Here is a 227,406-nt window from a genome sequence, read left to right on the forward strand (position 1 = left end):
ACGACAACGAGGTCGTCGCGGCCCTCTCCCCGCGTGCGGGGAGAGGGGATGTGCTCCTCTGGCCCAGCCAATCCATTGTGCGCGTCATGCGCCAGCCCGATACCCACACATCTCCATCCGCGCCCGCATGTGCCCCGGCGCAGGGGCCTCGACCAAGATCGGCGGCTTCTTGGGGTAGAGCGGCAGGGTCAGCGCGCGGGCGTGGAGCTGCAGCCCGGGTCCGCCCGAGCGCGGGGCGGTGCCGTAGATCGTGTCGCCGAGGATGGGCCAGCCCTTGGCGGCGCAATGGACGCGCAACTGATGCGTGCGGCCGGTGACCGGGCTGAGGGCCAGCCAGGCGAGGCTCCTGTCCGCCGAGCGGCCGAGAACGCGCCATGTGGTCAGCGACGGGTCACCGGCCGGGTCCGTTTTCATCCACCACGAGCGCGGGTCGTCCGAGCGGCGGGCGAGGGGGAAGTCGATGCGGCCCTCGTCCTCGGCGGGATCGCCCTCGACGATGGCCCAGTAGGTCTTCCCCACCGTGCCGCTCGCGGCGAACAGCTTGTTGAGACGGGCCAAAGCTTTGGCATGACGGCCCAGGGCGAGGCAGCCCGACGTGTCGCGGTCGAGCCGATGGGCCGCCTCGGGACGACGTGGCAGACCGAAGCGCAAGGCATCGAGATGGTCGGTCAGGGTCTCGCCGCCCTTCGGGCCGGGATGGACAGGCAGTCCCGCCGGCTTGTCGATGACGAGGACAAGGGCATCGCGGTAGAGGAGACGCGCGCCTATGTCTGTTATGCGGTGTTCCACTGGGGCATCGGCTGACGGCATCGCCCTGCGCTACTCATGCGGGGTCGAGGGAGCAAGTGGGAATGAGCGAAGACAAGAGGCCGGGCTGGTTGCTGCGGCGGATGTTCGGGAAGAAGGAGGAAGCGTGGCCGCCCGAGCCGGTCCCGGTCCAGCCGCCCGATCCCAAGCCGGAGCGGAAACCCGAAACGGCCATCGAGCCGGCATCGCCTCCCATCGCGTCTCCCGCCTCGGAATCGGAAGGCCAGCCCGACTTCGCCACGGGCGCGGACGACATCTCGGCGATCCCGCTGCCCCCCAGCGAGCCCGCGCCCGCCGACCCGGACAAGAACACGATCCCCGACGAGATCGAGGGGGCAGACCTGCAGCCCATCGCGGGCGCGGATGAGCGTCCGCCGGCCGGTACGGCGGGAGATGATCCCGCGCGCGGAGCGGAGAAGGCCGACACCACGACGGTCGCCTTCGCACCGGAGCCCGCCCCGGTCCCGGCCCCCACGCCCGAGCCAGTTACCGAACCCGAACCGGCCTCCGAGAAGCGCGGCTGGTGGAGCCGCCTCACCGGGGGCATGAAGCGCACCTCGTCGGCTTTGTCCGAGCGGGTGACCGGCCTCTTCACCAAGCGCAAGCTCGACGCGGACACGCTGGAGGAGCTGGAAGACGCCCTGATCCAGGCCGATTTCGGCATCGACACCGCCATGCGGATCTCGGAGGCCGTGGGCAAGGGCCGCTACGAGAAGGGCATCTCCCCGGATGAGGTCCGGGCCATCCTCGCCGCCGAGGTGGAGCGGGCGCTGACACCCGTCGCCATTCCCCTCACCATCGACACGACGAAGAAGCCGTTCGTGATCCTGATGATCGGCGTCAACGGCGCGGGCAAGACCACCACCATCGGCAAACTCGCCCTGAAGCTGAAGGGGGAGGGGCACAGCCTGATGCTCGCGGCGGGCGACACGTTCCGCGCCGCGGCCATCGAGCAGCTCAAGGTCTGGGGCACGCGCACCGGGGTTCCGGTGGTGTCGGGCGCGCAAGGAGCGGATGCCGCCGGCCTCGCCTTCGAGGCCTTCCAGCGGGCCAGGACCGAGGGCACCGACGTGCTCCTGATCGATACGGCCGGCCGGCTCCAGAACAAGACCGGGCTGATGGCCGAGCTCGAGAAGATCCTGCGCGTCATCCGCAAGATCGACGCCGAGGCGCCCCATGCCGTGCTCCTCGTCCTCGATGCCACCGTGGGCCAGAACGCGCTGAGCCAGGTCGAGCTGTTCTCGAAGGCGGCCAACGTCACCGGCCTCGTCATGACCAAGCTCGACGGCACCGCCCGGGGCGGCATCCTCGTGGCGCTGGCCGCGAAGTTCGGCCTGCCGGTGCATTTCATCGGCGTCGGAGAAGGCGTCGAGGATCTCGAACCCTTCGCCGCGCGGGACTTCGCGCGGGCCATCGCGGGGTTGGACAAGGACTGATCGCAAGGGGGACCCGCATGGGCGGCCATGCGCAAGCGGTTGCCGTCGTGGTACCACAGATGGTACCATGACGGATGCGGATCGTTGAATTTCTGGATGCGAAAGGCCGCAGTCCTTTCGCCGACTGGTTCGATCGACTCGATCCGCAATCCGCAGCCAAGGTGACCGTCGCATTGGTGAGAATGGAGCGAGGCAATCTTTCGAGCGTCAAGTCGGTCGGGAATGGCGTTCTGGAATATCGCATCGATTCCGGGCCTGGATACCGACTCTATTTCGGCCGCGACGGAGACGTTCTGATCATCCTGCTGACAGGCGGGACGAAGCGGCGGCAGCAAGCGGATATCGCCGCGGCTCACGCATCTTGGTTGGAGTACAAGCGGCGCAAGGCAGAGGAGACATCATGACCCTGACGCGCAGCTTCAGAGAGACGGTGAAAGCGCGTGCCGAGCGCGACCCGGCATTCCGAGAGGCACTTCTGACAGAAGCGGTGGATCAGTTCCTGGCCGGAGAACTCGATACGGGAAAGGCAGTACTGCGCGACTACATCAACGCAACGATCGGTTTCGAACGGCTGGCCATGGAAACTGGTTCTTCGTCCAAGAGCCTGATGCGCATGCTGAGCCCGACCGGCAACCCGACAGCAAGCAACCTGTTCGCCGTGCTCACGACGGTTCAGAAGGCAGCCGGCCTGAAACTCGCCGTGGCGGCGGGCCGCTGACGCTACGGGCGATCCTCCTGCAGAGCCCCCGGTCGATCTTTGGCGCTGCCTGACGCGCTATGAAAGCCGGGGCGACTGTCCTACATCCGGCGTCCCGCCCGGCGCCGCTTTGCGTCCGGGCGTGCCGAACCACGAGCCGCTCACGATCATGACCCTGCCCATCGAATCCGTGCCGCCGCGCCGCCATCTCGACCCGGTGCCGAAGCTCGCCCTGGAAATGGGGCCGCTGGTGCTGTTCTTCCTGCTGAACTCGTTCGGCACGCGGTTCGGCCTGAGCGAGGACAGCAGCACCTTCATGGCCATCGGGGTGTTCGTGGTGGCGACGGTGGTGGCTCTGGCCATCCACTTCGCGCTGCTGCGACGGCTGCCGATCATGCCGCTGGTCTCAGGAATCGTCGTGCTGGTCTTCGGCGGCATGGCGCTGGCGCTGCACGACAAGACGTTCTTCGTGATCAAGCCGACGATCGTGAACGCCCTGTTCGGCGCCATCCTCCTCGGCGGCCTGCTGTTCGGGAAATCCCTGCTGTCGGTGGTGCTCGACTCGGTCTTCGACCTGACCGAGGAGGGCTGGCGCAAGCTCACCTTCCGCTGGGGATTGTTCTTCTTCGCCCTGGCCGCCATCAACGAGGTGGTCTGGCGGACGCAGACTTACGCCTTCTGGGCCAATTTCAAGGTGGTCGGCATCATGCCGCTGACCATCCTGTTCGCCCTGTCGCAGACCCCGCTCCTGATGCGCTACGACCGCAAGGCCGAGGCGAAGCCCGACGTCTAGGGAAAGCTTGTCGACGGATCAGGGTTTCGCGGTGGCCGTCCTCTCCGCCGCCCGGATCTTTGCGAGCACGGCGGCGTAGTTCTCTGCCGTGACGATCCCGACGAGCTTGTCGCGGATCAGACCGTCGGGGCCGATGATGAAGGTTTCCGGCACGCCGTAGACGCCGAAATCGATTCCGGTGCGACCGGTGGAATCCATCCCCACCGCCTGGAACGGGACGCCGCTGCGCGACAGGAAGCGGCGGCCGTTCTCGGGTGCGTCCTTGTAGTCGATGCCGACGAGGTTCACGCCCGGCTCACGCGCCAGCCGCATCAGTTGCGGATGCTCGATCTGGCACGGGGCACACCACGACGCCCAGAAATTGACCACCGTCACGCGGCCCTTGAGGTCGGCGCTGGAAAGACCGGGAACGGCCTGGCCTTCGCCGCCGACGAGGTTGGGCAATGCCGGCAACGAGAAGGCCGGCACAGGCAGTCCGATCAGCGCCGAGGGAATCGCGGCCGGGTCCGCCCCGGATCGCAGGCGGATGAAGAAGACCAGGGCCAGCGCCGCGAAGATTACCAGCGGCGCGATGACGAGGAGCGACCGGCGCACCGGCGCCGACGAGGATGCGGCGCTCACGGGCGCTCCCCCCCATCGCCCTGAAGGGCCGCGAGCGCGTGTTTTTGCGCCCGATGATCGCTGAGCGAGCGCCAGATCAAGGCGCCGATGACGAGGGCGGTGAAGGCGTAGGCGCCGAGGATGAAGCCGGCATGCGGCCCGAGGGAAGCCATCGCTCAGACTCCCCGGATCGCCTGGCCGAGGGGCCGGGCCGGACGCGGATCGGCATCCAGTCGCTCGGCCTCGCGGATGGTGAGCGCCCGGACCCGGCGGCGCAGGATCTCCGTGCGCATGGCGTAGAGATGCAGCGTGATCCCGAGCAGGGTGAAGGCGAGGATCATCTCGAGCAGGGGGTAGAGCATCGAGGGATCGATGCTGGAGCCGCCCATGCGCATGATCGAGGCCGGCTGATGCAGCGTCGACCACCAGTTCACCGAGAACTTGATGATCGGCAGGTTCACGGCGCCCACCAGCGTCAGGATCGCGATGGCGCGCGCGGCCCGGTTCGGATCCTCGATCGTGCGCCACAGGGCGATGATGCCGCAATAGATCAGGAACAGGATCAGCATCGAGGTCAGGCGCGCGTCCCAGACCCAGTAGGTGCCCCACATCGGCTTGCCCCAGAGCGAGCCGGTGACGAGGCAGATCAGGGTGAAGGCCGCCCCGATCGGCGCCGCGGCGCGCTGCGCCACATCCGCGAGGGGGTGGCGCCAGACCAGGGTGCCGATCGCCGAGATCGCCATCGACCCGTAGAAGAACACGCCGAGCCAGGCCGCCGGCACGTGGATATACATGATCCGCACGGTCTCGCCCTGCTGGTAATCGGGCGGGACCACGAACCAGGTGAGGTACAGGCCGATTGCGAGCAGCACGGCTGAGAGCCCCGCGAGCCAGGGCATCACGGGGCCGGTCCAACGCAGGAAGTGACCGGGATGGGCAAGACGTGTCCACATGGTCCGTGGACCTAGCCCAAGGTGCGGTGCAGCATCAATGCGGGCGTTACGCGCAGTCCGGCCGCGTCGATCATTTCTTCGCGCACGCCCTCGATCTCGGCTATGCCGACGCCGCGCATTTCACCCGCGCCTTCCGTGGCTGGACCGGCCTGCCGCCGACGGAATGGCGCCGTTTGGCGGCCGGATTGGAAACGCGGCCGTCGATGGGGCGTTGAGCCGACGCCATGCTCGACAAAGCCCTCTACTACGCCCTGACCTTCGCGGAATCGCTCCTATCCGTGGTCGGCATCCGTGCCACCTACGAGCAGCCGCGCTACGAGGTGGTCGAGCAATTGCCCCGCAACGTCGAGATCCGCCGCTACGAACCGCGTGTCGCGGTCGAGACCGACATGGCGGATCCGGGCGATGCCGAGGCGTTTCGCCGGCTGTTCCGGTACATCACCGGCTCCAATGGCGGAGACGACCGCATCGCGATGACGGTGCCGGTGGAACAGGGCACCCTGATTGCCATGACCGTGCCGGTGGAGCAGGGCGGCGATCTGCGCGTCATGCGCTTCTTCCTGCCCGCCGCCATCGCGAAGGCCGGACCGCCGGTCCCGACCGACCCGGCGGTCCGCATCACTCGGCTGCCTGCCGCGACCTTCGCCGCGCTCCACTTCTCCGGCACACTCGATGCGAGAGCCCGTGAGAAACGCGAGGCGGTTCTCCGGCAGGTCCTGGCGAAGATGGCCCGCGAGACGACGGGCCCGTCGAGCGTCCTGAGCTACGATCCACCCTTCGCGATCCCTTTCCTGCGGCGCAACGAGATCGTCATCCCGGTCGCCGAGGGGCGCTGATCATTCCGACCAGCGCAGGGCCGCGGCCGCCGCGAAGGTCCCGATCACCGCCGCGATCAGGCTGAGGGCCGACAGGATCAGCAAGGGCGTCGTGAAGGGCACCGTGCCGCCGGATGCCGCCTCGGTCGCGGAGACGCCGAAGATCAGCGTCGGGATCATCAGCGGCAGCACCAGGACGGCGAGGATCAGGCCGCCCCGGCGGATCGACGCGGTGAGCGCGGCGCCGACGGCGCCGATGAAGGTCAGGGCCGGCGTCCCCAGCAGCAAAGTCAGGGAGGTGGCGCCCATGGCGGTGCCGTCGAGGGCGACGAGCAGCCCAAAGAGCGGCGAAGCCAGTGCCAGCGGCAGGCCGGTGGTGAGCCAATGGGCGACCACCTTGGCGAGCACCACCATCTCCATCGGCGCGGGAGCGCCGGTCATCAGGTCGAGGGAGCCGTCCTCCTCGTCGGCCTGGAACAGGCGGTCGAGGCCGATCAGGGTGGCGAGCACCGCCGCGAGCCAGAGGATGGCCGGACCGATCCGCGAGAGAAGATTGAGGTCGGGCCCCAGCGCGAACGGCACGAGGGCGACGATCATCAGGAAGAACACCAGCGACAGGGCGCCCGAGCCGCCGACGCGGGCGGCGAGCTGCAGGTCGCGGGCGATGAGAGCGCGCATCACGCCGATCACCACCACACCTCCGAATCGGCAGCATTCCCGCTGGCCGGGGCGGGTGCGGGTTTTAACGCCTCGTCGATGCGCAATTCGCGGGCATCGTCCAGGCCGAGGGACTGGTGGGTGGCCGCCACGATGAGGCCGCCCTCGGCCCGGTGCCGCGCCATCAATCCGGCGAGCACGGCCTGAGAGGCGGTGTCGAGGGCCGCCGTCGGCTCGTCGAGCAGCCAGAGGGGCCGCCGGCAGACGAGAAGCCGGGCGAGGGCGACGCGGCGGCGCTGGCCGGCGGAGAGGTAGGCCACCGGCAACCGCAGGGCATGGCCGAGCCCGAGTTCGTTCAACGCTTCGTCCGGGCTCGCGGTGGGCGCGCCGAGGAGGTCGCGGGCGAAGGTCAGGTTCTCCTCCGCCGTCAGCGGGCTTTTCAGCCCGTCGCGATGGCCGACCACGTGGAGACATTCGGCCAGCGTCGACTCGCCCACGTCGGCAACCGCGATGGTGCCGGCATCCGGCTTCAACCGGCCGGCGAGAAGGCTGAGCAGGGTGGATTTTCCCGCGCCGTTGCGCCCCGTCACCATCAAGGCCTCGCCGGGGCCGAGCGCGAAGGACAGACCCGAGAAGATGCGGCGCCCGGAGCGGCGGGCGGCGAGGTTCGTAGCGGTCAGCCGCACGGGGCGCCCTGTCGGCCGCCGGCGACGGCACGCCTCCAACTGCTCACGGGGACTGCGGCTTTCACGTCTCGCGCGGGCGGCGCGGGCTTCCTCTCCTGGAAGGCTACTGGATTTACGCATCTGCTCGACAGCCGTTCCCTCGATCCAGGAGGGTTGGCATGAGGCGCAGCGGAACTCCCTCTCCTGGAAGGAGAGGGCTGGGGTGAGGTGTGGTCCATCCCCGGAGAGGTCACACACCTCACCCTGTCCCTCTCCTTCCAGGAGAGGGGACCCGAGCCGCCCGCGAGAGGCGTGAATGCCGTAGCCGGAAGAGGGCGCCTGTCACGCCTCATACCGACGTGAGGGTTCTGACTCGTTGGCAGTTTTGTGGATGGGGCAAACCGCTGCATCGCAAGGGTAAGAGGATCGTGCGCGACGGCCGCGATCACAATGCATACCGAGCGAGGAGTTCCGAGATGGGAACGGAGTCGCTTTTCCCCGCCTTCAGGTCGGCAAGCCGCCGCTCGGCGATTTGAACGTCCGCACGATCCTCAAGGTAATCTAGGATCGCGTCGCGGGCGTCTTCACGCGCGTCTTGGCCTGTCCGCCGACCATGCGCATCCATATGCGCTTCGATCTCCGGGGGCAGGCGAAAGGCGATCATGGAATGCTCCGGCATGGCCGCCTGCATAGCTCGCGCACCGAGGCTCGTCCACGTTCTCCCCGACACTCCTGCGCTCGTGTCACAGCAGGGCGTAGCGGCCAGTTTCGAAGTGTTCTATACGGGGCGCAGGCTGCGCCGCGCGAGTCCCGAGCGTCCAAATCGCTCGTCGCGCAACATCCTGTCCGGGCACCCCCGGAGCGGCGCGCGCTTTTTTTAGAAGCGCTCCAGCCGAACACGACTTCGTGGCGCAGGTCATGCCTGCGCGTGTTCGACAACCGCTCGTGAGGAAGAAACAAGCCGTGGCATCACTCGACAGCTTTCACTCCCGCCAGACCCTCACCGTCGGCGACAAATCCTACACCTACTACTCCATCCCCCATGCCGAGCAGGCCGGCCTCGCCGATGCGACGGCTTTGCCCTTCTCGATGAAGGTCATCCTCGAGAACCTGCTGCGGTTCGAGGACGACCGCTCGGTGAAGAAGGACGACATCTCCGCCACCGTCGCGTGGCTCGGCAACCTCGGCAAGGTCGAGACCGAGATCGCCTTCCGCCCCTCGCGCGTGCTGATGCAGGACTTCACCGGCGTGCCCGCCGTGGTGGATCTCGCCGCAATGCGCGACGCCATGGTCGCTCTCGGCGGCGACCCCCAGAAGATCAACCCGCTGGTCCCGGTCGATCTCGTCATCGACCACTCGGTCATCGTCGACGAGTTCGGCACCCCGAAGGCCCTGGCCGACAACGTGGCGCTGGAATACGAGCGCAACGGCGAGCGCTACACCTTCCTGAAATGGGGCCAGTCGGCCTTCGACAACTTCTCCGTCGTCCCCCCCGGCACCGGCATCTGCCACCAGGTGAACCTCGAGTTCCTGTCGCAAACGGTGTGGACCAAGACAGAAGACGGCACCGAGCTCGCCTATCCCGACAGCCTCGTCGGCACCGATTCGCACACCACCATGGTCAACGGCCTCGCCGTGCTCGGCTGGGGCGTGGGCGGCATCGAGGCCGAGGCCGCCATGCTCGGCCAGCCGCTCTCCATGCTGATCCCGGAAGTCGTCGGCTTCAAACTGTCGGGCAAGCTGCCCGAGGGCACCACCGCCACCGACCTCGTGCTCACCGTGACGCAGATGCTGCGTAAGAAGGGCGTGGTCGGCAAGTTCGTGGAATTCTACGGCCCCGGCCTCGACGACATGGCGGTGGCCGACCGCGCCACGATCTCCAACATGGCCCCCGAATACGGCGCCACCTGTGGCTTCTTCCCCATCGACCAGAAGACCATCGACTTCCTCAAGGTGACCGGCCGCGCCGACGACCGGATCGCCCTCGTGGAGGCCTATGCCAAGGCTCAGGGCATGTGGCGCGACGCGCAGACCCCGGACCCCGTCTTCACCGATTCCCTCTCCCTCGACATGGGTGACGTGCGTCCGTCGCTGGCCGGCCCCAAGCGGCCGCAGGACCGGGTGCTGCTGGACGGCGCCAAGCCGGGCTTCGCCCAGTCCATGGAGACCGAGTTCAGACGAGCCGCCGACATCGCCAAGCGCTACCCCGTCGACGGGGCGAATTACGATATCGGCCATGGCGACGTGGTGATCGCCGCGATCACGAGCTGCACCAACACCTCGAACCCGAGCGTGATGATCGGCGCGGGGCTCCTCGCCCGCAACGCCGTCGCCAAGGGCCTGCGTTCCAAGCCCTGGGTGAAGACCTCCCTGGCGCCGGGCTCGCAGGTGGTCGCCGAGTATCTGGAGAGCGCGGGCCTGCAGGCGCCCCTCGACGCCCTCGGCTTCAACCTCGTCGGCTTCGGCTGCACCACCTGCATCGGCAATTCCGGCCCGCTGCCGGCGCCGATCTCGAAGGCGATCAATGACAACGACGTGGTCGCGGCGGCCGTGCTCTCCGGCAACCGCAACTTCGAAGGCCGCGTGAACCCCGACGTGCGCGCCAACTACCTAGCCTCGCCGCCGCTGGTCGTCGCCTACGCGCTCGCCGGCTCGATGCAGATCGACATCACCACCGAGCCGCTGGGCATCGGCTCCGATGGCCAGCCGGTCTATCTCGCCGACATCTGGCCCTCCACGGCAGAGGTCGCCGAGTTCATCGAGGCCAACATCACCTCGACCCTGTTCAAGTCGCGCTACGCCGACGTGTTCAGCGGCGACCATTACTGGAAGGCCGTCGAGGTCACCGAGGCCGAGACCTTCAAGTGGGATTCGACCTCCACCTACGTGCAGAACCCACCCTATTTCGAGGGCATGACCAAGACGCCGGCGCCGATCACCGACATCGTCGATGCCCGCATCCTCGGCCTGTTCCAGGATTCCATCACCACCGACCACATCTCTCCGGCGGGTAACATCCGCGCGGCCTCGCCGGCCGGCGCCTACCTGCAGGAGCATCAGGTCCGGGTGCAGGACTTCAACCAGTACGGCACCCGCCGCGGCAACCACCAGGTCATGATGCGGGGCACCTTCGCCAACATCCGCATCAAGAACCAGATGGTCCGGGACGAGAACGGCAACGTGGTCGAGGGCGGCTGGACCCTGTTCCAGCCGTCCGGCGAGCGGATGTACATCTACGACGCCGCCCAGAAATACGCCGAATCCGGCACGCCGCTCGTCGTCTTCGCCGGCAAGGAATACGGCACCGGCTCGTCGCGCGATTGGGCGGCCAAGGGCACGAAGCTCCTCGGCGTCCGCGCCGTGGTGGCGGAGAGCTTCGAGCGTATCCACCGCTCGAACCTCGTGGGCATGGGCATCGTGCCGCTGGTGTTTCAAGGCGAGACGTCCTGGGCGTCGCTCGGCCTCAAGGGTGACGAGACCGTCAGCCTTCTCGGCCTCTCGGGCGACATCAAGCCGCGCCAGACCATGATCGCCGAGATCACCTCGGCCGACGGCACCAAGACAGAGGTGCCGCTCACCTGCCGGATCGATACGCTGGACGAGCTGGAATACTTCCGCAACGGCGGAATCCTGCCCTATGTCCTGCGCTCGCTGGCGGCGTAAGCCTACGATGCGAGGAAGGCCCTCCCCGGTCAGGGGAGGGCCTTTCGGCCCGGACATTCCACCGGAATCTGAGCCGCCTTTGCAATCCCTCGAAACACCGTCCGATGGCGGTCGTTTCGGCCGTCCTATGGCGGTTGCGGGCGGCTCGAATTACGGGCCGCGCGGGCCTATGGATGTGGCCTGCGCCGTGTCCCCATCTGTGAACTCCCGCCACAATAGCACCAGGGCCGCCATCACCGCCGGGCCGAGGAAAAGCCCGAGCAGACCGAACGTCTCGACCCCGCCGAGGATGCCGAGCAGCACCCAGAGGAAGGGCAGGCGGGTGGTGCCGCCGATCAGGACCGGCCTCACGAAATGGTCGGCGACGAAGGTGACGACGAAGCCTGCCACCACCACCACCGCCGCCGGGATCACCGCCCCGCCAGCGAGCAGGATCAGTGCGGCAATGCCGAAGACCAGCGGCGCTCCGAAGGGGATCATCGCCGCCACCGCCGTCAGCGCGCCGAGCAGGACCGGATGCGGCACGCCCGCAAAATAGTAAACGATTCCAAGGAGAACGCCTTCGCCGAGGCCGACCAGCACCAGCCCATCGACGGTGCCATGGACGGAAGCCACCATCTGGCGGGCCACCCGCTCGCCGCGCGGGCCAAACAGGCGGGCGCTCGCCGTCAGCGACTGCCTGATGACAGTTCGCCCGTCACGGAACAGGAAGAACAACGTCAGCAGGGTGAAGCCGAATAGCACAACCCGGCGAACGACTTGAGCCCCGAGGCTCTTGGTCAGGCCGATCGTGGTCGAGTTGTCGAGCTTGTGCAGGATCTCGGACCCGGCGGACGGGTGGCTGAGAGTCTCGCTCCACCATGCGCTCGCTTTGGCCGCACCGTAGGGAAGGTGGGACAGGAATTCCGGTACGGGGATACCGCTGCGCTCGGCCGACTTGGCCCAGGCCATCGCGTCATGGGCCTCCCGCGCCGCCTGTACCCCGAGGACCACCAGGGGCGCGAGGAAGACCAGCGCTACCGCCAGGGTGAACAGGCTCGGCAGCAGGATGTTGTGGCCACCGGGCGGCCAGCGCCGTTCCGCCTTCGCATAGAGCGGCCAGAGCGCGATGGCGAGGATCACGGCCCAGGCCAGCGCCGGAAGGAACGGGTGGAGCACCCACAGGCCGAGGGCGGACAGCGCCAGGACCAGGGCGATGCGCGCGCCTCCTTGGGCGCGGCTGCGATGGTCCGTCGGCAGTTCCGCCGCATCGACGGATGTAGGTCGTTCCATTCTCGTCACCTCTGCCGCCTCCTGGCATGCCTCACGCTCGATGGTTTCGCGCAGGAAGTAGAGCACAGGTCCACGCCGAACGGACGCGCCTCCGCATGTAGGTCAAGGCATCGACGGGCGGAATGGTCCGGGGCGCCCCGCAGGCGCACGAAGGCGCGAGCCCGAGCCGAGTATCTGTCAAGGTTGCCCGGCACCACCCCCTCGTGTAAGGGACCGCCTTCGATCGGAAGCGGCGCGACGCCGCTTCGGGGGCATGCTGCGCGACCCGGGGGGCGCCGGGTTCACGCGCCAGCCTCGGACCGGCCGCGCCCGCCAGGGGATCCGACACCGGATCTGCCACGGCGCGCCACAGAGAAGAAAACGGCGAGAACGCATGTCTGACCAGCCGACAACCGCTACGTTCGACCGCGTCGCGGACATCATCGCCGACACCGCCGACATCCCGCGCGACACCATCTCGCCCGAGAGTCACGCCATTGAGGATCTCGGCATCGATTCGCTCGCCTTCCTCGACATCGCCTTCGCGGTGGACAAAGCCTTCGGCATCAAGCTGCCGCTGGAGCGTTGGACCCAGGAGGTCAACGAGGGCAAGGTGCCGGCCGAGGAGTATTTCGTGCTGAAGAACCTCTGTGCCCGCATCGACGCGCTGGTGGCCGAGAAGGCCGCCAAGGCCTGAAGGGCGAGCCCAGCGGCCGAGCCTTTGAGTGTCCAGCGGAGCCTCTAGTCCCCAGCGGAGCCTTTGACGCCATGCGCCTCGAATATTTCGAGATGATCGACACGGTGACGAGTCTCGACAAGGCCGCCGGCCGGATCGAGGCGCTAGCTCACGTGCCGATGGAGAGCCCGGTCTTCGAGGGTCACTTTCCCGGTCATCCCCTGGTGCCCGGGGTACTCCTCACGGAGACCATGGCCCAGGCCTCGGGATACCTGCTCCTCGCCCATCTCGACTTCGTGCGGATGCCGTTCCTGATGGCGGTCGACAAGGCGAGGTTCCGCTCCTTCGTCGGCCCTGGGGCGACACTCGTCGTGCAGGCGAGTCTGGAGCATGACGGCTCTGGTTACGCGGTGACCAAGGCTTCCATCCGCCACGAGGGCAAACCTCTGGCCGATGCAGAGTTGCGCTTCCGAACCATGCCGTTTCCCGCAGGGCTCGATGCTCCCATGCGCGAACGCGCGGAGCGGATCGGCCTGATGGATCGCGCGGTTGCGGCAGGGGCTCCCCCCGGGGGAGCGGTTCCGGCATGAGCAAGACCAGCATGGACCGGCGCGACGTGGTCGTCACCGGCATCGGCCTCGTATCCTGTGCCGGAGAGGGAATCGCCGCCCACCTCGAAGCCTTCGCAGCGGGCAGGCCGAAGGCTACGGATACGGAGCGCTTTGCGCCCTATCCCGTCCATCCGGCCCCGCCGCTCTTGCTCGATGGACAGATCCCCAAGAAATCCGACCAGCGGCAGATGGAGGCGTGGCAGCGCCTGGGCGTCTACGCGGCCGGGCTTGCCCTCGACTCGGCTGGAGTGAAACAGGACGCCGCCTTCAAGGCAGCGATGCATCTCGTCGTCGCCTGCGGCGGCGGCGAGCGTGATACGGCGGTGGACGGTGCGATCCTGACCGGCCTGCGCGACGCGGCCGACCCGGGCGCCTATCTCAACGAGCACCTGCAGAACGACCTACGCCCGACCCTCTTCCTGGCCCAACTCTCGAACCTGCTCGCTGGCAACATCGCCATCGTCCATGGTGTCACGGGCGCCTCACGCACGTTCATGGGCGAGGAGGCTTCGGGCGTCGACGCCTTGCGCAACGCCCAGAGCCGCATCGCTTCGGGCCAGATCGATACGATGCTGGTGGGCGGCTCCTACAGCGCGGAACGCCCCGACGTTCTCGTCGTCCACGAGATGGGCGGATACCTGCGGAAGGGCGATTACCGACCGGTTTTCGAGCGCGAGGGTGAAGGCGAGGCCGGCGTCATTTTGGGAAGTACCGCCGCTTTCCTCATGCTGGAAGCCGCCGAGACCGCAGCGGCGCGCGAGGCGACGATCTTCGCCCGCCTTCTCCCAGTGGAAAGCGATCGCCCCCGGCGCGAGGCCGGCAGCGTAGGGCGTAGCCTCTCCACCTTGTGGGGCGAGGCCGCTTCCAAGCCGGATCTGGTGATCTCGGGTGCCACCGGCGTCAAAGAGATCACTGCCGAGGAGCGTGCTGCCCTGGACGTACTGACGCCCGGAACCCCCATCACAGCCCTCGGGGACCTTACCGGCCATTCGCTCGAAGTTACGGCGCCGCTGGGGGCGGCACTCGCCGCCGCACTCATTTCGGAAGGAACGGCGCGCGAGATCACGATCACCACCGTCGGCCATCGCCGTGGTGAGGGCGTGATCCGGTTAAGCGCGCTGTCGTGACCGGCAGGGATGTGGCTGTCAGCGAACGGAAATTCCGCTAAGACCGGTGCAACCGTGATCGATCGGCCCGAATGTTCGGGGCGGGGCATCTTCAAGGCCGTTCGGTCGGAACGATAGCAAGACGGCGCGATGACGAATTCCTCTCCCCCCGATTCACGGAACTTCCGGGACAGCCATGGCAGGCCGCTGGTCGCCGTGACAGGCCTCGGCATCGTCACGTCCCTGGGGCAGGGACAGGTCGACAATTGGACCGCGCTCACCGCCGGCCGGTCCGGCATCCACAGCATCGCCCGTTTTTCTACAGACGGCCTGCGCACCCGCATCGCCGGCACGGTAGATTTCCTCGATACCGACCCGCTCGTGGCGCCCGCCCTGTCGCAGCGCTTCGCCGAAGAGGCGGCCGAGGAGGCGATCACCCAATCCGGCATCGGGACGAAGGGCAATTTCCCCGGCGCGCTGTTCATCGCCGTACCGCCGGTGGAAATGGAATGGCCGCAGCGCCAGTCGCTGGCACAGGCGTCCGGCCAGAACGGCGACATCACCTATTCCGACCTCCAGCGAGCGGCATCGAGCGGACGGTTCGACGCTTGGCACGATCTCTTCATCTTCGCTACCGTGGCCGACAACATCGCCGATCGGTTCGGCACCAAAGGATCGCCGATCTCGCTGTCCACCGCCTGCTCATCCGGCGCCACCGCGATCCAACTCGGCGTCGAGGCGATCCGGCGGGGCGAGATGCAGGCGGCCCTGTGTATCGGCACCGACGGTTCGGTGAACCCGGAATCACTGATCCGATTCTCGCTGCTCTCCGCACTTTCGACCCAGAATGATCCGCCGGAGGGGGCCTCGAAGCCGTTCTCCAAGAACCGCGACGGCTTCGTCATGGGGGAGGGGGCCGCCGCCCTGGTCCTCGAGAATGCCGAGGCAGCGCGTGCACGCGGCGCGACGATCCTCGGCTACGTTCTCGGTTGCGGCGAGAAGGGTGACGGCTTTCACCGTACCCGGTCGAGCCCGGACGGGGCGCCCGGCATCGCCGCCATCCGCGCAGCCCTGCACGATGCTGGCACCGAGCCGGATTCGATCGACACGATCAACGCCCACGGCACGTCGACGCCGGAAAATGATAAGATGGAGGCGTTGGGCTGCGCTGCCGTATTCGGTGAGCGGATCCGCTCCCTGCCGATCTCATCGAACAAGTCGATGATCGGTCATACGCTGACAGCCGCGGGGGCTATCGAGGCGGTGATCTCGCTCCTTACCGTCACCCATGGCCGCATCCCACCGACGATCAATTACGCTGTGCCGGACCCAGCTCTCTCCCTCGACGTGGTAACGAGCGCACGCGACGCACGGGTCAGCCGGGTTCTGTCCAATTCCTTCGGATTCGGCGGGCAGAATACCTGCCTCGTCCTCGGGGACGAGCCGGCATGACGAACGAAGTGTCCCGCCGCGTCCTCGTCACGGGCGGCGCCTCCGGCCTCGGATCGGCCATCGTACGCGCGCTGGTCACCTCCGGCTACGACGTCGCTTTCACCTATCGGTCATCGGGCGAGGCGGCGGAGCGACTTGTCGCCGAACTCGTTCAGACTCACCCCGAACGGGCGATCACCGCCCACCCTCTCGACCTCGCCGATCGCGATGCCCTAGAGGCTTTCTGCGAGGCCCAGGAGGGGGAAGCGTTCTACGGGCTGGTCCACAATGCAGGCCAATCTTACGACGTGCTGGCCGCGATGATGGCGCAGGACAAAGCCGAGGCGGCGATGCAGGTGAACTTCTGGTCTCTGACCCGCATGGCCAAAGCGCTGGTGCGCGGCATGATCCGCGGACGCTCCGGCCGCATCGTCGCCATCGGTTCGGTGGCGGCCCTCCAGGCCAATCCGGGTAATGCCGCTTATGCGGCCACGAAGGGTGCGCTGATCTCCTATTGCCGGACGCTGGCGATCGAATCTGCCAAGCGTGGGGTAACCGTCAACGTCATCGCGCCGGGCTTCATCGACACTGACATGATGGCTCCTTATGCCGCGCACCGCACCGGCATGGAGAAGCAGATTCCGTCCGGACGCTTCGCCAAGCCGGAGGAAGTGGCGGCGCTGGTGGCCTTCCTCATGGGAGATGGCGCCGCCTACATCACCGGCGCCGTTCTGCCGGTAGACGGTGGGCTGACAGCGATGATGGGCATCCATCGGACTTGAGGTGGACGATCCATTGCGCCTTCGCCTCATCTACGCGCTGGTTCTGACAGCAGCTCCGGCAATCGCCGAAACCGGCGCTTTCCGCGTCGATGGTCTTCCGCGCGGCGACGCGTTGAGTATCCGCGAGACCCCGGATGCTTCCGCGCCCGTACTGGGCCAGGCACCAGAAGGCGCGCGCCTGCGCGGCTTCGGCTGCACCAACGAGACGCCGAGCGGTCTCACCTGGTGTCGGGTCAAGGCCGGCCCAATCCTCGGCTGGGCGCGGCGACGCTACCTCGCGCCGGATTGAGCCGAGCCGACTTTCAGTCGATAAGGCGCCCTACCCATTCCGTTCCCTCATCCTGAGGTGCCGGAGCATTGTGGAGGCCTCGAAGGAGGACTCCAGACGGCACGCGGGCCCCGTAGCCCTCCCTCTACACCCGCCCACGCGGGCACCTCAGGATGAGGTGGTACGAAGGAGGTTCGGAGCCCGAAGCGCCCGACGAGAGACAAGCCCGATGCAAGCCCTCCAACTCTTCGGTGACCGCGACCTGCGCCTCAGCGAGGTCGATCCGCCGGCAGCTCCCGGCGGGGGCGAGGTTCAGATCCGCGTGCGCGCGGTGGGCTTGAACTTCATCGACGTCTGGGGCTTTCGCGGCATGGCCTTCGCCAAGCGCAAGATGCCGCTCACGGTAGGGGCCGAAGCCTCGGGCGAGATCGTCTGCGTTGGCGAGGGCGTCACGGATCTGCGTGAGGGCGACCGCGTGGTGATGTACGGCGCGCAGACGTGTTGTCGCTGCAAGGCCTGCCGGGAGGGTCGAGACAACCTGTGCGAGGACGTCTCCGGCGTTATGGGCTTCCATATCGACGGGTTCGCGCGCGAGCGTGTCACCATGCCAGCACGTCTCGTAGTGAAGGTACCCGATGGGGTGAGCTTCACCGATGCAGCCTGTGCTCCAATCGCCTTCGGCACTGTCCAGCACATGCTGTTCGACAATGCCAAGCTGGAGCCTGGCGAGAGCATCCTCGTTCATGCCGGTGGCTCGGGGATCGGTACCGCCGCGATCAAGATGGCCAAAGCCATTGGCTGCACTGTGTTCACGACGGTGGGGGACGACAAGAAGGGCGAGATGGCCAAGGCGCTGGGCGCCGATCACGTCATCAACTACCGCGACGAGCGCTTCGAAGGCGAGGTCCGCCGCCTGACCAAGCGAAAGGGTGTAGACGTAGTGTTCGAGCATGTCGGCCCGGATACCTGGAACGGCTCGCTCCTATGCCTCAAGCGCGGCGGCCGCCTCGTCACCTGTGGTTCCACCTCCGGTGTCTCTACGACCATGAACCTCATGCAGCTGTTCCAGCAACAGTACCGCATTACCGGGTCCTTCGGCTGCTCTATGGCCAACATCCGCCAATCCCTGGCGAAAATGGCCGAGGGGATCACGCCAGTAGTGGATACCGTGCTGCCACTCGCGGACTTTTCACAGGGGCTGGAACGCCTGGAATCGCGCAAGGTGTTCGGGAAAATCCTCGTGGCGATCGACTGATATGTCGCCTGGGCCACGAGACTCGCATTCACCTCAGGCTGCCCCTTACCCAGAAAATGTTCTACACGCGCACGATAGCCACTCCCGGATAGTCTCGTGCTGCGTCTTGCCCTCGTCCTGAACCGCCATCTGCCCCGGATGGCGGGGATCGCCATGATTCCGTTGGTCCGCTGCCTATTCTGGCTGGCGCGATTGCTGGGGACCGAGCGGGCGAGCCGGACCGGCGGGGCGATTGCACGGAGAGTAGGTCCTTTCCTACCCGCGAACCGCATCGCATTGGCGAACCTGCGTGCCGCCTATCCCGAGGAAGATGAGGCCGCGATCAGGGCGCTCGCGCGCCAAGCCTGGGACAATCTAGGCCGGACGGGAGCGGAATACGCACATCTTGCAACCCTATTCGATATCGACCCCGCCGATCCAGCAAGTCAGCGCATGTCCGTTGCCGGCGCGGAGCATTTCGAGGCTTTGCGCGACGACGGCAAGCCAGGGCTGATCTTCGCCGCACACCTCGCCAACTGGGAATTGCCGGCGATCTGCGCCGCTCGCTACGGCCTCGAGGCCACGGCGATTTTCCGGCCGCCCAACGATATAGCCTCGGCCCGCCTCGTCGCCGAGGTGCGCCGAGAGACCATGGGTGGCCTGGCGGCGGCGGGGCAGGGCGCCGTATTTTCCATGCAGGGCGTCGTGGAACGCGGCGGCCATCTCGGCCAGCTCATCGATCAGCATTTCACCCGTGGCGTAGTCGTGGAGTTCTTTGGTCGACCCGTTCTGGTGAATCCGCTGCTCGCCAAGCTCGCCAAGCATTACGAATGCCCCGTCCACGGGGTCCGCGTGGTGCGCAAGGACAATGCCCGCTTCCTTCTCGAACTCACGCCTCCCCTCGACCTACCCCGCGATGCCAAGGGCGAAATTGATGTGCAGGGCGCAATGCAGGCGATGACACGCGTGGTTGAGGAATGGGTTCGGGAAAATCCGGGTCAGTGGTTGTGGATGCACAGGCGGTGGCGGCCGAACATGCTGCCCAAACCCAAGGTTGCTCCAGTTAAGCAGCCTGATCCATCCGTGGCCCATCGAGGCAACGTGACTTCTGTTTCCGGTTGAGGCGCTGTCACATAGGGATATGGTCCGATCCGCTTTACGGCTACGCCGCTCCGCGCTGAACCCTCTCACACTGACACTTCTCCTTTCGTGCATGACTGGCCCGGCACACGCCGAGCCGCCTCGCGCGGTGATCGAGCTCTTCACCAGCCAAGGTTGCGGCGCCTGCCAGCAGGCCTCGCGGATGATGGGGGATTACGCCCAGCAGGCCGACATCATCGCCCTGACCCTTCCGGTCACCTACTGGGACTATCTTGGCTGGAAGGACGAACTCGCGATCCCGGCCTTCACCGAACGCCAGCGCGCCTATGCTCTGAGCCATGGCGAGCGCCAGCTTTTCACACCGCAGGCCATCGTCAACGGCGAGCCATCCCCGTTCAGGTCGGACCAGGCCTTCCTCGACCGAAGCCTCCGCACGGCGCGACAGTCGGGGGGCCTTATGGTGCCTGTAAAGGCAACGGACCAGGGGGACCGTATCACCATCGATATCGGCGCCGGACGGGGAAGCGGCGAGGTCTGGCTACTCCCGATCCTGCGCAGGCACAGGACGGCAGTCGGGCACGGTGAGAACAAGGGACAGGTGATCGATTACGTGAACGTGGTGCGCGGGATGCACAAGGTCGGAGCCTGGATGGGCCAGGCCGCGCATTTCGAGCTCCCGCGTAGCCTCGCTCGTTCAGGTCATGCCGACAGCTACGTGGTCATGCTCCAGAGTGGGACGCTTGCCCATCCCGCCCGCATTCTCGGCGCGACGAAGGGGCCAAGCTTCTGAGCCTTGGCCCGCTTACTGCCTTCGACGCTTCAGCCCACCCATTCCCCAGCGCGCATAACCGGCACGGCGCGCCCTTCGGCGGTGAGGCCATCGACGTCGATCTCGGCCGAGCCAATCATCCAGTCGATATGGATCAGGCTGCGGTTCGCACCCCGTGCCGTGAGATCGTCCTCACTGAAGCCTTCACCGCCGTCGCGGAAGCATTTGCTGTACGCCTGCCCCAAGGCGATGTGGCTCGCCGCATTCTCGTCGTACAGGGTATTGTAAAACAGCAGTCCAGAAGCGGAGATAGCAGACGAAGCCGGCACCAGGGCGACCTCACCTAGACGGCGAGCCCCCTCATCCGTGTCGAGGACGCGCGCGAGGACATCGCCCCCTGTGCGAGCCGTCGCCTCGACGATGCGCCCATCTTCGAACCTTACCCGGATGCCGTCGATCAGCGTACCCTGGTAAGATAAGGGCTTGGTGCTTGCCACGTGGCCGTCCACCCGCGACTTGTGAGGCGTGGTGAACACCTCCTCGGTGGGAATATTGGCGTTGCACAGGATCCCGCTGCGCGAAACGGAGGCCCCACCGCACCACTCGTGATCGTCGGCAAGGCCGACGGTGAGGTCGGTGTCCGGTCCCTGAAACCGCAAGGCAGCGAAGCGATGCTCGTTAAGAATCTTAGTGCGGGCGTGGAGAGCGTCGTTATGCGCCTTCCACTCGCCCACCGGGTCGGTACCGTCAACGCGAGACGCCGCAAAGATCGCGTTCCACAGGCGTGAGAGGGCTTCGTCCTCGGCGCAATCCGGGAAAACAGTCCGTGCCCAAGGGCGGGTCGCCGCTGAAACGATCGTCCAATTCGTGGCGAAATTCGCGATGAGTTCGAGAGCCGGCACATAGGCCTTCGAGCGCGAGCGATTGGCGCGGGCGACTTTCTGGGCGTCCTGTCCAGCCAGCAACGACGGATCATCCCCGGCGATCGCAAGCCTTGCGGCTCCGTTCCGGAACGCGTCGGCCATACCGCTGTAGAGCCAGCCCGCCGCCGTATCGAACGCGTCCTCAGGTGCGTGGGCGAAGCGCGCCAAGGTCGCAGCGTCGTCGGAATAGAAAGTAGTCACCAGGGACGCGCCGGCCTTGTAAGCCTCGGTGGTGATCGCACGGGCGAGAGGCGCGGCTTCGAGCGGCGCCGTCATCACCAATTCCTGGCCGTTCTGGAGTCCGAGCCCAATGCGGACCGCCACCTCGGCGAGGCGGCTGATCCGCTCGTCGAAGGAGAGGGCGGTCGTGTCAGCCCCAGTGCTCGTCGTCATCACCAATCTCCTCAGCTCCATCCCGCATATGCCACGGGGCGGGCGTTCAGCAAGATCGGGATTCGTGATGCTGATTCAAGCGCGGGACTCGCAGCGAGATGGTCAAGCAGCGCGCGACCAAGTGATTTCGCCGAGATTCTCGCGGAAGGCGAAACGCATGAGATGGTCGGCCACCACGTTTTCCAGCCGCGTCAGACCAGCTGGATCAGGAGTCGCGACACGCATCAACAAAGCATCGGCCTCTGCCTGGAACGTGCAAACGCGATCTTCGCCGAACGGGACCGTACCGGCCGCGTCCGTCGCTTCCACGGGGAATTTATGGCTCCAATGGCGGCAGAGCTGCTTCAGGTAGCGGCTTGCCTCGGCAGTTGGAACTCTCGCCTGCGAGATCGGCATCGTCTTGTCTCCTTCGGTCCCTGAAATCCATGGACGCAGCTGGTGCATCGTTGTCGCTGGGCTGCAGACCTTCATTGAGGGTGCGATCCGCCTCTTACTGAAGGGGTCAGGACCGTTAACGTCCCCATAAGACGCTGCAGCGCACCCATGAAGCACTCTCATCGCAATAACGCTTTAGATCAGGACTTGAAGCCGTTTCATGGCGCATCGCGAGATCGATTGTGATCTTTTCTTGTGCGACGCACAATGGGGCATGTGAACAACGCCGTGAGTGTCTGGATGGCTTATGCGGCGAAGTCACACGCCCCCGGCGCTTACTCCTTCGGAAGCGCCGGGGGAGGGTTCGCTGACAACGCGATCACCTTCCCGGGGTTCAGCAAATCTCGCGGATCGAGGGCGCACTTGAGCCGGCGCATCAGGTCCAGGCCGACCGGATCGGCGTAGAGGCCCAGTTCGTCTCGCTTGATTAGGCCGATGCCATGTTCGGCGGCGATGGACCCGCCCATCCGATGCACGATGTCGTGAACGATCCTGTTGAAGCGTCCCCATTCCTTGAGGAACGTAGCCTTGTCCATGCCGAGAGGCTGGCTAAGGTTGAAGTGGATGTTGCCATCGCCGAAATGCCCGAAGGCGCAGACACGCAGGCCAGGCATTTCAGCCTCGCATGCCGCGATCGCCGTATCTAGGAAATCGGCGAGACGCGATAGCGGCACCGAGACGTCGTGCTTGATCGAGCCGCCTTCGAGCGACTGAACGTCAGACAAGTTTTCTCGGAGCGCCCATAGGCTCGCGTTCTGCGTCTCACTCGACCCGATGACCGCGTTTTCCACGAGACCACGATCGATAGCTGCGGCAAGCGCCGTCTCGATGGCATCCGAGGCCTCTGCCCCAGCGTGCGTCGTAGACATTTCGATGAGCGCGTAGCCCGCATGATCCCCGGGAAGGGGACGTGGAAAAGCGGGTCTGTGTTTCAGTACGATTTCGAGTCCGAAGCGCGGAATGTACTCGAATGCCGTGAGGTTATGGCCAGCGGTCCGTTTAAGCGTGTCGAACAAGGCCAGAGCGGAATGCGGCGACGAAAGACCCGCAAAGCCGACTGCCCGCGACGAAGGCTTGGGATAGAGCTTCAGCACCGCCGCTGTGATGATTCCAAGGGTCCCTTCCGATCCAACGAACAGGTGTTTCAGGTCGTAGCCCGCATTGTCTTTGCGCAGCGCGCTCAACCCGTTCCAGACCCGGCCGTCTGCCAGCACCACTTCGAGGCCGAGCACGAGATCGCGCATGTTGCCATAGGCAAGGACGCCGGTTCCGCCGGCATTGGTGGCGAGGTTGCCGCCGATCGTGCACGAGCCCTCCGAGGGCAGTGACAGGGGGAACAGCATCCCCTCCTGGTCGGCCGCCGCCTGAGCCTCGGCGAGCAGGACGCCCGCCTCGACGGTGATACTGGCGCTCAACGGGTCGATGGCGCGGATGTACGAGAGGCGACCAAGCGACAGGACGATCCCGCCATGCGGCACTCCGCCTCCCACCAACCCGGTATTACCACCCTGAGCAACGATGGCGATTCCAGCGTCGGCGCAGGCCGCAACAACGAACGCGACGTCGCCGGTATCGGCCGGCCGAACGACGGCGAGCGCGTTGCCGTGAAAGAGGCCGCGCCATTCCCGGAGATGGGGTGCAATCTCTGCGGGGGCCGTGAGGACGTGCTTCTCCCCCAAGCGCTCAGTGAGACGGAAGAGAAGATCGGCGGGAGCAGTCACGGGCAGCTCTGGGCGGGAGATCGAGGGGTAACACGAAGTGGGGAGGCCGGACCGTCACGATGGCGGCTGCGAACTCACCTCCTATGATAAGGTTCGTGACCCGTCTTTGCAGGGCACGGAGCCGTGCCGCAACCGATCAGCGCAAACCCGGAGGAGGCGCCCAACCGATGCTGTCCGTGATCCCGAACCCACCCCGTACCGCCCTGCCCATTGTTGGCAGCGAGGACTTTTTCCCTGTGCGCCGCGTCTATTGCGTGGGACGCAACTACGCCGCCCATGCCCGCGAAATGGGGAAGGATCCCGAGCGCGAGCCGCCGTTCTTCTTCATGAAACCGGCGGACGCGCTTCAGATCGTCCCGGGCGCGGATGCAGTAGACCATCCCTATCCGCCCCGCACCGCCAATTACCATTTTGAGGTGGAACTCGTAGCAGCCCTCGGACGCGGCGGGCAGGACATCCCCACGGCCGATGCCCTCGATCATGTCTACGCCTACGCCGTCGGGCTCGACATGACCCGACGCGACGTTCAGGACGAAGCCAAGCGCCTTTCCCGCCCGTGGGACCTCGCCAAATCGGCCGATGCCTCGGCACCCATCGGACCACTCCACCCGGTCGAAGGTCGCAGGCATCCGATGCGCGGCGCCATCACACTCTCGGTGGACGACAATCCCCGCCAAGCCGGCGACCTATCGGAGATGATTTGGTCCGTAGCCGACCAGATCGCGCTCCTTTCCACCTATTTCGAGCTCCATCCCGGTGACCTGATCTTCACCGGTACGCCTTCAGGCGTCGGTGCGGTCGAGCGCGGACAAGTGATGCAGGCGGCCATCGAAGGCTTCGGTGCCATCCGCCTCAACGTCGTATGATTGGCTCCCTCCTCAACCGGCCGCTGATCCAACGGTTATTCCAGTTCGGCGCCCTCGTGTCCCGTGGAATGACCCTCGGCGTGCGGGGCGTCGCCTTCGACGCTCAGGGCCGCGTCTGCCTCGTGCGCCATACTTATGTGGAGGGATGGCACCTGCCCGGGGGTGGCATCGAGATTGGCGAGAATGCCGTCGACGCCATGGTTCGAGAGTTTCGGGAGGAGGCCGAGATCGTCGTGGAGGCGGCAGACACCTTGCGCCTGCATGGCTTCTTCCGCAGCACCGCCGCAACGGGCCGCGACCACATCGCTGTCTACGTCGCCCCCACCTTCACACTCCTCGGACCGAAGGCGCCAGACCGGGAAATCGCGCAGAGCGACTTCTTCGCGCTCGACGCCTTGCCCAAAGACACGACGCGGGCCACCCACAGCCGCCTCGACGAGATCGTCCATGGACTCTCCCCAACGGCCACGTGGTGAGAACGCGAGAAAGTTGCCCGCCGGCAAAAGAACCGAAAAACAGCTCTTGCCACGCCCGCCGGAATGTTGTTTAGAGACGCCGTCCGGGGCCGCCGGCGGGTCTTCTCCTCAAGCGGCACGGCATAGTGAGCGGGTGTAGCTCAGGGGTAGAGCACAACCTTGCCAAGGTTGGGGTCGAGGGTTCGAATCCCTTCGCCCGCTCCAATTCATCCAACCATCAGAACATACGCGATGGGCCGCCTTCGGGCGGCCTTCGTCGTATCTGGAGCTCGCATTCTGTCTTTCGATGGACGGTCATGACGAGTTCTCAAGCATACACATTGCTGGTCATCCGATGGCTGCCAGCGGACCTTCTCGATGAACCAATACGCCCTCTGCATGTTGAGTCACCGACAGCAAGGGATAAAACATATGACATCGACTTGGATGACCCTCGAGGAACTCGCCCTCAACCGCCAGATCACGGTGGATGAGGCGCTCCGCATCGTGAACGAGGCCCATTGCCCCAAGGTGTTCCGTGCTACGGCAACCCTGTATCTGGTCTGAGGGCCAGGCGGGCGTAATAGAGATTCAGTAGCGGTAGTTATTTTCTACCTCCGTCGGGTTCTGACTCGCCAACTTAGGACCCGGCGGCATACAAAGCGCTGACATCATTGCGGGTTGCCTGTCTGACGGCATTCAAAACCTGCACTATCTTCGCTTCGACAACCCAGGCTGCGCCCATGCAGCTCGACGAGGTGCGGTCCGCTCCGTGGAGCACCGTTGAACACGTTGAGTACGGTTCCGATAGCAGCGCCTGTTATCTGCGCCGAGAGACCATTCGCCAGGAAATTCGTCGTGAGCATCCTTTTAAGATACCCGTCTTTGGGCTCTGTGCTGCGGTTACTGAATATCACACCGGCGTTAGTTTTTAATTGAGCTAAATGGGGATAGCCCAGCGCCATCATTTGGCACTGGGCTATTTTTGTTTCAAGAACTATCTAGCATCAGCTATTGGTACGGTATTACTCGCGAATAACGTTCTATATCGAGGCGATAGCAGATCCGGTATTTCCGACCCGACCGTGCCGGGTCATACCGGTATTCGGCAGGATCGGTATTGTGTTGGGCTGCAACCCGCACTGCACTTGTACCGGCGAAGAACGGCCAGCTGGTGACGTTTCCACCCGCCCCCACCTTGGCTGGGACAAATAGCGTTGGGACCGCCCAATTCAATAAATCTGCTCCTTCGCGCGCACGAGAAACCGGTTTGTCACCGCCGCTTAAAAGCGCTGAACGGTGATACCGTCACAGCGCCTGTCCGCCATTCTGACGCATGGGATCACAGATTTTCGCAGACACCTTATCGAGATGTTCGCATGCATTCTTGAGGTACCAAGCCTTCAGATCCGGCTGGGTTGGTGCGACGAACATCGCCACAAGGACGAAGCCGACGAAGCCGAGGACGACAAGCGTCAGAAGATTCCGCATCAACTCACTCCAAAAAAAGAGCGTCCTCTCCTGGAGACAGGGCGCAAGCCCATAGGAGACAACGTAAAACGGCCAGCCAATCGCCTCAACGGACAATTCAGCTGGCCGATTCGGTAATAGCACGGCTTGTGAAAGCCGACACGGGAAAGGCTGTTGAGACCTGATGTTTCAACGTTGTTGGCAGCGTCCTGGTTCCCAGTTGTAGATCTTATCTCTCTGCAGGTTCAAAAAGCGGTACGATCTTCATGGCCGGCACCAGCACGAGGCCTTTGTCGGTGATCCGAATCTCTGGAATGACAGACAGCGGAATTAGGTTGAACCCCATATAGGGGATCGTGCAGCCGGCCCGCTCCCAGGCCACCTTCAGCAAACGGACTTCTTCGGCGACGAGACCGACGCGCTTGTCGGAGAGAAGTCCTGCCACAGGCAACGGAACCATCGCAGTGACCTTCCCATCCTCGACCACGCAGACGCCCCCCTGGATCGTCGACAGCGCATCTAGAGCGACGCGCATGTCCTCTTCATTCAGCCCGGCCACGATTACGTTGTGCGAATCGTGGCCGACACTGCTCGCGACAGCGCCCTGTTTCAGACCAAAGGCGCGCAGCAATCCGTGCGCGACGTTCCCGGCCCTGCCATGGCGCTCGATCACGGTGACGAAGCACAGGTCGTTGTCCCACAATGTCGTTACCCAATCGAGGCCGGGAGTCAGATCGTAGCGCTCGTGGGTCAACTCGATGCCGGGAAGCGTGGTGCGAATGGCGTTGACGATACAGCGGCCTTCGGGAAACGGCGGGACGAGGGCAGGAAGCGGCTGTGGCAGATGCATCGTTGCATAGGCTGGTGCAGGATATCGATAGGGTCGCGAGAGTGCCGCATCGAGGAGGGGAGTAACCGCACGGTTCTCGACCACGCACCGTCCGCCATACCATGTGGTCTGCGGGATCAAGTCATCATCGAGGAGGACTAGATCGGCCCGACGTCCCCCGCCGAACCCACCAATCTCGCCATCGAGCCCATACCGGGTCGCCGGATGGAGCGAGCCCATTGACCATGCCTGTTCGCGGGGGATGCCCATGCGGATTGCCTCGCGCACCACCCAATCCAGGCCGTAAGCGAGGAGATCCTGCGCATCCCGGTCGTCGGTGCAGACGCAGACCCGCTTGGCCGAGGCTCCAAGTTCGATGATCGTGCCGATAGCCTTGGGCAAACTGTGCCAGGGCGTGGTCGGCGGGCCGCCGCGCAGGTAGATCCACAAACCCGCCTCGAGCAGGTCGTCGGCAATGTCCCTGTCGATGGCTTCGTGGGTATCAGTGACCCCGCTGGCCGCGTAGGCCGCAACGAAGCCGCGGCCGTAGATATGGCCGGAGACCGGCCGCCCCCGTTGCAGAGCGGCCGCGATGATGGCATGCGCCCTTTCATCGCCCTCGGCGACGGCGACGAAATCCATCTTCTCGCCAAGGCCGATCGCCTCCGGCCACGCATCGAACAAAGCTCCGATCTTCTCGGCCGTCAGGTCGCCACCGGCGGTTTCCAAGGCTGGCGACGTGGCCGGGACCGTGCTCGGCACCGTGAGGTAGATGTTGAGCGGCGCCTCGCGGGCATCCTCCAGCATCCAGGCGATGCCGTCCGCATCGAGGACATTTCCGATCTCGTGGCTGTCGCAGACGACGGTCGTGGTGCCGTTGAGGAGCGCCGCCTCGGCATAGGCGCAGGCGGTCACCATGCTGCTCTCGATATGCAGATGTGGATCCACCAGGCCGGGCGCCAGAATACCGCCGCCCGCATCGTAACGGGGGGCACTCCCGTGATAGGCACCGGCAGGCTTTACGGCGGCGATACGTCCTCCGGCGATCCAGACTTCACTGTCCGGCCGGATCCGCTCAGAATAGGTGGAGAGGATACGTGCGCCGGTGATGACGAGATCGGGCTCCGCCCGCCCCGCGGCGACGCCGGCGAGATGCCGGGTCATCCGGGCCAAGGGTGCGACGGAAAAACGTGTCAGCGGCGTCGGATCGGTCATCGTCGGCTTGGCTCCTGGCATCATCAAACCGGCCGCCACGGCAGGCCGGTCTTGCCCGGCGGCGCGCACGCATCATGCCACAGGCGGGTCTACCGCGCCTGCGCGTCCAGAAAGGCGGGTTGCCAACCTGTTTCGCCGGGACCATGTAGCGCTGCGAGTTCGGTCGTGGCGTCTCCCAACGGTGACGGTCACGGCGCAGGAATGTCGGCGGGACCAGACGGTCGAACGTCGAACATTTCGCCTACCGAACCCTCGACATCACATTCCCCGATCGCATCATCGAGCATTTGTCATGGCCAAGCGTACAAAGTCGAAACCGCAGGAGCGGGGCTCAGTCCTGTTCGACGTGGTCTATGAAGACGAGTCCCGTGCCTCGAACCGTCGGGTTCCCATGGAAATCCTCGGAGGGCTCGACGGTGACGAGCCCGCCCGGCAACTGATCGAGGAGCAGGACCGCGCCATCGCCGAGAAGTCGGGCCGCCCGTCCCGCGCCATTCGAAGCCTGAGCCGGTCGCCGGCCCGCGCGATCAGCAGCGAGTCCGGCGATTGATCCTCAGGCTTTCTTAAGGAACTGTGTCTTCAGAACGAGGCCCTTCACCTTCTCGGCGTTGCACTCGATCTCTTCAGGATCCTCCGTGAGGCGGATGTTCTTGATGAGCGTCCCGCGCTTCAGGGTGGTGGAGGTGCCCTTCACCTTGAGATCCTTGACCAGCGTGACGGAATCCCCGTCGGCCAGCTTGGTGCCGTTGGCATCCTTCGTATCGGCCATGCTTCAGGCCCCGGCATCGGGCGGCATGTAGGGCTGCCCGGCATTGGTCAGCGCCCGGTCCACCGCCTCGATGGCGAGGAGGATGCGCATGAAATCCTCGGCGGCGGAGGCAGCTGCGAGTTCGCTCGAACCGATCCGCTTGGCCAAGGCGTTGCGCTGTCGCGAGAGGCTGGCGCGGGCGCGGTTGAGGTCGGCAATCTCGTCGGGCGTCATGGTAGGGTCTCTCTGCCGATCGACCGTCCAGGCGGTCTCGGGTGCGGAGCGATGCAATCATTGGCCGCAGGATGCAATGGCGCATCCGGCGGCATCGCCGCGGATGGGGCGACGGATTCGATACAGACGGCGCCGACCGTCTCGGGAAGCGGCCTTACGGTGCGGTCACAGCTCCGCGGACCGCCCCGAAAGCTCGGCCCGCAGGTTTCGGGCAGCCTGGGTGAGCGCCTCGTCGCGGCGGCGGCGCGGACGCGGCACGTCGATCGTCATGTCGGCCGCGACCCGGCCCGGGCTTCCTGCCAAGACCACGACGCGGTCGGCCAGGGTCACGGCCTCGTCGATGTCGTGGGTGACGAACAGGATGGTCTTGCCGGTGGCGGCCTGGATGCGCTGCAACTCGTCCTGCAGGCCCTCGCGGGTGAAACTGTCGAGTGCGGAGAACGGCTCGTCCATCAGGAGCACGTCCGGGTCCACTGCGAGCGCGCGCGCGATGGCGACGCGCTGGCGTTGCCCGCCCGAGAGTTGGTGCGGCCAGCGCTGGCCGTATTCGCCGAGTCCGACGAGGTCGAGCATCTCCTGCGCCTTGGCGAGGCGCTGAGGCTTCGACAGGCCGCTGCCTTCCAGGCCGAATGCGATGTTGGCGACGACCCGGCGCCAGGGGAGCAGGCGGGCATCCTGGAACACCAGCGCCATCGGCGTGCGGCAGCCCTCGCGCGTGGCGAGGCGCACCGTTCCCCCGCTGGGGGCGGCGAGGCCGATGAGAACGCGCAGGACGGTGGATTTACCGACGCCGGATTCGCCGACGATGACCACGAACTCCCCGCGCGCGATGGAAAGGTCCAGCTCCGACAGGATGACGTTGCGGATTCCGTCGCGCTCGTAGGCGAGGCTCAGGCCGCGGATGTCGATGATCGGGTCCATCAGGCGCGCCACCGCAGGAGCCAGCTCTGGAGGGCGACGAAGCCGGTATCGAACAGCCCGTAGAGGCCGGCCATGGTGAGCATGTAGACGACCACGATATCGGTGGAGAGGAGGCTGGAGGCCTGCATCATGCGCGCGCCGACACCCGGCACGCCGAAGATCTCGGCGGCCACCACCGCCATCCAGGCCTGGCCGAGGGCCGTGCGCAGGCCGACGAGGATGCCGGGGGTCGCGGCCGGCAGCAGGATCTTGGTGAGCCGCGCCAGCGGAGAGCGGAAACCGAAGGCCTGGGCGACCTCCACGAGGTCCCGGTCGACCCCACGCACCGCCCCCTGCGTCGCGAAGAACACGATCCAGAACACGCCGATGGCGATGATGAACACGGCGGCCGAGGGCTGGACCCCGAACCAGATGATGGCGAAGGGCACCCAGGCGAGGCCGGGAATGGGCCGCAGCAGGCGCACGATCCAGGCGGTGAGCGCCTCGAAGCCCCGGAACATGCCGACCAGGATGCCGAGCGCGATGCCCGCCCCGGCGCCGACGGCGAGGCCGACGAGGTAGTGGCTCAGGCTCGACAACACCGCTTCGCCCCACACCCCGAGACGGATCTCGTTGAGGAAGGCGGCCGGGATCGTGCTCGGCGGCGGCAGGAAGGCCGGGTTGATCAGCCCGAGCCGAGGCATCGCCTCCCAGAACAGGAGGAAGGCGACGAGTCCGAGAGCCGCGAGGGCGGGTGCGCGAAGGACCTTCATCCGATCAGCGCGCGATGGCCTTCTCGTAGTAGCGGGAGTCGAACAGCCCATCGAGGGGCACGTCCTTCTCGAGGGCGCCGATGGAGACCTGATAGGCCTGCATCGCCTTGGTGGCGACGATGATGGCGCGCGGATCGACGGTGAACTTCGCCGCCGGCGAGGTCAGGGCCTTCTGGATCGTGGCGAGATCAACGATGCCCTTGCCGAGGGCGGCGAGTACGTGGGGCGCGGCCTTGGCCGAGTCGGATTTCAGCAGGGTGTCGGCGCGGATGAGGGAGCGCACCAGGGATTCCACGGCGCCGGGATTCCGGTCGGCATAGGCGCCGTAGACGCCCACCACCGTGCCCGGCTGGTCGGGGAACATCTCGGCTCCGTTGGCGATCAGCTTCACGCCCGGATTGCGGCCCTGGATGATGGTGAGGGCCGGCTCGCGGATGGAGGCGCCGTCGACGGCTCCGGCGAGGATCGCCTGCTGCGTGGCGTCGATGCCCATGGGCACCACCTCGGCATTGGCCTTGTCGGCCTTCGCCACCTGCCACAGCCAATGCTGCAGGGTGGTGTTGGGCACCGAGCCGAGGGGCTGGGTGGCGAGGCGGGCGGTGCGGCCTTCCTTGGCCTTGAACTGCGCGAAGGCCTCGGCCTTGCTGGCGCCGTTGGCGAAGAACGGGGCGAGCTTCGGCCCGGCCACGAACACCATCTCCTCCACGGCCGTGGAGGCGACCACGCGGACGTCGATGTTCTTGGTCCGCGCCACGGCCAGCGGCGCGACCCCGGCCACGTAGACGTCGATCGTGCCCGAGGCGAGGGCCTGGATCATGTTCGGGCCGGATTCGAAGGTGGTGAAGGAGGGGGCGAGGCCCGCCTCCTTGAGCCAGCCCTCGCCGTCGGCGACGAAGATCGGCGAGGCGCCGATGACCGGGATGACGCCGATCCGCATGGGGATCGGAGCCGTCTGGGCGGAGGCGGGGGCCGCGATCAGCCAACCGGCCAGGGAGGCCAGGATCGTCGCGATGACGGGAAGGGCAGGGCGCATCGAAGGGTCCGGATTCCGGGGGAAGCAGGTCGGCTCGCGGCGAGCCGTGGCCCGGCCATGCCACAGGAGCCGCGTTCTTCAAACACCGTTGCGCGAAAGAACGGCCCGCTTTGCGAATCTAAGGACGCCCTTCCACGGCCAAGCTTGAGCGGAGAGGCTTTATTCCCCAGCCCCGGGCGTCCGGCCGGAACGGCCTTGGCCGTATTCAGTTGAGAGGCAGGACCTCGTGAAGAGCAAGGCCTCGGCCGTCCATCGAGACGACCGACCAACGACAAGGACAGACGCCATGAGCTTTCTCGGCAGCATCGTCAGCAAGATCCTCCATCCGTTCGGCGGCGGAACCACCTCGGCGGATGCCGCACCGGCAAACGCCCCGGCCGGCTCCACCACCACCGCCCCCACGGAATCGGCGGCCGCTCCGAAGCCCGGCGAGCCGGTGGACGTGGAAGCCGTGCTGAACGGCATGTCCGCGAAGAACTCCCAGACCCTCAACTGGCGGACCTCCATCGTCGACCTGATGAAGCTCCTCGACATCGATTCGAGCCTCAGCGCCCGCAAGTCGCTCGCCGACGAGCTGCACTACACCGGCGACAAGGAAGACTCGGCCACGATGAACGTCTGGCTGCACAAGCAGGTCATCAAGAAGCTCGAAGAGAACGGCGGCAAGGTGCCGGCCGACCTGAAGGATTGATCGCTGGTTAGCGTCCCCCTCTCCCCGCGCGCGGGGAGAGGATCGCGGACACCTCGTCGTGTCCGCGATGAGCGAGAGGCGAAGCCGAAGCGGGGGTGAGGGGGCGATTCCGAAAGAGACTCGTCCGTCATCGCCCCCTCACCCTCGGCTGCCGCCTCGACGCGCCGACGACGAGGTCGTCGCGTCCCTCTCCCCGCGAGCGGGGCGAGGGGATCCAAACACCTTCACCCCCGCGCGCGACAGCGCCGGGGGCATGGCCCAGAAGAAGCCCCAAACAGGGGACGCGGGACGCCGCGGAACCCATTGAGCGCTATAACAAGTTTGCCGGTCCCCCGGCGTCCCGTCAGGCTCCGGCGTTCCCGCCGGGGCCTGTTTTGCGTCGCGGTGTCTCCAGCGGTCCTCGCGTTGCGTCGCGCCTGAGGTGGTCGTGTTGCATCCCAGCCCGGCTGTTCGAACGGACTTTGCCCCGCACGCCCTCTCGTATTGGAGGGGCCGCAAACCTCATCATGGCAGCCCAGAACGGGGTCGGTGCCGGGGCATTTAACTCCCGACCTACCGCGCCCCCATCCGAGCCCCCAGACTATCGAGCCGCCGCCCGGGGCGATGGTGACCGACACCACCGACGCAGGCACCGCCCCGCCGCCCCTTTCGGCCCACCCGGTCGGTCACCGGGCGAGCCCCCTTCGCTGGGCGGCAGGTGTGGGGATATAGGCATGGGATAGGAATTTTGTCAAGACGTTTAACTTGCAAAACTTGCCTAAGCGACCGACCTTCCAAAACCTGCAAAATTTGTTTGCCGTAAATTTAAGATTTACTATTCAAATTTCCACAAAAACTCATTAATTATACCTAAAATCAAATAACAGCAACTCGTCATTTGAATAATACCTCAATTTACCAAGAATTTTACTTAGATATGGTAGATTTAATAATAGTTATATTCTACTAAATGAATCAAAAATTTTATAAAGTGAATGCTATTCGATTTTTGTCGCCCAATCACCCCGCAAATGAAACCATTTGGACCTCAGCGCCGCGACATCCTTCATTTGGATGATGCAACCAAATGGCGCTTGTCATATGGAAATTGAACTCACCACGGACGCACATTATCGATGCAAATTATTCCGCCACCAGAACAACAAAATCAACAACAAGATAATACTATTCGCGATAACCAAAACAGAATTGAATATTATTATGATTCCAAGCATACGAATCCAAACCGGCAATCGTAAGCTATACAGACCTCAAATATACTATAACTGACAAAAACTGAAATCAAATAATCCTTGACAATACCGGTTAATAAAGATCGCCATTCATAGCAAAGGGGAACAACAATGCGCACCGTAGTCTATCCATCAGATGTATTAGCACTGACAAATAGAAACGACGATTATAAGATGAATTTCGTCCTTATTAGCGCTGGAGATGTGAGCTATTATTCACTCCCGCGTGGACTTAACGGACTTGCCGGGAATGATACTTTGCAAGCTCTGTCACCGACCGTTATTATTGACGGCGAAAGTTATATCAAATTTCGGGGAGAGAATTTTCTTTATAATGGCGCCTTCCTTTCCGGCGGATATGGCAACGACGTTGTCTACGGTGGAACCGGCGACGACACGCTCCGTGGGGACGAAGGCAACGACTTCCTTTCAGGCGGCGCAGGCAACGACGCTCTTGAAGGGGGTGAAGGCAACGATACTCTGGACGGAGGCAGCGGAAATGACACGCTTGCGGGCAGTGGTTTTGACATTCTCCGTGGCGGAGACGGAAACGATTCGTTCGACGTGCGCTTTTCCTTCGGCGAAACTGGAAAAGTCGATGGCGGCAAAGGATCCGATCATGTCAACCTTAATGGTCACGCAGTCGGCGCAAAATTTACAAGCATAGAATTTGCACACTTAGGCATAACATCTGTTTCTAGCTCACAGCTAAACAGCCTTGGTAAAATATTTGCTGACTACACATCGGACATAACCATGCTGTCGGCGGGAACGGTTGGACCCAATTTTGCAGCGACCGCCGGCGGCAAATATCATAGTGGCCAGACGGCATCGATTACTGGCTCGCTTGGTGCCGATACCATCGATCTGGCAGGCGTGTCCGTCTCCTGGTATATCAGCGATGGTGAAGCCGAAGATGAGGGTGCTAGTAACGACAGTCTGATCGGTGGGTCCGCAGACGACTGGCTGACGGCCTGGGGCGGCGACGACATTCTCCGTGGAAACAAAGGAAACGATTTCCTGCGTGGTGGAAATGGAAACGATCTGCTGGAGGGCGGCGCAGGCAACGACGTTCTTGAAGGGGGTGAAGGCACCGATACTCTGGACGGAGGTAGCGGAAATGACACGCTTGCGGGCAGTGGTTTTGACATTCTCCGTGGCGGAGACGGAAACGATTCGTTCGACGTGCGCTTTTCCTTCGGCGAAACTGGAAAAGTCGATGGCGGCAAAGGATCCGATCATGTCAACCTTAATGGTCACGCAGTCGGCGCAAAATTTACAAGCATAGAATTTGCACACTTAGGCATAACATCTGTTTCTAGCTCACAGTTAAACAGCCTTGGTAAAATATTTGCTGACTACACATCGGACATAACCATGCTGTCGGCGGGAACGGTTGGACCCAATTTCGCAGCGACCGCCGGCGGCAAATATCATAGTGGCCAGACGGCATCGATTACTGGCTCGCTTGGTGCCGATACCATCGATCTGGCAGGCGTGTCCGTCTCTTGGTATATCAGCGATGGTGAAACCGAGGATGAGGGTGCTAGTAACGATAGTCTGATCGGCGGGTCCGCAGACGACTGGCTGACGGCCTGGGGCGGCGACGACATTCTCCGTGGAAACAAAGGAAACGATTTCCTGCGTGGTGGAGACGGCAACGACGTTTTGGACGGCGGAGCAGGCGCGGATTCAATGGATGGCGGCCTTGGAAATGATATCTACTATATCAATAACCCTGGCGATCGCATCATTGAGGTGGTAAATTTAGGGGTTGATACGCTGTATACTAGTATCAATTACACACTCAGCGACAATTTAAACATTGAAACTCTGCGGGCGAGTGCGGGAACGCTGGGTATTAAGATTGCAGGTAATAAATTCACGAACACTCTCGTCGGCGGTGAGGGCGACGATGTCCTCATTGGGGGATCGGGCCGCGACATCCTTGTGGGTGGGGCAGGATCAGATACCTTCACTTTCAGGTCGATCCGCGACAGCATCAACGGGAGCGCGGGCAGAGACCAAGTTAGCGATTTTCTGACTGGAACCGACCGCATCGATCTATCAGCGATACAGGCTAATACATCAGCGAGTTCGGACAAGCCCTTTAACTATATCGGGTCCGGAGCATTTACGAAATCGGCCGGTGAGTTGCATGCCATCAGGTCTGGTAGCTCAACGATCATTGAGGGCGATGTAACCGGAGACGGCAAGACCGATTTCCAGATCGTACTTCGGGGGATCGTCGACGTTCTGCAGACTTCCGACTTCGTCCTCTGAGCCTATGAGCCTCCGCAACGACGGGGGGACTTGTCTCGCGTGGCGTTTGGATATCGACCTCCAGACAAGTCACTCCTCCTTTCACCGCCCAGTCCTCACCCGCGTCCAATTCCGCGTCGCGAACCGCTGCGTCCGGTCATCCCAGGCCTGGTTCGTAAACAACCGCTGCATCGTCGCCTCGTCCGGGTAGATGCCGGCATTCGAAAGAATCTCCGGCTTCACCAGGGGTTTCGCGGCGAGGTTGCCGCTGGCATAAGCGACGAAGTTGGTGTTGGCCGCCGCCACGTCGGGGCGCATCATGTAGTCGATGAAAAGGTGGGCCTCCTCGGGGTGGGGCGCGTCCTTCGGGATGGCGAAGGCATCGAACCACATCAGCGCGCCTTCCTTCGGGATGAAATAGGCGATCTCGACGCCGTTCTTCGATTCCTCGGCGCGTTTCTTGGCCTGCATCACGTCGCCGGAATAGCCTACCGCGAGGCAGAGATCGCCGTTGGCGAGGCCGTTGATGTATTCCGAGGAGTGGAATTTTCGCACCGAGCCGCGCACCTTGAACAGCGCGTCGGTCACCTGGGAGATGTCGTCCCAGCGCTTGGTGTCGGGCTTGAGGCCGTAGGCCGGCAGCATGCTGGGGATCAAGTCCTCGGGGCTATCGAGCATCATCACCCCGCAATCCTTGAGCTTGGCCATCAGGGTGGGGTTGAGCACCAGGGTCCAGGTGTTGAGCGGCTGGTTGGGGCCGAGGCGCTCGCGCACGGGGCCGAGATTCACGCCGATACCGGTGGTGCCCCACATGTAATCGACGGCGTAGGTGTTGCCTGGGTCGTAGACCGCGAGGCGCTGGGCGATCTCGGGCCAGGCGTGTTTCAGGTTCGGGATCTTGGCCTTGTCGAGGGGCCGGAACACGCCGGCCTTGATCAGCCGTTGCAGGAACGGGCCGGTGGGCACCACGAGATCGTAGCCGGACTGGCCGGCGAGCAGCTTCGTCTCCAGGATCTCGTTGTTGTCGTAGGTGTCGTAGACGACCTTGATCCCGGTCTCCTTGGTGAAGGCCTCCAGGGATTTCGGATCGATGTAATCCGACCAGTTGTAGATGTTGACCACGCGCTCCTGCGCCTTCGCCCCCGCCGAATTGAGGAGGGCGAAGGCGAGGAACAGGGACCCGAGAAGGCTGAGCGCCAGCGCGATCATCAGGACGGCGAACACGATACGACGCATCGGCGGGCTCTCTTGTCTCGGGACCGGGTCGGGATCAGGCGGGGAGCTTGGCCGCGACGACGACGATCTCCACGAGGTATTCCGGCCCCGCGAGCTTGGCTTCCACGGTGGCGCGGGTGGGCGGGTTCTCCTTCGAGACCCAGGCATCCCAGGCCGCGTTCATCTCGGCGAAGGTCGCCATGTCGGCTAGATAGATCGTGGCGGAGATGAGCCGGGTCTTGTCGCTGCCGGCCAGCGCCAGCAGCCGGTCGATCTCGGTGAGCACTTCCTGCGTCTGCGCGGTCACGCCGGCCCCTACCGTCGTCCCCGCCACTTGGCCCGCGAGGTAGACCATCTCGCCATAGGTGACGGCCTGGCTCATGCGGGCGCCGGATTCGAAACGGGTGATGGTGGTCATGGATCGCTCTTCATGGGGCGCCGCGCGGGCGCGTCGTCGGGGCAAGCGTTGTGCCGCGCGCCACGCATCCGCGTAAAGGGGAGGGCGGCGGCCAAGGTCGAGAATGCGACACAATCGCCGTCCCGCGGCGCAACCCATCCCGCGATGCGGCGTTGCATGAGCACAAACGGTCAAGTCCGGGCGGGACAATCCCGGCCACCGCGTTTCGAGGATCAGCTCATGGGTATCATCTGGACCATCATCATCGGTTTCCTGGCCGGTGTCGTCGCCAAGTTCATCATGCCGGGCGACAAGGAGCCTGCAGGGTTCATCCTCACCACCATCCTGGGCATCATCGGCGCCTTCGTCGCCACCTTCCTCGGTCAGGCGCTCGGCTGGTACGGTCCGAACCAGGGCGCGGGCTTCATCGGAGCCGTGGTCGGCGCCATCGTCGTGCTCGCCATCTACGGCTTCATCGCCAGCCGCCGCACCACCACCCTCTGAACGGACGTCACGGCGCGGGCCTCGGGTCCGCGCCTTTCGCGTTTCATCGGACAGACAAAAGGGGCGCCCCATCGGAGCGCCCCTTTTTCGTGTCCCGGATCAGGAGATGTAGCCGGCCGACTTGACCGGGCAATGGCCGGTGGCGCCGCGGATAGCGAGGCCGGCGCCGACCACCAGGGCCGCCAGGCTGAGCCACTTGTTCGGGCGGGGCTGGGCAGCGGCGGCGGCGATGCCGAGGCCCAGAACGACGGACACGGCCCGCTCGGTGGTCGACAGGTTGGTCTCGCCTTCGAAGATGCTCGGAATCATCGGATCGGCCATGGTCTCACATACTCCTCGTGTTGCATCGCGGGGCGAACGCGGCGGGAGGATGGGTGTTCCTCATGATCTGACCGGGGCGTTGACGCATCCTCGCCCCAAACGAAAAGCGGGGCCCCTTGCGGAGCCGCGCTTCTCATTCTCGATCAACCCTCGGGGCTGAGACGGCTTACGCGTCCTGGCGGGGTCCGCGGGCGCGGTCCTGCTCGGCGTTGCGCTCGGCCTTCAGCTTCTCGGTGAGGTCCTCGCCGGTCTCCTGGTCGACGACCTTCATGGAGAGGCGAATCTTGCCGCGATCGTCCGCGCCGAGGAACTTCACCTTGACCTTCTGGCCGTCCTTGACGACGTCCGTCACCTTGGCGACGCGCTGGGCAGCGAGTTCCGAGATGTGGACGAGGCCGTCCTTGGCGCCGAAGAAGTTCACGAAGGCGCCGAACTCCATGCACTTCACGACGGTGCCGTCGTAGATCATGCCGACTTCGGCTTCCGCCACGATCGACCGGATCCAGTTATAGGCGGCCTTGATGGCCTTGCCGTCGCTGGAGGCGATCTTCACCGTGCCGGTGTCGTCGATGTTGATCTTGGCGCCGGTCTTCTCGACGATCTCGCGGATCACCTTGCCGCCGGTGCCGATCACTTCCCGGATCTTGTCGGTGGGGATCTGCATGGTCTCGATGCGGGGCGCGTATTCGCCGAGCTCGGGTCGGGCATCGGTGAGGGCCTTGGCCATCTCGCCGAGGATGTGGACGCGGCCTTCCTGCGCCTGATGCAGGGCGACCTTCATGATCTCCTCGGTGATGCCGGCGATCTTGATGTCCATCTGCAGCGAGGTGATGCCGGCTTCCGTGCCCGCCACCTTGAAGTCCATGTCGCCGAGGTGATCCTCGTCGCCGAGGATGTCGGACAGCACGGCGTAGCGCTCACCCTCGAGGATGAGGCCCATGGCGATGCCGGCCACCGGACGGCGCAGGGGCACGCCGGCATCCATCAGCGACAGCGAGGCGCCGCAGACGGAGGCCATAGAGGAGGAGCCGTTGGACTCGGTGATCTCGGACACGACGCGGATCGTGTACGGGAACTCGTGGGCCGGCGGCAGGACGGGGTGCACGGCGCGCCAGGCGAGCTTGCCGTGGCCGATCTCGCGACGGCCCGGGGAGCCCATGCGGCCGGTCTCGCCCACCGAGTAGGGAGGGAAGTTGTAGTGCAGCAGGAAGGTCTCCTTGTAGGTGCCTTCCAGCGCGTCGATGAACTGCTCGTCCTCGCCGGTGCCGAGGGTGGCGACCACGAGGGCCTGGGTCTCGCCGCGGGTGAAGAGCGACGAACCGTGGGCGCGCGGCAGCACTCCGACCTGGGACACGATCGGGCGCACGGTGCGGACGTCGCGTCCGTCGATGCGGGAGCCCGTGTCGAGGATGTTCCAGCGCACGACCTTGGACTGCGCTTCCTTGAACGCGGCCTTGACCTTCTCGGCCGGGAACTTGGCCTCGCCCTCGGCGGGGCAGAGCGCGGCCATCACCTTCGCCTTCACGGCGTCGACGGCGGCGTAGCGCTCCTGCTTCACGGTGTTCTTGTAGGCGTCGCGGAGTTCCGCTTCACAGACGTCGAGCACGGCCTTCTCCACGTCGCCATTCTCGGGCGCGGAGAAGTTGCGGGGCTCCTTGGCGGCCTTCTCGGCGAGGCGGATGATCGCATCGATGACCGGCTGGAAATGCTTGTGGCCGAACATCACGGCGCCGAGCATGGTCTCTTCATCGAGCTCCTTGGCCTCGGATTCCACCATCAGCACGGCGTCCTGCGTGCCGGCGACGACGAGATCCAGGGTCGAGTTCTCGAGCTCGGGAACCGGCGGGTTCAGGATGTACTGGCCGTTCACGTAGCCGACGCGGGCCGCGCCGATCGGGCCGGTGAAGGGCACGCCCGACAGGGTGAGGGCGGCAGAGGCCGCCACCATGGCGAGGATGTCGGGATCGTTCTCGAGATCGTGGGTCAGGACGGTGACGACGACCTGGGTGTCGTTGCGCCAGCCCTCGACGAAGAGGGGACGGATCGGGCGGTCGATGAGGCGGGAGACCAGGGTCTCCTTCTCGGAGGGACGGCCTTCGCGCTTGAAGTATCCGCCGGGGATACGGCCGGCGGCGTAGGCGCGCTCCTGGTAGTTCACGGTGAGCGGCAGGAAGTCGATTCCGGCCTTGGGCTCCTTGCCCGACACGACGGTGGCCAGCACCGAGGTCTCGCCATACGTCGCCATCACGGCGCCGTCGGCCTGGCGGGCGACCTTGCCCGTCTCGAGGACGAGCTTGCGGTCGCCCCAGATCAGCTCTTCACGTTGTACGTCGAACATATGTCATGCCTTCCTGCGGTCGGGCGTGCCCGGCGCCGCCAGGGGCAAGACGGCGAGGAGTTCCGCGCCGGACCGGCGAAGAACTCCTGGCGATCCTGTCCCCGACGAGTGCGCCTCGAAGCGGCCCGATGGTCGCGCGGCCAGACCCATTCCGGCAGCGCGGGACGTCAATGAAACGCGGCCCTGAGCCAGGCTCGGGACCGCGAAAATCGCCTTAGCGGCGGATGCCGAGACGCTCGATGAGGCTGCGGTAGCGGGCCTCGTCCTTGCGCTTGACATAGTCGAGCAGCGAGCGGCGCTGCGAGACCATCTTCAGGAGGCCGCGGCGGGAATGGTTGTCCTTGCCGTGGGTCTTGAAGTGGCCGGTGAGGTTAGTGATCCGCTCGGTGAGGATCGCCACCTGGACCTCCGGAGAACCGGTGTCCTTGCCGCCGGTCGCGTATTCCTTGATGAGCGCAGTCTTGCGCTCGGCCGAAATCGACATCGCATTCCCTTTCGATACGGGTTTTCGGGTCGAGACGGTCCTCCTCGGGAGGGACCGCCTCAGCCTGGGACGGGGCCTGTGCCGGGATGTCGTCCAGCACGGTCGCGTTCACAAGCAGGTTTGGCCCCGTGCCCGTTTCCGGGTCGAGGCACCGAGACACATACACGAATCCGGGTCGCGTGCCACCCCCCGCGGCACCCCGGCGGGCCGTTGCCGGGCCGGGGAACAGAATTTCCCCACTGCCGTGCCGGCCCGGCACCCGCACCAACGTCTTTATTCAGCACAGAGTCATCCAATCTGCAGATTTCTTTTCCATCGAAGTGTTACAGTCGGCGCTTAATTCAATCATTGTCACGGACCAACAGAACATTCATATGGTTGGAGCTAGTCGACGATCCCCTTTCGCCGAACAATCTGCCATATCGACGGAAACACAATGGATAGAATCGCCGCAAGAATCCTGAAGCCAATAGCCTTCGCGGCACTAACATTTGGCGCAAGCTACTACTTGTTCCATTCAGCATTCATTTCACTGATCCTTAGTCTAGTCCCCCTCTTACTCGGATGGCTGGGTGTGTTTGAAACGTTTTCGTACACGATCGCAGCAGTTTTATTCATCGCCGCCATCGTCTGGTGCGTCGTTCCGGTGGATATGAAGAATCTGGTGGAGCTACAGACCCAGGCTGCAGTCAAGGAATTCACGGCGGCGATGCCCACGCCAACAAAGCCCGACTGAGACTTTCCAACTGCTTCCTCGGGTGGCTCGATGGAAGCGCCTGACGAATCAGGCCGTCAGCGCCTCGCTCACGCCGCGGATGTCCCGAACCAGGGCGTCGATCCGATCCGGATCGGAATCCCAGGCGAACATGAACCGGGCGCCTCCGCCGATAAACGTGTAGAAACCCCACCCCCTCTTCCGCAAAGCCTCCAGCCGCTCGGGGGAGGCCTTAAGGAACACCGCATTGGCCTCCACCGGGAACATGGCGGTGAAGCCGGGGCATTCCGCCACCGAAGCGGCGAGGCGTTGCGCGCAGGCATTGGCATGGGCCGCGTTGCGGAGCCAGGCGCCGCCTTCCAGCATTCCGACCCAAGGGGCGGTGAGGAAGCGCATCTTCGAGGCGAGCTGACCCGCCTGCTTGCAGCGATAGCCGAAATCCTCGGCGAGGGTAGGATCGAAGAACAGGATCGCCTCGCCTGCCGCCATTCCGTTCTTGGTGCCACCGAAGCAGAGCAGATCGACGCCGGCCCTCCAGGTCATCTCCGCGGGCTCGCAGCCGAGGCTGGCGCAAGCATTGGCGAAGCGTGCGCCGTCCATATGGAGGCGCAGACCAAGCTCACGGCAGGCAGCGGAGATCGCCCGTATCTCGTCGAGCGAATACACCTGCCCCGTCTCGGTTGGCTGTGTGATCGTCACGACCCGGGGCTTGGGGAAGTGGATGTCCGAGCGGCCGGAGGCGAGCCCGCGGATGAGGGCGGGCGTAAGCTTGCCGTCGGCGCTCGCCGCCACCAGCAGTTTCGAGCCGTTGGAAAAGAACTCCGGCGCGCCGCACTCGTCGGTCTCCACATGGGCCGAGGCCGAGCAGATGACGCTATGGTAGGATTGGCACAGGGAGGCCAGCGCCAGGGAGTTCGCGGCGGTACCGTTGAAGGCGAAGAACACCTCCGCATCCGGCTTGTCGAACAGATCGCGGAACGCGTCCGATGCCCGCTTCGTCCAGGCATCCATGCCATAGGCGGGCACCGAACCGCCATTGGCCGCTTCGGTGGCGGCCCAGGCCTCGGGGCAGATGCCGGCGTAATTGTCGCTGGCGAATTGCTGGGGCTCGGTCTTCATCGTCGCTTCGCCTTCCGTCGGTCCCGCAGGAAAGCCGAAGCGACGCGTGGCGAAACCCGTTTCGTTGCCGGTTCGGCCACATCCCCTCCAGTCGATGAGGGCTCCACCTTGCTCGGATCAGCAGGTTGGCGTCGGGCGTCGCCGCGACTCTTGATGCAAAGGGAAGCTTAACAGCGCGCGGGGCCAGCCGCAACGCGACGAGAGTGATGGTTGCCGCCCGTCCTCCGACACTCGAAGGACGGGCGGGGAACTACCTTCAGGCCGTCGGGCGACCCGAGCGACCGGAATAGCGGCGACGGAGGTAGGAGACGACTTTGGGGAGAAGGAAGGCGAGGATCAGCTTGCGCATGCGCGACACTCCGGAAAGGGAAGAAGATACGGCTCCATCCGGAGCCGCCTGTCTGGAGAGCAATGATCGGCCCGGCGTTGCGTTCCTTGGCCGGCTTCACAGATGGGATGCGACGGCCCGTCAAAGCTCCAGCGTCAGCGTGACCGGGACATGGTCGGAGGGACGCTCCCAGCCGCGCGCCTCGCGGAAGACGTCCACCGCGCGGGCGGTGCCGTTGAGATCCGGCGAGACCCAGACATGGTCGAGGCGACGCCCCTTGTTGGCGGCGGACCAGTCGGGCGAGCGGTAGCTCCACCACGTGTAGATCTTCTCCGGCTCAGGCGTCAGGACGCGGGCGGCATCGATCCAGCCGGCCTCACCACGCAAGAGCTCCAGCGCTTCCGTTTCTACCGGCGTGTGGCTGACGACGGAGAGAAGCTGCTTGTGCGACCAGACGTCGTGCTCGAGCGGCGCCACGTTGAGGTCGCCCACCAGAATCGCCGGGCCGGCCATGCGCCGCCCGCCCCATTCACGCAGGTCGCGGAGGAAATCGAGCTTATGGGCGAATTTCGGGTTGAGGCCGGCATCCGGAACGTCGCCGCCGGCCGGAACGTAGAAGTCATGAATCACGAAGCCGGCGGCAGCGCCCGCCTCCGGCCCGAGCACGGCGGAGATGTGGCGGGCATCCGGCTTCCCGCAGAAGGCCATGACGTCGCGGGTGAGCAGGGGAAAGCGCGACAGGATGGCGACGCCGTTATAACCCTTCTGGCCGGCGAACACGACGTGCTCGTAGCCCGAGCCGCGCAAGGCCTTGAGGGGAAAGGCATCGTCCGGGCACTTCGTCTCCTGCAGGCAGAGTACATCGGGCTTCACCTCGGCGAGAAACCGAAGGACGAGATCGATGCGCAGCCGCACCGAATTGATGTTCCAGGTGGTGACGGAGAGGCGCAACGTGTCTAGCTCACATATGTCATAAGGATCGGGACCGGCCGCTTCGATAGACCGGATCGGCCCGCCCGTCGCCGCACAATTGCCGCGTTCCATCGTCGAGAGGAATGCGCCGTCGTAGATACTGGAAGGATCGCCCGTCGTGTCGCGCACCCGCTCTGCGCTTTTCAATATCTACTGGGCCGCCTGGACCGCTTGTTTCGCGCTGCCCCTCGTGGTGCTCGCGATCCTCGGTTGCCCGACACGGCCAATCCGTGCGGCGACGCGGCTGTGGTCGCGCGGCATCCTGTTCGGCCTACGTCACATCGTCGGCCTGACCTATGTGGAGGAGGGGCGCGCGCGCATCCCCTCCGAGCCGTGCCTGATCGTGGCCAACCACCAATCGGCCTGGGAGACCCTGGCCTTTCTCATCCTGATCCCGAACGTCGCCATCGTGGCCAAGCGCGAACTCGTGGCGATTCCCATCGTCGGCTGGTTCCTGCGCCGCTCGCCGATGATCATCATCGACAGGGCCAACGGCACCCAGGCCCTGCGCACGATGATCGACGAGAGCCGCCTCGCCATCGCGGAAGGCCGCTCCATCCTGATGTTCCCGGAAGGCACCCGGAGCACTATCGACGCGCCGGTGCAGTTCAAGCGCGGGGTCGAGCTGCTCTATGCCAAGCTCGGTCTGCCCGTCCTGCCGGTGGCGGTGAATTCGGGCCTGTACTGGCCGCATGGCGGCTCGCGCCACATTCCCGGGACGGTGGTGGTGAGCTACCTGGAAACCCTGAAGCCGGGCCTCTCGGGCGGAGAGTTCATGCGGGGCACGCAAGACGCGATCGATGCCGAGCTGAACCGTTGGCGGAGCGGAACAACAATGGAGCTTCAGGCGTCCTGATCGAAAGCCCTCCCCCCTCAGCGGGGGAGGGTGCCTGCGGAGCAGGCGGGAGAGGGCGCGACCTCTCCGAATGACTCACGCCTCTCATCCGACCCGCTGACGCGGGCCACCTCCTCCCGCAGAGGGGAGAAGGGAGGCGCTCGCGATCACTGCGCCTTGATCTGCTTCTCCATCGCCTTGTCCTCGCTGCGCCCGTAATTGATGAAGAACTGGCTGCCGTCGATGGCCTTGCCCTTCTGCAGGTTCGAGAGCTGGACCGTGGTCTGGTAGCCTTGCGGATCGGTGATCCGCCACTGGCTGAGCGTCTTCACCTCGGCGTCGAAAAACAGCTGGATCTTGGAGGTACCGCCCAGCGTCGCACGGTCCTCCAGCGAGATGCGGATGCCGCCCGGATCGTTGGCGATGTCCGACACGGTGAGGTCGCGGGCAAGGTCGATCTTATCGCGCAGCAGGAATTTCAGCGGCGTCTGCGAGATGAAGTAGAGGTCCTGGGTCTTCAGCTTGCGGTCCTTCACCGCCACCGACGTGCCGTCCGCCACCACCTCCATGGGGGAGGGCTGGTCGTAGTCGAAACGCAGGCGGCCAGGTTTGGCCAGCGTCAGCTTGCCCCCGATGCGGCGCCCATCGGCGGCGATCTGGACGAAGTTGCCGCTGAGCGTGGTCATGCCGTTGAAATAGGCATTGGCCTGGGCGAGCACGGCGGCGGGCTCGGCATCCAGCATGGACGACGCGGCGGTGGGGGCGCCGACGGCGGCGACCTTGGCGGGCGCGTCCGAGGGCGCAGCCTTCGCGGCGGGTTTCGCGCCGGAGGCGGCCTTGTCCGCCCCCGCCTTGGCGTCCTTGGCCGGTTTGGGCGCCTGGGCCGCCGGCTTCTTCGGCGCGGTGGGAGCGGCCGGGGGCGCTTCCGGCTCGGGAGCGGGGGCCGGCGCGGGCTGCTCCTTGCGGCCGAACAGGCCGTCGAGGAAGGACGAGACCTGCGCCGTGGCCGGCACGGGTTGGAGGCTGGCCGCCAGCACGAGGAGCGAGCCGGCGGCGAGAAGGTGGCGTCGGCCGGTCATCCTGGGGCGTTCTCCGAAGTCGGGTGGGGTTCGGCTTAGAACTCGACCCTGTGGCGAATATGGGACGGGACCTCCCTCGCCCCAAAAGGGAGACGGACGGTACTCACACCGTTCTCCGCTCGATCGCCTCGGATCGAGCGGTCGCCGCGGGGCTCCCTCTCCCGTGTGGGAGAGGGTACCCGCGGTACATCTCGTTCTTCGATGATCAGCCGGTTCGACGGAATCGGTCCAGCGGATCACGTCTCACTCGTCGTCGTCCATCATCGACGAGGACATGGAGATCGACCCCATGCTGGACGGCGCGGTTTCCATCAGGATCTCGCGCTTGCCGGCGTGGTTGGCTTGGCCCACGATGCCCTCGACCTCCATCCGCTCCATGATCGAGGCGGCGCGGTTGTAGCCGATCTGCAGGCGGCGCTGGATGTAGCTGGTGGAGGCCTTGCGGTCCCGCATCACCACCTGCACCGCCTGGTCGTAGAGGTCGGCACCCGCATCGATCCCGCCGCCCGCATAGGCCCCGGCATCGAAGATCGGCGCGTCGATCTCCTCGACTTCGGCGGCCGCCGCCTTGTCGGCCTTGGAGGCCTTGGCCGGCTTCTCCTCGGGCGGGTTCTCGTCCACGGTGACGGCTTCGAGATAGGACGGCCGGCCCTGGCGCTTCAGGTGGGCGACCACGCTCTCGACTTCCGAATCCGAGCAGAACGGGCCGTGGACGCGGGTGGTGCGTCCGCCACCGGCCATGAACAGCATGTCGCCCTGGCCCAGCAGCTGCTCGGCGCCCATCTCGCCGAGGATCGTCCGGCTGTCGATCTTCGAGGTAACCTGGAAGGAGATCCGGGTCGGGAAGTTCGCCTTGATCGTGCCGGTGATGACGTCCACCGAGGGGCGTTGCGTCGCCATGATGAGGTGGATGCCGGCTGCGCGCGCCATCTGCGCGAGACGCTGGATCGCGCCTTCGATGTCCTTGCCCGCCACCATCATCAGGTCGGCCATCTCGTCGACCACGATGACGATGTAGGGCAGGGCCGAGAGGTCCATCTCCTCCGTCTCGAACACGGCCTGGCCAGTCTCGCGGTTGAAGCCGGTATGGATCTCGCGGGTGATGATCTCGCCCTTGGCCCGCGCTTCCGCCATCCGGGCATTGTAGCCGTCGATGTTGCGGACCGCGATCTTGGACATCTTCTTGTAGCGCTCTTCCATCTCGCGCACGGCCCATTTGAGGGCGATGACCGCCTTCTTCGGGTCGGTGACGACGGGGGAGAGCAGGTGCGGGATGCCGTCATAGACGGACAGTTCCAGCATCTTCGGATCGACCATGATCAGGCGGCACTCTTCCGGCTTCATCCGGTAGAGGAGCGACAGGATCATCGTGTTGATCGCCACCGACTTGCCCGAGCCGGTGGTGCCGGCCACCAGCAGGTGGGGCATCTTGGCGAGATCGGCGATGATCGGTTCGCCGCCGATATTCTTGCCGAGGCACAAAGCGAGCTTGTGCTTGCTGATGCAGAAATCGGCCGAGGACAACAGCTCGCGCAGGTAGACGGTCTCGCGGGTCTCGTTGGGCAGTTCGATGCCGATGACGTTACGGCCGGGCACCACCGCAACGCGGGCCGAGACAGCCGACATGGAGCGGGCGATGTCGTCCGAGAGGCCGATGACGCGGCTAGACTTGGTGCCCGGCGCCGGCTCCAGTTCGTACAGGGTCACGACCGGGCCGGGGCGCACCGCGAGGATGTCGCCGCGCACGCCGAAATCCTGCACCGTCTGCTGGAGGTTGAGCGCGTTCTGCTCCAGCACGTCGGCATCGACTTCCTCGGTGCCGGTCACCGGCGGCTCGGCCAGCAATTCCAGCGAGGGGTGCTCGTAATCCTCGTTCTCCACCAGCGACATCGGCGTGTGCCGGCCGGCCGGGATCAGCGTGGCGCGGGGCTCGGGGAAGATCGCGCGCGACGGAGACGGGGCGGGCGGCGGGGCCGGCAGGGCGAGGACGGGAGCCGGGGCTTCCTCCATCTCGACCGGTGCGGCGGCTTCGGGGACGGCCGGCGCTTCCGCCACCTGAGGCTCGGGCTCCGGAGCCGGGGCGGCGGCCTTAGGGTTGCGCAGCAGGACCGGGCGCGGCGGCAGCGGCGTGAAGACCGGAGCGGCCCTGGCAGGGGAGGGGGCCTGCATCGGAGTGGTTTCCGCGACGGAGGCGTCCATGACGGGAGCTTCCGCGACGGGGGGCTGCATCACCGGAGCTTGCATGACGGGAGCCTGCGCCACCGGGGCGGCGGGCATGCGGGCCGGGCGGATCGCCGCGCGGGCGGCCATGGCGGAGACGGCAACCGAACGCTGGGGAGCCGGCCCGGTCTGCTCGATGACGAGAGCCAGGGTGGCCGCCTCGGCGACCTCGGCGACGCGGTCCTCGTGGCTCGGCTCGTCCCGGACGGGCGCGGACTGGCCATAGTCTTGGCCGTTATCCTGGCCATTGGCGGGCAGGGGCGCGCCGCCGCGGTCGAACCGCATCAGCCGGTCGAGGACGTAGACGGGGCTGGGCGGCAGCGGGCGCAGGAGCGAGATGTCCACGGGCGGCAAGACCATGAAGGGTGAGGTCTCGTCCTCCTGCGCGCTGACCGGAGCGAGATCCGGCACCGGAGAAACCGCTGGCACCGGAGACATCTCCGGCACGGGAGAAACTTCCGGCACGGCCTGAGCCACAGCCTCGTCGGAATCGGCCTGGATCGCCGACCATGTCTCGACGGCGGTCGAATCCTCGCCATCGAACCAGGCGCGCATGGCGGCCCAATCCGGAACCTCGGTCCAATCGCGGTCGACGGGCAGCGGCGCCGGCTCGGCGGCGGCCACCGGCTCGCTCACCGATGCGGGGATCGGAAGGGGCTCATCGACGATGGCGGCGAGGACGGCCTGCGGGCGACGATCGGGCGTGCGGAAGAAGCGCACGCCGGGCGGCGGGGTATAGGGCTGGCGCCACAGGGGCTGCGGCGGCTCAGGGGGGATCGCGGCGAGAAGCGCGGCCTCGGCCGCCTCCTGGGCGGCACGTTCCGCTTCCGCGGCGGCGAGGGCGGCGCGTTCGGCGGCCTGCCGTGCTTCGTCCTCGGCCTGCCGCGCGGCGCGGACCTGCTCCTCCTGCGCCAGGCGCTCGGCATCGAGCGCCCGCTGGCGACGCTCCTGCAGCACCGGATCCGGGGTGCGGGTGTAGCGCACCGCCGGGGCGTCCGGCTCGGGCGCGGAATGGGCCGGCGCGTCGTAGCCCTCCGGGGTGATGGAGGCGGGACGACGCGGCGAACGGATCAGCACGCGCGGGCTCGATGCGCCGTGGTCGATCCGGCTCTCGCCGGTCGAGTCCATGGCCGCGATGCCCGAGGAACGGGCGAGATCGGTTGTGGCGCGGTCGTCGAAGACGTGGTCCGGCCAGGCCTGCGCCTCGGCCCACTTGCCCTGCTCCAACCAAGGCTGGGCCTGGGGAGCGGGGGCGTCGTGCACCATGTCCCGGGGGGCCGTGAGCCAGGATTGCGCCGGGCGCGGCGAGACCAGGCTCGGGCGCTGGGGCGGTCCGGCGAGGCGCCGGGTCAGGCTTGCGCGCAGGCTGATCAGCCTGTGCGCGAGGGCGCCCAAGGTCAGGCCGGGGCGGTCACCACCGCGTCCGGGCCGAGAGGGATCACGATGAGAATAGGGAGGCCGTCCCGATGCGCGCATGATGCTCTGAATTGACTCGTAGGGTACCGGTCCGCGTCCTCGACAGGAGCGGTTCTTCCCCAAGCTAGGGCCAACGTCGTTAACAGACGCTTGCCCGTATCCCGCGAAGTGTCGGATTGCCGAGGGAACGCGACGCCGCCTCCCCCTGGAGCCCCGGCGCGTAACCGGTTAGGTTAGGGAACCCAATGAAGCGCTTCGGATCACACGGGTTTCCTTCGGCGACCCTGCCGGTCCATCCCCGCGCCATGCAGATAGTGCGTCACACTCGCTAGAGGCCCCCTGCCCCTTGGCCGAAACGACACGAAGAACCGCCTTCAAGTCCCTCTATCGTCACGGTTTCGCCCGTGTGGCGGCCTGTGCCGGGCGGAGCCATCCGGCCGACCCGGAGAGCAATGCCGATGGAATTCTGTCGCTCGCCGAGGAATGCCATCGAGCGGGAGCGGTCCTCGCCGTGTTCCCGGAACTCTGCGTCTCGGCCTATTCCATCGAGGACCTGCTGCTTCAGGCGACCCTCCTCGACGCGGTGGAGACGGCGATCACCCGCATCGTCGCGGCCTCGACCGAGCTGACCCCCATCCTCGTGGTCGGCGCGCCTCTGCGCTGGCGCCAACGGATCTACAATTGCGCGGTCGCCATCCACCGGGGCCGGGTGCTCGGCGTGGTGCCCAAGAGCTACCTGCCGAATTACCGGGAATTCTACGAGAAGCGCCATTTCGCCTCCGGCGCCGGTCTCTTCGGCGAGTCGATCACCCTTGGCGGCGGTGTCGTCCCCTTCGGTCCGGACCTGCTCTTTTCGGCCGAGGACCTGCCCGGCTTCACCCTCGGCATCGAGGTCTGCGAGGACCTCTGGGTGCCCGCCTCCCCCGGCACGGATGCGGCCCTGGCCGGCGCCACCGTGCTCGCCAACCTGTCGGGCAGCCCGATCACCGTGGGGCGCGCGGAATCACGGGCCATGCTCACGCGGTCGGCCTCGATGCGCTGCTCCTGCGCCTATGTCTACGCGGCGGCGGGCCTCGGCGAATCCACCACCGACCTGTCCTGGGACGGCCAGACCAGCATCGATGAGGTCGGCATCCGCCTCGCCGAGGGCGAGCGCTTCGCCGCCGGTCCGGTGGCGACGCTGGCCGATATCGACCTCGATCTCCTGGCCCAGGAACGGCTCCAGACCGGAAGCTTCGACGACAATGCACGCGGGCGTGGGCTGTCCTACCGCACGATCCGCCTCCGGCTCGATCCGCCCTCGGGCGATCTCGGCCTGAGGCGCCGGGTGGAGCGCTTCCCCTTCGTACCGGCCGATATCGGCCGCCTCGCCCAGGATTGCTACGAGGCCTACAACATCCAGGTGGCGGGCCTCGCCCAGCGGCTCGCCGCCACCGGCACGAGACGCGCGGTCATCGGTATTTCGGGCGGCCTCGATTCGACTCATGCCCTCATCGTCGTGGCCAAGGCCTTCGACAGGCTCGGCCTCCCACGGACGGACATCCTCGCCTACACCCTGCCGGGCTTCGCCACGTCGGACGCCACCAAGGCCAATGCCCACGCGCTGATGTCGGCCCTCGGCACCACGGCGGGGGAGATCGATATCCGGCCGGCGGCGCGGCAGATGCTCGCCGATATGGGCCACCCGTTCGGGCAGGGGGAGCCGGTCTACGACGTCACCTTCGAGAACGTGCAGGCGGGGCTGCGGACCGATTACCTGTTTCGCCTGGCCAACCAGAACGGCGGCATCGTCATCGGCACGGGCGACCTGTCGGAACTGGCGCTCGGCTGGTGCACCTACGGCGTCGGCGACCAGATGAGCCATTACGGCGTCAATTCCGGCGTGCCCAAGACGCTGATCCAGCACCTGATCCGCTGGGTCATCGCCAGCGGCCAGATCGGCGAGGGCGCCAACGCCACCCTGCAGGCGATCCTCGCCACCGAGATCTCGCCCGAACTCGTACCCACGGAGGAGGGCGGCTCGCCCCAGAGCACGGAGGCCAAGATCGGCCCTTACGCGCTGCAGGATTTCAACCTGTTCTATACCCTGCGCTACGGTTTCAAACCGTCGAAGATCGCCTTCCTCTCCCTCCATGCCTGGGGGGATGCGGAGCGCGGCGCATGGCCACCGGACTTTCCCGAGGGCAAGCGTCAGGCCTATGGGCTGCCGGAAATCCGCGCCTGGCTCGGCGTGTTCCTGCAGCGCTTCTTCGGCTTCAGCCAGTTCAAGCGCTCGGCCATGCCCAACGGCCCGAAAGTCGCGGCCGGGGGCTCGCTCTCGCCGCGCGGCGACTGGCGCGCACCCTCCGACGGCAATGCCCGGATCTGGCTCGACGAGCTCGCCCGCAACGTCCCCGAAAACTGATCGACATAGTCCGGTCCGATTATGGCACTATCGGCTGAGTCGGGGTGGCCAGTCGGAGACCGACCGATGCAAAGCTACAACGTGTTCTGCCTGAAGTCCGTCAGCGGCCTGTGCTGCGCGGTACCGGAGTGCCGTGCCGTTCCGAGCTTTCTGAGCGCACGGAACTGGGCGTTCAGCGGCCGCCTGCGCGACGAAGCCGAGGCCCCGGCCGATTTCGACGAGCGGGCCGCGACCACTGCGGTGCGCTTCAACGGCTTCTACCTGTTCGAGACCATGGACCAGCGCTTCAACTGAGCGGGTGCGCCCTCGCCGCGGCGATCATTCCTTAAGGGGCCCCATGCGAGGGTCCCGCCGGTCGCACCAAGCGGAGCCGGAGACCGGCCGTCATGTCGGACAATCGCAAGGAAGCGCGGCAGAGGACGTTCCTCAAGGGCCGCATCATCTTCAACAACGGCGCGTCGAGCATGGATTGCCTCGTCCGCGACATGTCCGCGACCGGTGCGCGCCTCGCGCTGACGGAGACCGCGACCCTTCCGGAGATGTTCGACCTCTTCATCCCCCAGAAGGAGCGGACCTATAAGGCGAATCTGCGCTGGCGCCGCGCCGACGGCATCGGCGTCGCCTTCGCGGACGAGACCACGGCCGCCACTCCCGTTCCGCCGCCCCAGGCCGATCCGGCCGCGATGCTGGCCCTGATCCGTCGCATCGCCGAACTCGAAGCCGAGAACGCCGCCTTGCGCCGGCTGATCGCCGCGACGCCGGCGCCTGCCAGCGTCGCCTGATCGATTCACGCCGCGTCGAGGGCCGCCCGGATCTGCGCCGCGTGGATGCCGAGAAGATCGCTGTCGGCCATCCCCCCCGTATGCCGGCCCAGCGCCACGCCGTCGAAGCGCGGCACGATGTGGATGTGGAGGTGGAACACCGTCTGTCCGCCGGCGGGCTCGTTGTACTGGAAGACCGTCAGGCCGTCGGCCGCGAAGGCCGTCTTCACCGCGCGGGCGACGCGCTGCACGGTGGCAATGGTCGCGGCCAGCGATGCGGGATCCGCATCGAGCAGTCCGCGCGCCGGGGCCTTGGGGATGACCAGGGTATGGCCCGGCCCCTGGGGCATCACATCCATGAAGGCGAGGGTGTGCTCGTCCTCGTAGACCTTGTGGGCGGGAATCTCGCCCCGCAGGATCTTCGCGAAGACGTTGTCGGGATCATACTGCGCAGCTTCGACGTTTGAGGGCATGGGCCGGTCTCCATCGCGGATGTGCGTCTGCGGTTTTCCGGCCGGACCTTGCACAGACTGGCCCCCGGCGTCCACGGCGAGGGGATCGTCCCTTCGATGAGAGTTTCGCCGGCATGGCGCATGAGAGCAACGGCGCGATCTACACCGCCGCAGGGGCCAACCTCGCCATCGCGGCGGCGAAGTTCATGGGCGCCTTCTTCACCGGTTCCTCGGCCATGCTGGCGGAGGGCGTGCATTCGCTGGTGGACACCGCCAACCAGATCCTCCTCCTCGTCGGCCTGTCACGGGCCAAGAAACCGGCCGATGCGCGCTTTCCTTTCGGCTATGGGCGGGAGGTCTATTTCTACGCCTTCATCGTCGCGCTGTTCATCTTCCTCGGCGGCGGCGCCTTCGCGGTCTACGAGGGCATCCACAAGATCCATTACCCGGAGGCCTCCGCCGACGCGGTGATCTTCGGCCGCACCATTCCGGGCTTCTGGGTCAACCTCTCGATCCTCGGCTTCGCGGTGCTGGCGGAGGGCTATTCCTGCGCCGTCGCCCTCAAGGCGTTCTGGGCCGAGAAGGGCGACCGCGAGGCGATCACCGCGATCCGCCGGAGCAAGGACCCCGCCCTGTTCACCGTGCTGATCGAAGATGTCGCCGCTCTTCTCGGTCTGACGGTCGCGCTGGCAGGCGTGATCCTCGCCGAATGGCTGCAGATGCCCGCCCTCGACGGCTGGTCGTCCATCGGCATCGGCGCGATCCTGATCGGGATGGCGCTGTTCCTGATGATCGAGACGCACGGCCTCCTCGTCGGCGAGGCGGCCGCCCCCGAGACCGTGGCGGCAATCGAGGAGACGGTGCGGACGGAGCCGGGCGTCCGCCACGTCAACGCGGTGCTGACGCAGCATCTCGGCCCCTCCGACATCCTGGTGAATGTCAGCCTCGACATGGAGGACGACCTCAAGGCCGGCGCGGTCGAGGCGATGGTCGGCCGCCTCGATGCCCGGCTGAAGGCGCGCAACCCGGCGGTGAAGCGGGTCTTCATCGAGATTCAGGCGAAGGACTCCGCCGCCTGACGGTCAGGCGGCGGCCAGGGCCTTCGCGATGTCGCCTTCGAGATCCGCGGGCTTGGCGGTGGGCGGGTAGCGGCCGATGACCTTGCCGTCGCGGCCCACCAGGAACTTGGTGAAGTTCCATTTGATACCCTTGGTGCCGAGGAGGCCGGGCTTCTCCTGCTTCAGATGGGCGAAGACCGGGTCGGTGCCGGCCCCGTTCACCTCCACCTTGGCGAGGACGGGGAAGCTAACATCGTAGGTCAGGCTGCAGAATTGCGCGATCTCCCCGGCATCGCCCGGCTCCTGGGCGCCGAACTGGTTGCAGGGGAAGCCGAGCACCACGAGCCCCGCCTCGCGGTGCTTGCGCCAGAGCGCCTCCAGCCCCTCGTATTGCGGGGTGAAGCCGCATTTCGAGGCGGTGTTGACCACGAGCACGACCTGCCCCCGGTGCTGGTCGAGGGGATAGGGCGTGCCGTCGGCGGCCTTGGGGGCGAAATCGAACAGGCTGGTCATGCGGCGGTGCGCTTTTCGACGAGGCGGGCGAGGTAGGAGCTGCCCAGGGGGATGATGCTGTCGTCGAAATCGAAGGCCGCGTTGTGCAGGCCGGGCCCCGGCGTCCCGCCGATCCAGGCATAGGCTCCCGGCACCACCATCAGCATGTCGGCGAAATCCTCGCTGCCCATGCGCGGTACCGTGTCGTCGTCGACGCTCGCGGCCCCGAAGATCTCGCGGGCGATCTCGGCCGCCGCGGCGGCATGGGCGGCGCTGTTCTCCAGCACCGAGAACGTGTCGCGGATCTCCACCTCGATCTCGACTCCGTGGGCGAGGGCGATGCCCTGGGCGACCTCGCGGATGCGGCGCGAGACGAGCGTGCGCACGCCTGCATCGAAGGTCCGGACCGTGCCGGCGAGATGGGCGCCCTCGGGGATGACGTTGTAAGCCGCGCCCGCATGGATCTGGGTCACGGAAAGCACGGTGCTCTTCAGCGGGTCGGCATTGCGCGAGACGATGGATTGCAGCGCCTGGACCAGTGCCGAAGCCGCCACGATGGAATCGAGGCCGCGATGGGGTTCGGCCGCGTGGGCGCCGCGTCCGGTGATGCGGATATCGAAGAAGTCCGCCGCCGCCATCATCGGCCCGGGGCGGATCTTCAGCTTGCCGTGCGGGCCGCTGGGGGTGTTGTGGAGCCCGTAGATCTCGTCGCAGGGGAAGCGCTCGAACAGCCCGTCGGCCAGCATGGCGCGGGCGCCGCCGAGCCCTTCCTCCGCCGGCTGGAACACGAACAGGGCGGTGCCGTCGAAATCGCGCGTCTCGGCGAGGTAGCGGGCCGCGCCGAGCAGCATGGTGGTGTGGCCGTCATGGCCACAGGCGTGCATCTTGCCCGGAATGGTCGAGCGGTGGGGAAGGTTGGTCTCCTCCTCGATCGGTAGCGCGTCCATCTCCGCTCGCAACCCGATGCGGCGCCCCTTGGCCGAGCGCCCCTGCAGCACGCCGACGACGCCGGTTCCGCCGAGCCCGCGATGGACCTCGATGCCGTAGCGCTGCAGCTGCTCGGCCACGAGATTCGAGGTCCGCACCTCCTCGAAGCCGATCTCGGGATGGGCGTGGATGTCCCGGCGGATCGCCGTGAGGTCGTCGGCGAAGGATCGGATACGGTCGATCGGGCTCATGAGGTCTCCTCGTGATCGGAAGGCCCGGGAGCGGGATTCGTGCCGTCCCGGCGGAAGGGGGTCATCTCGCCGAGCACCGAGGCCGCCTCGACGACGTGCTCGCGCTCGCGGCGGAGATAGTCGGCGATGGCCCGGCGCAGGGCGGGATCGGCGATGTCGTGCGCCGAATGCATCAGCACCGGGGCGTAGCCACGGGCGAGCTTGTGCTCTCCCTGCGCGCCGGCCTCGACACGCTTGAGGCCGCGCCGGATCGCGAAGTCGATGGCCTGATAGTAGCAGACCTCGAAATGCAGGAACGGGTGGTCCTCGTTGCAGCCCCAGTTCCGGCCATAGAGCGCGACGTCGCCGATGAGGTTGATCGCACCGGCGATGTAGCGTCCCTCGCGCTTGGCCATCACCAGCAGGACGCGCTCGGGCATGCGCTCGCCGAGCAGGCCGAAGAACGTGCGGTTGAGATAGGGCCGGCCCCATTTGCGCGCGCCGGTATCCGAGTAGAACTCGTAGAACGCATCCCAATGCGCCGGGGTCAGGTCGGCCCCGGTGACGTGCTCGATGGTGATGCCCTGGCTCAGGGCGTCGCGCCGCTCGCGCCGGATCGCCTTGCGCTTGCGCGAGGCCAGGGCACCGAGGAAATCCTCGAACCCGGCATAGCCCTCGTTGGACCAGTGAAACTGCTGGTCGACCCGCTGGAGCATCCCGACCTCCCCGGCCTGCTCCCACTCGCGCTCGCGCATGAAGGTGACATGGATCGAGGAGGCCTTGGTCTCCGCCCGGAGGGCACGCAATCCGGCGATGAGGGCGGAGGCGGCCTCGTCCACGTCCTGACCCGGGGCGATCAGGAAGCGCGGGCCGGTGACGGGCGTGAACGGTACGCTGACCTGGAGCTTGGGATAATAGGCGCCACCGGCCCGTTCATAGGCATCGGCCCAGCCATGGTCGAACACGTACTCGCCCTGGCTGTGGGATTTCAGATAGCACGGTGCGACCCCGACGAGTTCCCCCTCACGCTCCACCGCCACATGGAGCGGCAGCCAGCCGGTCTTGCGCGAGACGCAGCCGGAATCTTCCAGTGCCGAGAGGAAGGCATGGGAGACGAAGGGATTGTGGGTCTCGTCGCCCGCCGACAGGGTCTCGGGCGACGTGGCGCAGGCATCCCATTGCGCAGCGGGGATCTGGGCGAGGCCCGTGATGGCGCGGACCTGCAGCATCGGCGCAGGGTCCAGCGCATCCTCTGATGCCGGTCCGGTCTTTTCCATCACCGCAATCTAACCCTGCCGGGCGAGGGGACAAGCGCGAGTGACGAGCACGGCCGTCGCAGGCCCGCGGTTTCAGCGGGCCGACGACGATCCGTCGCCGTCCCGGACGATTACGGCCTGAACCCCTCGAACACCATCTGGTCGGCATGCTCGTGCGCACGCTGGCGCTGGTCGGGGTTGCGCACCGTCCAGGTCATCACCGGCATCCGGCCGAGATGGCGACTGAGGAAGGTGGCGGCGCAGGGCAGGTCATCCACCCGCCAGGACAGGAAGTCGGGGCGGCTCGCCTCCAGATGAAGCAGGTTGGCGAGCGAATGCCGCAGGCTCTCCGTCATCAGCGCATAGGCCGGATCGTCCTGGCTGGTCTCGCCCACGATCCCGCGCGGGATCCGAGGCGCGAGGCCGGCGAAGGCCTCGATCAGGGCCGGGTCGAAGGACTTCACCGCCACCGGCCCGTCATACTCCGCGACGATGGCGGCCACGCGCTCGACCAGGCGAAGGTCGCCGGTAAAGCGCGACTTGACCTCGACCACGAGGGGCACCCGGCCGGCGATGGCCGCGAGGGTGTCGGGCAGGGTGGGGATCGTCTCGGAGGAGCCGGCAACCGCCAGGGACCGGAGGGCGTCCGTCCGCGTCTCGGCCACGAGGGCGACGGCGCCGGTGAGGCGCCCGAGCGCCTCGTCGTGGAACACCATCGCCTCGCCATCGGCGCTGATCTGCACGTCGCACTCGATCGCGTAGCCTCCGGCGATGGCGGCCCGCGCCGCCGCCAGGGTGTTCTCGGGGATGCCCGCCGCGCGGTCGTGCAACCCCCGATGGGCAATCGGCCTGGCCGTGAGCCAGGCAGGGGCGTTCGACCCCACCGTCATTTCACCTCGAACATCGCCTCGACCTCGACGGCGGCGTCGAGGGGGAGTTCGGCGACGCCCACGGTCGCGCGGGTGTGCCGGCCGCGATCACCGAGGATCTCCACCATCAGGTCGGAGGCTCCGTTCATGATGCCGGCAAGGCCCGCGAAGGTCGGCACGGCGTTGATGAAGCCGCCGAGCCTGAGGCACTGCACGACGCCGTGGTCGAGATCGCCGATGGCGGCTTGCAGCTGCGCCAGCACGTTCAGGCCGCAAAGCCGGGCCGCTGCGATGCCCTGTTCGGGCGAGACTTCGCCGCCGAGCTTGCCCTTGTGGGCATCGGCGAGCTTTCCGTCCGCGCCGAAGCAAATCTGGCCGGAAATGATGACGAGGTTGCCGGTGCGGATGAACGGCACGTAGTTCGCAACGGGGGAGGCCGCCTTGGGCAGGACCAGACCGAGGGTTTCCAGGCGTTCCTTGACCGTGCTCATCCGTCGTCTTTCCTCAAAGCTGGCCGGGATATCGCCGTGAAGGCGATGGGCGCTCCCGAATGCATGCGGCGGGACTGAGCATGATCGCGCCATCTCGCGCAACCCGCTGGCGTCCGGCCGAGTGGTCGACCAAAGGGGCAGCCAAGTGCCAAGCTCGCAAGTGCGAAGCTCCAGCACCGGGCCAAGCGCCCCGGACATGGACCGGACCCGATCGAACGCGCCGTTACCGGCGCCCGTCGCTACAGCCTAACCACAAGGCGTGTCGGTCCTGTGAACACCCCACATCATTGACATAACGGGGCAATTCTCTAGTAATCGCAGCCGTGCCGCCCGGATTCGAGGCGGCACTTTCATTTGGTGCGGTGGCGCTCCTCGCGTGCCCGCTTTGACGAACGGGAAGTCGGGATCGTGACATCCGCTCTTCTGCCGACCTATGCCCGGGCTCCGATCGCTTTCGAGCGTGGAGAGGGTGCTTGGCTCGTAGCGCATGACGGCAAGCGATATCTCGATTTCGGCGCCGGCATCGCGGTCAACGCCCTCGGCCATGCCCATCCGCATCTCGTGGAGGCCCTGACCACCCAGGCGCAGAAGCTGTGGCACACCTCGAACCTGTTCGAGATTCCCGGGGGCGAACGCCTCGGCCGGCGGCTGGTGGACGCGACCTTCGCCGACGTGGCCTTCTTCGCCAATTCCGGAGCCGAGGCCAACGAGGCCGCCATCAAGATGGCGCGCAAGTACCATGCGGCCGGCGGCCATCCCGAGCGGTTCCGCATCGTCACCTTCGAGGGCGCGTTCCACGGACGGACGCTGGCGACCATCGCGGCCGGCGGCCAGCAGAAATACATCGACGGGTTCGGCCCGAAGGTGGACGGGTTCGACCAGGTGCCCTTCGGCGACCGCGACGCCCTGCTCGCCGCCATCGGCCCCGAAACCGCCGCCCTGATGATCGAGCCGATCCAGGGGGAGGGCGGCATCCGCACGGTGCCGCCGGAGATGCTGCGCGACCTTCGGGCGCTCTGCGACGAGCACGGCCTGCTCCTGATCATGGACGAGGTTCAGACCGGCGTCGGCCGCACCGGCCGGCTGTTCGCCCATGAATGGTCGGGGGTGACCCCCGACATCATGAGCGCGGCCAAGGGCATCGGCGGCGGCTTCCCGCTCGGCGTCTGCCTCGCCACGTCGGAGGCCGCGCGCGGCATGACGGCGGGCAGCCACGGCACCACCTTCGGCGGCAACCCCCTCGCCATGGCCGTGGGCAACGCCGTGCTCGACGTGGTCCTGGCGGAGGGCTTCCTCGACCATGTCCAGCGCATGGGCCTGCTGCTGAAGCAGCAGCTCGCCTCGGTCATGGACCGCCATCCCGGGGTTATCACCGAGATTCGCGGAACCGCGCTGATCCTCGGCCTCAAGCTCGACGTGCCCAACACCGCCTTCACGGCGGCCGCGCGCGACGAACACCTGCTGGTGATCCCCGCCGGCGACAATGTGGTCCGGCTCTTGCCGCCGCTCATCATCTCCGAGGCGGATGTGGCCGAGGCGGTGAAGCGAATCGACGCCACGGCGGGTCGTCTCCAAGTCCAGATGCGCGGCGCCGCCGAGTAACCGACAGGCCGTCCATCCCGCACGAGATGTCCCGACGCACGATACGAAGAACGGACCTATGAATTCCCACACCAACGGGGCCGCAACCGGGCCCCGCCACTTCCTCGACCTCAAGGATTTCTCCGGCGAGGCCCTGCGCTCCGTCCTGGATTCCGCGGCTGCGATGAAGGCACGCCGCCGCAAGGGAGAGGTCGCGGCCGATCGTCCGCTGACGGGCAAGATGCTGGCGATGGTGTTCGACCGGCCCTCGACCCGCACCCGGGTCTCGTTCGACGTCGCCATGCGTGAACTCGGCGGCGAAACACTGATGCTGACGGGCAGCGAGATGCAGCTCGGCCGGGGCGAGACCGTGGGCGATACCGCCCGTGTGCTGTCGCGCTACATCGACGCGATCATGATCCGCATCCTCGACCACGACCTGATGCTGGAACTGGCCGAATATGCCGAGGTCCCGGTGATCAACGCCCTCACCAAGGTCTCGCATCCCTGCCAGATCATGGCCGACGTGCTCACCTTCGAGGAGCATCGCGGGCCGATCCAGGGGCGCACCATCGCCTGGTCGGGCGACGCCAACAACGTGCTGGCCTCCTGGGTCCACGCGGCGGCGCGGTTCGACTTCACCCTCAACATCGCCGCTCCCCTCGAACTCTCGACGCCTCCCGCCCTGCTCGCCTGGGCGAAGCAGGAGGGCGCGCGCATCAACGTCACTACCGACGCCTTCGAGGCGGTGGACGGCGCCGATGCCGTTGTCACCGATTGCTGGGTCTCGATGGGCGACGACGACGAGCATTACCGCCACAACCTGCTCTCGCCCTATCAGGTGAATGCCAAGCTGATGGCGGCAGCCAAGGACGACGCGATCTTCATGCATTGCCTCCCCGCCCATCGCGGCGAGGAAGTGACGGCCGAGATCATGGACGGTCCCCGCTCGGTGGTGTTCGACGAAGCCGAGAACCGCCTGCATGCGCAGAAGGGCATCCTGGCGTGGTGCCTGGGGGCGTGAGACACTGAGCGGGCGGCTTGCCCATATCGGCTGACGACGGTCCCGGTCGAGAATTCCCGACCGCGCCGGTGACGGATGTGGTGTTCGCGCGGGGCTGAAGGCCGTGTGAAACGGCGGGCTCATCCCTATATTCGGTCTTGGACGCACGGTCGGCGGTTGCGTGCCATACTCCACGATGCAGACAGTCGCGATCCGCACAGCGTTGCTCATCCCCAGCGCGACCTCATCCTGAGGTGCCGCGAAGCGGCCTCGAAGGAGGTTTCCAGTGTTCGTCGCCCGAACTGGAGGCCTCTTTCGAGGCCTTCGCTTTGCTACGGCGCCTCAGGATGAGATCGAGAATCGAGCCATTCCGTTCGGTCCGCGAACCGGATGGACAAGAGACATGGAGAGGCCATGACCTCCGGACACGAGATTTCCCCGACCGTCATCGAGGGCGCAGACGACGTCGCCCTGCCGTTCTCGGTGGAGGCACTGGATGTGCGCGGCCGCGTCGTGCGGCTCGGGCCCAGCGTCGACACAATCCTGCGCCGCCATGGCTATCCCGACCCGGTGGCGCGGCTGCTGGGTGAGGCAGCGGCGCTCACCGTTCTACTGGGCTCGTCCCTGAAATTCGAGGGCCGGTTCCAGTTCCAGACCAAGAGCGACGGCCCGGTCGAAATGATCGTGGTCGATTTCGAGGCGCCCGACCGTCTGCGCGCCACGGCGCGGTTCGACGCGGAGCGGGTGAAGGCGCTGGGGACCACTCCGCTCAAGAGCGCGGACCTGATCGGGCAGGGCCATCTCGCGATGACCATCGACCAGGGCAACGATTTCAGCCGTTACCAGGGCGTGGTCGCGCTCGAAGGGCAGAGCCTCGAAGAGGCGGCGCACCAGTATTTCCGGCAATCCGAGCAGATCCCGACCCAGGTTCGCCTCGCCGTGGCCGAGCAATTCGCCAACGGCACCAACAGCTATCGGGCCGGCGGCCTACTGGTTCAGTTCCTGCCCCAATCCATCGACCGTGCGCGGTTGGCCGACCTCCCACCGGGCGACATTCCCGAGGGCCATGCCCATCTCGGCGAGGGCGAGGTCCGGGAGGACGATGCCTGGGTGGAGGCGCGCAGCCTCGTCAACACGGTGGAGGACCACGAGCTGGTCGATCCGGAGGTTTCCTCCGAGCGGCTGCTTTACCGGCTCTTCCACGAGCGCGGCGTGCGGGTGTTCGAGGCGCAGGGCATCCACGAGCGCTGCCGGTGCTCACCGGAGCGCGTCCTCGGCATGATCCGCTCCTTCGCCACGCAGGAACGCCGCGACATGGTCGCGGAAGATGGCCGCATCGGCATCACCTGCGAGTTCTGCTCGCGGCGCTACGACATCGACCCGGCCGAGGTCGAGGCCGGGATCGACGATCCCGCCTGAGGCACCCGCCGACGGGGGTGGCTCCCCGGCTCATCCATGGACGGCAAGCCGGGACTGTGCGCAGCCCGGCAGCCAAACACGAACCTTCGCCACAGCAAAGCTTGGGCGCATTCCGGGGATCATCAATATTCGCCGGCCGATCTCAATCATGCGCTCGTGAAATCATCGGTTGCAGAGGGGGCAAACCACGTAAGGCGCTCGATCACTCGCTAAACCGAGTGAACGGTTTTGCCACGTTCGACGTTTCGATGGCTCGAAAGCTATGGGAGAAACGTCCATGACGAAATTCGGACTGGGTCTTGCAGCATTACTGTTCTCGACATCTGTCTTCGCGCAAGGCGCGGCAGTCGGGGGATCGACCGGTACAGGCGCGGGATCGGCAGGCGCCGGCGCGCGCGAAAGCGTCGAGAGCGGGCAGGGCGGTCGCGGCGGGGCCGCGAATGCCGAACGGGGCGGGGCGCAGCGCGCAACGGAAAGCCGCGACGCGAGCTCGGCGCGACAGGAATCCTCCAGCCGCGATTCGGCCGGGCGCGAATCACGGAACCAGGACATGACCCGCCAGGGCGGGCGGGACGGCGGAGACCGTCAGGGCATGCGCGACGAGGGCCGGTCGATGCGGACCGAGTCCGAGGGACGCATGAGCCGCGACCGGAACGAGGTGAGAGAGAGCCGCAGCATCGAGCGGAACACGACCCGCGTCAGCGGCCGCTTCGACGGGGGCCAGCGTTCCGGCCGGTACGTGACGATTCGCGGGCAGAGGGTCGTCTACGGATCGCCGCAATACCGCCGGCTCGTGGTCGTCGAGCGCCGGGGCGGGGATCGTTATGTCCAGAACGGCCGCCGGCGCTTCGTGACGATCCGGGGTCAGCGCGTCGTCTACGGCTCGCCGGAATATCGGCGCCTCGTCACGATTCACCAGACGGGTTCGCGTCGATCCGGCGGGCGCTACGTGGTCATCCGCGGCCAGCGCGTTGTCTACGGCTCACCCGAATATCGGCGTCTCACCATCACCACCGCGCGGAGCGGTCGTGACAGCGTTTCGGTGAGCGGCCGCACCACCGAGCGCTATCGCGGCGGCGAGGAGCGGGTGTCCGGCCGCGCGACGGTGCGTAGCGAAGGCGGCATGCGTCGCGACGGCAATCGTGGCGGCGAGGCCGATCGTACGGTCGGCATGCAGCGGAACGAGACCGAGCGCGGCGGCATGCGCAATGCCGGCCGCGAAGGTGGCCAGGCGAGCGGCCAGGAGGGCGGCATCCGCAACGCGGCCGAGCGCGGCGACAACGGTGCCATGAAGCCGGCCGGCATGAACGGCCGGAGCGGTGGCGCGGAGCGCGGCAGAGGCGAGGGGGGCAGAAGCGAGGGGGGCATGCCGGGCGGACGCAACTGATCCGCACGCGCCTCCGACGATAGTATGACGGCGATGGGGAGGGGTCACATCGTGACGCCTCCCCTTTCCTCGTGACCGGCTTTCGGGCCGGTGGCCGTCTCAGACGAAGTGCTTCGACAGTTTCAGCCCCTGGGCCTGATAGTTCGACCCGGCATCCGTGCCGTAGAGAGTGGCGGGCCGCTCGGCCATGCGCTCGTAGACGAGGCGGCCGACGATCTGGCCGTCTTCCAGCAGGAAGGGCACATCGCGCGAGCGCACTTCGAGCACGGCCCGCGCCCCGGCGCCGCCCGCGGCGGCAAAGCCGAAGCCGGGGTCGAAGAAGCCGGCGTAATGGACCCGGAATTCACCCACCAGCGGATCGAACGGCACCATCTCGGCGGCGAAGTCCGGCGGCACCTGCACGGCCTCCTTCGAGGCCAGGATGTAGAACTGACCGGGATCGAGGATCAGCGCGCCCGAGCCGTCGGCGGGAAGAGGCTCCCAGAATTCCGCGATGGCGTGCCGGCCCGGTGCGTCCACATCGACGAGGCCGGTATGGCGCTTGGCGCGGTAGCCGATCAGCCCTCCGAACCCGGCGAGGTCCACCGAGACGGCGATGCCGCCCTGGAAGGACGGGTTGGCCGAAGCGACCAGAGGGGTCGCCGTATGCAGCGCAGCGAGTTCGGCATCGGACAGGCGCGGCTCACCGCGACGGAAGCGGATTTGCGACAGGCGTGAGCCGGTGCGGACGCGGACCGGGAAGGTGCGGGGCGAGATTTCGGCATAGAGCCGGCCCTGGTAGCCCGCCTCGACCTGATCGAAAGCCTGGCCCCGGTCGGTGATGACGCGGGTGAATACGTCGATGCGGCCGGTGGAGCTTTTCGGATTGGCGCTGGCCGCCACGTCCGCCGGAAGGGCCAGGGTCTCCTGCAATTCGGCGATGTAGACGCAGCCGGTCTCCAGCACCGCATCCCGCGTCAAGTCGATCTCGTGAAGAGCGAAGGCCTCGATACAGGCCGAGACCGGCCGGCTACCGGGCAGGAAACTCGTGCGGACCCGGAAAGCGCGAGACCCCAGGCGCAGGTCGAGGCTGGCCGGCTGGACCTGATCCACCGCGAAAGGGGTTTCGGGGAGAATGGCACCGGCCGCATGCAAAGCCTGGATGCCCTGCGCGGCCAGGATGCCGCCGGAACGCGAGCTTATAGAAGGCGGGCTTGCAGAAGGAGAGGGGCCCGGTCGTGCCGTGTCCTGCTTGGTATCCGGCATGGTCTCGCGTCGCCCGCTCCGAACTGGGCCACCGCCCCCGGCTGGGGATCGCGACTGCCGCATGGTTTCGCACAGTCTCTCGCGTATCCTCTAAGGGTCCCTTAACCCTCCTCGTCCCTGCCGATCCGCAACACGATCCAGGCGACCACCAGACGGGCGATGGCCCCCATGGCGATCAGGCCCGCCAGCGCGCTGGCCAACGGGGGAAAGCCTGCGGGCCACAGTAGGAGCGCGACGGCGAAGAGCACGGCCCCGAGGCCTGCCGCCGGGCCGAAGGCGAGAACCACGGACGGCAAGCCGGCGATTCGGGGCGCGGGGCCGCGTCGGGCCAGGAGTGCGCCTGCCAGCAGGGCGAGACCGTCGAGCAGGAGCGCGCCGCACAGGGCCAGGGCTGGCCAGCCGTTCCGCTCCGGCATGGTGAAGGCGAAGGCACCGGCGAGACCCGCGATCGCGAGGCTGGCGAGAACCGCACGGCCTGGAGACGGCGCCGGCCGGTGCGAGAGGGTCTCCTCGACCACGGGACACGACCTTCCGATTGGAGCGGGCTATCCCGCATTCAGCACGATTGACGCAATTTCGCCCGGGACGTACCACGGCGAAAAGGCTATGTCGCTTCGGGTGGGCGACGGTACGGGAGGCTTTGAAGGCGATGTACAAGGCCCAGACGCGCGGCATCAGCGTGACCGTCCAGCCCCGCTTCGTCGAGGAGGAATCCTCCCCCGACGAAAGCCGGTATTTCTTCGCCTACACCGTCGAGATCGTGAATAACGGCTCCGAGCAGGTCCAGCTGCGTTCGCGCCACTGGCGTATCGTCGATGGGCGCGGCGAGACCCAGGAGGTGCGCGGCGCCGGCGTCGTCGGCAAGCAGCCCGTTCTCGGCCCCGGCGAGTCGTTCAGCTATACCAGCGGTTGCCCGCTCACCACGCCCGACGGCCTGATGGCCGGCAGCTACACCATGTCCACCACCGCTGGTGAGAGCTTCGAGGCCGAGATCCCCGCCTTCTCCCTCGATTCGCCGCACGTCCGCCGCAGCGTCCACTAAGCAGGTTCACGTTGGCAGGCCAACGCTTCACCCTGCTTCGGTTTTTGCCCTGACGCAGGTTTTTGCCACAAAACCGGGGGCCAACTTTTGCGAAACCTGCTTAGGCCGATGTCGGGTGGCGGAGAACGGTTGAGCACGCTCGACCTGCTGGCGCGCCTCGTCGCCTTCGACACGGAGAGTTCGCGCTCCAATCTCGCGCTCATCGACAGCGTCTGCGCCTATCTCGACGGCTGGGGCGTGAGCCATGTGCGCATCCCCAATGAAGCGGGTGACAAGGCGGCGATCTTCGCGACGATCGGCCCACAGGTGGATGGCGGCATCGTCCTGTCCGGCCATACCGACGTGGTGCCGGTGACGGGACAGGCCTGGACCACCGATCCTTTCACCCTGCGGGTCGCCGATGGGCGGGCCTACGGGCGCGGCTCCGTGGACATGAAGGGCTTCTGCGCCCTGGCGCTGGCAGCCGTCCCGGACATGCTCGCCGCCGACCTCAAGCGGCCGATCCACATCCTGCTTTCCTACGACGAGGAGACCACGTGTCTCGGCGTCGCCGACACCATCGCCCGGTTCGGCAAGGATCTCCCCCGGCCGGGGGCGGTGATCGTGGGCGAGCCCACCGATCTCGACGTAGCCGACGCCCATAAGAGCATCGTCACCTATTTCACCACCGTCCACGGCCACGAGGCGCATTCCGCCAAGCCCATGCTCGGCGCCAATGCGGTGATGGCGGCGGCCGAGCTCGTCTCCGAATTGAACCGCATCGCCGATGCGATGATCGAGCGGGGCGACGTATCGGGCCGCTTCGACCCGCCTTCCACCACCGTGCATGTGGGCACGATCTCCGGTGGCACGGCGCGCAACATCCTGCCCAAGGTCTGCACCTTCCACTGGGAGTTCCGCGGCCTGCCCGATCTCGACATGGCCGAGATCCCGGCCCTGTTCGCGGCCAAGGTCGAGACGGTGCTGAAGGACCGGCTCAACCGCTACGGCGATTACGGGCGGATCGAGACCATCGAGGAGGTGGCGGTGCCGGGCCTCGCCCCCGAGCCGGGCTCGGAGGCCGAGCGGCTGGCCTTGCGGGTGGCGGGTCGCAACCACACCATCTCCGTCTCCTACGCCACCGAGGCGGGACGCTTCCAGAAGGCGGGCATACCCACCGTCGTCTGCGGCCCCGGCTCCATCGACCAGGCCCACCAGCCGGACGAGTACATCACCCTTGCCGCCCTCGAGGCCGGCGAGGCGTTCATGCGCCGTCTCATCTCGGAATGCGTCGTAACTCCATGAGCAAGTTCGCTCCCCGTACCATCGCGGCCGACGGCCCGGTGAAGCTCCGCCCGCTGGAGCGCGAAGACCTGATGTTCGTGCATCAGCTCAACAACAACGACAGCATCATGCGCTACTGGTTCGAGGAGGCCTACGAGTCCTTCGCCGAACTGGCGCAGCTCTACGAACGCAACATCCATAACCAGACCGAGCGGCGCTTCATCATCGCCAATTCGGAGGGCGCGCCGGCCGGCCTCGTGGAGTTGGTGGAAATCAACCACCTGCACCGGCGCTGCGAATTCCAGATCGCGATCCATCCGGCCTTCCAGGGCCAGGGCTACGCCCCGCGCGCGACCCGCATCGCCATGGATTACGCCTTCAGCGTCCTCAACATCCACAAGCTTTACCTGCACGTGGACAAGGACAATGCCCGCGCCGTCCGCATCTACGAGCGTTGCGGCTTCGTGCCCGAAGGCATCCTGAAGGACGAGTTCTTCGTCAACGGCAAGTATCGCGACGCGGTACGGATGTGCCTTTTCCAGCCCGCCTACCTCGCCCGACGCGGCAGCGGCGATATTTCGGAGCCGGTGCTGAAGTCGTAGCCGTCGATCCTGGAAGGTCACTTACCGGCCTCGTGCGATCGCCTCGGCAGCGATCCGCGCTCAGGCAATGGCGAAAAACACAGCCAGCGCCCGCGTCACCGCCAGCATCGTCTCGGCATCGAGATAGCCGATCCGTGCGCCTATCTTCTCACGCTTCACCGACATGGCCTTGTCCACCATGACCTGTGAGCGCTTCTTCAAGCCATTGGCCTCAGTCGGCTCGACGGTCGTGCGGATCAGGGGAGCCTCGGCCAGCGTGCCGGATATCAGCAGGACCGTGACCGTGCCGGTCTCAGCGAACGCGTCCGATTGGATGATGAGGGCTGGACGAGGTTTGCCGAAATCGCCGGGCATGGCGATGGTGACGAGATCGCCCCGCTTCATGCCTCGCGCTCAGGGAGCATATCGACGAGCGCGGCCTCCATGAAGGCATCCAGTTCCCGATCGGCCGCATCTGTCGCCGCGACGACCCGAGCCTGTCGCGCGCATTCTTCGGCAAAGCCCGCCCTTCGGGTGTCGGGCACCCAGATTTGAATGGGCCGGAGGCCAGCCGCCCGGAGCGCATCACGACGCTTGCTGACACGCTGACCGACAGTTGCCGACATGACGAGTCCTTTCCCGAGTCGTTACATGTAACGTAGGGTCCGCATGCGACCATGCCAAGGGGCCAGGACAGTGACGGACCGCCGGTCGCCGGTCTCAGCCGGTCGCCGGTCTCAGCCGAAATCAGCGGCCGCGCGGTCGAGCAGCCATGTCAAGTTGCCGATGCTCGAGATGTGGCGCGCGGGCAGATCCTCTCCCTTGGCGATCCGGGCGAGGGGATCGCGCTTGCCGGCCCCCGTCACCAGGACGAGAAGCTGGCGTGAGGAGGCGAGGACCGGGAAGGTGAGGGTGATGCGTGGCACGAACGGCGCGAGCCCGGCCTCCGGGACCGGCGCCACCCAGGCCTGACGCTCAGCGAGCGCGGGCTTGCCCGGGAAGAGCGACGCGGTGTGCCCGTCCTCGCCGATCCCAAGGAGAACGAGATCGAAGAGCGGGCGCGCCGGGTCGAGTTCGTCGGCGCCGTAGAAGCCCTTCAGGGTCTCGGCATAGGCGGAAGCCGCCGAGTCCAGCGTCCCGTCGGTGGGAATACCGTGGAGATGGCCCTCGGGGATCGGGGCGTCCCCGAACACCGCGCGGGCCATGTGCATGTTGCTGGCCTCATCGGTCCAGGGCACGAACCGGTCGTCGCCGAAGAACCAGTGCAGCCGGTCCCAGGGGAGGGCACCGACATAGTCGGGTCCGCCCAGCAGGGTGTAGAGCCGCTTCGGCGTGGCCCCGCCGGAGAGGCAGATGGCGATGCGCTCCTGCTTGCTCTCGGTGCAGAGGGTCACGAGGCGGTCCGCCGCCGCGCGGGCGACGCTCTCGCCATCAGGAAAGATTTCCGCGTTGTTCGGTAGCGGGATCATGCGGCGACGCGTCCTCCTGGTCTGGTCCTCGATCGCCCGTCCGGCAGGCTATATCGCCTGCACGACAGGCTATTTCGGTTCGACGTGGCCGCCGAAGCCCTTGCGCATGGCCGACAGCAGCTTGTCCGCGTAGGAGGCGTCCTCGCGGGAGCGGAAGCGGGCATAGAGGGCGGCGGAGAGCACATTGGCCGGCACCGATTCCTCGATGGCCGCGTTCAGGGTCCAGCGCCCCTCGCCGGAATCGGCGACGAAGCCGGAGAAGCCGTCCAGGGCCTCGTTGCCCGCCAGCGCCCCCGCCGTGAGGTCGAGGAGCCAGGACGAGACCACGCTGCCGCGCCGCCACACTTCGGCGATGTCGCCGATATTGAGGTCGAAGCGCTGGTCCTCGGCCAGATCCTTCGAATTGGCGTGTTTCAGGATGTCGAATCCCTCGGCATAGGCCTGCATCAGCCCGTACTCGATGCCGTTATGGACCATCTTGACGAAATGCCCGGCGCCGCTCGGCCCGGCATGGATGTAGCCTTCCTCGGCGCGGGCGTCGCGGCCCTCGCGACCCGGCGTCTTCGGGATGGTGCCGACGCCCGGTGCCAGGGTCTTGAAGATCGGGTCGAGCCTGTCGAGGGCGTCGTTGCTCCCCCCGATCATCATGCAATAGCCGCGTTCCAGGCCCCAGACGCCGCCCGACGTGCCGACATCGACGTAGTGGATGCCCTTCGGCTTCAGGGTGGCTGCCCGCCGGATGTCGTCCTTGTAGAAGGAATTGCCGCCATCGATGATGACGTCGTCCGGCTGCATCAGGTCGCCGAGCTGCGCCACCGTGGCCTCGGTGATCGCACCCGCCGGTAGCATCACCCAGGCCGCGCGCGGCACGTCGAGTTTGGAGACGAACTCCTCCAGGCTCGCCGCCCCGGTGGCGCCCTCGGCGACCAGGGCCGCCACGGCCTCCGGGTTCTGATCGAAGACCACGGCCGTGTGCCCGTCCCGCAGGAGGCGGCGGACGATGTTGCCGCCCATCCGGCCGAGGCCGATCATGCCGAGTTGCATTGGGGATCTCCGTTGCTTTCCCCTCGCCCTTGTGGGGAGGGGTCAGGGGTGGGGGTCGTGCCGCTTGCCTCAGGAGAAAGAGGGTCACCCAACCACCCCCACCTCCGGCTCCTCCCCACAAGGGGGAGGAGAGGGCCTCAGATCACGCCACAGCCGCCTTGATCGCCGCCGCGATGCGCTTCAACCCGGCGTCCACATCGCCGCCCTTGATGTGGACGCGCAGGGCCCGGCGGCCGCGCTCGGCCAGGACCGCGAAATCGCCCCGCGCCTGGGCCGCCACCACGGTGCCGAAGCCCAGCGCCCGGCCGGGGATCGCGAGATCCTCCGACGGGTCGGCGGTGATCTGCAGGAACACGCCGGTATCCGGCCCGCCCTTGTAGGCCTGTCCCGTGGAATGGAGGAAGCGCGGCCCGAATTCGAGGCAGGTCGCGACCTTGCGCTTGTCGCGCAGAGCGATGCGCGCCTCCTGCAGGATGGCGTGGTGCGCCTCGTTACGGGCGACGTAAGCCAGCAGCGCGGCGTAGTCGCCGTCCTTGATCCGCGCGAGATAGGCCTTCAGTGCCGCCTCGAACCCCTCTCCAGTCTGCGGCAGCGCTCCGGCATTGGCCGGGTCCGCGTAGAGGGCGATGGTCTCGTCTTCGAAGAGCGGCGTCTCGGAGGGCAGCGAACCGCTTTTCTCGGCGGCGTCGAACAGCTTCTTCGTCTCGATCTTGCTGGCTTCCACGTCCGGCTGGTCGAACGGGTTGATGCCGAGCAGCGCGCCGGCGACGGCGGTCGCCATCTCGAAGCGGAAGAATTCCTGCGGCAGCTGCTCTTCGTTGGCCATGGTGATGTGGGCGACGGGGTGGCCCTCGCGCTCCAGGCTACGCACCGCCTCGTCCTGCTGGGCATCCGCCCGGTTGTCGAGACGCAGATAGACGAAGAAGCGGTCGCGGCCATAGACCGCCGGCACGCCGACCGGCTCGCCGTCGACGGGGATGAGACCCTTGCCGTCCTTGCCGGTGGATTCGGCGATGAGCTGCTCGGCCCAAGCCCCGAACGTATCGATGCCGGGGGAGGCGATGAACGTGACCTTGTCGCGGCCATCGTGCAGGGCAGCCGCCGCCATGGCGGTGCCCAGTAGGACACCGGGGTTCTGGGCCGGCGGCACGGCCGGGCCGCAGGAGCGGACCATGGTCCGCGCCGTGTCGAGGAAGTCCTTCACGTCGATGCCGGACGCCGCAGCAGGCACCAGTCCGAAGGCGGAGAGCACCGAATAGCGCCCGCCGATCTGCTTCACACCGTAGAAGATCCGGCGGAAATTGTCGGCCTTGGCCGCCGCCTCCATGGCCGAGCCGGGATCGGTGACGGCCACGAAATGCGCTCCGGCCCGCTCACCGACCAGAGCCTTCATCCGGCCGAGGAAGTAATCGCGGAACACGTTGGGCTCGAGGGTTGAGCCGGATTTCGAGGCGACGATGAACAAAGTCGTCTCGAGATTCACCGCGCTTTCCACGGCGCGGACCTGATCGGGATCGGTGGAATCGAGGATGCGCAGCGTCGGGAAACCGTCACGGCTGCCATAGGTCTCGGCCAGCACTTCCGGGCCGAGGCTCGACCCGCCCATGCCGAGGACGACGACGTCGGAGAAGCCGGTCTGGCGGACATCCTCGGCGAAGGCCTGGTATTCGGAGACTCGGGCGAGTTCGTCCTCGACGATGCGAAGCCAGCCGAGCCACTGGTCCTCGTCGGCATTCGACCAGACCGTCTTGTCATGCGCCCAGAGCCGGCGGATCGAGCCCGAGGCGCGCCAGGATTCCACCGCCTTCTTCGCCTCGGCGCCGATGGCATCGCCGAGGATCAGGGTCTGGCCGTCGAGCTTGGCGCCGAGGAAATCGGCGCGCTTGCCCGCCACCGCGCCCAGGAGCTTGTCGGCGGCGTCGATGAAGAGCTGGACGCCTTCCTCCACGAGCTGCTTGGCCACCGCCCCGATATCGATGCCGGCCTTGGCCAGACGGGCCATCACGGCCTCGGCGTCACCGACATTCTCCTCGATGGCGGGCTTGACCGTGCCGTGGTCGCGGAACGCATCCATCGTGGCCGGCGGCATGGTGTTGACGGTATCGGGCCCGATCAGCTCCTCGACATAGAGCACATCGGAATAGGCCTTGTTCTTGACGCCGGTGGAGGCCCAGAGCAGGCGCTGCGCCTTGGCGCCCTTCTGCGCGAGCGCCTGCCATTTCGGCTCGGCGAAGATGCGCTTGTAGCGCTGGTAGGCGAGCTTGGCGTTGGCGATGGCCACCTTGCCCTTAAGGGCTTCCAGTTCCGCCTTCTCGTCGGGATCGTTGGCTTCGGCGATCTTGGCGTCGAGGGCCTTGTCGATGGTGACGTCGATACGGCTGATGAAGAAGCTCGCCACGCTGGCGACCTTGGAGACGTCGCCGCCCTTGGCGCCGAACTCTTCCAGGCCGGCGATGAAGGCGCGCGCCACCTCTTCGTAGGAATCCTGGCCGAACAGCAGCGTGACGTTGATGCTGATCCCGTCGGCGGTGAGGGCCCGGATCGCCGGGATGCCGGCCGGGGTGGCGGGCACCTTTACCATCAGGTTGTCGCGGGCCACGGTCTTGTGCAGACGGCGGGCCTCGTCGAGGGTCTCCTCGGTGTCGAGGGCGAGATAAGGCGAGACTTCGAGGCTGACATAGCCGTCGGCGCCGTCGCTCTCCTCGTAGACCGGGCGCAGCACATCGGCCGCCGCCTGGATGTCGGCGATGGCACAGCCTTCGTAAAGATCGATGACGCGGGCATCGCCCGCATCCATGACCTCCTTCAGCGCGCCGTCATATTCCGCGGAATCGCCGATCGCCTTCTCGAAGATCGAGGGGTTCGAGGTCACGCCGCGCAGGCCGTCCTCGTCCACCAGCTTCTTGAGGCGTCCATCGGCGATGAAACCGCGGGCCACGAAATCCAGCCACACGGCCTGGCCCTGTTCAGGGAAGAGAGCCTTCAGCGGGTTCATGCAAAAACTCCTCGTCGTCAGTCGTCGTGAGTAGCGCGCGAAAGGCAGCGTCGTTCAGCACTCGTTGTCAGGATGCGCGCCTCTCCTCCCCCTTGTGGGGAGGAGCCGGAGGTGGGGATGGCTCCGCTGGCCTCCGCGGCCTGCGGGTCACCCAACCACCCCCACCCCTGACCCCTCCCCACAAGGGGGAGGGGGACGTGCGTTCCGTCCTTCAGGGAACCCGCGAGACCTACTTCTTGTGCCGCGCGATCTGGTCGCGGGCGGCCTGCAGCACCTTCTCCGGCGTGAAGCCGAACTTGGTCTGCAGATCCTTGATCGGGGCCGAGGACCCGAACGTATGCATGCCGATGATCGCGCCGGCGGAGCCCGCATAGCGGTCCCAGCCGATCACCGAGCCCTGCTCGACGGCGACGCGGGCCAGCACCTCCGGCGTCAGTACCGTGTTGCGGTAGGCTTCGTCCTGACGCTCGAACAGGTCCCAGGACGGCATCGAGACCACGCGGGCCTTGATGCCCTCCGCCGTCAGCGCCTCGTAGGCCGAGACGCAGAGCTGCACCTCGCTGCCCGTGCCTATGAGGATGACCTCCGGCGTACCGTCGCAATCGGCCAGCACGTAGCCGCCCTTCGCGACACCGGCGGCGCTGCCGTACTTGGTCCGGTCGAAGGTCGGCAGCGGCTGGCGGCTCAAGGCCAGCACCGCCGGCTGATCCTTCAACCCCATGATGACCCGGTAGGCTTCCGCCACCTCGTTGGCATCCGCCGGACGCAGGGTCACGAGGCCGGGGATGGCGCGGAGCGTCAGGAGCTGCTCCACCGGCTGGTGGGTGGGGCCGTCCTCGCCGACGCCGATCGAATCGTGCGTGAAGACGTGGAAGACCGGTAGCTCCATCAGCGAAGCGAGGCGGATCGGCGGGCGCATGTAATCGGCGAAGACCAGGAAGGTCGCGCCGTAGGCCCGGAGGCCGACGAGGCCGAGGCCGTTGACGATCGACCCCATGGCGTGTTCGCGCACGCCGAAATGGATGTTGCGTCCACCCGGCTCGAAGGGCGAGAGCGTACCGGCCCCCTCGAATTCGAGCTTGGTCTTGTTGGAGGGGGCCAGATCCGCCGAGCCGCCGAGCAGGTGGGGCACGTTCTTGGCGATGGCGTTGAGCACCTTGCCGGAGGATTCGCGGGTGGCCATGCCCTTGGCGTCGGCCGGGAAGACCGGGATGTCCTTGTCCCAGCCCTCTGGCAGGCGGCCCGTGAGGAGGGCGTCGATCTCTTCGGCCAGGGCCGGATCTGAGGCCTTGGCCTCGGCCATGAAGCCTTCCCAGGTGGCGAACAGCTCGGCGCCGCGCTGGCCGATGCCGCTACGGAAGTTCTCGATGACGCCGTCCGGCACCAGGAACTGGGAATCCTCGGGCCAGCCATAGGCCCGCTTGGCGCCCTTCACCTCCTCCTCGCCGAGGGCGTCGGAATGGGCCTTCGAGGTGTTCTGCTTCTTGGGCGCGCCGAAGCCGATGATCGAGTTGACGACGATGAGCGTCGGCCGGTCACTGGATTGGAGGAAGGTCTCCAGGGCGGCGGAAATGGCATGGACGTCGTTGGCGTCGGCCACCCGCAGGACCTGCCAGCCATAGCTGAGGAAGCGCGTCGCCACCTCTTCGGAGAAGGCGAGTTCGGTGTGTCCCTCGATGGTGATCGTGTTGTTGTCGTAGATCCAGCACAGGTTCGACAGGCGCAGATGCCCGGCGATGGAGGCGGCCTCGGCGGCCACGCCCTCCATCAGGTCGCCATCCGAGCAGATCGCGTAGACGTTGAAGTCGAACAGGGGCAGGTCGGGGCGGTTCAGGGTCTCACCGAGGAAACGGCCGCCCATCGCCATGCCGACGGAATTCGCCACACCCTGGCCGAGCGGCCCGGTCGTGGTCTCGACGCCTGTGGTGAAATGGTATTCCGGGTGCCCCGGCGTCTTGCTGTCGAGCTGGCGGAAGTTCTTGATGTCCTCAATGGTGATGGCCGGCTCGTTGCCGCCATCGCTCTGAGCGACACCGGCGAGGTGCAGCAACCCGTAGAGCAGCATCGAGGCGTGGCCCGCCGAGAGCACGAACCGGTCGCGGTTGGGCCAGTGCGGATGCGCCGGGTCGTAGCGCAGGTAGCGGTTCCACAGGGTGTAGGCGACGGGCGCCAGGGCCATCGGCGCGCCGGCATGGCCGGAATTCGCCTTCTGCACCGCGTCGATCGCCAGGGTACGCAGGGTGTCGATGGAGAGCTTGTCGATCTCGCTCAGTTCACCCTTCGGCTTGGTCTCGGCTCCGCTCATGGTCTCGTCTTCCTACTCTTTACGGGGCTGCGGCGATCAGCTGTGCTGGGCTGCGGCGCCTTCTAGATTTGCGCCACCCTGGCTGGGAGAGCTCGCCTGGCTGGGAGAGTTCGGCTGGCTGGGAGAACTCGCCCGGTTCGGCGATGTGGCCCGGGCGAGGGCAGATTTCTCGCTGCGCTCCCGCGCCGGCCCGCTGGCACGGCTATAGTTCAAAATCGTGTTCACCAACGTGACGTGACTGAACGCCTGGGGGAAATTGCCGACAAGGCGCTTGGCTCCCACGTCGTATTCCTCGGCCACGAGCCCGACATCGTTGCAAACGCCGATGAGGCGTTCGATCAACTCCCGCGCCTCGTGGCAGCGGTCGAGACCGATCAGATTGTCGGCGTACCAGAAGCTGCAGGGCAGGAAAGCCCCCTCGCCGCCGGGCAGACCATCGGTATTGTCATCCTCGGTGTCGTAGCGCAGCACGAACCCGTCGCGCATCAGGTGTTTGCCGATGGCCTCCACCGTGCCGACGACGCGGGGGTCGTCCTGGGGCAGGAAGCCCATATGGGCGATGAGGAGCAGGCTCGCATCGAGGGTCTTGGCCCCGTAATACTGGACGAAGCTGTTCAGCTCCTTGTCGAACCCCTTCTCGCAGACCTCCTCGTGGATATGGTCGCGGATCGCGCGCCAGCGATCCACGGGGGCGGGCGGCCCGTCGCCCATCTCGAAGGAGCGGATGGCCCGGTCGAAGGCGACCCAGGCCATGACCTTCGAATGGACGAAGTGCCGGCGCCCGCCGCGCACCTCCCAGATGCCTTCGTCGGGCTCGCTCCAAACCTTCTCCAGATGCTCCAGCAGGGCGAGGCCCACGCGCCAGCCATCGGCATCGCCGAGCAGGCCACGCTGGCGGGCCTGGTAGAGCGCGTCGAAGATCTCGCCGTAGACGTCGAGCTGGAACTGGTTGACCGCGGCATTGCCGATCCGCACCGGCTTCGACCCCTCGTAGCCGGGAAGCCAGTCGAGCTCGATTTCGGGCAGGAGACGCTCCCCGGCGATGCCGTAGAGGATGTGGGCCTGTTCCGGATTGCCGGCGACGGCGCGGATCAGCCAGTCGCGCCAGGCCCTCGCCTCGTCGAGAAAGCCGCCATCCATCAGCGCGATGAGGGTGAAGGTCGAATCCCGCAGCCAGCAGAACCGGTAATCCCAGTTGCGTACGCCGCCGAGCTCCTCGGGCAGGGAGGTGGTGGGCGCGGCCACGATCCCGCCCGTCGGCGTGTAGATCAGAGCCTTGAGCGTGAGCAGCGAGCGCTTGAGGATCGCGTCCCAGGGCGTGCCGGACGCGCAGCGGCTCGACCAGTCGCGCCAGTAGCGGTCGGTCTGGAACAGCACCTTGCGCGGCTCGATCGGCGGCGGATCGTCCTCGTGCGAAAGGCCGTAGCTGAGGCAGAACGACTGGCTCTCGCCCTTCGCCACGGTGAAGTCCGAGACCGTGGTCTGGCCGACGCCGTCGAGGGGCGCGCGGGTGCGGAGGACCACCTTATGGGGGCCGGAAATCGCCCGCAGGTCGCCGAGCTCGTTATGGGAGACCCACGGCACCGCGAGCCCATAATCGAAGCGCACCGCCAGGACCATGCGCATGTCGACCGAGCCGGAGAGGCCTTCGACGATGCGCACCATGTGCGACCCGTCATTGGCCGGCATGTAGTCGATCACCCTGGCCTCGCCCGCGGAGGTCACATAGCGCGTCTCGAGGACGAGGCTGCCTTCGCGGTAGCGGCGCGTGACCGTGGCCTCGCCATCCACCGGGGACAGTTTCCAGAACCCGTGTTCCTCGGTGCCGAGGAGGGAGGCGAAACAGGCGGCGGAATCGAAACGGGGCCAGCAGAGCCAGTCGATGCTGCCGTCGCGCCCGATGAGCGCAGCGGTGCGGCCATCGCCGACCAGCGCGTAATCCTCGATCCGTCCCGCCATGCCCATCCTTGCCGCCGGGCCCCCGCGGCAATGCGGTCGTCGCGCCCGTCTCGTCGACGAAGGCTCACCTAGTCCCCGACAGGGGGAGAATCCAGCGGCAAAGCTCTGAAAGACTGGCCGGACCGGCCCGAAACCGCGCGTGCCCCGCAGCGCGGTGCGATCAGGGCTGCAACGGCAGGCGGTCGACGAGCCCGGTCACAACACTGCCGAGGGCCATGGCCTCGGCGCCCACCGCCGCGCTCTGGGTGCCGACGAAGCTGCCGGCACGGGTGATCGCGGAGATGGCCGGCGCGAAGGGCAGGGCGAGATGGGGAATGAGTTCCTCGTCCGCCTCGGCCTCCACCCGGAACGGCTCGGGCGAGATGGCGGCCTTCGCGGCGACGACCGACGGGACCCGGTTGGCGTCCGGTCTCGTCGCTTCGGTCTTCGCCATTTCGGACCGCGCGGAATCGGGCCGGCGTTGAGACGGCTTCGCGGCGGCGGTGCGGGATGTCGCACGACGCGGCGCGATGCTGGCGGTCGTGGTCACCGTATCGCGCAGCGGAAACTGATCACGGAAGGCGAAAGCGGCCGGGACGAAGGCCGTACCCAGATCGGCGGTCTCGATCGGCCTCGCCTGCGCCGTCCGGCTCTCCATCTCGACGATCCGCGTGCTGGCGGGCGTCTCGGGAATGGGCGCGGAGGGCGTCTGGCAGAGGAAGGAGGCGGCGGACACGATCACCGCGACGACGATCGTCGGCAGGAGGGGAAGTGCCATGCCGGTCCCCGCCTCGGAGGCGAGGGCGTTCTCGACAGGCTGCGATATGCGGCACTCCACCATCCGAACACCTCACCCCGACCTTCGACATCGCCATAAGCGCCCGCGTTTGCGGCGGAAGCTGGGCCATTTCCTTTCCCGAACGTATCGAAACGTACCTGAGCCGACGATTTGGCCACGGACTTTTTCGGCGATGCCGATTTTCGGGTAGATCCGTGCGGTCGCGCCCTGTGTTAGGTACGCCTCTTGCCCGTTCCCGTCGGCACGAACCGGCCGTCCCGCCCCCCATTGGGCTCCGATGACAGAACCTTCCTTCACCGTCGCCGTGATCGATCCGAGCCGGGCCCGCGCCGCGATCCTCGAAGAGGGCCTGCGCGCCGCCGGAATCGCGGATGTGGTCATCATCCCCGACACCGCCGACCTGCCGGCGCAGGTGGCCGCCCTGAACCCGGACGTGGTGGTGATCCACCTGGAAAGCCCCAGCCGGGACATCCTCGAACAGATGTCGGGCCTGTCCCGCCATGTGGAGCGGCCGGTGGCGATGTTCGTCGACCGCTCGGACGCGCCGATGATGCAGGCGGCGGTGGATGCCGGGATCTCGGCCTATGTGGTGGACGGGCTGCATCCCCAGCGCATCCGGTCGATCCTCGACATCGCCATCCTGCGGTTCCAGGCCTTCGCCCGGCTGCAGCGGGAACTGGTGGAGGCGCGGGGCGAACTCGCCGACCGGAAGATCGTGGAGCGCGCCAAGGGCATCCTCATGGCCGCCCGCTCCCTGAGCGAGGAGGAGGCCTACAAGCTGATGCGGCGCAAGGCCATGAACGAGAAGAGCAAGATCGCCGACATCGCCCGCGCCATCGTCACCACGGCGGACCTGTTCGGATGAGGCTCGCGCTCGGATACGTCCCCCTCGTGGATGCCGCGAGCCTGATCGCGGCGGCGGAGCTCGGCTTCGCACGGGCCGAGGGGCTCACCCTCGACCTCGTGCGCGAGCCCTCCTGGGCGACCCTGCGCGACAAGCTGGCGGTGGGCCATCTCGATGGCGCGCATATGCTGGCGCCCCTCGCCATCGCCAGCGCGCTCGGGCTGAGCGGGCCGCAGACCCGGCTTTGCGTGCCCATGGCACTCAACCTCAACGGCAACGCGATCACGGTGTCCCGCCCCCTGTGGGAGGCGATGGAGGCGGCGGACGACGAGGTGGACACCGTGGCCGCCGCTTTCGCGCGCATCGCCCTGCGGCGGGAGCGGGAGGGACGGCCCCTGACGTTGGGAACGGTACATCCGTTCTCCAGCCACACCTACCAGCTCCGGATCTTCGCCGAGCGCGGCGGCCTCGACCTCGACACGCAGACGCGCCTCGTCGTGATCCCGCCGCCGCAGATCGCCGAGGCGCTGCGGCGCGAACTGATCGACGGGTTCTGCGTCGGCAGCCCCTGGAACAGCGTAGCCGTGGCGGAGGGGTATGGCCGCATCGCGGTCCTCGGCAGTGAACTCCTGCCCGATTGCCCGGAAAAGGTTCTGGCCCTGCCGGAATCCGAGGCGCCGCGCTGCGCCTCCCTGGTGCGGGCCCTCGACCGCGCCGGGCGCTGGTGCGCCGATCCCGGCAACAGCGCCGAACTCGCCTCCCTCCTTTCGCGCGATAGCTACCTGAATGTACCGGCGCCGATTCTCGAACGGGCGCTCACGGGGGACGTGGTGGTCGATACCGACGGACGCCGGCGGCGGGACCCGCATTTCAGCCTGTTCGGCGAGCGGGCGCACCGGCCCGACCCCGCCCATGCGGATTGGTTCATCGGTGAGGCGGAGCGCGCCGGACAGCTTGTCGCCTCCGACGAGCTTCGATCCGCCGCCCGCGCGATCTACCGCCCGGACCTGTTCGATGCCGCTCTGAGCGGCTGATCGGGGCCGGACGCCGCTTTTGGCGGCACGACAAGCCTCACGATTGTGCAACGCACGCCCCGCCATCCCAGCCGGGCCGTATGCCTCCTCGCGCCCTCCGAACCGCCTTCGGCCTTAGAGCCGTTACAGGCTGAACGGCGTTTGGCACGGAACCTGCTGTGCCTATCCCGCTCGTCAACGGCGACGGGCACGAATGTCGGCAGAGCCGCTGACCCAAGTAACCCGTTGGCGCGCTTTCGCGGCTGCCTTCGGTTGCGTTTGGGCGGCGGTTTTTTTTCGTCTTCGGGTCGACTGCTTAAGCTTCGAGGGATCGAGTTTTCCATGACTGACGGGTTTCAGAACAGCCGCCGCAGCCTCTTGAAGGGCGCCGCCGCGACCTTGTCGCTGGCAGCCCTGGCGCGCACTGCGCTGCCCGGCGGTGCCTTCGCGCAGGGGGCCGGCCCCGAGGTGAAGGGCGCCAAGCTCGGCTTCATCGCGCTCACCGATGCCGGCCCGCTCTTCGTCGCCAAGGAAAAGGGCTTCTTCGCCAAGCACGGCATGCCCGACGTGGAGGTGCTGAAACAGGCGAGCTGGGGCACCACCCGCGACAACCTCGTGCTCGGCTCCGAGGGCAACGGCATCGACGGCGCGCACATCCTGACGCCGATGCCCTACCTCATCAGCGCCGGCCGCGTGACGCAGAACAACGTCCCCGTGCCGATGCAGATCCTGGCCCGGCTCAACACCAACGGCCAGTGCGTCTCGGTGGCCAAGGAGTATCTGGACGCCAAGGTCGCCCTCGATTCCAAGGTGTTCAAGGCCGCGATCGACAAGAAGAAAGCCGCCGGCAAGTCGGTGAAGGCGGCCATGACCTTCCCCGGCGGCACCCACGACCTCTGGATCCGCTACTGGCTCGCCGCCGGCGGGATCGACCCCGACAAGGACATCGAGACCATCGTCGTGCCGCCGCCCCAGATGGTGGCGAACATGAAGGTCGGCACGATGGATTGCTTCTGCGTCGGCGAGCCGTGGAACGCGCAGCTCGTGCAGCAGGGCCTCGGTTATACCGCGCTGACCACCGGCGAGTTGTGGAAGGACCACCCGGAGAAGGCGTTCGCCATGCGCGCCTCCTGGGTCGAGAAGAACCCCATCGCGGCCAAGGCCCTGACCATGGCCGTGCTGGAAGCGCAGATGTGGTGCGACAAGCCCGAGAACCGGGACGAGTTCGCCGCCATCGTCGCCAAGCGCCAGTGGATCAACATCCCCGTCGGCGACGTCGCCGGCCGCATGAAGGGCACCATCGATTACGGCGACGGCCGCGTGGTCGAGAACAGCCCCTACGTCATGAAGTTCTTCGCCGACAACGCCTCCTACCCCTACCAGAGCCACGACCTCTGGTTCCTCACCGAGGACATCCGCTGGGGCAAGTTCGACGCGCAGACGGACACCAAGGCGCTCATCGCCAAGGTGAACCGCGAGGATATCTGGCGCGACGCCGCGAAGGCGCTGGGCGTCACCGCGATCCCGAGCTCCACGTCGCGCGGCAAGGAGACCTTCTTCGACGGCAAGGTCTTCGATCCCGCCGATCCCGCCGCCTACCTGTCCAGCCTCGGCATCAAGAGGATCGCGTGATGGCCAATACCTCCACCATCGCCGTGACGGGGGCCGCCGCGAAGCCGGCGGCCAAGGCCCCGCGCAAGCCCTTCGTGACCCTGGCGACGTTCCGCCAGATCGCCGTCAACCTGATCCCGCCGATCGTGGTGCTGATCGCCTTCCTGGTGATCTGGGAGCTGCTGTGCTCGCGGCCCACCGCCGGCCTGCCGCCGCCTTCGCGCGTCGTCACCGAGGCGTGGGACATCATCGCCCACCCGTTCTACGACAATGGCGGCACCGACAAGGGCCTGTTCTGGCACATCTATGCCAGCATCCAGCGCGTCGCCTTCGGCTTCGCCCTGGCCACCATCGTGGGCATCATGGTCGGCACCCTGATCGGCCAGTCGGACTGGGCCATGCGCGGCCTCGACCCGATCTTCCAGGTGCTGCGCACGATTCCGCCGCTGGCCTGGCTGCCGCTCTCCCTCGCGGCGTTCCGCGACGGCCAGCCCTCGGCCATCTTCGTGATCTTCATCACCTCGATCTGGCCGATCATCATCAACACGGCGGTGGGCATCCGCAACATCCCGCAGGATTACCGCAACGTGGCGGCGGTGCTGCGCCTCAACCCGCTCGAATTCTTCGTGAAGATCATGCTGCCCTCGGCGGCTCCCTACATTTTCACGGGGCTTCGCATCGGCGTCGGCCTGTCCTGGCTCGCCATCGTGGCGGCCGAAATGCTCATCGGCGGCGTCGGCATCGGCTTCTTCATCTGGGACGCCTGGAACTCGTCGCACATCTCCGAGATCATCGTCGCCCTCGTCTATGTCGGGGTGATCGGGTTCTTCCTCGACCGGTTCGTGGCCTTCATCGGCACCCTCGTCACCCGCGGCGCCACCGCCTGAACGCCTCCGCGCGGCGCGCCGGGGTCTTCCCGTCGCGCCGTGCCCCGACCGCCTCTCGCAGAGGGACACGAGACCCATGAGCTATCTCAGCATCGAGAATGTCGGCATCAGCTTCACCCGCTCCGGGCGCACCAACGAAGTGCTGCGCGATGTGAGCGTGAAGATCGACAAGGGCGAGTTCGTCTCGCTGATCGGCCATTCCGGCTGCGGCAAGTCGACGGTGCTCAACATCGTGGCCGGGCTGCTCAAGGCCTCCACCGGCGGCGTCCTCCTGGAAGAGAAGGAGGTGAACAGCCCCGGCCCGGACCGCGCCGTGGTGTTCCAGAACCATTCCCTGCTGCCCTGGCTGACCGTGCGCGAGAACGTGGCTTTAGCCGTCGAGAAGGTGCTGAAGGGCAAGAAGACCCGGGCCGAGCGGTCCGAATGGATCGACCACAACCTCGCCCTCGTGAACATGACCCATGCCGCGGACCGCCGCCCCAACGAGATCTCGGGCGGCATGAAGCAGCGCGTCGGCATCGCCCGGGCGCTGGCCATGGAGCCGAAGGTGCTCCTCCTCGACGAGCCGTTCGGGGCGCTGGACGCGCTCACCCGCGCCCATCTGCAGGACTCGCTCATGGACATCCATGCGCGGCTGAAGAACGCCGTCATCATGATCACCCACGATGTCGACGAGGCGGTGCTGCTGTCCGACCGGATCGTGATGATGACCAACGGCCCCTCGGCCACGGTCGGCGAGATCCTGAAGGTCGATCTCGAGCGGCCCCGCCGCCGCCTCGATCTGGTGGAGGACGCGACCTACACCCATGCCCGCGCCGCCGTGCTCGAGTTCCTCTATGCCCGCCACGCCAAGCCCGCCATGGCGGCGTGAGGATCGGACGCAGGTCATGAAGGAGCGTCTGGTGGTGATCGGCAACGGCATGGCGTCGTTGCGCTTTCTGGAGCGGCTGACCGAGCGCGCGCCCGGTCGCTACGACGTCACCGTCGTGGGTGCCGAGCCGCAGGCGGCGTATAACCGCGTGCTGCTCTCGTCGCTGCTGGGCGGTGAGGTCGACGAGGCCGCCTGCGCCTTTCGTGGTCTTGACTGGTACGAGGCGCACGGCATCCGCCTCATCACCGGCGCGCCGGTGACGCAGGTCGACCGGGAGAACGCCCTCGTCATCGTCGGCGAGACCCATGTCCTGCCCTTCGACAAGCTCGTCCTCGCGGTGGGTTCGCTCCCGATCCGGCTACCGAAGCCCGGCATGGACCTGCCCGGCATCATCACGTTTCGCGATCTCGCGGACGTGGCGGCCATCCGGAAAGCGGCGGTCACCGGCGCAAAAGCCATCGTCATCGGCGGCGGCCTGCTCGGGCTGGAGGCCGCCGTCGGCCTCGCCCGGCTCGGGGTCGACACGACCCTGCTCCACGTCATGGACCGGCTGATGGAGCGCCAGCTCGACCACCACGCCGCCGGCCTGGTGAAGCGCGCCATGGAATCCCGCGGAATCCGCGTCCTCCTCAAGGCCGATACCGCCCATGTGGAGGGCGACGGCCGGGTCGAGCGCCTCGTCCTGTCGGACGGCACGGTGCTGCCGGCCGACCTCGTGGTGATGTCGGTGGGGGTACGCCCCAATGCCGTCCTCGCCCAGGGCGCCGGGCTCGAAGTCGGGCGCGGCATCAAGGTCGACGACCGGATGACGAGCTCCGATCCGCGCATCTTCGCTCTCGGCGAATGCGCCGAGCATCGCGGCATGGTCTACGGCCTCGTCGAGCCCGCCTACGACCAGGCCGAAGTGCTGAGCCGCCACCTCGTCGGCGAGGAAGCCGCCTATCTTGGCACCTCGCTGGCCACCAGCCTCAAGGTCTCGGGCCTGCCGGTCTTCTCGGCCGGCGAGATCGAGGCGCCCGAACATGCCGAGACGGTGGTGATGTCGGATCCCGGCCTCGGCCTCTACCGCAAGCTGATCATCGGCGACGGCAAGCTCCTCGGCGCCGTCTTCGTCGGCGACATTGCCGAACAGGGCTGGTGCAAGACGCTGATCCGCACCGGCGAACCCATCGCCGATCACCGTGACGACCTGATGTTCGGGCGCGTCCACGCCCCCGATTCCCAATCCCTGGCAGCATGATGGAGGCTTCCATGGCCGACGATTTCAACGCCGAGCAGAAGCGCTACCTCGAAGGCTTCGCCTCGGGCATCGCCGCCGCGCGCATCACCGGCGGCCTCGCCCTCGGGCAGGGTGTCGCCGCGCCCTCCGAGCCGACCGGCCCGGACGCGATCCACATCAAGGCCCAGGACGCCACGGTGAAGGCCGGCGGCAAGCTCTGCGACCAGGAGAAGTGGAAGCGGGCGGAGAACCCTTTCGACGGCCATAACCGCCTGATCGCCGAGGCCGCCACCGGCAAGGCCCCGAAGCCGGAGGACAATTTCCGCTGGCGATATCACGGCCTGTTCTGGCTCGCCCCAGCCAGCGGCGACTTCATGTGCCGCCTGCGCATCCCCAACGGCATCCTGCAGCACTGGCAGTTCGCCGGTATCGCGGATCTGGCCGATGCCCATGGCGGCGGCTACAGCCACGTCACCACCCGTGCGAACCTCCAGGTTCGCGAGATCACGGCGGAGCACGGCCAGCCCTTCCTCGACGGGCTGATCGACCTCGGCCTCACCGCGCGCGGCTCGGGCGCGGACAACATCCGCAACGTCACCGGCTCGCCGGTGGCCGGGATCGACGCCCAGGAACTCCTCGACACCCGGCCCTTGGCCAAGTCCTGGCACAACTGGATCATCAACGACCGTTCGCTCTACGGCCTGCCGCGCAAGTTCAACGTCGCTTTCGACGGCGGCGGCGTGATGCCTGTGCTGGAAGAGACCAACGATATCGGCTTCCAGGCGGTGAGGGTCCTCGACGGCGCGGCCGTGGAGCCCGGCGTGTGGATGCGCCTCGTGCTCGGTGGCATCTCCGGCCACCGCGATCTCGCCCGCGATACCGGCGTGGTGCTGAAGCCCGAGGCCTGCAACAAGGTCGCCGACGCGATCCTGCGGGTCTTCATCAAGAACGGCGACCGGACCAACCGCAACAAGAGCCGGATGAAATACGTCCTCGATGCCTGGGGCTTCGACAAGTACCTCGCCGCCGTCGAGGAGGAGCTCGGCTACACGCTCGACCGGGTGGACCCCGCCCATCTCGCCCCGCGCAGGCCCATGGACCGCTTCTCCCATGTGGGCGTCCACAAACAGGTCCAGCCGGGCCTGAACTGGATCGGCGTGATCCTGCCCGTGGGCAAGATGACCTCCGACCAGATGCGGGAATTGGCAAAGATCTCGTCGGAATGCGGCGACGGCGCCATCCGCATGACGGTGTGGCAGAACTTCCTGTTCTCCGGCGTGCCCGACGCCAAGGTGGCCGAGGTCCAGGCCCGCGTGGCAGCGCTCGGCCTCACCACGGAAGCCTCCAGCATCCGCGCCGGCCTCGTGGCCTGCACCGGCAACAAGGGCTGCAAGTTCGCCGCCTCGGACACGAAGGGCCACGCGCTCGTCATCGCCGATTACATGGAGGCCCACCTGCCGGAACTCGACGTGCCCGTGAACGTGCACGTCACCGGCTGCCATCATAGCTGCGCCCAGCATTACATCGGCGATATCGGCCTCATCGGCGCGAAGGTCGTCGTCTCGGAGGAGGGCGACACCGTCGAGGGCTACGACATCGTCGTCGGCGGCGGTTTCGGCGACAGCCCGAAGATCGGCACCGAGATCTGGAAGGCGGTGAAGGCAGAGGATTGTCCGTCCCGGATCGAGGCGCTGCTGCGCAGCTACCTCGCCCGCCGCGAGAGCCAGGCCGAGAGCTTCCAGGCCTTCACCGCACGCACCGGCCCGGAGAGCCTCCGCAGCCTCGCCGAAGATCAACCCGTCCTGAAGGCCGCAGCATGAGCGAGCACGTCATCCCCCCGCTCGTTCTCATCCCCGAGAACGCCCCGTTCAACCCGGATCAGCGCTCCTGGCTGTCCGGCTATTTCGCCGCCCTGCTCGGCCCCGCCGTGGAGGGCGCGACGGCCCTCGCCCCCGGCGATACGGGTGGCGGGCCGAAGCTCGCCGACAACGACGACGCGCCCTGGCACGATCCGTCGATGCCGCTGCCCGACCGGATGGAGCTCGCCAAGGAGCGGCCGGAGGCGCAGAAGCTCATGGCCGCCATGGCGCAGCAGGATTGCGGCCAGTGCGGCTATAATTGCGCGGATTACGCCAACGCCCTGTTCCTGAAGAAGGAAGAGCGCCTCAACCTGTGCCAGCCGGGGGGCAAGGACACCCTCCGCATGCTCAAGAAGCTGGATGAGGAATTCGGCGCGGGCGGTGGCGCGAAAGCGGCCGAAGCGGGGGAGGGCGAGGCCAAGGCGGAGGCGCCCCTCGGACCGCTCGGCTATTGCCGCGAGAACCCGGTGGAGGCCGTGTTCCTGTCCCGCACCCGCCTCAACGAGCCGGGCGGCGAGAAGGAGACCTGGCATGTCGAGATCGATCTCACGGGCACGCCCATCGAGTATGTGGTCGGCGATTCGCTCGGGCTCTTCCCCTCGAACCCGCCGGCCCTGGTCGATGCGATCATCGCCGAGCTCGGCACCCGGCCCGAGCGCATGATCGGCGGCCAGACCCTGCGGAACCGGCTGATCAAGGATTACTCCCTGGGCGCCGCGCCGGACGGGCTCTACCAGCTCCTCTCCCTCCTCACTTCGGGGGAGGCGCGCAAGAAGGCGCGGGCGCTCTCGGCGGGCGAGGACCCGGACGGGGACGCCGCCTATCTCGACGTGCTCGGCGCGCTTCACAAGTTTCCCGGTGCCCGGCCCGACGCGGAGGTCTTCCTGGAAGCCCTCGACGAGCTGCAGCCCCGCCTCTACTCGATCTCCTCATCGCCGAAGGCCGATCCGGGCCGGGTCTCGCTCACGGTCGACGCGGTGCGCTACAACCACCGCTCACGGCTCCGTCTGGGTGTCGCCTCGACCCATCTCGGCGAACGCATTGCCGAGAAGACCACGGTCAAGGTCTACCTGCAGAAGGCGCACGGCTTCGCCCTGCCGGAGGATCTGTCGAAGGACGTCATCATGTGCGGGCCGGGCACCGGCATCGCACCGTTCCGCGCCTTCCTGCGCGAGCGCGCCGCGACCCAGGCGCCGGGACGCAACTGGCTGTTCTACGGCCATCAGCGCCAGGCCAGCGACTTCTTCTACAAGGACGAGCTGAACGCGCTGAAGGACGGCAAGGTGCTCACCCGCCTGTCCCTCGCCTGGTCGCGGGACGGCACCGAGAAGACCTATGTGCAGGACCGCATGCGCGAGAACGGCGCTGACCTGTGGAAATGGCTCGAAGGCGGCGCCCATTTCTACGTCTGCGGCGATGCCAAGCGCATGGCCAAGGATGTGGAGCGGGCGATCATCGACGTCGCCGGTCAGTTCGGCGGCAAGAATCCCGACGAGGCCGTGGCCTACCTCGCCCATCTGAAGAAGACCGGGCGGTATCAGGCCGACGTGTACTGAAAACGGGAAGAGCCCTCGCCTCATCGGGCAAGGCTCTTCGGGAGCGCTCTCGCAGATGCCTGTCCGCTCGTGGGGAGGCCTCTGGCATCACCCCGTCATCCCGGGGCCGCGCAGCGGAGCCCGGGATCCAGAACCACAGGCGATGCAAAGTCCGGCACCACCGGTGCGTCTGGCTTCCGGGCTCGCCTTCGGCGCCCCGGAATGACGTTGCGCCTCATCGTCAATTGTTCCGCCCTGCGGGGAAGGGTTCGGCCTCGCGATCCGGCCCGACTCTTGCTGCCCTTCGAACCCTGGAACCCGCCGAGGATTTCGCCATGAACGCGCACGTCCAGGCACCCGCCGCCGCCGTGAAGACCACCTGCCCGTATTGCGGCGTCGGCTGCGGCGTGATCGCCACGCCGGACGGGCAGGGCGGCGCGGGGATTGCCGGCGATACCGAGCACCCGGCCAATTTCGGCCGCCTCTGCTCCAAGGGCTCCGCCCTCGGCGAGACCCTGTCCCTCGACAACCGCCTGCTGCATCCCGTCGTCGATGGGGTACGGTCGAGCTGGGAATCGGCCCTCGGCACCGTGGCCGGCGGGCTACGGAAGGTCGCCGAGCAGTACGGCCCGGATTCGATCGCCTTTTACCTGTCCGGCCAGCTCCTCACCGAGGATTACTACGTCGCCAACAAGCTCGCGAAGGGCTTCCTCGGCACGCCCCATGTGGACACCAACTCGCGCCTCTGCATGTCGAGCGCGGTGGCGGCCCACCGCCGCGCCTTCGGTTCGGACACGGTGCCGGGCTGCTACGAGGATCTCGACGAGGCCGATCTCATCGTGCTGGTGGGGTCCAACACCGCCTGGTGCCACCCGATCCTGTTCCGCCGCATGGTCGATGCCCGCGCCAAGCGCGGCACCAAGCTCGTGGTGATCGACCCGCGCCGGACACAGACGGGGGAGGAGGCAGACCTCTTCCTCGGCCTGAAGCCGGGCACCGACACCGCCCTGTTCTCCGGCCTCCTGGTCCATCTCGCGAGCGCAGGTGCTTTCGACTACCGCTTCGTCCTCGACCACACGACCGGCCTCGACGGGGCCCTGGAGCGCGCCCGTTCGATCGCGCCGGACATCGCCGCGACGGCCGCCGCCACTGGGCTGTCGGAGGCGGATGTCGGGCAATTCTTCACCCTGTTCGCGCGTACGAAGCGCGTCGTCACCGGCTTTTCGCAAGGGGTGAACCAGTCGGCTCAGGGGACCGACAAGGGCAACGCCATCATCAATTGCCACCTCGCCACCGGCCGCATCGGCCAGCCCGGCGCGGGGCCGCTCTCCCTTACCGGCCAGCCCAACGCCATGGGCGGGCGCGAGGTCGGCGGGCTCGCCAACATGCTCGCCGCCCACATGCATTTCGCGCCCGAGGAAGTGGACCGGGTCCGCCGGTTCTGGTCGGCGCCGAACATCATCACCGGCGAGGGCATGAAGGCCGTCGCCCTGTTCGAGGCGGTGGAGCGCGGCAAGATCAAGGCCCTCTGGGTGATGGGCACCAACCCCGTCGTGTCGATGCCCCGTGCCGACGCGATCCGCGAAGCGATCAAGGGGCTCGATCTCTACGTCGTCTCCGAGGCCGTGTCCGACAGCGACACCGCCATGGCGACGGGCCGGAAGACCGTGCTGCTGCCGGCCCAGGCCTGGGGCGAGAAGGACGGCACCGTCACCAATTCCGAGCGGCGCATCTCGCGCCAGCGCAGCTTCCTCAAGGCTCCCGGCGAGGCACGGGCGGATTGGGCGATCATCAGCGACGTCGCCAAGCGCCTCGGCCACGGCGAGGCCTTCGCCTATCCGAACGCCGCCGCGATCTTCCGCGAACATGCCTCGCTCTCGGCCTTCGAGAATAACGGCAGCCGCGACTTCGACATCGGCGCGGTGAGCGACATCTCCGATATCGCCTATGCCGGGGCGGCGCCCGTGCAGTGGCCCCTGACGAAGCGTGGGGGAAAGCAGGGCCGGCAGCGGCTCTTCGCCGACGGGCAGTTCTTCACCTTCGACAAGCGCGCCCGCTTCGTCGCCGTACAGCCCCCGGCGCTGGCCCAGGCCGTGAGTGCGGACTTCCCCTTCGTGCTCAATACCGGACGGGTCCGCGATCACTGGCACACGATGACGCGCACCGGGAAGAGCCAGCGCCTCTCGGCTCATCGCGACGTGCCCTTCGTCGAGATCCACCCCGATGACGCAACCGCGATGGGCGTGGTCCATGGCGGCCTCGCCACGGTCTCCACCGCGCATGGCGCGGCGGTGCTGGAGGTGATGGTAGGAGAGGGTATGCGCCGGGGCGACCTCTTCGCGGCCTTCCACTGGAGCGGGGCCACCGCGTCGGAGGGGCGCGTCGGCGCCCTCGCGCGCGGCATCCCCGATCCGGTCTCTGGGCAGCCCGAGTTGAAGGCGACGCCGTCCGCCATCGCGCCGGCCGTCTATCGCAGCCGCGGCTTCCTGCTGACCCGCGAGCAGCGGTCGCTTCCCGCCGGTTGGTGGTGGGCGCGTGCCACGATCCAGGGCGGATCCGGGCTGCACTTCGCCACCCAGGATAGCTCGCGCGAAGTCGCGCTGATGCTGAGGGGGATGTTCCAGGGCCTCGAGATCGCCGAATACGCAGACCACGCCCGTGGCCGCTACCGTTTCGCCGCCTATGACGGGGAGCGTCTCGTCGCCTGTCTGGCCCTGACACCCGGCGACGCGAAGCCGGGCTGGGAATCGGAGAAGGCCTATTTCGCCGCGCCCGATCTCGAACCCTCCGCCCGACGCGCCCTACTCTCAGGCCGGGCCGAGACGGCGTCGGCCGGGCCGACCGTCTGCGCCTGCCACGGTATCGGCCTCGATGTCATCACCGCCACCATCGCGGCCGGCGCTCACAGCGTCGAGGCGGTGGGTGCCGCCTGCAAGGCCGGCACGAATTGCGGCTCGTGCATCCCAGAGATCCGCAAGCTGCTGCCGCAGGCGCTTGCGCGCGACGCCGCATAAGCTCATTTTCACGCCATGAGCACGCCCCGCCAGCCCCGGGAAACCCGACCCGCCGGAATCGCCGCCCGTGAGGGCGCCGGACATGCCGGTCTCGAACCGCTGTCGGTCCTGCCGGTCTTCGTGCCGCTGCAGGGCAAGCGCGCGGTGCTGGCCGGGTCCAATGGCGGCGCGCCGTGGAAGGTGAAGCTGCTCGCCGCCGCCGGGGCCGATGTCGACGTCTACGCACCCGAACCCAGCGACGAGTTGCGCGCAGTGCCGGGCGAGATCGTCGCCGGCAGCGTCACCCTGCACGAGCGCCAGTGGCAGCCCTCCGACCTCCAGGGCGCCGCCTTCTGCATCGGCGCCATGGAGGACGAGGCCGATTGCATCGCCTTCGTGGCCGCCGCGCGGGCGACCGGCGCCATCGTCAACGCCGTCGACCGGCCGCATCTCTGCGACGTGAAGTTCGGCGCCATCGTCAATCGTTCGCCCATGGTGGTGGGCATCTCGACGGAGGGCGCGGCTCCGGTCTTCGGGCAGACGGTGCGTGCCCGGATCGAGGGCATGCTGCCGCGCGGGTTCAAGGCCTGGATCGGTGCCGCCCGCGACTGGCGCGAGGAGGTCACGAGCCGTTTCCACGCCTTCTCCGACCGCCGCGCCTTCTGGGAGCGGTTCACGGATCGCGCCTTCGCCGAGCCGGACCGGGCTCCCACCGAGGCGGACCTCGCCGAGCTTCTCGGCCAGACGGACGCCGCACCGAAGGGTGGGGCGGTGACGCTCGTCGGCTCGGGGCCGGGTGATGCCGAACTCCTGACGCTGAAGGCCCTGCGGGCGCTCCGCAACGCCGACGTGATCCTCTACGACGATCTCGTGGCGCCCGAGATCCTCGATTATGCCCGCCGCGAGGCGCGCACCATGCTGGTGGGCAAGACCGGGCACGGCCCCTCCTGCCGCCAGGACGACATCAACGCGCTGATGGTGCAGCTCGCCAAATCCGGCAAGCAGGTGGTGCGCTTGAAATCCGGCGATCCCCTCGTCTTCGGCCGGGCCGGCGAGGAGATCGATGCCTGCCATCAGGCGGGAATCCCCGTGAGCGTAGTGCCGGGCATCTCGGCGGCGCAGGGGGCGGCCGCGTCGCTGGGCGTCTCATTGACCAACCGCGACTCGGCGCGACGCCTGCAATTCGTCACCGGCCATGACCGGCGCGGTGCCCTGCCGTCCGACCTGAATTGGGGGGCACTCGCCGATCCGAGCGTGACCACCGTGGTCTACATGCCGAAAAAGACCCTGCGCGAGCTGCTCGAACGCGCCGTCGCCGAGGGTCTGGCCCCGGCCACCCCCGCGCTCCTCGTCTTCAACGCCACCCGGCCCAACCAAGCCGTCGTGTCGGGCACAGCCGCCGAACTGGCGGACCGGGTGGAGGCATCGGGCTTCGATGGGCCGGCCCTGCTGATGGTGGGCGAGGCTTTACGCCTGCACAGGCTTGAAGCGGTCGCGGCAACGCCAGAGCCGGACAAGCTGGCGATCTGACCGTCGCGCGGCCTTCATCGGACAAGGCGCGGCTTCCATTTCACCGGGAGGATGCTGAAGTCTGCCCCGTCGGTGCCCCGCTCCGGCGCGAGAGCGCCTCCCTGGCCAGCGACCGTGGCAAGGGCGGCGAGGGCTGAAACAAAGGCTCCCGGATGCGCGAACGCCCCTGGGAACGGTGTCACGACCAAACATCTGTGAATCGACGCGGTGGCCCCCCACGCCCGATAGGCTTGCACCACGTGCGATGCGTGTAGAGTTCCGACCAGAATCGGAGCCACGCCGTGAACAAGCGATTCGTTGCCCTCGCCCTCGCCCTGTCGCTCGCGACGACGACACATGCAGCGAGCGCCGACGATTCGGTGATCGCGGCGGCGACGGACTTGACCGGTGACGTCCTGTTCCTCGAATCCGGGGCGCCCGGCATGATCCTGGTGGTCGTGCGCGGGGACGGGACCTTCATCCGCGGCTACGGCGAGACCGAGAAGGGCAACGGCATCACGCCCGACGGAACGAGCCTGGTGCGGCTCAATTCCATCACCAAGGTCTTCACGACGGAAGTCCTGGCCTCCCTCGCCACGGAGAGGAAGCTCTCCCTCGCCGATCCGCTGCAGAGCTTCGCGCCGCAGGCGAAGGTTCCCGCCTTCGAAGGGCGCCCCATCACCCTCCTCGACCTCGCAACCTATTCGGGCGCCCTACCGCGCGAGATGGGACACGCCCCCGAAGGCACGAATCCCCGCGCCTGGCCGACCCGCGACGACCGCTGGTCCTGGCTCGGCAACTACACGCTGCCTTGGGCCCCCGGCACCGTCACGTCCTATTCGAATGTGGGGTTCGACCTCCTGGCCGATGCGGTCGGGACGGCAGGCGGCGCGTCCTATGCGAACGTGCTGCGCGGCCACGTTACCGCGCCCCTCGGAATGCCGGATACGGTTCTCTCGCCGACACCGGAGCAATGCGCCCGGCTGATGATCGGTTCGGGCCTCGGCGGCCCGGCCACCTGCGTCGACACCCAGGCGACGGGGGGAAGCGGCGGGCTCTACAGCACCGGCAACGACATGGCTCGCTGGCTCCGGCACAACGTCACCGCCACGAGCGGCGCGCTCGCCCTGAGCCACGCGGTCTACCGCCAGCGCCAATCGATGCCGGCGGCGATCGGCTTCGACGAAGCGTCGCCCATGGCGGGCCTCGCCCTCGGCTGGGTGGCCCTGGCGGCCAAGGGGAACGGACCGGCCATGCTGGCGAAGAGCGGGGGAGGCGCCGGCTTCATGAGCTACGTCGCCTTCGCACCGGGGCGCGATGTCGGGGTTTTCGTCGTCATCAACAGCATCGATTTCGCGGCGTTCTCCGCCTTGACCAGCACGACCCACAAGCTGATCGCCGCCCTCGCGACGCGCTGACCCGCGTGGGGAAGCCGGTCTCACGGAGCCCCCCCGGCGACACATTGACGGTTGCCCGCATCCCCGGCCCATGCTCTTGCCGCAGCGTCTCCCCAGGAACCGGCTTGAAGGCTCCCCATGCGTCGCGCCCTTCCCCTCATCCTCTTCGCCCTCGGCCTCGTGGCGCTCGGCGTCGCGGCCACCGTGATGCTCGTGCCGAAGGCGGGGCAGGTGGCGACCAGCAGCGTCGGCGGCCCCTTCACCCTCACCGACCAGGACGGACGGCGCGTCACCGAGCGGGATTTCGCCGGGGCGACCCATCTGGTCTTCTTCGGATTCACGCATTGCCCCGATGTCTGCCCGACGACGCTGCAGCAGATCGGTGATGTGCTCCAGGCGCTCGGCCCCAAGGGCAAGGACACGAAGGCGCTGTTCATCGCGGTCGACCCCGAGCGCGACACGCCCGAGGCCCTGAAGACCTACCTCGCCAGTTTCGATCCCCGCATCGTCGGCCTCACCGGCTCGCAGGAGGAGGTCAACGCGGCCGTGAAGGCCTACCGCGCCTATGTCCGCAAGGTGCCGACCAAGGGGGACGACTACACGATGGAGCACACGGCTTTGGTCTACATCATGGACGGCCGGAACCGCTTCGTGAACGCCCTCAACCTGACGAAACCCGCCGACCAGACGGCGGCGGAACTCGCCAAGGCGCTGTAACGCGTCATGGTGCTGTGCCCCGTCATCGCGGCGGGTGCGGTGTCAGCGCCCCGCTGCGCGAGGTGCGGGACAGGCCGTGTTCGGTCTTGTTCCAGCGGTCGGGTGCGAGGATCAGCTCGATCACCCCGCGCCAGGCGGCGAGGCTGACGAGCAGGAAATAGGCCGGCAGCAGGGGCACGAAGGGGACGAGATCGTGCCAGCCCCGTCGCCGGCAGCCGATATAGGCGGGCAGCAACATCGCCACGAAGCCGGAGACGAGGACCGTGATCGCGGTGCCGGTGGGCAGATTCGCCCAGAAATCGCTCCCCGCCTCGATCCGGCCCGGCCACAGGGAGACCACGGCCGGCAGCATCAGGAACGGGTAGGACAAGGCCGAGACCACCGTACCGGGGATGAGGGCCAGCGCGCAGAGGCTCGCCAGGGGGCCGAGTTCGCGGAAGGTCGCCATGGGGGTGCGGCCATGGGTGAGGCTGGTCTGGAGGAAGCCCTTCATCCAGCGGGTGCGCTGGTTGAGCCAGGCCTTGTAGCGGGCCGGCGCCTCCTCGATCGTGCTGCTCGGCAGATCACCCACATCGTAGCCGGCCCGCGCCAACCGCAGACCGAGATCGGCATCCTCGGTGACATTCCAGGCATCCCATCCGCATACGGCGCGAAGGATATGGGTCCGGAAATGGGTGGAGGTGCCGCCGAGCGGCGTCGGCAGCCGCCACGCCGCCAGTGCCGGGCCGAGCACGTCGAACAGGGCCGTGTATTCGAGGGCGAAGCACCGGGTGAGCCAGGAATCGCGGGCATTGTCGATGACGAGGCGGCCCTGCAGGCAGGCAGTGCGCGGGGAGGCGCGGGCGAAGGCCTCGGCTGCCGCCCGCAACTGGCCGGGATCGGGCACGTCTTCCGCGTCGTAGACCACGAGGCAGCTTCCCCTTGCCAGGGGCAGGGCGGCGTTGAGGGCGCGCGGTTTCGTTTTCGGCAGCCCCGGCGGCACAACGACGACCTCCACATGTGCCGGCAGGGTAAGGCAGGCGAGCGCCCCCGCCGTGGCGGCATCGTCGGCCTCGGTGAGGAGCTTGATGTCGAGCTTCGCCACCGGGTAATCGAAGCGCGTCAGCGCCTCCAGCAAGCGCGGCACCACCGCCGCCTCCCGGTAGAGCGCCACGAACACCGTGTAGACCGGCAGGTCGCCATCCGGCAGCCCTGGTCCGGGTGGGTCTTCCGGCGCAGCCTCGCCGGTGGGCCCGATGGCGGCCACGCGAAAGGTGAGGAGGGCGAGGAACCCGACCTGCACCACGACCCAGGCCGCCGTGACGAGGAGCGCCGGCAGCCAGGCCATGGCGAAAACGAGCGCCCCGAAGATGAGACCGGCCAGAGCGAGGAGCGGCGCCACGGGGGCGGCATTGTAGGCCCAGTCCGGCCTCCTCCTGAGAAGGTCGTCCGAGGCATGGGCGGCGATTCCCGCCGCGCGTTGGGCAAAAATCGCGTGGCGCAGGGCCGTCGGCGTGGTGATCGCCGGCATCAGCCCCGTCGGGCTGCGCCCCTGCAGCAATTCGGCGATCGCGCGCCCCCGAGGGGCATAGACGAACGCGGCCCCCATTCCCGGTGCGAGGGGGGCGACGCCCGCGATCAGACTGTCGGGAAACCGCGCTCCGGCGCCGAGGGGCAGGGTCCCGCCGAGGAACCGCGCCCCGAGGGTGAGCGCGAGGGCGCGGTAGAAGCGCTCCTCTTCCATCAACCCGGCCTGGATCAGGGTGGTGGCGGCATCGGTGCCGCTCGCCCGGGCCAGGGCCGCGGCCTTCGCCAGCATCAGCGGGGACGCGGCGTGGCTGAGGAGAAACGCGATCTCCGGAGGCAGTGCCACCGTTTTGCCGCGCAGGTTCCTGAAACCGACGATCGACACCGGAACCGGCTCCCCGAGGCCCGGGAACGTGATAGGGGGAGAGCCGTGAGCCAGACGATTCCCGCGCACAACCAGTGCGACACAGATACAACCAGGCCGTCAACCCGAGGCAGGCGGTCCGCCGCCGCTTTGCTGGTGACGGCGCTCCTCGCCGTTTCGCCGGCGTCGGCGCAGGAAGCCACCTCGCCGGGCGTGACGATCCCGAATTTCTGGAATCCGCGCAGCCGGCTCGAACGGATCGAGGCGCCGCAGACGGCGCGCGCCATCCGCTTCCTCACCGACGACGAGTTCCCGCCCCTGCATTTCGCAGGCCCTGACGGCGCGCCGACCGGCTTCGTGGTGGAACTCGTCCGGGCGGTCTGCGAACGCTTGACGCTCAGCTGCACCATCCAGGCGCGCCGGTTCGATACGCTGCTCGACGGGCTGGCCGACCGGCAGGGCGACGTGGTCGCCGCCGCCATCCCGCTGACGCCGACCCTGCGCAGCCGGTTCCTCGCCACTCGTCCGTATTTTCGCTGGCCGGCGCGCTTCGCCGCCCGCACCGACAAGGGCCTTCCCGCCCCATCGGCCAAGGCCCTGGCGGGCAAGTCCGTCGGAATCGTCGCGGCGAGCGCGCATGCGGCCTATCTCAAGGCGTTCTTTCCCCAGGCGGAGGCGCGCGAGTTCACCGACCTCGCCACCGCCGAAGGGGCGCTGCGGCGCGGCGACGTGGACTACGTCTTCGCCGACGGGCTCAACCTCGCCCTATGGATCGGCGGCATCGATTCGTCGAATTGCTGCGCGCTGGTGGGCGGCGACTACCTCGAAAACCACTATTTCGGCGAAGGCATCGGCCTCGTCACCCGCCGAGAGGATACGGCCCTCTCCCGCGCCCTCGACGAAGCCCTGCAAAGGCTCTGGGACGAAGGGAAATACGCAGAGTTGTACCTGCGGTTCTTCCCCGTCAGTCCGTTCTGACTCGCCGGCCCATCCCCCTCAGGGCGCCGGGCTGGCCTTACATCCTCAGCATCCCGCGCGCCTCGTCCGCCAGCCGCAAGGTAAGGTCCGCAGCCCCCGTTTCCCGTGCCAGGGACGCCGCCTGACCGGACCAGAGCGGCGAGAAATCGCCCGAGCCTCCCGCCTCCGCGCGCTGGCGCAGGGGCTGGAGCGCCACGGCGGCGGAGGGAAAGGCGGGAGCGTCGGCGCTCACCGGGCCGAGCTCCGCCAAAGCACGGTTGACGAGCCCTCGGGCGGGGCGCCCCGTGAAGACGTTGGTGAGCGCCGTATCCTCGTCGCGGGCGGCCCGCAGGGCGGCGAGATGAACGGCGGAGATGCCGGCCTCCGGGCAGAGGAGGTAGGCCGTGCCGATCTGGACGGCGGACGCGCCGAGCATGATCGCCGCGGCGATCCCGCGCGCATCGGCGATGCCGCCCGCCGCGATGACCGGGACGCGCACCGCGTCCACCACCTGCGGCACCAGAGAGAAGGTGCCGACCTGGGACTCCACCGCATCGGTGAGGAACATGCCGCGATGGCCCCCGGCATCGGCCCCTTGGGCGATGATCGCGTCCACGCCACGCTCATCGAGCCAGCGTGCCTCACGCACCGTGGTGGCGGACGAGACGACGAGGCAGCCCGCTTCCCTGACGCGGCGGAGGAGGGCGGCCTCGGGAAGCCCGAAATGGAAGCTGACCACCGCCGGGCGCAGATCCTCCACGACGGCGCACATTGCCTCGTCGAAGGGCGCGCGGTTGGCCATGGCGACGGGTACTGTCGGGTCGAGGCCGAGCTCGCGGTAATAGGGTGTCACGCGCTGGAGCCATGCGGCCTCGCGGGCCGGATCGGCGGCGGCCGGAGCGTGGCAGAAGAAATTCAGATTGAACGGACGATCCGTGTTCAGGCGGATCGCCGCGACCTCGCTGCGCACCTGTTCGGCGTTCAGGGCGGCGCAGGCCAGCGACCCGAGGGCGCCGGTGGTGGAGACGGCAGCCGTGAGCTGGCCCCGAGGCCCCACCATCGGGGCCTGGACGATGGGATGATCCAGACCGACGAGATCGAGGAAGCGTCTGTCGGGCCACATGGCATGGTCTCCTTGGCAAGGCGTCGATCACCGTCTGTCTACACCATCGAAGCGCGAAGGTTTCCGGTTGGCTCCGCAGCCCTGAGGAACGCGATGAAAAGCCTCGCCCGGCGTGGATAACCTCGCTCGCAGGCGAGTTTCACGGCCCGGTCGGATGTCGGATCGCGCGGGAACATGGTCCAACTATTGCTAATGTTTCGGCGTGGTTTGCATCGGCGCCGATGGTGTGACGGACCCTGAGGCGATCCATGGCGATCCGGTCATATCCAGTTTCCGATGCGTCATCGGCAGGACCTCGTCCGTCGCTCGACGCGGCCTACCGCCGGATTACCTGGCGCCTGCTGCCGTTCCTGATGATGCTCTGGATCCTGTCCTGGATCGACCGGGTCAATATCGGCTTCGCCAAGCTGCAGATGCTGTCCGATCTCAAATTCAGCGAGACGGTCTACGGAATCGGCGCGGGCATCTTCTTCATCGGGTATTTCCTGTGCGAGGTGCCGAGCAACCTGCTGCTGGAATATATCGGCGCCCGCAAGACCATCGCGCGGATCACGCTCCTCTGGGGCGCCTGCTGCGTGGCGATGATGTTCGTCACCACACCGGCCTTCTTCTACGTGCTCCGCTTCCTGCTCGGAGTGTTCGAAGCCGGCTTCTATCCGGGCGTGATCCTGTACCTCACCTACTGGTACCCGAGTGAGCGGCGGGCGAAGGTGTTCGGCCTCTTCATGTCGGCCTCGGCCATCGCCGGGGTGATCGGCGGGCCGCTGGCCGGGGCGATCCTCACCGGCATGAACGGCGTCAACGGCTGGGCAGGCTGGCAATGGGTGTTCCTGCTGGAGGGCATCCCCTCGATCCTCGCAGGGTTCGTCACGCTCCTCTACCTGACCGACCGTCCCGCCAAGGCCACATGGCTGACGACAGAGCAGCGGGCGCTGGTCGAGGCGGACCTCGCCCGCGACGCCGAGGCTCTGGGTCCACGCGAACATCGCATCCTCGCCTCCCTGAAGGATGTCCGGGTCTGGCAGTGCATCGCGATCTTCTTCTGCATCATCATGGCGAACTCGGCCCTGACCTTCTTCGGGCCGAGCGTGGTGCGCGATGCCGGCTTCACCGACCCGCTCACCGTCGGCTGGATCATGTCGGCGGCCTATCTGTGCGGTGGCATCGGGATGATCCTCAACGGGCGCCATTCCGACCGGACCGGCGAGGCGCGCCTGCATTGCGGGATCCCGGCGACGATCGGGGCGCTGGCCATCGCCCTCGTCGGGTTCCTGGTCCCGTGGAGCCCGGTTCTGGCCATGCTGGCGCTCGCCGTGGCGATCGTCGGTACGATGAGCGCGATCCCCGTCTTCTGGCAGATCCCCGGGCGGTTCCTGGCGGGCTCGGCCGCCGCGGCCGGCATCGCCCTGATCAATTCGGTGGCCAACCTCGCAGGCTTCGGCGCCCCCGCCCTCATGGGTTACCTGCGCGAGCATACCGGCTCGGCCTCCGCCGGCCTGTGGCTGGTCGCGGCCTTCGAACTCGCGACGATCGTGCTGATCCTCGCCTTCGTCCCACCCGCCACCCCGGCGCTGGAGCGCCGGGCCGCCGCCCGTGCCGCCCATGAGCCGGCCTGACCCCGCCCCCGGTCGCGCCGGAACCGGCCCTCTGCAGGAGACACAGTTGAACCACCCCCCTGAGCGACCCGACCTCACGCGCCGCAGCCTGGTAGGCGCCGGCCTTGCCGGAATCGGTCTCGGCGGCACGGTCGCCGCCACCGGCACCGTGCTGGCCCAGGGCGCGCCCGCCCCGGCTCCTGCGCAGCCGGGCGCCCTGAACACCGGCCCGACGATGCAATCCGGCCTCGGCCCGCGCCTCACCATGCACGCCATCGACAATTTCCACGGCACACCGGGCGCGGGCATGGTCTGCGACCTCTCCGTGCGCGATGGCGACACCTACCGGCCGATCAAGACGATCACGACGGGAGCCAACGGCCGCTCGCCCGAGCCGCTCCTCATCGACGACGCCCTGAAGACCGGGCGCTACGAATTGCTGATGCATGTCGAGGAATACTTCGCCCGGATCGGCGTGGCGCTGCCGAGCCCGAACTTCCTGAGCCTCGTCCCGATCCGCTTCCACATCCGCGACGCGAGCCAGCGCTACCATCTGCCGATCCTGTTCACGCCCTGGGGCTACTCGTATTATCGCGGCAGCTGAGCGCCCCGACCGTCCGCAACCGCTTACCCACGACATGATCCGAGAGACCCGATGGCCGGCATCACGACACATATCCTCGACTCGGAGCGCGGGCGCCCCGCGCCCGGCGTACGCATCGACTTTTCGGTGATGGAGGAGGGGCGCTGGCGCCTCGTGAAGAGCGTCGTCACCAATGCCGACGGGCGCACCGACACACCGATCCTGCCGGCGGCCGAGGCGAAGATCGGCCAGTACCAGCTCGAATTCTTCATCGACGGCTATCTGAAGAGCCGGCCCGGCGTGAGCGAGGCGGACATCTTCGTGGACAACCCGGTGGTGCGGTTCGCGGTGTTCGACACCAAGCAGCATTACCACGTGCCGATGCTGTGCACGCCCGGCAATTGCACCACTTATCGCGGAAGCTGACCATGCCGGAACGGGTCGAGATTTACGGCCCGATCAGGATTTGGATTGCATAAGGGGAGGGTCCATCTCGTCTCGGCACTTCGGTGAGAGTTTCATCGCCGCCGATGACGCGACCATCTTCGGGGCGATCCATGGCGATCCGGTCATATCCAACTCATCCTAAGTCATCGGTCGGACAGAACCCGTCACTCGACGCGGCCTACCGCCGGATCACCTGGCGCCTGCTGCCGTTCCTGATGATGCTCTGGATCCTGTCTTGGATCGACCGGGTCAATATCGGCTTCGCCAAGCTGCAGATGCTGTCCGATCTCAAGTTCAGCGAGACGGTCTACGGCATCGGCGCGGGCATCTTCTTCATCGGCTATTTCCTGTGCGAGGTGCCGAGCAATCTGTTGCTGGAACATGTCGGCGCCCGCAAGACCATCGCGCGGATCACGCTCCTCTGGGGCGCCTGCTGCGTGGCGATGATGTTCGTCACCACGCCGGCCTTCTTCTACGTGCTGCGCTTCCTCCTCGGAGTGTTCGAGGCCGGCTTCTTCCCAGGCGTGGTCCTGTACCTCACCTACTGGTACCCGAGCGCGCGGCGGGCGAGGGTGCTCGGCCTCTTCATGTCGGCTGCGGCCATCGCCGGGGTGATCGGCGGGCCGCTGGCCGGGGCGATCCTCACCGGCCTGGACGGCGTGAACGGCTGGGACGGCTGGCAATGGGTGTTCTTGCTGGAGGGTATCCCTTCGATCCTCGCGGGCCTCGTCACGATCTTCTTCCTCGGCAACGTTCTTACCGACCGCCCCGCCAAGGCCAACTGGCTGACACCGGAGCAGCGGGCATTGATCGAAGCCGACCTCGCCCGCGACGCCGAGGCCTTGGGGCCCCGCGAGCACGGCGTCCTCGCCTCCCTGAAGGATGTCCGGGTCTGGCAGTGTATCGCGATCTATTTCTGCCTCGTCACGGGGTACTCGGCGCTGATCTTCTTCGGGCCGAGCGTAGTGCATGATGCAGGCTTCACCGACCCGCTCACCATCGGCTGGATCATGGCCGCCGCCTTCCTGTTCGGCGGCATCGGCATGGTGCTCAACGGGCGCCATTCCGATCACACCGCAGAGGTGCGCCTGCATTGCGGTGTGCCCGCCATGATCGGGGCACTGGCCATCGCCCTCGTCGGCTTCCTGATCCCGTCGAGCCCGGCTCTGGCCATGGTCGCACTCGCCGTGGCGATCGCCGGTACGATGAGCGCGATCCCCGTCTTCTGGCAGATTCCCGGGCGGTTCCTGGCAGGCTCCGCCGCCGCGGCCGGCTTCGCGCTGATCAACTCGGTGGCCAACCTGGCGGGCTTCGGCGCTCCGGCGGTGATGGGCTATCTACGCGAGCATACCGGCTCGGCCTCCGCCGGCCTGTGGCTGATCGCGGTCTTCGAACTCGCGACGATCGTGCTGATCCTCGCCTTCGTCCCGCCCGCCACCCCGGCCGGCGAGCGCCGAGGCACCACCGGCGCCGCGCCCGAGCCGGCCTGAACCGCCACGGCCGTGCCCGGGGCGGGAGCGTCGACCGCGCCCCGACGAGGCTGCCCCCGTGAGCGAGGCGGAGATCGCCGTGGACAAAGGGTGGCGCGGTTCGCCATGGTCGAAGCCAGGGAGCATGATCCCGTGCCGATGCCGTTCACGCCGGGTCGTCGTACGGATTATCGCGGGAGTTGAAGCCTTTGTCGGATCTGGCCGCCATCCACCGTCTCGACCGGGACGCCTTCGTCGCTCTGCTCGGCGGGGTGTTCGAACACGCGGCCTGGGTCGCCGAGACGGTGGCGCCGGCCCGCCCCTTCGCCAGCGTGGCCGACCTGCACGCCGCGATGATGGACGCGGTGCGCCATGCGCCCGAGGCGCAGCGCCTCGCCTTCCTCAACGGGCATCCGGAACTCGCCGGGCCCGAGGCACGGGCGCGGGCCATGACGGCCGACTCGGCGAGCGAGCAGGGCAGCGCCGGCCTCGACCACCTGCCGCCCGAGGATGCAGCGGCCTTCGACCGCCTGAACGCCGCCTACCGGGAGAGGTTCGGCTTCCCCTTCATCATCGCCGTGCGCGGCCGCGGCCGGGCCGAGATCCTCGCTGTCTTCGAGGCCCGCCTCGGACGGGAGCGGGCCGAGGAAGAGGCCACCGCCCTCGACGAGATCGGCGCGATCACGCGGATGCGCCTGGACATGCTGATCTCGGGGGCGGGCGACTGAGAGCGTTCGCGCTCGGCCCCCGCAAGGGTCGGGAATGCCCGCTTGTTCGACGTACCGAGCATCAAAGCCTGGCTTCGAGCGACCTCGGCCCCAGCCTCGCCGGAGACTTGCATCGCACCTCCGCGTTGACCCTCCCCGGCCCGCTCCCTAGGGTGCCCGGCCGCATCCGGCCGGTTCCGGCCGTCCCGTGTCTTCTCGCAGAACTGACGCCCATTCCATGTCCGCCCCGCCCGTCTCGTCTCCGCTCGCCCTCGACCCCGCCCTGGTGGAGGCCGCCGCCCATGCGGCTGCCTGGCCCTTCGAGGAGGCGCGCAAGCTCGTGGCGCGGCTGGAGCGCAAGCCGAAATCGGAAGTGCTGTTCGAGACCGGATACGGGCCGTCGGGCCTGCCGCATATCGGGACGTTCGGCGAGGTGGCCCGCACCTCCATGGTGCGCCACGCCTTCCGCGTGCTCACCAACGACAGCGTGCCCACGCGGCTCATCGCCTTCTCGGACGACATGGACGGCCTGCGCAAGGTGCCGGACAACGTGCCGAACAAGCAGATCCTGATCCCGGCGTTGAACCAGCCGCTCACCCGCGTGCCCGACCCGTTCGGCACGCATGACAGCTTCGGCGCGCACAACAATGCCGAGCTGCGCCGCTTCCTCGATGCCTTCGGCTTCGACTACGAGTTCCGCTCGGCCACCGAATGCTACAAGGCCGGCCTGTTCGACACGGCCCTGCTCACGGTGCTCGACCGTTACGAGGCCGTGATGGCGATCATGCTGCCGTCGCTCCGGGCCGAGCGTTCGGCGAGCTACTCGCCGTTCCTGCCGCTGCACCCGGAGACCGGGGAGGTGATGCAGGTCTCCATCGACGAGGTGCGGGTCTCCGCCGGCACCCTGGTCTGGCGCGACCCCAAGACCGGCACTGCCTACGAGACCCCGGTCACCGGCGGCCACGCCAAGCTGCAGTGGAAGCCGGATTGGGCGATGCGCTGGGTGGCGCTCGGCGTCGATTACGAGATGGCCGGCAAGGATCTGATCGATTCGGTGAAGCTCTCCGGCGAGATCGCCCGTGCCCTCGGCGGCGAGCCGCCGGAGGGATTCAACTACGAGCTCTTCCTCGATAAGGAGGGCAAGAAGATCTCGAAGTCGAAGGGCAACGGCCTGTCCATCGACGATTGGCTCGTCTACGGCACCGCCGACAGTCTTGCCCTGTTCATGTACAACAAGCCGCGCGAGGCCAAGCGCCTGTTCGTGGAGATGATCCCGCGTCAGGTCGACGATTACCTGAACTTCCTCGAGAAGTTCCCCGGCCAGGAGCCGGCGCAGCAGCTCGGCAACCCGGTCTGGCACCTGCATGCCGGCCATCCGCCGGCGGCCGAAGCCGTGGGCAAGGGCGGCTCGCTGAACTTCGCCATGTTGCTCAACCTCGCGGCTGTCGCCAATACCGAGGACCCGGCGGTGCTGTGGGGCTTCATCCGCCGCTACGATCCGGAGATCGGGCCGCAGACCCATCCGGTCCTCGACAAGCTGGTCGGCCATGCGCTCGCGTATTTCCGCGACCTCGTGCGTCCGGCCAAGACCTACCGCACGGCGACGGAGGAGGAGAGGGCGGCCCTCGCCGACCTGTCGCAGACGCTGGAGGCCCACAAGGGCTCCACCGATCCGGAAGGGCTGCAGGCCGTGGTCTACGAGGTCGGGCGGCGGCACTTCCCCGACCTGTCCGGCAAGGCCAAGAGCCCGGACGGACGGCCCGGCGTGTCGCAGGCCTGGTTCACCACCATCTACAACGTGCTGTTCGGCGAGGCGCGCGGACCGCGCTTCGGCTCGTTCATCGCGCTCTACGGAGTGGCGGAGACGCAGGCGCTGATCGAGAAGGCCCTGTCCGGCGCGTTCGTGCCGGCCTCGTCCGAGACGACCTCACTGGCGTGACCCTCGACCTCACCGATCATTCGCTGGACGGATGATCGGTGAGGTGAGTGCCGGGATCCCGGCTGGCATGCAGCATCGCCACGATCTCTACAGTCCCGGCCTCTTAGCGGAAGAAGATCAAGTAGCTTTCGCAAGGAAAGCTACTTAGGTCGCTCTGCAATTCCGGACGTGCCCGGCCGAGCCGTCCCGGGAGCGTCGCCAATCGATGGCATTGCCGGCGAAGTCGCGCAACGAACCCCTGTGCGGTGGTGAGGCTGCCACTGATTTCAGTGACGTGGCCAAGGACCGAGGATATCGACGAGGTTGGTTCGCGCGAAGGCGAGGAACCGAACCTTGCTCACTCCCCATAGCCTAGAGCCTTGAGTTCCGCACTCTTTGCCGCGAGCGCGGCATCGATCTCATCCTCGCTCGCGTCGCCGCCTGCCTCAACGGCCTCGCTCAAGGTCCGACGCAGGGCCTGGAGTTTCGCCTCGCGCTCTTCGACGAGGCGAAGGCCTTCGCGAACCACCTCACTCGCCGAGCCATAGCGGCCATCCTGCACGATGCGGGAGATAAACCTCTCCCACCGGTCGCCAACAGATACGTTCATGCCGTCCTCGCCTGTGAATCGATGCGAAGAATATCATAAACGGTGCATTTTTTGGTATGGGAGCGATTGAGAAGGGGCCGGAATCAGGCGATCCCACCGGCCCGTCTCCACCAACGGGGCCGTCGCCCTATTCCGCCCGTCCGAGCTGCCGCAGGCTCAACGCCCAGACCCGTTCCTGAAGCGCCTCGTCCTGTCCGAGGGACGAGGTCGGCACGGGGCGGCGCTTCGAAAAATACAGGCCGCTGACGCCCGCCACCTCCGGCGAGGTCGCCAGATGCAGGGAGGTCGCCGCCCCATCGGCCGGGTTGCTGAGGAAGGGCCGGATCAGTGACCAACCGACGCCGAACCATCCCCCGGTGCCGCCTGCGAACCCGCTGGCGATCACGCCGGGATGGAGCGAATTCACGGTGACACCCGTGCCGGCGAGGCGACGGGCGAGGGCGGCGGTGAAAAGCACGTTGCCGAGCTTGGCCTGGGAATAGGCCTTCCACGTGCCGTAGCGGCGCGCCCCGTCGAGATCCTCGAGATCGATCAGGCCGCGCTTATGCGCCCTCGAGGCGACGTTCACGATGCGAGCGGGCGCGCTCGCCTTCATCAGGTCGAGGAGGTCCAGGGTCAGCTGCATGTAGGCGAGATGGTCGAGCGCCCAGGTCCGCTCCAGGCCATCCACTGTCACGTGCCGGGCATCGAAGATGGCGCCGGCATTGTTCACGAGCACGTCGAGGCGCGAATAGAGCGCCCGCACCTCGGCGGAGAGATGCCGGATCTCCGCCTGCGAAGAGAGGTCGGCGAGAAATACGTCGATGACGGCGCCCGGCACCGCGTCGCGGATGCGGGACGCCGCCTCGTCGGTTCGGCCGGCATCACGGCCGACGATCCCGACACGGGCGCCCGCCCGTGCCAGCCCCAAGGCCGTCTCGTAGCCGATGCCCGAGGTGGCACCGGTCACGAGACAGATCTTTCCGGGAATGGGTACGGCGTTCGCCATGGACGTCACGAACTCCCGCCGGCCCGGTTACCGATCGGATGACCGCTTAGAAGACCGCCTGGCCGACAGCCAAAGCGAGCACCACGATCACGATGGCGATCACCAGGAACACACCGAACAGGATGCGCGACAGGGAGCGCGCGCCCGAGGCGATGCCGGTGAAGCCGAGGCCGCCCGCCAGGAGCGAGATGACGAAACAGATGAGGGCCCATTTGAGAAGGGTCATACGCGCAAAACTCCAGCGTGCGGAACGACCGATAACCCTCCTGTCGGGTCAAGCGTTCCGCTCAAGCTTGTGCGGCGTCGCGATGACGGGCGCGGCACCGGATTCGGCCTTCTCCAGGATGGTGGCGGCCAGCGCGTGATAGAGCCCTTCGCGGCAGATCAGCTTCGAGACCGCGTCGGCGATGAGGGCGGTGACCATGAGCGGGATCATCATCGCATGGTCCTGGGTCATCTCGGTGACGATGACGAAGGCGGTGATCGGCGCCTGGAGCGTGCCGGTGAGGTAGGCGACCATGCCGATGAGCACGAGCGCGCCGATGGGCACGCCCGCGAACAGGCCGTGCAGCCAGACGCCCATCCCCGCCCCGACGCTGAGGGAGGGGGCGAACAGGCCGCCGGGAATGCCGCTGATGGAGGAGAACACCGTCGCGAGGAATTTCAGCGGGGCATAGGCCGGATGCCCGGTATCGGTGCCGTGCAGCATGGCGCGGGCCTCCTCGTAGCCGGTGCCGTAGACCGTACCGCCGGAGGCGAGGCCGCAGAGGGCGACACCGAGCCCGCACAGGGCGCCGAACACGATGGGGTGGCGGCGGATGGCGCCACCGATCCGGCCGGGCAGCCCCCTGGCGAACAGGAGGGTGACGCGGCCGAACAGGCCGCCCGCGATGCCCCCGGCCACGCCGAGGATCGCCACGGCGAGCCACCCCGGCCCGAAGGGCAGGGCGGCCTTGGTGGTGCCGAAATAGGTGTAGTCGCCCTGGATCGCCAGCGCGGTCAGCCCGGCCGCGATGACGGTGGCGACGATGAGACCGCTGGTGCGCGCCTCGTAGGTCCGGCTCAACTCCTCGATGCCGAAGACGATGCCGGCGATGGGCGTGTTGAAGGCGGCGGCGACTCCCGCCGCGCCACCGGCGAGGAGGACACCCGGCAGGCGTTCCGCGTCGAGCCGGCCGAATGCCGCCATGATCGCGGCCCCCACCTGGACCGTCGGTCCCTCGCGCCCCGTCGAGGCGCCGCAGACGAGGCCCAGCGTCATGACCAGGATCTTGCCGAACGCCGTCTTGAGGGAGACCAGGGCGTTGCGGATCGCCGGGTCCTCCGTATGGCGCGCGGCGATCACCTGGGGAATCCCCGAGCCTTGCGAGTTCGGGAACACCCGAATGGCGAGCAGGATCGCGATGGCGAAGCCGAGCGGCGTCAGCACCAGGGCGACGAGGGGGGAGGGCGAGACGATCCAGCGGAATACTTCGTGCGCCCAATCGGCGAGCTTGGCCATCGCCACGGCGGCGAGCCCGACGCAAAGCCCCCCGAACAGGAACAGCAGGCGCTGCCGCCATAGCGGCGCCGCATCGGAGGCCGCGCCGCGCCAGCGGTCCAGTCGCCTGCGCGGCGGAGGGGAGGCGGGAGCGGGCTCAAGCATGATCGCCGGAGGGGCGATACGTCCATGAACCGACCCCGTCTTTCCGGGGCTGCGGAGCGGAGCCCGGAATCCAGGACCAGAGGTCGATCTTCATTCTGCTCCACCGGTGGTTCCGGATTCCGGGCTCGCCTCTGGCGCCCCGGAAAGACGGGAAGGATCACGGGCGTGTACGGCGCTTGTCCGGCACGAACCGAAGGCCCAGGGATACTTGCCAAGCAAGCACCCTCACGAAGCCAGGACACTCGCCAGGCGAAGCCCGCGACGCAAGGCGTGTACTGCCCCTCAGCTCGTCTCGAGCGGTGTCTTTCCCGCCTTCTCCTCAGCTTGGCAGAGTTCGCCGACGGTCTTGAGATAGGCCTTGGCGTCGAATTTCCGGAGCGAGTTCTCGCTCTGGTAGCGCACCGTCCCGAAGATCGGACGGCGCGCCCAGGGGCGGTCGTGCAGGCCGTAGACCCAGGCGACGTTGGTGAAGGAATTGGCGTCGCGCCCGTCGAGAAAGTAGCGGTTGTTGAGGCGCAGGGTGCGCTTGAAGCCTTCCTCCGCGCTCGGGGACCATTCGAGGATCTTCTTGCCCCAGTACATGCGCAAGTGGTTGTGCATGTAGCCGGTCACCCGCATCTCGGCCTGGGCGGCGTTCCAGTATTCGTCGTGGGTCTTGCCCTCGGCGAGTTCGGTCTCGGTGTAGAGGATGGGCCGCTCGTCATCGGCGTGTTCGGCCAGGGCCTTGCGCGCCCAGTCCGGCACCGCATGCTCGAAACTGTCGTAGCGCTCCGTGTAGTTCACATGGTTCATGGCGAGCTCCCGCCGCACCACGAGTTCCTCGAGATAGGAGGCCTTGTCCTCCGACGCACCCGCCTTCGAGGCCCGTACAGCCAGGGCGATCTCCACCGGCGAGATCTGCCCGAAATGCAGGTAGGGGCTCATATGCGAGGCGGCCCCCGCTTCGGGCCGGTTGCGGTCGGTGCCATAAGAGCCGAACGGCCCGGCGAGATAGGCCTTCAGGCGCCGGCGCGCCTCCGTCTCGCCGCCGGTGAAGCGCGTCACCGGAGCGACCTCGCGGTCGAGGCTCATTCCCGCCAGCACCGCCTCCGGGTCCGACACGTCGACCTCGCTCGTCGGCAGCCCGCGCCCGGCCTTGTGCTTCACGGCACGGGGTTTGAGCTCCTCCACATACTCGTCGAGGAGCTTCAGGATCTTGGGACGCAGGGTGCGGGCCGCGAATTCATGCTTCGGGGAGGCGACCTCCACCGGCACCACCACGTCCCCCTCCACCTGGACGACGCGGATCGTCACGGCTTTCGCGATCTCGCCGTACCAGCGCTTCTGGATGGCGAGATAGCCCCGGTCGAGGACGAGGAGGGCCGCCTTGGCCGAAAGGTCGATGGCGATCTCGGCCGGCGAGGCCTTGCGCATCACGAAATGGATGCCGCGCGCCTCCAGCCCTGCCTTCGCGTCGGCGAGCCCCTGCAGCAGGAAGGCGTAGTGGCGCGCATTGGCTTCGGGAAACCCGTTGGCGCCGTCGAGAAGTCCGAAACAGACGACGACGGGAAGGCCGAGCCGGTTGGCCTCCTCCATGGCGAGTTCCAGGGCCGGGTTGCAATGGGCGCGGTTGGCCTGCTGCAGCAGGTAGAGGACGTAGGAGCCGTCCGCATCGGGTTCGGCGTCGTTCAAGTCCCGTATTCGCTTCGCCTGGATCGCCATCGTGTGTCACCGCCCCGTTTCCGTCGAAGTTTGCTCTCCCGCCAAGCGGAAGGTGAAGATGAATGATCTCGCGAGGTGCGGGTCAGGGAGATGGAAACGCCAGAATTCGTAGCGTTCCACCCAATGCAGAGGCCGGGTTTCCGAATGCACTCATCGGCTTGCATCACACGGATGACCAGGAAGACTGGGGCTGATCTTGGCCTGCGACATTTTCGTTACAGCGGGATTAGGAAGTGCGACGCCACACGAAAACAGATGGCTCCGTTGCACGAACGGCCTTGCATTTCCGCCCAGGACGCTCAGATTGTGCATTGCGGGAACGCGATGGCGTCGCGCTCCCGCTGCCCTTCTTGGGCGTTTCCTCCCTAGACTTCGGGCCGCTCTTCGGAGCGGCCTTTTTTCTGTCCGCAGCCGCGCAGCGCCCGTCAGCACGGGGTGCTCATCCGCGAGCGCGGGCCCGGATCATGAAATTGTCGTAGGTGTATTCCGCCACCTGGAACCAGAGATATTCCTCGTTCCGGAAGGTCTTCATCGCCTCGTAGATGCGCTTGAAATCGGCGTTCTTGGCAGAAATCTCGGCATAGACGTCGTTGGAATGCTTCAGGGCCGTCTCCATGACGTCCTGGGGGAAGGGCCGGAGCTGTGCGCCGGCGGCCACCAGACGGCGCAGAGCGCGGGGGTTGCGCGCATCGTATTTTGCCAGGACTTCGGCATGGGCCTGGGCGGCGGCGGCCTGGAGAATGGCGCGATAGGCCTTCGGCAAGGCTTTCCAGGCCTCGGCGCCGATCCAGAAATGCAGCATCGCGCTCCCTTCCCAGAAGCCGGGGTAATGGTAGGTGGGCGCCACCTTCTGCAATCCGAGCTTCTCGTCGTCGTAGGGGCCGATCCACTCCGCCGCATCGAGGGCCTTCGATTCGAGGCCGGCATAGATCTCCGGCCCCGGCGTCGTCTGGGGCACCGCGCCGAACTTCGCCAGCACCTGACCACCGAGACCCGCGATGCGGATCTTCATGCCCTGGAGATCGGACGCGCTCTTCACCTCCCGGCGGAACCAGCCACCCATCTGCGCCCCGGTATTCCCGCCGGGGAGGCTCACGAGACCATGCTTGGCGAAGACCTCCGCGAACAGGTCGGCTGCGCCGCCCTGGAGCCACCATGCATTCTGGCCGCGGGCATTGAGGCCGAAGGGCAGGGCGGAGGCGAGAGCGAAGGTCGGGTCCTTGCCGCTGCCGAGGGTGGCCGGCGCGTGTCCCATCTCCACCGTCGCGGCGGACACCGCATCGATCACGCCCTCGCTCGGGACCGGCTCACCCGGCGCAAGCACCTGGATCTGGAAACGACCGTCCGTCGCCTCGGCCACGAGGCGCGCGAGCGTCTCCGGCGCGCCGAACAGGACATCGAGGGATTTCGGATAGTGGGAGGCCAGCCGCCAGCGCGTCTCGGGCATCGTCTCGGCCCGGGCTCTCCCCATCGACAGGGCGGCGGCACCGCCCAATCCGGCGGCGAGCAGGCTGCGGCGCGCAGGGTGTGAGGCCATGACAACTCGCTTCAAAAACTCGCTTCCCCCGTCTCTCGGTCCGTTCACGAACGGGGCAGGAGGCAAAACGATCCGATATTCCTTCGCGCGCCCTTCCTTCGGCCTCACCGGCCGAACTGCGTCAGGGAGGGGGCGCGTAGGTGAAGCTCCCGTCCTTCCAGACATAGAGCACGTAGCCCTGGGCGGTGACGTCGCCCTTGCCGTCGAAACCGACCGAACCGAGGACGAGATCGAACCGCTCCGTATGGAGCGCGGAGACGATGCGGCGTGCATCCGTGCTGCGGGCGAAGTTCCCCGCCTCCAGCAGGGCCTGAAGGGCGGCGTAGCCATAGATCGTCGAGCCCTCCACGTCGCCGCCCTGCGCCTTGAGCGCCTGGACCACGGCAGCCGCCTCCGGCTTGCGGCGCGGATCGAGGTAGAAGGTCATCAGCACGCCGTTGCTGGCCGGCCCGGCCGCGGTGGCGAAATCCTGCGTGGCGATGGCGGAGGTGCCGAACCATTGCGGCCGGAAGCCCCGTTCCGCCGAGATCCGCACGAGGCGGCCCATTTCGAGGGCGTCGCCCCCGTAATAGGCCACCGAGATCCCCGCTTCCTTCAGCCGGTCTGCCAGGGCCGCATCGTCCGCGTCGCTGGCGACGAAGGCGGTCGCCAGGGCCTCGTTGATGCCGATCCGGTTGAGGTTGTCCTTGGTGGCGGCGGCGAGCGCCCGGGAGCCGGGGCTCTGGTCGTTGAGGATGGCGATCTTCTTGTCGCGGAAACGCTCCGCCAGCACCGTGGCCGAGAGCTTGGCCTGATCGTCGTCGCGCCCGCATACCCGGAACACGTTCTGGAGGCCGCGATCGGTGAGCTTGGCGGCGACGGACGCCGCCGTGACCATGGCGATGCCGTTGGCGGCATAGACTTCGGACGCCGCCAGCGAGGCGTTGGAACAGACATGGCCCACGACGAGGCGCACATCGCTCGCGGCATAATGCTTGGCGACTCCCACGGCCTTGTTGGAATCGCAGGCATCGTCCTGGACGTCGAGCTGGATCGTCTGCCCGGCGAGGCCGCCCTTGGCATTGGCGTCCCGCACCGCGGCGCGAACCCCACGAAGAACCTGCTCGCCGACGGCGACATAGGCACCCGATTGCGGAACCGCCACGCCGACGGTCACGTCGGCATGGGCGGGAGCGACGGCCAGGAACACGGCGAGACTTCCGCACGCGGCGCTTCGCGTGGTGACAGCGGATCTCGACAGCGTGGTGGCGGCCTTGCGCCGCGAGGCCAGATGGCGGGCCACGCTCGCCAGCCCGAAAAAGCAGGCCACCCGTCTCATCCTCATGTCGCCTCGCCCCAAAACCCGTCCGGTCCACTCTTAAGACGAGCGGGCCCTACGAGTTGCCCCCCGGCACCCATGGCATCGTCGAGCCGTGAGGCAAGGCGGTCCATAACGCAAGTGCGTGCAAGACCCCGCGTGGTCGGTGCGGAACCGAACCGCCCCGGCGCATGACGATCCGACCCATGACGATCCGGCCGGCCTCAGTCGAAGGAACCGCCGACGCGTACGCCGGTCATGACCGGCTGGGCCGCCGCCGAGAAGACGGAGAGGACCTTCTTGATCTCGGTGAACGGCGCGTTCGAAACGTAGACCATGTCGCGGTTGCGCATGCGGAAGGCCTGGGTGAGGAACAGGCTGTTCGGGTCGCGCATGTCGACGCGATAGACCACGGGAACGAGAGGTGTCCCGAGAAGCGGGCTTCCGGGCTTCAGGCGGCGGACCACCGCCGCCGGCTCGAAGCGGAAGATGAAGGTCCCGGTCGGATCGGCATCGGCATCGCGCTGACCGCGTGCCTTGGCCAGCGCCTGCGCCAACGTGATGCCCTCGGCCTGGAACGGGATTTCCGTGGCCTGACCCAGCGCGCCGACCGCCAGGAAGGTCTGGGGATCGCGCACCAGGGTGAGGTTGTCGTTGGGGCGCAGGTAGATGTTTTCCTTGGGGTTCGACACCACCGTCGTCAGCGGCACCGTCGCCGTCGTACCGCCCCGCGACAGGCGCACGAAGGTCTCGTTGACGGGCGTCTTGACCCCGCCTGCGGTGGCGATGACGTCGAGGATGCGATCGCCCTGGGTACCGAGCGGGACGCGGGCGCCGCCGATGGATTCACCACCGACCGTCACCGATTGCGAAACCGGCCGGGTCACGGTGACGATCACCTGAGGCTGGATCGCCTTGCCGGCGAGCTCCGTCTCGATCAACGCCTGGACGTCCTGCGTCCGCCGTCCGGCCACCTGGATCCGGCCGGCATAGGGGATCGAGATCGCGCCGTCGCGCGAGACGACCTGCTCGGGCAGCTGCGCCGCCTTCGAGCCGGCGGAGAATGAATTGACCGTGAGCGGGCCCGAGAACAGGCCGCCCGAACCTGCTTCGAACACCGAGACAGCCACGGCGTCGCCGATGCCGATCACGGATTCCGCCGGAGCGCGACGATCGCCGAAGGATGCGAACAGGCTATCGAGGGAGCGTCCGCGCAGGGCCTCCACCACGGCGGAGTTCATGTCGATGAGTTCGTAGCGGGCGAAGGTCCCTTCGCTCGTCGCCTGATCCGCGCCGTCCACCACGGCCGTGGTCGACGGACCGGCGGCGGGCAGGAAAGCGCCGCATCCCGACACCGAAAGCGTGGTGATAAGGACGATAGGCAGAGTGCGCATGCAGTTTCGCCTGTCGGTTTCTCTCATCCGCTGCCTAAACCAAAGCCTTGTCACTGTCCGTGGCGGGTTGGACACAGTGCCGTCCCGTCGGGACGCGTGCAACGGATCGTCCCCGATACCCACATGCCGAGCTCCTGGACTTGCCGCCGGGGCTTCGCAACGGACGACGTACGGGGCTACTTGGCCGCATCTGTCTCGTCTTACTGCCGAAATCGCTCGACGGTGGGCGGATCGGCGTGCGAATTTCCCGACCTACGAGCAGGGGGCACCTGCGAGGACAGCCGAGCAGGATGCCTTTGTCTGACACGATCCCCGACCGCCCTCCCGGCGCGCGCGCCGAGCGGACCCACGGTGACGGCGCACGAAGCCCCGTGCGGCGCCGGCATGTCTTCTATGTGCCGGGCTACGATCCGGAAGGGCGTACCCGCTACCGCATGCTGTTCGTGCGTGAGCTGACGCTCCATGCCAAGAGGTTCGGTGAGCCCAAGCGCCGCCCCGGACGCGCGGTCATGGGAGCGGACGGGCTTTCCCAGCGCTGGACCGTGGCCGCCGAACCGGAGGTCGGCGGAGCGGAGACGAGCTACGACGTCCTGCTCTGGGACGACATCGTGCTCAAGGATTTCGCCCGCTGGCGCATCGTCAGCGTCCTCCTGCTGTTCGCGGGCAGCCTCCAGGCCATCGTCACCGGCATGGCGGTGAAGTTCTACCGGCTGAACTGGAAATACGGCAACGTCATCCTCTATCCGCTCGGCCTGATCGTCATCCTCACCCTCGTGAGCGGCCTGATCGCACATCAGATCCATGCTCATCTGGGAGATGGATTCGGGCACAGCCTGCAATGGCCGGCCTGGGTGACGGTGCCGCTGGGCCTCGCGGCCGGCCTCGTCTGGATCAAATCCCTCGATGCCCTGCTGGAACGCGCGTTCTTCTGGCAATTACTCAACGACTGGGTCTTCAACTGGCAGCACGGCCAGGGCCGGCGGCGCGACTACGAAACCCGCGTCGACGCTTTCGCCGCCCTGGTCGTGAACCGCCTCGCGGCATTCCGGGCGGAGGGTACGGAGCTCGACGAAGTGCTCATCCTCGGCCATTCGACCGGCGCGCTCACGGCGGTGGAAGTCTCCGCCCGCGTGCTCGCCGCCGATCCGGCGATCGGCACGGGAACGACGGCCTTTTCCTTGCTGACCCTCGGCTCGGGCCTGCCCATCGTCGCGCTGCAGAAGGAGGCGCGCAGGGTGCAATCGGACATCGCGAGCCTCGTCGTCTCGGAGCGGATCGTCTGGGTCGATTATTACGCCCCCCAGGACTGGATGAACTTCCCCGATTTCGATCCGGTGGAGCGCCTGCCCCTCGACCTCGGCGGCCGCCCCCCGCGCAACCCGCTGGTGCGCTCGGCCAAGTTCCGTGAGATCATCGACCCGGAAACCTACCTCAAAGTGCGATGGCGGCCGTTCCGGATGCATTTCCAGTTTCTCTTCGCCAACGATCGTCGCGGCGAATACGACTTCTTCGCCATGGCGCTCGGCCCGCAGCGCCTGCGGGACCGGGTGAAAGGCCCCCGGATCGACACCGGCACGGCGACCGGGTCTTGAGCATCGAACCGGATCAGGGCCCGCCTCGAATTTTCATCGTGATGGGCGTCTCGGGCTCGGGCAAGAGCACGATCGCCGGGCTATTGGCCGAGCGCCTCGGGTGGGATTTCGTCGATGGTGACGCCTTCCACAGCGCGGAACACGTGGCCAGGATGCGGGATGGCCACGCCCTCGACGATGCCGACCGCGCCCCATGGCTGGCGGCGATGTCGGCCTGGATCGGCACACGCCTGGAGACCGGCAAACCGGGCGTTCTCGCCTGCTCGGCCCTGAAGCGGGCCTATCGCGATGCGCTCGTCCAGGGGCGGGCGGGCATTCGCATCGTCTATCTCGACGGCGACCGCGACCTGATCGCGGCCCGCATCGCCCGGCGCACCGGCCACTTCATGCCGGGTGCCCTCCTCGACAGCCAATTCGCCACGCTCGAACCGCCGCGCCCGGAGGAGGGCGCGCTGGCGGTGCCGATCGTCGGCAGCGCGGAGGCCATCGTGGCAACGATCCTGGACCGATCGGGTTTGCAGCCCGACGATCCCATCAGACAGGACACAGCATGATGTCGGGCCCTCCCTCCGGCGACCGGGCGATCGCCTTCGTGATCTCCGACGTGGACGGAACCCTCGTCACCTCCGACAAGAGCCTGACCCAGCGCAGCCGGGACGCCGTCCGGCGGCTCGACGCGGCGGGCATCGGTTTCACCATCGCCTCCGCCCGGCCGCCGATGGGGCTCACCTCGCTGATCGCCGACCTCGGCCTGCGTCATCCGATCGGCGCCTTCAACGGCAGCACCCTGCTCGCCCCGGATGGGCAGATCCTCGTCGAACATCTCCTCCCGGAGGAGACGGCCCGCCAGGCCGTGCGGCTCCTCGACGGGCTCGGCCTCGATATCTGGGTGTTCGCGCGGGGGCAGTGGAACCTGCGCGACCCCCATGGGCCCTATACCGATCTCGAACGCCGGACCCTCCAGGCCGAACCCACCCGCGTCGAGGATCTCGGTCCCCTTCTCGTGGGCGCATCCAAGATCGTCGGCGTCAGCGCCGATCCCGATCATCTGGCCGCATGCGAGAGCCGGGTCGCCGAGGCTCTGGGACACGGCGCCGACGTCCATCGCTCCCAGGCCTATTATCTCGACGTGACGCCGTACGGGCAGGGCAAGGGGACATTCGTCGACGAGATCGCGCGCCGCCTCGGGATTCCTCATGCACGGATCGCGACCCTCGGCGATGCCGCCAACGACGTGGCGATGTTCGCACGCAGCGGGTTCTCGGTGGCCATGGGCAATGCCGATGAGGCGGTGAAACGGGCCGCGTCGGCGGTGACGTCGGGAAATGACGAGGACGGGTTCGCAAAAGCGGTGGATGAATTTCTCTTGACGCGCTGACGCGCAAACCCCGCCGATCCTCGTCCCGTACGGCTCAGCTCGTTGGCAATGCTGGCGAATCCGCCGGGCCACGGGCCGGGGTCGCGTTCAGGCCTGTGCCATGTGCGCCACAGCACGCGGAGAAACGGCTCCGCTTTCCCGCAATCATGACAGTGGAGCCGCCTTCCGGCCTCATTTGGCCTCGACCCTTGGCCTCAGATCAAGAACGACGCCACCGGGTCTCCGAATGAATCAGCGCCTCCTGCTCCTCGCCGTGGCTGCGGCCGTCCTGCCGGGCCCGGTTCTCGGCCAAGGCACCCCGGCCCGCGACAACATCGATGCGCTGATCGAGGAGCAGGCAAAGGCAAACGGTGTCCCGGCGAGCTTCGTCCACCAGGTCGTCAAGCGCGAAAGCAACTACAATCCCAACGCGAAGGGCGGCAGCGCCCTCGGCCTGATGCAGATCAAACATGCCACCGCACGCGGCATGGGATATCGCGGGGATGCGGCGGGTCTCTACGATCCGAAGATCAATCTTCGTTACGGCATTGCCTATCTCGCCGGCGCCTATCGCACCGCCAAGGGCAACACCCACCAAGCCTATACTTATTACAACCGGGGCTATTACTACGCCGGCAAGCGCCAGGGCACCCTGGTCGCCGGCATCGAGGACACCACGGCCGCCTCGCCGCAATCGAGCGCGGCCTTCAGCGACGTGTTCACCCGTGGCTTCGGCGCGCAGCGCAAGGCGCAGCCCGATGCGAACGTCACCGCCGCCGGAACGGCCCTGGCCTATGCTCCGAGTCTGACCACTCCGCCCGTGCCGACCGAGCTGGTGGAAGTCCCGCTGCCGCCGCGCCGGCCGGCCGCCTTGTCCGGCCTCGCGCCGGCCGTGGCGGAGATCGGCCCCGCCCATGCGCCGGCCGCCACCCCTCAGGCCACGGCCTTGGCCGCCCTGTCGGTGAATCCGGCAATGCCCCAGCCGGCCGCCGTCGCGGGCGCCGCCGAGTTCTCCGTGACGGAGAAAGTGGAAGTGCCGCTGCCGCCGCGTCGTCCTTCGGCGGTCGTTCTGGCCTCGGTGGGCCGCCCGATCGTCGCGAAGAAGGCGCCGACACCCGGCACCATCATGGAAGCCTCGGCGCTTCCGCCCAGCCAGTAGGCCCTCGAAAGCCCGTCACCGCGTCGAGCGCCTTACCCGAAAGGCGGCAAGTGCCCCGTCTGTCCCTGATCGGGACAAAGCTGAAACCATTCAGAAACAAACATACGTGAATGTTCTCCTGTCATGCCGATTGCGGCGGGGACACGCATGTTTCGCTTGCGTATGCTCTCTTTCGACATCACATGGTGCAGTGCGGCATCGAGAGCGCATGAGGTTGCAAGATCAGGCTTCCAACGCGGAGCTTGAAGTGCAAGTCTTGTACATCGGGCCCCAAACTGACGATTGTGAAGCCTCGTCACGAGCCTGATCTTGGTCGAACGACCATGGCATGAAGGATCGCGACCGGCGCTTGGGAGCCTGCTGCAATCGATCTCGCCGGTACGAATTTCGTTCCGAGCCAAGATCGCGTGGCGGGATATGGTGAGGCCATCAGCCTCCGGGACGGTCAGGTCCGGGACGCGAACACGGAAGACGGACGACGGCATGGCCGGCGCGGCTGAACAAGAATCGATTTTTCTGGCCGAACTCGGTCGGCGTGTGAGGCATGCGCGGACAGTGCGCGGCCTTTCGCGGAAACTCCTCTCCCAGACCTCGGGTCTGTCGGAGCGCTACATTGCACAGCTCGAAAGCGGGCAGGGCAACGTGTCGATCATCCTGCTACGTCGCGTGGCGGATGCCATGGGCGTGCGGCTCGACGACATGATCGCCGTGCAGGACACCCCGCCTGACTGGCACGTGATCCGCGACCTTCTCGGTTCGGCATCGGCGGAACAGATCACCCTGGCGAAGGGCATCCTGTCCGGCCACGCCATGTCCAACGGTGACACCCCGATGCCGCGGGTGGCCCTGGTCGGCCTGCGCGGAGCGGGCAAATCGACCCTCGGCCGCCGGGTGGCGGAACGCCTGGGCTGGACCTTCATCGAGCTCAACGCCGAGATCGAGCGTGAGAACGCGCTCTCGGTGAAGGAGATCTTCGCGATCTACGGCCAGGAAGGGTATCGCCGCCTCGAACAGGCTGCCTTGCGCCGGCTCACCGAACATCCCGGCCCGATGATCCTGGCCACCAGCGGCGGCATCGTCGCCGAGCCCCTGACTTACGACCTGCTTCTCCAGGCCTTCTTCACCGTCTGGCTCAGGGCGAAGCCCGAGGAGCACATGCAGCGCGTGCGCGACCAGGGCAAGCTCGCCACCACGGGCGACCATGCCTCCGCCATGCAGGAACTGCGTGCCGTGCTGCTCAGCCGCGAGCCGCTCTATGCCCGCGCTCCGGCGGTGGTGGATACGTCCGACGTTCCCCTGGAAGAGATGATCGACCGGCTCGCCGCCGTGATCGATGCGCGTTTCGGATCGGTCGATTTCCGGCGCAGCGCCTGACACGCTGAGTAACACCGAGAGGTGGTTCGGGAAGGTAGCTCAGGAAATCCCCTTGATACGGGGGCGGCCTTTCCCCACGCTATGGGACGCACCCAAGGGGAACGGAGTGCTCCGTTCTCCTTTGTACCCCGGGGAGAGTGTTCTCCCGTATCGGCTCCCGGCACGGCCGTCCGGCCCCTGACATGGCGATCCGGCCGCATAGGCCCCGCCCGCCATAGACCCCGCATCGCGGAGGAATCCATGTCCGCCAGCCCCTTCTCGAATCCCGCAATCGGGAACGAAGCCATCGCCGGCACCGTCGATCCGGTCTGGTCGCGCCTGCGCGGCGAGGCCGAAGCCGTGGTTCGCGAGGAACCTCAACTCGCCTCCTTCATCGTGGCGACGATCCTCAACCAGGCGACGCTCGAAGCCGCCGTGTCCCACCGGGTCGCCGCGCGCCTCGGCCATCCGTCGCTTCCGGCCGAGCTCGTGGCGCATGGATTTCACGAGGCCATCGCCGCCGACCCGCGCATCGGCGACAGCTTCCGCGCCGATATCGGGGCCGTGCTGGACCGTGACCCTGCGGCGGGCCGCGCCATCGAACCCGTGCTGTACTTCAAGGGATTTCACGCCATCCAGGCGCACCGGCTGGCGCATTGGTACTGGACCAGCGGCCGGCGAGACCTGGCGCTCTACCTGCAGAGCCGCTCGTCCGAGGTCTTCCAGACCGACATCCATCCCGCCGCCCGCATCGGACGCGGTATCTTCCTCGACCATGCCACCGGCGTCGTCGTCGGCTCCACCGCCGTGATCGAGGACGACGTCTCGATCCTGCACGCCGTGACCCTGGGCGGCACCGGCAAGCAAGGCAGCGATCGCCACCCCAAGATCCGCCGCGGCGTCATGATCGGTGCCGGCGCCAAGATCTTGGGCAACATCGAAGTCGGCGAATATGCCCGCGTCGCGGCCGGTTCCGTGGTCCTGCGCCCGGTGCCGGCCCACACCACGGTGGTGGGCGTGCCCGCCCGCGTGGTCGGCACCGCCGGCTGCGCCGAGCCGGCGCGCGCCATGGACCAGTTCGTCAATATCGACCAGTTCATCCACATGGCCGAGGGCATCTGAACCGGCGGCCCGCGCGTGCCCGCTGCGACTTGCCCATGGCGAAGCGGCGTGGCAAGCGGTGCCCATCCGGAGGGACTCGGTCGCTCGAAGCGAGCCCGGCCTCCACCGACCATCGACGAATCAAGAGGCGAACGCGTGAACAAGACCGACATCACGAAGGTCCAGGACTATATGCGCCGGACATTCGCCAACACGAATATCCGTCTCGTCGCGCGCCCCAAGAAGGACGATTCCGCCGAGGTCTATATCGGCGAGGAATTCCTCGGCGTGGTCTCAGTCGATGACGAGGACGGCGATCGCTCGTTCAACTTCGCCATGGCGATCCTCGACATCGATCTCGAAGACTAAAGCCGAAGCAGCCATAGAATCGCGCAAGCCGGTCGCGGACGTTCGCAAGCCGCGACCAGCACAATGCCCGAATGCACGTAGTCCTCCCTGTGCGTCGGCTCGCCCCGACGCCGGGACATCCTTAACAACTCGTAAACGCTCTGGCAGAGTGCGTGCTCAATCCGTCATCAACGGTCGAGCGCGCCATGGATATCAGCCCCTCCGCCATCGAATCGATCAAGACCCTGTGCGTCGGCCTCGCCCTGTCGGGCCTCCTCGCCAGCGCCTTCGAACTCGTCGCGGACCGTCGCGCGAGCTTCAGCCTGCTGGAACGCGGCGGCATCGGAGCGGTGGCGGCCCTGCCGATCCTGGCCTTCGGCGCGCCCTTCATCATCCTGCGCAACACCGTACGAGGCCGGCGGATCGAGCGCCGCCCGATCCCCTTCGTCATGATTGCCACGATCGTCGCCTGCGGCTGGAGCCTGCTCTCGGGCCGGGTCGCGCTCGATCTCGCGCATTTCATCACCGGCTGATCAGGGCGAGCCGCAGCGGCGGCCGGATGACGATACGGGACATCGCCTCGCCCCATGGCCCGTCCGGCGCGGACGGATCGGCACCGCCCTTCTCAGCGGTTGGCGGTGGCCACCGGCGAGGCGACGCCGTTGAGCGAGACCCAGGCCATGCCGTCCTGGCCCTCGCGCTTGACGTAGGTGTAGCCGGTGCGCTGCGCGGACAGGATCGCGGTGGTCTTGTTGTCGAGGATGAGATCGCCCTTGTCGGTGCGGACCATCAGGACCGCATGGCCTTCGCCGATATCGTCGATGACCACGGTCATCCGCAGGGCGCGACGGGGGAGCCCCCGCTCCACCAGCATCCGACGCTTCAGAAGCTGGAAATCCTCGCAATCGCCGAAGCCGTCATCGGGAAAGTCCCAGCGGTCGACGACGCCCCAATGGGCCATGTCGGTGATCGGATGGATGCGCGCGTTGACGCGACGGTTGACGCTGGTGAGCGTGCGCCAGATCGCCGGATTGAGGGCGATGATCGCGGGCTGCGACGTGTCGACGATGCATTCGGCGGGGTGTTTGGCGCAGAACCCGTTCCAGGCCGCCACCGGGCGGGCGCCGCCACTCTCGTTCACGGCTGGCGCATCGGGCAGGGCGGCGACCGGGCGCGCTTGCGTCGCGGCCCCACCGAGGAGCAGGATGGAGCCGACCAGGGACAGCTTGGCCGCACGTCCAATGCGTCGCCAAGAAAGCCCGCAAGTAACCCCGCAAGTAACTCCGTATGAGAGCCCACTTGCCGAGAAGCTTCCGCCGTCGACGCCTCGCAGAACCGCGTGCCGCATTCCGGTCGCCCTGCCATTCGTTGCCGAAGGCAAGAAACTGGCACGGCCGGGGCCAGGGCTCAATCCAAAAGTTAAACTCGAATTAACTTCCCACATCGCCATGGGTTCCATGGCACAGACGTGATGTTTTCGTGCAACCCGAGAGAATCCGGTTCAGCGGTTCGCAGTGGTCACCGGAGACGTGACACCGCCTAGCGAAACCCAGGCCACGGAATCCTGGCTCTCGCGCTTGATGAAGACGTAACCGGTCCGATACCAGGGCATGATCTCGCTGGTCTTATTGTCGAGGATGAACTCGCCCCGGTCGGTGAGGAGCGTCAGCACGGCATGCCCTTCGCCCTTCTCGTCGATGACCACGGTCATCCGCATGGCGCGGCGGGAGAGGCCGGCATCGGCGAGACGCTTGCGCTTGACCAGCTGGAAATCCTCGCAATCTCCCATTCCGTCCTCGGCGAGGTCCCAGCGGTCGGCTTCCCCCCAATGCTCCGTGTCGGTGACGGCACGCAGACCGGTATTCACCCGACGATTGACCGAGACGATCAGGCTCCAGGTGGCGGGGGTGAGGGCGATACGGGGCGGCTCGTTCGCGTCGATGGCGCACTCGGCCGGGTAACGCTGGCAGAACGAGACCCAGCCGACGATGGGGCGGGCGACACCGAGAACATCGGCGGAGGGGGAGGGCGAGGGCAGGGCGGCCATGGTCTGGGCCTGCGACGCGCCGGCGCCGAACAGCGCCAATGCCGCGAGCATCCCCAGCAAGAGTGATTTCGTCCGTGCCATCGCGACCACCTCGTCCAACGAGGACCACGATGCCGCCACGCTTCCTGAGCCGCGCTGAAGCGGATACGCGCAATTTTATCGATTCGGCCCCGGGGCGGAGCTCCTGCGGGTCAGAGCCAATCACCCGCTGAATCGAAGACTCGCATTCGCGCGATGACGATCAGGAAGTCGTAACCATGGTGAGGCGGGATCGACCGGCGACGATTGCGGCCCCGCTCTCGCCGGACGCCGTGGCTGTCACGACGGAGGGGGGGAGACAGGCCGAAACGGCCAGCCGGCGCGGGACGCGTTGGGGAGGTCCTGTCGCGACGCCTCCGACCTTCAGGGGAGCGCCATGCCGGCAGAACCCTCAGACGGAACACCCTCAACCGGAGAGGCGGGACGACGCTCTCAGAGCGTCAGGCCTTCATGGAACAGGTCGGGCGAGATCGGCAGCATGAAGCCCACGCCGATGCCGCCCTCGAAATAGCGCACCACGCGCCCCGGTGTCCGCCCGACCATGACGCTCATGCCAACGGGCGGCTGGGCCTGGGTCGAGAGGGCGACGCCGGACAGGGAGACGTCGATGATGCGGGCCGCGACCTCGCGCCCGTTCTCGAGCTTCAGGAGCACGCCTGTCTCCTGTGGCGTGAGACGTTCGTGGTTGCGGCCTTCGGGCAGGCCGAGCGCCTCACGGTTGGAGATCCAGGTGAGCTGCGACGCGATCTTGTCGCGCTTGCGCTGGGTCGCGCTCAGGCGGACGGCCATGCCCCCGCTGGGAAACCGGGCGATCGTCCCTTCGATCCGCCCGATACGCTCGAGATACAGCACGACGCGCTCGTCGAGTTCGCCCAGGACCGCGCAGGTCAGGCGCACGCCGCCCGGAGACATGTCGACCGTCTGGCAAGGATATTCACGCCGGTCGGCAAGCATGTAGCGGCCGAGGAGGGAGACTTGGACGCGCTGATGCCGACGCAGATCCGACGGCCGCAACAGGCGGACCGGCTTGGTTTCAGCGGGCGCGAACTTGGTTTCAGCGGGCGCGAAAGCCTCGATCATCGCGAAATCCGCACTCGGGTTCGATCGTCGTCAGCACAATCCTACAGGTCGGCTCGTTACGAAAATCTTTGCCGAAGACAGATCAGTCTCTCGATCGGTCCATTGAAGTACCGATCAGGCCCGTCCGCCGGGATGCACCATGAGATGTCCGCGCCGCACCGGAACGCTGTCATTGGCCGGTTCGGGCAGGTTCCTGAGGCTGGAGGCGGCATCGTTCCTGGCGAGATCGATGACGTCGTAGGTCGGGTCGAGGACGCGGAGGGAGATGGATTCGAGCCGCGTCACGGGCCGAAGCCCCAGCCATTGCGGAACGACTTTCGGGCTCAGCGCCCCGAACATGCGGACCTGGGTCTGCCCACGATGGCGCAGGGGGAGAAGCAGGAGTTCGAGGTCGATCTGTTCGTCCCTCTGGGTCATCCCGCGCAGCCCCGCGACGATCCCCACCGTATCGACCGCCACCGTCTCCACGAGGCGCCAGGGATCGGCCTGTCCCGCACCCCAGATGTCGCCGAAGGCGCTGCCGCGCAATTCGCGCCCGAACAGGGCGCAGACGCGGGTCCCCGCGAGCCGGACCGTCGCGGCCGAGCGCGCCATGTCGAGTTCGAGGATGAGGCTCTCGGAGAGGAGGTTGCGGATCTCGCCGGGCTCGATCTCGCTCCTCTCGGGCGCGGCCCGCGTACCACGAAGCCGGTCCCAGTAATGATAGAGCATACGGCTGGTCGGATGCTTCATGGCGTCCCGTCGTGGCACGGTCCCGCTGGGACCTGTTCGAAATCGGCCCGATCCATCCGGCGCTGGACACAGCTGCCGGTTCGGTTAACAAGCCTGCCGCACACTCTATGCCCGTCCAAGGCGGCACGCTCGCTTAAGCTCTGATTAGGGTTAACGCGGCGGGGGAAACGCTGCCGCACGGCACCCATCGCGGCGATGTCCTGCATCGTCGGACCGTTCGGGTCGTGGAGGACTGCGCCTGAATCGCGCATCGCTCGCCTGAATTTGCATGGGCCGGGGGCTTGCGGCGGCGGCATCCGCGCCGACATGGTGGCGCCATGGATGCCATGCCCGATCTGCCGCGCCAAAGCCGCGTCCCCGTCTTCAACATGCCCGGCGCGGTGACGGCCTCGATCGCCCTCCTGCTCGGCCTCCATGCCCTGCGGGAATTCGTTCTCCCGGACGAATGGGACATCACGCTTCTGGTGAACCTGGCCCTGATCCCGGGCCGCTGGCTCGCCTCGGTGGACCCGGACCGGGCCGCGGAGATCCTGTCGGCCGCCTCCTCGGCAATAGGCGACACGGATGTGGTCCAGGCCCGTGCGGCCTTCGCGCAATACGTGGTGGCCAACCCGTCCGCGAGCCTCTGGACCTTCGCCACCTATGCGTTGCTGCACGGCTCGTGGACGCATGTCATTTTCAACGTGGTCTGGCTCGCCGCCTTCGGCTCCCCCGTGGCGCGGCGATGCGGCCCCTGGCGCTATGGCCTCCTCGGCCTCATCGGCGCGGTGGCGGGAGGCGTTCTCCACGTGGCGATCGACCCGTTGAGCACGGCCCCGCTGATCGGCGCCTCGGCCGCTGTCTCGGCGCTGATGGCCGCCGCCGCGCGCTTCGTGTTCCAGCCGCCGCCGTCCTTCCATGCCAGCCAGCCCTGGCAGCACGCTGCCCAGCCGCCGCTCCAGACCATCCCCGAGCTTCTGCGCAATCGCACGGCGGTGATGTTCCTCGGCATCTGGCTCGTCACCAACTTCGTCTTCGGGATCATCTCGTTGCCGCTGGGCGCGGAATCCTCGACCGTGGCATGGGACGCCCATCTGGGCGGGTTCCTGGCAGGATTTTTCCTATTTCCGATGCTTGACCGCTTAGGAGGCGCAAAAGCGTAATTTTTCCGCATGTTTTGGCATCGGATGGACGGCCCCGTGGGTTGTCACGTCAGACATGACGTCACACAATTCCGTGATGCGCCGGGATCAACCCGGCCCGCGTAACAGCCTATGGGAGATCATGGTCATGACCGTCGCACGCATCCTTTCCGAGAAGGGCGGCTCAGTCGTCACTGTGGAGCCGAACCGGACCCTGGACGACGCCATCCATCTCCTCGCCGAGAAGCGGATCGGCGCCATCGTGGTGAGCAATGACGAGGGTGCCGTCCTCGGCATCCTGTCCGAGCGGGACATCATCCGGGCCCTGTCCCGCCAGGGAGCGGGGGCGTTCGATGCGCCGATCTCGCAGCACATGACGGCGTCGGTGACCACCTGCACCCGGTCGAATACCGTCGAGGAGGTCATGCAGCTGATGACCGACGGGCGCTTCCGCCACGTGCCCGTGGTCGAGGACGGGCGGCTCGCCGGCCTCGTCTCCATCGGTGACGTGGTCAAGCGCCGGATCGCCGCCGTGGAGGCGGAGCATCAGGCCATGCGCGACTACATCACCATGGCCTGACACGGCGTCGGGGATCCCTCACGCGGAGCGGAGGGGCCCCGGCAGGGTCAGACCCGCTCGGCCGCCAGGGTGACGAGTTCCCTGATGCGCGGCAGGGCGGCCTTGGCCGCTTCCCGCCCGAGGAGGATCGCCTCTTCGGCGCGGTGGAACTCGAACAAGCCCATCTCCGCGAGGCGCGGGGACAGCATGAGATCCGGCGGGTCGCGCTCCAGCCTCGCCCGCGAGATCCGGTCCTGGGTGATGTTGAACGCGTCGAACATCACGCGCCCCATGCCGGGAGGGCCGGGCTCGCGGGGCGGGGCAGGGCGTGGCGCCGGCCCGCGCCGACCGGTGCCGCGCATGCGGTTCAGCAGGTTCCATCCCCGGCGCGACGTGGTGAGGGGCAGGGCCGGCGAGGCAGCCCCGTCGCCGTCAGGCCCGATCACCAGACCGGGCTCGGCCCGCGGATCGCCGTTGAGGTTCACGCAGATCACCAGTTCGGCCCCGAGCCCGCGCGCGAGCTTGACCGGAACCGGATTCACCAGCGTTCCGTCCATCATAAGGCGCCCGTCGAGGCGCACCGGGGGAAACAGGCCGGGGAGGGCGTAAGAGGCCCGGATCGCCTCCACCAGGGAGCCACGGGTCAGCCAGACCTCGTCGCCCGAGCCGAGATCCGTCGCGACGCTAGCGAAGCGGATCGGCAGGTTCTCCACCCGCCGGGTGCCGAGATCGCCTTCGAGGCGGCGCTTCAACCGCTCGCCGGCGATGAGGCCCGACCCCAGACGCAGGTCGAGGAGCCCCATGACCCGCCGCCTCGTCAGCGACAGGGCGAAATCCTTGAGCAGATCGAGCTTGCCGGCGGCGTAGCAGCCCCCCACGACGGCACCGATGGAGCAGCCCGCCACCATATCGGGGTGGATGCCGGCCTCTTCCAGCACCTCGATGACGCCGATATGCGCCCAGCCCCGCGCGGAACCGCCGCCCAGAGCCAGACCGATTCGCGGTCCCGACGGCTTCGGTTCGGCCACGGGCTCGACACTGCCCCGTGGAAAGACCGGCTTCTGCGACAGGGTGGACAGCATGCCCTGGCGGTAGAGGGCGACCCCACGAAAGGACAGCCCATCCCAGGTCACGGCCCGGCGGGTCCGAGCAGGGCCTCGCCGGATACCGGATCGAGGGAGACGGCGCGGTAGAAGCAGGAGCGTCGCCCGGTATGGCAACATCCGCCATCGCCCCCGACCTCCACCGAGATCAGGAGCGCGTCCTGGTCGCAATCGACCCGCATCTCGACGACGCGTTGGACCTGCCCGCTCGTGGCCCCCTTGTGCCAGAGCTCGCTCCGCGAGCGCGACCAGTACCAGGCCTCGCCGGTCTCCAGGGTGAGCCGCAGGGATTCGGCGTTCATGTGGGCGAGCATCAGGACCCGGCCGTCATGGGCGTCGACGGCGATGCAGGCGACGAGACCGTTCGCGTCGAAGCGCGGGGTCAGCGTTGCGCCTTCCTCCACATCCTTGCGCGAACCGGGCGGGGAGAACCCGCCGGGCGCGGCGGTAGCTTGGCTCACCGTCATCGCGTGGAATGCCCGCGTCAGTTCTTGTTGTTGCGGACGAGGGTCAGGAACCGGACCTGCTCGTTGGCATCGTCCTTGAACACGCCGCGAAACTGCGTGGTCAGGGTGGAGACGCCGGCCTTCTGCACGCCGCGCATGGCCATGCAGAGATGCTCGGCCTCCACCATCACGGCGATGCCGCGCGGCTTGAGGATGCTCTCGATCACGTCGGCGATCTGGGCCGTCATGGTCTCCTGCGTCTGCAGGCGGCGGGCGAAGGTGTCGACCACGCGGGCGAGCTTCGACAGGCCGACAACGCCCTTGGTCGGGTAATAGGCGATATGGGCAAGGCCCATGAACGGCACCATGTGGTGCTCGCAATGGGAGTAGAACGGGATGTCGCGCACGAGCACGATGTCGGAATAGCCCTCCACCTCCTCGAACACACGCTCGAGCAGGGCGTCGGCATCCTGCTCGTAGCCGCCGAAGAGTTGGCCATAGGCCTTCGCCACACGGGCGGGCGTATCCTTGAGGCCTTCGCGATTCGGGTCGTCGCCGGCCCAGCGCAGCAGGGTGCGCACGGCGGCCTCGGCCTCCTCCCGGCTCGGACGGCCGGTGGCCACGGCATCGGGCACGCGCTTGGCCGAAGCGGGCAGGGGGGCGACCTCGACGGGGGCCTCTACGGGGCGGGAATTGTCGTTGCGCATGCCGCTCAGGGTGGCCGGCGCAGCCGTGGCAATCGGGTCCATTCCCTGATGATCCGTGTCGGTCAGGCGATAGGAGAGGGATTTGAGCGCGGCATCCATGGCATCTCCCGCACGGGCGACACGTGCGTTCATCGTCGAACTATCTGGTTTTGCGTACATCGTCGAACCATCTCGGTCGCGTTTTCAGCCGCGTTACCGCAGGCCGGCGCCCGAACGTTAAGGTCTCCTTGGCCGTGGGCGCGACCCTGGTCGACGAACCGCCTCCTCGCGAAACGGTACGCTGGCGCCTATATCGTCGTTATCGCGCCGCCGCGCAATGCGGGGAATGCGGATCAGACCATCGTGATCGGAAGCCGGCTGTCTGTCGGCGCCCCGACGGGACCTCCCATATGCTCGACGACATCTACAACCGCCGCATTCTCGAACTCGCCGCCGACATCCCGCGTCTCGGCCGGCTCGCCACGCCGGATGCGAGCGCCACCGCCCATTCCAAGCTCTGCGGATCCACCGTCACCGTCGATCTCTCGGTGAAGGACGGCACGGTGACGGACTTCGCCCATGAGGTGAAGGCCTGCGCCCTGGGCCAGGCCTCGTCCTCTTTGATGGCCCGCCACGTGGTCGGCGCCAAGGCGGACGAGCTTCGGGAGGTGCGCGACACGGTGCGGCGCATGCTCAAGGAGAACGGGCCGGCACCGCAGGGCGAGTGGGCCGACCTCGCCGTGCTGGAGCCGGTGCGGGATTTCAAGGCGCGCCACGCCTCGACCCTCCTCACCTTCGACGCCGTGGTGAATGCCCTCGATCAGGTCGCCGCCAAGGCCCAGGCCTCCCCCGACACGCAGGCCGCCGAATAGAGCCATGGTCCGCCGCGCGGCCCATTGGGCGATCCGGGGCTACCAGCTCACCCTGTCGGGCCTGATCGGCCGGCAATGCCGGCACTGGCCGTCCTGTTCGGACTACACCGACGAGGCGATCCGCCGGCACGGAATCTGGCCGGGCGGCTGGATCGGGTTCTCGCGCATCTGCCGCTGCGGCCCGTTCGGCACGCACGGGATCGACCTCGTGCCGGACGTCCTGCCTCCGCGCTCGGCCTGGTATGCCCCCTGGACGTATGGGCGCTGGCGCGGGGTGAATGCCCCGCCTTCGCCGTTTGCGTGCGAGGCGGTGGAGGAGACGGATCGAGGCGTTTCAGGCGGGAGGACCGAAGGCGGCTGACAGGGCGCGCGCGCCGTCCGTCGTGAAGGCGATCACGCGGCCGTCCGCGCGGGAGGCCCAAGCCCGGTCGAGGACATGGTGCAACAGTGCCGCGCCGAGCGCGCCGCCGAGATGATTCCGGCGTTCGCTCCAATCGAGACAATAGCGGCAGACGGGCCTGCGTCCCCGCTCCAGCGACGCGACGTCGAGTCCCCGATCCGTCAGGCCCTCACGGCCGGAGGCGGTGAGATTCGTCTCCGACTCGTCGATCCACCCCCGCGCGATGAGGCCCTGCAGGAGCAGGACGCCGCGCTCGCCGGCCAGATGGTCGTAGCAGATACGGGCCTCGCGCAGGGCCGCATCGCGCGGCCCTGTTCGGGTGCGGACCGCCCCGGTGCGCTGGGCCAAGCCCATCAGGTGCTCCAGGACGACGGCGACGTCCGACCCGGACAAGCGATAATACCGATGCCGTCCCTGCCGCTCGACGGTGAGAAGGGCCGCCGCTTCGAGCTTGGCGAGATGCCCGCTCGCCGTCGGCAGGGCGATGCCGGCCACCTCGGAAAGTTCGCTCACCGTGAGGGCGCGCCCGTCCATCAGCGCCGTGAGCATGTTGGCGCGGGCGGGGTCGCCGAGAAGCGCGGCGACGGCGGCGATGACGGGGCCATCCTGCATCGTTCGATCTTAACCGAAGCATCGTCGGCGGGCCATCGCCTATGATCCTGCCTCGGCCAAGGCAGGAGACGAGGCTTTCATGATCGCATGTGTCCTTCGAGAGGGGAGCGAGAAGTCGCGGACGGAGGCCGTCGAGCCATCTATGCGCGCCTGGAACAGGGTGCCCCCGCACCGCGTGACCGGAGAGCCGGCATGATCGCGGTCATCTTCGAGGTCTGGCCGGCACCGGATCGCGCCGACCGCTATCTCGATCTCGCCGCCTCCCTCAAGGAAGAGCTTGCCGAAATCGACGGATTCCTGTCGGTGGAACGTTTCCGCAGCCTCACCGAGCCTGACAAAGTCCTGTCGCTGTCGTTCTTCCGGGACGAGGCGGCGGTACGCGCCTGGCGTGAACGCCCGCATCATCGGGCGACCCAGGCGGAAGGGCGTGGCGGAGTGTTTCGCGATTATCGTCTGCGGATCGCCCATGTCCTGCGCGACTACGGCATGATCGACCGGGACGAGGCACCGGCCGACAGCAACGCGGCCCACGGCGCATGATGCGCGCCGTCGACAACCGGAGAGACCGACCATGTCGACCCATATCGCGGATGTCGCCTGGGCCCTGAAGCCCGGGGAGGATTTCGCCGCCGGGCGCTACGGCCGGGGGCACACGGTCGAGTTCGATGGCGGCGTGACGCTCGCCGGCACCGCATCGGAGCACGTGGTCGGGAAATGGGCCGCTCGCGAGGCCGTCGACCCTGAGGAGATGCTGGTCGCGGCGCTGTCGAGCTGCCACATGCTGACCTTCCTCCATCTCGCGCGCCTCGCGGGTTTTAGCGTCACCGCCTATCGGGACCATGCCGAGGGCGTGCTGGAGGAGACGAGACCCGGACGTCGCGCGGTGACGCGGGTCACGCTCCGCCCGGAGATCGACTGGGCCGGCGCCACGCCGGATGCCGACCAACTCGCGGCGCTCCACGAGGCCGCGCATGAGGAATGCTTCATCGCGAATTCGGTGAGGACGGAGGTCGTCGTGGCCGCTCCCCTCAGCCCCCGCTGACCCAGCGCATCACCACCAGCGTCCCCGTCACCGTCAGCGCACCGCCGATGCGGGTGGCGATCTGGGCGAAGGGCATCAGCGCCATGCGGTTGGCGGCGGTGAGGATCGCCACGTCCCCGGTGCCGCCCTGGCCGCTATGGCAGGCATTCACGATGGCGGTCTCGATCGGGTACATGCCGAGGCGGCGCCCCACCAGGAATCCGGTGCCCATCAGCGTCACCACCGTCGAGACGATGGTGACGAGGTTCGCCAGCGTGAACGCCGCCACCAGCTTGTCCCAGGGGGTCATCGACACGCCGATGGCGAAGAGCAGCGGATAGGTCATGCTGATCTGGACGAACTTGTAGGCGACGAAGCCGCCGGCCTGGAGGCGCGGAGAGACGGCGCTGGCGAGCTTGGCGAGCACGGCGAGGAACAGCATCGCCACCGGGGCGGGGAGCCCGGTGAGGTGGTGCATCATCACGCCGAGGAGGTAGAGCGTCACGGCGGTGAGGGCGGCCGCGCCCACCGTCGCCGCGTCCACGGGCGCGTCCTCGACCTTGGCGATGGTGACGTCGTTGTCCCGGTCCGCCTGCAGGCGGCCCTCGCCGGTGAGATGCGGCATCCGCTTGCCCACGGCATTGAGGGTGCCCGCCAGCACGATCGCCGTCAGGCTGCCGAGCATGACGGGAGGCAGCACTTGCGCGAACACATCGCCCTGGCCCTGGCCGAGGATGGCCGCGTAGCCGATGGAGAGCGGGATCGCCCCTTCGCCGACGCCGCCGGCCATGATCGGGACGACCAGGAAAAAGAACGTGTGATAGGCGCCGAGGCCGAGCAGGGTGCCGACCAGCGTGCCCACGCAGGCCGCCGCAACGGAGCCGGCCGCCAGGGGCACGAAGATCTTCAGGAACCCCTTGATCAGCACCTCCCGGTCCATGCCCAGGATGCTGCCGACGATGATCGTGGCGATATACAGGTAGAGGAAGTTGGTGAACTTGGTGAAATCCGTGATCGCCTTCACAAGCGGCGTCGGGATCAGCATGTAATAGACCAGGGCCGAGGGGATGAAGGTCGCGAAGATGGCGCCCGCCCCGATCGTCTTGAGGACCGGCAGCCGCTTGCCGATCTCGGCGCAGGTGAAACCGCCGAGCGCCAGCACCGCGATCATCGTCGGCGCATCGGGCTTGATCTCGCCCTCAGAGGTCAGGACCGCCAGCAGGATCGCCAGGATGAGATAGACCGGCAGGGGAATGATGCCGATCTTGATGTCGACGAGCCGCCACCAGCCCTCCGGCCAGAACCGGCGCGCGGGCATCTCCGCCGCCGGGACGGGCTCGGCGGCAGCGGCGGAAGCTGGGTTCGCCATGGCTACTCTCCCTTCGGCCGGCCGCCTTTCGGGCCGGCCTGATTGATCGGAGCTTCTACGGCGTACCGGCACGAGCGTGACCCGCCACCGGCCCGCCGCGGCTCCCTGGTGCGTGCATGGGCGGATCGGGCCGGAAGCTTGTCAATCGTAGCTCGTATCAACCGATCCGGATCGTCTCGGAAGTTCGTTCACGTCCGCGAGAGCCCGTAAAAGGCCGGCCGATGCCCTGCGCGGATTTCTTCCTCCTGCGAAACGGTCTAAACCGCGCCGCACGCGCTGACGCCGCGCGCCACCTCAAACCCAGATCCGCTTACCTGCCTCGTTCGCAGGAGTGAGCCCCCGGAGACTCGTTCGCGATGCCCATTCTGACATTCCCCGACGGCAATACCCGCAGCTACGACGCCGCGGTGACCGGCCGTACCGTCGTGGAGGGCATCGCCAAGAGCCTCGCCAAGCGCACCGTCGCCATGGCGCTCGACGGGCGGGTCCGCGACCTCGACGACCTGATCGATGCGGATGTGCGCATCGAATTCCTCGACCGCGCCGACCCGCGCAGCCTCGAACTGATCCGGCACGATTGCGCCCACGTCCTGGCGGAGGCCGTGCAATCCCTGTGGCCGGAGACGCAGGTCACCATCGGCCCGGTGATCGAGAACGGGTTCTACTACGACTTCGCCCGCGACCAGCCGTTCACCCCCGAGGACTTCCCCAAGATCGAGGCGAAGATGCGCGAGCTCATCGCCCGCGACGCCCCCTTCACCAAGGAAGTGTGGAAGCGCGACGACGTGCGGGCGCTGTTCGAGTCGAAAGCCGAACAATACAAGGTCGAGCTCGTCGACGCGATCCCGCCCGGTGAGGATCTGAACATCTACCGCCAGGGCGAGTGGTTCGATCTGTGCCGGGGCCCGCACATGACCTCGACGGGCAAGGTCGGCACCGCCTTCAAGCTGATGAAGGTGGCGGGCGCCTATTGGCGCGGCGATTCCAACAACCCGATGCTGACCCGCATCTACGGCACCGCCTGGGCCACGAAGGAAGACCTCGACGCCTATCTCCACCGGCTGGAGGAGGCCGAGCGCCGCGACCATCGCCGCCTCGGCCGCGAGATGGACTTGTTCCACTTCCAGGAGGAGGGGCCGGGCGTCGTGTTCTGGCACGCCAAGGGCTGGACCATCTTCCAGGAGCTCATCGCCTATATGCGTCGCCGCCTGAAGGGCGATTACGCCGAGGTGAACGCGCCGCAGATCCTCGACAAGTCGCTCTGGGAGACCTCGGGCCACTGGGACTGGTACCGCGAGAACATGTTCGCCGCGCAAAGCGCCGGCGACGAGGCCGAGGACAAGCGCTGGTTTGCGCTGAAACCCATGAACTGCCCCGGCCATGTGATGATTTTCAAGCACGGCCTGAAATCCTACCGCGACCTGCCCCTGCGCATGGCCGAGTTCGGCATCGTCCACCGCTACGAGGCGTCGGGCGCCATGCACGGGCTGATGCGCGTGCGCGGCTTCACCCAGGACGACGCCCACGTCTTCTGCACCGAGGACCAGCTCGCCGACGAATGCCTCAAGATCAACGACCTGATCCTCTCGACCTATAGCGATTTCGGCTTCGGCGACATCGTGGTGAAGCTCTCGACCCGGCCCGAGAAGCGGGTCGGTTCGGATGCCCTCTGGGACCATGCCGAGGAGGTGATGACCCGCGTCCTGGCGCAGATCGAGGAGCAGTCGGGCGGCCGGATCAAGACCGAGATCAACCCGGGCGAGGGCGCCTTCTACGGGCCGAAATTCGAATACGTGCTCCGCGACGCCATCGGCCGCGACTGGCAATGCGGCACGACCCAGGTGGATTTCAACCTGCCGGAGCGCTTCGGGGCGTTCTACGTCGATGGCGACAGCCAGAAGAAGGCACCGGTCATGGTGCACCGGGCGATCTGCGGCTCGCTGGAGCGTTTCACCGGCATCCTGATCGAGCATTTCGCCGGCCATTTCCCACTCTGGCTCGCGCCGGTTCAGGTGGTGGTGGCGACGATCACCCAGGAGGCGGACGGTTACGCCCGCGAGGTCGTGGCGGCGCTGAACCGCGCCGGGCTCCGGGTCGAGTCGGACCTGCGCAACGAGAAGATCAACTACAAGGTCCGCGAGCATTCGCTGGCCAAGGTGCCGGTCATGCTCGTGGTCGGCCGCAAGGAAGGCGAGGAGCGCACCGTCTCGATCCGCCGGCTGGGCAGCCAGCAGACCCGCACCGCCGCCCTCGACACGGCTCTCGCCGACCTCCTCGCGGAAGCGACCTCACCGGATATCCGCCGGGCGCAGGCCGTGGACGAAAGCGTGCCGAGCGCCGAAGTCGCGCTCGACGGCCAGCACGGGGAAAGCCCGACGCCGTGATCCGGTCTCGGTAAGCATTCCCTCTCCCCGCCCGGCGGGGAGAGGGATAGGCGTTGTTCTACGGGACCTCGTTGCCGGCGTAGTTGATGGAGCCGTCGGCGCCCTTCTTCCACATGTACATGACGTAGTCGGGCCGGGTGATGTCGCCCTTCTTGTCGTAGGAGATGTCGCCGATCACGGTGTCGAACGGCTTGCCCTGGTGCAGATGTGCGGCGAGCTTCTGCCCATCCGTCGATTTCGTCGCCTCCATCGCCTGTTTCAGGATCTGAACGGCGGCGTAGGAATAGAGCGTGTAGCCTTCCGGCTCGAACTTGATCGCCTTGAAGGAATCGATGGTGGCCTTGGCCTTGGGGTTCTTGCGGGCGTCGGGCGAGAAGGTCATGAAGGTGCCTTCGGAGCCGGGGCCGCCGACCTGCGCGAACTCACGGTCGGCGAGGGCATCTCCGCCCATGAGGGGAGCCTGGAGGCCCTGGTCGCGCATCTGGCGGATCAGCAGCCCGGCCTCGGTGTAGTAGCCGCCGAAGTAGATCACATCGACATTGGCCTGTTTGAGCTTCGAGACGAGGGCGGAAAAATCCTTCTCGCCGGGCGTGAGGCTCTCGGAGATCGCAGCGGACCCTCCCTTGGCCTTCAGTGCTTTCAACGTCTCTTCGGCCAGTCCCTTACCGTAGGTGCTCTTGTCGTGGATGAAGGCGATCTTCTTGCCCTTGAACTTGTCGGCGAGATACGCCGCCGCGACCGCGCCCTGCTGGTCGTCACGGCCACAGGTGCGAAACGTGTTCCAGTTGCCGCGTTCGGTGAACTTGATCGCCGTGGAGGCGGGGGTGATCTGAATGATGCCGGCCTCGATCAGCGCTTCGGAGACAGGAATCGAGACGCTGGAATTGAAGTCGCCGACCACCATCTTCACGCCCTCGCCGGCGAACTTGTTGGCGACCGACACGCCCTGCTTCGGGTCGGAGGCGTCGTCACCGACCGAGACGACGAGTTTCTCGCCGTTGACGCCGCCGGCCTTGTTGATGTCCTCGACCGCCTGAACCGCGCCGTTCCGGATCTGCGCGCCGAACGCGGCGCTCGGCCCCGTGATCGGCGCGATGACGCCGATCTTGATCTCGGCCTGCGCGGTGCCCGCCAGCATCAGCGCGCCCAGCGCCACGCTCATCGCCATCAGTTTTTTCATGGTCATTTCCCCTCGATCAGCGCGGCGGATCGAACCGTCTCCGCATGGCGCATGGTTGCATGAAGATGGTGCGGATTCACGCCCCTTGCCGGTCCCGCCAGGTCAGCGGGCCGGTGCGCTCGTAGAGCCAGCGATACTGGGTGGTCATCTGCCGGGTGCGGGTGACCCGGTAGCCGAGCGCGCCGATGGCGAGGATCACCACCGCGTCGAGGGCGTAGCCGGCCGGCGAGAGCAGCGTGCCCGAGAACAGGGCATAATGCAGGAAGCGCGAGACCGCCGCGATGGCGAGCCCCGCCAGCACGCACTGCCAGAACGGACGCCATCCCCGGGCGAAGCTGCTGCCCGCCATCCAGGCCGCGCCCCCGCCCATCGCCAGCGTGACGAGGAGGAAGATGCCGAGATTGGGCGTGTCGAGGGACAGGGTCTCGGTCATGATGTCTTGCCTGGCGATGCCATCCGAAGCGTGACGCGCTTTCCCTCCCCCCTCAGCGGGGGAGGGTGGCCCGCGAAGCGGGTCGGGAGAGGGGAGCGCCGGCTCCGGAGAGGGCGCCCCCTCTCCCGCCTGCTCCGCAGGCACCCTCTCCCGCAGGGGAGAGAGGGTGAGGGCGTCATTGCCAACCCGCTCAATGCTGGCCCCCTTCGAGATAGGCGGCCTTCACCTGCGGGTTGTCGAGAAGCTCGCGGCCCGTGCCGCTCATCGTCACCGCGCCCGTCACCATGACGTAGCCGCGATGGGCCAGCTTGAGCGCGTGATAGGCGTTCTGCTCGACGATGAAGACGGTGAGACCCTCGCGCTCGTTGAGGTCGCGCACGGCCGAGAAGATCTGCTTGACGATGAGCGGGGCGAGGCCGAGCGACGGCTCGTCGAGCATGAGCAGGCGCGGGCGGCTCATCAGGGCGCGGGCGATGGCGAGCATCTGCTGTTCGCCGCCGGACATGGTGCCGCCACGCTGGTCGAGCCGCTCCTTCAGGCGCGGGAACAGGACGCACATGCGCTCGAGATCCTCGGCGAAGTAGCGCCCGCCATGCAGGGCCGCGCCCATCTGCAGGTTCTCGCGCACGCTCATGCGAGAGAAGATGCGCCGCCCTTCCGGCGACTGGGCGATGTTGAGGCGCGCGATCTCGTGGGTCGCCATGCGGGTGATGTCGCGGCCCGCATAGGTGATGCTGCCGGTCCGTGCCTGCGGCTGGCCGAAGATCGTCATCATCAGGGTCGACTTGCCGGCCCCGTTGGCGCCGATCAGGGCGACGATCTCGCCCTCTTTGACGTGCAGATCGACGCCTTTCAGGGCCTGGATGCTGCCGTAATAGGCAGAGACGCCACGCACATCGAGGAGCGGCGCCTGAAGCGCGCGGGTCTCCTCCACCAGGACGTTGATGCCGGCGACACTCATGCTTGCGTTCCCGTCAGGCCGACCTCGGCCTCCACCGCCGCCACTTCCTCGTCGTCGACGCCCAGATAGGCGGCGATGACGCGGGTATCGGTGCGGATGTCGTCGGGCGTGCCGTCGGCGATCTTGATGCCGTAATCGAGCACGACGATCCGGTCGGAGATCTGCATCACCACCGACATGTCGTGTTCGATGAGGAGGACGGAGGTGTCGTACTCGTCCCGGATCAGTCGCAGCAGGGTGTTGAGCTCCGAGGATTCGCGCGGGTTGAGGCCGGCGGCGGGCTCGTCGAGGCAGAGCAGCACCGGATCGGTGCACATGGCCCTGGCGATTTCGAGCCGGCGCTGATCGCCGTAGGGCAGGTCGCCGGCGGCATCGTCGGCCCGCGCCGTCAGGCCGATCCGGTCGAGCCAGGCGGCGGCTTTCTCGATTCCCGCCTTCTCGGCGCTGCGATAGGCCGGCAGGCCGAGAATACCGAGGATCGAGAAGCCCGAGGCGCGCATCAGCGGCTTGTGCATGGCCACCAGCAGGTTCTCCAGCACGGTCATGCGCGGGAACAGGCGGATGTTCTGGAAGGTGCGGGCGACGCGGGCGAGCCGGTTCACGTCATGCCCGGGCAGGCGCTCGAGAAGGTAGGTCTCGCCGCCCTTCTGCACCAGGCGGATCATGCCCTCGCTCGGCTTGTAGAAGCCCGTGATGCAGTTGAAGACCGTGGTCTTGCCCGCGCCGTTGGGGCCGATCAGGGCCGTGATGTCGCCGCGCCCGACCTTGAACGAGAGGTCGTTGACGGCGGTGAGGCCGCCGAACCGCATGGTCAGGTGGTCGACGATCAGCACCGGATCGGCGGGGCCGCCGGGAATGGCGGCGGGGGGCTCGTCCTGCAACGTCGCGAGCCGGTTGATGCCTGTGGCGAGGGTCATCGGCCGCGCTCCGCGATGGTGACGGAGGGCGTTCGCTCGGAGATGAGGCCGCGCGGGCGGAACACCATCATCGCCACCATGGCGAGGCCGAACAGAAGCAGGCGGTACTCGTTGGGGTCGAACCCCTCGCCGAACACGGCCTTGAGGAAGCCGAGATTGCGCAGGAGTTCGGGGCCGCCGATCATGACGATGGCGGCGATGGCGACGCCGATCTGGCTGCCCATACCGCCGAGCACGACGATGGCCAGGATGATGGCGCTCTCCAGGAAGTTGAAGCTCTCCGGCGAGACGAAGGCCTGCCGCACGGCGAAGAACGATCCGGCGAAGCCCGCGAACATCGCCCCGAGGGCGAAGGCGGTGAGCTTGGTGATGGTGGTGTCGATGCCGAGCGAGCGGCAGGCGATCTCGTCCTCGCGCAGCGCCTCCCAGGCCCGCCCGAGGGGCAGGCGCCGCATGCGCAAGGTCACGAGGTTGGTGACGAGCGCCAGGACCAGGATCAGGTAATACAGGAAGACCAGCCTGTGCATGGCGTTGAAGCTGAGCCCGAACGTGGCGGCGAAGCCGTTCTCTCCCGCCGTGAAGGGCAGGCCGAAAAAGCTGACGCGCGGGATCGAGGAAATGCCGGCCGCGCCCCCCGAGAAGTCGGTCCAGTTGATGAGGACGAGGCGGATGATCTCGCCGAAGGCCAGGGTCACGATCGCGAGGTAATCGCCCCGGAGCCTGAGGACGGGAAAGCCCAGCAGTACACCGAAGGCGGCGGCGAACAGGCCGGCCAGGGGCAGGCAGATCCAGAAGGACAGGCCGAACACGGTGGAAAGCAGGGCGTAGGAATAGGCCCCCACCGCGTAGAAGGCGACGTAGCCGAGGTCGAGGAGGCCCGCGAGGCCGACCACGATGTTGAGCCCCCATCCGAGCATGACATAGGTCAGGATCAGGATGCCGAGATCGATCCAGTAGCGGCCCTCGCCGAGGGACCCTGTGAGGAGGGTGGCGAGGAGCGGCAAGGTGAGGGCGATCACGAGGGTGATGGGCGCGAGGATCGCGGCGAGGCGGCTCGCCCCTTCCACCACCGGCGCACGGGCGGCCCGCCGCCGCGCCCGCCCGGTGAGGTAGAGTTGCTGCACGAGGCGTAGCACGAAGATGGCGGCGCAGAGGGCGAGCACGGTGCCCCAGCGGGTGGTGATGACGAGGCCGATGCCTTGGCCGAGATCGGTGCGGTAGCTGACGATGGGCACACACAGGCCCAGCGTCACCAGGGCGAACAGCCCCGCATCCTTGATCAGGCCGGGCAGGGGAGACGCCTCGGCGCGGGCGGTCGCGGCGATGGGGGTGGTCGAACCGGTTGCCACGTCAGACCTTCTCCACTTCGGGCCGGCCGAGGATGCCCGAAGGCTTGAAGATGAGCACGACGATGAGGATGAGGAACGCGGCCACATCCTTGTACTCGATGGTGAAATAGGCCGACCAGAAGGTCTCGATCAGGCCGATGATGATCCCGCCGATGACCGCGCCGGGAAGCGAACCGATGCCGCCGAGCACGGCGGCGGTGAAGGCCTTCACGCCGGGTACGAACCCGTCCGAGAACGAGACCACGCCGTAATAGAGCAGGTAGAGCGTGCCCGCGACGGCGGCCAAGGCCGCGCCGAGCACGAAGGTCAGAGAGATGGTGCGGTCGACATTGATGCCGAGCAGCGCCGCCATGCGCCGGTCCTGCTCCACGGCGCGCTGCGCCCGGCCGAACGGCGTCTTCTGCACGAGGTACCAGAACCCCGCGAGCAGCACGGCCGTGGTGATCATGATGATCGCCTGCTTGTAGGACAGGGTCACGGTGTATTGCTCGTTCTGGTAGAGCACGACCACGTCGCGCACGAGGGGCGGCACCGGCTTGTTGCGGGCGCCCTGCACCACCTGGACGAAGTTCGACAGGAAGATCGACACGCCGATCGCCGAGATCAGCGGCGCGAGGCGAAACGACCCGCGCAAGGGCCGGTAGGCCATCCGCTCGATCGCCCATCCCCACAGGGAAGTCAGCGCCATGGCGATGACGAGGACAATGAGGAAGACCAGGGCCACGGACGAGAGGCCGAGCCAGGTAGTGAGGATGAGAAACGCGATGAGCGCGATGAAGGCCGAGACCATGAAGACGTCGCCATGCGCGAAATTCACCATGCCGATGATGCCGAACACCATCGTGTAGCCGATGGCGATCAGGCCGTAGATTGACCCGAGGGTCAGGCCGTTGATGAATTGCTGGGCGAAGAATTCCATTGATGGGCTTTCGCGAATGGCATGCCAGAAGCGCGAATGGCATGCCAGATGGCCGCCCGCCGCCATCCTTCGTGGAGATCGGCGCGGGCGTGGGGAGTGTCCGCAAGAACGCCCCGGGGTCAATCCAAGAATCGTTCTCGTCCGAAGGGATTGTCAGTCAGCGTCATGACGCCGCTCTCGGAGGTCGGATGCTCGATGCGGGAAGAAGAACGCTCTCCGCCAACGCGGCCATCCCAGACGAGCCATCGTCGACCCTACGGTTTCCCGTAGTACGCAACCTTTCCGGGCACTGCCAGACATGCGCCGAGGACGGAGTTGCTGGCATGATCCACATCATCACCCCCGCCAACGAGGGCGATTACCGCGACGAGATGGAGCAGGCCTGGCGCCTGCGCCACGAGATTTTCGTGACCGAGAAAGGCTGGTCGGACCTCGCCAGGCCGGATGGCCGCGAGATCGATCAGTTCGATACGCCCCATGCCATCCATTTCCTGGCGATCGAGGATGGCAGGGTGATCGGCTATAGCCGGCTTCTGCCGACGACGCGGCCGCACCTTCTGTCCGAAATCATGCCACAGCTCTGCGAGGGCGAACGTCCGTGCGGCACCCGGACCTGGGAATGGACGCGGCAGGCCGTGGCGCGCTCGCACAGGGCCCGCGGCAAGGTGGTCAACCCGGTCTCCCTCGCCCTGCTCACGGGCATCGTCGAATGGGGCATGCACCACGGCGTGAACCGCCTCGTGCTGCAGATGCCGACGCTCTATCTGCTGCACGTGGTGCAGCTGCACTTCCGCGCCCGCCCGCTCGGGCTGCCCCACACGATCAGCGGCGAGGACATCATCGCGGCGACGGCAGAATTCGACGAGCGCACCCTCGCGCGCCTGCGCAGCGTCAGCGGCAACCCGGATTCCGTGCTCGCACCCTCGTCCTACGCCTATCTCGCCGCCTGAGCGGCGGCCACTCGGCAGACAGCAGACGACACCTCGAAGACGAGGGTCTTCGACAACAGAACAAAAGGGCGCTCCCCATGTACTCATCGGCAGTGAACCGGGAGGATCACCTCCAGACGCTGGCAGGACATTGCATCGCGGCACGGGAGATCATCGAAACGTCGGGCACGCTGGTGATGCGCCAATTGGTCGATCTCCTGCTCTTCGAGATCGGCGTCGCCATGGCGAAGGCGACCGAGGCCGAGACCCAGACCGGGCAGCAATCGGTGCTCGGCCACTGAACCCGTCGACCACGGGACCTCCGCGCCGACCGGACGGCGCGGGCCGGGGTGAACCAGGACCCGGCCGCATGTGTTGAGGGTTCAGCAGATCGCTCCCGATCGTCTGGAAGAACCGACATGCCGGCATTCGTCCGTACCCTCGCGCTCCTCATCGTCGCCGCCTCGGCGGTTCCGGCGCTCGCACAGGACGGCCAGACGGGACAATCCGCCTTCCTCACCCAGGCCCCGCTGGGGAGCTTCAAGGCGTCCAAGGTCATCGGCCTGCGCGTCGTGGGCCAGGATCATGTCAAGGTCGGCACCATCGAGGACGTGCTGGTGGACGGGAACGGTCGCATCCAGGCGGTGGTGATCGATGTCGGCGGCTTCCTCGGTGTGGGCGGCAAGCGGGTCGCGGTGGCCTTCGACCAGATGGCGTGGAACACCAACGCCAAGGCCGGAGAGCTTCCGGACCCGTCCATCGTCAAGCCGAAGGACGCCCCCTCCGAGGCTCGAGCCGCCAAAGTGACACCCGAGACCATGCCGGGCGCGAAATCCGGCGATGCCGTCCTCAAGGCGGAGAATACCGGCGATACCGACCAGGCCACCGGCCCCGCGGGCGCCGCCACCACGACCGAAGCCACGAAGGGCCGGGCGAGCGTCCATGTCGGCGAGCCGATCGAGGCGGAGATCCGCCAGACGAAAGCGGAATTGCAAGCCGCGCCGGTCTTCACCTACCCGACGCAGAAGGCGGAGTGAGGAGGCGTGCCGGGCGCGTGGTTCGGGAGCGGCCGCGATCCGCCCGCATCGAACCTGGGCTGCGGAGCTTGCGGCCGGATGCGCATTCCAGACCTCCGGCCTGAACCCGAGATCCGAACCCGACAACACTCTTCTTGATGATCGCTCGACGATCCCATCCGGCCTCGTGGCCGTCTCCGGGATCAGACGCTTCGGGGTACAACAACTCGATTGAGTTGGTGCGGCCAAGAGGACTCGAACCTCCACCCCTTGCAGGACTAGCACCTCAAGCTAGCGCGTCTACCAATTCCGCCATGGCCGCATCGGTGCCACCCGTTCCGCCGCGCTCTCCGCCGGAGGGCGGTGCGAGGCGTTTCGTGTGGCGCGGCGCAGCGGATAACAGATCGAATCTGCCACGACAAGCGCCGTCATGCGTCTCAGATGAGATCGACCGGTCCATCAAGGATCTGAACCGCCCCATCGCCGATGGTGACGCCCGGAATGCGGACCACGTCCGCCTTGCGGATGAGCTCGGTGATCTCCACCGAAATCCGGTTTCCGGTCACGACGATCTGACCGCGCGCGATCGGGTGGTCGTTGGCGAGAATCTCGACCATATCGGTTTCCGTGGATTCGAGTTCGATCACGGCGCCGCGGCCCATGCGCAGCAGCATATGGAGCGGCATGTGGCTGCGCCCGAGCACCACCGAGAGATCGACCTTGAGGTCTTCGAGAACTGCCACGCGCCACGAACTCCGTCGGCCCGCACCGGGCCTGCCATGCCGGAGTGTTCCTGAGATATGGTGAAGCCTTGGTAAACGAACCCGCCGGCAAAGACCGTCTCTCCGTCTCGACGGTCGATTTTCGGCCGCGCTCCGGCATGCGGCCGGTCCTGTGGCGGATCAGCGACACTCCCGTCCCCTACGAAGAGGCGGTGGCCGCAATGGAAGCGCATGCGGGGCGGATCGCCGGCGGGGAGGCGCCGGAGATGGTCTGGCTGCTCGAACACCCACCGCTCTACACCGCCGGAACCTCGGCGAAGACCGGGGACCTCGTCGAGCCGGATCGGTTCCCGGTCCACGCCACCGGGCGGGGGGGCCAGTACACCTATCACGGGCCCGGCCAGCGGGTGGCCTATGTGATGCTCGATCTCAACCGGCGCAGGCCGGACCTGCGCGCCTACGTCTCCGCCCTGGAGGCCTGGATCATCGCCACGCTCGCCGCCTTCAACGTGCGTGGCGAACGGCGCGAGGACCGCGTCGGCGTCTGGGTGCGCCGCCCCGACAAGGGGGAGGGGGTGGAGGACAAGATCGCGGCGATCGGCATCCGGGTGCGCCGCTGGGTGAGTTTCCACGGCATCAGCCTGAACGTGGAACCCGACCTGTCGCATTTCTCCGGCATCGTGCCTTGCGGCATCTCCGGACACGGGGTGACCAGCCTCGTCGATCTCGGCCAGATCGTCACCCTGCCCGAACTGGACATGGCGCTGCGCGCGGCGTTCGAGGACATTTTCGGGGAGACACAGGACGAATGAGGGCTGGCGCCGGACGGATATGGCGACGCGTCATCGCTTCGGCACGAAAGAGTAGACCTATAAATTTGAATTATATATCAATATTCTATGTCTATCTCGAAGGCACAAATCTGAATAAGTAAACATTATTCCTCAATGGCGATTTATAGTCATTCCAATCTATTCGATGAGATTCATCCATCCGCCATTGAACAATTGACACACCCGGCTTCGCGTTCGTAGTTCGGCACTTATCGTCGTTCGACAGAGAGATGGTCTGTCTCACGCAGCACTGCACTTCCCCGAGGGCGCGCATAGTCGGCACATATCTGGGCGTCGCGGCGGAAGATCCGGTCCGTGCAATCGGGACCGCAGGGTTATTCTGGTAGGCGAGCGCATATGACGACCCGCACCGTTCTGTTCCGCCTGCATTGGCTGCTCGGCCTCACGGCGGGGCTCGTCCTGGCCCTCGTGGGCGTGACGGGCGCGCTGCTGAGCTATGAAGAGGCGCTGACGGAATGGGCGAATGCCGACCGCGCCTTCGTCACCGCGAGCGATGCGCCCCGCCTCTCGCCCGCCGCCCTCAAGGCGCGGGTCGAGGCGCAGCAGCCGGGGAGGGTAGTGAGCTCCCTGGCCCTCTGGGGCGATCCCGAGCGGAGCCCGCGCATCCGGTTCGCCAACGACCCGGCCATGGGCGCGCGGCCGCCGACCCTCTATCTCGACCCCGTCGACGGCCGGACCCTCGGGGAGATGCGCCTCGAGGACACGTTCGTCACCATCCGCAAGCTGCATCGCTGGCTGCTGCTTCCGGGCGACGGCAAGGGCTGGGGCCGCAGCATCACCGGCATCTGCGCCATCGCCCTCCTGGTCTTCCTGGCCACCGGGCTCTACCTGCGCTGGCCCAAACTCCATACGTGGAAGATCTGGCTGAAACCCTCCCTCAAACGGCCCGGACGACCGCGCTGGTGGTCGCTCCACACCATCGCGGGGACCTGGCTCGTGCCCTTCTACGCCGCCATCGCCCTGACCGGGCTGTGGTGGTCCTTCGACAGCTACAGGAACGCCGCGACCTGGCTCCTCACCGGTGAGACCCGCGCCCCTCGGGCGGCACGCGGCCCCGGCGCGCCGCCTCAGACCACGGGCTCGGCCCTCGATACCGCCTGGGCGACGTTCAGCGCCGGGGAGGGCGCCGGCGCGCACATGGCCCTCATCGCGCTGCCGGGGCCGGAACAGGCGGCGATCCGCATCCGATTCCTCGCCAGCGCGTCGGACCTGCCGAAAGCCCGCGACGAGGCGACCTTCGACCCCGCCACCGGCGCCCGCCTCTCGCAGACCCGCTTTGCCGACAAGCCCCTCGGCCGGCAGATGGCCGAGAACATGCTCGAAGTGCATCGCGGCCGCTTCTTCGGCGGGTTCGTCGCCTTCCTGTTCTTCGCCGCCTCCCTGGCGATGCCGCTCTTCGCGGCGACCGGCCTCACCCTCTACGTCCTCCGCCGCGGCGCCCGCCGCCGCAGGCTGATGGCGGCAGCCCCTGCCGGCGCGGGGACGATCCGCGCCTGATCGGGCGTCCGCCCATGATGCCCCTCAGGCAGCGATCTGCCCGGCACCCGACGATCCAGGCCGGCTTCCGAGTAACGATCTCCTCCGGCGGTCCACATCTGACGGCTCATTCCGTCTGTTCACGACCCTTGGCAGGCATCGGGAAGGTCCGCTTCGCGGCAGCTGGGCGGACGATGACTACGACTGGGTTGAGGGATCTCGGCCAGTCCGCAATCAGTCAGATAGGAGAAAAAATAGACTTGATGACGACTTCCGCACTCAAACAATGGGCATATCATCCGCAAGACGTAGAGTACTCGCGCGGCGACATCCCTACGAATCGTCGAAACATGGCTGCAAAAGCACCGGTGGTTTCATAGCCCAGGGCTTGGGCAGTCCCGGTCACGGACTCTCCAGCAATCAGCATCGGCACGGCCGAGAGAATCCGGGCTTGCTGACGCCACGTCGAGAGGGGGCAGCCGAGTTCATGAAGAGCGAGGCGTCTCAGAGTCCGAACTGATGCGCCGGCGCGACGCGCCAACTCGTCGATCCGGTGCTCTTCTCCAGGCCGGGCCAGTATGCCGGCACAAACGCGCGCTAGGCGGGGGTCTGAGGGCATCGAGAGGGCGACACCTTCCGGGTCGAGATCGGCGAGTTCATCGACCAGCACGGCGGTGAGGCGGCCAATACGCTCTCCATCGCTTGCGGCGCATGGATCGAGCATGCGCAGGATCAACTCCCGTACCAGCGTTGGGACCACGAAGCCGCGAGGCACATCGCCCAAGAGCCGCTGGGCGCAAGCCGTTTCGATGTAGAGCGTCCGGAGCGACACGTCTCCCCGTGCTCGGAGTGCATGCGTCAGGCGCGGCGGGATCCAGAGGGCTCGCCGAGGCGGGACGAGCCACAGGCGCTGAGCCGCCCGGATCTGCATGACGCCGGCCGTGGCATGGATAAGCTGCCCGCCGACATGGCAATGCTCGCCGACGACCGAGCCATCCACATAGTCACGCGCGATGGCGTGGAGGGACATCGCTGCCGGCTCGTCACGCGTGGCCACCGACGAGATGAGTACGGAACCAGTCACGAGCGGCAGTACTGGTTTGCTCGAAGAGCTTGACATAGGGATCGAAATGGCCTCCGGCGAGCAACATCAGATGCTTGGGTGGGAGCGCCCGCTGGTAAGCTTCCAGGCAGAGTTCCGTGGCCGTCAACAGGTCGTGGTCGGCTACGATCATCAAGAGTGGGGTGGGGCTGATACGGGCGATATGGATGGCGGGTTCGTTCTCGCGCGCCAGTTCAGCGCTGCGGAGGGTGAGTGTGTTACGCCAAGTTGGCGCAAAATCTCGGGTCTCGGTGAAGAAGACATAGGCGTCGCTGCCGGCCATCGCACACCCTTCATGCGGATCGTTCGAGACGGCCGGGAAGGTCGCAGGCTCCTCACCCCTGAAACGCGTGGCACGATCTGCGTCGAGCCGGGAGAGCAACGCCGGCACGAGATCAGCACGCGTGCGTCGAAGTGCTGAGCAGTAGCCGCTTATCGTCGGCACTTGACTGACGACACAGCGGACGCGCCGATCGAGGGCAGCAACCTCCAGCACATGGCCTCCGCTGTAACTTGTCCCCCATAGGCCGATGCGGGCGGGATCGACCCAAGCCTGGGTCTCGGCAAAGCTGATCGCATCGCGATATCCGCGTCGCTGCAGGACGGGATCGGCTTCCTGCCGGGGCAGCCCGTCGCTGGAACCGAAGTTGGCGTGATCGTACACCAGCGCGCCGAGACCAGCGGCAGCGAAAACCTCCGCGTAGTGGTCGAGGTATTGCTCCTTCACCCCTGACAGGCCGTGCGCCATGACAATGCAGGGATGGCTCTGCGCCTCGCCTTCTGGTTCGTAGAGCCAGCCGCGCAAGTTACGGCCTTCGGAACGAAACTCGACATCGCGACGCATCTGGGATCCCCATTTGAGAAAGGATCATCTATCCGCTTCGTCGGATGGCCGGCGTCGCCTGATCGGCCAGAAAGGACGCTGTATCGGCCAACATCATGCTGGACCTATCGTAGCGGCGGACGTCCGCTATCAGGCTCGACAAACAGTATCCTGAACGTCTCCGTCAGGTCGGAGGCGAAACGTCTGCTTCTGGCCGAAAGGCCAGAGTCCGGAAGCTATCCGTAGGCGAAGTTGCCCCATCTCGCCCCCCACGGCAGGGTGGGGATGTGAAGCACGCGGAGTATCGGATGACGTGGCGACTCCATTGGCTTGAGGCATCCGGCGATCTGGGGCCCTGGCGTAGCACCATCGCTGATGAGGTCGAGATCGCTCGAAAGGCCGTAGCGGGCGTGCTACCGGTGCCGCCGCTCGACATCCTCGTTCAGCGCCTGCCCGGCGCGGTGATTCCGGAGACCGGCACGACGGAACAAGCCATGCGCCCTGGTCTGTTCTCCCTCACCATCGACCCCGACAGCCCGAACTTCGCGCACTCGCTGCGAAATGGGGACCTGCGCCAGACCGTGGCGCACGAGGCCCACCACTGCATGCGTATGGCCGGTCCCGGCTACGGCTGGACCCTGGGCGAGGCCCTGGTTAGTGAGGGCTTGGCAGGCCAGTTTGTGAGCCGCCTGTTCGGCTCGCCACCCGCGCCGTGGGAATGCGCCGTGACCGATGAGGTGCTCGCGGCCCACCTGCCGGACAATGCGACGCTCGCCGGCGACGGTCACGACCACCGCGCGTGGTTCTTCGGCTTCGAGGGACGGTGCCCGCGATGGCTCGGCTACACCCTCGGCTACCGGATCGTGGGCGACTGGCTGGAAGCAGGGGCGGACACCGGTGGTGAAACCTGGGTCAACATCCCCGCCCAAGAAGTCATCAAGGCCGCACGCGGACGAACGCTGTCAAACCTTTGAGCCGACGAGCAGCATGGTTCGCTTTCCCCCCTTCTGGGCATTCTGGCTGCCAGCTTGAATGGGTGTCATGGTCGGGTGAGGCTCTGCAGCACCGGGGCCATCCCATGGAGCGCAAGTGGCGTCTGAGCGGATGATCCTTCGTCCGGCCGAAGAGAGTGATGTGCCCGCTCTCGTGCGCCTGCTGCGGCGCTCCTGGCTTGTCACCTGGGCGCCTGAACTTCCGTTCGAGGCGGTTCAAACCTTCGCTTCGTTCGACCCTGCGCGGCTTCACGCCGAGAACCAGTGGCGAAGCTTCATCGTCGCTATCCGGGACGACGTGCTGATCGGGATGATGCAGGTCGAGGACGATCAGATCGCCGACTTGCACGTCGATCCTGCCTTTTGGAACGAAGGGTTGGCTCGAAGCTACTCGACGCCGCCGAGCGGCAAGCCGCACGCATTCATCACGTCGTGCGCCTAGAGGTGCGTGCGTTCAATTCCCGAGCACGCGCCTTCTACGCACGTCATGGTTGGAGAGAGGTGCGCAGCTATCCCGGCATGGAGTGCGGGAGCCCTGTTGAGAATGTGGAGATGCAGAAACGCGTCAAAGCCTAAGGCAGAACGTCCGCCCCGCATTGCGACGGTTCTATCAGGCACCAAACGTCAAATTTTGGCGAGAGCGAAGACCAACGCATCCCGTCGCCGGGAAGGGCAGGTGGGTCCGCGGCCATACCATGTCCCGGCGGGGGGCATCTCGGCCCCCGCGCCGAAAATTGCCCGGATCAGACCACTAGCAGGTCGGAGGCGGTCAGTTCGGGCTTGCCGAGAAGGGTCGCGAGCAGCACCGCATCGTGGTCGGTGCCGGAGCCGTCCGCGTCGTAGAAGAGATGGCCCTTGGCCGCGTCGTAGAGGATGCGGTGGTCTTCCGTGGTCGCGGCGCCGACGGCGAAGGCCTCGTCCGATAGGGAGCCGGGGGTCAGCGCCGTGAAGACGCTGGCATCGAGGGCGAGCCTGTCTTCGCCGTGGCTGAAATCGACGATCCGGTCCTTCTTGCCGGCGGGAAGCGTATCGAACACGAAGGTGTCGGCACCGGCGTCGCCGCGCAGGACATCCGTTCCCGCGCCGCCTGTCAGGATGTCGTCCCCGGCGCCGCCGAACAGCCGGTCTTCACCCGCGCCGCCGAGGAACTGGTTCGCCTCGGCATCGCCCCGCATGGAATCGGCGAAGGCCGAGCCCTTGACGATCTCGAAGCCGGAGACGCCCCCCGTGCCCGTGGCCCGGCCGGTTTCGAACAGCGCGCGCGCCGATGCGCCGAAATCCGAGTAATCGAGCGTGTCGGTGCCGTCGCCGCCGAGGCTGAGGCCACGGATGGCCGAGCCCGTCTCGATGGCCAGCGTGTTGTCGCCGGAGCCGAACTGGATCGCGGTGCCGCCCGAGCCGATGATGCGGCCGGCATTGACCACCACGTCGTCGAGGGCACTGACGATCTTGATGGCAATGCCCGACCCGCCGTGGATGAGCCCCGCATTGTCGATGCTCGTGAGGAACGGCGCATCCCCCTGCGACGAGTCGTCGATCAGGATTCCGAGGCCGGCGCCGTAGATCCGCGCGCCGGCGAGATTGACGATGTCGCCGCCGCCCGCCGCGATGCCTTCGGCGGTGTTGGGCAGCCCGTCGGACCCCGTGCCGCCGGCGCCGAGGCCGCGGATGGTGCCGTGATTCTCGATTGTTGCACGGAAATCGACGTCGATCCCGTCGCCGTCGCCGTCATTGATGCCGTCCGGGCCGCCGCCGTCTTCGGAACCGGGCGTCGCGCCGTTGACATCGGAGCCGGCCGCATCCGCGAAGGTGCCCGTGATGATTCCGTGATTGATCACGGTCGCGGTGCCGTCCGAGCCGATGCCGGAGCCGTTGCCGCAGAGGATGCGGGCGCCGGCCTCGTTCGTCACCGTGGCGACGCTGCCCTCGCCCATATTGACGCCGTGGCGGTCGCCGAGGATGGCGCCGCCGGCATCGTTGCGGATCGTCCCGCTCGCCCCGTCCTCGAACTGGATACCGTCGGCACCCTGAACGTAGCCGGTGGCGGAACCGCCCCGGATGGTGCCGCTATTGACGAGATCCAGCGTCGCGCCGATCCGCACGCCGTCCGAGACCAGGGACAGCAGCGAGCCGGCATTGTCGATCTCGGCGAGGAACCCGCCCGTGGTCGAGGCGAGGTCGAGGGCCTGGCCTTCGGAGGAGACGATGGTCGAGCCGCTATCCGTGGTGATGGTGAGCGTGCCGGCGGCGACGGTGCCGTCCTGGATCTGCACGGCATCGTCCCCGGCGCGGATGGTGCCGCCATTGTCGATCGTCGCGGTCAGGGTCGCGCCGATTTCGCTCTCGAAGCGGATCGCGCGGCCCCCGGCGGTGTTCTCGATCAGTCCGTCATTGTGGATCTCGGCGCCGTCCGGGGCGACCTGGAAGCGCACGGACTGAGCATTGGCGGAGACAGACAGGGTTCCGTCCACCTGCAGCGTGTCGGCGCCCGCCAGGGTGAAGCGAGCGGTCTGCGTCGTGCCGTTCGCGACGGAATAGGCGGTCATGCGGTCTCATCCTCGGCCGGACGCGTCCGCGGACGAGCGGACGTCAAATCACCGGCCGTGGCGGACATTAGGGGGGTCGGATGACGCTCGAACGACGGTGCGCGTGGCGGTGGATTCTCGCGCATTCCGGGGGAGGCTCGCCCCTACACCACCGGCACGCCGCGGCCCTTGGCATGCTCGGCCGGCTCCACATGGATGACGACGACGGCCCCCGCGATGGCGCCTTCGATGGCACTCTCGAGCCGGTCGCAGATGTCGTGCGAGTCCTTCACGGTCATCTCGCCGGGCACCACGAGGTGGAAATCGATGAAGGTCGCCTGCCCGGCATGCCGTGTGCGCACGTCATGCGCCTCCAGCGCCCCCTCGCCATGCTCCGAAATCAGGGCACGGATCTGGGTCACCATCTCGGCCGGAGCCGCCTTGTCGAGAAGGCCGCTCACGGAATCGCGTACCATGGTCCAGCCCGACCACAGGATATTGAGGGCGACGAGGCCGGCGATGAGCGGATCGAGGATCAGGGTTCCGGTGAGGGCCACCAGGGCGACGCCGACCAGAACGCCACCGGATGTGAAGACATCCGCCATCACATGGCGGGCATCGGCCACCAGGGCGGGCGAGCGCCAGACCTTGCCGCGACTCAGGAGCGCCATGGACCAGGCGGCATTGATCGCCGTCCCCACCGCGCTGACGGCAAGGCCCAGCATCGGCGCATCGAGGGGTTTCGGGTCGAGGAGGCCGTAATAGGATTCACGCAGGATGAGGATGGCGGCCACGATGATGAGGGCCCCCTCGATCACCGCCGAGAAATACTCGGCCTTGTGGTGCCCGAACTGATGGTCCTCGTCGGCGGGCGCGGCGGCCACGCGCAAGGCGATGAAGGCGAAGGCCGCCGCCGCCACGTTGATGATGCTCTCCAGCGCGTCCGAATAGAGCGCGAGACTGCCGGTGAGCCAGTAGGCGGTGAATTTGATCGCCATCACGAGAAGGCCGATTCCGGCGCTCGCGAGGGCGGCTTTCTGTGTGCGGTCCATTTCCGGTGAGAATCCGTGACAGGCCCGGCGGATGGCGGGGCAGGGCGTGGCGCGCCCTGCCCATACGATCATCCCCATCGACAAGGCCACGGCAAAGGTTGAACCCGCCGGTGAAGGGTTTAGTCGCTGCTATGTCTGGGGTTCGATCTCTTGCGATGCCGGCGCGGCCCCCACGCCGCGATCCGCCTCTCGCTGGGCAGAGCGGGCGCTCTGCGCACGCGCGCGCTCGGCCTTGCGCGCGTAGCTTCGGGCCATCCAACCCCACCGGGCATTGGCCGCCATGACATCGAGACGCTGGGCCTCCCGGTCCCAGTAGGACATCAACTGCGAGTCCAGCGTGATCCGCCGGCGAGGAACCTTGGCCTTGGGGAGGGCGGTCTTGAAGGTGTCAGTCATCGCACGAACCGAATCTGAGCCAATTTGGCCGGCCACAACGCAGACTCGCGCCGACGCGGTCAAGGTTGTTTTCAACGTAGACCTGTAACCGTGCGGCCCGGTGGAGAAAGGCGGGTACATGAAAAGTGGTGATGATATGGGTTTCGCCCGTCAAGCCCTTCCGGCGACTTGGCCGTCATCTGCATGTCTATGTCCCGCATCCACAATGCGCGACGGCCGCTTCCCGCTTTTTCCAGACGGCGATCCGCCGGCCATTGATCCCGAGACCTGAACCGTGCTGTTGGCGCCCGATGCGCGTCGACCTCTTCGATTTCGATCTGCCCGAATCCAGCATCGCCCTCAGGCCACCCCAGCCCCGCGATGCCGGGCGAATGCTGGTGGTCCGGCCGGGCGAGGCCCTGGAGGACCGCGCGGTGCGCGATCTCGCCGACCTGCTGCGGCCGGGCGACGCCCTCGTCTTCAACGACACCCGCGTGATCCCGGCCCGCCTTCACGGCATCCGTCACCGCTCGGGATCGCCGGGGCTGCGGATGGAGGCCATGCTGCACCTGCGCGAGGCAACCGACCGATGGCGCGCCTTTGCCCGGCCGGGCAAGCGTCTTGCCATCGGTGACAGGGTGAGCTTCGGGCGGAGCGGGCAGGGTGCCGCCTGCTCCCTCGGCGTTCTCGATGCCACCATCACGGAGAAGGGGGAGGGCGGCGAGATCGTCCTGCGCTTCGATCTCTCCGGCCCCGCCCTCGACGAGGCCATCGTGCTGGCCGGCGAATTGCCGCTCCCGCCCTACATCGCGGGCAAGCGCAGCACCGACGCGCAGGACGCGGTGGATTACCAGACGGTCTATGCCCGGCAGGCCGGCGCCGTTGCCGCCCCCACCGCGGGCCTACATTTCTCCGACGACCTCCTGGCACGGATCGACGCCGCCGGCATCCGGCGCCATTGCGTGACGCTGCATGTGGGGGCGGGCACATTCCTGCCGGTCAAGGCCGACGATACCGACCACCATCGCATGCATGCCGAGATCGGCTTTCTCGATGAGGAAACCGCGGATGCTCTCAACCGGACGCGAGACGGGGGAGGCCGCATCGTCGCGGTGGGGACCACGGCGCTGCGCCTGCTCGAGAGCGCGGCGGACGAGAATGGTAGGCTTCATGCCTTCTCCGGTCCGACCGAGATCTTCATCACGCCTGGCACCCGCATCCGCGCGGTGGACGCCTTGATGACCAATTTCCACCTGCCGCGTTCGACCCTCTTCATGCTGGTCTCCGCCTTTTCCGGGCTGGAGACCATGCGGGCGGCCTACGCACATGCCATCGCGGCCGGCTATCGCTTCTATTCGTACGGGGATTCGAGCCTGCTGTTTCCAGCCCGATCCGAGTGACGCGATAATCCCCCCTCTCGGGCGCCCGCAGTGTCACGCTCGCGAAGCGGGACGGCGGCGCGGCCCCGGCAGGCCGGTCATTCCTGGTGTGTCGTCATCATGCTTTTAGCCCGCTCGAACGCTTCGGGCCCGATGGCGAAGGGACCATCGAAGGGCCGCTCGTGGAGCGCGATGACACAGAGCGTTCCCACCATCGCCGTGGAGAAGATGGCGAGCGTGATCACCTGGGCGCGCGGCTTGTCCACATGGACGATACCGATGGAGATCAGCGTCAGCGTGCAGAGGAACAGCAACGTCAGCCATTTCGAATCGTCGTTCTTGCTGGCGCTCAGGGCGAGCCGCTCACCGCGAGCTTCGCGAAGGTTCATGATCGTGGTCATCAGCGCGGTGTGAGCGACGGCACCGGACGCCGTGGTGTGCACCGGGTCGGCGACCATCTTCATGAGCGCGCTGAGGGCCGCGCCCGCCTGGCTGGAATACGCCGTCCCCGTTCCCATCTTCGGAAATTCGTCGGTGATCACCGCATTCGCGTAGGCGAGGAGCGCCTTCTGGATGTCCGACATGTCCGAGACGGTGGCCTCGCTGAGGTCGTAGGCGGCGATCAGGTTCGCCCGCTCGGTCTGGACGATCCGCGATGCCTTGCCCTGCCGCTCCCAGGCATCGTTCGCCACGAAGCCGGTGAGCAGGGCGAGCAGGATGCCGATCGAACTGAAGAACGACGCGACGATGCCGCCGACATTGTTCAACAGATGCGCCCGCGTGGCGGGCACGTTCGTCAGGACGATCAAGACGATCGAGATGCCGGCGAACAGGCTTGCGAGTATGCCGATGATCAGTGCTAGCGGCTGATCGAGCCAGATCCCCATGAGCATCGCTATCCCTCGCGGTCGTTTGGTGAGTCGGCCGGGACGGACAAATCCCGCTCGGAATCTCCGGATAATGGGAGGATGCGATAGCGCCGGTCGGCAGTGGCGACCAGAGGCGCGGTCAGCTTCCGGACTGTGCTGATGACCGACCGCCTGTAGGAGGCTCGCATGTTTCCGTTTTGCGGCGCGGAGCTTTAAAGACCTGGCCCATGTCCGACACTGCCTCCCTCCGAAACGCTACATCTGACCACTTCGGCTTCCGCGTCGACGCCACCGACGGACAGGCCCGCACCGGTGCAATCTCGATGCCGAGGGGGACGATCCGTACCCCGGCCTTCATGCCCGTGGGGACCGCGGCGACGGTCAAGGCGATGTATCCGGGCCAGGTCCGGGATCTCGGCGCCGACGTGGTGCTCGGCAACACCTATCACCTGATGCTGCGTCCCGGCCCGGAGCGGATGGAGCGGCTCGGCGGCCTCCACCGTTTCATGAACTGGCCGCACCCGATCCTCACCGATTCGGGCGGTTTCCAGGTGATGTCGCTCTCCGCCCTGAGAAAGCTCGACGAGCAGGGCGTGACCTTCCGCTCGCATGTGGACGGGTCGAGCCACCATATGAGCCCGGAGCGCTCCATCGAGATCCAGGGGCTGCTCGGCTCCGACATCCAGATGCAGCTCGACGAATGCGTTCGGCTTCCCGCAGAGCGAGCGGCCATCGAGAGCGCCATGCGCCTCTCCCTACGCTGGGCCGAGCGTTGCCGGATCGCCTTCGGCGAACAGCCGGGCAAGGCAATGTTCGGCATCGTCCAGGGCGGCGACCTGCCCGACCTGCGGGTGGAGAGCGCCAGGGCCCTGGCCGATCTCGATCTCAAGGGCTACGCCATCGGTGGCCTGGCGGTGGGCGAGCCGCAGGCCGTGATGCTGGCCATGATCGAGACGGTGGAGCCGCATCTCCCGGTTGGCAAGCCGCGCTACCTCATGGGAGTCGGCACGCCCGACGACCTGATGCGCTCGGTGATGCGCGGCATCGACATGTTCGACTGCGTGATGCCCACCCGCGCCGGCCGCCATGGCCTAGCCTATACACGCCATGGCCGGATAAACCTGCGCAACGCCCGGCACGGCGAGGATACGCGACCGCTGGACGAAACGTCGTCATGCCCCGCCGCGAGGGACTATTCCCGTGCCTATCTCCACCACCTCGTCCGCACCGACGAGATCCTGGGCATGATGCTGCTGACATGGAACAACCTGTCCTATTACCAGGACTTGATGGCAGGGATGCGTGCGGCGATCGCCGCGGGTCGTCTCGCCGATTTCTGCGATGAGACCCGCGAGGGCTGGGCGCGCGCCGAGGCCGAGCGCGCCGACGAAACCGTCTCCCGCTGATATCACCTTCAAGGGTGTCGGCACGCGGTTTGGTAGGGCCCGGACGAAGTCGACACCATTTTCGCGGGAGTGACGGGACGGTCGCCATCGAGGGCGGCAGGACGCCCTCGACCGCGCTGTCGGTTTACCAGACTGCCGAGAGGATCATGACACGGGCATCCCCGCGTTCAGGTCTATCCAAGAATGAAGGCCTACCCAGCAAAAGCCAAACACCCCTCCGGCGCAGCCCGAGCCAAACCGTCGCGATGACATTGCCAAGCGCGGCACCGGTTGACCCCTCCACTCCAACCCCCTATTGCGAGCCACGCTTGCACCAACGGGCAGCCCGATCCCCATCGGGACCGGCCCACCGAGCAAGCGAGCGCGTAGCTCAGCTGGTAGAGCAACGGACTTTTAATCTGTAGGTCCTGGGTTCGAGTCCCAGCGCGCTCACCACTTACTTTATTGATTAAACCAGCGATTGCCGGTCTTTGCGGCATCATCAGCAAGTCTGCAACTGCCATTTCCAAGGCTTCCGACCCTCGATAGTTCGGGCGGCCCGCCTCTACACCACCGCATCAAAATCTTACAGGCAGCTCAGGCCGGCAACTGGGTCTGGTCGGGCTGGATGCCGAGGGACAGGGGTGTGCCGTCGTCCATAGCGGCCAGACGGGACACCAGCAGGTCGTAGAAGCGGATCAGGCCCTTGTACTCCACGAGTTCGGGCGGGAGCGTCGCCAGTACGCGATGGAGGCGCTTGTGCCACTTTTTCACCCGCTCGATATCCTGCAGGCTGATCAGGTAGCAGCGGATTCCGAACAGGATCGCGTTGGAGCGGGGCAGGCGGAACAGGGTCTGTAACTCGACGCGCAGGTGAAGCTTGCCCGCGATGTTCTCCGCCGTGAGGGTGGTGCGGTCGGGGCCCCAGTCGGGATAATTCTCGGGCGAGGTATCGAGACGGGGGTTGATCGTCATCGTCCAGTTCAACCGGCGGACGGGATGCCCGTATTGCAGACGCAGGAGATATTGCAGCGCCCGGTCGAATACGCCGATCTCATGTGCCAGCGGTACCGGCCCGTGCCATTCGTGAAAGCTCATCCCGATATCGAATTCCAGCGACCAATCCGCCTGCGTCGTGACCATACCGCCATCGACGTAGAGATTGTTGTCCCGCTGATCCTGAAGGGTGAAATCGCCTTGCGCCTGACGAGTGATGTATTCGAACGGCTCGCAGGGCAGCGTGGACGCGTCGCCGAAGACGAAGCGTTGGTCGAGGTTCAGGGGACGGTTGATCCAATGCCATGCGGTCCCGTCCCGCGTCAGGCTGAAATGCTCGGGGTAATCCGTGGACAGGCTCTCCATCAGAAGTTCGAGCGTGTCCCATTGCGCGGGCATCATGTGCGGCAGCACCTGACACCGTTTCGGATCGTGATCGAGGACGATCGCGCGCTCCCTGCATTCCGCGACGTAATGTTCGTCCACATCGAACGCGTGTTCGAAGGCAGGCGACGGGCCTGCTTTCACATGAGGCTCGATATTGACCGAGTACCTGTATGTGTCTTCGCCGAACGGAAACGGAAAGCGCAGGACCGCAGCGTCGCTGTTCCGATAGGAGAAGTCGTCCCGGAACGTCTCGTCCGTCTTGAAGTGAATACCCATTTCAGCCACCTTTTACCAAGCGGCACTGATCCCGACCGATGGCCGGCCTCAGCGCGTTAGGCGGACGCCCGCCGCCGCGCGGTCGCATCAACAGACGACGATCGGTTCTCCTCGTCGTCGACTAATCTTAGAAATCGAGCACGAGGGTTTCGGATCTGGCCCGGGAGACGCAGGTCGCGATGAGGCGTCCCTCCGACTTCTCGGCATCGGACAGGACGTGATCGCGATGGTCGGGGAGGCCCTCCACCACGGGAAGGAGGCAGACGCCGCAGGCGCCCCCCCTGCAGAGGCAGGGGGCCTCGATGCCAGCCTCCTCCAGCGCCTCGAGAAGAGTCTGCGACGCCCCGACCTCGATCGACCGGCCGGACCGCGCCAGGGTGACGACGAACGGCTCGCCGCCCTTGGCCCCGCCGAAACTCTCGCGATGGATCGCGTGCGGCGTCCATCCGAGGCCGCGCGCAGTCTCCTCGACCGCATCCATGAGGCCCTCCGGCCCGCAGGTATAGACATGCGTGCCCAGAGGCTGGTCGGCGAGAAGGGCGGCGAGATCCGGCCGCGCACCCCGGGCAACGCCATGGACGTGAACGCCCGCCGCATCGGTTCCGAGCAGGTCCCGAAAGGTCTCGACCTCGTCGCCGGCGCAGAATTGATGCAGTTCATAATTGGCGCCACGAAGCGCGAGAACCGGCAAGTAGGACAGGAACGGCGTCACACCGATGCCGCCGGAGATCAGGATATGCTTTCGGGCCCGGGACGCGATGGGGAACAGGCTCGCAGGTACGCCGAGTTCCACGGCATCACCAGCCTTGAGCATGTCATGCAGGAAATGCGAGCCGCCGCGCGATTCCGCAACACGGCGGACGATGATAGCATAGTGATCACGCTGATCGGGCGGGGTCACCAGCGAATAGGCGTTCTGCCAGACACGGTCCGTATCCCGCAGAGTGACGAGCACATGCGCCCCTGGCGGTGAGGTGGGGAATGTTCCGCCGCCTTCCGGAACGAAGCGGAAGCGCTTCAGGGTCGGGTTCAGGAGTTCGATCTCGGCGACGCGCGCCGACAGCTTGCCTTCGACGATCATGAATAGGCCTGCTCTGCGGGAGGAACGTCGCCGGCGACTTCGGCATCGACCTTGACCCCCATGAAAGCCGAGAGGCGCCGGGAGAAATGATCCCGGACGAATAGGTTCGCGCCGCAGCCCTCGCATCGGACGATGGTGGTCGTCACTGCGTGGTTGAAGGTCCGGCAATGGACGCAGGCGACGCGACGCGCCTTGGTGCCGGAATGACACTGGAAGATCTCCTGCTTGTTCATTCCGGCGCGCTGCGCCGTGTTGAAGACGTCCCAAAGGAAATCCTCGGTCCCGCTTGCATAGAGCCGCAGCCCCATGCGCTCCCGCGCGAGACGATGGTCGAGGCGATCGATGAGGTGCCGCGGCGAACGAAAGCATCGCCCACCACCGGCCTCGGGCGGTCTCGTACGGCCCTCCTGGTCAGGGGCCGCGACGAACCAGATCTCCGCTTCCTGTCCGGGCGATGCCGCGAAGCTGAAGGCCGGAGAGTCTGAAACCAGCAGGTGTCGTAATCCGGAGGAATCCACCGCCAGCGACTGATAGACCGGCCGGCTCTTGATGAACTGATCTGACATCGGCCTCATCTCGACAACGGACGATATGGCAATCGCCCGGCTCATCATTCCCATTCACGGTCGCAGCGGTCGGCACGGACCATGCGAACCCTCGGAGCAGGATTTGATCCAAGGAGCATGACTCTCCGTGACCCAACCATAGGGCGACAACCGTTCTCTAAGAGAATTTAATTTTCGCTAAGAGAATAAAAATGTCAATCGCCGATTTCGTCCGGCACGTTGGCCCGATGTCGATCAGGCAAGTGCCGGACGATCGTTTCATCGACTGCCTTCGTCAAATTCTCGAAAAAGCAGGGGCGATCCTGATAAATGGAAAGTGCCCAGCAGGGCCAAAGCCCATGAATCCACGGTTGATTCGGGCATCCTCGGCGATTGCTCCCCTCAGGGCAACACAGTGTGCGGGCCATGAAGGATGTCAGCGCGTTGCGATCATCGGCAGCGAATGATTCTGCCTGAGCAGATTGCTTATATACTGAGCATGAGTGGATAAAAACGGCCAATTGCGGTGCATTTCAGTTCAATTTCCGTCCTTACTCGGCGGTGACCTGCAATAGCGCTTGACAGCCCTTAGCCCGAGGGGAAATGATTGTTCCCGTAGAGAACCCAGGCGATCGTCGACGGTCTCGCTCACGTGATTTGCCGGTCACTCCTGCCCGGCACGACCCGACCGTCCGGCTGACATGCATCAGCCGGACAACACCAAACAGATCTTTATCCCGTGTGCCGACAGGACCTTTGTAGCAGCCACCAAACATCAGGGTAGCGACGATACCGGCATTTCACCCAAAACTTTGGCCCTCGCGCCAATTCGACGGTGACATGTCCAAAGCAAGTCCATCGACAACCCCGCCAACCTAAATAAATAGCGAACAACTAACTACTAAAGGTACGCTTCCCACCATCATAGACGGCGGTGAGCAAGCTGGTCTTTTCTGATCAAACGATAAGATATCTCGAAGACATGTCTCTCAGCGCTTCTCACTGGCGTGGCGAGTGCGCACGGGAGCGTGCCTCATGGAAAAGACGAGGCTCCGGGTGCTCCTCGGTTCTTCCCAAACCTCATCGAAACGAACGGCCCGAGGATCGCAGTCTCGCGGAGGGCACGTCTCGATCCGAACTGATCCCTCGCCAAGACAAATGGAGCATTCAACCATGAGCACCGGACTGACATCCGCAGCAAAGCCTCTGGCGGGCTACACTTCCCCCGCCATCGAAGCCGCCGGAGACGGCAAACTCCATCGCAGCATCAACTGGACGGGCGCGTTCTGGGTCGCGAGCGGCGTTCCCGCCCTCGTCCTGTTCTCGGTGGGCGGCATTGCCGGCAATACGGGCAAGCTTGCCTTCCTGATCTGGACGCTCTCCATGATCATGGGCTTCATCCAGTCCTTCACCTATGCGGAGATCGCCGGCCTGTTCCCGAACAAGTCGGGGGGCGCGTCGGTCTACGGGGCCGCGGCCTGGGTCCGCTACACCAAGCTGGTGGCGCCCCTCTCGGTCTGGTGCAACTGGTTCGCCTGGTCGCCGGTCCTGTCGCTGGGCTGTTCCATCGCGGCCTCCTACATCATCAACGCGATGGCGCCGCAGCCGACGGCCACGTCGCCGGCCGTGGTGCAATGGCTCGCCACCAACGGTGCCGCCCTGCAGATGGCCGATGCCGACAAGGTGACGGCGGCCATCGCGGCCGTGGCGCCGGGCATCCGCAGCTGGACCCTGTTCACCACCACCCTCGGCCCGGTCTCGCTCTCCCTCAACCTGGCCTTCTTCATCGGCGCCGCCCTCATGCTCGCGGTCTTCGCCGTGCAGCACCGCGGTATCCTTGGAACGGCGAACGTCCAGAAGTATATCGGCCTCCTCGTCATCATCCCGATGTTCATCGTCGGCGTGGTCCCGCTGCTGATCCACGGCGTGAACTGGGAGAACTTCTCTCCGCTCGTCCCCCTCGCGGCGCCGGCCGCTCCCGCGCCGGGCGCCTGGAACATCACGGGCTGGACACTGGTCCTCGGCAGCATGTTCATCGCGGCCTGGTCGACCTACGGGTTCGAGACGGCGATCTGCTACACCAGCGAGTTCCGTGATCCCGCCAAGGATACGTTCAAGGCGATCTTCTATTCGGGCCTGCTCTGCCTCCTGCTGTTCACCCTCGTGCCCTTCACCTTCCAAAGCATGCTCGGCGTCGAGGGGATGCTGGAGGCCTCCATCGTGGACGGGTCGGGTGTGGCGGCAGCACTCGCGCACATGGTCGGCGGCGGTCCCATCGTCGAGAACTTCCTCGTCATGCTGATGATCCTGGCCCTCGTGCTCTGCATCATGACGGCGATGGCGGGGTCCTCGCGCACCCTCTACCAGGGCTCGGCCGACGGTTGGCTGCCGCGCTACCTCAGCCATGTGAACGAGCACGGCGCGCCGACGCGGGCGATGTGGACCGATCTCGTCTTCAACCTCGCGATCCTGGCGATCGCCTGTGCCGATGCGACGAGCTTCTTCTTCATCCTGGCCGTGTCGAATTGCGGCTACATCATCTTCAACTTCCTCAACCTCAACTCGGCCTGGATCCACCGGATCGACTCGGCGCACATCCCGCGCCCCTACCGCGCACCGACTGTCATCCTGGTGCTCGGCGGCGTCTTCGCCTTCGTGAACGTGATCTTCATGGGCGCGGGCGCGAAGGTCTGGAACCCGGTCGCCCTCTGGGCCGGCCTGATCACCGCCGCCCTGATCATCCCGGTCTTCTGCTACCGCCACTATGTCCAGGACGGCGGCAAGTTCCCGGCCGAGATGTACGAGGACCTGCATGTCGGCCCCGACGGTGCGGTGAGCCGCCGCCGGGCTGGAATCCTGCCCTACCTGACGCTCGCCGCCGGCGTCGTGGTGCTCCTCCTCTCGAACTGGTTCTTCCAGCTCTGATCGAACCGGGCTGCCGGGGCCGTCGGCTCCGGCAGCCCGCGCGCGGGACGAGACAGAGTCCGCCCAATCAAAAAACGGAACGCTAGAGCTGCGCCCGACCACGTTGGGTCGGGGCACATCTCTAGGCCTTTGTTTTGCCGCGCTCTTTTTCGCCGAACCGGCATCCACTTCGGCGGAGAGCGCTCTAAGGGACAGCCGCCATGAGCTACAAAGACCTTCCCCGCCAGTCGGCCCTCAACGAACGCCATCTGGCCCTGGGCTCGACACTCGACGCCGAGTGGAACGGGATGCCCATCCCCCAATCCTACCGCACCGACCGCTACGAGGAGACCACCATCGTCCGCTCGCGGGCGGGCCTGTTCGACGTCTCCGGCCTTCGCATCGTCAACGTTTCCGGTCCGGACGCGGAGGCGATGCTGAACGCGATGCTCACCAGCGACGTCGGCAAGATCGCGCAAGGTAAGTCGGCCATCAGCAACATCGTCGACGAGAACGGCTCCCTGATCGACGACGTGCTGGTCTACCGCGACGGGCCGCAGGCCTTCCGCGTCTCGCATGGCGGCGGCAGCCTCGAAGACGTTCTTCCCGAATTCACCGAAGGCCGCGCCGTGGAAGCGGCCCGCGACGACGACGTCCACATTCTGTCGCTGCAGGGACCGCTGGCCCTCGACATCCTCGCGCCGCACACGCCCTTCGATCTGGCGACTCTGAAGTATTTCGAGCATGTCCGCACGACGCTGTTCGGCCGTGACGTGTCCCTGGCGCGGGGCGGCTACTCGGCCGAGCGCGGCTACGAGGTGTTCTGCGCCGCCAAGGACGCCGTCGCCCTCTGGGACGCGATCATGCAGGCCGGCGAGCCCTTCGGCATCGTGGCGGCCTCGTGGGACTGCCTCGACATCGTGCGCGTGGAGGGCGGCCTGCTCTTCTTCCCCTTCGACATGCCGAAGCCCGACACCACGCCGTGGGAAATGGGCCTGGCCTGGACCGTCGACCTCGACAAGCCGGATTTTCGCGGCAAGGCCGCCCTGCTGGCGAGGAGGGGCACCGAGCGTTTCAGCCAGGCCGGCCTCGAGATCCTGCACCATGAGGCGGTGACGCCCGGCGCCAAGATCTTCAAGGACGGAATCGAGGTCGGCACCGTCAACAGCACCACCTACAGCCGCCACCTGATGAAGTCCCTCGGCCTCGCCCACCTGCCACCGGAGCTCTCCGCCCTCGGAACCGAGGTCGAGGTCCAAACCGAGACCGGCCCGCTGGTCGCCAACGTGGTGCGGACGCCGTTCTACGACCCGATGCGCCTGCGCACCCATCCGGCCGACGAACGGACCGCCTGATACCAGACCGCGAGCCGGCGGCATGCCGCCGGGCCCCGGTGAGACCGGCCTGCGGGTCGGCCTCACTGGGGAGCCGCGGAGCTATGCGGCCCGTGTCAGGCCGAGGGAAAGAACGGACTGAACTTCTTGATGAGATCCCGTTCCGACGTGACATCCACCTTGCGATAGATTCGGATCTTGCAGTTCTTGATCGTGCCCTTGCTGATCTTCAGAATCTGCGCGATGTCGCCCGTGGCCTGGCCTTTCATGGTCAGGGTCAGGATGTCCCGCTCCCGCGGCGTCAGGGCTGTCAGGATGTCCGCCGCAGCCTGATAACTGGCCAGATCGTCCTGCGCCGAGACTTTCGGACCCAGCATGAAGATCCGGCCGCCGGGCGCCAGGGCGAAGTCGCGATCGAAGGTCTCCGACGTGATCACATGATCCCGCGCGTGGACGGTCTGGATAGCGTCCGCGCGAGCCAGCGTCTCCAGCATCGGTTCGATGGAGACATCAGCCAGGACCGCCTGCTTCCAGGTCTCGTTGGCAAACACCTCCACGTCGTGGCGGTCTCGGATCAGGGTCGGGCGGTTGAGCAATCCCTCCGCCTGCTTCCCGTTCGTATAGCGCAGATTGCTGAAAAGGTGGCCGAGATGACTCCGGTGACATCCCTCTAGGGCCGGAAAGATCAGTTCCGCCCTACGGACATCCTCCTGCGAGAACTCCCCCCGCTCGCGTTCGAGGAACAAGCCGAAGCAGCAATGCCCCACCGTCGAGAAGAACATCCCCAATTCGTCGGAAATATTGGCGGCGGGGCGGAAGATCTTCGCATAGAGGATCGATTCTGGGCTGGTATGCCCGATCTCCGACAATGTCAGGATGCCCGGCTTGCCGAACCTCTTCCAATAGAGGGAGAACGGATCGATCCGAAGGCATTTCCTGTTGTAGAAATCCACGATCTCGCTTGGAACCCCGGTGGTGTAGAGCACGTCCGGCGGGGCCACACGCGAGTAACGGATGATCCATCCCGAATCGCTCTCGATGGAAAGAGCGAACAGGGACAGTAAGTTCCGGTGAAAAGACTCGGTTCCGATCGAAGCCGCGACCTCGCCGAACCGTCTGTACCATTCGGCGTCGGTCAACCCGATGCCACCGTTCCGGATCGGTTCGTCACTCATCCTAAAACGGTCATCTTGGAAACGGTGCCATCCACTGCATCTCACGGCGCTCGTCGCGAGACGGCCGGCCTCGCCCATGTGCGCGTCCCGCACAGTATCGTCGGTAGCCCCACCACCCAAGGCCTTCTTTACCCCCCGGTCCTTCTTCCACGGTCGCAAAGAGAGAATGCGGATGCAAGGTAATGGCACATTATCTGCTCGAAACGACCATTTGGCATGATCCTCGCAAACTCAGACGCCCTTCGTTTTTTCAATGCAGAGGCTGACCCACACAGTAGTGCCAACAGTCACTATTGCATCGTCATTTCACCCCGGCATAAAATTTTCCCAGGAAGAATGAACGCGCGGGGCGATCCTCGCTGTCGGAGCGGATGGCTCAATCGGGGGCCGTCTCGCCTCACACGATGTTTCTCGGAGATCTCATCATGCGGAAACGGGTTGCGATCATCGGCGCGGGTCCGAGCGGATTAGCTCAGTTGCGGGCCTTCGAGTCCGCGCGACGCCGAGGCGAGGAGATCCCCGAACTCGTCTGTTTCGAGAAGCAATCCGATTGGGGCGGCCAGTGGAATTATTCCTGGCGCACCGGCCTCGACGGGAACGGCGAACCCGTCCACAGCAGCATGTATCGCTACCTCTGGTCGAACGGCCCGAAGGAATGCCTCGAATTCGCGGATTACTCCTTCGAGGAGCATTTTGGCCGCCCGATTCCGTCCTATCCACCGCGGGCAGTGCTGCACGATTACATCGCCGGCCGCGTCGAGCGCAGCGATGTTCGCAAGTATATCCGCTTCTGCACGCCCGTCCGCTGGGTCAGCTATTCGGAGGAAACCGGCAGGTTCACCGTGACGGCGAAGGATCTGATCGCCGATGAGCATCAGGTCGAAGAGTTCGATTACGTGGTCGTGGCCAACGGGCACTTCTCCGTGCCCAACGTCCCGAGTTTCGAGGGACTGGAGCAGTTCCCAGGCCGTGTTATGCATGCCCACGACTTCCGCGTCGCCGACGAGTTCGCCGGCAAGCATCTCCTGATGATCGGCGCAAGCTATTCCGCAGAAGATATTGGCACCCAGTGCATCAAGTACGGCGCGAAATCGATCACCTTCAGCTACCGCACCAAGCCGATGGGCTTCGATTGGCCCGAAGGCTTCGTGGAGAAACCGCTTCTGCTGAAACTCTCGGGGAAGACAGCGCATTTCAAGGACGGCAGCACCAAGGAAGTGGATGCGATCATCCTGTGCACGGGCTATCAGCACACCTATCCGTTCCTGCCGGACGAGCTGCGCCTCAAGTCACACAATTGTCTGTATCCGGCCGGGATCTACAAGGGCATCTTCTGGCAGTCGAACCCGAAGCTAATCTATATCGGGATGCAGGATCAGTATTACACCTTCAACATGTTCGATGCCCAGGCCTGGTATGCCCGCGACTACATGATGGGCAAGCTCACCCTGCCGGGCGCGGAAGAGCGGAACGCCGACATCACCAAGTGGCTGGCCTATCAGGACACGCTCACCAACCCGTTCGAGGCGATCGACTTTCAGACGGAGTATGTCCGCGAGCTCCTGGCGGCGACCGACTATCCTCCCCTCGACGTCGACAAAGTTGCCGAGCTGTTCAAGGAATGGGAGCACCACAAGATGGAGGGCATCCTCACCTATCGCGACAGATCCTACCGCTCGACCATCACCGGCACGCTCTCGCCGGCCCATCACACCACATGGATGAAGGCGATGGACGACTCGCTCGATGCCTTCATGGGCCTGCCCCAAGCCGCCGAATGAGGGCGTGACCCTCTCGCGTCGGCCCGGCCGCATCGCGGCCAGTTCACCAGGGATCGTCGAATGAACCAGATCTGGATGCAGCCCGAGCCCGCGCGGGGAGATGCGGCACCCCGCACGCTCTCGTTCTCGGCGAGGGGGGGAGCCTCAGCCTTCTTCGAGGTCGAGGCCGGGGATCGTCTGCGCATCGTCGATCCGGAAGGGTGCCAGCCCGCCTTTCTCTATGCTCGCCCCGATGCGTTCGGAACGGCGGCAGCGGACGGGCGCGTCGCCTCGAACGTGGGGGATCTCTTGCGCCGGCGGGGCGAGGGGATGGGCGGAGAGGCGGAAAGCGCCGCCCTCGCGCGGCATGGCCTCGCAGCGTCCGATCTCGAAGCGCACGCTCTGTTTCACGGCAAGTCCCAACCGGGCTCGGCCTTCGAGGTGACGGCGGCGGCCGCCTCGGTCTGCGTGCTCATCGTCCCCGGCGGCCCGATGGCGCCGGACGCGCAAGATCCGCCGACCGATCTGCGGGTGGAGATCGAGCCCGCCACGTCCCTCGAGGGGAGGGCGCCGCCACCGCTGGCTCCGCCCCTTCTCGACCTGCGCGTGAGGGCCGCGACGGCGGAGGCCTTCACGGTCAAGGCCGGTCAGTACATCCAGATCATCGACGTGGACGGGCGCCAATGCGCGGATTTCCTCGCCTTCGATTCCGTGGCCCTCGAAGCGGGTGACGAATATGGCCTCGACGCCACCACCACCCATACCCTGATGGGATCGACGGCGCCGAAACCCGGCCTGCTGTCGAAGTATTTCGACGCGCGCATGGTCCCCCTGGTCGAGATCGTCCAGGATACGGTCGGGCGCCACGACACGTTCATGCTCGCCTGCTCGGCCAAGTATTACGAGGATATGGGATATCCCGGCCATTCGAACTGCACCGACAACTTCAACGCTGTCCTGCGACCGCATGGGGTTCAGCCGAAGAAGGGTTGGCCGGCGATCAATTTCTTCTACAACACCGTCGCCGGGCCGGACGACAGGATCACCATGGACGAGCCCTGGTCACGCGCGGGCGATTACGTTCTGTTGCGGGCGCTGACCGACCTCGTCTGCGCCACCTCGTCCTGCGCCGACGACATCGATCCCGCCAATGGCTGGTGCCCCACCGACATCCACGTCCGGGTCTATGATTCTGAGAGCGCCTTCTCCAAGGGTATGAGCCACCGCATGACCCCCGATGCCGAACCGCGCCTCACCCGCGAATCCGGGTTTCACCCACGCACCGCCGCCTTGACACGGAAGATGGAAGATTATCGCGGGTTCTGGGTGCCGACCTGCTTCAACGCGGCGGGCCCGCTGGAGGAATACTGGGCCTGCCGCGAGCGGGCCACGATCATGGACCTCTCGGTCCTGCGCAAGTTCGAGGTGATTGGGCCCGATGCCGAGGACCTGATGCAGCTGGCGGTGACGCGCAACGTGCGCAAGCTCGCCGTCAACCAGATCGTCTATACCGCCATGTGCAACCCGCATGGCGGTATGATCGACGACGGCACGCTGTTCCGTCTCGGCCAGAACAACTTCCGCTGGATCTGCGGAGACGAGTATTCCGGCATCTGGCTGCGCAAGCTCGCCGAAGACCACAAGCTGAAGGTCTGGGTGAAGAGCTCCACCGACCAGCTTCACAACGTCTCCGTCCAGGGGCCGAAATCGCGGGCGATCCTGTCCGGCCTCGTGGTCAGCCCGCCCCAGGAACCCACGGTCGACGAGTTGAAATGGTTCCGGTTCACCGTCGGGCGCATCGACGGCGTGCCGGTCCTGGTGTCGCGGACCGGCTATACCGGCGAGCTCGGCTACGAGGTCTGGTGCCACCCGAGCCAGGCGACCGCGATCTGGGACTCGATCATGCGGGCCGGCGAGCCGCATGGTCTCACGCCGATGGGGCTCGCCGCCCTTGATATGCTACGGATCGAGGCCGGCCTCGTCTTCGCCGGATACGATTTCTGCGACCAGACCGACCCGTTCGAAGCGGGCATCGGCTTCACCGTTCCCAAAGACAAGCCTGACCGTCACGTCGGATCGGAGGCGATAGAACGGCGGCGGGACAACCCGCACAAGCGGATGGTCGGCCTCGACGTCACGGGCAACGAGCCCGTCGCGCATGGCGATCCCGTCTATGACGGCCGGACGCAGATTGGGATCGTCACCAGCGCCACGAAGTCACCGGTCCTCGGCAAGACTATCGCCTTGGCGCGCCTCGACGTCTCGGCGGCAGCCCTCGGCCGGTCGGTGGAGATCGGCAAGCTCGACGGCCATCAGAAGCGGCTTTCCGCGACCATCGTGGCGTTTCCCCATTTCGATCCCAAGAAGACCCGCGTCCGGGCGGAATCGCCCGCACGCGGCGATCAGGGACAGGCCAGCCTCGCCGGGCCCTCACCGGAGAGCGTCGCAACGGCTGGAATCCCGGCTTAACGTGCCTCACGAAACTCCCGATCACGGTTGGTTCTCGCTCCGAGCATGACGGCGCAGCGGGAGTTTCGTGAGAGGCACTCAGGAAAGGCGCGCGAGATTGCGGCGAGGCTTTCCCGCCAACGCCACTTCAGCAAAAAATGGCAATAGAACCAATCGCAAGACGTCGAATCTCACCGAGACACGAAAGGAGCGCGCGAACTCCGCACTCCGTCTTCGCTAGACTACTCACTAAAATCTACTCCGTGCTCTCCAGAGTCCTTTCCGAGGATACGGAGATATAAAGCAGGCTATTGTTAGAACTTTTGTTAACCTGTCGATTGGATATTCCCGCGGAGCATATCCTCCAGGCGGAACCGATCCTGCAATGGCCACACTCTCCTTCAAGGCCGCAATGGCCGGCAGCGCGTCGCTGGCGGCGATCTTCGCCGTCGGAACGGTCTTCCTGACCGGGCAGATCGGCGACTCGTTCGCCACCCAGGCCGAGGCGCTGCAGCGGGAGACGCTGTCGAACGAGGCGCGCGCCGTGCGCGGTCGCCTGGACGAGCTCGCCCAGGTCGCCAAGAACATCGCCTTGGTCGCCAGTGCCATGCGGAGCAACGGCGTCAAGGATCGCGCAACTTATGATGCGGCACTCAAGCGGCTGCTGGAGGAGAACCCCGCTATCCTCGGCACGTGGACCGGGTGGGAGGCAAACGCCCTCGATGCGCGCGACACCGAGTTCGCCGGTGGTTCCACCTCCGACGCCACCGGGCGCTTCCTGCCGTACTGGAACCGTGGAAGCGGCGCCATCGTGCGCGAAGTGCTGACCGGCTACGAGGACCCCGTGGAAGGGGCCTATTATCAGCAGCCCAAATCACTGAACCGGCCCGCCGCCATCGAACCGTACATCTACCCCGTAGCGGGAAAGGACACGATGATCATGTCCTTCGGGGCACCGATCACGGTGGACGGCAAGTTCCTCGGCGTCGGAGGGATCGACATCGATCTGTCCGCCATGAGCCAGGCCGTGGCTTCGGTCCGGCCCTTCGGCACCGGCTACGTCACCCTCGTCTCCGCTCAGGGCGGAGCGGTGGCGTATCCGGATGCGAAGGCCGTCGGCAAATCCCTCGACAAGCTGGATCCCGCGGCTGCCATGGCGGCGCGACGGGCGGTCGAGACCGGGGAGCGCGTGCAGGAGGTCGTGACCGGGCCCGATTCCCGATCCTGGCGCTACATGGCCGAGCCGATCCAGGCCGGGGCGACGAAGGATCGCTGGGCGATCGTCACCGCCGTTCCCGTGGCGACGCTGACGGCTGCGGCCGACAGGGCGCAATGGATCCTCATCGGCATCTCGGCCCTGTGCGTCCTGGCGAGCTCCGCCATTCTCTTCGCCCTCATCCGGGGTCTCGTCGGCGTGCCGATCCGGGCGCTCGGCACCACCATCGGCGACATGGCCGCGGGCGATTACAATGCGCCCGTGCCGCAGGCGGACCGCCGGGACGAAGTGGGGCTCGTGGGCAAGGCCGTCGTCGGGCTGCGCGATTCCCTGCGGCAGAGCGCGGAAGCGGAGGAGCGCCAGAAGGAAGCGGCCCGGGTGATGGCGGACGAGCAGCGCCGGGCCGGCACGCGGGGCCTGGCCGATGGGTTCGAGAACGCCGTGGGCGGCATCGTCGGCCTCGTCGCCTCGGCCGCCACAGAATTGCAGGCCACCGCGCGCGAGATGGCCGACACCGCCGCCCGCACGGCGGGCCAATCCGACACGGTCGCCAACGCGGCCCGTGACGCTGCGGCGAACGTGACCGCCGTCGCGACGGCGGTGGAGGAACTGGGGAGCTCCGTTCAGGAGATCGCCCGGCAGGTGAGCGGTTCGAGCCAATTGGCGCAGGAGGCCGTCGACGAAGCCCTGCAGACCTTCGGTTTCGTGGAGGCCCTGAGTGGCGCAGTGGCGAAGATCGGCGACATGGTGACGATGATCAACGCCATCGCCGCGCAAACCAACCTGCTCGCCCTCAACGCGACCATCGAGGCGGCGCGCGCCGGCGATGCCGGCCGCGGATTTGCCGTGGTCGCCTCGGAGGTCAAGGAACTCGCCAACCAGACCGCACGCGTCACCCAGGACATCGCGGGCCAGATCGCCGTGATCCAGGGCTCCACCGACCAGGCCGTGACGGCGATAGGCACCATCACCAACCGCATCAAGGAGATCAGCACGGTGGCGACCACGATCGCGGTGGCCGTGGAGCAGCAGGGTGCGGCGACGCAGGAGATCGTCCGCAACGTCTCCCTGGCGGCTGTCGGCACCGGTGAGGTGACCTCGAACGTTACGGGTGTGGCCGATGCCGCCGTGCATACCGGCGCCGCGGCGGATCAGGTACTGATCTCGGCATCGGAACTGTCACGCCAGTCGGAACATCTCGGTTCCGAAGTGCGGCAATTCCTGGCCAATGTCCGGGCCGCATAAATCCCTTGTGAAGGACTGCCGTCCACCCGTTCACGGGTGGACGGCAGTCCTGTCGATCGACACGACACGGCGATCCGGGCTTCGGACCGCCTTCGATAGGGTCTACTGATACCCTTTGGGGAATGGGTCCGGCTTGATCAGTTCGGGGCTCGTATAGACGATCTCGAACTGGCCATCGGCCTTGGCCTTGGCGACGCGGGTCTTGGACCAGAGGTGGTGGTTCGGATCGACGCGCACATAGCCTTCCGGCGCGTCCTTGAATTCCAGGCCCGGGGACGCCGCGACCACTTTGTCGACATCGAACGAGCCAGCCTTCTCGCAGGCCATCTTCCACAGGAACGGGCCGAGATAGGCTGCCTGGGTCACGTCGCCGATGACGGTCTTCTCGCCCCACATCTTGTGAAAGGCGCCGACGAAGGCCTTGTTGTTCTCGTTCTCGATGGACTGGAAGTACTTCATGCAGGAATAGGCGCCCGCGATGTTGTCGCCGCCGATGCCCTCGACCTCGTCCTCCGTGACGGACAGGGTGAGCAGGGTCTGTTTCGACAGGTCGATGCCGGAGGCCTTGAGTTGCTTGTAGAACGCCACGTTCGAGCCGCCGACCACGGTGACGAAAATCACCTTCGGCTTGGTGAGCTTGATCTTGTTGATCACCGAGTTGAACTGGGTGTGGCCGAAGGGGAAGTACTCCTCGCCGACGACCTTTCCTTTAAGCACGCTCTCGATATGCTTGCGGGCGATCTTGTTCGAGGTGCGCGGCCAGATGTAATCCGAGCCGATGAAGAAGAAGCTGTCGCCGCCTTTCTCCTTGTGGACCCAGTCGAGGCTGGCCAGGATCTGCTGCGTCGCCTCTTGCCCAGTATAGATGACGTTCTTGGACTGCTCCAATCCCTCGTAGAAAGTCGGGTAGTAGAGCAGGCCGTTATACTGCTCGATCACCGGCAGCGCCGCCTTGCGCGAAGCCGAGGTGAAGCAGCCGAAGATCGCCGCGCAATGGTCGTTGACGAGGAGCTTCTTGGCCTTTTCGGCGAAGGTCGGCCAGTCGGAAGCGCCGTCCTCCTGGATCACCTTGATCTTGCGGCCGAGGATGCCGCCGGAGGCGTTGATCTGCTCGAAGGCGAGCTTTTCGGCCTGCGTGGCACCGGTCTCGGAGATCGCCATCGTGCCGGTGACGGAGTGGAGGATGCCGACGGTCACTTCAGTGTCGGTGACGGCGAGTCCCGTCGTGTTCACGGTATCGGCCGCGAAGACGGACGAGCTTCTCGTAGCGGCAATGAAGGGGGCTGCTGCCAGGCCGAGTAACAACCGGCGACGAAGTTGAAGATAAGCGGTGCCTTCGTCTTTCGACGCCATCGGTTCGTTCCCCACTTTTCATTGCGGAGGACATGCCTTTGTCCACCCACGGTTGCTCCCTGGAGCAGGATCACCCCAACTCGACCGAGGCACACTGTCGGTAAGAAACTTCGTTTCTTAAAGGGCAAATTGGCTGCATGGTGCATCATTGCTGGGCAGGCTGAGCGCCTTTCCTTCACGACCGCCGAGCGGAGCCCGCGCCCGCCGATCCAGTCCAGTCCAGTCCCGTCCTCATTTGCGACGGCGTGCAGGGGCGCAGCCGAACAGCGCGGCGAAAGCGACCGCGAAGACCGCATCCATGCCCGTCGACAGCACGCCGCCATTGCGCGCGAGGACCCGCACGGCCAATCCGGCGGCGTTCGGAAGCGGGCTCGCTCCGCACAAGCAGCCGATTCCTTCGGCGGCGACCTGGAGCACGCCGATATCGGGACGGCAATCGACGCTCCCGAGGATCACCATCGAACCATAGGCCGCGTAGGCGCCCATGGGGGAGGCGGGGCTTGCCAGGGTCGCGCCGTCGAGGGTGGAGCGCTCGTTGACGAGGATGCGTCCATCCTCGGTCTCGACCCGTAGGGACAGGGCGATCCGGGAGAAGGGCCGGCCCATGCCGGTCGGATCGTGGCTGGCGAAGCCTTCGCTGACGATGGCGCGGGCATCCGGGCCGACGACGATGCGGGTGTCGAGATCCAGCGCCGAGCCGGGAAACAGGATCATCGGATCGGGATGCAGCGCCAGGCTCGCGTCGCTGGCGATGGCCAGACGCGTGTCCTGGCGTGCCGCGAAGGCGCCGGTATCATGCACGACGGTGGCCGATTGGGTGGTGACATGGGCCCGGCTCCCGGGCCTCGCCGTGATGTCGAGGCCGAGGCGGTCGGCCCGGTAGAGCCCGCCGGAGGCCGATTGGAGATACAGCGTCGCGATGTCGGGATGGTCCGGATACATCCGGAACGGCCGGGTGATGTGGAACGGATAGGGCACGACCTGCCGCGACAGCACCGTGGTGCCGCCGCCGCGCACGAAGACGAGTCGCGCCTGAGAATGGCGCGAGCGGCCCGCTCCCTCCGGCGAGGCGCCCCGGACCTCCTCTCCCACGTCACTCAAGGCGCGAAGAGCACGGCGCGGCAGATCGCATCCGCCACGGCGTCGATTCCGTCACCCGAGCGTGCATTGGTGGCGATCATCGCCTTGCCGCCGCGCACGGCAGTGGCCTCGCTGAGCATGGCGGGGAGGTCTATCCCCACATGGGGGGCGAGATCGGTCTTGTTCACCACGAGAAGGTCGCAACGCAGCACGCCGGGGCCACGCTTCCTCGGGATATCGTTGCCCCCCGCCACGTCGATGACGAAGATCCACCAATCCACCAGATCGAGGGAGAAAGTGGAGGCGAGGTTGTCGCCCCCGGATTCGAAGATCAGGAGGTCGAGGCCGGGAAAGGCCGCCTCCAGGGCGTCGCCGGCGGCGATGTTGAGGGTCGGGTCCTCGCGGATCACCGTGTGCGGGCAGGCGCCGGCCTCCACGGCCGAGACCCGGGCCGGGTCGATCAGCCCGGACCGGCGCAGGCGCTCCGCGTCCTCCTTGGTGACGAGGTCATTGGTGACGATGGCGAGATCGACGCCGCGCCCCGCCAGGACCGGGATCAGACGCTCGATCAACGCCGTCTTCCCCGAGCCGACCGGTCCGCCGATGCCGATCCGCGCGGCACTGGCGCGGGCAGGAGATGGGGTGAGAGTCATTGCGGTATTGAGCATCAGCGCAGCATGTAGCGTTGGGCGAGGGGGAGGACCTTGGCCGGTTCGCAGGTCGCGATGGCCCCGTCGACGAAGACGTCGAAGGTCTGGGGATCGACGCGGATATCGGGGCAGGCGTCGTTCCAGAGCATGTCGGCCTTGCTGAGCGTCCGGGTGCCATGGGCTGGCAGCAGCGCCTTGCGCAGGCCGAGCTCGTCGCGCAGGCCGCGCTCGATCGCCAGCGGATGGACGAAACAGGCCGAGAGCCCTTGCTTGGCGAGGCCGAACGCGCCCCATTGCGGGCGCAGCAGCATCGGTTCGCAGGTCATCAGCGACGCAGCGGAATCGCCCATGGCGCCCCAGGCGATGAAGCCGCCCTTGATGACGAGTTCGGGCTTGATGCCGAAGAAGGCGGGCCGCCACAGAACGATGTCGGCCATCTTGCCTTCTTCGAGAGAGCCGATGTGATCGGCAATACCGAAGGTGCGCGCCGCATTGATCGTGTATTTGGCGATGTAGCGCTTGATCCGGGCATTGTCGCCGAAGCCGGCCCGGTCCTCGGGCAGGCTGCCGCGCTGGTCCTTCATCTTGGAAGCGAGCTGCCAAGTCCGGCAGATCACCTCGTGGATGCGGCCCATCCCCTGGCTGTCGGAGCCGAGCATCGAGATCGCGCCGATATCGTGCAGCACGTCCTCGGCGGCGATGGTCTGGGCGCGGATGCGGCTCTCGGCGAAGGCCACGTCCTCCGGCAGGGCCGGGTTGAGGTGGTGGCACACCATCGTCATGTCGAGGTGCTCGTCGAACGTGTTCACCGTGTAGGGATTGGTGGGGTTCGTCGAGGAGGGCAGGCAATGGGGCAGGCCGGCGACGCGGATGATGTCCGGCGCGTGCCCGCCGCCGGCCCCTTCCGTGTGATACATGTGGATCACCCGGCCGCCGATGGCGGCGAGCGTGTCCTCCACGAAGCCGGATTCGTTGAGCGTGTCGGTGTGGAGCTGGACCTGGAAATCGTGCTCGTCGGCGAATCCCAGGCAGGCATCGATGGCCGAGGGCATCGCCCCCCAATCCTCGTGGATCTTCAGGCCGAGCACACCGGTCTCCAACTGCTCCTTGAGGGCCGCCGGCTTGTGGGTGTTGCCACGGCCGAGGAAGCCGAAATTCACCGGCCAATGCTCGGCCGCCTGGAGCATCTTGCCCGTGTTGAACGGCCCCCCGGAATCGATGCCCACGGTGATCGGCCCGAGCGAGCCGCCGAGCAGCGTGGTGATGCCCGACGCGATGGCGTGGTCAGGCAAGCCCGCGGAATCGAAATGGACATGGACGTCGATGGCGCCCGGCGTCGCGATCAGCCCCTCGCAATCGCGCACCGTGGTGCCGGCGGACACGATGAGCCACGGATCGACCCCGTCCATGATCGCCGGGTTGCCGGCCTTGCCGATGCCGACGATCTTGCCGTGGCGGATGCCGAGATCGCCCTTCACGATGCCGAGCACGGGATCGATGACGAGGACGTTGCAGAGCAGGAAATCGAGGGCGCCCTCGGCCGAGGTGATGCCGGGCGCCATGCCGATCCCGTCGCGCAGGGTCTTGCCGCCGCCATGCAGGCATTCGTCGCCGTAGACGGCGTAATCCTTCTCCACGACGGCGACGAGGGAGGTGTCGGCGAGGCGCACGCCGTCCCCCGTGGTGGGACCGTAGAGGGCGGCGTAGTCGCGGCGGGGGATCGTCACCATGATCGTCTCCTTGATACCAAGCGGCACTGATCTTGACCGATGGCCGGGATCAGTGCGTTCGGCGGACGCCCGCCGCCGCGCCGTCGCGCGGGCAGACGACGATGAGGTCTCCTCATCGTCGTCCGGTCTGACACGCCCGGACTTCTAGGCACCCTTGAAGCCGCCGGCTTTGGCCCGCGCCAGGGCGGCGGCGCGGTCCGCCGGCGTATCGATCGTCCCCTGGGTCAGGTCGTTCAGCCCGGTGAGCCGGCGCTCGCCGCCGAACCCCACCAGGGTCACGGTCTTGCGCTGGCCCGGCTCGAACCGCACCGCAGTGCCGGCCGGGATATCGAGGCGCAGGCCGAGCGCCGCTTCACGATCGAAGTCGAGGGCGCGGTTGACCTCGAAGAAGTGGTAATGCGACCCGATCTGCACCGGACGGTCGCCGGTATTGACCACCTCGATAGTCGTGCGGGGACGCCCTGCGGACAGCTCGATCTCCCCCTCGGCGGGCAGGATGGCGCCGGGCTCCAGCGTATCGGCCGGCGCCCCTTCGGCGGGCCGGATCGGCTCGTGCACGGTGACGAGCTTGGTCCCGTCGGGGAACACGCCCTCGACCTGCAGGATCGGCAGCATGGCGGCGATGCCGGGCATGACGTCCCCGGTGGTCAGGATGGTCGAGCCCCACCCGATCAGATCGGCGACGCTGCGCCCGTCGCGGGCGCCTTCGAGGATCTCGTCGGTGATGATGGCGACGGCCTCCGGATAATTGAGCTTGAGGCCGCGCGCGCGACGCTTCCGTGCCAGTTCCGCCGCCGTGAAGATGGTCAGCCGTTCGAGTTCGGTCGGTGTCAGCAGCATGGGCAATCCTCAACGCATGACGCGGCAGAAGGAGGCGGGACTTCCGAGCCGCCATGCGGCAAGACGTGAATCAAGAAACCGCGGATCAAAAAACCGCGGGCCGGCAAACCACAGATCGATCGGGGCGCTGCGGGCTCGAAGGTGACAATCGGGGCCCGCCTTCCGGAACCGCACCTCAATTCGCGAACAAGCGCAGATCGGCCCGCGCATGGCGCATGGTGGCGATCTCGATCAGCGGTGTGAAGGCAACGAGCATGATGTCCGGGCTTTCCCTGTCGTCCCGGGCCGCCCCCTGCATAGGTTGGGCCGCAATCTCCGCCAGAACCGGCATCAGGGCGGTCAGGATGCGCTGAGCCTCGATGGCGCCGACCAGCCCGAGCCTGACGGACGCGGTGACGAGGGCAGTGGCACATTGGTAGCCGGCGATCTCGGTGATCGCCGTTTCGTCCAGACCGAGGGATCGCCACAGCGCGCCCTGCATCACCGCCAGATGCCCGAGAAGGCGGCCGTCGCGCACGGCGCGTTGCAACCCGTCGGCCCCCGCCGTCCCGATGCGGGTATGGGCGGCGAGCAGCGCACCACCGTTGCGGCGGCTGCCCGTGCGCATCGGCTCGGGCAGGCAGGCCGCCTCCATGGCGGCATCGATCTGGGCGAGCCGCGCGAGATCCCCCGCCGCCCGATGCGCCAGAACCAAGGCGACCCGGTCGCTGCCGGCCCAGCGGTGACGTAGAACGGCCTCGACCGCATGGCCCAGTTCGGCCCCGCCGAGGCCGTCGAGTAGCGCCGCAAGCCCCTCGATCCCATTCGAGAAAGCGAAGCTGCCGCTTGGAAAGGCCGAATCCGCCTGCTGCAGGGCAATGAGCCGCTGCAGCATCAGGCGGCCTCGTTCCGAGCGTCGAGTCCATGCGTCACGCGTCCGCCAGAGACGAGATCGCCGAGGCGCGCCAGATAATCTTCCGGAGGACCTTCGAGCGCGACGAGAAGATCGTCACCATCGAACCGGACGCGCCAATGCAGGTTGCCGGCGTGGTAGCCAAGTTCGAGGGCGGCGATCCTGTCCCTGGGCGCGAGCCGAAGCCAGCGTTCCGCCCCGACCCGCACCACCACGGCGCGGTCCGCATCCAGGATCAGAACGGCGCCGTCGAACAGGGTTTCCTCGCGAGGCAGGGCGATGGCGATCTCCTCACCGCCCCTCGTCGTCGCCCGTAACCGCCGCCGGGCCATGTCGGCGCTGTCGATCGCCAGGATGTCGACGGCATGGCGGTGATCGAGATGATGCAGGCGGTGCGCGATCTCTGGATCGAGCCTGCTGCCTACGATACGGTCGATGACGTGCATTCGGTATCCGCTTTCCCGCAAGGTCCGGGAGACGAGATCAGGCTCAGTCGTTCCGGGCAGCCAGCTTTCGGGCGAGCGTATATCGAAACGCGTCCACTGCAATCGCCTGCAGCCATCTTTTCCCATTCAGGCGGTAAGACGCAGGACGGGCCCTGATGCCGGGGCGAACTCGTGGCGCTACGGCGCCGCTGCCCCCGCAGTCAGGGGAGGACGGTAGAAGGCTCCGATTTCGCGGATCAGATCGCGCCGCTGCTCCTCCACCAGATCCGAGAGGATGTCATCGTGATCCCGGCTGATGACCGAGAGCAGACGCACATTCGGATACTTGCCTTCGAAAACAACGAACACTTCCGCCTCCCCAGAAGGGTCGAGGGGATCAAGGCAGTAATGGTTAGCCATACCGAAACTCCGAGCCATCGCGACAAGAACTGGATTTCATCGAAACCCTTCCGACAAGGCGGCAACCAAACAATCACTCGTCGTTTCTAATCTTCCGAAACCTGTATCTCTCGGAAAACGACCTGTTCGGCCACTCAGCATTTCCAAGCGGCACATAGCGATGAAGACGATCACGCCCATGCCTTGGGGACATCGGCCTCGAATCGGCTGCTCCGATTGCCTCCACGGCTATCACGCAAAAGTAATTGCCGCTACCAAAATGGGTCCAAAAGCAGCAATTCCACAGTATTCGCATAATTTGGAAAGAGAATGGTACCCTTGACTGGTACCAAAACGGGAGATGCCTGTCGGTCCGGTCGTTGCCATCGTCCTTATGTGCGCAGGCGCAGCCGGTAGGCGTAGGCATCGCCGCGGAAGAGCCCTTCGACATACTCGATCAAGCGGGAATCGGTGCCGTAGGAGCGGCGCTTGATCAGCAGGCAGGGAAGCGGCTCGGAAAAGCCGAAGATCGCGCATTCCTGCGCCTCGGGGGAGGCGGCCTCGATGGTCTGCTCGCAATCGACCAGGGGAACGCCGCACTCGGCGAGGCGGGCATAGATGGACCCCGACAGGTCGACCTCGGCGAGGCCGGGCGCGAGACCGAGATCGTACCAGGCCTTCTCCACAGAGAGGGGAATGCCGTCCCCCATGCGCACACGCACGAGTCGGAGGAACCGGGCCGTGGACGAGAGACCGAAGATCGAGGCGATGGAGCGGTCCTCGCCGATCGTCCGTTCGAGAATGCGGGAGGAGGGGACGCGACCCAACTCGTGCATCTCCTCGGTGAAGCCCTTGAGACGCTCCATCCCGGGCTTGATGCGCCGGAAGCCGTCTTCCACGATGTAGCCGTTGCGGCCATGCGCGCTCACCAGCCGCTGCTGGCGCAGAGCGTCGTAGCATTGCTGGACGGTCTTCCTGCTGATGCCGAGATCTTGCGCAAGCTTCCGTTCGGCTGGCAGCGTGGCTCCGGGACCAAGAACACCGTCCGTAATCATGGCCCGGAACTGGTGCTCCAGCTGCCGATACATCGGAAGAGCCGTGTCGTTCTGGATGCGGAGGTTCGCGAAAACGCTTGGTGTTTTGGTCAATGCGGCGGCATCGTGCGAAGAGCGTGCGGGCAGCGTGTCACTGTCCCTTCCTTACAGGATCTTGCGGCGGGCTCGCTACATGGGAAGCGCCTTCGTGCTCGGGAGTTTCGTCGCGGCCGGCACGTTCCGGGTCGACCGGCTTCCCCATCCCGGCGAATCCCTCCTGGCCTCCGCCGTCGCCTGGGAGCCAGGAGGCAAGGGGTTCAATGTCGCCGCCGGCCTGCGCAGGCTCGGCGTGGAGGTCGATGGGCTGATCCCGGTGGGTACGGACCATCTCGCGGCGCTGGCGGATCCCGCGCTTCGGCGGATGGGCCTGCCCGCCGCCATGATACGGCACCATCCAGGCTCCACCGGCATCGGCGTCGGTTTCGTCGGGGCCGATGGCGAGAATTGCCTCGCAGTCCATCCCGGCGCCAACCTGCTCCTGTCGCGGGAGACCGTGCGCTCGGCGGCGGCGAGCCTCACCTCCTCCGCGATGGTGATCGCGCAGTTCGAGATCGGCGACGACGCCATCGCCGAAGCCTTCGTGACGGCGCGCGTGGCCGGCGTCCCGACCCTGCTCAATCTGTCGCCGTTCCGGATGACGCAGCCGGAGATCTTGTCGGAGATTCTGGCATCCACCACGATCCTCGTGGTGAACCAGACCGAGGCGGAGGCTCTCCTCGGATTCCTGTACCCTGGGCGGGCCGGCGGCAACGACCTGCGCGCCGTGGCCGGGAAGCTCGCGGAGGCGCTGCATGCACGCGGCGTGGAGGCGCTGGTGATCACCTTCGGCGCGGCCGGCGCGCGGATCGTCCTCGGCGGCTCGACCGTCCTGGACCAGCCGGCCTTCCCGGTGACGGCGATCGACACGATCGGTGCCGGCGACGCCTTCATCGCAGGCCTGGCGGCGGGCCTCCTGACGGGCAGATCCTGGAGTGAGTGCGGACGGATGGCAGCCGCCTGCGGCGCCCTCGCGGTGACACGAAGCGGCGTCCTCGACGCACTGCCGGATCCAGGTGAGGTGGCGGAATTCCTCTGCGCCTACCCGCCCCCGATGGAGGCCCCATGACCCGGCCGGGTTGGGGATGGCGGCCCGCCTCAGCGATATGTGCCGCTGACTTCGTCGAACGCGTAGGTCCGGGCATCCCGGCCCGTCGCAGGGCGCACCTTTCCATCCTCGCCACGGACCGTGCCGGTGAGGGTCACCCGGATGGGAGGCCATGCGAGGGGCTTGAACGAATCCTCCGCTAGGATCTCGAGCTGACCCAGGCTCTTGCCCATCCCGCAGGGTTGCCCGTCATCGGAATCACAGGCGGCGGTGTCGTCGGACCCGGCGGGGACCTCGCCGACCACCCTCCAGCGAAGCGGCACCTTGCTGAAATGCAGCAGGAGGAAGCTGAGGCTGTGCGCGCCCGCCGCTCCATAGAATGTCAGGCGCAGGCCCATCACCAGACGAATCCGGTTCACCGGCCTCGTCACGGCGCCGAGCGCCTCATCCACTTGAGGAGCGTCCCCGTTGCGGTTGCCGGTCCCGATCTGCCCGATATCGGCCTGCACGCCCTTGAGGCGCCAGTGCATTTCCTCCAGGGCGAAGGTTGCGGCGGCGATAGTCCGCCGGTTGGGCGTCTCTGCATTTTCCCCTGGCGCCGCCATCGTCGCAAAGCCTGTGAACCAAGTTCCGGTCGGGGTGGAGATCGTTGTCCCGTACCAGAACTCCGCCGGGCGGCCGTCCTTCATCCGGCAGGTTCCGGTCTCGGCGCGCGCTGGAATCCCGCAGATCGCCGCCAGAACGGTCTCCTTCGGCGGCTGAACGACGTCCGGATCGGCCGAGGCGGGGGGGAGCCCCCCGACTACCGAACCGGCAAGGACCAGCATCGCCCACACGCTCACGCGCCTCGAACACCTATGACGATCACTGGATCTCTTCAGGGGGCCAGACCGGGGATGGCCCCCACGGGGCCGATACGGGATGGAACACATGGACGGTGAAGCCTCGCCGGCATCCGGCATGCCGGACAGTGAGAGATCGGCCCCAGACGGCAATGGCCGAGCACCCGCCCCGGCAATCCGGATCATTCGAACACACCGGCATTGGCCGCCTTCGCAGCAGCGGCGGAGCGGGAGGTGACGTCGAGGGCCCGCAGAAGCGCCGAGACGTGGATCCGGACCGTGAACGGGGAGATGTCCAGTTCCCGGGCGATCTCCTTGTTGGTGTGCCCCATGGCGACGAGGCGCAGGACGTCACGCTGGCGCTGCGTGAGCGGCGGAAGGGTGAGGCGCGGGGTGGTGAGGCCCGAGGCGGTGCTTCGCCTCATCACGCTCTCGCCATCGCGCAGCGCCGCGATCGCCTGCGAGATCTCCTTCGCGGGCAGGGATTTCCCGATGAACCCGTCGGCGCCCTCGGCCAAGACGGCGCGGATCACGGCTTCGTCCTCGATCCTCGAGACGACGATGATCGAGGCCTTCCGGAATTCCTCACGCAGCGCACCGATGGAGCGATGGGGATCGATCCCGGGAAAATCCGGATCGAGGAGAAAGGTCTGCGGTGGCGGCCCGGCGCGCGACAGTGCCAGAACCTGCTCCATCGAGGCGGCTTCTCGAACGAGGGCTTCCGGGTAGAGCCGTTCGGCGATGTGGATCATCCCCGCGCGGAACAGCGGATGGTCATCGGCGACGATGATCGTCTCTTTCAACGTCCCGATCACTCCACTTCCGACCAGGGCATCGGATTCATCCCGCATGGAACCGAGCTGGTGGCTTACTGCCGGGACAGAGACAGGAAAGGTCAAGGCGGACGCCATAGGTCATGTGTACTAGTAGACCGATTTTTAACAGGTGCATAGAAGCTTGACCGATTAAGAAACGAGAAATTGCCAGGATTTTTTAGAATAATTTTAATATTTAATGTACGGAATAATATTTATTAATAAAAATGTCGACTTATACTAGGAGTTTCAATTATTTTAGCCAGAATATGGAGCTGGAAAGATGTCTAATACTGAGCATCAAACGCAAGCTCAGGACAGGAGCGCCGATCTCAAAGCGGCTCCTGCGGGACCGGTTCAGGCAAAGCCGGCCGTTTCACCGAGCATCATCGCCCTGGCGGGTGGCATCGTGGCGGCGGGCGCTATCGCGGCCTTCCTGCTCATGGGTGGCGGAGAGATGGCGGGGACGGCCGAACGCCCGGCCCTGAACCTCGTCAAGACGAGCGAGATCGACAAGGCCGCCGAGACCCTGGTGCCGGAGGAGAAGGAGAAGCTCGTCACGCAGGCCAAGGCCTGCACCGCGCCGCTCGGCAACATGCGCCTGTCGAAGATGACGGCGAATGCCGGCGGCGTAGTGCGTATCCGGGCGGGCAACTACCTCTCGCCGGCCTTCAACGTCGCCGAAGGGCCGATCAACATCGCGGTCCCGTTCCCCGCCCCCTACGAGGTCGGCAGGGGAGAGATCGTCGTCGAGGGCGCGGCCAAGGACGTCTTCTTCGAGCTGACGCCGGGCCTGAAGATCGACACGACGGGCGGCGTCCAGCGGATCCCCGTCATCTGGAACACCAGCAAGCCCTGCGGAGGCTGACCGATGTCGAAATCCGCCATCATCCCGTTCGTCATCTCGGGACTTCTCGTCGCGATCCTGACGCCTTTGCTGATGAGCACGGAATACGGGCCGGTGGCATGGTGGAACGCCGCCGGAAGCGAGTTGCGGTGGCAAGCCGCCATCGGGTCGGCCGCCGCCCTCTTCGCCGCCCTCGGCCTCGTGGTGACGGCCACGGCCGCGCGGCGGGCCGAGGCGGGCCTGGGGCAACCGGCCGGGGGCTTGAGCCTGCCGCGCCTGCTCTTCGCCCCGCGCCGCATCGTCGAGTCGCGGTCCCCCGACGAGGTCATCGCCACGCTTGAGGGCATGGTCGGCCTCGCGCCGGTCAAGCGCGAGGTCAACGCCCTCATCGCCCGGCTCGAACTGGAGCAGCGCCGCCGCGCGGAAGGCCTCCCGGTCTCGGCGATCAGCCAGCACATGATCTTTACCGGCCCGCCCGGCGTCGGCAAGACCGAGGTGGCGCGGGCGATCGGCGAAATCTTCCGCGCCCTGAACGTCCTGCGCCGAGGCCATCTCGTGGAGGTCGACCGCGCCGGGCTGGTGGCGGGCTATGTCGGGCAGACCGCCGCCAAGACCCTGGAGAAGTGCCAGGAGGCCCTCGACGGGGTGCTCTTCATCGACGAGGCCTACACCCTCGCGGGCGGGTCCGGCGGCGGCGATTTCGGCAAGGAGGCGATCGACACCCTGCTGAAGTTCATGGAGGACAACCGCGACCGGATCATCGTGATCGTGGCCGGCTACACCAACGACATGCGCCGGTTCATCGACACCAATCCGGGGCTCGCCGGCCGCTTCACCAAGACCATCGAGTTCCCGCCCTACAAGCCGAAGGAGCTGTGCGAGATCCTCCGGCGCATGGCCGCCCGCCAGCAATTCACGCTGCCCGAGGGGTTCGAGGCGGCGCTGACCCCATGGCTCGCCCAGCGTTCCCGCTCCGACGACTGGTCGAACGCCCGCGAGATGCGCACCCTCCTGGAGAAGGCCCGCGAAGCGCAGGCCGCCCGCGTCGCCCTGGAGGGCGGCGACATGCGCCGCTTGGAGATCGTCGACCTGCTCTTCGCGATCGGCGAGGACGCCTGAGGGCCAGCGCCCCTTCCGGACCGCGACACGCACCGCGCCCGACCCGCATCAAGGCACGTCACATCCATGGAACGCCTCGACAAGCATCCCGCCGCCCTCTTCCTGGCCATCGTGCTCGGCGCGACCGCCCTGGTGGTCGCCCTGCGGCCGGACGTGCTCGCCCCCCTGGCGGCGACACCCTCGGCCCTGCTGCGCAACGTCCTGATCCTCGGGGGAATCGTCGGCAGCCTGCTCGCCGCCACCTACATTCCGGCCCGGATCGCCGGCATGCGGCGCGCGATGGATCAGGAGAGGGCGAACCGGAAGATCCGTCCGATCCAGTTCGAGGATGACGGTGCGGCGGTGGAGAAGAAGGACCTCCTCGCCACGGCGCTGGCGACCCTGGACGGCATGGTCGGCCTCGCGCCGGTGAAGGCGGAGGTGAAGGGCGTCATCGCCCGGATGCAGGTGGAGCAGCAGCGCCGCGCCCAGAACCTGCCCGTGGCGGCCATGAGCCAGCACATGGTCTTCACCGGCCCCCCCGGCGTCGGCAAGACCGAGGTGGCGCGGGTGCTCGGCAGCGTCTTCAAGGCGCTGAAGGTGCTGCGCAAGGGACATCTCGTAGAAGTCGACCGGGCCGGGCTGGTGGCCGGCTATGCCGGCCAGACCGCGATCAAGACCCTGGAGCGTTGCAAGGAGGCCCTCGACGGCATCCTGTTCATCGATGAGGCCTATGCGCTGGCACCCGGCGGGTCCGGCGGCGGCGATTTCGGCAAGGAGGCGATCGACACCCTGCTGAAGTTCATGGAGGACAACCGCGACCGGATCATCGTGATCGTGGCCGGCTACACCAACGACATGCGCCGGTTCATCGACACCAATCCGGGTCTCGCCAGCCGCTTCACCAAGACGATCGAGTTCCCGCCCTACAGCCCGCCGGAACTCGCCGAGATCCTGCAGCGCATGGCGGCCAACCAGGGCTTCGTCCTGCCGGAGGGCTTCCAGAAGGAGCTGATCCCCTATGTGAGCGCCCGCTCCCGCGCCGAGGATTGGGCCAATGCCCGCGAGATGCGCACGGTGCTGGAAAAGGCCCGCCAGGCCCAGGCGATGCGGCTCTCTGCCCATCCCGGCGGCGACATCAACCGGTTCGAACCCTCGGACATCGCCGCCGCCCTCGGCAGCCAGGGCGCCGGCGCGATCGACATGGAGGAGGCGCGCAGGGTCATCGGCCGCCTCGAGGCGATGATCGGGCTCGCCCCGGTCAAGCAGCAGGTGAAGACCGTGGTGGCGCGGGTCCTGGTGGATGCCAAGCGGCGCGCGGAGGGCATCGAGGTCGGCGCGGTGAGCCAGCACATGGTGTTCACCGGTCCTCCCGGCGTCGGCAAGACCGAGGTGGCGCGCATCATGGGCGACATCTTCAAGGCTTTGGGCGTCCTGCGGAAGGGCCATGTGGTGGAGGTCGACCGCGCCGGGCTAGTGGCGGGCTATGTCGGGCAGACCGCGGCGCGGACCCTGGAGCGCTGCAAGGAGGCCCTGGACGGCATCCTGTTCATCGACGAGGCCTACACGCTGGCCGCAGGCGGCGGTGGTGGCGGCAGCGATTTCGGCAAGGAGGCGATCGACACCCTGCTGAAGTTCATGGAGGACAACCGCGACCGGATCATCGTCATCGTGGCCGGCTACACCGAGGACATGAGCCGGTTCATCGACACCAATCCGGGGCTTGCCGGCCGCTTCACCAAGACGATCGAGTTCCCGGCCTACGATCCCTACGATCTCCTCGAAATCCTGCGCCTGATGGCGACCCGGCAATCGTTCCGGCTGCCGGCCCGGTTCGAGACCGTGCTGCTCCCGTGGATCGAGCGGCGCGCGCAAGGCCGCGACTGGGCGAACGCGCGCGAGATGCGCACGCTCCTCGAGCGCCTGCGCGAGGCCCAGGCCCTGCGGCTCTCGGCCGATCCGCTCGGCGATCACGGCCAGTTCGAACTCGTCGACGTCGAGCGCGCCATCGGGGGCGCGGCGCCCTCCGCCACGGCGTCGTGACCGCATGAGATCCGGCACGATGACCGCGCGCGCCGCCGTCCATGGCAGCCTGTGGTACGAGGATCCCTGGTACCGCCTGGCCTGGCTCGCCCTGCCGCAGGCCGGCACCGTTCTGCTCGCCAACCTGCTCTTCGCCCTCGTGGCGCAGGGCGAATGGGGTCGGCCCGCCACCGGGTCCCGGCAGCGCGCCGCCGAACTCGAAATCCTGCGCGACCGCGCGGGCGGGGAGGGCGACGCCGCCGCGCTGAACCAGCTCGCGGCCGGAGCCAAGGCGGGGGAGATCGACGCCGCGACCCGGCTGGCGACCCTCTACGATCCCCTCGTCGCCGGACGATTCCCGCGCAAGACCGTGCCGAGCGATCGTGGGCGCGCAACCGAGCTTTACCGGGCCGGCAGCGATGCCGGGGATCCCGCCGCCATGGCGCGCCTCGCCGACCTGCTGCTCGAGGATTTCAACCCGGGCGACGACCGGACACGGGGATGCCGCCTGGCCAAGGCCTGGCTCGACCATCCGGCGACGACGCGGGACATGCTCCGCGGGGAGGAGCGCCTGGCCGAGAAGCTCGCCCGCTGCCTCGTCGATGCCGAGAGCGGCATTCCCCAGGATCCGCGGCGGGCCGGCGACCTCATCGTCGACACACTCCGGCTGAAATACGAACCGTCGATCCGCGCCTATGTGCGCGGCCTTGGGCTGCACAAGCCCGCGCTGATCCGCGCGCTGCAGGAGGCGATGGCGGCGCGGACCGTCGGCCGCTACACCGGTCCGGTAGACGGGCTCGTCCACCCCGAGACGATCGCGGCGCTGGAACGGGAGGCGGGCCTGCGCCCGTTCCTGCCGGAGCCCGCCCCGGAGCGCCGCGCCGAGACCGGCACCGGCCTGACGGCGGAGGAGTTCCGCAGCCTCGCCCAGGCGGCGACCCGGGATCTCGCCGCCCTGGCGCGGGTCCAGGCCATCGCCGACCGGGGGAATGCCACCGCGCTGGCGACCCTCGGCTACCTCTACAGCCCGTTCCTCAACAAGGGTGAGGTCTTCGCGCCGGACGCCCGGCGGTCCGCCGCCAATTTCGAGCGGGCCGCAGCGGCCGGCGCCCGCGACGCCGCCGCCCAGGCGGCGGGTCTCTACGACAAGGGCGCGGGCGCCCTGGAGAAGGACCCGGACCGGGCGGCCTCCCTCATCCTTCGCCAGCTCGAGCTCGATCCGGGCTACCAGGTCTTTCTGACGGACCCGGTCTTCGGCGCGACCTGGAGCCCCGCCTTCTGGGGAGCGCTCCAGCGGGCGCTGGCGGCGCGAGGCATCTACACCAACCCGGTCGAGAGCCGCCGCAACGACGCGGTCATCGCCGCGATCCGACGCTTCGCCCAGGCGAACGGGACGGCCCGGAGCCCATCGAGACCATGAGCAACGCGCGAGACGAGTGGCTGCGCGCGCACGCGGCCCTATGGTACGGCGATGCCCGCTACCGCCTGGCCTGGTTCGGCCTGCCGCAGGTGGTGACGCTGGGGCTGGCGGGGCTGTGCCTGTCCCTGGCCGCGCAGGGGGAATGGGGCCAGCCGGCCACCGCCTCGAAGGCGCGGGTGGCCGAGCTGACGACCTTGCGCGACCGGGCCGGCAAGGAGGGCGACCTCAAGGCGTTCCAGGAACTCACCGCCGCGGCCACGCGCAACCAGATCGACGCCGCGACCAAGCTCGGCACGCTCTACGACCCGCTGACCGCCGCCTATTTCCCGAAGAAGCCGTCGCCCAACGACTTCTCCCGGGCCGCCGCCCTCTATGCTCCCGGCGCCGCGGCGGGCGACCTCCTGGCGATCACGCGCCTGGCCGACGTGCTCCTCGATCCGGCCAACCCCAACGGCGATCTCAAGCGGGGCTGCCGCCTCGCCCAGACCTGGATGGACGACCCGGAGACGCTCAACCGCACGATCTCCGGCGAGGAGCGCGTCACCGTCAAGCTCGCCAAATGCTATGTCGAGCCCGAGAGCGGCCTGCGGCAGGATCCCGTCAGGGCGGGCGAGCTGGTGACCGCCGTGCTGTGGCGCAAGCACCAGCCGACCATCGACGCCTTCGTCAACAATCTCGGCATGCAGAGCCCGGCCCTGGTGGCGGGGATCCAGCGCCATCTCGCCAAGTCCGGGCGCTATATCGGCCTCGTGGACGGGCGCGCCAATCCCGCCATCGTCACCGCCCTCCAGGTGGAGGCCGGGATCCGGAACACCGTCGCGGCCCCGCGGCCCGAGCCGCGCAAGGTGGCGCCGAGCGGGCCGGACCCGGAAGTCACGGCCCTGGCGGGGGCCGCCATGGCGGGAGACCGGGGCAAGATGGCTCAGCTCAAGAGCCGGGCCGATTCCGGCGACGCGGACGCGCAGATCGCCTATGCGCGCCTGTTCAACCCGGTGCGGAACAAGGGGCAGGTCTTCGCGCCGGATGCGCAGGTCGCCGTCGCGTATTACGAGCGGGCAGCCGCCGCCGGCAGCGTCATGGCGGCGGGGGAGGCCGCCTCGATCTACGATCAAGGCTGGGGCAACGTCGCCAAGGATCCGAAGAAGGCGGCCGCCCTCGCCCTGCGCGGCGTCGACCTCAAGGACGACCAAGTCACCTTCTGGCTGCTGTTCGAGGAGGCGGGCAGCTGGAGCGGCCCGTTCTGGGGCGCCCTCCAGGCCGAATTGACCGCCCGCGGCTTCTACACGCTCCCCGTCGAGAACAAGCGCAACCCCGCCGTCATCACGGCCCTGCGCGCCTACATGAAGGCGAAGTCGTGAGCGGGACCGACCGGCTCGGCGCGCATGCGGCGCTCTGGTACGCGGATGCGCGCTACCGTTCCGCCTGGCTCGTCCTGCCCCAGGCCGCCATCGCCCTCGTGGCCGGCCTCGCGCTGCTCTTGCTGAAACCCTCGGCGGATTGGGGCAAACCCGCCGACAGCAAGGACAGCGAGAAGATCTATCTCGACCTCCTCGACAAGGCCGGCAAGGATGGCGACAAGGCCGCCTTCGACAAGCTGAAGGCCGCGGCGGATGCCGGCGACATCTCCGCCCGCTCGTTCATGGGCGCCCTGTACAATCCCGAATGGGCCGGGATCTACGTCAAGAACCCCGTCAAGCCCGATGCCGCCACCGCCCTGAACTATTATCAGAAGCCCGCCGATCTCGGTTATCCGGGCGCCCAGCGGGGCATGACCGATCTCCTGCTCAACCGCGGGCGCGGCCAGTACGACCTCAAGCGCGGCTGTCGCTACGGGCTCGCCTTTCAGGCGAACCCGGTCGCGATCCGGAACAACTATCTGAACTCCTGGTCGACACTCTTCTGGATCGCCGGCTGCTACGCCGACGCGGAGAGCGGCGTGCCGAAAGACCCTCAGAAGGCCGCCGACATTTACATGGACACGGTGGCGGCCAAACTGCCGCTGGCCATCGGCACCTTTACCGACGATCTCGGCCGCCAGCCCCCCGATCTCGTGGCCGCGATCCAGCGCAATCTCACCCGGCGCGGCTTCTATTCCGGGCCGGCCGACGGGGCGGCGACGCCTCAGACCCAGGCGGCCATCCGTGCCCTGTCCGGCACCGCCGCCGCTCCGCAGGCTCGGCCCACCGATCCGGGCCAGCCGCCGCCCCAGGCGCGCCCCGCAGCGTCGGCGCCGAGCACCGACGAGATGATGGCGCTCTTCAAGAGCGCGACCACCGACGCCGCCGCCGAGGGGAAGCTTCGTGGCTTGGCGGAGAGCGGTGTGTCGGTGGCGCAGTATCTCTACGCGCTCCTCCTGTCGCCGGCCAACACCAACAAACAGCGGATCACCACACCCGACGCCGCCCTGGCGAGCCGGTATCTCGAACGCCTCATAACCGAGCGGTCCTTCGCGCCCGCGGCCGCAGCGGCGGCCTTCCTCTACGATATCGGCGGCGCCAATCTCCCCCGCGCGCCCGGAAAGGCGGCGGACATGGCGATCCGCGCCCTCGAATTGAAGTCCACGGACATCATTCAGAATCTCAGCGAGGACCGGTGGGGCGCCGGCTTCTGGGCGGCGCTACAGCAGCGACTGGCCGACCGGAATCTCTATCACGGCCGTATCGTCGATCAGCGCAACGACCGGACCATCCAGGCGGCGCGCCGCCTCCTCGGCAACCCTTAGGAGATGCCCGTGGCGGCGGATCGCGGTTCGAATTCCCTGGCGTACCCAGTGCGGCTGGCCCGGTGCTGCCTCGCCCTCCTGGCGGGGATCGTCGGGCTCGGCCTCGTCCTGCCCGGCGCCGCCGAGGCGCAGATCAAGGTCCGCAAGGCCGATTGCTACGTCGAGGCCGATGGCAGGATCGCCATCAACGGCGTATGCGAGTTCCTGACCGACGCGCGCAGCTACGGGACGGGCGGGTTCCGTCTCGCCAGTTACGAGAACGGCTACCTCCGCTACGGGGTGGTGGTGGCGGTGACGAGCCCCGGAAGCGGCACGGCGACATGGAACGAGACGCCCGGCGGCAAGCCCGACGAGGGCCCCTCCGAGGCCGTCACCTCCGGCGGGGCCTGCTGGACGGGGCCACGCACCCGGACCTGCGCCTGGAAGATCGGCGAGGGCCGTCCCGGTTTCGCCGGGGGCGGCGTCGCGCCGGCACCCGGGATCGGCGCGCCCCGCACCGCCGATTGCCTCATCGAAGTCGGGGGCGCGGCCCGGATCGACGGCCCCTGCCAGTTCCGGGCGGATGCCGGACAGGACGGGGCGGGCGGATTCGAGGTCCGGTCCTATGCCAGGGGAGGGCTGGACTTCATCGCGCGGCTCACCCGCGATCCACGGGACCCGCAGAAGGCCACCGCCTCGTGGAACGAGCGCCCCGGCGCACCGCAGGCGACGGCTCCCCTCGGCACCCTGGCGCCCAAGGGGCCGTGCTGGGAGGGTGCGGGCGCGCGTCTCTGTGTCTGGCAGGCCGGACAGTCTCGCGACGCGTCGGACCGGCCCGCCGCCGGTACCGATCCGGGCCGCGTGCCGCCGACCGAGACCGCGCGCCCGGCCTCGCCGCCCGTGCCCCGGGACAATGCGGGGACGGGGGCGGAGACGGGGGAGACGCCGCCGGGGATGGTCCTGAAGTTGACCTTCAAGGGCCGCTGCGAATCGCTGGTGATCGATGGCGAGGACATCACCGCGTCCTGCGCCCCCACCGCCAGGAATTCCTCCACCACCGGGTCGGCGCGTGCCGAGTTCGTGTTCGGAACCTCCGACGACCGGGAGGTCAGCTTCCTCGCATCGGCGAAGGGATGGGTCGAGAGCGGCACCCTGCGTCAGCCCATCGACGAAGTGATGTACGAGGAGCGCGGCCAGAGCCTCCTCGTGAAGGCCAAGGGCGTCTGCGAGATGCCCAACCCCATGGGCGGCCCCGTGGTGATCACGTGCAGCGCCCAGACGTCCAACAGCACCTACACCGTCCGCTTCCGCACGGATGGCGGCAAGCCGGTCCTAGAGCGGTCCAGCCCCGGCTGAGCGCCCGCCACGACTCGCCCGTTCCATCCCGAAGCCGAGGAGAAGCCCATGACACACCGCCTCCCGAACGCGGCCCTCCGGTCCACCGCGCCGCTGCGATGCTCGGATTTCCGATCCTTGGCCCTCCGATCCTTGACCCTCCAATCCTTGGCGCTCGCCGGCCTCCTCGGGCATGGCCTCGTGCTGCCGGCGCTCGCGGAGACGGAGAACAAGACCGCCCGTCCGGGCCAGCGGATCTTCCTCCAGGGCTTCACCCATTATTTTCCCCAGCAAGGGTGCCGTTCCAAGGCGGCCGTGATCAGCCTCGTCTCACCGCCGCGCGGCGGGCGCGTCGAAACCCGGCGGGAACTGAGAGTACTCGGCAGCAAGATCGACGAGCGAGGCGCCACAATTCCGCAGGTGGATGGCTGCGAGGACGTGAAGAAGGATTCGATGTCGATCTTCTACACCGCACGGCCCGATTTTTCCGGTCTCGATACCCTGTCCGTCGCCGTGACCTTCGGCGACGGGACGACGGTGCCCTACACCTTCCGGATCACGGTGCCGGAGGGCGAACGCCGCCAGGCTCCCGCAGTCTCGCAGGCGCCGGCCCCGCGCGGCAACGGCGCGGGCCAGGCCGCCGGGACCACCGCGACGGCACCGGCGGCGCGGGCCGCCAGCACCGGCGACTTCCTGCGCGACACGGTCCGAGAGGCGACGCCCGCCACCCGGCAGGCGCCGGAATCTCCACCTGCGAAGGCGGCCGATGCACCGGGCGCTACCGCCTCCGCGCCTCCCGCCCGCGTCGAAGCCCCGCCGCCCGCTCGGATCGAAGCCCCAGCGTCTCCACCCGCCCCGCGAGAAATGGCGCCCGCGCCCCGGCCCCGTCCGGCTCCCATGCCACAGCTATGAGGTGTCCCGTGTCGGAATCCGGTGGTCCGAGCGAGCGCTGCCGCGGCACCGCCGACGATGACCTGCGGAGCGGTGCAATGAGGCGATGACGCAGCTTCTCATCGGGGCGATCGTCGCCCTCGGCGCGATCCTCTATGGCGCACGCGTGCGGCAGATGCTGAATGCCGCCACGCGTGCGCATTTTCCGCGACGAATCCTGCTGGTCTACATCCTCGTCCAGACACTGATCTTCGGGGCCGTCCTTGCAGGCGGCATCTGGCTGGTGTCGTGGCTGATGCGCTGACGGGGGGATGACCGGCAGCGCCTTGCGGAGCGGGATCATTGCTTAGAACCGGGCACCATGCCGTCCGGCTCCGACGGCCCCTCAGAGCCGGCTTCACACCGGTCAAATCATGGCTGTTCTTGTCTGGAGAACCGAAGGTCCCGATGAATCGCACATTCGCCTTTCCCGTCGCCGTGATGGTCAGCCTGCTCGGCAGCATCGTCGTCGAGCCGTCCTACGCCGCCGGTATGAATACGCAGACATATTCCCCGGACTACGATAAATGTATGGACAAATCCGGTGGCGTCACAGCCGAGATGCTGGATTGTGCGTCCGCTGAACTGTCGCTGCAGGACAAGAAGCTGAACGCCGCCTACCAGACGCTCATGCGCAAATCGACGGACGAGGAGAAGACCGCGCTCCGCGATTCTCAGCGGGGTTGGCTGGCCTACAGGACCGCCTCCTGCAAGCTGACGATGATCTTCGGAGGAGGCGGAACCATGGACCTGATCGCCGCCTCGAGCTGCCATCTCGATGAGACGGCGCGGCGGGTGTTCTTCCTGGAAAGCCTGCTCGCCGAGTAGGGCCGTCCGACCGAAGGCATCGGCAATGGCGCATTCGTCCAAGCGGTGACGCGAATCGTCAATCCGACTCGGCGCCTTGCTTCCATAGCTCGGACCATCTCCCTCCCGAACAGGATAGCCTTCCATGCCCTTCGTCACGACCAAGGACGGCGTCGAGATCTTCTACAAGGATTGGGGTTCCAAGAGCGCCCAGCCGATCATGTTTCACCATGGCTGGCCGCTCTCCTCGGACGATTGGGACGCGCAGATCCTGTTCTTCCTGCAGCACGGCTACCGCGTCGTGGCGCATGACCGGCGCGGTCATGGCCGCTCGGCCCAGGTCGATACCGGCCATGACATGGATCACTACGCCGCCGACGCCTTCGCGGTGACGGAAGCGCTGGACCTGCGGAACGCCGTGCATATCGGTCATTCCACCGGCGGCGGCGAGGTCGCCCGCTATGTGGCGAGGCACGGAGAGCCGGCCGGACGCGTGGCGAAAGCCGTGCTGGTCTCCGCGGTGCCGCCGCTGATGGTCAAGACGGAAGCCAATCCCGAAGGCCTGCCGATCGAGGTGTTCGACAACTTCCGCGCGGCCACCGCCGCGAACCGCGCGCAGTTCTTCCTCGACGTGGCGAGCGGGCCCTTCTACGGGTTCAACCGCGACGGCGCGACGGTGCAACAGGGCGTGATCCAGAATTGGTGGCGCCAGGGCATGATGGGCAGCACGAAGGCCCATTACGACGGCATCGCGGCGTTCTCAGAGACCGATCAGACGGACGATCTGAAAGCCATCACCGTGCCGACGCTGGTCCTGCATGGGGATGACGACCAGATCGTTCCCATCGCCGATTCTGCGCTGAAATCGGTCGAACTCCTGACCAATGGCACGCTCAAGACCTATCCCGGCTTTCCGCACGGAATGCTCACCACCCACCACGACGTCATCAACCCCGACCTCCTCGCCTTCGTGAAGGGCTGATCCGGGTTTTCGCGACGGCGGTCACGCCATCGCGTCCCTCGTCGACCGCCCCGTCAGCGCCTGCTCCAGCGAGCGGATGATCGTGGCGCCGTCGCAGGGCTTGCCCAGGAAGTCACTGGCGCCCGCAGCCAGGAGGGTTTCGCGCAGGGCCTCGGTCGGGAACGCCGTCACGAAGATCACCGGCACCCGCGATCCCAGAGCGCGCAGACCCTTCTGCATCTCAACGCCGGTCATGCCGGGCATCTGCACGTCGGTGATGATGCAGTCGGGCGCGTCCGCCGAGCAGGTAGCCAGGAAGTCGCAGGCCGAGGCGTAGATGCGGGCAGTATAACCGAGGGAGCGCACGAGGCTTCCGGTCGCCACGCGCACGTCCTCGTCGTCGTCGACGATCGCGATCACAGGCGGAGTTGGCATTCCACTGACCTAAGGGTTCACCGCCCGGTCCCCGTGATCGGGGAGGGTTGGCCCAGGCCGAGATATGGCCCCTCGCGCCGTCGGTTGGAATCATACGGAGGTTTGCCGGGCCCCGCCTTTCGGCAAAGGCCGGCAGATCGGTCACCGCGTCGGCGCACCGCCGGCATGGGAGATCCCGAGGGACTCGGCACTCCGAACCAGATCGGCCAGGGAGCGCGCCTTCATCTTGCGCATGACGTGGCCCCGGTGGATCTTCACCGTGATCTCGCTGAGGCCGAGATTGCCGGCGACCTGCTTGTTCATCAGGCCGGCGGTGACCTGCGCCATCACCTCCCGCTCCCGCGCAGTGAGGGTCTCGTAATCGGCCCTCAGATCGTCGAGGGCCGCATGCGCGCTGCGCTGGACCGCGTCGCGCGCCAGCGCCGTGCCGATCGCGTCGAGAAGATCTTGCTCGCGGAACGGCTTGGCGAGGAAATCGACCGCTCCGGCCTTCATGGCTTTGACCGTCATCGGAATATCGCCGTGCCCGGTCATCAGGATCATCGGCAGATCGATCCCCAGGGCGCCGAGCTGAGTCTGGAACTCGAGGCCGCTCACGCCCGGCAGGCGGACATCGACCACGAGGCATCCGGCGCCCAGGGGACGCGGCGCGGCGAGGAACTCCGCCACCGACGCGAAGGCAGCGCAGGTAAGATCGATGGAGCGGAGAAGACCCGATAGGGCATCCCGGATATCCGGGTCGTCATCGACGACGAACACGGTCTGCCTCGCAATCGATGCGCGTGCCGGCCCTGCCGCATTACCTCGGATCATGATCCCCTCTCGGCCGTCATCGGTATGGTGAAGTGGAAGGCGGCGCCCGGACCATCGTCGCGATCGTCATGGCCACCGATCCAGAGGCGACCGCCATGCGCTTCGACGATCGAGCGGCAGATCGCCAGTCCCATGCCCATCCCGTCCGCCTTGGTGGTGAAGAACGGCTGGAAGATCCGTTCGACGGCCTCCGCCGCGATTCCCCCGCCGCTATCGGCGACGGTGACGCGGACATGCTCGGTCCCGTCCGGGGCGACGCGGATGATCAGGAGACGGGGCCGCCCGATGACCGTCGCCATGGCCTGGATGGCATTCACCATCAGGTTGATGAGCACCTGCTGCAGCTGAACCCGGTCGCCATGGACCGGCGTCACGTCGGCCGCCACGTCACGCACCAGGCGCACGTCATTGCGTACCATCTCGCGTTCGACGAGAAGTACGGCTTCCCCGATCATCTCGCGCAGATCGAGCCAGTCGCGCGGGGGCGGCGCCTTGGCGAGGAAAGTGCGGATCCGCGAGACGATCTCGCCGGCGCGGGTGCCGCTCGCCACGACCCGCGTCACCGCGGCCGAGACTTCGCCGAGATCCGGCGGGCTCCGCTTCAGCCAGCGCAACGCCGCCTCGCCATTGGTCACGATGGCCGCGAGGGGCTGATTGACCTCATGGGCGATGGAGGCGGTGAGTTCGCCCAGCGTCGTCACGCGCGCCGTATGGGCGAGCTCGGACTGAAGCGCCAACAGCGCTTCCTGCGCCTGCTTGCGCTCGGTGATGTCGAGGGCGAAGACCAGCACGCACTCGAACCCATCCGCATGGGACGGAAAGGTGATGCCGAAGAGAATCGGCACCCGCTCCCCCGAAAGCGAGCGGATCACGGTCTCCCCCTCGAAGAAGGTCTCGCCCCGCGCCAGCGCCAGCAACGACTCGACGAAGGTCGGCTCGTCCTCAAACAGGAAGGCGTCGAGGGATTGCGGCGCTGCGGCGCCCGTATCGGCTCCGATCAGGCGCCGCAATTCGGCATTGGCGTCGACGATGGTGACGCTGCGGCGCAGGTCGCGGACGACCTCCGGATGATCGTCGAAATAGGTGCCGAGGGACATCCCCGAATCGCGCGGGACCGCGTCGATGACCGCCTTCACCTGGCGCCAATCCTGCTGCAGGATCGCCACGCGGGCCGTGTCGAAGATGGTACGGTAGCGCCGCTCGCTTTCCGCCAGGGCGGCGTGAGCGCGCTTGCGCTCCGTGATGTCGGTATTGGTCTCCAGGACAGCGAGCGGCTGACCATCCGCATTGCGCTGGAGCGACCAGCGGCTCTCGACGACGACCCTGGCGCCCGACCGAACCGTCTGGACGAGTTCACCCTCCCACCGCCCGTTCCGCATCAGCGCGTCCCGGATCGCCGCCTCGCCATCCGGGAAGGCCGTACGCAGGAGGACGTGCACGTTGCGCCCCCGAACCTCGTCCCGGCGCCAGCCATAGAGGTCTTCCGCAGCGCGATTCCAGAACGTTACCGTGTCGGTGGGCGTACGCACGAAGATCGGATCGTGGGTGAGTTCGAGCAGTTCGGCCTGCTCCGCGAGGATGCGGGCCGCGGATTGATTGCGAAGCACCAGGAGCGTGCTGATCGCGATGGCCGCGAGGCTGACGAGGGCACGCAGCAGCGCCGAATCGCTGTCGAACAGGCGGTGCGACAGGAAATAAGCGACGGCCGTCAGGATGAGACACCCGGACGCCGTCAGGATCACCCCGTTCCGCTGGAATGCTCGCGCGGCGATGAGCACGACGACCACGTAAAGCACGGCCACCGCGCCTTCGAGCGGCGTGAACGCGTCGACGATGAAGATGACCAGGGCGAGGCCGAGGGCGAAGATGCCCAGGATTCCGCCCGGTCGCCGGCCCTCCGGCGGGGCGGCGGGGCGGAAAGGCGAGGGGGCCGCTACGACAGGCGCGTCCATCGCCCCTCCGCGGCATCGACGGCGCGCCGACGCACCCTGTCGTCCGGTCGCCCGGCTAACGGCACCGTCACGGAGAACAGCGATCCCGTACCCTCCACGGACCGAACCGTGATCCTGTGATCCAAGGCCAGTGCCGTCTGGCGCACGATCGCCAGGCCGAGGCCGAGACCCGGCTGGGTATGCTCGCGCCCGCCACGGTCGAAGGCGTCGAAGATCGTTCCGCACCGGGACGACGGAATCCCCTCGCCCTGGTCGTACACCGCGATCGCCAGATGCTGCCCACGCCTGCGGCATCCGATCAGAACGGTCCCGTCGCAGCGGGAATATTTGATCGCATTGCCGATGAGGTTGCGCAGGATCGCCATGAGCATCGTCGGATCGGTGTCGACCATCCTCGCCGATGGCCGGAAGCGAAGCGTGATCCCGCAGGCACGAGCATGACCGCCCCACTCCGCCTGCAGTTCCTCGAACATGTGGCGCAGGCATACGGCTTCGCGTCGGATCACCGGCCCGTTGCGGAGTTGCGATGAGCGCGCGAGGTCGTCGAGCTCGTGTCCCAGCCGGTGAAGCGCGCCCGTTGCTATGCCGAGGCGAGCGGCGACCTCCGGGTCGGAGCTGCGCTGCAGCGCGCGCTCGATGGCCATGACGGCGACCTGGAGCGGCTGCTTCAGGTCGTGCCCAGCCACGGCAAGGAGACGGGACATGGCGGCACAGGCCGTCTCGGCGCTCATACCGGCCTCCGCCCGTCCCGCCGGGCTCTGCGCATGAACGGCCTGAAGCATCGTCATCTCCCCATTCCCGGTGGCCTGGACGGCGGATGAAGCCTCGGCCGTTCGAGCGAACCATGAAGCGTGACCGGATGCCTGTGAACTATACTGTCGTTTACTACAGGGGTCACCGCGCGGCGCTCATACGGGCCATGATGGAGCGTGGCCCGGCGCATGCCCGTCCCTGATGCCGCGCGCCGCCGGACGGCTGCGCATCCGTCCGGCATCCAAGTCGCCATAAGTCGCCCCGCTCGTCTTGCACGTATGGTCCGTGTTTTGAACGATCCGCGTTCACCTCGAGAACACCTCTCCAACCGCGCGCACCATGGATCGCCGGACGCGAATCAATGAGACCTCCTGCTGATTCCGGTCGTTCGGCCAGACACCATTCCCGATCGTCGGCGAGTGGGTGGTCGCCGGGAATTGGCACCGGCCCATCCAAAACATCGCGCGATCGGACAAGCCAAGTGGCATGCCGTCCTGCAGCTACGGCAGTGACGACGGGACGAGACACTATCCGGGGCAGGAATGGCCCCTCCGGATTCGACGGCACGGAGTGATCCGAGATGACCGACACCAACCTCGCGGCGGGCACCGACGGCGACGAGCGCACGGCGCAGACCTTTCCCCGCCTCAGCGATGAAATGGAGCGCCGGGTGGCCGGCTACGGCACAGAGGAGATCCTGCCGGAGGGTAGCCTCATCTTCACCAGAGGGCAGCGGCGGGTGGATTTCTTCCTCGTCCTCGCCGGCCGGATCGAGATGTACGAGACCGACCATGACGGGGTCGACCGGGTCTTCGTGGTGCACACCGAGGGGCAGTTCACGGGCGAACTCGACCTGTTCAACGACCGGGAGATCCTGGTCTCGGGGCGCACCGTGGTGGAGACGCGCGTGGTGCGGATCGATCGCGCCGCCTTTCGCCGCTTGGTCACCGCCGAGCCGGATATCGGCGAGATCATCATGCGGGCCTTCATCCTGCGCCGGGTCGGCCTGATCCGCCATGGGCGGGGAGGCGTCGTGCTAATCGGTCCCGGTCACCAGCGTGAGACCCTTCGCCTGGAGCGCTTCCTCGTCCGGAACGCCTACCCGCACCGCATCCTCGACACAGCGGGCGACCCGGCCTCCCGCCACGCCCTGGACGGATTTGGCCTGACCGAGGCGGACCTGCCGGTGGTGATCGCTCCGGGCGCTGCAGTGATGCGCAATCCGACGAACGCGGCACTGGCGGACGCGCTGGGGCTGACGGAAGCGATCGACCCCGGCCGCATCTACGATGTCGCGGTGATCGGCGCCGGACCGGCGGGCCTCGCCGCCGCGGTCTATGCCGCCTCGGAAGGGCTCGACACCATCGTCATCGAAGGGCTGGCACCCGGCGGTCAGGCCGGCACCTCCTCGAAGATCGAGAACTATCTCGGCTTTCCGACCGGGATCTCCGGTCAGGCGCTCGCCGGCCGCGCACAGGTCCAGGCCCAGAAATTCGGGGCGCGTCTCGCGATCTCCCGCATGGCGACGGGGCTCGATTGCGGCGGGTCATCCTTCCGGGTGATCCTCGAAGATGGCACCGCCGTCCCGGCGCGCGCCGTCATCGCCGCCACCGGCGCCCGCTACCGCCGCCTGGATCTGCCGCGCTACGCGCATTTCGAAGGGCAGGGCATCCATTACGCCGCCACAGCCATGGAAGCGCAACTCTGCACCGGCGAAGCGGTGATCGTCGTGGGTGGCGGTAATTCGGCCGGTCAGGCCGCAATGTTCCTGTCCCGCACGGTGGCGCATGTCCACCTTCTCGTGCGGGCCACCGGTCTCGCCGCGACGATGTCCGATTATCTCGTGCAACGGATCGCGTCGTCGCCGCGCATCACCCTGCATACGCAGACCGAGATCACCGCGCTTCTCGGTGAAGACACCCTGACATCGGTGACATGGACCGACCGGTCGAGCGGGATCAGTGAAATGAAGGCCATCGGCAACGTCTTCGTCATGATCGGTGCCGTGCCGAATACCGGATGGCTCTCGGACTGCCTCTGTCTCGATCCAAAGGGATTCGTTCCGACCGGCCTGCGGAGCGACGGGATGCCGGCCGCGTCTCCCTATGCCACAACGGTCCCGGGTCTTTACGCCGTCGGCGACGTTCGCGCGGGCTCGGTGAAGCGCGTCGCATCCGGGGTGGGCGAGGGATCGGTGGTGGTCCAGGCGGTCCACGGTTTCCTGCACCCGGAGCCCTGAAGGCACAGAGGCGAAACGCCAAGCCCGAGACCGGCGGGGGAGGGCTATGGCCGACAGGCTTTGGCTGGATTTGGGCCGGCTTCAGCGCGTTCGGACAGAACGTTTCCCACTCTGGACGCCGGATGCATGGCCGCCGTCAGGGAAAACGGAGCGGAGGACCGAATGGACCACTTGCTGGCCATTCGGTCCTCCGCCCTGAATCTCACCTAACCTCGGATCTCACTTGGCCTCAGATCTCACGTAACCTCGGATCTCACTTGGCCTGCAGATCCATCTTACGGCCGACCTGCTGGCGATCGGCCTCGACGGTCACCGGCGCCACCGCCTTCCCCGGGGCGTCGATGCGGTCCCGCGCTCCGGCGGCGTCGAGCCCCGCCGGAGGCGTGTGGGATTGCGCGAAGGGCACGGTCGATGCCAGCGCGAGGATGGCTGCGAGACAGGGTCTGATCAGAAGGTTCATGGCCGCTCTCCCCGGAAATGACCGCGTTGCCGCGAGGCGATGAAAGCTCAGTCGGCGGGACCGCCCGACGTCGTGCCGAAATTCGGCACCGCGTGGTTCGTCTCGTCGGCGTTGCCGCCCTTGGCCGAGCTGTCGATGGTCCGGGACGCCTGCGGCTCATGACGGGATTGCAGGGAACCGGTCCCGTCCAGGTCCACCTGCTCGACGGTGCTGCGGGCCGGATGACGATCCGGCATGGCGAGGGCAGGGGCCATCAGGCCAAGCTGCAGGAGGGCGACGGAAGCAAGATGCTTGATCATGGTACGTCTCCGGATGTCAGACTGGTTTCGGGTCAGAACGGAGCCGCTCGATGTCTTTGCCGCGGCCCTGAGTTCATGTCCAAATCTTAATCCGCCCAAGCAACCTGAATATTATACGGCAGATCATCCGATCGATGCGTTGGTTAAACCGTCTCATACGAAGGTTTCGGCTTGCGCTGGCTCCGGCAGAACGGTGTTCACCGCCATGAGGGCTCGGCCGCTCAACGCTGGCGCGTGGCCACGATGCCGAGTTGATCCGCCATGCGGACGAGGTCGGCGAGGGACCGGGCCTGCATCTTCTCCATGACCCGCCTCTTGTGAACCTTGGCGGTGATCTCCGTGATGCCGAGATCGGCGGCGATCTGCTTGTTCATCAGCCCCCCGATGGCGCATCGCATCACGTCGTTTTCCCGTGGGGTCAGCGTGGAGAACCTGGCTGCGAGTTCGCCCTGTGCGCGCCGATCGGCGAGGGCGGCGGCATCGGCTTCGAGCGCCTTGCGGATCGCGGCGAGCAGCACGTCCGCGATGAAGGGCTTGGTCAGGAACTCGACGGCGCCGCCCCGCATGGCACGGACCGACATGGGGATCGTGCCATAGCCGGTCAGGAAGATGATCGGCACCGTATTGCCGTCCGCGCGCAACATTTCCTGGACGGCCAGTCCGCTCTGTTCGGCGAGCCGCACGTCGAGCAGGATGCATTCGGGTGATTGGCGCAGGAGCGAGCCCGACAATCCGCTCGGATCCGCGTGACCGACCGCTGCCAGCCCATCGGACATACAGAGGCGGACCAGCGCTTCACGCAGCACAGGGTCATCGTCGACGATATGAATGGTCGCTTCGGGCATTGGTCTCGCGGGCGCGAATACGCTCGTCTCATACACGAATTGCGTAGCGCCTCGACTGCAAGCTTCGCACCGACCCCTAATTATCGTGCGCCGCACCGCAATCCCAGGGCGACCACCTCACCGCCTGAGAAAGGATCACGCATCGGAGATGGGGAGCGTGATGTGGAACGCGGCGCCTCCACCCGGCGCGGCATCGACACGGATGTCGCCCCCATGGGCATCGATGAGGTTGCGGCAGATCGCGAGGCCCATGCCCATGCCATTCGCTTTGGTCGAATGAAACGGCTCGAAGATCCGCGCGCGCCGCTCCTGCGCGATGCCGGGGCCCGTATCGCTGACGGTGACGGCGACGAAGGCGGCCTCGCGGCGGATGGCGACCAGGATATCCCGGCGTCCGGCGCTGTCCGTCATCGCCTGCGCCGCATTGAGGAGCAGGTTCACGAAGACCTGCTGGATCTGGATCGGATCGGCCGCGATGAGCGGGATCTCACCGTCGGCGGCAATGTGGACCGTCGCGCCGTGGACACGGATCTCGCGCTCGATCAGCAGATTGGCGTCCCGCGCCGCCTGTAGCGGATCGACGGGGGTGAACAGGCGGGGCGCGTTGCCGAGATAGGATCGTGTGCGGGAGATCACGTCTCGGGCGCGGATCGCGGCGCCGACCACGTCGTCGAGGGCTGCGGACGCCGCCTCGACATCCGGCTGGGGCCGTTTCAACCAGCGCAGGGCGGCTTCGGCATTGGCGACGATCACCGCGAGCGGGGAATTGACCTCGTGGGCGATCGACGCGCTCAAAGCTCCCACCGTGGTGATCCGCGATGATCGTGCGAGCTCGCTATCGGCCACGGCGACGTTCGCCTGCGCCTGCTTGAACGCCGTGACATCGAGGGAGGTGACGATGATTTCGGCGAACCCGTCGAGATCCTGCGGCAGCATCGCGGTGAAGAGCGTGTCCCCCTCGCTTCCATCGGCCCGGACCACATGCGCTTCCGAGCGGAAGAACCGATCGCCGCGGCCGAACGCGACGAGCCACTGGACGAAGGTCTGGTCTGTCGAGGGCAGCAGCCGATCGAGCGGGCCGAGATAGGCGCTCTTGTCAGTGGCCCCCGTCTCCTCGAGGGTGAAGGCGTTCACGTCCGTGACGATCACCTTGGCACACAAAGCGCGGAGTTCGTCCGGACGGCTGGCGTAATAGCACTCGATATCGGTCACGCCCGCATGGCGCAGTTCCATGACCGCCCGGGCCGCCTCCGTCCAATCCTCGCGCCACATCGAGATCCCGGCCCGCTCGAAGATGGCAGCGAAGCGCGCCTCACTGCGTTCGGACGCGGCCCGCATTCGCGTGATGCTCCGCATCGCGACAGCGAGCGCCAGCACCACGCCCGCTCCGAAGACGAAGGCCGCCATCGTGGACGCCGCCGCGGCCGCCCAACCGGCGAGCCCCGCCAGGATGACGGGCGGGAGCGTCACTTTGGCGGCAAAGCCGAGTCCGGTGATGCGCCGCTTCCGGCGACGGGCCGGACCGGCTCGCATCCAGGCGGGTGGGTCTCCCGAGGTCGGTCGATCCGCTCCGGGCGAGACAGACGCCCGGCTCGGCCACCGCGAGAAGACCTGCCGCATTCGCTCGTCCGCCTGGCTTCGCCGCGATGTCGGGCACTGCTCGTCTGGTATCCGATACACCTGTATAATAGCCGAGTTTGTGCGCGGCTTGCACGTTGCCGGCATGGATTTTCACCGTCACGGCGCACACAAGTTCCCGAAAGCGGGTCTCTTCGCCTCTTCGGCGGGCCGGCAATGGAACGGCGTCGCCGCGGAGTTGCGGTCTCATCCGGCCGGCGACCTGCCCGCCATCGTCCCGACCCAGATGGAGATCACGCTGGCGGTCCGGCGCAGCCCCGATGCTCATGTCAGCCGCAAGGGCGCCGGGATCCGGCAGCGGACGCCGGTGGAGAGCGGAACGATCTGGCTCTGTCCCATCGGGGTCGGGGAGGACGACATCAACATCTCGGCGCCGCTGGACGAGATCCTCCACATCTATCTGCCGGCGGAGCGTTTCGACCATCTCGCCGCCCTGTATGGCGACGCGCGCATCCGTGCCGATGCCGTGCGCTATCTCGCCGGCGTCGAGGATCCGCTGCTCGTCCAGATCGGCCTCTCGATCCATCAGGAACTGATCCGGGAAAGCTCGGCGGGCCGCATGATGGTCGAGGCTGCCGCCCTCGCCCTGACGGCCCGTATCGCGCAGGCCTACGGTCACGACCGACCGGAAACGCGAGCGCGCCCCACCACGGACGCCGCATCCCCGGACCGGATCAACCGCGCCGTCGCCTTCATCCGCGACAATCTCGAACGGGACCTGTCCGTGGCCGAGATCGCCGCCGTGGCTTGCCTCAGCCCCTTCCACTTCACCCGCATGTTCAAGCGCGTCACCGGGAAAACGCCTTATGCCTTCGTCAGCGAAGAAAGACTGAAGCGCGCACGCCGATTACTGACCGAGCGAAAAATATCCCTGATCGACGTCGCCCTGTCCTCCGGGTTTTCCAGTCAGGGCTCGTTCAACACGGCATTCAAGCGCGCTGTCGGTCGGACACCCGGCGAGTATAGGCAGCATTATTCATAACCCCTCGCAATCCGGACAGCAGGATATGCGAAGTCCACGGCAATTCGGCGAAATACGAGAGCGGCCTCAGCGATTTAAATGATCTCCATAGTGAATGGGGAAACAGACATGCACGTGACGCCTGTCCACGAACCGGCAAAGCAAGCTCTCGCGCGCCCGGCCCCGGCATCCGCTCGCCCTCGCGCAAGGCAGCATTTTCGTTTCGAGCGAACTCCATGCGATCCGGTTGGCCCATCGAGAATCCGGCTCGGCGACTGGTCCGAGGGGGCCATCGTGCTGATGTCCGGGGACGGCGTCGGAAGCGCGGTCCGGATCGACCGGGTCGATGCGCTCGTTCTCCAGATCCGGCTCGACGAGCCACCGACGCCATGGAACCACGTCGCGCTCCGGGACCGTGCGGATGGTCAACCACAGATGCAGCTGCGCGCAGGTGAGGCGATCCTTCATGACCTGCGTCAGCCCCGCTTGTTGCGGGCTCCGGCGCGAACCCTCCAGATCGGGCTCGATCGCCAGATCCTGACGCAGGTGGCCGAGGATCTGAACATTCACGACGCCGATCCCGTCGAGGAATTCCTACCGGTCTACGGAATGGTGCTGGCGGACCCCGCCTTGTATCATCTCGCCGTCAGTGTCGGAGAAACCCTGGATCGGGGCGATCGCTGGGCCGGAGCCATCCGCCGCCAGTTGACCCATGCGGTGGCGGCCCATCTCCTGGGAACCTATACGCGGCTCAAACCCGCGCCCGAGACCGTTCGCGGCGGCCTGGCTCCCTGGCAGCTTCGTCGCGCTCAGGACCGGATCCGTGCCGATCTCGCCCAGGCCATCGACCTCCGGGCGGTCTCGGAATCCTGCGGCCTGTCCGTCAGCCACTTCGCGCGCGCCTTTCGCCAATCCACCGGCATCGCGCCCCATTCCTGGTTGACGGGGGAGCGCATCGCCCGCGCCAAGGTCATGATGCGAAGGAAGGATCGGACGCTCGCCGACATCGCCCTGGCCTGCGGCTTCGCCGATCAGAGCCACTTCACCCGCGCCTTCGCAAAAAACCAGGGTACGACTCCGGGACGCTGGCGTCGCCTGATGGAACCGGAGGCGCGGCACGCCACGATGCCGTGACCGCCGGAGCCCAAGGGGTTCCCTCAGGGCATCCTGGGGACGGCGCCGTTCAATCTTCGTCATCGTCCTCCGGAACGATGTCGCTGAACGGCACGGTCAGCACGCGGCGCGCATTCGCGTCCTCGACCTCGAAAGAGCAGGCGAACCAATCCCGCACGGCAAACGAGCGAGATCCAGCGACCAGCTCGCGGGCACATTGCAACGCATGCTGGCGCGCGGCGTCCAGATCGGCCAGTTCATCTCCCTCCGGATCGACCGCCAGCTTGCCGAGGCCCGCACCATAGCGAAGGTTGAAGAAATACCGGGGCATGTCAGGCGCCTTCGATCAGGCGGGCATACTCGGCCTCGGGCGTGCCGTAGCTGCCATTGGCCATCTCCTCCAAGAGCTCCCGATCCAGCACGGTGATGCGCCCGCGCCGTGCCCGGATACGACCGGCCCCTTCGAGCTGCTGCATGGCCAGGGTGACGCCTGAGCGCCGCACGCCCAGCATCATCGACAGGAACTCGTGCTTGAGCAGCAGTTCATCGCCTTCTGCACGATCGTGGCACATGAGCAGCCAGCGTGCGAGGCGCACCTCGATCTCAAAGGTGGCGTTGACGATCGCCGTCTGCCGCACCTGGATCATCTCGGTCAGAACGTAGCGGAGGAGCAGCTTGCGGAGGGTCGGGCTCTCGTCCACCGCCGCGCTGACGATCCCGGCGCGGATCGACAAGGCGTGACCCGCCATCTGCACGAAGTGCCGGTAGGGGACACGGTCCGAGCCGAGCAGCACATGCGACGCACCGACCACGCCCTCTCGGCCGATGATCCCGATCTCGACCCGGCCGTTGGTACCGTCGGCCGCAATCGAACCGAGACCGCTCTCCAGGAAGTACGGGTACTCGGTTCGGATATTGGCTTCGATCAGCGTCTGATCGACCAGCAAGTCAACGGGTTCCAGATGAGGCTGGAGCCGGGCGAAATCCTCACCGGTCATGACCTTCAGCAGGCGATTGCGCACGGCAGATTGCTGGATGTGAGCCATGGGCCCTTGCCTCCTCGTCGGAGCAAGAGCTCGGCGTCTCTTAGCCGCCTACGCTCGGACATCGTTGCAGGCGATCGCTAAGTCATGGCACGGATAACAGATGATCTCAATAACATTTGGCAAACTGTCATAGATTAACCGAAACTGACCAGCGTATCCGACGTAAGTTCGATACCGCACCGGACGCTTTGTTTTATTTACTGTCAATTCAGATCATGTTTAAACCTGGGTATACGATTTTGCTCGTCAGATGACAGGTGGCCTTCATTTTTGGAGCCCGGACATGGACCTTGCAGCCCGACAACCGACGGTGCTCTTAGCCGAACCGGATTTTCTCATAGCGGAGGACCTCAGCGACGCTCTGATGGGGGCGGGCTACCGCGTGCTGGGGCCATTCGCGACGACGCCCGAGGCACTGGCCGCCATCGACCTGGCCAGTCCCGCCCTCGCGGTGGTGGACGTGAAGCTTAGGGACGGCTTCTGCACCGTATTGGGCCGCGAATTGCGCCAACGCAGAATTCCCATCCTCGTCCATTCCGGTTTCCAGCAGGACGAGCCTCGTGCCTCGGACTTCCAGAACCTGCCCTGGCTGACCAAACCGGCTCTGCCCAACGATATCATCGCGCTGCTGGACAGCCTCACCAAAGCGCCCCCACCGATGAGCGCCGAGGTCGTGACGCCTATTCGGAGGCTTCAACCGGTCGAGGGCCGGAGCAACCCCTTCATCCGCAAGCTGGAGGGGTTCGTGACGCTCTCCCAGGCCGACCGGGAGATCCTGGAACGGATCAGCGCCAATCCTCGCCCCATCGCGCCGCATACCGATTTCGTCCGGGCGGGCGACCCACCGGATGGCGTCCATCTCGTGATGAGTGGGATCGCCTGCCGCTACAAGCAGCGCTCCAGCGGCGCCCGCCAGATCACCGCCTATCTCGTGCCCGGCGACACCTGCGATCTCGATGTGGCGCTCATGAACCGCATGGATCACACCCTCGCCACGCTCTCCGCCTGCGAGGTGGTGCGGATCCCGGTGACTGTCGTGAAGGATCTCATGGAGCATCATCCGGCCATCGCGCGGGCCTTGCGGATGGCAAGTCTCGTGGATGAGGCGACCCTGCACGAGTGGCTGGTCAATGTCGGTCAGCGAACGGCGCTGGAGCGGATCGCCCATCTGTTCTGCGAACTGATCACCCGCTTTCAGGCCGCGGGTGTCGGAACCAACCAAAGCTGCGACCTGCCCGTCACACAGAACCAGCTCGCGGATACGACGGGAATGACCACCGTCCACGTCAACCGTTCGCTACAGGAGCTTCGACGGCGCGGGCTGATCGAGCTCAAGGGTCGGACCCTGAGGATCCTCGACTGGCCGCGCCTGAAGCGTCTCGCCGAATTCGATGCGGACTATCTGCATCTCGGCGAGCGGTCCGCCGCATAGGATTTCGGCGTCGGCGAAGCGCCGACGCAACCCGCCTCGACGGTCCGGTATCGGTCGAGCCACCCTCCCTCCGCAGATGCGGACGCCTTCCTCGCTGAGAGCAGGGTTCTCGCCGCGAGGCCCGCCGGTCCGTAGATCGGGGGCGATATGGTGCTCTCACGCTCCTCCGCCGCCGGGCCTGCTTTGGCCCCGCTCGCCCTGATCATCGAAGATCATCCGGCCCATGTGCTCATGGGTTCCGGCCGGATAGCGGGTGCTCGGTTCCGTCGAGGCTCCCTCCTCGCAAGGGTTCGGGCCCGTGGACGCCCCAACGTGGACGACCCGACGCGGTGCAGGACGAGCCGGCGAGCCGGTTTTTCACCAGTGTGGGGAAAACAGAAGCGGACTCGACCGTTGGGTATCTGCCCGAGTTCTCGCTAAGAGATCGGTCAGCCGCCACGGATAGGGCCACATGTACGACCCCGAATCTCACGCATTTCCCTCTCCGAAATTCGTACCCGTTTGCGCCATCGGCGCCTCGGCGGGCGGCATCGCGGCGCTGCAGGGCCTGTTCCGGCAACTCCCGCCGGATCTCGGCCTCGCCCACGTCGTCATTCTTCACCTCGCACCCGACCACCCGAGCATGCTCGCCGACATCCTGTCGGGCTGCACCCGGATGCCCGTCAACCAGATCCAGGACAGGCCGACCCTCAAGCCCAATTGCGTCTACGTGATCCCGCCCGACCGCGAACTCGTCATCGATGGCGACAGCGTCACGGCACGGGAGTTCAGCGAGCCGCGCGGCCGGCGCTCGCCCATCGACATGTTCTTCCGCTCCGTCGCCGCCGCCCGTGGCGACGGCATCGCCATCATCCTGTCGGGCGCCGGCGCCGATGGATCGGTGGGTATCCAGGCCATCAGGGAGGGCGGGGGCGTCGTCATGGTGCAGGAGCCGGCGGAAGCCAGCTTCGCCTCCATGCCGCAGAACGCCATCTCCACGGGGACGGCCGATTTCGTCGCGCCGCTGGCCCGCCTGGCCGAGCGCGTGGTGGAGTTGGCCCATAGCAAGGAGGCCGTCCGCTCTCTCGACATGGACGCCAGCGCCAACGAGCTTCGGCGCATCGTGGCGTTCCTTCGCGCCCGCCTGGGCCACGATTTCTCAGGCTACAAGCGGGCCACCGTGATGCGGCGCGTGATCCGACGCATGCAAGTCTGCCGCACGGATACGCTCGCGGACTATGCCAATCACCTTCTGGCCACTCCCGAGGAAGCGAAAGAACTCTTCACCGATCTTCTGATCTCGGTGACGCAGTTCTTCCGCGACCCGCAGGCTTTCGAGGCCTTGAGGCACCAGACGATCCGACCGCTCTTCGACGATCTCGGGCCCGAAAAGGGAGAGAATCTTCGGGCCTGGGTGGTGGGTTGTGCCACCGGAGAGGAAGCGTACAGCCTCGCGATCCTGCTGCATGAGGAGGCTGCGCGGCGGAAGCTCCATCCGCAGATCCAGATCTTCGCCACGGATCTCGATGATACCGCGCTCGGGATCGCACGGGAGGGGCGCTACCCGCGCTCGATCGAGGCCGACGTCTCCAATGAACGCCTCACTCAGTTCTTCGTCGACGAAGGCTCGCATTACCGTGTGCGCAAGGAGCTGCGCGACAGCGTCATGTTCGCCACGCACAGCGTCATCAAGGAGCCGCCCTTCATGCGGCTCGATCTCATCACCTGCCGCAACCTCCTGATCTACCTCGAGCGCAGCCTGCAGCAGCAGCTCTGCGCGATCTTCCATTACGGCCTCAAGCCGGGACGCTACCTGTTCTTGGGGTCGGCCGAGACCGTGGACGCGGCAACGGATCAGTTCGCCCCCCTGGACCGGGAAGCGCGCATCTACTGCTCCCGGCCGAATGCGGCCCGCACACTGCCGATCCTGCCGCAATTCGCCGTGCCCGAACGGTTCATGCCCCCGGATCACGCTGCGCCCGCGCGCAACGAGAATGGGGACAGGTCGGCCACGCTGCACCTGTCCGCTCTGGAACAGAGCGCGCCCGCGAGCGTGCTCGTGGACGACGTTCAGCACATCCTGCACCTCTCGGCGAATGCGGGGCGCTTCCTCCTCCACTCGGCCGGGCCGGTCTCCAACCAGCTCCCCACGGTGGTGCGGCCGGAGCTACGGCTCGATCTCAGGCTGGCGCTGACCCGCGCCCTCGACCAGAAAGAACCGACGCTCACCCATCCGACCGTGGTCGCGTTCGACAGCGAGCGGCGCAGGATCGCCATGCACGTCGTCCCCGTTCCCAGCGAGGCGCATATGGGGACGCGCGCGCTCGTGTTCTTCCTGGATGGCGGCCGCGTGCGCGGCGATGACACGTCAGAGGCCGCAACCGACACCCAGCCCGACGAGGTTCGCCGCCTTCATGCCGAGTTGAGGGCTGCCCAGGAAGCCCTGATCGCCAGCCGCAGCGGGCACGAAGCGTCGATCCAGGATCTTCGTGCCACCAACGAGGAGCTGCAATCGATCAACGAGGAGTATCGCTCGACGGCAGAGGAGCTCGAGACCTCGAAAGAGGAGCTCCAATCGATCAACGAGGAGCTTCACACCGTCAATGCCGAGATGAAGAGCAAGCTGGCCAGCATCTCGGTGGCGCATAGCGACTTGCAAAATCTCACCTACGCGACGGAAATCGGCACTTTGTTCCTCGATGCCAACCTGCGCATCAAGATGTTCACGCCACCCATCGCGGAACTCTTCAACATCACGAAAGCCGATATCGGGCGTACGATCACCGATTTCACGCACCGCCTGGAGTATGACGGGATCGAGGCGGACACCAACCGGGTGCTGAAGGACCTCGTGCCGGTTGAGAACGAGGTCCGCAGCAGGGCCGGGCAATGGTTCATGATGCGGCTCAGACCCTACCGCACCGTGGAGGATCGCATCGACGGCACCGTCATGACCTTCGTCGACATTACCGCGCGTCGCATAGCCGAGGCGGCACAGAGCCGATCGGAGCAGCAGTTGCGGGCGCTCGTACAGGCCAGTTCGCAGGTACTCTACCGGATGAGTCCGGCCTGGGACATGATGCACGAACTCTCTGGCGGAGGGTTCCTGCCCGATACGGACGATCCCGACCAGAGCTGGGTCACCCGGTACATCCCGGAAGAGGATCAGGCGCAGGTCCGTGCCGAGATCGAGGCGGCCAACGCCGCGAAGCGTTCGTTCGACCTGGAGCACAGGGTCCGACGTCTCGACGGCACGGTGGGATGGACGCATTCGCGGGCCATCCCGGTCTTCGACGGCGACGGCAACATCATCGAATGGTTCGGCTCGGCGACGGATGTCACCACGCGCAAACGCGCCGAGGATGCCCTGCGTGAGAGCGAGGCCCGCCAGCGCGCGTTGATCGAGGGCGTCCCACAGCTGGTCTGGCGGGCGGTCGATGGCGGCCAATGGACCTGGGCCAGCCCGCAATGGGGCGCCTATACGGGGCAGTCCGAGGCGGACAGCCTCGGTCACGGCTGGGTCGCCGCTCTCCACCCTGACGACCGTGATGAGACCCTCGCGCGTTGGGAGGAGGCGGAGCGTTTGGGCACGCTCGTGGTCAATTACAGGATCCGCAATGCGGCGGAGGACCGTTATTCCTGGTTCCAGACGCGCGCGACACCGGTCCATGACGAAAGGGGGAGAATCGTCGAGTGGCTCGGCACCTCCACCGATGTGGACGACCTGCGCACCTACCAGGAACGCCAGAAGGTCATGGTCGCCGAATTGCAGCACCGCACCCGGAACCTGCTCGGCGTGGTCCGGTCCATCGCTGGACAGACGCTGCGCTCCAGCGAGACGCTCGAGGATTTCGAGGTGGCCTTCACGAACCGGCTGTCCGCGCTCTCGCGTGTGCAAGGCGTTCTATCCCGCGCGGATAACGAGCCGATCACCATGGACGCGGTGCTCCGTGCGGAGCTCGACGCCCTCGGCGCCGCCAACATGCCCGAGCGCGTCCTGTTGTCGGGTCCGAAGGTACGCCTGCGCAAGCGCACGGTGGAGATCTTCGCGCTGGCCTTGCACGAACTCGCCACGAATGCCCGCAAATACGGGGCGCTCACCACCGAGGCGGGCCGCCTGGAGGTGACGTGGCGGACCTATGCGGGCGAGGAAGGCGAGCGCCTCGTGTTGGAGTGGCGGGAGACCGGGCTCGAACATGTGCTGGAGGAAGAGGGTCCGATCGCGAAGGCCGGCGGCTACGGCCGCGAATTGATCGAGCGGGCATTGCCCTACGTCATGCAGGCACGCACCACCTACGACCTCTCCTCGACGGACCTGCACTGCACCATCGATTTGCCACTCATCGATCATGCCCAGGCACAAGATCTGGGGTGACGATGGAATCGAGCCCCTGGGCAAGCCGCGTGATCCTCGTGGTCGAGGACGAGTATGCCCGGGTCGATGCGTTGCGCCGTGATTGCGACGGAGCCGGCTTACCGGCACGCTTCGCGGTTGTGGTCAGGGTCGAAGCGCCGGTCGAGCCTGAGAAGATCGCCGAAGCGCTCATCCGCTGAAACATTCGGCATGGGCGCCGGATGAAAGACCGTCGGGCTCCGTCGCCGGGGCAGGGGCCTCGCTGCTATCCATCGATATGCGCCGCGAGCTCATCGGCGGTCCCCATCGGGAAGGCCTCCTTCAGATGGACGAGGAAGGCGGAGACACGTGCGCTCAGCAGCCGCCGCGACGGGTAGAGCGTCCAGAGGGCGATCTCCGGCCGGTCGAGATCGCCCCAGAGAACCATCCTGCCGGCCGCCAGATCGCGGCTGACGAGCGAGATCGGCAGGCGTCCGGCGCCGAGCCCGGCGCGGACCGCATCGCGGACCATCATGAGCGATGACAGGCCGAGCACCGGATCGACGGTGACGCTCGACTTACCGCCGGACGATCGCATGTCCCAGGTCAGCGGTCCTCCGATCGGACCGCGGATGACACCGGGCACGGTCGCCCCTTCTCCCGGCCGGTCCAGGCCCGGGCTCGCCACGACCACTAGCCGGTCCCGCAAGAAGATACGGCCGACCAGAGTCTCGTCCGGTTCCGGGTTGACCCGGATCGCCAGGTCGTAGCCCTCTTCCACCATATCGACGGCCCGGTCCTCCGTGGTGATCTCCAGCCGGATGTCGGGATATTTCAACCCGAAATCGACCGCGAGCCTGCCCATCGCGGTCTGTGAGAACAGCACGGGCGCGCTGATGCGCAAGCGTCCGCGTGGCCTGTCTCCGCCCGTGGCGATGGCCGACGCCGCTTCGTCGAGTTCGGTGAGCAGCACCCGCGTCCGCTCGTGAAGGGCGCGGCCTTCCTCCGTCAGCTTCAGGCTGCGCGCGCCCCGTTCGAACAGGCGCAGGGCGAGGCTGGCCTCCAGCTCCCCGACCCGGCGGGACAGGGTCGCCTTCGGGCGTCCAGAGGCGCGGGCAGCCCGGCCGAACCCCCCGTGCCGGGCGACGAGGTTGAAATCGGCGAGGGCGAGGAGGTCCATACGTTCCACCTGTGAGACGGACCGTCCTAACAGACAGTCTATCGAACCACGAGTGGGCCCCTCATTCTCCGGGTGTCGTTTGAAACAACCTTGGAGTGACCCCCATGACCATCCTCGTCACCGGCGCGACCGGCACCGTCGGCCGCCACGTCATCAACCACCTCGTCCAGCGTGGCGCCGATGTCCGCGCACTCGTCCGCGACCCCGTAAAAGCGGAGCTTCCGGCGGGCGTGGCCGTGGTCCAGGGCGACCTGCTCGACGTCGACACCTTGCGGAACGCCCTGTCGGGAATCTCCACCCTGTTCCTGCTGAACGCTGTGGTGCCGGACGAATTCACCCAGGCCCTGATCGCCCTCAACCTCGCCCGCGAGGCCGGGATCGAGCGGATCGTCTACCTGTCGGTGATCCATAGCGACCTCTACGTGAACGTGCCGCATTTCGCGGGCAAGTTCGGCGTCGAGCGGATGATCGAGGGAATGGGCTTCAACGCCACGATCCTGCGCCCGGCCTACTTCATGAACAACGATGCCCTGATCAAGGACGTCGTGCTCGGCTACGGCGTGTACCCGATGCCGATCGGGGCCAAGGGCCTCGCGATGATCGATGCGGCCGATATCGGCGAGATCGCCGCCCTCGAACTCATCCGCCGCGAGCGGTCCAGCACACCGCTCCCCTTCGACCGGATCAATCTCGTCGGTCCCGAGACGCTGACCGGTGCGGACGTCGCCGCCATCTGGTCTGAAATTCTGGGCCGCCCGGTCGCGTATGGCGATGACGACACCGGCGCCTTCGAGCAGAACCTGCGGCAGCAGCACGTGCCGAGCTGGATGGCCTTCGACATGCGCCTGATGTGCGATCGCTTTCTCGACATCGGGATGCGGCCGGAGACCGGCGACATCGATCGCCTCACCAAACGTCTGGGTCGTCCGTTGCGGTCCTATCGCGATTTTGCCGCCGGGATCGCTGCGTCCGCCTGATGCCATTTGGGACACCGGCCGTCAGGCTCCAGGAGTTCGGTGGGGAATACCGAACTCCTGAGGCGGGACGGACACGCGCAACTTCAAGAATCCGCTTTGTGCTCGGATCGTCTATCGATCGCGCCCCCTGATCAACCGGCGCGGTGCCGACAGGCGCGCTTCAAGAATAAGAGAGCGCACGGATAGCCTGAGCAGAATCAATCTCCCGATCACGGCTCGCATGGAACGAATGAGGTAAAAGCGCTCGAAATATAGCTCCTTATCCTTTTGACAGATTTAGATTTATAGATGAAGCTGGGCCTATCGATGATCCGTTAAGAGTATCATCTATCCCATGAGACTGGCTTTATCGCGTCATGATCTCGATTCATTGACGTGAATGCATCACCTCGCCCCCGGAAACGCTTCTCTCATCATGAATGTTGCTGTCCGGCCGCATCTCGTCGATCGGCCACGATCCGTGAGCCTTCCCGCTTCCCGCCAACGGCTCCACCCCAGGATCGTCGAGGAGGATGCTCCCTTCCTTGTAGTCGAAGGCGTGTCGCTCGGGTTCGGTGGGACCGTGGCGCTCGATGCCGTGGATCTGTCGGTCGGGGAGGGGGAGATCCATGCGGTCATCGGCCCGAACGGAGCCGGTAAATCCTCCCTGATCAACGCGATCAGCGGGCTTTACGCGCCGGATTCCGGAGCGATCCGGATCGGCGACGACCGCTTTTCCCGCGTGCCGACGCGGCACCTCGCCCGCCTCGGTGTGGCCCGCACCTTCCAGAACCTGGCGCTGTTCCGGGGTCTTACCGTCCTCGATACGGTGACGATCGGGCTGGTCGACCGCCAGTCCGCCGGGCTTGGTGCGCAGGTCCTCGGACTTCCCCATGCGCGTCGCGAAGCGCGCGAGCACCGGGAGCGGGCCGAGGCCGTCATCGCCGCGCTCGACCTCGCCGACATACGCGACCGGCTCGTTGGCACGCTCCCCTATGGTGTGCAGAAGCGGGTCGAGCTCGCCCGCGCCCTGGTAGCCAAGCCGCGCCTCCTGCTGCTCGACGAGCCCATGGCCGGGATGACGGCCACCGAGAAACAGCGGATGAGCGGTGATATTCGCGCCGCGCGGGACTCCACCGGCACCACCATCGTACTGATCGAGCACGATGTCGGCGTGGTGATGAGCCTGTCGGATCGCGTCACCGTCCTCGATCACGGGCGGCGCATCGCCTCCGGGACGCCGACCGAGGTCCAGGCCGATCCCGCCGTCATCGCCGCCTATCTCGGCCTCGCCTTCGAGGCCGGCGCATGAATCCCGATCTCGCCTTCTTCGTCGAGGTGCTGGTCGGCGGTCTGCTGTCCGGGGTCATGTATGCGCTGGTCGCGATCGGCTTCGTGCTGATCTACAAGACCTCCGGCGTGCTCAACTTCGCGCAAGGCGCGATGCTGCTGTTCGCGGCACTGACCTTCGTCAGCCTTACGGAACGGGGCGTGCCCTTCATCGGCGCCTTTGCCGCGACCCTGGCGGTCATGGCCCTCCTCGGGCTCGCCATCGAACGCGCCGTCCTGCGGCCCCTGGTCAACCAGCCGCCGATCACTCTCTTCATGGCGACGCTCGGCGTCGCCTACGTCATCGAGGGAGCCGCCCAGCTCGCCTGGGGCACGCAGGTACACGGGCTCGATCTCGGCATCGACGATACGCCGATCGACCTCGCCGGCATCCTCGTCAGCCGCTTCGACCTGTTCGCCGCAGCCGTCGCCGGGCTGATGGTAGCCGTGCTGAGCCTGTTCTTTCGCTACACCCGCACCGGCCTCGCCTTCCGTGCGGTGGCGGACGATCCGCTGGCGGCTCTGAACACCGGCCTGCGCCTGCCCCGGATCTGGGCCGCGGTCTGGATCGCGTCGGGCATCGTCGCCCTGGTGGCTGGACTACTCTGGGGAGCGCGCCTCGGCGTGCAATTCTCGCTCTCCCTGGTGGTGCTGAAGGCCCTGCCGGTCCTCGTGCTCGGCGGTTTCGATTCGATCCTCGGCGCCATCGTCGCCGGCCTCATCGTCGGCGCGGTGGAGAAGCTGTCGGAAGTCTATCTCGGGCCGGTCATCGGCAGCGGTATCGAGGGCTGGATCGCCTATGTCGCGGCTTTGGGCTTCCTGCTGCTGAAGCCCTCGGGGCTGTTCGGCATGCGCAGCGTCGAGCGGGTCTGAGCGCCATGGCCGCCACCTCTACTCCGCTGGACAAGTCCCTGCCGCGCCTATCCGCCAAGGGCATCGGCGTCGTTCTTCTTCTGACGATCGCCTATGGGATCGTTCCGCTCGTCGGCAGCAGCTACCTCTACGAGGCGATCCTGACGCCGTTCCTGGCCCTGTCGCTGGCGGCCCTCGGACTCAACCTGCTCACCGGCTATGCCGGCCAGCTCTCGCTCGGGTCCTCTGCCTTCATGGCGGTGGGGGCCTATGCCGCCTTCAACCTGTCGCTGCGGCTGCCCTTCCTGCCGCTGCCGGCGACCATCGTGCTGGCCGGGCTCGTCGCCGCCCTGGCGGGGCTGGTGGCCGGCCTGCCGGCCCTGCGGCTGCGCGGCTTCTACCTCGCCGTCTCGACGCTGGCGGTGCAGTTCTTCGTGGCCTGGGTGCTGAACCGCTTCAGCTGGCTCTCCAACGACAGCCCATCCGGAGTCATCAGCGCGCCGCCGCTGGTCGTCGGCGGCCTGTCCTTCGAGGATGCCCGTGGCCGCTACCTGTTCTCGCTCACCGTGGTGGCGCTGCTGACGGTCCTGGCCTGGCGCCTCGTCACATCGCCGACGGGCCGCAGCTTCGTGGCCGTGCGTGACAACGAGACCGCCGCCCGCGTCATCGGCGTGAAGGTGGCGCGCACCAAGCTCCTCGCTTTCGGGCTGTCCTCCTTCATCATCGGCGTAGCGGGTGTGCTCTGGGCCTTCGCCTACCTGCGCACGGTGGAGCCGGCAGGGTTCAACCTCGACCGCTCCTTCCAGATCCTGTTCATCGTCATCATCGGCGGCCTCGGCACCCTGCGCGGCGCCTTCCTGGGCGCGGGGCTCATCGTCATCCTGCCGTTGCTGTTGTCACGGTTCGGCGCAGCCTTACTCGGCGACGGGTTCGATTCCGGCACGCTGGAGATGTGTCAGCGCATCGTCCTCGGAATCCTGATCGTCGCCTTCCTGATCCGCGAACCCGCCGGGCTCAGTGCGCTCCTCGACCGCGCCGTGTGCCGCCTACGCCCCTCGGCCTGACCGTTCAAACTCCTGAGACCAGCGAACTAAGGGACTTCCCATGCCCGCATTCAGAACCGCCCTGCGTTCCGTGCTCGTCGCCGGGACCGCCCTCGTCGCGCTCACCGGTTCGGCCGGCGCCGACGAACAGCATTTCCCCCTGCAGAGTTACCGGGTGGGGCCCTATGCGGCCGGTGGAACCGGCTTCTTCGGTGGCTTCATCGATTACCTGAACCTGATCAACACCCGCGACGGCGGCGTGAACGGGGTCAAGCTGACCTGGAGCGAGGGCGAGACCCAGTATGAGGTGGAGCGCGGGGTCGAGGTCTATGAGCGGGTCAAATCCCGTTCCGGCATCGCAGCCTGGAACCCGCTCTCTGTGGGAATCGCCTATGCGATGGTCGACCGGATCACCAAGGACAAGGTGCCGCTGATCACGATCAATCACGGCCGCACCGATTCCACCGATGGCCGGGTCTTCCCCTACGTCTTCCCGCTCCTCCTCAACCCCTACAGCGAGACATCCGGCATCGTCGAATATCTCGGGAGCCGCGAGGGTGAACTCGACAGGCTCAAGGGCAAGACCATCGCGGTGCTCTATCATGGCTCGCCGTACGGCAAGGAGACGATCCCGATCTATGAGCTCCTCGCCAAGAAGCACGGCTTCAAGGTCGAGCAGATCGAGGTGCCGCATCCCGGTAACGAGCAGCAATCGCAATGGCTGACCATCCGCCGCCTCAAGCCGGACTATGTGGTCCTGCGCGGCTGGGGCGTGATGAACCCGGTGGCGTTGAAGACCGCCCAGAAGACGGGCTTTCCCGCCAACCGCATCGTCGGCAACGTCTGGTCCAACTCGGAGGAGGACGTGATCCCGGCAGGAGAGGCCGCCAAGGGCTACGTCGCCATCACCACGCAGGCGTCGGGCGCCGAATATCCGGTGCTGAAGGACATCATCAAGACCGTCTACGACGGCAATACCGGCAATCTCGCCGACAAGAAGCGCATCGGCAGCGTCTACCACAACCTCGGCATCGTGAACGGCATCCTCAACGTCGAGGCGGTGCGGGCGGCGCAAGCGAAGTTCGGCAAGCGGACGCTCACCGGAGACGAGGTCCGCTGGGGCTTCGAGCACCTGCGTCTCGACGAAGCCCGCGTCGCGGCTTTGGGCGCCAAGGGCCTGTTCCACTCCATCAACGTCACCTGCGCCAACCACGAGGGCGATGGCCGCGTTACCTTCCAGCAATGGGACGGGGCGAAATGGAAGGTGGTCTCCGACTGGATCGCCCCCGACTGGGCGACCCTGCGCCCGATCATCGAGGCCTCGTCGGCGACCTACGCCAAGGAGCACGGCATCACGCCGCGCAACTGTGCCGCCGAGGAGAATGCGACCCACGCCGCGGCGGCCACTCCGTGACCGGCACGCCGCTGCTGCGCGTCGAGGCGCTGGAGGCCCGCTATGGCGGCGCCGTCCGCGCCCTCTCGGGCGTCGACCTCGCCGTCGCGGCGGGCGAGATCGTCGCCCTCGTGGGCTCCAACGGCGCCGGCAAGACCACCGTCCTCAAGGCGGTCTCGAACCTCCTGCCGGCCGAACGCGGGCAGGTGACGGCGGGCCGCGTCGTCTATGACGGACAGGACGTGTCCCGGACACCCACCGACGCCCTGGTGCGGGCGGGCCTCGTCGGGGTGCTCGAAGGCCGCCACTGCTTCCGTGGGCTCAGCGTGGAGGAGAACCTCGTCACCGGTGGGCTCGGGCGCGGCTCGAACCGATCCGCCATTCGGTCCGACCTCGCGCGGATCTACGCAATCTTCCCGCGCCTGCTGCAGAAGCGCCGGATTCTGGCCGGGCTGATCTCCGGCGGCGAACAACAGATGGTGGCGATCGGGCGTGCCCTGATGGGTCGTCCGCGCCTGCTCGTCCTCGACGAACCCTCCATGGGCCTCGCTCCGCAGGTGGTGGCCGAGATCTTTCGCACCCTCGTGCGCCTCAACCGCGACGAGGGACTGACGATCCTGGTCGCCGAGCAGAACGTCACCGTCGCGCTGCGCCATGCGGACCGGGCGGTCGTGCTGGAGAATGGACGCAGCGTCCTCACCGGCACCGCCGCCGAACTTCGTGGGCGCGACGACATCAAGACGTTCTATCTCGGCCTCGGGACGGCGCCCACCCACGTGCCGGCCTGAACGGTGTCGTTCCAAGAACGGGACCCTGCGCCTGGGGCAGGGCGCCGTCACGAGGCCGACGACAACGCTTTCACCCGCGGTATCACCTCGGTGCCGAGCAATGAGATGGATCGCTGCATGGCATCCGGCTCCTGCATCGCCGAACTCATCTGGAAGGTCAGACGGGATATGCCACCGAGCGCGGCGCTGGCCGTCGCCACCTTCGCCGCAACCGTGTCCGGCGCTCCGATCAGGTAGGCGCCGTAGGGGCCGCACATGGCTTCGAATTGCTCACGCTGGTTCGTGTTCGGCCATCCCCGTTCCGCCCCGATCTTTCCGAACAGCTGAGCCCAGCCGGGATAGAACGCCTCCTGCGCGGCCCCGTCGGTGTCGGCGACGAAACCGACGGCATGCACGCCGACCTTGAGGCTCTCCGGTGCATGGCCCGCCTGGCGGCCGGCTTCGCGGTAAAGGTCGACCAGGGGGCGAAAGCGTTGGAAGCTACCGCCGATGATGGCCACCATCAGCGGCAGGCCGAGGGTGCCGGCGCGTGCGAAGGAGGCCGGTGTTCCACCCACACCGATCCAGATCGGAAGCGTCTCCTGGTGCGGACGCGGATAGACGCCTTGGCCGGTGAGCGGCGGGCGGAACCGGCCGCGCCAGGTGACATGGGTCCGCTCGCGCAGCGTTAGAAGCAGGTCGAGCTTCTCCGCGAAGAGGGCGTCGTAATCCTCGGCGGCGAACCCGAAGAGCGGGTAGGCCTCGCCGAAGGAGCCGCGCCCGACCACGATCTCCGCCCGGCCCTTGGCGATCAGGTCGAGGGTAGCGAACTCCTGAAAGACGCGGACCGGGTCGGCCGCGCTCAACACCGTGACGGCGCTTGTCAATCGGATCCGGCTCGTGCGTGCCGCCGCGGCCGCGAGGATGACGGCCGGAGCCGCATCGAGGAATTCGGCGCGGTGGTGCTCACCGATACCGAACACGTCGAGCCCGGCCCGGTCGGCCACCTCCACTTCCGCGAGCAGACGCGCCATGCGCTCGGCCGCCGGAAGGGACCGGCCCGTTTCCGGATCGGGAAGGGTGACGGCGAAGCTGTCGATGCCGAGTTCCATGGCGGACGGTCTCTCTGGTGCGATCAGATGGAAGAAGCGTGCAGATCGATGAGGCGAGAATGGGAGCGCGGCCCCTTTGCGATGGCACCGCATCCGTTCGCGTCGGCCGCGGCCATCCCGGGCAACGGCCCCTTACTCAGCGACGGCGCCCCAGGACCGAGAGGACCTGGTCTCGGCGCAGCCAGGTCAGGGTTCCGGTGAGGGCAAGCAGCACGGCAGCCGGGGCCACCGGCGTGGGTAGAACGACCAGATGGGCGATGATGGCACCGACCATGGTGCAGGCCAGCCAGAGGGCGGCAAAGGCCGCGTAGCCGGGGATCAGGAGGGCGACGGCGCCTGCGACTTCCACGAGGCCGGTGACGATGCGGAACCATTGGCCGACGCCGATGAGGTCATAGACCTGCACCATCATCGGCACCCCGGCGAGTTTGGCGCCGCCCGCCGCCAGGAACACGAGAGCGAGCAGGATCTGCAACGACCATGTCGCAATGGTGAGCTTGCGCGACGGAGCAGAGGTGGCCGTGAGGGTCTGTGACATGAGGAACATCCAGTTCGATGTCGCCGAACTCCGGACCGGCTCGGCTGTGCGCTAAGCCGTAGGCCCCTTCCATCCCCCATCGAAGCCTATATCTTTCGATGCATACCATCACCTGGACAGATGGATGCTCGACCAACTCACCCTCGATCAACTCCGGACTTTCGTCGCCGCGGTTGATACCGGCAGCTTCTCCGCAGCCGCACGCAAGCTCGGGCGGGCGCAGTCGCTGGTCAGCCAGTCTCTGGCAAACCTGGAGACGCAATCCGGCATCAAGCTCTTCGACCGCTCGAACCGTTATCCGGTCCTGACTGAGGCGGGCCGCGTGCTGCTCGCCCATGCACGCGCGACGGTAGCGGCCGCCGAGACGTTCAAGGCCCAGGCCCGGGACCTTGCCGGCGGCCTGGAGGCGGAAGTCAGCATCGTGCTGGACGTCCTGTTCCCGTTCCAAGTGCTCACGCAAGCCGTGGCCGCGTTCCAGCCGACCTTTCCCTCCACGCCCCTGCGCATCCAGGTCGAGACCCTGGGGGCGGTGATCGCGCCGGTCCTCGACGGGCGCTGCGCTTTCGCGGTCGCGGGTGCCACGCCCCTGCTGCCGCCCGAGCTTGCGCGCGAGCCGTTGCGCCAGATCGAACTGGTCATGGTCGCCTCGCCCGCCCATCCCCTCGCGCGCAGGACTGGGACGATCCCGACCGCCGACTTGGCCGAGCATGTCCAACTCGTCCTGACCGACCGCAGCGAGCTGACGAAGGGGCGCGAGTTCGGCGTGTTCTCGCCAAGGACCTGGCGGCTGGCCGATCTCGGAGCCAAGCATGCTTTCCTGCGCTCGGGGCTCGGATGGGGCGGGATGCCCCTGGAGGTCGTGGCGGATGACCTCGCCGTCGGACACCTCGTGCGGCTCGACATCGCCGCTTTGCCGAAGGGCGGCCTGTTCCTGCCGATGTGGGCCGTATACCCGATGGAACGGCCTCCGGGACCGGCCGGGCGCTGGCTCATTGCCCAATTGCGTTGCGGCGACACGGGCCAGTGACGCCAACAATGATGAGCGACGAACGCCTCCGCGCCGGCAGATTGGTCGAGGTCAGAGTCAAAGAAAAAAGGTGGTCGTTCCATCCGACAGGGCCGGACGGATTCGGACAACGTTGAGCAGCGCCTGCACTTGGCACGCTTCACGGAGCGAGTTCGCGTCGTACGTTCATGTCGATGACTTTAATCCAGCGCCATCGGTGCTTTTTGAATGCATGTCACAGGACTGTTATGAGCGCGACCTACTGGCAGGATCGTTGATCCCCCGGGTCCTGAGGCCATCATGTCCGACGCCGTTGCTGCTCCGACCGGCCTGCCGCAGGGCGCCAAGGCGCCCGCCACGGGGCCAAAGCTCGACCACGGCATTCATCCGGGCGGCGTCATCGCCTTCCTGCTCGTCCTGGTCGCCGGACTGGGCTACGCGCTCTACAGCCTCGTGACCGACATGAACGCGGTGGGGCAGTCGCCTCTCGCCATCGGCGCCTTCGTGCTGCTCGGACTGGCTCTGCTCATCGCTCTGGCCTTCGAGTTCGTGAACGGGTTCCACGACACCGCCAATGCCGTGGCCACCGTGATCTATACTCACTCGATGCCGCCGCTCGTCGCGGTCATCTGGTCGGGCGCCTTCAACTTCCTCGGTGTGATGCTGTCTTCCGGCGCCGTGGCCTATGCCATCGTCACCCTGCTGCCGGTGGAACTGATCCTGCAGGTCGGGTCGTCGGCCGGTTACGCCATGATCTTCGCGCTGCTCATCGCCGCGATCCTCTGGAACCTGGGCACCTGGGCTTTCGGCCTGCCGAACTCGTCGTCCCATGCCCTGATCGGATCGGTCATCGGCGTCGGCCTCGCCAACCAGTTGATGGCCCCCGAGGGACAGGCAACCTCGGGCGTCGACTGGGCGCAGGCCCTGGGCGTGTTCAAGGCGCTGCTGTTCAGCCCCGTCATCGGGTTCGTCGCCGCCGCCCTGCTGCTGCTGGCCCTCAAATTCACCGTGCGGCGCAAGGATCTCTACGAGGCCCCCAAGGGCGAAACCCCGCCGCCTTTGTGGATTCGCAGCCTTCTGATCCTGACCTGCACGCTCGTGTCGTTCTTCCATGGCGGCAATGACGGCCAGAAGGGCATGGGCCTGATCATGCTCATCCTCATCGGCGCCGCCCCCACCGCCTACGCCCTCAACCGCACGATGGCGGACGACACCACCCCGGCCTTCATCCAGACCTCCCAGAACGCCAGCACGGTATTCGCCAGCCATGCCGGGAACGCGCCGAAGCCTGACGCCGCCGAGGCCCGCAAGCAAGTCTCGGAAGCTCTCAAGTCCAAGGACCTGAACCAGCCTGCCGTGTACGGGGCCCTCGCCGCGCTCTCCACCGACATCGCCGATAACGTGAAGGCCTACGGCGCCATCAAGCAGGTGCCGGCTGCGGCGACGTCGAACCTGCGCAACGACATGTATCTCGCCGCCGACGCGATCCGGCTCCTGCCGAAGAACGGCGCGACATTCTCGGAAACCGAGGCCGGTACCCTGAAGGCCTATACCGGCCTCCTCAACGATGGGACACGCTACATCCCGACTTGGGTCAAGGTCTGCGTCGCACTGGCTCTCGGCCTCGGCACGATGGTCGGCTGGAAGCGCATCGTCGTCACCGTGGGCGAGAGAATCGGGAAGACCCATCTCACCTACGCGCAGGGCGCTTCCGCCGAGATGGTCGCCGCCGGCACCATCGGTCTCGCCGAACTCTACGGTCTGCCAGTCTCGACCACGCACATCCTGTCGAGCGGCGTCGCCGGCACCATGGCCGCCAACGGTTCGGGCCTGCAGATGTCGACCGTACGCAACAT

Annotated in this window: 215 protein-coding genes, 3 tRNA genes and 1 riboswitch (1 of these 219 only partly in view); of the genes, 113 read left to right on the forward strand and 105 right to left on the reverse strand. The window is 66.8% G+C overall.

The genetic code is table 11. The annotated features are described in order from the left end of the window. Positions 1-84: 84 nt before the first annotated feature. Complete coding sequence (locus tag RQI43_RS13200; RefSeq protein ID WP_311275434.1) at positions 85-810, reverse strand: RNA pseudouridine synthase; 726 nt, start codon at positions 808-810, stop codon at positions 85-87. A 41-nt stretch (positions 811-851) separates the two neighbouring features. Between RQI43_RS13200 and ftsY the strand changes: the two genes are divergently transcribed. The 4 genes from ftsY to RQI43_RS13220 all read left to right on the forward strand — a co-directional run bounded on the left by ftsY (position 852) and on the right by RQI43_RS13220 (position 3,733). After that, entirely contained in the window at positions 852-2,243 is a 1,392-nt protein-coding gene (gene ftsY, locus RQI43_RS13205; protein ID WP_311275435.1) for a signal recognition particle-docking protein FtsY, read from the forward strand. 74 nt (positions 2,244-2,317) lie between these two features. Beyond that, positions 2,318-2,647 (forward strand): type II toxin-antitoxin system RelE/ParE family toxin, encoded by a 330-nt coding sequence (locus RQI43_RS13210; RefSeq protein ID WP_207413744.1) that lies wholly within the window; start codon positions 2,318-2,320, stop codon positions 2,645-2,647. After that, entirely contained in the window at positions 2,644-2,961 is a 318-nt protein-coding gene (locus RQI43_RS13215; RefSeq protein WP_311275436.1) for a transcriptional regulator, read from the forward strand. Before RQI43_RS13210 ends, RQI43_RS13215 begins: the two co-directional genes overlap by 4 nt. Positions 2,962-3,115: 154 nt before the next feature. Then, a complete protein-coding gene (locus RQI43_RS13220) occupies positions 3,116-3,733 on the forward strand; it encodes a septation protein A (protein ID WP_311275578.1) in 618 nt (205 codons plus the stop codon). 18 nt (positions 3,734-3,751) lie between these two features. Here RQI43_RS13220 and RQI43_RS13225 read toward each other — a convergent pair whose 3' ends face one another. Genes RQI43_RS13225 through RQI43_RS13235 form a run of 3 tightly spaced genes read right to left on the reverse strand, consistent with a single transcriptional unit; the run spans position 3,752 to position 5,286 of the window. Further along, positions 3,752-4,354: a DsbE family thiol:disulfide interchange protein gene (locus RQI43_RS13225; protein ID WP_311275437.1), complete on the reverse strand. Its 603-nt coding sequence runs from the start codon at positions 4,352-4,354 to the stop codon at positions 3,752-3,754. After that, complete coding sequence (gene ccmD, locus RQI43_RS13230; protein ID WP_311275438.1) at positions 4,351-4,506, reverse strand: heme exporter protein CcmD; 156 nt, start codon at positions 4,504-4,506, stop codon at positions 4,351-4,353. The genes RQI43_RS13225 and ccmD overlap by 4 nt, the downstream gene beginning before the upstream one ends. Before the next feature lie 3 nt (positions 4,507-4,509). Continuing rightward, on the reverse strand, positions 4,510-5,286 hold the full coding sequence (locus RQI43_RS13235; protein ID WP_056427478.1) for a heme ABC transporter permease: 777 nt from the start codon (positions 5,284-5,286) through the stop codon (positions 4,510-4,512). Between RQI43_RS13235 and RQI43_RS13240 the strand changes: the two genes are divergently transcribed. Together RQI43_RS13240 and RQI43_RS13245 are read left to right on the forward strand one after the other, a co-directional pair. Next, a complete protein-coding gene (locus tag RQI43_RS13240; RefSeq protein ID WP_311275439.1) occupies positions 5,277-5,501 on the forward strand; it encodes a helix-turn-helix domain-containing protein in 225 nt (74 codons plus the stop codon). The genes RQI43_RS13235 and RQI43_RS13240 overlap by 10 nt on opposite strands. Positions 5,502-5,510: 9 nt before the next feature. After that, positions 5,511-6,122 carry a heme-binding protein gene (locus RQI43_RS13245; RefSeq protein WP_311275440.1) on the forward strand — a complete coding sequence of 204 codons (612 nt, stop codon included), beginning with the start codon at positions 5,511-5,513 and terminating at the stop codon, positions 6,120-6,122. Here RQI43_RS13245 and ccmB read toward each other — a convergent pair whose 3' ends face one another. The 3 genes from ccmB to RQI43_RS13260 all read right to left on the reverse strand — a co-directional run bounded on the left by ccmB (position 6,123) and on the right by RQI43_RS13260 (position 8,087). Then, positions 6,123-6,779, reverse strand: a complete 657-nt coding sequence (gene ccmB / locus RQI43_RS13250) for a heme exporter protein CcmB (RefSeq protein ID WP_311275579.1) — start codon at positions 6,777-6,779, stop codon at positions 6,123-6,125. It lies immediately after the preceding gene. An 8-nt stretch (positions 6,780-6,787) separates the two neighbouring features. Further along, positions 6,788-7,444, reverse strand: a complete 657-nt coding sequence (gene ccmA / locus RQI43_RS13255) for a heme ABC exporter ATP-binding protein CcmA (protein WP_311275441.1) — start codon at positions 7,442-7,444, stop codon at positions 6,788-6,790. A gap of 424 nt (positions 7,445-7,868) precedes the next feature. Beyond that, positions 7,869-8,087: a CopG family transcriptional regulator gene (locus tag RQI43_RS13260; protein WP_311275442.1), complete on the reverse strand. Its 219-nt coding sequence runs from the start codon at positions 8,085-8,087 to the stop codon at positions 7,869-7,871. A 299-nt stretch (positions 8,088-8,386) separates the two neighbouring features. On the opposite strand from RQI43_RS13260, the gene acnA reads away from it, so the two are divergent. Further along, positions 8,387-11,086 carry an aconitate hydratase AcnA gene (gene acnA, locus RQI43_RS13265; RefSeq protein WP_311275443.1) on the forward strand — a complete coding sequence of 900 codons (2,700 nt, stop codon included), beginning with the start codon at positions 8,387-8,389 and terminating at the stop codon, positions 11,084-11,086. 150 nt (positions 11,087-11,236) lie between these two features. Here the strand turns inward: acnA and RQI43_RS13270 are convergent, their stop codons facing one another. After that, positions 11,237-12,358 carry an AI-2E family transporter gene (locus RQI43_RS13270; protein WP_311275444.1) on the reverse strand — a complete coding sequence of 374 codons (1,122 nt, stop codon included), beginning with the start codon at positions 12,356-12,358 and terminating at the stop codon, positions 11,237-11,239. 373 nt (positions 12,359-12,731) lie between these two features. On the opposite strand from RQI43_RS13270, the gene RQI43_RS13275 reads away from it, so the two are divergent. The 9 genes from RQI43_RS13275 to RQI43_RS13315 all read left to right on the forward strand — a co-directional run bounded on the left by RQI43_RS13275 (position 12,732) and on the right by RQI43_RS13315 (position 20,336). Next, entirely contained in the window at positions 12,732-13,034 is a 303-nt protein-coding gene (locus tag RQI43_RS13275; RefSeq protein ID WP_018044158.1) for an acyl carrier protein, read from the forward strand. Positions 13,035-13,105: 71 nt separating this feature from the next. After that, on the forward strand, positions 13,106-13,603 hold the full coding sequence (locus RQI43_RS13280) for a 3-hydroxyacyl-ACP dehydratase FabZ family protein (RefSeq protein ID WP_311275445.1): 498 nt from the start codon (positions 13,106-13,108) through the stop codon (positions 13,601-13,603). Beyond that, the gene (locus RQI43_RS13285) at positions 13,600-14,751 is read left to right on the forward strand and encodes a beta-ketoacyl-ACP synthase (protein WP_056427493.1); all 1,152 of its coding nucleotides are present in this window, start codon (positions 13,600-13,602) and stop codon (positions 14,749-14,751) included. Before RQI43_RS13280 ends, RQI43_RS13285 begins: the two co-directional genes overlap by 4 nt. Before the next feature lie 129 nt (positions 14,752-14,880). Next, positions 14,881-16,182, forward strand: coding sequence for a beta-ketoacyl-ACP synthase (locus tag RQI43_RS13290; RefSeq protein WP_056453401.1), 1,302 nt, complete (start codon positions 14,881-14,883; stop codon positions 16,180-16,182). Beyond that, a complete protein-coding gene (locus RQI43_RS13295) occupies positions 16,179-16,943 on the forward strand; it encodes an SDR family NAD(P)-dependent oxidoreductase (RefSeq protein WP_056427500.1) in 765 nt (254 codons plus the stop codon). The genes RQI43_RS13290 and RQI43_RS13295 overlap by 4 nt, the downstream gene beginning before the upstream one ends. Before the next feature lie 13 nt (positions 16,944-16,956). After that, complete coding sequence (locus tag RQI43_RS13300; RefSeq protein ID WP_056427723.1) at positions 16,957-17,232, forward strand: SH3 domain-containing protein; 276 nt, start codon at positions 16,957-16,959, stop codon at positions 17,230-17,232. A 208-nt stretch (positions 17,233-17,440) separates the two neighbouring features. Next, complete coding sequence (locus RQI43_RS13305; protein WP_311275446.1) at positions 17,441-18,466, forward strand: zinc-binding dehydrogenase; 1,026 nt, start codon at positions 17,441-17,443, stop codon at positions 18,464-18,466. A gap of 96 nt (positions 18,467-18,562) precedes the next feature. After that, positions 18,563-19,567, forward strand: a complete 1,005-nt coding sequence (locus tag RQI43_RS13310; RefSeq protein ID WP_311275447.1) for a lipid A biosynthesis lauroyl acyltransferase — start codon at positions 18,563-18,565, stop codon at positions 19,565-19,567. Between the two features lie 127 nt (positions 19,568-19,694). Continuing rightward, complete coding sequence (locus tag RQI43_RS13315) at positions 19,695-20,336, forward strand: DUF1223 domain-containing protein (RefSeq protein ID WP_311275448.1); 642 nt, start codon at positions 19,695-19,697, stop codon at positions 20,334-20,336. A gap of 29 nt (positions 20,337-20,365) precedes the next feature. Here RQI43_RS13315 and RQI43_RS13320 read toward each other — a convergent pair whose 3' ends face one another. The 3 genes from RQI43_RS13320 to RQI43_RS13330 form a co-directional block, all read right to left on the reverse strand. Further along, a complete protein-coding gene (locus tag RQI43_RS13320) occupies positions 20,366-21,631 on the reverse strand; it encodes an aminopeptidase (protein ID WP_056427507.1) in 1,266 nt (421 codons plus the stop codon). Between the two features lie 102 nt (positions 21,632-21,733). Continuing rightward, positions 21,734-22,027 carry a DUF2218 domain-containing protein gene (locus RQI43_RS13325; protein ID WP_056427510.1) on the reverse strand — a complete coding sequence of 98 codons (294 nt, stop codon included), beginning with the start codon at positions 22,025-22,027 and terminating at the stop codon, positions 21,734-21,736. A gap of 314 nt (positions 22,028-22,341) precedes the next feature. Then, positions 22,342-23,787, reverse strand: coding sequence for an FAD-binding oxidoreductase (locus tag RQI43_RS13330; RefSeq protein WP_405030617.1), 1,446 nt, complete (start codon positions 23,785-23,787; stop codon positions 22,342-22,344). A gap of 167 nt (positions 23,788-23,954) precedes the next feature. On the opposite strand from RQI43_RS13330, the gene RQI43_RS13335 reads away from it, so the two are divergent. The 4 genes from RQI43_RS13335 to RQI43_RS13350 all read left to right on the forward strand — a co-directional run bounded on the left by RQI43_RS13335 (position 23,955) and on the right by RQI43_RS13350 (position 25,675). Then, the gene (locus RQI43_RS13335) at positions 23,955-24,653 is read left to right on the forward strand and encodes a fumarylacetoacetate hydrolase family protein (protein WP_056427516.1); all 699 of its coding nucleotides are present in this window, start codon (positions 23,955-23,957) and stop codon (positions 24,651-24,653) included. Continuing rightward, positions 24,650-25,129 (forward strand): NUDIX domain-containing protein, encoded by a 480-nt coding sequence (locus RQI43_RS13340; protein WP_056427519.1) that lies wholly within the window; start codon positions 24,650-24,652, stop codon positions 25,127-25,129. Before RQI43_RS13335 ends, RQI43_RS13340 begins: the two co-directional genes overlap by 4 nt. A 129-nt stretch (positions 25,130-25,258) precedes the next feature. Next, positions 25,259-25,333: transfer RNA gene (locus tag RQI43_RS13345), tRNA-Gly, on the forward strand. A 207-nt stretch (positions 25,334-25,540) separates the two neighbouring features. After that, positions 25,541-25,675 (forward strand): hypothetical protein, encoded by a 135-nt coding sequence (locus tag RQI43_RS13350; RefSeq protein WP_280136553.1) that lies wholly within the window; start codon positions 25,541-25,543, stop codon positions 25,673-25,675. Positions 25,676-26,416: 741 nt separating this feature from the next. Here the strand turns inward: RQI43_RS13350 and RQI43_RS13355 are convergent. Next, positions 26,417-26,599, reverse strand: a complete 183-nt coding sequence (locus RQI43_RS13355) for a hypothetical protein (RefSeq protein WP_056427522.1) — start codon at positions 26,597-26,599, stop codon at positions 26,417-26,419. A gap of 208 nt (positions 26,600-26,807) precedes the next feature. After that, positions 26,808-28,622 (reverse strand): adenine deaminase, encoded by a 1,815-nt coding sequence (locus RQI43_RS13360; RefSeq protein ID WP_056427525.1) that lies wholly within the window; start codon positions 28,620-28,622, stop codon positions 26,808-26,810. Between the two features lie 292 nt (positions 28,623-28,914). Here RQI43_RS13360 and RQI43_RS13365 point away from each other — a divergent pair, with 292 nt between their 5' ends. Continuing rightward, complete coding sequence (locus RQI43_RS13365) at positions 28,915-29,172, forward strand: hypothetical protein (protein WP_056427528.1); 258 nt, start codon at positions 28,915-28,917, stop codon at positions 29,170-29,172. Between the two features lie 3 nt (positions 29,173-29,175). Here the strand turns inward: RQI43_RS13365 and RQI43_RS13370 are convergent, their stop codons facing one another. From RQI43_RS13370 to RQI43_RS13390, 5 genes are all read right to left on the reverse strand, one after another. Beyond that, positions 29,176-29,391, reverse strand: a complete 216-nt coding sequence (locus RQI43_RS13370; protein ID WP_056427531.1) for an alkylphosphonate utilization protein — start codon at positions 29,389-29,391, stop codon at positions 29,176-29,178. 3 nt (positions 29,392-29,394) lie between these two features. Beyond that, a complete protein-coding gene (locus RQI43_RS13375; protein ID WP_056427534.1) occupies positions 29,395-29,604 on the reverse strand; it encodes a hypothetical protein in 210 nt (69 codons plus the stop codon). 165 nt (positions 29,605-29,769) lie between these two features. Further along, positions 29,770-30,525 (reverse strand): ABC transporter ATP-binding protein, encoded by a 756-nt coding sequence (locus tag RQI43_RS13380; protein WP_311275449.1) that lies wholly within the window; start codon positions 30,523-30,525, stop codon positions 29,770-29,772. Further along, the gene (locus RQI43_RS13385) at positions 30,525-31,277 is read right to left on the reverse strand and encodes an ABC transporter permease (protein ID WP_311275450.1); all 753 of its coding nucleotides are present in this window, start codon (positions 31,275-31,277) and stop codon (positions 30,525-30,527) included. Before RQI43_RS13385 ends, RQI43_RS13380 begins: the two co-directional genes overlap by 1 nt. 4 nt (positions 31,278-31,281) lie before the next feature. Next, complete coding sequence (locus RQI43_RS13390) at positions 31,282-32,310, reverse strand: ABC transporter substrate-binding protein (protein ID WP_311275451.1); 1,029 nt, start codon at positions 32,308-32,310, stop codon at positions 31,282-31,284. A 286-nt stretch (positions 32,311-32,596) separates the two neighbouring features. Between RQI43_RS13390 and RQI43_RS13395 the strand changes: the two genes are divergently transcribed. Next, positions 32,597-33,001, forward strand: coding sequence for a DUF3597 domain-containing protein (locus RQI43_RS13395; RefSeq protein ID WP_311275452.1), 405 nt, complete (start codon positions 32,597-32,599; stop codon positions 32,999-33,001). Positions 33,002-34,344: 1,343 nt separating this feature from the next. Further along, positions 34,345-36,516 carry a calcium-binding protein gene (locus RQI43_RS13400; protein WP_311275453.1) on the forward strand — a complete coding sequence of 724 codons (2,172 nt, stop codon included), beginning with the start codon at positions 34,345-34,347 and terminating at the stop codon, positions 36,514-36,516. Positions 36,517-36,597: 81 nt separating this feature from the next. Here RQI43_RS13400 and RQI43_RS13405 read toward each other — a convergent pair whose 3' ends face one another. Both RQI43_RS13405 and RQI43_RS13410 read right to left on the reverse strand, forming a co-directional pair. Then, complete coding sequence (locus RQI43_RS13405; RefSeq protein WP_311275454.1) at positions 36,598-37,731, reverse strand: polyamine ABC transporter substrate-binding protein; 1,134 nt, start codon at positions 37,729-37,731, stop codon at positions 36,598-36,600. 34 nt (positions 37,732-37,765) lie between these two features. Next, the gene (locus RQI43_RS13410; protein ID WP_311275455.1) at positions 37,766-38,128 is read right to left on the reverse strand and encodes a RidA family protein; all 363 of its coding nucleotides are present in this window, start codon (positions 38,126-38,128) and stop codon (positions 37,766-37,768) included. Positions 38,129-38,347: 219 nt separating this feature from the next. On the opposite strand from RQI43_RS13410, the gene RQI43_RS13415 reads away from it, so the two are divergent. Beyond that, positions 38,348-38,611 carry a GlsB/YeaQ/YmgE family stress response membrane protein gene (locus RQI43_RS13415; protein ID WP_311275456.1) on the forward strand — a complete coding sequence of 88 codons (264 nt, stop codon included), beginning with the start codon at positions 38,348-38,350 and terminating at the stop codon, positions 38,609-38,611. A gap of 99 nt (positions 38,612-38,710) precedes the next feature. On the opposite strand, the gene RQI43_RS13420 is transcribed toward RQI43_RS13415, so the two are convergent. The 3 genes from RQI43_RS13420 to rpsO all read right to left on the reverse strand — a co-directional run bounded on the left by RQI43_RS13420 (position 38,711) and on the right by rpsO (position 41,754). After that, on the reverse strand, positions 38,711-38,932 hold the full coding sequence (locus RQI43_RS13420) for a DUF2892 domain-containing protein (protein ID WP_056427558.1): 222 nt from the start codon (positions 38,930-38,932) through the stop codon (positions 38,711-38,713). Positions 38,933-39,098: 166 nt separating this feature from the next. Continuing rightward, positions 39,099-41,270, reverse strand: coding sequence for a polyribonucleotide nucleotidyltransferase (pnp, locus tag RQI43_RS13425; RefSeq protein ID WP_018044127.1), 2,172 nt, complete (start codon positions 41,268-41,270; stop codon positions 39,099-39,101). 214 nt (positions 41,271-41,484) lie between these two features. Then, positions 41,485-41,754: a 30S ribosomal protein S15 gene (gene rpsO / locus RQI43_RS13430; protein ID WP_018044126.1), complete on the reverse strand. Its 270-nt coding sequence runs from the start codon at positions 41,752-41,754 to the stop codon at positions 41,485-41,487. Positions 41,755-42,190: 436 nt separating this feature from the next. Between rpsO and RQI43_RS13435 the strand changes: the two genes are divergently transcribed. Beyond that, positions 42,191-42,490, forward strand: coding sequence for a hypothetical protein (locus tag RQI43_RS13435; RefSeq protein WP_311275457.1), 300 nt, complete (start codon positions 42,191-42,193; stop codon positions 42,488-42,490). A gap of 48 nt (positions 42,491-42,538) precedes the next feature. On the opposite strand, the gene RQI43_RS13440 is transcribed toward RQI43_RS13435, so the two are convergent. Next, positions 42,539-43,588, reverse strand: a complete 1,050-nt coding sequence (locus RQI43_RS13440) for a low specificity L-threonine aldolase (protein ID WP_311275458.1) — start codon at positions 43,586-43,588, stop codon at positions 42,539-42,541. Between the two features lie 50 nt (positions 43,589-43,638). Next, a riboswitch (SAM-I-IV-variant riboswitch) is annotated at positions 43,639-43,750 on the reverse strand. A 307-nt stretch (positions 43,751-44,057) separates the two neighbouring features. After that, the gene (locus RQI43_RS13445) at positions 44,058-44,867 is read right to left on the reverse strand and encodes an exodeoxyribonuclease III (RefSeq protein WP_311275581.1); all 810 of its coding nucleotides are present in this window, start codon (positions 44,865-44,867) and stop codon (positions 44,058-44,060) included. A 139-nt stretch (positions 44,868-45,006) separates the two neighbouring features. Here RQI43_RS13445 and RQI43_RS13450 point away from each other — a divergent pair, with 139 nt between their 5' ends. Further along, entirely contained in the window at positions 45,007-45,744 is a 738-nt protein-coding gene (locus RQI43_RS13450) for a 1-acyl-sn-glycerol-3-phosphate acyltransferase (RefSeq protein WP_056427735.1), read from the forward strand. Between the two features lie 146 nt (positions 45,745-45,890). On the opposite strand, the gene RQI43_RS13455 is transcribed toward RQI43_RS13450, so the two are convergent. Next, the gene (locus RQI43_RS13455) at positions 45,891-46,802 is read right to left on the reverse strand and encodes an outer-membrane lipoprotein carrier protein LolA (RefSeq protein ID WP_311275459.1); all 912 of its coding nucleotides are present in this window, start codon (positions 46,800-46,802) and stop codon (positions 45,891-45,893) included. 243 nt (positions 46,803-47,045) lie between these two features. Further along, positions 47,046-50,498, reverse strand: a complete 3,453-nt coding sequence (locus RQI43_RS13460; RefSeq protein ID WP_311275460.1) for a DNA translocase FtsK — start codon at positions 50,496-50,498, stop codon at positions 47,046-47,048. Between the two features lie 286 nt (positions 50,499-50,784). Here RQI43_RS13460 and RQI43_RS13465 point away from each other — a divergent pair, with 286 nt between their 5' ends. The 3 genes from RQI43_RS13465 (at position 50,785) to RQI43_RS13475 (ending at position 53,624) form a co-directional block, all read left to right on the forward strand. Then, positions 50,785-52,842 carry an NAD(+) synthase gene (locus tag RQI43_RS13465; protein ID WP_311275461.1) on the forward strand — a complete coding sequence of 686 codons (2,058 nt, stop codon included), beginning with the start codon at positions 50,785-50,787 and terminating at the stop codon, positions 52,840-52,842. Between the two features lie 66 nt (positions 52,843-52,908). Further along, positions 52,909-53,136 carry a hypothetical protein gene (locus tag RQI43_RS13470; RefSeq protein ID WP_311275462.1) on the forward strand — a complete coding sequence of 76 codons (228 nt, stop codon included), beginning with the start codon at positions 52,909-52,911 and terminating at the stop codon, positions 53,134-53,136. A gap of 92 nt (positions 53,137-53,228) precedes the next feature. Beyond that, positions 53,229-53,624 carry a PilZ domain-containing protein gene (locus tag RQI43_RS13475; protein ID WP_311275463.1) on the forward strand — a complete coding sequence of 132 codons (396 nt, stop codon included), beginning with the start codon at positions 53,229-53,231 and terminating at the stop codon, positions 53,622-53,624. A 5-nt stretch (positions 53,625-53,629) separates the two neighbouring features. On the opposite strand, the gene RQI43_RS13480 is transcribed toward RQI43_RS13475, so the two are convergent. Beyond that, entirely contained in the window at positions 53,630-54,076 is a 447-nt protein-coding gene (locus RQI43_RS13480) for an HIT family protein (RefSeq protein ID WP_056427585.1), read from the reverse strand. Positions 54,077-54,189: 113 nt separating this feature from the next. On the opposite strand from RQI43_RS13480, the gene RQI43_RS13485 reads away from it, so the two are divergent. Then, complete coding sequence (locus tag RQI43_RS13485; RefSeq protein ID WP_311275464.1) at positions 54,190-55,134, forward strand: cation diffusion facilitator family transporter; 945 nt, start codon at positions 54,190-54,192, stop codon at positions 55,132-55,134. 3 nt (positions 55,135-55,137) lie between these two features. Here RQI43_RS13485 and RQI43_RS13490 read toward each other — a convergent pair whose 3' ends face one another. The 5 genes from RQI43_RS13490 to RQI43_RS13510 form a co-directional block, all read right to left on the reverse strand. Next, positions 55,138-55,626, reverse strand: coding sequence for a glutathione peroxidase (locus tag RQI43_RS13490; RefSeq protein WP_311275465.1), 489 nt, complete (start codon positions 55,624-55,626; stop codon positions 55,138-55,140). Then, entirely contained in the window at positions 55,623-56,783 is a 1,161-nt protein-coding gene (locus tag RQI43_RS13495) for a M20 aminoacylase family protein (protein ID WP_311275466.1), read from the reverse strand. Before RQI43_RS13495 ends, RQI43_RS13490 begins: the two co-directional genes overlap by 4 nt. Then, positions 56,780-58,039: a GNAT family N-acetyltransferase gene (locus RQI43_RS13500; RefSeq protein WP_311275467.1), complete on the reverse strand. Its 1,260-nt coding sequence runs from the start codon at positions 58,037-58,039 to the stop codon at positions 56,780-56,782. The genes RQI43_RS13495 and RQI43_RS13500 overlap by 4 nt, the downstream gene beginning before the upstream one ends. 110 nt (positions 58,040-58,149) lie before the next feature. Then, the gene (locus RQI43_RS13505; protein ID WP_311275468.1) at positions 58,150-58,908 is read right to left on the reverse strand and encodes a glycerophosphodiester phosphodiesterase family protein; all 759 of its coding nucleotides are present in this window, start codon (positions 58,906-58,908) and stop codon (positions 58,150-58,152) included. After that, a complete protein-coding gene (locus RQI43_RS13510; protein ID WP_056427607.1) occupies positions 58,905-59,378 on the reverse strand; it encodes a RidA family protein in 474 nt (157 codons plus the stop codon). Before RQI43_RS13510 ends, RQI43_RS13505 begins: the two co-directional genes overlap by 4 nt. 408 nt (positions 59,379-59,786) lie before the next feature. Here RQI43_RS13510 and RQI43_RS13515 point away from each other — a divergent pair, with 408 nt between their 5' ends. The 4 genes from RQI43_RS13515 (at position 59,787) to RQI43_RS13530 (ending at position 64,768) form a co-directional block, all read left to right on the forward strand. After that, positions 59,787-60,980 carry an aspartate aminotransferase family protein gene (locus tag RQI43_RS13515; RefSeq protein ID WP_311275469.1) on the forward strand — a complete coding sequence of 398 codons (1,194 nt, stop codon included), beginning with the start codon at positions 59,787-59,789 and terminating at the stop codon, positions 60,978-60,980. Between the two features lie 58 nt (positions 60,981-61,038). Further along, positions 61,039-61,983, forward strand: a complete 945-nt coding sequence (argF, locus tag RQI43_RS13520) for an ornithine carbamoyltransferase (RefSeq protein WP_056427610.1) — start codon at positions 61,039-61,041, stop codon at positions 61,981-61,983. Between the two features lie 393 nt (positions 61,984-62,376). After that, positions 62,377-63,381, forward strand: a complete 1,005-nt coding sequence (locus tag RQI43_RS13525) for an Hsp33 family molecular chaperone (RefSeq protein WP_311275470.1) — start codon at positions 62,377-62,379, stop codon at positions 63,379-63,381. Between the two features lie 277 nt (positions 63,382-63,658). After that, complete coding sequence (locus tag RQI43_RS13530; RefSeq protein ID WP_311275471.1) at positions 63,659-64,768, forward strand: hypothetical protein; 1,110 nt, start codon at positions 63,659-63,661, stop codon at positions 64,766-64,768. 99 nt (positions 64,769-64,867) lie between these two features. Here the strand turns inward: RQI43_RS13530 and RQI43_RS13535 are convergent, their stop codons facing one another. Together RQI43_RS13535 and RQI43_RS13540 are read right to left on the reverse strand one after the other, a co-directional pair. Continuing rightward, entirely contained in the window at positions 64,868-66,013 is a 1,146-nt protein-coding gene (locus RQI43_RS13535; RefSeq protein WP_311275472.1) for a 2'-deoxycytidine 5'-triphosphate deaminase, read from the reverse strand. Positions 66,014-66,114: 101 nt separating this feature from the next. Beyond that, entirely contained in the window at positions 66,115-66,531 is a 417-nt protein-coding gene (locus RQI43_RS13540; RefSeq protein ID WP_311275473.1) for a hypothetical protein, read from the reverse strand. A 131-nt stretch (positions 66,532-66,662) separates the two neighbouring features. On the opposite strand from RQI43_RS13540, the gene apaG reads away from it, so the two are divergent. The 3 genes from apaG (at position 66,663) to speG (ending at position 68,920) form a co-directional block, all read left to right on the forward strand. Then, complete coding sequence (apaG, locus tag RQI43_RS13545) at positions 66,663-67,055, forward strand: Co2+/Mg2+ efflux protein ApaG (RefSeq protein ID WP_018044100.1); 393 nt, start codon at positions 66,663-66,665, stop codon at positions 67,053-67,055. Positions 67,056-67,163: 108 nt separating this feature from the next. Continuing rightward, positions 67,164-68,339 carry an acetylornithine deacetylase gene (argE, locus tag RQI43_RS13550; RefSeq protein ID WP_311275474.1) on the forward strand — a complete coding sequence of 392 codons (1,176 nt, stop codon included), beginning with the start codon at positions 67,164-67,166 and terminating at the stop codon, positions 68,337-68,339. Further along, on the forward strand, positions 68,336-68,920 hold the full coding sequence (speG, locus tag RQI43_RS13555; protein ID WP_207413469.1) for a spermidine N1-acetyltransferase: 585 nt from the start codon (positions 68,336-68,338) through the stop codon (positions 68,918-68,920). The genes argE and speG overlap by 4 nt, the downstream gene beginning before the upstream one ends. 60 nt (positions 68,921-68,980) lie before the next feature. Here speG and RQI43_RS13560 read toward each other — a convergent pair whose 3' ends face one another. The 8 genes from RQI43_RS13560 to RQI43_RS13595 form a co-directional block, all read right to left on the reverse strand. Beyond that, positions 68,981-69,304, reverse strand: coding sequence for a type II toxin-antitoxin system PemK/MazF family toxin (locus tag RQI43_RS13560; RefSeq protein ID WP_311275475.1), 324 nt, complete (start codon positions 69,302-69,304; stop codon positions 68,981-68,983). Further along, positions 69,301-69,525 (reverse strand): antitoxin MazE family protein, encoded by a 225-nt coding sequence (locus RQI43_RS13565; RefSeq protein ID WP_056427629.1) that lies wholly within the window; start codon positions 69,523-69,525, stop codon positions 69,301-69,303. Before RQI43_RS13565 ends, RQI43_RS13560 begins: the two co-directional genes overlap by 4 nt. Positions 69,526-69,636: 111 nt before the next feature. Further along, positions 69,637-70,368 (reverse strand): 6-phosphogluconolactonase, encoded by a 732-nt coding sequence (gene pgl, locus RQI43_RS13570; RefSeq protein ID WP_311275476.1) that lies wholly within the window; start codon positions 70,366-70,368, stop codon positions 69,637-69,639. Positions 70,369-70,437: 69 nt separating this feature from the next. Further along, entirely contained in the window at positions 70,438-71,412 is a 975-nt protein-coding gene (gene gnd / locus RQI43_RS13575) for a phosphogluconate dehydrogenase (NAD(+)-dependent, decarboxylating) (RefSeq protein ID WP_311275477.1), read from the reverse strand. A gap of 142 nt (positions 71,413-71,554) precedes the next feature. Continuing rightward, positions 71,555-74,407, reverse strand: a complete 2,853-nt coding sequence (locus RQI43_RS13580) for a bifunctional transaldolase/phosoglucose isomerase (RefSeq protein WP_311275478.1) — start codon at positions 74,405-74,407, stop codon at positions 71,555-71,557. A gap of 229 nt (positions 74,408-74,636) precedes the next feature. After that, positions 74,637-76,712, reverse strand: a complete 2,076-nt coding sequence (gene tkt, locus RQI43_RS13585) for a transketolase (protein ID WP_311275479.1) — start codon at positions 76,710-76,712, stop codon at positions 74,637-74,639. A 36-nt stretch (positions 76,713-76,748) separates the two neighbouring features. Beyond that, positions 76,749-78,671: a glycoside hydrolase family 15 protein gene (locus RQI43_RS13590; protein WP_244478036.1), complete on the reverse strand. Its 1,923-nt coding sequence runs from the start codon at positions 78,669-78,671 to the stop codon at positions 76,749-76,751. A 160-nt stretch (positions 78,672-78,831) separates the two neighbouring features. Continuing rightward, a complete protein-coding gene (locus tag RQI43_RS13595; RefSeq protein ID WP_311275480.1) occupies positions 78,832-79,428 on the reverse strand; it encodes a hypothetical protein in 597 nt (198 codons plus the stop codon). Between the two features lie 298 nt (positions 79,429-79,726). On the opposite strand from RQI43_RS13595, the gene RQI43_RS13600 reads away from it, so the two are divergent. From RQI43_RS13600 to RQI43_RS13655, 12 genes are all read left to right on the forward strand, one after another. Next, positions 79,727-80,314 carry an ANTAR domain-containing response regulator gene (locus tag RQI43_RS13600; RefSeq protein ID WP_018044090.1) on the forward strand — a complete coding sequence of 196 codons (588 nt, stop codon included), beginning with the start codon at positions 79,727-79,729 and terminating at the stop codon, positions 80,312-80,314. Further along, complete coding sequence (locus RQI43_RS13605) at positions 80,311-81,327, forward strand: CmpA/NrtA family ABC transporter substrate-binding protein (protein WP_311275481.1); 1,017 nt, start codon at positions 80,311-80,313, stop codon at positions 81,325-81,327. The genes RQI43_RS13600 and RQI43_RS13605 overlap by 4 nt, the downstream gene beginning before the upstream one ends. Before the next feature lie 321 nt (positions 81,328-81,648). Then, complete coding sequence (locus RQI43_RS13610; RefSeq protein WP_056427653.1) at positions 81,649-82,938, forward strand: CmpA/NrtA family ABC transporter substrate-binding protein; 1,290 nt, start codon at positions 81,649-81,651, stop codon at positions 82,936-82,938. Continuing rightward, complete coding sequence (gene ntrB / locus RQI43_RS13615) at positions 82,938-83,804, forward strand: nitrate ABC transporter permease (RefSeq protein ID WP_311275482.1); 867 nt, start codon at positions 82,938-82,940, stop codon at positions 83,802-83,804. The genes RQI43_RS13610 and ntrB overlap by 1 nt, the downstream gene beginning before the upstream one ends. Before the next feature lie 76 nt (positions 83,805-83,880). Then, on the forward strand, positions 83,881-84,675 hold the full coding sequence (locus RQI43_RS13620) for an ABC transporter ATP-binding protein (RefSeq protein ID WP_311275483.1): 795 nt from the start codon (positions 83,881-83,883) through the stop codon (positions 84,673-84,675). A 16-nt stretch (positions 84,676-84,691) separates the two neighbouring features. Next, the gene (locus RQI43_RS13625) at positions 84,692-85,915 is read left to right on the forward strand and encodes an FAD-dependent oxidoreductase (RefSeq protein WP_311275484.1); all 1,224 of its coding nucleotides are present in this window, start codon (positions 84,692-84,694) and stop codon (positions 85,913-85,915) included. A gap of 11 nt (positions 85,916-85,926) precedes the next feature. Then, positions 85,927-87,714, forward strand: coding sequence for a NirA family protein (locus RQI43_RS13630; RefSeq protein WP_311275485.1), 1,788 nt, complete (start codon positions 85,927-85,929; stop codon positions 87,712-87,714). Further along, positions 87,711-89,309, forward strand: coding sequence for a sulfite reductase subunit alpha (locus RQI43_RS13635; RefSeq protein WP_311275486.1), 1,599 nt, complete (start codon positions 87,711-87,713; stop codon positions 89,307-89,309). Before RQI43_RS13630 ends, RQI43_RS13635 begins: the two co-directional genes overlap by 4 nt. A 314-nt stretch (positions 89,310-89,623) precedes the next feature. Then, positions 89,624-92,302: a molybdopterin-dependent oxidoreductase gene (locus RQI43_RS13640; protein ID WP_311275487.1), complete on the forward strand. Its 2,679-nt coding sequence runs from the start codon at positions 89,624-89,626 to the stop codon at positions 92,300-92,302. A gap of 15 nt (positions 92,303-92,317) precedes the next feature. After that, positions 92,318-93,811 carry a siroheme synthase CysG gene (cysG, locus tag RQI43_RS13645; protein ID WP_311275488.1) on the forward strand — a complete coding sequence of 498 codons (1,494 nt, stop codon included), beginning with the start codon at positions 92,318-92,320 and terminating at the stop codon, positions 93,809-93,811. Positions 93,812-94,092: 281 nt separating this feature from the next. Beyond that, positions 94,093-95,208 carry a D-alanyl-D-alanine-carboxypeptidase/endopeptidase AmpH gene (gene ampH, locus RQI43_RS13650; RefSeq protein WP_311275489.1) on the forward strand — a complete coding sequence of 372 codons (1,116 nt, stop codon included), beginning with the start codon at positions 94,093-94,095 and terminating at the stop codon, positions 95,206-95,208. A gap of 117 nt (positions 95,209-95,325) precedes the next feature. After that, the gene (locus tag RQI43_RS13655; RefSeq protein ID WP_056429330.1) at positions 95,326-95,904 is read left to right on the forward strand and encodes an SCO family protein; all 579 of its coding nucleotides are present in this window, start codon (positions 95,326-95,328) and stop codon (positions 95,902-95,904) included. A 22-nt stretch (positions 95,905-95,926) separates the two neighbouring features. Here RQI43_RS13655 and RQI43_RS13660 read toward each other — a convergent pair whose 3' ends face one another. Continuing rightward, positions 95,927-97,795 carry a glycosyltransferase family 2 protein gene (locus tag RQI43_RS13660; RefSeq protein WP_311275490.1) on the reverse strand — a complete coding sequence of 623 codons (1,869 nt, stop codon included), beginning with the start codon at positions 97,793-97,795 and terminating at the stop codon, positions 95,927-95,929. Between the two features lie 135 nt (positions 97,796-97,930). On the opposite strand from RQI43_RS13660, the gene RQI43_RS13665 reads away from it, so the two are divergent. Next, positions 97,931-98,752 carry a transporter substrate-binding domain-containing protein gene (locus RQI43_RS13665; RefSeq protein ID WP_311275491.1) on the forward strand — a complete coding sequence of 274 codons (822 nt, stop codon included), beginning with the start codon at positions 97,931-97,933 and terminating at the stop codon, positions 98,750-98,752. 37 nt (positions 98,753-98,789) lie between these two features. On the opposite strand, the gene RQI43_RS13670 is transcribed toward RQI43_RS13665, so the two are convergent. Beyond that, the gene (locus RQI43_RS13670) at positions 98,790-99,854 is read right to left on the reverse strand and encodes a nitronate monooxygenase family protein (RefSeq protein ID WP_311275492.1); all 1,065 of its coding nucleotides are present in this window, start codon (positions 99,852-99,854) and stop codon (positions 98,790-98,792) included. Between the two features lie 248 nt (positions 99,855-100,102). Between RQI43_RS13670 and RQI43_RS13675 the strand changes: the two genes are divergently transcribed. The 6 genes from RQI43_RS13675 (at position 100,103) to RQI43_RS13700 (ending at position 106,594) form a co-directional block, all read left to right on the forward strand. Beyond that, positions 100,103-101,470 (forward strand): MFS transporter, encoded by a 1,368-nt coding sequence (locus RQI43_RS13675; protein ID WP_311275493.1) that lies wholly within the window; start codon positions 100,103-100,105, stop codon positions 101,468-101,470. 46 nt (positions 101,471-101,516) lie between these two features. After that, on the forward strand, positions 101,517-102,053 hold the full coding sequence (gene uraH / locus RQI43_RS13680) for a hydroxyisourate hydrolase (protein WP_311275494.1): 537 nt from the start codon (positions 101,517-101,519) through the stop codon (positions 102,051-102,053). Between the two features lie 51 nt (positions 102,054-102,104). Continuing rightward, entirely contained in the window at positions 102,105-102,458 is a 354-nt protein-coding gene (gene uraH, locus RQI43_RS13685; RefSeq protein ID WP_311275495.1) for a hydroxyisourate hydrolase, read from the forward strand. 131 nt (positions 102,459-102,589) lie between these two features. Beyond that, a complete protein-coding gene (locus RQI43_RS13690; protein ID WP_311275496.1) occupies positions 102,590-103,969 on the forward strand; it encodes an MFS transporter in 1,380 nt (459 codons plus the stop codon). A 179-nt stretch (positions 103,970-104,148) separates the two neighbouring features. Beyond that, positions 104,149-104,676, forward strand: a complete 528-nt coding sequence (uraD, locus tag RQI43_RS13695; protein WP_311275497.1) for a 2-oxo-4-hydroxy-4-carboxy-5-ureidoimidazoline decarboxylase — start codon at positions 104,149-104,151, stop codon at positions 104,674-104,676. 217 nt (positions 104,677-104,893) lie between these two features. Beyond that, positions 104,894-106,594: a lysine--tRNA ligase gene (locus RQI43_RS13700; RefSeq protein WP_311275498.1), complete on the forward strand. Its 1,701-nt coding sequence runs from the start codon at positions 104,894-104,896 to the stop codon at positions 106,592-106,594. A 337-nt stretch (positions 106,595-106,931) separates the two neighbouring features. Here RQI43_RS13700 and RQI43_RS13705 read toward each other — a convergent pair whose 3' ends face one another. From RQI43_RS13705 to RQI43_RS13740, 8 genes are all read right to left on the reverse strand, one after another. Next, on the reverse strand, positions 106,932-107,183 hold the full coding sequence (locus tag RQI43_RS13705; protein ID WP_207413922.1) for a type II toxin-antitoxin system ParD family antitoxin: 252 nt from the start codon (positions 107,181-107,183) through the stop codon (positions 106,932-106,934). A gap of 127 nt (positions 107,184-107,310) precedes the next feature. Continuing rightward, positions 107,311-108,171, reverse strand: a complete 861-nt coding sequence (locus tag RQI43_RS13710; RefSeq protein WP_311275499.1) for an SDR family oxidoreductase — start codon at positions 108,169-108,171, stop codon at positions 107,311-107,313. 46 nt (positions 108,172-108,217) lie between these two features. Continuing rightward, positions 108,218-108,397: a DUF1328 domain-containing protein gene (locus RQI43_RS13715; RefSeq protein ID WP_018044058.1), complete on the reverse strand. Its 180-nt coding sequence runs from the start codon at positions 108,395-108,397 to the stop codon at positions 108,218-108,220. A 48-nt stretch (positions 108,398-108,445) separates the two neighbouring features. Continuing rightward, positions 108,446-109,816 carry a chloride channel protein gene (locus RQI43_RS13720; protein ID WP_311275500.1) on the reverse strand — a complete coding sequence of 457 codons (1,371 nt, stop codon included), beginning with the start codon at positions 109,814-109,816 and terminating at the stop codon, positions 108,446-108,448. Between the two features lie 282 nt (positions 109,817-110,098). Then, positions 110,099-111,517 carry a deoxyribodipyrimidine photo-lyase gene (locus tag RQI43_RS13725; protein WP_311275501.1) on the reverse strand — a complete coding sequence of 473 codons (1,419 nt, stop codon included), beginning with the start codon at positions 111,515-111,517 and terminating at the stop codon, positions 110,099-110,101. Between the two features lie 439 nt (positions 111,518-111,956). Continuing rightward, complete coding sequence (locus RQI43_RS13730) at positions 111,957-113,054, reverse strand: TRAP transporter substrate-binding protein DctP (protein WP_311275502.1); 1,098 nt, start codon at positions 113,052-113,054, stop codon at positions 111,957-111,959. Positions 113,055-113,175: 121 nt separating this feature from the next. Continuing rightward, positions 113,176-114,243, reverse strand: a complete 1,068-nt coding sequence (locus RQI43_RS13735) for a branched-chain amino acid ABC transporter substrate-binding protein (protein ID WP_311275582.1) — start codon at positions 114,241-114,243, stop codon at positions 113,176-113,178. A gap of 332 nt (positions 114,244-114,575) precedes the next feature. After that, a complete protein-coding gene (locus RQI43_RS13740) occupies positions 114,576-115,745 on the reverse strand; it encodes a polysaccharide biosynthesis/export family protein (RefSeq protein WP_056429361.1) in 1,170 nt (389 codons plus the stop codon). Positions 115,746-116,035: 290 nt separating this feature from the next. Here RQI43_RS13740 and RQI43_RS13745 point away from each other — a divergent pair, with 290 nt between their 5' ends. The 8 genes from RQI43_RS13745 (at position 116,036) to RQI43_RS13780 (ending at position 123,188) form a co-directional block, all read left to right on the forward strand. Further along, positions 116,036-117,337: an alpha/beta hydrolase gene (locus RQI43_RS13745; protein WP_311275503.1), complete on the forward strand. Its 1,302-nt coding sequence runs from the start codon at positions 116,036-116,038 to the stop codon at positions 117,335-117,337. Beyond that, positions 117,334-117,891, forward strand: a complete 558-nt coding sequence (locus RQI43_RS13750) for a gluconokinase (RefSeq protein WP_405030618.1) — start codon at positions 117,334-117,336, stop codon at positions 117,889-117,891. Before RQI43_RS13745 ends, RQI43_RS13750 begins: the two co-directional genes overlap by 4 nt. Next, the gene (locus tag RQI43_RS13755; protein WP_311275584.1) at positions 117,891-118,715 is read left to right on the forward strand and encodes a Cof-type HAD-IIB family hydrolase; all 825 of its coding nucleotides are present in this window, start codon (positions 117,891-117,893) and stop codon (positions 118,713-118,715) included. The genes RQI43_RS13750 and RQI43_RS13755 overlap by 1 nt, the downstream gene beginning before the upstream one ends. A 226-nt stretch (positions 118,716-118,941) precedes the next feature. After that, positions 118,942-119,853 (forward strand): transglycosylase SLT domain-containing protein, encoded by a 912-nt coding sequence (locus RQI43_RS13760; protein ID WP_311275504.1) that lies wholly within the window; start codon positions 118,942-118,944, stop codon positions 119,851-119,853. Between the two features lie 417 nt (positions 119,854-120,270). Next, complete coding sequence (locus RQI43_RS13765) at positions 120,271-121,227, forward strand: helix-turn-helix transcriptional regulator (RefSeq protein WP_082470531.1); 957 nt, start codon at positions 120,271-120,273, stop codon at positions 121,225-121,227. Positions 121,228-121,467: 240 nt separating this feature from the next. Then, positions 121,468-122,328, forward strand: coding sequence for a serine O-acetyltransferase (gene cysE, locus RQI43_RS13770; protein WP_056429370.1), 861 nt, complete (start codon positions 121,468-121,470; stop codon positions 122,326-122,328). 135 nt (positions 122,329-122,463) lie between these two features. Further along, complete coding sequence (locus tag RQI43_RS13775) at positions 122,464-122,676, forward strand: DUF3126 family protein (protein WP_027173107.1); 213 nt, start codon at positions 122,464-122,466, stop codon at positions 122,674-122,676. 185 nt (positions 122,677-122,861) lie between these two features. Further along, positions 122,862-123,188: a DUF6949 family protein gene (locus RQI43_RS13780; RefSeq protein ID WP_311275505.1), complete on the forward strand. Its 327-nt coding sequence runs from the start codon at positions 122,862-122,864 to the stop codon at positions 123,186-123,188. A gap of 92 nt (positions 123,189-123,280) precedes the next feature. Here the strand turns inward: RQI43_RS13780 and RQI43_RS13785 are convergent, their stop codons facing one another. From RQI43_RS13785 to RQI43_RS13800, 4 genes are all read right to left on the reverse strand, one after another. Further along, complete coding sequence (locus tag RQI43_RS13785) at positions 123,281-124,003, reverse strand: transglutaminase-like cysteine peptidase (protein WP_311275506.1); 723 nt, start codon at positions 124,001-124,003, stop codon at positions 123,281-123,283. Between the two features lie 153 nt (positions 124,004-124,156). After that, complete coding sequence (locus RQI43_RS13790) at positions 124,157-124,783, reverse strand: transglutaminase-like cysteine peptidase (protein WP_311275507.1); 627 nt, start codon at positions 124,781-124,783, stop codon at positions 124,157-124,159. Between the two features lie 390 nt (positions 124,784-125,173). Next, complete coding sequence (locus tag RQI43_RS13795) at positions 125,174-125,821, reverse strand: PilZ domain-containing protein (protein WP_311275508.1); 648 nt, start codon at positions 125,819-125,821, stop codon at positions 125,174-125,176. Positions 125,822-125,935: 114 nt separating this feature from the next. Further along, the gene (locus tag RQI43_RS13800; RefSeq protein ID WP_207414380.1) at positions 125,936-126,553 is read right to left on the reverse strand and encodes a PAS domain-containing protein; all 618 of its coding nucleotides are present in this window, start codon (positions 126,551-126,553) and stop codon (positions 125,936-125,938) included. Positions 126,554-126,870: 317 nt separating this feature from the next. Here RQI43_RS13800 and RQI43_RS13805 point away from each other — a divergent pair, with 317 nt between their 5' ends. Both RQI43_RS13805 and RQI43_RS13810 read left to right on the forward strand, forming a co-directional pair. Continuing rightward, positions 126,871-127,695 carry a rhomboid family intramembrane serine protease gene (locus RQI43_RS13805; protein ID WP_311275509.1) on the forward strand — a complete coding sequence of 275 codons (825 nt, stop codon included), beginning with the start codon at positions 126,871-126,873 and terminating at the stop codon, positions 127,693-127,695. A gap of 127 nt (positions 127,696-127,822) precedes the next feature. Further along, complete coding sequence (locus RQI43_RS13810; protein WP_311275510.1) at positions 127,823-128,254, forward strand: CBS domain-containing protein; 432 nt, start codon at positions 127,823-127,825, stop codon at positions 128,252-128,254. A gap of 47 nt (positions 128,255-128,301) precedes the next feature. Here RQI43_RS13810 and RQI43_RS13815 read toward each other — a convergent pair whose 3' ends face one another. Genes RQI43_RS13815 through folE form a run of 3 tightly spaced genes read right to left on the reverse strand, consistent with a single transcriptional unit; the run spans position 128,302 to position 130,648 of the window. Beyond that, positions 128,302-129,366 (reverse strand): patatin-like phospholipase family protein, encoded by a 1,065-nt coding sequence (locus tag RQI43_RS13815; protein WP_405030619.1) that lies wholly within the window; start codon positions 129,364-129,366, stop codon positions 128,302-128,304. Continuing rightward, entirely contained in the window at positions 129,363-129,803 is a 441-nt protein-coding gene (gene hisI / locus RQI43_RS13820) for a phosphoribosyl-AMP cyclohydrolase (RefSeq protein ID WP_311275511.1), read from the reverse strand. The genes RQI43_RS13815 and hisI overlap by 4 nt, the downstream gene beginning before the upstream one ends. Before the next feature lie 17 nt (positions 129,804-129,820). Then, complete coding sequence (gene folE, locus RQI43_RS13825; RefSeq protein WP_056429383.1) at positions 129,821-130,648, reverse strand: GTP cyclohydrolase I FolE; 828 nt, start codon at positions 130,646-130,648, stop codon at positions 129,821-129,823. A gap of 230 nt (positions 130,649-130,878) precedes the next feature. On the opposite strand from folE, the gene RQI43_RS13830 reads away from it, so the two are divergent. Both RQI43_RS13830 and yidD read left to right on the forward strand, forming a co-directional pair. Continuing rightward, entirely contained in the window at positions 130,879-131,340 is a 462-nt protein-coding gene (locus tag RQI43_RS13830) for an iron-sulfur cluster assembly scaffold protein (RefSeq protein WP_311275512.1), read from the forward strand. Positions 131,341-131,344: 4 nt separating this feature from the next. Further along, the gene (gene yidD / locus RQI43_RS13835) at positions 131,345-131,701 is read left to right on the forward strand and encodes a membrane protein insertion efficiency factor YidD (protein WP_056429386.1); all 357 of its coding nucleotides are present in this window, start codon (positions 131,345-131,347) and stop codon (positions 131,699-131,701) included. Here the strand turns inward: yidD and RQI43_RS13840 are convergent. Continuing rightward, positions 131,675-132,352 carry a helix-turn-helix transcriptional regulator gene (locus RQI43_RS13840; protein ID WP_311275513.1) on the reverse strand — a complete coding sequence of 226 codons (678 nt, stop codon included), beginning with the start codon at positions 132,350-132,352 and terminating at the stop codon, positions 131,675-131,677. The two genes, yidD and RQI43_RS13840, sit on opposite strands and share 27 nt — an antisense overlap. A gap of 192 nt (positions 132,353-132,544) precedes the next feature. On the opposite strand from RQI43_RS13840, the gene RQI43_RS13845 reads away from it, so the two are divergent. Continuing rightward, entirely contained in the window at positions 132,545-132,892 is a 348-nt protein-coding gene (locus tag RQI43_RS13845) for an antibiotic biosynthesis monooxygenase (protein WP_311275514.1), read from the forward strand. 31 nt (positions 132,893-132,923) lie between these two features. Continuing rightward, a complete protein-coding gene (locus tag RQI43_RS13850) occupies positions 132,924-133,394 on the forward strand; it encodes an OsmC family protein (protein WP_311275515.1) in 471 nt (156 codons plus the stop codon). Here RQI43_RS13850 and RQI43_RS13855 read toward each other — a convergent pair. Next, positions 133,381-134,742 carry a 2-hydroxycarboxylate transporter family protein gene (locus RQI43_RS13855; RefSeq protein ID WP_311275516.1) on the reverse strand — a complete coding sequence of 454 codons (1,362 nt, stop codon included), beginning with the start codon at positions 134,740-134,742 and terminating at the stop codon, positions 133,381-133,383. The two genes, RQI43_RS13850 and RQI43_RS13855, sit on opposite strands and share 14 nt — an antisense overlap. Positions 134,743-135,098: 356 nt before the next feature. Between RQI43_RS13855 and thrS the strand changes: the two genes are divergently transcribed. Beyond that, positions 135,099-137,126, forward strand: coding sequence for a threonine--tRNA ligase (gene thrS / locus RQI43_RS13860; protein WP_056429398.1), 2,028 nt, complete (start codon positions 135,099-135,101; stop codon positions 137,124-137,126). A gap of 58 nt (positions 137,127-137,184) precedes the next feature. On the opposite strand, the gene RQI43_RS13865 is transcribed toward thrS, so the two are convergent. From RQI43_RS13865 to RQI43_RS13890, 6 genes are all read right to left on the reverse strand, one after another. Continuing rightward, positions 137,185-138,312: a branched-chain amino acid ABC transporter substrate-binding protein gene (locus tag RQI43_RS13865; protein WP_405030620.1), complete on the reverse strand. Its 1,128-nt coding sequence runs from the start codon at positions 138,310-138,312 to the stop codon at positions 137,185-137,187. Positions 138,313-138,382: 70 nt separating this feature from the next. After that, positions 138,383-138,739 carry a DUF6867 family protein gene (locus tag RQI43_RS13870; RefSeq protein ID WP_056429399.1) on the reverse strand — a complete coding sequence of 119 codons (357 nt, stop codon included), beginning with the start codon at positions 138,737-138,739 and terminating at the stop codon, positions 138,383-138,385. 190 nt (positions 138,740-138,929) lie between these two features. Then, a complete protein-coding gene (locus RQI43_RS13875) occupies positions 138,930-139,700 on the reverse strand; it encodes an ABC transporter ATP-binding protein (protein ID WP_056429401.1) in 771 nt (256 codons plus the stop codon). Further along, positions 139,697-140,617 (reverse strand): ABC transporter ATP-binding protein, encoded by a 921-nt coding sequence (locus RQI43_RS13880; RefSeq protein ID WP_405030621.1) that lies wholly within the window; start codon positions 140,615-140,617, stop codon positions 139,697-139,699. The genes RQI43_RS13875 and RQI43_RS13880 overlap by 4 nt, the downstream gene beginning before the upstream one ends. Further along, the gene (gene livM, locus RQI43_RS13885) at positions 140,614-141,966 is read right to left on the reverse strand and encodes a high-affinity branched-chain amino acid ABC transporter permease LivM (RefSeq protein ID WP_405030622.1); all 1,353 of its coding nucleotides are present in this window, start codon (positions 141,964-141,966) and stop codon (positions 140,614-140,616) included. Before livM ends, RQI43_RS13880 begins: the two co-directional genes overlap by 4 nt. A 1-nt stretch (position 141,967) precedes the next feature. Further along, positions 141,968-142,885 (reverse strand): branched-chain amino acid ABC transporter permease, encoded by a 918-nt coding sequence (locus RQI43_RS13890; protein ID WP_056429449.1) that lies wholly within the window; start codon positions 142,883-142,885, stop codon positions 141,968-141,970. A gap of 323 nt (positions 142,886-143,208) precedes the next feature. On the opposite strand from RQI43_RS13890, the gene RQI43_RS13895 reads away from it, so the two are divergent. From RQI43_RS13895 to RQI43_RS13905, 3 genes are all read left to right on the forward strand, one after another. Beyond that, positions 143,209-143,835, forward strand: a complete 627-nt coding sequence (locus RQI43_RS13895) for an acyl-homoserine-lactone synthase (RefSeq protein ID WP_056454281.1) — start codon at positions 143,209-143,211, stop codon at positions 143,833-143,835. Positions 143,836-143,912: 77 nt separating this feature from the next. Next, positions 143,913-144,116 carry a hypothetical protein gene (locus tag RQI43_RS13900; RefSeq protein WP_056429404.1) on the forward strand — a complete coding sequence of 68 codons (204 nt, stop codon included), beginning with the start codon at positions 143,913-143,915 and terminating at the stop codon, positions 144,114-144,116. A 117-nt stretch (positions 144,117-144,233) separates the two neighbouring features. Then, a complete protein-coding gene (locus RQI43_RS13905; protein ID WP_056429406.1) occupies positions 144,234-144,851 on the forward strand; it encodes a PRC-barrel domain-containing protein in 618 nt (205 codons plus the stop codon). 216 nt (positions 144,852-145,067) lie between these two features. On the opposite strand, the gene RQI43_RS13910 is transcribed toward RQI43_RS13905, so the two are convergent. Continuing rightward, positions 145,068-145,152: transfer RNA gene (locus tag RQI43_RS13910), tRNA-Leu, on the reverse strand. A 115-nt stretch (positions 145,153-145,267) separates the two neighbouring features. After that, positions 145,268-145,573, reverse strand: coding sequence for a FliM/FliN family flagellar motor switch protein (locus RQI43_RS13915; protein WP_056426499.1), 306 nt, complete (start codon positions 145,571-145,573; stop codon positions 145,268-145,270). A 137-nt stretch (positions 145,574-145,710) separates the two neighbouring features. Here RQI43_RS13915 and lipB point away from each other — a divergent pair, with 137 nt between their 5' ends. Both lipB and RQI43_RS13925 read left to right on the forward strand, forming a co-directional pair. Next, complete coding sequence (lipB, locus tag RQI43_RS13920) at positions 145,711-146,364, forward strand: lipoyl(octanoyl) transferase LipB (RefSeq protein ID WP_311275586.1); 654 nt, start codon at positions 145,711-145,713, stop codon at positions 146,362-146,364. Between the two features lie 378 nt (positions 146,365-146,742). Then, a complete protein-coding gene (locus RQI43_RS13925; RefSeq protein WP_311275518.1) occupies positions 146,743-147,903 on the forward strand; it encodes a PepSY-associated TM helix domain-containing protein in 1,161 nt (386 codons plus the stop codon). 274 nt (positions 147,904-148,177) lie between these two features. Here RQI43_RS13925 and RQI43_RS13930 read toward each other — a convergent pair whose 3' ends face one another. Both RQI43_RS13930 and RQI43_RS13935 read right to left on the reverse strand, forming a co-directional pair. Beyond that, on the reverse strand, positions 148,178-148,912 hold the full coding sequence (locus RQI43_RS13930; protein ID WP_311275519.1) for a helix-turn-helix transcriptional regulator: 735 nt from the start codon (positions 148,910-148,912) through the stop codon (positions 148,178-148,180). Positions 148,913-148,925: 13 nt separating this feature from the next. Beyond that, positions 148,926-149,828, reverse strand: a complete 903-nt coding sequence (locus RQI43_RS13935) for an alpha/beta hydrolase (protein ID WP_311275520.1) — start codon at positions 149,826-149,828, stop codon at positions 148,926-148,928. Between the two features lie 287 nt (positions 149,829-150,115). Between RQI43_RS13935 and RQI43_RS13940 the strand changes: the two genes are divergently transcribed. After that, the gene (locus tag RQI43_RS13940) at positions 150,116-150,781 is read left to right on the forward strand and encodes a DUF2268 domain-containing putative Zn-dependent protease (RefSeq protein WP_311275521.1); all 666 of its coding nucleotides are present in this window, start codon (positions 150,116-150,118) and stop codon (positions 150,779-150,781) included. Positions 150,782-150,911: 130 nt separating this feature from the next. Continuing rightward, positions 150,912-151,241 carry a GNAT family N-acetyltransferase gene (locus RQI43_RS13945; protein WP_311275522.1) on the forward strand — a complete coding sequence of 110 codons (330 nt, stop codon included), beginning with the start codon at positions 150,912-150,914 and terminating at the stop codon, positions 151,239-151,241. A 301-nt stretch (positions 151,242-151,542) separates the two neighbouring features. Here RQI43_RS13945 and RQI43_RS13950 read toward each other — a convergent pair whose 3' ends face one another. The 3 genes from RQI43_RS13950 to RQI43_RS13960 all read right to left on the reverse strand — a co-directional run bounded on the left by RQI43_RS13950 (position 151,543) and on the right by RQI43_RS13960 (position 154,772). Further along, positions 151,543-153,345, reverse strand: a complete 1,803-nt coding sequence (locus RQI43_RS13950; protein WP_311275523.1) for a calcium-binding protein — start codon at positions 153,343-153,345, stop codon at positions 151,543-151,545. Positions 153,346-153,488: 143 nt separating this feature from the next. Beyond that, positions 153,489-154,376 carry a cation diffusion facilitator family transporter gene (locus RQI43_RS13955; protein WP_056426488.1) on the reverse strand — a complete coding sequence of 296 codons (888 nt, stop codon included), beginning with the start codon at positions 154,374-154,376 and terminating at the stop codon, positions 153,489-153,491. A 129-nt stretch (positions 154,377-154,505) separates the two neighbouring features. Further along, complete coding sequence (locus RQI43_RS13960; protein ID WP_311275524.1) at positions 154,506-154,772, reverse strand: hypothetical protein; 267 nt, start codon at positions 154,770-154,772, stop codon at positions 154,506-154,508. A 290-nt stretch (positions 154,773-155,062) separates the two neighbouring features. On the opposite strand from RQI43_RS13960, the gene queA reads away from it, so the two are divergent. Next, positions 155,063-156,151 (forward strand): tRNA preQ1(34) S-adenosylmethionine ribosyltransferase-isomerase QueA, encoded by a 1,089-nt coding sequence (gene queA, locus RQI43_RS13965; protein ID WP_311275525.1) that lies wholly within the window; start codon positions 155,063-155,065, stop codon positions 156,149-156,151. A gap of 77 nt (positions 156,152-156,228) precedes the next feature. On the opposite strand, the gene RQI43_RS13970 is transcribed toward queA, so the two are convergent. Then, positions 156,229-157,023 carry a DUF4239 domain-containing protein gene (locus tag RQI43_RS13970; RefSeq protein WP_056426483.1) on the reverse strand — a complete coding sequence of 265 codons (795 nt, stop codon included), beginning with the start codon at positions 157,021-157,023 and terminating at the stop codon, positions 156,229-156,231. 203 nt (positions 157,024-157,226) lie between these two features. On the opposite strand from RQI43_RS13970, the gene tgt reads away from it, so the two are divergent. Together tgt and RQI43_RS13980 are read left to right on the forward strand one after the other, a co-directional pair. Next, complete coding sequence (tgt, locus tag RQI43_RS13975; protein WP_207412704.1) at positions 157,227-158,405, forward strand: tRNA guanosine(34) transglycosylase Tgt; 1,179 nt, start codon at positions 157,227-157,229, stop codon at positions 158,403-158,405. 359 nt (positions 158,406-158,764) lie between these two features. Continuing rightward, positions 158,765-158,840: transfer RNA gene (locus RQI43_RS13980), tRNA-Lys, on the forward strand. A 141-nt stretch (positions 158,841-158,981) separates the two neighbouring features. On the opposite strand, the gene RQI43_RS13985 is transcribed toward RQI43_RS13980, so the two are convergent. The 3 genes from RQI43_RS13985 to RQI43_RS13995 form a co-directional block, all read right to left on the reverse strand. After that, positions 158,982-160,043 carry a DUF3445 domain-containing protein gene (locus RQI43_RS13985; protein WP_056426476.1) on the reverse strand — a complete coding sequence of 354 codons (1,062 nt, stop codon included), beginning with the start codon at positions 160,041-160,043 and terminating at the stop codon, positions 158,982-158,984. Between the two features lie 127 nt (positions 160,044-160,170). Then, positions 160,171-161,124 carry a PDR/VanB family oxidoreductase gene (locus tag RQI43_RS13990; RefSeq protein ID WP_311275526.1) on the reverse strand — a complete coding sequence of 318 codons (954 nt, stop codon included), beginning with the start codon at positions 161,122-161,124 and terminating at the stop codon, positions 160,171-160,173. After that, positions 161,121-161,690, reverse strand: coding sequence for a dimethylamine monooxygenase subunit DmmA family protein (locus RQI43_RS13995; protein ID WP_207412743.1), 570 nt, complete (start codon positions 161,688-161,690; stop codon positions 161,121-161,123). The genes RQI43_RS13990 and RQI43_RS13995 overlap by 4 nt, the downstream gene beginning before the upstream one ends. 191 nt (positions 161,691-161,881) lie before the next feature. On the opposite strand from RQI43_RS13995, the gene RQI43_RS14000 reads away from it, so the two are divergent. The 3 genes from RQI43_RS14000 (at position 161,882) to RQI43_RS14010 (ending at position 165,928) form a co-directional block, all read left to right on the forward strand. Further along, entirely contained in the window at positions 161,882-162,136 is a 255-nt protein-coding gene (locus tag RQI43_RS14000) for a hypothetical protein (RefSeq protein WP_311275527.1), read from the forward strand. Positions 162,137-162,842: 706 nt separating this feature from the next. Beyond that, a complete protein-coding gene (locus tag RQI43_RS14005) occupies positions 162,843-164,594 on the forward strand; it encodes an APC family permease (RefSeq protein WP_311275528.1) in 1,752 nt (583 codons plus the stop codon). Between the two features lie 200 nt (positions 164,595-164,794). Continuing rightward, positions 164,795-165,928, forward strand: a complete 1,134-nt coding sequence (locus tag RQI43_RS14010) for an aminomethyltransferase family protein (protein ID WP_311275529.1) — start codon at positions 164,795-164,797, stop codon at positions 165,926-165,928. A gap of 95 nt (positions 165,929-166,023) precedes the next feature. Here RQI43_RS14010 and RQI43_RS14015 read toward each other — a convergent pair whose 3' ends face one another. Beyond that, complete coding sequence (locus tag RQI43_RS14015) at positions 166,024-167,082, reverse strand: LuxR C-terminal-related transcriptional regulator (protein ID WP_311275530.1); 1,059 nt, start codon at positions 167,080-167,082, stop codon at positions 166,024-166,026. Between the two features lie 425 nt (positions 167,083-167,507). On the opposite strand from RQI43_RS14015, the gene RQI43_RS14020 reads away from it, so the two are divergent. The 3 genes from RQI43_RS14020 to RQI43_RS14030 all read left to right on the forward strand — a co-directional run bounded on the left by RQI43_RS14020 (position 167,508) and on the right by RQI43_RS14030 (position 173,751). After that, positions 167,508-168,863, forward strand: coding sequence for an NAD(P)-binding domain-containing protein (locus tag RQI43_RS14020; protein WP_056426694.1), 1,356 nt, complete (start codon positions 167,508-167,510; stop codon positions 168,861-168,863). 60 nt (positions 168,864-168,923) lie between these two features. After that, positions 168,924-171,311, forward strand: a complete 2,388-nt coding sequence (locus RQI43_RS14025) for a DUF1989 domain-containing protein (RefSeq protein WP_311275531.1) — start codon at positions 168,924-168,926, stop codon at positions 171,309-171,311. 364 nt (positions 171,312-171,675) lie between these two features. Continuing rightward, the gene (locus RQI43_RS14030) at positions 171,676-173,751 is read left to right on the forward strand and encodes a methyl-accepting chemotaxis protein (RefSeq protein WP_311275532.1); all 2,076 of its coding nucleotides are present in this window, start codon (positions 171,676-171,678) and stop codon (positions 173,749-173,751) included. A gap of 102 nt (positions 173,752-173,853) precedes the next feature. On the opposite strand, the gene urtA is transcribed toward RQI43_RS14030, so the two are convergent. The 9 genes from urtA to RQI43_RS14075 form a co-directional block, all read right to left on the reverse strand. After that, positions 173,854-175,104: an urea ABC transporter substrate-binding protein gene (gene urtA / locus RQI43_RS14035; RefSeq protein WP_311275533.1), complete on the reverse strand. Its 1,251-nt coding sequence runs from the start codon at positions 175,102-175,104 to the stop codon at positions 173,854-173,856. Between the two features lie 231 nt (positions 175,105-175,335). Further along, on the reverse strand, positions 175,336-176,196 hold the full coding sequence (locus RQI43_RS14040) for an urease accessory protein UreD (RefSeq protein WP_311275587.1): 861 nt from the start codon (positions 176,194-176,196) through the stop codon (positions 175,336-175,338). 5 nt (positions 176,197-176,201) lie between these two features. Beyond that, positions 176,202-176,837 (reverse strand): urease accessory protein UreG, encoded by a 636-nt coding sequence (ureG, locus tag RQI43_RS14045; protein ID WP_311275588.1) that lies wholly within the window; start codon positions 176,835-176,837, stop codon positions 176,202-176,204. A 14-nt stretch (positions 176,838-176,851) separates the two neighbouring features. Beyond that, positions 176,852-178,564 carry an urease subunit alpha gene (ureC, locus tag RQI43_RS14050; protein ID WP_311275534.1) on the reverse strand — a complete coding sequence of 571 codons (1,713 nt, stop codon included), beginning with the start codon at positions 178,562-178,564 and terminating at the stop codon, positions 176,852-176,854. A gap of 144 nt (positions 178,565-178,708) precedes the next feature. After that, a complete protein-coding gene (locus RQI43_RS14055) occupies positions 178,709-179,404 on the reverse strand; it encodes an urease subunit beta (protein ID WP_056426446.1) in 696 nt (231 codons plus the stop codon). A gap of 175 nt (positions 179,405-179,579) precedes the next feature. Then, positions 179,580-180,278, reverse strand: a complete 699-nt coding sequence (locus tag RQI43_RS14060; RefSeq protein WP_056426443.1) for an urease accessory protein UreF — start codon at positions 180,276-180,278, stop codon at positions 179,580-179,582. Further along, positions 180,278-180,742: an urease accessory protein UreE gene (ureE, locus tag RQI43_RS14065; protein ID WP_311275535.1), complete on the reverse strand. Its 465-nt coding sequence runs from the start codon at positions 180,740-180,742 to the stop codon at positions 180,278-180,280. Before ureE ends, RQI43_RS14060 begins: the two co-directional genes overlap by 1 nt. Positions 180,743-180,919: 177 nt before the next feature. Next, positions 180,920-181,090 carry a hypothetical protein gene (locus RQI43_RS14070; RefSeq protein ID WP_311275536.1) on the reverse strand — a complete coding sequence of 57 codons (171 nt, stop codon included), beginning with the start codon at positions 181,088-181,090 and terminating at the stop codon, positions 180,920-180,922. Between the two features lie 422 nt (positions 181,091-181,512). After that, complete coding sequence (locus RQI43_RS14075) at positions 181,513-182,208, reverse strand: GntR family transcriptional regulator (RefSeq protein WP_200919077.1); 696 nt, start codon at positions 182,206-182,208, stop codon at positions 181,513-181,515. 94 nt (positions 182,209-182,302) lie between these two features. Here RQI43_RS14075 and RQI43_RS14080 point away from each other — a divergent pair, with 94 nt between their 5' ends. Further along, the gene (locus RQI43_RS14080) at positions 182,303-183,319 is read left to right on the forward strand and encodes a ribokinase (RefSeq protein WP_311275537.1); all 1,017 of its coding nucleotides are present in this window, start codon (positions 182,303-182,305) and stop codon (positions 183,317-183,319) included. A 29-nt stretch (positions 183,320-183,348) separates the two neighbouring features. On the opposite strand, the gene RQI43_RS14085 is transcribed toward RQI43_RS14080, so the two are convergent. Both RQI43_RS14085 and RQI43_RS14090 read right to left on the reverse strand, forming a co-directional pair. Continuing rightward, on the reverse strand, positions 183,349-184,140 hold the full coding sequence (locus tag RQI43_RS14085) for a hypothetical protein (protein ID WP_311275538.1): 792 nt from the start codon (positions 184,138-184,140) through the stop codon (positions 183,349-183,351). 182 nt (positions 184,141-184,322) lie between these two features. Beyond that, positions 184,323-184,991 (reverse strand): response regulator transcription factor, encoded by a 669-nt coding sequence (locus RQI43_RS14090; RefSeq protein WP_210348520.1) that lies wholly within the window; start codon positions 184,989-184,991, stop codon positions 184,323-184,325. 247 nt (positions 184,992-185,238) lie between these two features. Between RQI43_RS14090 and RQI43_RS14095 the strand changes: the two genes are divergently transcribed. From RQI43_RS14095 to RQI43_RS14145, 11 genes are all read left to right on the forward strand, one after another. Beyond that, the gene (locus tag RQI43_RS14095) at positions 185,239-185,823 is read left to right on the forward strand and encodes a hypothetical protein (RefSeq protein WP_056426427.1); all 585 of its coding nucleotides are present in this window, start codon (positions 185,239-185,241) and stop codon (positions 185,821-185,823) included. Positions 185,824-185,826: 3 nt separating this feature from the next. Then, a complete protein-coding gene (locus RQI43_RS14100; RefSeq protein WP_311275539.1) occupies positions 185,827-186,921 on the forward strand; it encodes an AAA family ATPase in 1,095 nt (364 codons plus the stop codon). Between the two features lie 66 nt (positions 186,922-186,987). Next, positions 186,988-188,943 (forward strand): AAA family ATPase, encoded by a 1,956-nt coding sequence (locus tag RQI43_RS14105; RefSeq protein ID WP_311275540.1) that lies wholly within the window; start codon positions 186,988-186,990, stop codon positions 188,941-188,943. A 19-nt stretch (positions 188,944-188,962) separates the two neighbouring features. Further along, positions 188,963-190,342 (forward strand): hypothetical protein, encoded by a 1,380-nt coding sequence (locus tag RQI43_RS14110; protein WP_056426415.1) that lies wholly within the window; start codon positions 188,963-188,965, stop codon positions 190,340-190,342. Continuing rightward, a complete protein-coding gene (locus tag RQI43_RS14115; protein ID WP_311275541.1) occupies positions 190,339-191,700 on the forward strand; it encodes a hypothetical protein in 1,362 nt (453 codons plus the stop codon). The genes RQI43_RS14110 and RQI43_RS14115 overlap by 4 nt, the downstream gene beginning before the upstream one ends. Further along, positions 191,697-193,064, forward strand: a complete 1,368-nt coding sequence (locus RQI43_RS14120; RefSeq protein ID WP_311275542.1) for a peptidoglycan-binding protein — start codon at positions 191,697-191,699, stop codon at positions 193,062-193,064. Before RQI43_RS14115 ends, RQI43_RS14120 begins: the two co-directional genes overlap by 4 nt. Positions 193,065-193,067: 3 nt before the next feature. After that, a complete protein-coding gene (locus RQI43_RS14125; RefSeq protein ID WP_405030623.1) occupies positions 193,068-194,399 on the forward strand; it encodes a hypothetical protein in 1,332 nt (443 codons plus the stop codon). Between the two features lie 117 nt (positions 194,400-194,516). Beyond that, a complete protein-coding gene (locus RQI43_RS14130; RefSeq protein ID WP_311275544.1) occupies positions 194,517-195,290 on the forward strand; it encodes a hypothetical protein in 774 nt (257 codons plus the stop codon). 85 nt (positions 195,291-195,375) lie between these two features. Next, the gene (locus tag RQI43_RS14135; RefSeq protein WP_207413738.1) at positions 195,376-195,573 is read left to right on the forward strand and encodes a hypothetical protein; all 198 of its coding nucleotides are present in this window, start codon (positions 195,376-195,378) and stop codon (positions 195,571-195,573) included. A 143-nt stretch (positions 195,574-195,716) separates the two neighbouring features. After that, the gene (locus RQI43_RS14140; protein ID WP_311275545.1) at positions 195,717-196,136 is read left to right on the forward strand and encodes a lysozyme inhibitor LprI family protein; all 420 of its coding nucleotides are present in this window, start codon (positions 195,717-195,719) and stop codon (positions 196,134-196,136) included. 124 nt (positions 196,137-196,260) lie between these two features. Then, positions 196,261-197,097: an alpha/beta hydrolase gene (locus RQI43_RS14145; RefSeq protein ID WP_311275546.1), complete on the forward strand. Its 837-nt coding sequence runs from the start codon at positions 196,261-196,263 to the stop codon at positions 197,095-197,097. Positions 197,098-197,118: 21 nt separating this feature from the next. Here RQI43_RS14145 and RQI43_RS14150 read toward each other — a convergent pair whose 3' ends face one another. From RQI43_RS14150 to RQI43_RS14165, 4 genes are all read right to left on the reverse strand, one after another. Next, positions 197,119-197,511: a response regulator gene (locus RQI43_RS14150; protein WP_311275547.1), complete on the reverse strand. Its 393-nt coding sequence runs from the start codon at positions 197,509-197,511 to the stop codon at positions 197,119-197,121. A 141-nt stretch (positions 197,512-197,652) separates the two neighbouring features. Continuing rightward, positions 197,653-198,324, reverse strand: a complete 672-nt coding sequence (locus RQI43_RS14155; protein WP_207413733.1) for a response regulator transcription factor — start codon at positions 198,322-198,324, stop codon at positions 197,653-197,655. After that, the gene (locus RQI43_RS14160) at positions 198,321-200,276 is read right to left on the reverse strand and encodes an ATP-binding protein (protein WP_311275548.1); all 1,956 of its coding nucleotides are present in this window, start codon (positions 200,274-200,276) and stop codon (positions 198,321-198,323) included. Before RQI43_RS14160 ends, RQI43_RS14155 begins: the two co-directional genes overlap by 4 nt. Then, on the reverse strand, positions 200,258-201,058 hold the full coding sequence (locus RQI43_RS14165) for a HAMP domain-containing sensor histidine kinase (RefSeq protein ID WP_311275549.1): 801 nt from the start codon (positions 201,056-201,058) through the stop codon (positions 200,258-200,260). Before RQI43_RS14165 ends, RQI43_RS14160 begins: the two co-directional genes overlap by 19 nt. 551 nt (positions 201,059-201,609) lie before the next feature. Between RQI43_RS14165 and RQI43_RS14170 the strand changes: the two genes are divergently transcribed. Further along, entirely contained in the window at positions 201,610-203,268 is a 1,659-nt protein-coding gene (locus tag RQI43_RS14170; RefSeq protein ID WP_311275550.1) for an FAD-dependent oxidoreductase, read from the forward strand. A gap of 253 nt (positions 203,269-203,521) precedes the next feature. On the opposite strand, the gene RQI43_RS14175 is transcribed toward RQI43_RS14170, so the two are convergent. The 4 genes from RQI43_RS14175 to RQI43_RS14190 form a co-directional block, all read right to left on the reverse strand. Next, positions 203,522-203,728 (reverse strand): hypothetical protein, encoded by a 207-nt coding sequence (locus RQI43_RS14175; protein WP_311275551.1) that lies wholly within the window; start codon positions 203,726-203,728, stop codon positions 203,522-203,524. 47 nt (positions 203,729-203,775) lie between these two features. After that, positions 203,776-204,027, reverse strand: a complete 252-nt coding sequence (locus RQI43_RS14180; protein ID WP_056426378.1) for a hypothetical protein — start codon at positions 204,025-204,027, stop codon at positions 203,776-203,778. A 221-nt stretch (positions 204,028-204,248) separates the two neighbouring features. Then, positions 204,249-204,872, reverse strand: a complete 624-nt coding sequence (locus RQI43_RS14185; protein ID WP_207413723.1) for a response regulator transcription factor — start codon at positions 204,870-204,872, stop codon at positions 204,249-204,251. A gap of 135 nt (positions 204,873-205,007) precedes the next feature. Continuing rightward, positions 205,008-206,405 carry an ATP-binding protein gene (locus RQI43_RS14190; protein WP_311275552.1) on the reverse strand — a complete coding sequence of 466 codons (1,398 nt, stop codon included), beginning with the start codon at positions 206,403-206,405 and terminating at the stop codon, positions 205,008-205,010. A gap of 190 nt (positions 206,406-206,595) precedes the next feature. Between RQI43_RS14190 and RQI43_RS14195 the strand changes: the two genes are divergently transcribed. Then, positions 206,596-207,492 (forward strand): AraC family transcriptional regulator, encoded by an 897-nt coding sequence (locus RQI43_RS14195; RefSeq protein ID WP_311275553.1) that lies wholly within the window; start codon positions 206,596-206,598, stop codon positions 207,490-207,492. 66 nt (positions 207,493-207,558) lie between these two features. Here the strand turns inward: RQI43_RS14195 and RQI43_RS14200 are convergent, their stop codons facing one another. After that, positions 207,559-208,041, reverse strand: a complete 483-nt coding sequence (locus RQI43_RS14200; RefSeq protein WP_311275554.1) for a hypothetical protein — start codon at positions 208,039-208,041, stop codon at positions 207,559-207,561. On the opposite strand from RQI43_RS14200, the gene RQI43_RS14205 reads away from it, so the two are divergent. Continuing rightward, entirely contained in the window at positions 208,018-208,605 is a 588-nt protein-coding gene (locus tag RQI43_RS14205; RefSeq protein ID WP_311275555.1) for an AraC family transcriptional regulator, read from the forward strand. The two genes, RQI43_RS14200 and RQI43_RS14205, sit on opposite strands and share 24 nt — an antisense overlap. A gap of 49 nt (positions 208,606-208,654) precedes the next feature. On the opposite strand, the gene RQI43_RS14210 is transcribed toward RQI43_RS14205, so the two are convergent. Together RQI43_RS14210 and RQI43_RS14215 are read right to left on the reverse strand one after the other, a co-directional pair. Continuing rightward, positions 208,655-208,915 (reverse strand): DUF6894 family protein, encoded by a 261-nt coding sequence (locus tag RQI43_RS14210; protein WP_056426362.1) that lies wholly within the window; start codon positions 208,913-208,915, stop codon positions 208,655-208,657. 1 nt (position 208,916) lies between these two features. Further along, positions 208,917-209,630: a Crp/Fnr family transcriptional regulator gene (locus RQI43_RS14215; RefSeq protein WP_311275556.1), complete on the reverse strand. Its 714-nt coding sequence runs from the start codon at positions 209,628-209,630 to the stop codon at positions 208,917-208,919. Between the two features lie 283 nt (positions 209,631-209,913). Here RQI43_RS14215 and RQI43_RS14220 point away from each other — a divergent pair, with 283 nt between their 5' ends. From RQI43_RS14220 to RQI43_RS14230, 3 genes are all read left to right on the forward strand, one after another. Then, complete coding sequence (locus RQI43_RS14220) at positions 209,914-211,062, forward strand: helix-turn-helix domain-containing protein (protein ID WP_311275557.1); 1,149 nt, start codon at positions 209,914-209,916, stop codon at positions 211,060-211,062. Positions 211,063-211,513: 451 nt separating this feature from the next. Next, positions 211,514-215,416: a chemotaxis protein CheB gene (locus tag RQI43_RS14225; protein ID WP_311275558.1), complete on the forward strand. Its 3,903-nt coding sequence runs from the start codon at positions 211,514-211,516 to the stop codon at positions 215,414-215,416. A gap of 2 nt (positions 215,417-215,418) precedes the next feature. Beyond that, positions 215,419-215,595: a hypothetical protein gene (locus RQI43_RS14230; RefSeq protein WP_311275559.1), complete on the forward strand. Its 177-nt coding sequence runs from the start codon at positions 215,419-215,421 to the stop codon at positions 215,593-215,595. Positions 215,596-215,660: 65 nt separating this feature from the next. Here RQI43_RS14230 and RQI43_RS14235 read toward each other — a convergent pair whose 3' ends face one another. Then, a complete protein-coding gene (locus RQI43_RS14235; RefSeq protein ID WP_311275560.1) occupies positions 215,661-216,554 on the reverse strand; it encodes a LysR substrate-binding domain-containing protein in 894 nt (297 codons plus the stop codon). 104 nt (positions 216,555-216,658) lie between these two features. Here RQI43_RS14235 and RQI43_RS14240 point away from each other — a divergent pair, with 104 nt between their 5' ends. From RQI43_RS14240 to RQI43_RS14265, 6 genes are all read left to right on the forward strand, one after another. After that, positions 216,659-217,531, forward strand: a complete 873-nt coding sequence (locus RQI43_RS14240; protein ID WP_311275561.1) for an NmrA/HSCARG family protein — start codon at positions 216,659-216,661, stop codon at positions 217,529-217,531. A gap of 415 nt (positions 217,532-217,946) precedes the next feature. After that, a complete protein-coding gene (locus RQI43_RS14245; protein ID WP_311275562.1) occupies positions 217,947-218,822 on the forward strand; it encodes an ABC transporter ATP-binding protein in 876 nt (291 codons plus the stop codon). Continuing rightward, entirely contained in the window at positions 218,819-219,712 is an 894-nt protein-coding gene (locus RQI43_RS14250; protein ID WP_056426341.1) for a branched-chain amino acid ABC transporter permease, read from the forward strand. Before RQI43_RS14245 ends, RQI43_RS14250 begins: the two co-directional genes overlap by 4 nt. 5 nt (positions 219,713-219,717) lie before the next feature. Then, entirely contained in the window at positions 219,718-220,755 is a 1,038-nt protein-coding gene (locus RQI43_RS14255; protein ID WP_311275563.1) for a branched-chain amino acid ABC transporter permease, read from the forward strand. A 40-nt stretch (positions 220,756-220,795) separates the two neighbouring features. Beyond that, positions 220,796-222,148 carry an ABC transporter substrate-binding protein gene (locus RQI43_RS14260; RefSeq protein ID WP_311275564.1) on the forward strand — a complete coding sequence of 451 codons (1,353 nt, stop codon included), beginning with the start codon at positions 220,796-220,798 and terminating at the stop codon, positions 222,146-222,148. Beyond that, positions 222,145-222,915: an ABC transporter ATP-binding protein gene (locus RQI43_RS14265; RefSeq protein WP_311275565.1), complete on the forward strand. Its 771-nt coding sequence runs from the start codon at positions 222,145-222,147 to the stop codon at positions 222,913-222,915. The genes RQI43_RS14260 and RQI43_RS14265 overlap by 4 nt, the downstream gene beginning before the upstream one ends. A 47-nt stretch (positions 222,916-222,962) precedes the next feature. On the opposite strand, the gene RQI43_RS14270 is transcribed toward RQI43_RS14265, so the two are convergent. After that, positions 222,963-224,006, reverse strand: a complete 1,044-nt coding sequence (locus tag RQI43_RS14270) for an LLM class flavin-dependent oxidoreductase (protein ID WP_311275566.1) — start codon at positions 224,004-224,006, stop codon at positions 222,963-222,965. A gap of 136 nt (positions 224,007-224,142) precedes the next feature. Next, positions 224,143-224,544 (reverse strand): DoxX family protein, encoded by a 402-nt coding sequence (locus RQI43_RS14275; RefSeq protein ID WP_311275567.1) that lies wholly within the window; start codon positions 224,542-224,544, stop codon positions 224,143-224,145. Between the two features lie 124 nt (positions 224,545-224,668). On the opposite strand from RQI43_RS14275, the gene RQI43_RS14280 reads away from it, so the two are divergent. Then, on the forward strand, positions 224,669-225,571 hold the full coding sequence (locus tag RQI43_RS14280; protein ID WP_311275568.1) for a LysR family transcriptional regulator: 903 nt from the start codon (positions 224,669-224,671) through the stop codon (positions 225,569-225,571). A 279-nt stretch (positions 225,572-225,850) separates the two neighbouring features. Next, positions 225,851-227,406 carry the 5' portion of an inorganic phosphate transporter gene (locus RQI43_RS14285; protein ID WP_311275569.1) on the forward strand. 82 nt of this gene lie beyond the right edge of the window, so the window shows 1,556 of its 1,638 coding nt (coding positions 1-1,556); the start codon lies at positions 225,851-225,853; its stop codon lies beyond the right edge, outside the window.

The sequence above is a fragment of the Methylobacterium sp. WCS2018Hpa-22 genome (assembly GCF_031843785.1).
Classification (GTDB): Bacteria; Pseudomonadota; Alphaproteobacteria; order Rhizobiales; family Beijerinckiaceae; genus Methylobacterium.

Bases quoted from the DNA above. Each gene is read 5' to 3' on its own strand.
- lipB (WP_311275586.1), top strand. From the start codon at position 145,711: ATGCGGCCGGTCCTGTGGCGGATCAGCGACACTCCCGTCCCCTACGAA.
- RQI43_RS13870 (WP_056429399.1), bottom strand. From the start codon at position 138,739: ATGACCGAGACCCTGTCCCTCGACACGCCCAATCTCGGCATCTTCCTC.
- RQI43_RS13725 (WP_311275501.1), bottom strand. From the start codon at position 111,517: ATGGCGATCCAGGCGAAGCGAATACGGGACTTGAACGACGCCGAACCC.
- RQI43_RS13810 (WP_311275510.1), top strand. From the start codon at position 127,823: ATGACCGTCGCACGCATCCTTTCCGAGAAGGGCGGCTCAGTCGTCACT.
- RQI43_RS14140 (WP_311275545.1), top strand. From the start codon at position 195,717: ATGAATCGCACATTCGCCTTTCCCGTCGCCGTGATGGTCAGCCTGCTC.
- RQI43_RS13525 (WP_311275470.1), top strand. From the start codon at position 62,377: ATGACCTCCGGACACGAGATTTCCCCGACCGTCATCGAGGGCGCAGAC.
- RQI43_RS14195 (WP_311275553.1), top strand. From the start codon at position 206,596: ATGGATTTTCACCGTCACGGCGCACACAAGTTCCCGAAAGCGGGTCTC.
- RQI43_RS13385 (WP_311275450.1), bottom strand. From the start codon at position 31,277: ATGAAGGTCCTTCGCGCACCCGCCCTCGCGGCTCTCGGACTCGTCGCC.
- RQI43_RS13800 (WP_207414380.1), bottom strand. From the start codon at position 126,553: ATGAAGCATCCGACCAGCCGTATGCTCTATCATTACTGGGACCGGCTT.
- RQI43_RS13730 (WP_311275502.1), bottom strand. From the start codon at position 113,054: ATGGCCTCACACCCTGCGCGCCGCAGCCTGCTCGCCGCCGGATTGGGC.
- RQI43_RS13830 (WP_311275512.1), top strand. From the start codon at position 130,879: ATGCTCGACGACATCTACAACCGCCGCATTCTCGAACTCGCCGCCGAC.
- cysE (WP_056429370.1), top strand. From the start codon at position 121,468: ATGTCCGCCAGCCCCTTCTCGAATCCCGCAATCGGGAACGAAGCCATC.
- RQI43_RS13790 (WP_311275507.1), bottom strand. From the start codon at position 124,783: ATGGCACGGACGAAATCACTCTTGCTGGGGATGCTCGCGGCATTGGCG.
- RQI43_RS13320 (WP_056427507.1), bottom strand. From the start codon at position 21,631: ATGACGACGAGCACTGGGGCTGACACGACCGCCCTCTCCTTCGACGAG.
- RQI43_RS14235 (WP_311275560.1), bottom strand. From the start codon at position 216,554: ATGGACCTCCTCGCCCTCGCCGATTTCAACCTCGTCGCCCGGCACGGG.
- RQI43_RS13630 (WP_311275485.1), top strand. From the start codon at position 85,927: ATGGCCGACGATTTCAACGCCGAGCAGAAGCGCTACCTCGAAGGCTTC.
- RQI43_RS14240 (WP_311275561.1), top strand. From the start codon at position 216,659: ATGACCATCCTCGTCACCGGCGCGACCGGCACCGTCGGCCGCCACGTC.
- RQI43_RS13960 (WP_311275524.1), bottom strand. From the start codon at position 154,772: ATGACTGACACCTTCAAGACCGCCCTCCCCAAGGCCAAGGTTCCTCGC.
- RQI43_RS13335 (WP_056427516.1), top strand. From the start codon at position 23,955: ATGCTGTCCGTGATCCCGAACCCACCCCGTACCGCCCTGCCCATTGTT.
- RQI43_RS13370 (WP_056427531.1), bottom strand. From the start codon at position 29,391: ATGGCCGATACGAAGGATGCCAACGGCACCAAGCTGGCCGACGGGGAT.
- speG (WP_207413469.1), top strand. From the start codon at position 68,336: ATGAGCAAGTTCGCTCCCCGTACCATCGCGGCCGACGGCCCGGTGAAG.
- RQI43_RS13700 (WP_311275498.1), top strand. From the start codon at position 104,894: ATGTCCGCCCCGCCCGTCTCGTCTCCGCTCGCCCTCGACCCCGCCCTG.
- RQI43_RS14270 (WP_311275566.1), bottom strand. From the start codon at position 224,006: ATGGAACTCGGCATCGACAGCTTCGCCGTCACCCTTCCCGATCCGGAA.
- RQI43_RS14215 (WP_311275556.1), bottom strand. From the start codon at position 209,630: ATGGCTCACATCCAGCAATCTGCCGTGCGCAATCGCCTGCTGAAGGTC.
- RQI43_RS13285 (WP_056427493.1), top strand. From the start codon at position 13,600: ATGAGCAAGACCAGCATGGACCGGCGCGACGTGGTCGTCACCGGCATC.
- RQI43_RS13505 (WP_311275468.1), bottom strand. From the start codon at position 58,908: ATGACGGTGGGGTCGAACGCCCCTGCCTGGCTCACGGCCAGGCCGATT.
- RQI43_RS13605 (WP_311275481.1), top strand. From the start codon at position 80,311: ATGAGGCTCGCGCTCGGATACGTCCCCCTCGTGGATGCCGCGAGCCTG.
- RQI43_RS13850 (WP_311275515.1), top strand. From the start codon at position 132,924: ATGTCGACCCATATCGCGGATGTCGCCTGGGCCCTGAAGCCCGGGGAG.
- RQI43_RS14135 (WP_207413738.1), top strand. From the start codon at position 195,376: ATGACGCAGCTTCTCATCGGGGCGATCGTCGCCCTCGGCGCGATCCTC.
- RQI43_RS13580 (WP_311275478.1), bottom strand. From the start codon at position 74,407: ATGAACCCGCTGAAGGCTCTCTTCCCTGAACAGGGCCAGGCCGTGTGG.
- RQI43_RS13595 (WP_311275480.1), bottom strand. From the start codon at position 79,428: ATGGCACTTCCCCTCCTGCCGACGATCGTCGTCGCGGTGATCGTGTCC.
- RQI43_RS14060 (WP_056426443.1), bottom strand. From the start codon at position 180,278: ATGCTGCAGCGGCTCATTGCCCTGCAGCAGGCGGATTCGGCCTTTCCA.
- urtA (WP_311275533.1), bottom strand. From the start codon at position 175,104: ATGGCGTCGAAAGACGAAGGCACCGCTTATCTTCAACTTCGTCGCCGG.
- RQI43_RS14145 (WP_311275546.1), top strand. From the start codon at position 196,261: ATGCCCTTCGTCACGACCAAGGACGGCGTCGAGATCTTCTACAAGGAT.
- RQI43_RS14090 (WP_210348520.1), bottom strand. From the start codon at position 184,991: ATGCGGGATGAATCCGATGCCCTGGTCGGAAGTGGAGTGATCGGGACG.
- RQI43_RS13405 (WP_311275454.1), bottom strand. From the start codon at position 37,731: ATGCGTCGTATCGTGTTCGCCGTCCTGATGATCGCGCTGGCGCTCAGC.
- RQI43_RS13380 (WP_311275449.1), bottom strand. From the start codon at position 30,525: ATGGACCCGATCATCGACATCCGCGGCCTGAGCCTCGCCTACGAGCGC.
- RQI43_RS13350 (WP_280136553.1), top strand. From the start codon at position 25,541: ATGACATCGACTTGGATGACCCTCGAGGAACTCGCCCTCAACCGCCAG.
- thrS (WP_056429398.1), top strand. From the start codon at position 135,099: ATGCCCATTCTGACATTCCCCGACGGCAATACCCGCAGCTACGACGCC.
- RQI43_RS13690 (WP_311275496.1), top strand. From the start codon at position 102,590: ATGGCGATCCGGTCATATCCAACTCATCCTAAGTCATCGGTCGGACAG.
- RQI43_RS14165 (WP_311275549.1), bottom strand. From the start codon at position 201,058: ATGCTTCAGGCCGTTCATGCGCAGAGCCCGGCGGGACGGGCGGAGGCC.
- RQI43_RS13295 (WP_056427500.1), top strand. From the start codon at position 16,179: ATGACGAACGAAGTGTCCCGCCGCGTCCTCGTCACGGGCGGCGCCTCC.
- rpsO (WP_018044126.1), bottom strand. From the start codon at position 41,754: ATGTCGATTTCGGCCGAGCGCAAGACTGCGCTCATCAAGGAATACGCG.
- RQI43_RS14075 (WP_200919077.1), bottom strand. From the start codon at position 182,208: ATGTATCGGCAGCTGGAGCACCAGTTCCGGGCCATGATTACGGACGGT.
- RQI43_RS14190 (WP_311275552.1), bottom strand. From the start codon at position 206,405: ATGCGAGCCGGTCCGGCCCGTCGCCGGAAGCGGCGCATCACCGGACTC.
- RQI43_RS13375 (WP_056427534.1), bottom strand. From the start codon at position 29,604: ATGACGCCCGACGAGATTGCCGACCTCAACCGCGCCCGCGCCAGCCTC.
- RQI43_RS14100 (WP_311275539.1), top strand. From the start codon at position 185,827: ATGTCGAAATCCGCCATCATCCCGTTCGTCATCTCGGGACTTCTCGTC.
- RQI43_RS13900 (WP_056429404.1), top strand. From the start codon at position 143,913: ATGTACTCATCGGCAGTGAACCGGGAGGATCACCTCCAGACGCTGGCA.
- RQI43_RS13565 (WP_056427629.1), bottom strand. From the start codon at position 69,525: ATGTCGGCAACTGTCGGTCAGCGTGTCAGCAAGCGTCGTGATGCGCTC.
- RQI43_RS13905 (WP_056429406.1), top strand. From the start codon at position 144,234: ATGCCGGCATTCGTCCGTACCCTCGCGCTCCTCATCGTCGCCGCCTCG.
- RQI43_RS14210 (WP_056426362.1), bottom strand. From the start codon at position 208,915: ATGCCCCGGTATTTCTTCAACCTTCGCTATGGTGCGGGCCTCGGCAAG.
- RQI43_RS13880 (WP_405030621.1), bottom strand. From the start codon at position 140,617: ATGACCCTCGCCACAGGCATCAACCGGCTCGCGACGTTGCAGGACGAG.
- RQI43_RS13845 (WP_311275514.1), top strand. From the start codon at position 132,545: ATGATCGCGGTCATCTTCGAGGTCTGGCCGGCACCGGATCGCGCCGAC.
- RQI43_RS13640 (WP_311275487.1), top strand. From the start codon at position 89,624: ATGAACGCGCACGTCCAGGCACCCGCCGCCGCCGTGAAGACCACCTGC.
- RQI43_RS13620 (WP_311275483.1), top strand. From the start codon at position 83,881: ATGAGCTATCTCAGCATCGAGAATGTCGGCATCAGCTTCACCCGCTCC.
- apaG (WP_018044100.1), top strand. From the start codon at position 66,663: ATGTACAAGGCCCAGACGCGCGGCATCAGCGTGACCGTCCAGCCCCGC.
- RQI43_RS13275 (WP_018044158.1), top strand. From the start codon at position 12,732: ATGTCTGACCAGCCGACAACCGCTACGTTCGACCGCGTCGCGGACATC.
- tkt (WP_311275479.1), bottom strand. From the start codon at position 76,712: ATGAGCGGAGCCGAGACCAAGCCGAAGGGTGAACTGAGCGAGATCGAC.
- RQI43_RS13890 (WP_056429449.1), bottom strand. From the start codon at position 142,885: ATGGAATTCTTCGCCCAGCAATTCATCAACGGCCTGACCCTCGGGTCA.
- RQI43_RS13245 (WP_311275440.1), top strand. From the start codon at position 5,511: ATGCTCGACAAAGCCCTCTACTACGCCCTGACCTTCGCGGAATCGCTC.
- RQI43_RS13590 (WP_244478036.1), bottom strand. From the start codon at position 78,671: ATGGCGGGACGGATCGAGGATTACGCGCTGGTCGGCGATGGCCGCACC.
- folE (WP_056429383.1), bottom strand. From the start codon at position 130,648: ATGTACGCAAAACCAGATAGTTCGACGATGAACGCACGTGTCGCCCGT.
- RQI43_RS13670 (WP_311275492.1), bottom strand. From the start codon at position 99,854: ATGTGGCCCGACAGACGCTTCCTCGATCTCGTCGGTCTGGATCATCCC.
- yidD (WP_056429386.1), top strand. From the start codon at position 131,345: ATGGTCCGCCGCGCGGCCCATTGGGCGATCCGGGGCTACCAGCTCACC.
- queA (WP_311275525.1), top strand. From the start codon at position 155,063: ATGCGCGTCGACCTCTTCGATTTCGATCTGCCCGAATCCAGCATCGCC.
- RQI43_RS13215 (WP_311275436.1), top strand. From the start codon at position 2,644: ATGACCCTGACGCGCAGCTTCAGAGAGACGGTGAAAGCGCGTGCCGAG.
- RQI43_RS13705 (WP_207413922.1), bottom strand. From the start codon at position 107,183: ATGAACGTATCTGTTGGCGACCGGTGGGAGAGGTTTATCTCCCGCATC.
- RQI43_RS13200 (WP_311275434.1), bottom strand. From the start codon at position 810: ATGCCGTCAGCCGATGCCCCAGTGGAACACCGCATAACAGACATAGGC.
- RQI43_RS13805 (WP_311275509.1), top strand. From the start codon at position 126,871: ATGGATGCCATGCCCGATCTGCCGCGCCAAAGCCGCGTCCCCGTCTTC.
- RQI43_RS13390 (WP_311275451.1), bottom strand. From the start codon at position 32,310: ATGCGCCCTGCCCTTCCCGTCATCGCGACGATCCTGGCCTCCCTGGCC.
- RQI43_RS14245 (WP_311275562.1), top strand. From the start codon at position 217,947: ATGAATGTTGCTGTCCGGCCGCATCTCGTCGATCGGCCACGATCCGTG.
- RQI43_RS13360 (WP_056427525.1), bottom strand. From the start codon at position 28,622: ATGACCGATCCGACGCCGCTGACACGTTTTTCCGTCGCACCCTTGGCC.
- RQI43_RS14105 (WP_311275540.1), top strand. From the start codon at position 186,988: ATGGAACGCCTCGACAAGCATCCCGCCGCCCTCTTCCTGGCCATCGTG.
- RQI43_RS13780 (WP_311275505.1), top strand. From the start codon at position 122,862: ATGGATATCAGCCCCTCCGCCATCGAATCGATCAAGACCCTGTGCGTC.
- RQI43_RS13760 (WP_311275504.1), top strand. From the start codon at position 118,942: ATGAATCAGCGCCTCCTGCTCCTCGCCGTGGCTGCGGCCGTCCTGCCG.
- RQI43_RS13840 (WP_311275513.1), bottom strand. From the start codon at position 132,352: ATGCAGGATGGCCCCGTCATCGCCGCCGTCGCCGCGCTTCTCGGCGAC.
- RQI43_RS13970 (WP_056426483.1), bottom strand. From the start codon at position 157,023: ATGCTCATGGGGATCTGGCTCGATCAGCCGCTAGCACTGATCATCGGC.
- pgl (WP_311275476.1), bottom strand. From the start codon at position 70,368: ATGATCCCGCTACCGAACAACGCGGAAATCTTTCCTGATGGCGAGAGC.
- RQI43_RS14255 (WP_311275563.1), top strand. From the start codon at position 219,718: ATGGCCGCCACCTCTACTCCGCTGGACAAGTCCCTGCCGCGCCTATCC.
- RQI43_RS14150 (WP_311275547.1), bottom strand. From the start codon at position 197,511: ATGCCAACTCCGCCTGTGATCGCGATCGTCGACGACGACGAGGACGTG.
- RQI43_RS13495 (WP_311275466.1), bottom strand. From the start codon at position 56,783: ATGAGCCCGATCGACCGTATCCGATCCTTCGCCGACGACCTCACGGCG.
- RQI43_RS13875 (WP_056429401.1), bottom strand. From the start codon at position 139,700: ATGAGTGTCGCCGGCATCAACGTCCTGGTGGAGGAGACCCGCGCGCTT.
- RQI43_RS13990 (WP_311275526.1), bottom strand. From the start codon at position 161,124: ATGATCGTCGAAGGCAAGCTGTCGGCGCGCGTCGCCGAGATCGAACTC.
- RQI43_RS13995 (WP_207412743.1), bottom strand. From the start codon at position 161,690: ATGTCAGATCAGTTCATCAAGAGCCGGCCGGTCTATCAGTCGCTGGCG.
- RQI43_RS14175 (WP_311275551.1), bottom strand. From the start codon at position 203,728: ATGAACCTTCTGATCAGACCCTGTCTCGCAGCCATCCTCGCGCTGGCA.
- ureG (WP_311275588.1), bottom strand. From the start codon at position 176,837: ATGACTCTCACCCCATCTCCTGCCCGCGCCAGTGCCGCGCGGATCGGC.
- RQI43_RS13795 (WP_311275508.1), bottom strand. From the start codon at position 125,821: ATGATCGAGGCTTTCGCGCCCGCTGAAACCAAGTTCGCGCCCGCTGAA.
- RQI43_RS13210 (WP_207413744.1), top strand. From the start codon at position 2,318: ATGCGGATCGTTGAATTTCTGGATGCGAAAGGCCGCAGTCCTTTCGCC.
- ureC (WP_311275534.1), bottom strand. From the start codon at position 178,564: ATGGTGACGATCCCCCGCCGCGACTACGCCGCCCTCTACGGTCCCACC.
- RQI43_RS13535 (WP_311275472.1), bottom strand. From the start codon at position 66,013: ATGCCGGATACCAAGCAGGACACGGCACGACCGGGCCCCTCTCCTTCT.
- RQI43_RS14015 (WP_311275530.1), bottom strand. From the start codon at position 167,082: ATGAGTGACGAACCGATCCGGAACGGTGGCATCGGGTTGACCGACGCC.
- ccmB (WP_311275579.1), bottom strand. From the start codon at position 6,779: ATGCGCGCTCTCATCGCCCGCGACCTGCAGCTCGCCGCCCGCGTCGGC.
- RQI43_RS13720 (WP_311275500.1), bottom strand. From the start codon at position 109,816: ATGCTTGAGCCCGCTCCCGCCTCCCCTCCGCCGCGCAGGCGACTGGAC.
- RQI43_RS13395 (WP_311275452.1), top strand. From the start codon at position 32,597: ATGAGCTTTCTCGGCAGCATCGTCAGCAAGATCCTCCATCCGTTCGGC.
- uraH (WP_311275495.1), top strand. From the start codon at position 102,105: ATGGCCGGCATCACGACACATATCCTCGACTCGGAGCGCGGGCGCCCC.
- RQI43_RS13950 (WP_311275523.1), bottom strand. From the start codon at position 153,345: ATGACCGCCTATTCCGTCGCGAACGGCACGACGCAGACCGCTCGCTTC.
- ftsY (WP_311275435.1), top strand. From the start codon at position 852: ATGAGCGAAGACAAGAGGCCGGGCTGGTTGCTGCGGCGGATGTTCGGG.
- RQI43_RS14260 (WP_311275564.1), top strand. From the start codon at position 220,796: ATGCCCGCATTCAGAACCGCCCTGCGTTCCGTGCTCGTCGCCGGGACC.
- RQI43_RS13560 (WP_311275475.1), bottom strand. From the start codon at position 69,304: ATGAAGCGGGGCGATCTCGTCACCATCGCCATGCCCGGCGATTTCGGC.
- RQI43_RS13600 (WP_018044090.1), top strand. From the start codon at position 79,727: ATGACAGAACCTTCCTTCACCGTCGCCGTGATCGATCCGAGCCGGGCC.
- RQI43_RS13895 (WP_056454281.1), top strand. From the start codon at position 143,209: ATGATCCACATCATCACCCCCGCCAACGAGGGCGATTACCGCGACGAG.
- RQI43_RS13610 (WP_056427653.1), top strand. From the start codon at position 81,649: ATGACTGACGGGTTTCAGAACAGCCGCCGCAGCCTCTTGAAGGGCGCC.
- ccmD (WP_311275438.1), bottom strand. From the start codon at position 4,506: ATGGCTTCCCTCGGGCCGCATGCCGGCTTCATCCTCGGCGCCTACGCC.
- RQI43_RS13280 (WP_311275445.1), top strand. From the start codon at position 13,106: ATGCGCCTCGAATATTTCGAGATGATCGACACGGTGACGAGTCTCGAC.
- RQI43_RS14275 (WP_311275567.1), bottom strand. From the start codon at position 224,544: ATGTCACAGACCCTCACGGCCACCTCTGCTCCGTCGCGCAAGCTCACC.
- argE (WP_311275474.1), top strand. From the start codon at position 67,164: ATGTCGGGTGGCGGAGAACGGTTGAGCACGCTCGACCTGCTGGCGCGC.
- RQI43_RS14110 (WP_056426415.1), top strand. From the start codon at position 188,963: ATGACCGCGCGCGCCGCCGTCCATGGCAGCCTGTGGTACGAGGATCCC.
- RQI43_RS14170 (WP_311275550.1), top strand. From the start codon at position 201,610: ATGACCGACACCAACCTCGCGGCGGGCACCGACGGCGACGAGCGCACG.
- RQI43_RS14125 (WP_405030623.1), top strand. From the start codon at position 193,068: ATGCCCGTGGCGGCGGATCGCGGTTCGAATTCCCTGGCGTACCCAGTG.
- ureE (WP_311275535.1), bottom strand. From the start codon at position 180,742: ATGCACGTCATCGACCGTATCGTAGGCAGCAGGCTCGATCCAGAGATC.
- RQI43_RS13755 (WP_311275584.1), top strand. From the start codon at position 117,891: ATGTCGGGCCCTCCCTCCGGCGACCGGGCGATCGCCTTCGTGATCTCC.
- cysG (WP_311275488.1), top strand. From the start codon at position 92,318: ATGAGCACGCCCCGCCAGCCCCGGGAAACCCGACCCGCCGGAATCGCC.
- RQI43_RS13305 (WP_311275446.1), top strand. From the start codon at position 17,441: ATGCAAGCCCTCCAACTCTTCGGTGACCGCGACCTGCGCCTCAGCGAG.
- RQI43_RS13440 (WP_311275458.1), bottom strand. From the start codon at position 43,588: ATGAAGACCGAGCCCCAGCAATTCGCCAGCGACAATTACGCCGGCATC.
- RQI43_RS13420 (WP_056427558.1), bottom strand. From the start codon at position 38,932: ATGGCCGATCCGATGATTCCGAGCATCTTCGAAGGCGAGACCAACCTG.
- RQI43_RS13480 (WP_056427585.1), bottom strand. From the start codon at position 54,076: ATGCCCTCAAACGTCGAAGCTGCGCAGTATGATCCCGACAACGTCTTC.
- RQI43_RS13355 (WP_056427522.1), bottom strand. From the start codon at position 26,599: ATGCGGAATCTTCTGACGCTTGTCGTCCTCGGCTTCGTCGGCTTCGTC.
- RQI43_RS13270 (WP_311275444.1), bottom strand. From the start codon at position 12,358: ATGGAACGACCTACATCCGTCGATGCGGCGGAACTGCCGACGGACCAT.
- RQI43_RS13635 (WP_311275486.1), top strand. From the start codon at position 87,711: ATGAGCGAGCACGTCATCCCCCCGCTCGTTCTCATCCCCGAGAACGCC.
- RQI43_RS14095 (WP_056426427.1), top strand. From the start codon at position 185,239: ATGTCTAATACTGAGCATCAAACGCAAGCTCAGGACAGGAGCGCCGAT.
- RQI43_RS13475 (WP_311275463.1), top strand. From the start codon at position 53,229: ATGTCGGACAATCGCAAGGAAGCGCGGCAGAGGACGTTCCTCAAGGGC.
- RQI43_RS13490 (WP_311275465.1), bottom strand. From the start codon at position 55,626: ATGACCAGCCTGTTCGATTTCGCCCCCAAGGCCGCCGACGGCACGCCC.
- RQI43_RS14280 (WP_311275568.1), top strand. From the start codon at position 224,669: ATGCTCGACCAACTCACCCTCGATCAACTCCGGACTTTCGTCGCCGCG.
- RQI43_RS14180 (WP_056426378.1), bottom strand. From the start codon at position 204,027: ATGATCAAGCATCTTGCTTCCGTCGCCCTCCTGCAGCTTGGCCTGATG.
- RQI43_RS14020 (WP_056426694.1), top strand. From the start codon at position 167,508: ATGCGGAAACGGGTTGCGATCATCGGCGCGGGTCCGAGCGGATTAGCT.
- RQI43_RS13460 (WP_311275460.1), bottom strand. From the start codon at position 50,498: ATGCGCGCATCGGGACGGCCTCCCTATTCTCATCGTGATCCCTCTCGG.
- RQI43_RS13710 (WP_311275499.1), bottom strand. From the start codon at position 108,171: ATGGCGAACGCCGTACCCATTCCCGGAAAGATCTGTCTCGTGACCGGT.
- pnp (WP_018044127.1), bottom strand. From the start codon at position 41,270: ATGTTCGACGTACAACGTGAAGAGCTGATCTGGGGCGACCGCAAGCTC.
- RQI43_RS14005 (WP_311275528.1), top strand. From the start codon at position 162,843: ATGAGCACCGGACTGACATCCGCAGCAAAGCCTCTGGCGGGCTACACT.
- RQI43_RS13745 (WP_311275503.1), top strand. From the start codon at position 116,036: ATGCCTTTGTCTGACACGATCCCCGACCGCCCTCCCGGCGCGCGCGCC.
- RQI43_RS13510 (WP_056427607.1), bottom strand. From the start codon at position 59,378: ATGAGCACGGTCAAGGAACGCCTGGAAACCCTCGGTCTGGTCCTGCCC.
- RQI43_RS13260 (WP_311275442.1), bottom strand. From the start codon at position 8,087: ATGATCGCCTTTCGCCTGCCCCCGGAGATCGAAGCGCATATGGATGCG.
- RQI43_RS13625 (WP_311275484.1), top strand. From the start codon at position 84,692: ATGAAGGAGCGTCTGGTGGTGATCGGCAACGGCATGGCGTCGTTGCGC.
- RQI43_RS13985 (WP_056426476.1), bottom strand. From the start codon at position 160,043: ATGGGTATTCACTTCAAGACGGACGAGACGTTCCGGGACGACTTCTCC.
- RQI43_RS14185 (WP_207413723.1), bottom strand. From the start codon at position 204,872: ATGCCCGAAGCGACCATTCATATCGTCGACGATGACCCTGTGCTGCGT.
- RQI43_RS14250 (WP_056426341.1), top strand. From the start codon at position 218,819: ATGAATCCCGATCTCGCCTTCTTCGTCGAGGTGCTGGTCGGCGGTCTG.
- tgt (WP_207412704.1), top strand. From the start codon at position 157,227: ATGTCCGACACTGCCTCCCTCCGAAACGCTACATCTGACCACTTCGGC.
- RQI43_RS13715 (WP_018044058.1), bottom strand. From the start codon at position 108,397: ATGACCCTTCTCAAATGGGCCCTCATCTGTTTCGTCATCTCGCTCCTG.
- RQI43_RS13415 (WP_311275456.1), top strand. From the start codon at position 38,348: ATGGGTATCATCTGGACCATCATCATCGGTTTCCTGGCCGGTGTCGTC.
- RQI43_RS13500 (WP_311275467.1), bottom strand. From the start codon at position 58,039: ATGGAAAAGACCGGACCGGCATCAGAGGATGCGCTGGACCCTGCGCCG.
- RQI43_RS13940 (WP_311275521.1), top strand. From the start codon at position 150,116: ATGACGTGGCGACTCCATTGGCTTGAGGCATCCGGCGATCTGGGGCCC.
- RQI43_RS13785 (WP_311275506.1), bottom strand. From the start codon at position 124,003: ATGCGGCACGCGGTTCTGCGAGGCGTCGACGGCGGAAGCTTCTCGGCA.
- RQI43_RS13655 (WP_056429330.1), top strand. From the start codon at position 95,326: ATGCGTCGCGCCCTTCCCCTCATCCTCTTCGCCCTCGGCCTCGTGGCG.
- RQI43_RS13765 (WP_082470531.1), top strand. From the start codon at position 120,271: ATGGTGAGGCCATCAGCCTCCGGGACGGTCAGGTCCGGGACGCGAACA.
- RQI43_RS14000 (WP_311275527.1), top strand. From the start codon at position 161,882: ATGTCAATCGCCGATTTCGTCCGGCACGTTGGCCCGATGTCGATCAGG.
- RQI43_RS14055 (WP_056426446.1), bottom strand. From the start codon at position 179,404: ATGCTGCTGACACCGACCGAACTCGAACGGCTGACCATCTTCACGGCG.
- RQI43_RS13485 (WP_311275464.1), top strand. From the start codon at position 54,190: ATGGCGCATGAGAGCAACGGCGCGATCTACACCGCCGCAGGGGCCAAC.
- RQI43_RS13325 (WP_056427510.1), bottom strand. From the start codon at position 22,027: ATGCCGATCTCGCAGGCGAGAGTTCCAACTGCCGAGGCAAGCCGCTAC.
- RQI43_RS13470 (WP_311275462.1), top strand. From the start codon at position 52,909: ATGCAAAGCTACAACGTGTTCTGCCTGAAGTCCGTCAGCGGCCTGTGC.
- RQI43_RS14220 (WP_311275557.1), top strand. From the start codon at position 209,914: ATGGACCTTGCAGCCCGACAACCGACGGTGCTCTTAGCCGAACCGGAT.
- RQI43_RS13290 (WP_056453401.1), top strand. From the start codon at position 14,881: ATGACGAATTCCTCTCCCCCCGATTCACGGAACTTCCGGGACAGCCAT.
- RQI43_RS14115 (WP_311275541.1), top strand. From the start codon at position 190,339: ATGAGCAACGCGCGAGACGAGTGGCTGCGCGCGCACGCGGCCCTATGG.
- RQI43_RS13925 (WP_311275518.1), top strand. From the start codon at position 146,743: ATGACGACCCGCACCGTTCTGTTCCGCCTGCATTGGCTGCTCGGCCTC.
- ntrB (WP_311275482.1), top strand. From the start codon at position 82,938: ATGGCCAATACCTCCACCATCGCCGTGACGGGGGCCGCCGCGAAGCCG.
- RQI43_RS13675 (WP_311275493.1), top strand. From the start codon at position 100,103: ATGGCGATCCGGTCATATCCAGTTTCCGATGCGTCATCGGCAGGACCT.
- RQI43_RS14030 (WP_311275532.1), top strand. From the start codon at position 171,676: ATGGCCACACTCTCCTTCAAGGCCGCAATGGCCGGCAGCGCGTCGCTG.
- RQI43_RS13400 (WP_311275453.1), top strand. From the start codon at position 34,345: ATGCGCACCGTAGTCTATCCATCAGATGTATTAGCACTGACAAATAGA.
- RQI43_RS13955 (WP_056426488.1), bottom strand. From the start codon at position 154,376: ATGGACCGCACACAGAAAGCCGCCCTCGCGAGCGCCGGAATCGGCCTT.
- RQI43_RS13865 (WP_405030620.1), bottom strand. From the start codon at position 138,312: ATGACCATGAAAAAACTGATGGCGATGAGCGTGGCGCTGGGCGCGCTG.
- RQI43_RS13530 (WP_311275471.1), top strand. From the start codon at position 63,659: ATGACGAAATTCGGACTGGGTCTTGCAGCATTACTGTTCTCGACATCT.
- argF (WP_056427610.1), top strand. From the start codon at position 61,039: ATGAATTCCCACACCAACGGGGCCGCAACCGGGCCCCGCCACTTCCTC.
- RQI43_RS13435 (WP_311275457.1), top strand. From the start codon at position 42,191: ATGGATAGAATCGCCGCAAGAATCCTGAAGCCAATAGCCTTCGCGGCA.
- RQI43_RS13740 (WP_056429361.1), bottom strand. From the start codon at position 115,745: ATGCGCACTCTGCCTATCGTCCTTATCACCACGCTTTCGGTGTCGGGA.
- RQI43_RS13365 (WP_056427528.1), top strand. From the start codon at position 28,915: ATGGCCAAGCGTACAAAGTCGAAACCGCAGGAGCGGGGCTCAGTCCTG.
- RQI43_RS14010 (WP_311275529.1), top strand. From the start codon at position 164,795: ATGAGCTACAAAGACCTTCCCCGCCAGTCGGCCCTCAACGAACGCCAT.
- RQI43_RS13235 (WP_056427478.1), bottom strand. From the start codon at position 5,286: ATGTGGACACGTCTTGCCCATCCCGGTCACTTCCTGCGTTGGACCGGC.
- hisI (WP_311275511.1), bottom strand. From the start codon at position 129,803: ATGACGGTGAGCCAAGCTACCGCCGCGCCCGGCGGGTTCTCCCCGCCC.
- gnd (WP_311275477.1), bottom strand. From the start codon at position 71,412: ATGCAACTCGGCATGATCGGCCTCGGCCGGATGGGCGGCAACATCGTC.
- RQI43_RS13340 (WP_056427519.1), top strand. From the start codon at position 24,650: ATGATTGGCTCCCTCCTCAACCGGCCGCTGATCCAACGGTTATTCCAG.
- RQI43_RS13930 (WP_311275519.1), bottom strand. From the start codon at position 148,912: ATGTCCCTCCACGCCATCGCGCGTGACTATGTGGATGGCTCGGTCGTC.
- RQI43_RS14025 (WP_311275531.1), top strand. From the start codon at position 168,924: ATGAACCAGATCTGGATGCAGCCCGAGCCCGCGCGGGGAGATGCGGCA.
- RQI43_RS13935 (WP_311275520.1), bottom strand. From the start codon at position 149,828: ATGCGTCGCGATGTCGAGTTTCGTTCCGAAGGCCGTAACTTGCGCGGC.
- RQI43_RS14155 (WP_207413733.1), bottom strand. From the start codon at position 198,324: ATGATCCGAGGTAATGCGGCAGGGCCGGCACGCGCATCGATTGCGAGG.
- RQI43_RS13855 (WP_311275516.1), bottom strand. From the start codon at position 134,742: ATGGCGAACCCAGCTTCCGCCGCTGCCGCCGAGCCCGTCCCGGCGGCG.
- RQI43_RS14225 (WP_311275558.1), top strand. From the start codon at position 211,514: ATGTACGACCCCGAATCTCACGCATTTCCCTCTCCGAAATTCGTACCC.
- RQI43_RS13945 (WP_311275522.1), top strand. From the start codon at position 150,912: ATGATCCTTCGTCCGGCCGAAGAGAGTGATGTGCCCGCTCTCGTGCGC.
- RQI43_RS13410 (WP_311275455.1), bottom strand. From the start codon at position 38,128: ATGACCACCATCACCCGTTTCGAATCCGGCGCCCGCATGAGCCAGGCC.
- RQI43_RS14160 (WP_311275548.1), bottom strand. From the start codon at position 200,276: ATGGACGCGCCTGTCGTAGCGGCCCCCTCGCCTTTCCGCCCCGCCGCC.
- RQI43_RS13455 (WP_311275459.1), bottom strand. From the start codon at position 46,802: ATGACCGGCCGACGCCACCTTCTCGCCGCCGGCTCGCTCCTCGTGCTG.
- RQI43_RS14230 (WP_311275559.1), top strand. From the start codon at position 215,419: ATGGAATCGAGCCCCTGGGCAAGCCGCGTGATCCTCGTGGTCGAGGAC.